Source organism: Nonomuraea sp. NPDC048826, from assembly GCF_043198225.1.
GTDB lineage: Bacteria > Actinomycetota > Actinomycetes > Streptosporangiales > Streptosporangiaceae > Nonomuraea.
The window spans coordinates 393,700-622,586 of sequence record NZ_JBICUQ010000005.1 but is presented as its reverse complement, the minus strand read 5'-3'; the positions used below and the strand labels follow the sequence as shown (position 1 = coordinate 622,586).

General features: G+C 71.9%; 204 protein-coding genes, 1 tRNA gene and 2 pseudogenes (2 of these 207 only partly in view). 108 read left to right on the top strand and 99 right to left on the bottom strand.

The features are described from left to right. Positions 1-2: a 2-nt sliver of an SDR family NAD(P)-dependent oxidoreductase gene (locus ACGFI7_RS21195; RefSeq protein ID WP_393406861.1), read on the bottom strand. It extends 793 nt beyond the left edge of the window; only 2 of the gene's 795 nt are visible here; only part of the start codon is in view: it crosses the left edge, with 2 bases visible at positions 1-2; its stop codon lies beyond the left edge, outside the window. Further along, positions 1-391 carry the 5' portion of a nuclear transport factor 2 family protein gene (locus ACGFI7_RS21190; RefSeq protein WP_393406859.1) on the bottom strand. Its footprint begins 2 nt before the window's first position, so 391 of the gene's 393 nt are visible here — the first part of the coding sequence; it begins with the start codon at positions 389-391; only part of the stop codon is in view: it crosses the left edge, with 1 base visible at position 1. The genes ACGFI7_RS21195 and ACGFI7_RS21190 overlap by 4 nt, the downstream gene beginning before the upstream one ends. Before the next feature lie 94 nt (positions 392-485). On the opposite strand from ACGFI7_RS21190, the gene ACGFI7_RS21185 reads away from it, so the two are divergent. The 4 genes from ACGFI7_RS21185 (at position 486) to ACGFI7_RS21170 (ending at position 5,831) form a co-directional block, all read left to right on the top strand. Continuing rightward, complete coding sequence (locus tag ACGFI7_RS21185) at positions 486-3,269, top strand: AAA family ATPase (RefSeq protein ID WP_393406857.1); 2,784 nt, start codon at positions 486-488, stop codon at positions 3,267-3,269. 75 nt (positions 3,270-3,344) lie between these two features. Further along, complete coding sequence (locus ACGFI7_RS21180) at positions 3,345-4,193, top strand: virginiamycin B lyase (RefSeq protein WP_393406854.1); 849 nt, start codon at positions 3,345-3,347, stop codon at positions 4,191-4,193. A gap of 54 nt (positions 4,194-4,247) precedes the next feature. Beyond that, on the top strand, positions 4,248-5,195 hold the full coding sequence (locus ACGFI7_RS21175) for a quinone oxidoreductase family protein (protein ID WP_393406852.1): 948 nt from the start codon (positions 4,248-4,250) through the stop codon (positions 5,193-5,195). A gap of 15 nt (positions 5,196-5,210) precedes the next feature. Further along, the gene (locus ACGFI7_RS21170) at positions 5,211-5,831 is read left to right on the top strand and encodes a LysE family translocator (protein WP_393406849.1); all 621 of its coding nucleotides are present in this window, start codon (positions 5,211-5,213) and stop codon (positions 5,829-5,831) included. Here the strand turns inward: ACGFI7_RS21170 and ACGFI7_RS21165 are convergent. From ACGFI7_RS21165 to ACGFI7_RS21155, 3 genes are read right to left on the bottom strand one after another with little or no spacing between them, the layout of a single operon-like run. Then, positions 5,828-6,841 carry a PucR family transcriptional regulator gene (locus ACGFI7_RS21165; protein WP_393406847.1) on the bottom strand — a complete coding sequence of 338 codons (1,014 nt, stop codon included), beginning with the start codon at positions 6,839-6,841 and terminating at the stop codon, positions 5,828-5,830. The two genes, ACGFI7_RS21170 and ACGFI7_RS21165, sit on opposite strands and share 4 nt — an antisense overlap. Then, complete coding sequence (locus ACGFI7_RS21160; protein ID WP_393406845.1) at positions 6,841-7,632, bottom strand: ABC transporter permease subunit; 792 nt, start codon at positions 7,630-7,632, stop codon at positions 6,841-6,843. The genes ACGFI7_RS21165 and ACGFI7_RS21160 overlap by 1 nt, the downstream gene beginning before the upstream one ends. Then, the gene (locus tag ACGFI7_RS21155; protein ID WP_393406843.1) at positions 7,610-8,521 is read right to left on the bottom strand and encodes an ABC transporter ATP-binding protein; all 912 of its coding nucleotides are present in this window, start codon (positions 8,519-8,521) and stop codon (positions 7,610-7,612) included. Before ACGFI7_RS21155 ends, ACGFI7_RS21160 begins: the two co-directional genes overlap by 23 nt. 122 nt (positions 8,522-8,643) lie before the next feature. On the opposite strand from ACGFI7_RS21155, the gene ACGFI7_RS21150 reads away from it, so the two are divergent. Continuing rightward, positions 8,644-9,105, top strand: coding sequence for an ArsR/SmtB family transcription factor (locus ACGFI7_RS21150; protein WP_393406840.1), 462 nt, complete (start codon positions 8,644-8,646; stop codon positions 9,103-9,105). 7 nt (positions 9,106-9,112) lie between these two features. Here the strand turns inward: ACGFI7_RS21150 and ACGFI7_RS21145 are convergent, their stop codons facing one another. Then, positions 9,113-10,591, bottom strand: a complete 1,479-nt coding sequence (locus ACGFI7_RS21145) for a cobyric acid synthase (RefSeq protein ID WP_393406837.1) — start codon at positions 10,589-10,591, stop codon at positions 9,113-9,115. 81 nt (positions 10,592-10,672) lie between these two features. Between ACGFI7_RS21145 and ACGFI7_RS21140 the strand changes: the two genes are divergently transcribed. From ACGFI7_RS21140 to ACGFI7_RS21130, 3 genes are all read left to right on the top strand, one after another. Beyond that, on the top strand, positions 10,673-11,254 hold the full coding sequence (locus ACGFI7_RS21140; RefSeq protein WP_393406835.1) for a helix-turn-helix domain-containing protein: 582 nt from the start codon (positions 10,673-10,675) through the stop codon (positions 11,252-11,254). Between the two features lie 19 nt (positions 11,255-11,273). Then, complete coding sequence (locus tag ACGFI7_RS21135) at positions 11,274-11,456, top strand: hypothetical protein (protein WP_393406833.1); 183 nt, start codon at positions 11,274-11,276, stop codon at positions 11,454-11,456. Between the two features lie 64 nt (positions 11,457-11,520). Beyond that, a complete protein-coding gene (locus tag ACGFI7_RS21130) occupies positions 11,521-11,754 on the top strand; it encodes a hypothetical protein (protein WP_393406831.1) in 234 nt (77 codons plus the stop codon). Here the strand turns inward: ACGFI7_RS21130 and ACGFI7_RS21125 are convergent. Together ACGFI7_RS21125 and ACGFI7_RS21120 are read right to left on the bottom strand one after the other, a co-directional pair. Then, positions 11,738-12,679 carry a cobalamin biosynthesis protein gene (locus ACGFI7_RS21125; RefSeq protein WP_393406829.1) on the bottom strand — a complete coding sequence of 314 codons (942 nt, stop codon included), beginning with the start codon at positions 12,677-12,679 and terminating at the stop codon, positions 11,738-11,740. The genes ACGFI7_RS21130 and ACGFI7_RS21125 overlap by 17 nt on opposite strands. A 21-nt stretch (positions 12,680-12,700) precedes the next feature. Then, positions 12,701-13,483 (bottom strand): phosphotransferase, encoded by a 783-nt coding sequence (locus ACGFI7_RS21120; RefSeq protein ID WP_393406827.1) that lies wholly within the window; start codon positions 13,481-13,483, stop codon positions 12,701-12,703. 298 nt (positions 13,484-13,781) lie between these two features. On the opposite strand from ACGFI7_RS21120, the gene ACGFI7_RS21115 reads away from it, so the two are divergent. From ACGFI7_RS21115 to ACGFI7_RS21080, 8 genes are read left to right on the top strand one after another with little or no spacing between them, the layout of a single operon-like run. Next, a complete protein-coding gene (locus ACGFI7_RS21115; RefSeq protein ID WP_393406825.1) occupies positions 13,782-14,957 on the top strand; it encodes a Gfo/Idh/MocA family protein in 1,176 nt (391 codons plus the stop codon). A gap of 14 nt (positions 14,958-14,971) precedes the next feature. Further along, a complete protein-coding gene (locus ACGFI7_RS21110; protein WP_393406822.1) occupies positions 14,972-16,663 on the top strand; it encodes an ABC transporter substrate-binding protein in 1,692 nt (563 codons plus the stop codon). Then, positions 16,664-17,668: an ABC transporter permease gene (locus tag ACGFI7_RS21105; RefSeq protein WP_393406819.1), complete on the top strand. Its 1,005-nt coding sequence runs from the start codon at positions 16,664-16,666 to the stop codon at positions 17,666-17,668. After that, the gene (locus ACGFI7_RS21100; protein ID WP_393406817.1) at positions 17,665-18,510 is read left to right on the top strand and encodes an ABC transporter permease; all 846 of its coding nucleotides are present in this window, start codon (positions 17,665-17,667) and stop codon (positions 18,508-18,510) included. The genes ACGFI7_RS21105 and ACGFI7_RS21100 overlap by 4 nt, the downstream gene beginning before the upstream one ends. Further along, positions 18,507-19,478: an ABC transporter ATP-binding protein gene (locus ACGFI7_RS21095; RefSeq protein WP_393406815.1), complete on the top strand. Its 972-nt coding sequence runs from the start codon at positions 18,507-18,509 to the stop codon at positions 19,476-19,478. The genes ACGFI7_RS21100 and ACGFI7_RS21095 overlap by 4 nt, the downstream gene beginning before the upstream one ends. After that, a complete protein-coding gene (locus ACGFI7_RS21090) occupies positions 19,471-20,457 on the top strand; it encodes an ABC transporter ATP-binding protein (RefSeq protein WP_393406813.1) in 987 nt (328 codons plus the stop codon). The genes ACGFI7_RS21095 and ACGFI7_RS21090 overlap by 8 nt, the downstream gene beginning before the upstream one ends. After that, complete coding sequence (locus ACGFI7_RS21085) at positions 20,454-22,331, top strand: hypothetical protein (RefSeq protein WP_393406811.1); 1,878 nt, start codon at positions 20,454-20,456, stop codon at positions 22,329-22,331. Before ACGFI7_RS21090 ends, ACGFI7_RS21085 begins: the two co-directional genes overlap by 4 nt. Then, the gene (locus ACGFI7_RS21080) at positions 22,328-23,683 is read left to right on the top strand and encodes a glycoside hydrolase family 20 protein (RefSeq protein WP_393406808.1); all 1,356 of its coding nucleotides are present in this window, start codon (positions 22,328-22,330) and stop codon (positions 23,681-23,683) included. Before ACGFI7_RS21085 ends, ACGFI7_RS21080 begins: the two co-directional genes overlap by 4 nt. Here the strand turns inward: ACGFI7_RS21080 and ACGFI7_RS21075 are convergent. The 7 genes from ACGFI7_RS21075 to ACGFI7_RS21045 all read right to left on the bottom strand — a co-directional run bounded on the left by ACGFI7_RS21075 (position 23,680) and on the right by ACGFI7_RS21045 (position 32,199). Then, the gene (locus ACGFI7_RS21075) at positions 23,680-25,407 is read right to left on the bottom strand and encodes a CocE/NonD family hydrolase (protein WP_393406805.1); all 1,728 of its coding nucleotides are present in this window, start codon (positions 25,405-25,407) and stop codon (positions 23,680-23,682) included. The genes ACGFI7_RS21080 and ACGFI7_RS21075 overlap by 4 nt on opposite strands. 23 nt (positions 25,408-25,430) lie before the next feature. Then, positions 25,431-26,369 carry an MBL fold metallo-hydrolase gene (locus ACGFI7_RS21070; protein WP_393406803.1) on the bottom strand — a complete coding sequence of 313 codons (939 nt, stop codon included), beginning with the start codon at positions 26,367-26,369 and terminating at the stop codon, positions 25,431-25,433. Further along, positions 26,366-27,280, bottom strand: a complete 915-nt coding sequence (locus ACGFI7_RS21065; RefSeq protein WP_393406800.1) for an alpha/beta hydrolase — start codon at positions 27,278-27,280, stop codon at positions 26,366-26,368. Before ACGFI7_RS21065 ends, ACGFI7_RS21070 begins: the two co-directional genes overlap by 4 nt. 4 nt (positions 27,281-27,284) lie before the next feature. Beyond that, positions 27,285-28,418, bottom strand: coding sequence for an FAD-dependent monooxygenase (locus tag ACGFI7_RS21060; RefSeq protein ID WP_393406797.1), 1,134 nt, complete (start codon positions 28,416-28,418; stop codon positions 27,285-27,287). A 15-nt stretch (positions 28,419-28,433) separates the two neighbouring features. Then, on the bottom strand, positions 28,434-29,387 hold the full coding sequence (locus ACGFI7_RS21055; RefSeq protein WP_393406795.1) for a phosphotriesterase: 954 nt from the start codon (positions 29,385-29,387) through the stop codon (positions 28,434-28,436). Between the two features lie 46 nt (positions 29,388-29,433). Continuing rightward, the gene (locus tag ACGFI7_RS21050; RefSeq protein ID WP_393406793.1) at positions 29,434-30,426 is read right to left on the bottom strand and encodes a phosphotriesterase; all 993 of its coding nucleotides are present in this window, start codon (positions 30,424-30,426) and stop codon (positions 29,434-29,436) included. A 165-nt stretch (positions 30,427-30,591) separates the two neighbouring features. Then, positions 30,592-32,199, bottom strand: coding sequence for an MFS transporter (locus ACGFI7_RS21045; protein WP_393406791.1), 1,608 nt, complete (start codon positions 32,197-32,199; stop codon positions 30,592-30,594). A gap of 207 nt (positions 32,200-32,406) precedes the next feature. Between ACGFI7_RS21045 and ACGFI7_RS21040 the strand changes: the two genes are divergently transcribed. Next, the gene (locus ACGFI7_RS21040) at positions 32,407-32,991 is read left to right on the top strand and encodes a TetR/AcrR family transcriptional regulator (RefSeq protein WP_393406788.1); all 585 of its coding nucleotides are present in this window, start codon (positions 32,407-32,409) and stop codon (positions 32,989-32,991) included. 45 nt (positions 32,992-33,036) lie between these two features. On the opposite strand, the gene ACGFI7_RS21035 is transcribed toward ACGFI7_RS21040, so the two are convergent. Next, positions 33,037-35,952, bottom strand: a complete 2,916-nt coding sequence (locus ACGFI7_RS21035) for a BTAD domain-containing putative transcriptional regulator (RefSeq protein WP_393406785.1) — start codon at positions 35,950-35,952, stop codon at positions 33,037-33,039. Positions 35,953-36,119: 167 nt separating this feature from the next. Here ACGFI7_RS21035 and ACGFI7_RS21030 point away from each other — a divergent pair, with 167 nt between their 5' ends. The 8 genes from ACGFI7_RS21030 to ACGFI7_RS20995 all read left to right on the top strand — a co-directional run bounded on the left by ACGFI7_RS21030 (position 36,120) and on the right by ACGFI7_RS20995 (position 46,879). Continuing rightward, entirely contained in the window at positions 36,120-36,245 is a 126-nt protein-coding gene (locus ACGFI7_RS21030) for a hypothetical protein (protein WP_393406783.1), read from the top strand. 18 nt (positions 36,246-36,263) lie between these two features. Next, the gene (locus ACGFI7_RS21025; protein WP_393406781.1) at positions 36,264-37,499 is read left to right on the top strand and encodes an FxsB family cyclophane-forming radical SAM/SPASM peptide maturase; all 1,236 of its coding nucleotides are present in this window, start codon (positions 36,264-36,266) and stop codon (positions 37,497-37,499) included. Then, positions 37,496-39,250: an HEXXH motif domain-containing protein gene (locus ACGFI7_RS21020; RefSeq protein ID WP_393406778.1), complete on the top strand. Its 1,755-nt coding sequence runs from the start codon at positions 37,496-37,498 to the stop codon at positions 39,248-39,250. Before ACGFI7_RS21025 ends, ACGFI7_RS21020 begins: the two co-directional genes overlap by 4 nt. A 30-nt stretch (positions 39,251-39,280) precedes the next feature. Next, positions 39,281-40,339 (top strand): UbiA family prenyltransferase, encoded by a 1,059-nt coding sequence (locus ACGFI7_RS21015; RefSeq protein ID WP_393406776.1) that lies wholly within the window; start codon positions 39,281-39,283, stop codon positions 40,337-40,339. Between the two features lie 11 nt (positions 40,340-40,350). Beyond that, positions 40,351-41,331 (top strand): ATP-binding cassette domain-containing protein, encoded by a 981-nt coding sequence (locus ACGFI7_RS21010; protein ID WP_393406773.1) that lies wholly within the window; start codon positions 40,351-40,353, stop codon positions 41,329-41,331. After that, positions 41,312-42,100 carry an ABC transporter permease gene (locus ACGFI7_RS21005; RefSeq protein ID WP_393406771.1) on the top strand — a complete coding sequence of 263 codons (789 nt, stop codon included), beginning with the start codon at positions 41,312-41,314 and terminating at the stop codon, positions 42,098-42,100. The genes ACGFI7_RS21010 and ACGFI7_RS21005 overlap by 20 nt, the downstream gene beginning before the upstream one ends. Before the next feature lie 378 nt (positions 42,101-42,478). Further along, positions 42,479-45,775 carry a BTAD domain-containing putative transcriptional regulator gene (locus ACGFI7_RS21000; protein WP_393407153.1) on the top strand — a complete coding sequence of 1,099 codons (3,297 nt, stop codon included), beginning with the start codon at positions 42,479-42,481 and terminating at the stop codon, positions 45,773-45,775. A gap of 159 nt (positions 45,776-45,934) precedes the next feature. After that, entirely contained in the window at positions 45,935-46,879 is a 945-nt protein-coding gene (locus ACGFI7_RS20995; RefSeq protein ID WP_393406769.1) for a DUF1838 family protein, read from the top strand. 15 nt (positions 46,880-46,894) lie between these two features. Here the strand turns inward: ACGFI7_RS20995 and ACGFI7_RS20990 are convergent, their stop codons facing one another. Genes ACGFI7_RS20990 through ACGFI7_RS20975 form a run of 4 tightly spaced genes read right to left on the bottom strand, consistent with a single transcriptional unit; the run spans position 46,895 to position 50,577 of the window. Beyond that, positions 46,895-47,494 (bottom strand): ATP/GTP-binding protein, encoded by a 600-nt coding sequence (locus tag ACGFI7_RS20990; protein ID WP_393406767.1) that lies wholly within the window; start codon positions 47,492-47,494, stop codon positions 46,895-46,897. Then, positions 47,475-47,873 (bottom strand): DUF742 domain-containing protein, encoded by a 399-nt coding sequence (locus ACGFI7_RS20985; protein WP_393406765.1) that lies wholly within the window; start codon positions 47,871-47,873, stop codon positions 47,475-47,477. Before ACGFI7_RS20985 ends, ACGFI7_RS20990 begins: the two co-directional genes overlap by 20 nt. Further along, on the bottom strand, positions 47,870-48,301 hold the full coding sequence (locus ACGFI7_RS20980) for a roadblock/LC7 domain-containing protein (protein WP_393407150.1): 432 nt from the start codon (positions 48,299-48,301) through the stop codon (positions 47,870-47,872). Before ACGFI7_RS20980 ends, ACGFI7_RS20985 begins: the two co-directional genes overlap by 4 nt. Then, positions 48,301-50,577 (bottom strand): nitrate- and nitrite sensing domain-containing protein, encoded by a 2,277-nt coding sequence (locus tag ACGFI7_RS20975; RefSeq protein ID WP_393406762.1) that lies wholly within the window; start codon positions 50,575-50,577, stop codon positions 48,301-48,303. Before ACGFI7_RS20975 ends, ACGFI7_RS20980 begins: the two co-directional genes overlap by 1 nt. Positions 50,578-51,033: 456 nt before the next feature. Between ACGFI7_RS20975 and ACGFI7_RS20970 the strand changes: the two genes are divergently transcribed. Further along, positions 51,034-51,225 (top strand): ferredoxin, encoded by a 192-nt coding sequence (locus tag ACGFI7_RS20970; protein ID WP_393406760.1) that lies wholly within the window; start codon positions 51,034-51,036, stop codon positions 51,223-51,225. Positions 51,226-51,247: 22 nt separating this feature from the next. Continuing rightward, positions 51,248-52,594: a cytochrome P450 gene (locus ACGFI7_RS20965; RefSeq protein ID WP_393406758.1), complete on the top strand. Its 1,347-nt coding sequence runs from the start codon at positions 51,248-51,250 to the stop codon at positions 52,592-52,594. A 36-nt stretch (positions 52,595-52,630) separates the two neighbouring features. On the opposite strand, the gene ACGFI7_RS20960 is transcribed toward ACGFI7_RS20965, so the two are convergent. After that, the gene (locus ACGFI7_RS20960; protein WP_393406756.1) at positions 52,631-54,004 is read right to left on the bottom strand and encodes a hypothetical protein; all 1,374 of its coding nucleotides are present in this window, start codon (positions 54,002-54,004) and stop codon (positions 52,631-52,633) included. Between the two features lie 72 nt (positions 54,005-54,076). Further along, positions 54,077-55,480: a CHAP domain-containing protein gene (locus ACGFI7_RS20955; RefSeq protein WP_393406754.1), complete on the bottom strand. Its 1,404-nt coding sequence runs from the start codon at positions 55,478-55,480 to the stop codon at positions 54,077-54,079. 154 nt (positions 55,481-55,634) lie between these two features. Here ACGFI7_RS20955 and ACGFI7_RS20950 point away from each other — a divergent pair, with 154 nt between their 5' ends. Both ACGFI7_RS20950 and ACGFI7_RS20945 read left to right on the top strand, forming a co-directional pair. Beyond that, positions 55,635-58,640, top strand: coding sequence for a BTAD domain-containing putative transcriptional regulator (locus tag ACGFI7_RS20950; RefSeq protein ID WP_393406751.1), 3,006 nt, complete (start codon positions 55,635-55,637; stop codon positions 58,638-58,640). Positions 58,641-58,712: 72 nt separating this feature from the next. Next, positions 58,713-59,372 (top strand): M15 family metallopeptidase, encoded by a 660-nt coding sequence (locus ACGFI7_RS20945; protein ID WP_393406749.1) that lies wholly within the window; start codon positions 58,713-58,715, stop codon positions 59,370-59,372. Between the two features lie 10 nt (positions 59,373-59,382). On the opposite strand, the gene ACGFI7_RS20940 is transcribed toward ACGFI7_RS20945, so the two are convergent. The 5 genes from ACGFI7_RS20940 to ACGFI7_RS20920 all read right to left on the bottom strand — a co-directional run bounded on the left by ACGFI7_RS20940 (position 59,383) and on the right by ACGFI7_RS20920 (position 65,260). After that, entirely contained in the window at positions 59,383-61,671 is a 2,289-nt protein-coding gene (locus ACGFI7_RS20940) for a polysaccharide lyase 8 family protein (RefSeq protein WP_393406747.1), read from the bottom strand. Between the two features lie 81 nt (positions 61,672-61,752). After that, on the bottom strand, positions 61,753-62,445 hold the full coding sequence (locus ACGFI7_RS20935) for an aspartate/glutamate racemase family protein (RefSeq protein ID WP_393406745.1): 693 nt from the start codon (positions 62,443-62,445) through the stop codon (positions 61,753-61,755). A gap of 13 nt (positions 62,446-62,458) precedes the next feature. Further along, a complete protein-coding gene (gene murF / locus ACGFI7_RS20930; protein WP_393406743.1) occupies positions 62,459-63,859 on the bottom strand; it encodes a UDP-N-acetylmuramoyl-tripeptide--D-alanyl-D-alanine ligase in 1,401 nt (466 codons plus the stop codon). Next, the gene (locus ACGFI7_RS20925) at positions 63,856-64,809 is read right to left on the bottom strand and encodes a D-alanine--D-alanine ligase family protein (RefSeq protein ID WP_393406740.1); all 954 of its coding nucleotides are present in this window, start codon (positions 64,807-64,809) and stop codon (positions 63,856-63,858) included. Before ACGFI7_RS20925 ends, murF begins: the two co-directional genes overlap by 4 nt. Before the next feature lie 268 nt (positions 64,810-65,077). Beyond that, a complete protein-coding gene (locus ACGFI7_RS20920) occupies positions 65,078-65,260 on the bottom strand; it encodes a hypothetical protein (protein WP_393406738.1) in 183 nt (60 codons plus the stop codon). 228 nt (positions 65,261-65,488) lie between these two features. On the opposite strand from ACGFI7_RS20920, the gene ACGFI7_RS20915 reads away from it, so the two are divergent. From ACGFI7_RS20915 to ACGFI7_RS20905, 3 genes are all read left to right on the top strand, one after another. Next, entirely contained in the window at positions 65,489-65,932 is a 444-nt protein-coding gene (locus ACGFI7_RS20915) for a hypothetical protein (RefSeq protein ID WP_393406735.1), read from the top strand. 170 nt (positions 65,933-66,102) lie between these two features. Continuing rightward, complete coding sequence (locus ACGFI7_RS20910; RefSeq protein ID WP_393406732.1) at positions 66,103-67,875, top strand: N-acetylmuramoyl-L-alanine amidase; 1,773 nt, start codon at positions 66,103-66,105, stop codon at positions 67,873-67,875. A gap of 42 nt (positions 67,876-67,917) precedes the next feature. Then, complete coding sequence (locus ACGFI7_RS20905; RefSeq protein ID WP_393406729.1) at positions 67,918-69,489, top strand: hypothetical protein; 1,572 nt, start codon at positions 67,918-67,920, stop codon at positions 69,487-69,489. 10 nt (positions 69,490-69,499) lie between these two features. Here the strand turns inward: ACGFI7_RS20905 and ACGFI7_RS20900 are convergent, their stop codons facing one another. Next, the gene (locus ACGFI7_RS20900; RefSeq protein WP_393406727.1) at positions 69,500-70,423 is read right to left on the bottom strand and encodes a ferritin-like protein; all 924 of its coding nucleotides are present in this window, start codon (positions 70,421-70,423) and stop codon (positions 69,500-69,502) included. 289 nt (positions 70,424-70,712) lie between these two features. On the opposite strand from ACGFI7_RS20900, the gene ACGFI7_RS20895 reads away from it, so the two are divergent. Further along, positions 70,713-71,582 carry an alpha/beta fold hydrolase gene (locus tag ACGFI7_RS20895; RefSeq protein ID WP_393406725.1) on the top strand — a complete coding sequence of 290 codons (870 nt, stop codon included), beginning with the start codon at positions 70,713-70,715 and terminating at the stop codon, positions 71,580-71,582. A 12-nt stretch (positions 71,583-71,594) separates the two neighbouring features. Here ACGFI7_RS20895 and ACGFI7_RS20890 read toward each other — a convergent pair whose 3' ends face one another. Genes ACGFI7_RS20890 through ACGFI7_RS20865 form a run of 6 tightly spaced genes read right to left on the bottom strand, consistent with a single transcriptional unit; the run spans position 71,595 to position 86,617 of the window. After that, entirely contained in the window at positions 71,595-72,998 is a 1,404-nt protein-coding gene (locus ACGFI7_RS20890) for a condensation domain-containing protein (RefSeq protein WP_393406723.1), read from the bottom strand. Beyond that, positions 72,995-73,249 (bottom strand): acyl carrier protein, encoded by a 255-nt coding sequence (locus tag ACGFI7_RS20885; RefSeq protein ID WP_393406721.1) that lies wholly within the window; start codon positions 73,247-73,249, stop codon positions 72,995-72,997. Before ACGFI7_RS20885 ends, ACGFI7_RS20890 begins: the two co-directional genes overlap by 4 nt. Beyond that, on the bottom strand, positions 73,246-73,449 hold the full coding sequence (locus ACGFI7_RS20880; RefSeq protein ID WP_393406719.1) for an MbtH family protein: 204 nt from the start codon (positions 73,447-73,449) through the stop codon (positions 73,246-73,248). Before ACGFI7_RS20880 ends, ACGFI7_RS20885 begins: the two co-directional genes overlap by 4 nt. Before the next feature lies 1 nt (position 73,450). Further along, the gene (locus ACGFI7_RS20875) at positions 73,451-78,901 is read right to left on the bottom strand and encodes an amino acid adenylation domain-containing protein (RefSeq protein ID WP_393406716.1); all 5,451 of its coding nucleotides are present in this window, start codon (positions 78,899-78,901) and stop codon (positions 73,451-73,453) included. Next, on the bottom strand, positions 78,898-85,113 hold the full coding sequence (locus ACGFI7_RS20870; RefSeq protein ID WP_393406713.1) for an amino acid adenylation domain-containing protein: 6,216 nt from the start codon (positions 85,111-85,113) through the stop codon (positions 78,898-78,900). Before ACGFI7_RS20870 ends, ACGFI7_RS20875 begins: the two co-directional genes overlap by 4 nt. A gap of 25 nt (positions 85,114-85,138) precedes the next feature. Continuing rightward, complete coding sequence (locus tag ACGFI7_RS20865) at positions 85,139-86,617, bottom strand: class I adenylate-forming enzyme family protein (RefSeq protein ID WP_393406710.1); 1,479 nt, start codon at positions 86,615-86,617, stop codon at positions 85,139-85,141. 281 nt (positions 86,618-86,898) lie between these two features. Between ACGFI7_RS20865 and msrA the strand changes: the two genes are divergently transcribed. The 3 genes from msrA to ACGFI7_RS20850 all read left to right on the top strand — a co-directional run bounded on the left by msrA (position 86,899) and on the right by ACGFI7_RS20850 (position 90,104). After that, entirely contained in the window at positions 86,899-87,405 is a 507-nt protein-coding gene (gene msrA / locus ACGFI7_RS20860; RefSeq protein WP_393406708.1) for a peptide-methionine (S)-S-oxide reductase MsrA, read from the top strand. Between the two features lie 345 nt (positions 87,406-87,750). Beyond that, positions 87,751-89,094 carry a hemolysin family protein gene (locus ACGFI7_RS20855; RefSeq protein ID WP_393406706.1) on the top strand — a complete coding sequence of 448 codons (1,344 nt, stop codon included), beginning with the start codon at positions 87,751-87,753 and terminating at the stop codon, positions 89,092-89,094. Further along, positions 89,091-90,104, top strand: coding sequence for a hemolysin family protein (locus tag ACGFI7_RS20850; RefSeq protein WP_393406704.1), 1,014 nt, complete (start codon positions 89,091-89,093; stop codon positions 90,102-90,104). The genes ACGFI7_RS20855 and ACGFI7_RS20850 overlap by 4 nt, the downstream gene beginning before the upstream one ends. A 19-nt stretch (positions 90,105-90,123) precedes the next feature. Here ACGFI7_RS20850 and ACGFI7_RS20845 read toward each other — a convergent pair whose 3' ends face one another. From ACGFI7_RS20845 to ACGFI7_RS20835, 3 genes are read right to left on the bottom strand one after another with little or no spacing between them, the layout of a single operon-like run. Beyond that, positions 90,124-92,544 (bottom strand): ABC transporter permease, encoded by a 2,421-nt coding sequence (locus ACGFI7_RS20845; protein ID WP_393406701.1) that lies wholly within the window; start codon positions 92,542-92,544, stop codon positions 90,124-90,126. Continuing rightward, positions 92,541-93,224: an ABC transporter ATP-binding protein gene (locus ACGFI7_RS20840; RefSeq protein ID WP_393406699.1), complete on the bottom strand. Its 684-nt coding sequence runs from the start codon at positions 93,222-93,224 to the stop codon at positions 92,541-92,543. The genes ACGFI7_RS20845 and ACGFI7_RS20840 overlap by 4 nt, the downstream gene beginning before the upstream one ends. Further along, positions 93,221-93,406 (bottom strand): hypothetical protein, encoded by a 186-nt coding sequence (locus ACGFI7_RS20835; RefSeq protein ID WP_393406697.1) that lies wholly within the window; start codon positions 93,404-93,406, stop codon positions 93,221-93,223. The genes ACGFI7_RS20840 and ACGFI7_RS20835 overlap by 4 nt, the downstream gene beginning before the upstream one ends. Before the next feature lie 168 nt (positions 93,407-93,574). Between ACGFI7_RS20835 and ACGFI7_RS20830 the strand changes: the two genes are divergently transcribed. Next, entirely contained in the window at positions 93,575-94,741 is a 1,167-nt protein-coding gene (locus ACGFI7_RS20830; RefSeq protein ID WP_393406695.1) for a sensor histidine kinase, read from the top strand. Beyond that, a complete protein-coding gene (locus ACGFI7_RS20825) occupies positions 94,738-95,394 on the top strand; it encodes a response regulator (protein ID WP_393406693.1) in 657 nt (218 codons plus the stop codon). Before ACGFI7_RS20830 ends, ACGFI7_RS20825 begins: the two co-directional genes overlap by 4 nt. Before the next feature lie 56 nt (positions 95,395-95,450). Here ACGFI7_RS20825 and ACGFI7_RS20820 read toward each other — a convergent pair whose 3' ends face one another. Both ACGFI7_RS20820 and ACGFI7_RS20815 read right to left on the bottom strand, forming a co-directional pair. Then, positions 95,451-95,795: a VOC family protein gene (locus ACGFI7_RS20820; RefSeq protein ID WP_393406690.1), complete on the bottom strand. Its 345-nt coding sequence runs from the start codon at positions 95,793-95,795 to the stop codon at positions 95,451-95,453. A gap of 57 nt (positions 95,796-95,852) precedes the next feature. Then, positions 95,853-96,431: a TetR/AcrR family transcriptional regulator gene (locus ACGFI7_RS20815; RefSeq protein ID WP_393406688.1), complete on the bottom strand. Its 579-nt coding sequence runs from the start codon at positions 96,429-96,431 to the stop codon at positions 95,853-95,855. 71 nt (positions 96,432-96,502) lie between these two features. On the opposite strand from ACGFI7_RS20815, the gene ACGFI7_RS20810 reads away from it, so the two are divergent. Both ACGFI7_RS20810 and ACGFI7_RS20805 read left to right on the top strand, forming a co-directional pair. Then, positions 96,503-97,327: an alpha/beta hydrolase family protein gene (locus ACGFI7_RS20810; RefSeq protein ID WP_393406686.1), complete on the top strand. Its 825-nt coding sequence runs from the start codon at positions 96,503-96,505 to the stop codon at positions 97,325-97,327. Next, positions 97,318-98,376 (top strand): annotated as a pseudogene (locus ACGFI7_RS20805) (YbfB/YjiJ family MFS transporter); the annotation flags it as partial. The gene ACGFI7_RS20810 and the pseudogene ACGFI7_RS20805, both read left to right, overlap by 10 nt. Here ACGFI7_RS20805 and ACGFI7_RS20800 read toward each other — a convergent pair. From ACGFI7_RS20800 to ACGFI7_RS20790, 3 genes are read right to left on the bottom strand one after another with little or no spacing between them, the layout of a single operon-like run. Beyond that, positions 98,361-98,948 (bottom strand): GNAT family N-acetyltransferase, encoded by a 588-nt coding sequence (locus ACGFI7_RS20800; protein ID WP_393406684.1) that lies wholly within the window; start codon positions 98,946-98,948, stop codon positions 98,361-98,363. The pseudogene ACGFI7_RS20805 and the gene ACGFI7_RS20800 overlap by 16 nt on opposite strands. Before the next feature lie 42 nt (positions 98,949-98,990). Next, entirely contained in the window at positions 98,991-99,965 is a 975-nt protein-coding gene (locus ACGFI7_RS20795; protein WP_393406681.1) for a hypothetical protein, read from the bottom strand. After that, the gene (locus ACGFI7_RS20790) at positions 99,965-100,510 is read right to left on the bottom strand and encodes an RNA polymerase sigma factor (RefSeq protein WP_393406679.1); all 546 of its coding nucleotides are present in this window, start codon (positions 100,508-100,510) and stop codon (positions 99,965-99,967) included. The genes ACGFI7_RS20795 and ACGFI7_RS20790 overlap by 1 nt, the downstream gene beginning before the upstream one ends. Positions 100,511-100,697: 187 nt before the next feature. On the opposite strand from ACGFI7_RS20790, the gene ACGFI7_RS20785 reads away from it, so the two are divergent. The 5 genes from ACGFI7_RS20785 (at position 100,698) to ACGFI7_RS20765 (ending at position 105,276) form a co-directional block, all read left to right on the top strand. Then, on the top strand, positions 100,698-101,252 hold the full coding sequence (locus ACGFI7_RS20785) for a GNAT family N-acetyltransferase (RefSeq protein WP_393406677.1): 555 nt from the start codon (positions 100,698-100,700) through the stop codon (positions 101,250-101,252). 85 nt (positions 101,253-101,337) lie between these two features. Further along, positions 101,338-102,117, top strand: a complete 780-nt coding sequence (locus ACGFI7_RS20780; RefSeq protein ID WP_393406675.1) for a methylenetetrahydrofolate reductase — start codon at positions 101,338-101,340, stop codon at positions 102,115-102,117. Between the two features lie 222 nt (positions 102,118-102,339). Beyond that, positions 102,340-102,933, top strand: a complete 594-nt coding sequence (locus tag ACGFI7_RS20775) for an RNA polymerase sigma factor (protein WP_393406673.1) — start codon at positions 102,340-102,342, stop codon at positions 102,931-102,933. After that, positions 102,926-103,723 carry a CU044_5270 family protein gene (locus ACGFI7_RS20770; RefSeq protein ID WP_393406670.1) on the top strand — a complete coding sequence of 266 codons (798 nt, stop codon included), beginning with the start codon at positions 102,926-102,928 and terminating at the stop codon, positions 103,721-103,723. Before ACGFI7_RS20775 ends, ACGFI7_RS20770 begins: the two co-directional genes overlap by 8 nt. Positions 103,724-103,761: 38 nt before the next feature. Then, the gene (locus tag ACGFI7_RS20765) at positions 103,762-105,276 is read left to right on the top strand and encodes a heparinase II/III family protein (RefSeq protein ID WP_393406668.1); all 1,515 of its coding nucleotides are present in this window, start codon (positions 103,762-103,764) and stop codon (positions 105,274-105,276) included. 172 nt (positions 105,277-105,448) lie between these two features. Here the strand turns inward: ACGFI7_RS20765 and ACGFI7_RS20760 are convergent, their stop codons facing one another. The 3 genes from ACGFI7_RS20760 to ACGFI7_RS20750 all read right to left on the bottom strand — a co-directional run bounded on the left by ACGFI7_RS20760 (position 105,449) and on the right by ACGFI7_RS20750 (position 107,945). Further along, entirely contained in the window at positions 105,449-105,913 is a 465-nt protein-coding gene (locus ACGFI7_RS20760) for an SRPBCC family protein (RefSeq protein WP_393406665.1), read from the bottom strand. Continuing rightward, positions 105,910-106,257 (bottom strand): ArsR/SmtB family transcription factor, encoded by a 348-nt coding sequence (locus tag ACGFI7_RS20755; protein WP_393406662.1) that lies wholly within the window; start codon positions 106,255-106,257, stop codon positions 105,910-105,912. The genes ACGFI7_RS20760 and ACGFI7_RS20755 overlap by 4 nt, the downstream gene beginning before the upstream one ends. Positions 106,258-106,517: 260 nt before the next feature. After that, complete coding sequence (locus tag ACGFI7_RS20750) at positions 106,518-107,945, bottom strand: serine hydrolase domain-containing protein (protein ID WP_393406660.1); 1,428 nt, start codon at positions 107,943-107,945, stop codon at positions 106,518-106,520. Between the two features lie 378 nt (positions 107,946-108,323). Between ACGFI7_RS20750 and ACGFI7_RS20745 the strand changes: the two genes are divergently transcribed. Next, on the top strand, positions 108,324-109,427 hold the full coding sequence (locus ACGFI7_RS20745; RefSeq protein ID WP_393406657.1) for a VLRF1 family aeRF1-type release factor: 1,104 nt from the start codon (positions 108,324-108,326) through the stop codon (positions 109,425-109,427). Positions 109,428-109,638: 211 nt separating this feature from the next. Here ACGFI7_RS20745 and ACGFI7_RS20740 read toward each other — a convergent pair whose 3' ends face one another. Both ACGFI7_RS20740 and ACGFI7_RS20735 read right to left on the bottom strand, forming a co-directional pair. Further along, a complete protein-coding gene (locus ACGFI7_RS20740; RefSeq protein ID WP_393406655.1) occupies positions 109,639-110,787 on the bottom strand; it encodes a trypsin-like serine peptidase in 1,149 nt (382 codons plus the stop codon). Then, on the bottom strand, positions 110,784-111,194 hold the full coding sequence (locus ACGFI7_RS20735; RefSeq protein WP_393406653.1) for a hypothetical protein: 411 nt from the start codon (positions 111,192-111,194) through the stop codon (positions 110,784-110,786). Before ACGFI7_RS20735 ends, ACGFI7_RS20740 begins: the two co-directional genes overlap by 4 nt. 73 nt (positions 111,195-111,267) lie before the next feature. Here ACGFI7_RS20735 and ACGFI7_RS20730 point away from each other — a divergent pair, with 73 nt between their 5' ends. Then, complete coding sequence (locus ACGFI7_RS20730; RefSeq protein WP_393407148.1) at positions 111,268-112,743, top strand: ABC-F family ATP-binding cassette domain-containing protein; 1,476 nt, start codon at positions 111,268-111,270, stop codon at positions 112,741-112,743. 356 nt (positions 112,744-113,099) lie between these two features. After that, a complete protein-coding gene (locus ACGFI7_RS20725) occupies positions 113,100-114,041 on the top strand; it encodes an acyltransferase domain-containing protein (protein ID WP_393406650.1) in 942 nt (313 codons plus the stop codon). Here the strand turns inward: ACGFI7_RS20725 and ACGFI7_RS20720 are convergent. After that, a complete protein-coding gene (locus ACGFI7_RS20720) occupies positions 114,026-114,286 on the bottom strand; it encodes a hypothetical protein (RefSeq protein ID WP_393406648.1) in 261 nt (86 codons plus the stop codon). The two genes, ACGFI7_RS20725 and ACGFI7_RS20720, sit on opposite strands and share 16 nt — an antisense overlap. Before the next feature lie 540 nt (positions 114,287-114,826). Then, on the bottom strand, positions 114,827-116,008 hold the full coding sequence (locus ACGFI7_RS20715; protein WP_393406646.1) for an SGNH/GDSL hydrolase family protein: 1,182 nt from the start codon (positions 116,006-116,008) through the stop codon (positions 114,827-114,829). 284 nt (positions 116,009-116,292) lie between these two features. Here ACGFI7_RS20715 and ACGFI7_RS20710 point away from each other — a divergent pair, with 284 nt between their 5' ends. The 10 genes and pseudogenes from ACGFI7_RS20710 (at position 116,293) to ACGFI7_RS20665 (ending at position 125,936) form a co-directional block, all read left to right on the top strand. After that, complete coding sequence (locus ACGFI7_RS20710) at positions 116,293-117,102, top strand: GntR family transcriptional regulator (protein ID WP_393406644.1); 810 nt, start codon at positions 116,293-116,295, stop codon at positions 117,100-117,102. 118 nt (positions 117,103-117,220) lie between these two features. After that, the gene (locus ACGFI7_RS20705; protein WP_393406641.1) at positions 117,221-118,252 is read left to right on the top strand and encodes an ABC transporter substrate-binding protein; all 1,032 of its coding nucleotides are present in this window, start codon (positions 117,221-117,223) and stop codon (positions 118,250-118,252) included. 5 nt (positions 118,253-118,257) lie between these two features. Next, a complete protein-coding gene (locus tag ACGFI7_RS20700) occupies positions 118,258-119,955 on the top strand; it encodes an ABC transporter permease (RefSeq protein ID WP_393406638.1) in 1,698 nt (565 codons plus the stop codon). A gap of 20 nt (positions 119,956-119,975) precedes the next feature. After that, on the top strand, positions 119,976-121,106 hold the full coding sequence (locus ACGFI7_RS20695; protein ID WP_393406636.1) for an ABC transporter ATP-binding protein: 1,131 nt from the start codon (positions 119,976-119,978) through the stop codon (positions 121,104-121,106). 4 nt (positions 121,107-121,110) lie between these two features. Further along, the gene (locus ACGFI7_RS20690; RefSeq protein WP_393406634.1) at positions 121,111-121,917 is read left to right on the top strand and encodes a phosphatase; all 807 of its coding nucleotides are present in this window, start codon (positions 121,111-121,113) and stop codon (positions 121,915-121,917) included. 29 nt (positions 121,918-121,946) lie between these two features. Continuing rightward, entirely contained in the window at positions 121,947-124,199 is a 2,253-nt protein-coding gene (locus ACGFI7_RS20685; RefSeq protein WP_393406633.1) for a phosphodiester glycosidase family protein, read from the top strand. Positions 124,200-124,401: 202 nt separating this feature from the next. Continuing rightward, a pseudogene (locus tag ACGFI7_RS20680) lies at positions 124,402-124,503 on the top strand (Tn3 family transposase); the annotation flags it as partial. A gap of 21 nt (positions 124,504-124,524) precedes the next feature. Then, complete coding sequence (locus ACGFI7_RS20675) at positions 124,525-124,674, top strand: hypothetical protein (protein WP_393406631.1); 150 nt, start codon at positions 124,525-124,527, stop codon at positions 124,672-124,674. 179 nt (positions 124,675-124,853) lie between these two features. Next, positions 124,854-125,288 (top strand): DUF6196 family protein, encoded by a 435-nt coding sequence (locus ACGFI7_RS20670; RefSeq protein WP_393406629.1) that lies wholly within the window; start codon positions 124,854-124,856, stop codon positions 125,286-125,288. A gap of 219 nt (positions 125,289-125,507) precedes the next feature. After that, on the top strand, positions 125,508-125,936 hold the full coding sequence (locus ACGFI7_RS20665) for a recombinase family protein (RefSeq protein WP_393407145.1): 429 nt from the start codon (positions 125,508-125,510) through the stop codon (positions 125,934-125,936). Between the two features lie 12 nt (positions 125,937-125,948). On the opposite strand, the gene ACGFI7_RS20660 is transcribed toward ACGFI7_RS20665, so the two are convergent. From ACGFI7_RS20660 to ACGFI7_RS20605, 12 genes are all read right to left on the bottom strand, one after another. Then, positions 125,949-126,022: transfer RNA gene (locus ACGFI7_RS20660), tRNA-Arg, on the bottom strand. Between the two features lie 184 nt (positions 126,023-126,206). Then, positions 126,207-126,917 carry a class I SAM-dependent methyltransferase gene (locus ACGFI7_RS20655; RefSeq protein ID WP_393406626.1) on the bottom strand — a complete coding sequence of 237 codons (711 nt, stop codon included), beginning with the start codon at positions 126,915-126,917 and terminating at the stop codon, positions 126,207-126,209. A 127-nt stretch (positions 126,918-127,044) separates the two neighbouring features. After that, entirely contained in the window at positions 127,045-128,157 is a 1,113-nt protein-coding gene (locus ACGFI7_RS20650; RefSeq protein ID WP_393406624.1) for a zinc-binding dehydrogenase, read from the bottom strand. Then, complete coding sequence (locus tag ACGFI7_RS20645; protein WP_393406621.1) at positions 128,157-129,005, bottom strand: fumarylacetoacetate hydrolase family protein; 849 nt, start codon at positions 129,003-129,005, stop codon at positions 128,157-128,159. The genes ACGFI7_RS20650 and ACGFI7_RS20645 overlap by 1 nt, the downstream gene beginning before the upstream one ends. 139 nt (positions 129,006-129,144) lie before the next feature. Continuing rightward, complete coding sequence (locus tag ACGFI7_RS20640; RefSeq protein WP_393406619.1) at positions 129,145-129,843, bottom strand: FadR/GntR family transcriptional regulator; 699 nt, start codon at positions 129,841-129,843, stop codon at positions 129,145-129,147. A gap of 174 nt (positions 129,844-130,017) precedes the next feature. Beyond that, the gene (locus ACGFI7_RS20635) at positions 130,018-130,701 is read right to left on the bottom strand and encodes an N-acetylmannosamine-6-phosphate 2-epimerase (protein WP_393406616.1); all 684 of its coding nucleotides are present in this window, start codon (positions 130,699-130,701) and stop codon (positions 130,018-130,020) included. Then, positions 130,698-131,630, bottom strand: coding sequence for an ROK family protein (locus tag ACGFI7_RS20630; RefSeq protein WP_393406614.1), 933 nt, complete (start codon positions 131,628-131,630; stop codon positions 130,698-130,700). The genes ACGFI7_RS20635 and ACGFI7_RS20630 overlap by 4 nt, the downstream gene beginning before the upstream one ends. Continuing rightward, the gene (locus ACGFI7_RS20625) at positions 131,627-132,556 is read right to left on the bottom strand and encodes a dihydrodipicolinate synthase family protein (RefSeq protein WP_393406611.1); all 930 of its coding nucleotides are present in this window, start codon (positions 132,554-132,556) and stop codon (positions 131,627-131,629) included. The genes ACGFI7_RS20630 and ACGFI7_RS20625 overlap by 4 nt, the downstream gene beginning before the upstream one ends. Continuing rightward, entirely contained in the window at positions 132,553-133,542 is a 990-nt protein-coding gene (locus ACGFI7_RS20620; protein ID WP_393406609.1) for an oligopeptide/dipeptide ABC transporter ATP-binding protein, read from the bottom strand. The genes ACGFI7_RS20625 and ACGFI7_RS20620 overlap by 4 nt, the downstream gene beginning before the upstream one ends. Then, positions 133,539-135,479: a dipeptide/oligopeptide/nickel ABC transporter permease/ATP-binding protein gene (locus tag ACGFI7_RS20615; protein ID WP_393406606.1), complete on the bottom strand. Its 1,941-nt coding sequence runs from the start codon at positions 135,477-135,479 to the stop codon at positions 133,539-133,541. The genes ACGFI7_RS20620 and ACGFI7_RS20615 overlap by 4 nt, the downstream gene beginning before the upstream one ends. Before the next feature lies 1 nt (position 135,480). Beyond that, a complete protein-coding gene (locus tag ACGFI7_RS20610; protein WP_393406604.1) occupies positions 135,481-136,431 on the bottom strand; it encodes an ABC transporter permease in 951 nt (316 codons plus the stop codon). Between the two features lie 22 nt (positions 136,432-136,453). Further along, a complete protein-coding gene (locus ACGFI7_RS20605) occupies positions 136,454-138,043 on the bottom strand; it encodes an ABC transporter substrate-binding protein (protein WP_393406601.1) in 1,590 nt (529 codons plus the stop codon). 188 nt (positions 138,044-138,231) lie between these two features. Between ACGFI7_RS20605 and ACGFI7_RS20600 the strand changes: the two genes are divergently transcribed. The 4 genes from ACGFI7_RS20600 to ACGFI7_RS20585 all read left to right on the top strand — a co-directional run bounded on the left by ACGFI7_RS20600 (position 138,232) and on the right by ACGFI7_RS20585 (position 142,554). Next, positions 138,232-138,900, top strand: a complete 669-nt coding sequence (locus tag ACGFI7_RS20600) for a FadR/GntR family transcriptional regulator (RefSeq protein ID WP_393406598.1) — start codon at positions 138,232-138,234, stop codon at positions 138,898-138,900. A gap of 96 nt (positions 138,901-138,996) precedes the next feature. Beyond that, on the top strand, positions 138,997-140,751 hold the full coding sequence (locus ACGFI7_RS20595) for an exo-alpha-sialidase (RefSeq protein ID WP_393406596.1): 1,755 nt from the start codon (positions 138,997-138,999) through the stop codon (positions 140,749-140,751). Between the two features lie 86 nt (positions 140,752-140,837). Further along, positions 140,838-141,779 (top strand): RNA polymerase sigma factor SigJ, encoded by a 942-nt coding sequence (gene sigJ, locus ACGFI7_RS20590; protein ID WP_393406594.1) that lies wholly within the window; start codon positions 140,838-140,840, stop codon positions 141,777-141,779. Then, on the top strand, positions 141,772-142,554 hold the full coding sequence (locus ACGFI7_RS20585) for an alpha/beta fold hydrolase (protein WP_393406592.1): 783 nt from the start codon (positions 141,772-141,774) through the stop codon (positions 142,552-142,554). Before sigJ ends, ACGFI7_RS20585 begins: the two co-directional genes overlap by 8 nt. A gap of 6 nt (positions 142,555-142,560) precedes the next feature. Here ACGFI7_RS20585 and ACGFI7_RS20580 read toward each other — a convergent pair whose 3' ends face one another. After that, positions 142,561-143,130, bottom strand: a complete 570-nt coding sequence (locus ACGFI7_RS20580) for a TetR/AcrR family transcriptional regulator (RefSeq protein ID WP_393406590.1) — start codon at positions 143,128-143,130, stop codon at positions 142,561-142,563. A gap of 54 nt (positions 143,131-143,184) precedes the next feature. On the opposite strand from ACGFI7_RS20580, the gene ACGFI7_RS20575 reads away from it, so the two are divergent. Together ACGFI7_RS20575 and ACGFI7_RS20570 are read left to right on the top strand one after the other, a co-directional pair. Next, complete coding sequence (locus tag ACGFI7_RS20575; protein WP_393406588.1) at positions 143,185-144,330, top strand: FAD-dependent oxidoreductase; 1,146 nt, start codon at positions 143,185-143,187, stop codon at positions 144,328-144,330. 92 nt (positions 144,331-144,422) lie between these two features. Beyond that, positions 144,423-145,322: a CHRD domain-containing protein gene (locus tag ACGFI7_RS20570; RefSeq protein ID WP_393406586.1), complete on the top strand. Its 900-nt coding sequence runs from the start codon at positions 144,423-144,425 to the stop codon at positions 145,320-145,322. A gap of 21 nt (positions 145,323-145,343) precedes the next feature. On the opposite strand, the gene ACGFI7_RS20565 is transcribed toward ACGFI7_RS20570, so the two are convergent. Then, a complete protein-coding gene (locus ACGFI7_RS20565) occupies positions 145,344-146,324 on the bottom strand; it encodes a GlxA family transcriptional regulator (protein ID WP_393406583.1) in 981 nt (326 codons plus the stop codon). Positions 146,325-146,394: 70 nt separating this feature from the next. Next, entirely contained in the window at positions 146,395-147,147 is a 753-nt protein-coding gene (locus ACGFI7_RS20560; protein ID WP_393406580.1) for a hypothetical protein, read from the bottom strand. A 396-nt stretch (positions 147,148-147,543) separates the two neighbouring features. On the opposite strand from ACGFI7_RS20560, the gene ACGFI7_RS20555 reads away from it, so the two are divergent. The 4 genes from ACGFI7_RS20555 to ACGFI7_RS20540 all read left to right on the top strand — a co-directional run bounded on the left by ACGFI7_RS20555 (position 147,544) and on the right by ACGFI7_RS20540 (position 150,423). Beyond that, on the top strand, positions 147,544-147,735 hold the full coding sequence (locus ACGFI7_RS20555) for a hypothetical protein (RefSeq protein ID WP_393406577.1): 192 nt from the start codon (positions 147,544-147,546) through the stop codon (positions 147,733-147,735). A gap of 12 nt (positions 147,736-147,747) precedes the next feature. Continuing rightward, positions 147,748-147,924: a hypothetical protein gene (locus tag ACGFI7_RS20550; RefSeq protein WP_393406575.1), complete on the top strand. Its 177-nt coding sequence runs from the start codon at positions 147,748-147,750 to the stop codon at positions 147,922-147,924. Positions 147,925-148,502: 578 nt separating this feature from the next. Then, a complete protein-coding gene (locus tag ACGFI7_RS20545) occupies positions 148,503-149,732 on the top strand; it encodes a DUF5685 family protein (protein WP_393406573.1) in 1,230 nt (409 codons plus the stop codon). A gap of 91 nt (positions 149,733-149,823) precedes the next feature. Further along, complete coding sequence (locus tag ACGFI7_RS20540) at positions 149,824-150,423, top strand: NAD(P)-dependent oxidoreductase (protein ID WP_393406571.1); 600 nt, start codon at positions 149,824-149,826, stop codon at positions 150,421-150,423. Positions 150,424-150,441: 18 nt separating this feature from the next. Here ACGFI7_RS20540 and ACGFI7_RS20535 read toward each other — a convergent pair whose 3' ends face one another. Next, positions 150,442-152,184 (bottom strand): beta-galactosidase family protein, encoded by a 1,743-nt coding sequence (locus tag ACGFI7_RS20535; RefSeq protein ID WP_393406569.1) that lies wholly within the window; start codon positions 152,182-152,184, stop codon positions 150,442-150,444. Between the two features lie 102 nt (positions 152,185-152,286). On the opposite strand from ACGFI7_RS20535, the gene ACGFI7_RS20530 reads away from it, so the two are divergent. After that, the gene (locus ACGFI7_RS20530; RefSeq protein ID WP_393406566.1) at positions 152,287-153,144 is read left to right on the top strand and encodes a helix-turn-helix domain-containing protein; all 858 of its coding nucleotides are present in this window, start codon (positions 152,287-152,289) and stop codon (positions 153,142-153,144) included. Between the two features lie 113 nt (positions 153,145-153,257). After that, positions 153,258-153,656 (top strand): peptidase inhibitor family I36 protein, encoded by a 399-nt coding sequence (locus ACGFI7_RS20525; RefSeq protein ID WP_393406563.1) that lies wholly within the window; start codon positions 153,258-153,260, stop codon positions 153,654-153,656. A gap of 55 nt (positions 153,657-153,711) precedes the next feature. On the opposite strand, the gene ACGFI7_RS20520 is transcribed toward ACGFI7_RS20525, so the two are convergent. From ACGFI7_RS20520 to ACGFI7_RS20500, 5 genes are all read right to left on the bottom strand, one after another. Further along, a complete protein-coding gene (locus ACGFI7_RS20520) occupies positions 153,712-154,257 on the bottom strand; it encodes a 2,4'-dihydroxyacetophenone dioxygenase family protein (RefSeq protein WP_393406561.1) in 546 nt (181 codons plus the stop codon). 82 nt (positions 154,258-154,339) lie between these two features. Then, positions 154,340-155,170, bottom strand: coding sequence for an IclR family transcriptional regulator (locus ACGFI7_RS20515; protein ID WP_393406558.1), 831 nt, complete (start codon positions 155,168-155,170; stop codon positions 154,340-154,342). Positions 155,171-155,210: 40 nt separating this feature from the next. Then, positions 155,211-155,999 (bottom strand): SDR family NAD(P)-dependent oxidoreductase, encoded by a 789-nt coding sequence (locus tag ACGFI7_RS20510; protein ID WP_393406556.1) that lies wholly within the window; start codon positions 155,997-155,999, stop codon positions 155,211-155,213. Further along, positions 155,989-157,035, bottom strand: a complete 1,047-nt coding sequence (locus ACGFI7_RS20505; RefSeq protein WP_393406553.1) for a transketolase family protein — start codon at positions 157,033-157,035, stop codon at positions 155,989-155,991. The genes ACGFI7_RS20510 and ACGFI7_RS20505 overlap by 11 nt, the downstream gene beginning before the upstream one ends. Beyond that, a complete protein-coding gene (locus tag ACGFI7_RS20500) occupies positions 157,032-157,892 on the bottom strand; it encodes a transketolase (protein ID WP_393406551.1) in 861 nt (286 codons plus the stop codon). The genes ACGFI7_RS20505 and ACGFI7_RS20500 overlap by 4 nt, the downstream gene beginning before the upstream one ends. 224 nt (positions 157,893-158,116) lie before the next feature. On the opposite strand from ACGFI7_RS20500, the gene ACGFI7_RS20495 reads away from it, so the two are divergent. From ACGFI7_RS20495 to ACGFI7_RS20420, 16 genes are all read left to right on the top strand, one after another. Then, on the top strand, positions 158,117-159,136 hold the full coding sequence (locus ACGFI7_RS20495) for a zinc-binding dehydrogenase (protein WP_393406549.1): 1,020 nt from the start codon (positions 158,117-158,119) through the stop codon (positions 159,134-159,136). After that, the gene (locus ACGFI7_RS20490) at positions 159,133-160,218 is read left to right on the top strand and encodes an SDR family oxidoreductase (RefSeq protein WP_393406547.1); all 1,086 of its coding nucleotides are present in this window, start codon (positions 159,133-159,135) and stop codon (positions 160,216-160,218) included. Before ACGFI7_RS20495 ends, ACGFI7_RS20490 begins: the two co-directional genes overlap by 4 nt. Before the next feature lie 149 nt (positions 160,219-160,367). Further along, complete coding sequence (locus ACGFI7_RS20485; RefSeq protein ID WP_393406544.1) at positions 160,368-161,375, top strand: sugar ABC transporter substrate-binding protein; 1,008 nt, start codon at positions 160,368-160,370, stop codon at positions 161,373-161,375. Between the two features lie 48 nt (positions 161,376-161,423). Then, entirely contained in the window at positions 161,424-163,016 is a 1,593-nt protein-coding gene (locus ACGFI7_RS20480) for a sugar ABC transporter ATP-binding protein (RefSeq protein ID WP_393406541.1), read from the top strand. A 20-nt stretch (positions 163,017-163,036) separates the two neighbouring features. Further along, positions 163,037-164,101, top strand: coding sequence for an ABC transporter permease (locus ACGFI7_RS20475; protein WP_393406538.1), 1,065 nt, complete (start codon positions 163,037-163,039; stop codon positions 164,099-164,101). Further along, positions 164,101-165,648, top strand: a complete 1,548-nt coding sequence (locus ACGFI7_RS20470; protein ID WP_393406535.1) for an FGGY-family carbohydrate kinase — start codon at positions 164,101-164,103, stop codon at positions 165,646-165,648. The genes ACGFI7_RS20475 and ACGFI7_RS20470 overlap by 1 nt, the downstream gene beginning before the upstream one ends. Positions 165,649-165,650: 2 nt before the next feature. After that, positions 165,651-166,586, top strand: a complete 936-nt coding sequence (locus ACGFI7_RS20465; protein ID WP_393406534.1) for a phosphotriesterase — start codon at positions 165,651-165,653, stop codon at positions 166,584-166,586. Next, a complete protein-coding gene (locus tag ACGFI7_RS20460; protein WP_393406532.1) occupies positions 166,583-167,242 on the top strand; it encodes an HAD family hydrolase in 660 nt (219 codons plus the stop codon). The genes ACGFI7_RS20465 and ACGFI7_RS20460 overlap by 4 nt, the downstream gene beginning before the upstream one ends. An 8-nt stretch (positions 167,243-167,250) precedes the next feature. Then, the gene (locus ACGFI7_RS20455; protein WP_393406530.1) at positions 167,251-168,807 is read left to right on the top strand and encodes an acyl--CoA ligase family protein; all 1,557 of its coding nucleotides are present in this window, start codon (positions 167,251-167,253) and stop codon (positions 168,805-168,807) included. 27 nt (positions 168,808-168,834) lie between these two features. Next, positions 168,835-170,025, top strand: coding sequence for an acyl-CoA dehydrogenase family protein (locus tag ACGFI7_RS20450; protein WP_393406528.1), 1,191 nt, complete (start codon positions 168,835-168,837; stop codon positions 170,023-170,025). Further along, positions 170,022-171,053 carry a phosphotransferase family protein gene (locus ACGFI7_RS20445; protein ID WP_393406526.1) on the top strand — a complete coding sequence of 344 codons (1,032 nt, stop codon included), beginning with the start codon at positions 170,022-170,024 and terminating at the stop codon, positions 171,051-171,053. Before ACGFI7_RS20450 ends, ACGFI7_RS20445 begins: the two co-directional genes overlap by 4 nt. Continuing rightward, on the top strand, positions 171,050-171,841 hold the full coding sequence (locus ACGFI7_RS20440; protein WP_393406524.1) for an SDR family NAD(P)-dependent oxidoreductase: 792 nt from the start codon (positions 171,050-171,052) through the stop codon (positions 171,839-171,841). Before ACGFI7_RS20445 ends, ACGFI7_RS20440 begins: the two co-directional genes overlap by 4 nt. 35 nt (positions 171,842-171,876) lie before the next feature. Next, on the top strand, positions 171,877-172,431 hold the full coding sequence (locus ACGFI7_RS20435) for a GNAT family N-acetyltransferase (RefSeq protein ID WP_393406521.1): 555 nt from the start codon (positions 171,877-171,879) through the stop codon (positions 172,429-172,431). Positions 172,432-172,568: 137 nt separating this feature from the next. Continuing rightward, on the top strand, positions 172,569-172,988 hold the full coding sequence (locus tag ACGFI7_RS20430) for a hypothetical protein (protein ID WP_393406519.1): 420 nt from the start codon (positions 172,569-172,571) through the stop codon (positions 172,986-172,988). A 90-nt stretch (positions 172,989-173,078) separates the two neighbouring features. Then, positions 173,079-175,223, top strand: coding sequence for a hypothetical protein (locus tag ACGFI7_RS20425; protein WP_393406517.1), 2,145 nt, complete (start codon positions 173,079-173,081; stop codon positions 175,221-175,223). 429 nt (positions 175,224-175,652) lie between these two features. Beyond that, positions 175,653-175,982 carry a DUF3040 domain-containing protein gene (locus ACGFI7_RS20420; protein WP_393406514.1) on the top strand — a complete coding sequence of 110 codons (330 nt, stop codon included), beginning with the start codon at positions 175,653-175,655 and terminating at the stop codon, positions 175,980-175,982. Between the two features lie 5 nt (positions 175,983-175,987). Here ACGFI7_RS20420 and ACGFI7_RS20415 read toward each other — a convergent pair whose 3' ends face one another. From ACGFI7_RS20415 to ACGFI7_RS20400, 4 genes are all read right to left on the bottom strand, one after another. Continuing rightward, positions 175,988-176,959, bottom strand: a complete 972-nt coding sequence (locus ACGFI7_RS20415; RefSeq protein WP_393406512.1) for an Lrp/AsnC family transcriptional regulator — start codon at positions 176,957-176,959, stop codon at positions 175,988-175,990. Between the two features lie 83 nt (positions 176,960-177,042). Further along, positions 177,043-178,623 carry an MFS transporter gene (locus ACGFI7_RS20410; protein WP_393406510.1) on the bottom strand — a complete coding sequence of 527 codons (1,581 nt, stop codon included), beginning with the start codon at positions 178,621-178,623 and terminating at the stop codon, positions 177,043-177,045. Between the two features lie 122 nt (positions 178,624-178,745). Then, positions 178,746-179,636, bottom strand: coding sequence for a DNA-3-methyladenine glycosylase family protein (locus tag ACGFI7_RS20405; RefSeq protein ID WP_393406508.1), 891 nt, complete (start codon positions 179,634-179,636; stop codon positions 178,746-178,748). A 68-nt stretch (positions 179,637-179,704) separates the two neighbouring features. Beyond that, the gene (locus ACGFI7_RS20400) at positions 179,705-181,213 is read right to left on the bottom strand and encodes an alpha/beta hydrolase (protein ID WP_393406506.1); all 1,509 of its coding nucleotides are present in this window, start codon (positions 181,211-181,213) and stop codon (positions 179,705-179,707) included. Positions 181,214-181,382: 169 nt separating this feature from the next. Between ACGFI7_RS20400 and ACGFI7_RS20395 the strand changes: the two genes are divergently transcribed. Next, entirely contained in the window at positions 181,383-182,732 is a 1,350-nt protein-coding gene (locus ACGFI7_RS20395) for an NAD(P)/FAD-dependent oxidoreductase (protein ID WP_393406504.1), read from the top strand. On the opposite strand, the gene ACGFI7_RS20390 is transcribed toward ACGFI7_RS20395, so the two are convergent. Next, positions 182,698-183,330, bottom strand: a complete 633-nt coding sequence (locus tag ACGFI7_RS20390; protein WP_393407142.1) for a hypothetical protein — start codon at positions 183,328-183,330, stop codon at positions 182,698-182,700. The genes ACGFI7_RS20395 and ACGFI7_RS20390 overlap by 35 nt on opposite strands. A gap of 20 nt (positions 183,331-183,350) precedes the next feature. Between ACGFI7_RS20390 and ACGFI7_RS20385 the strand changes: the two genes are divergently transcribed. Continuing rightward, positions 183,351-183,515: a hypothetical protein gene (locus tag ACGFI7_RS20385; RefSeq protein ID WP_393407173.1), complete on the top strand. Its 165-nt coding sequence runs from the start codon at positions 183,351-183,353 to the stop codon at positions 183,513-183,515. Here the strand turns inward: ACGFI7_RS20385 and ACGFI7_RS20380 are convergent. Then, positions 183,491-185,053: an ABC transporter substrate-binding protein gene (locus tag ACGFI7_RS20380; RefSeq protein ID WP_393406501.1), complete on the bottom strand. Its 1,563-nt coding sequence runs from the start codon at positions 185,051-185,053 to the stop codon at positions 183,491-183,493. The two genes, ACGFI7_RS20385 and ACGFI7_RS20380, sit on opposite strands and share 25 nt — an antisense overlap. Before the next feature lie 185 nt (positions 185,054-185,238). Here ACGFI7_RS20380 and ACGFI7_RS20375 point away from each other — a divergent pair, with 185 nt between their 5' ends. Both ACGFI7_RS20375 and ACGFI7_RS20370 read left to right on the top strand, forming a co-directional pair. Then, positions 185,239-187,113 (top strand): nitrate- and nitrite sensing domain-containing protein, encoded by a 1,875-nt coding sequence (locus ACGFI7_RS20375; protein ID WP_393406499.1) that lies wholly within the window; start codon positions 185,239-185,241, stop codon positions 187,111-187,113. Beyond that, on the top strand, positions 187,106-187,465 hold the full coding sequence (locus tag ACGFI7_RS20370) for a DUF742 domain-containing protein (RefSeq protein WP_148029695.1): 360 nt from the start codon (positions 187,106-187,108) through the stop codon (positions 187,463-187,465). The genes ACGFI7_RS20375 and ACGFI7_RS20370 overlap by 8 nt, the downstream gene beginning before the upstream one ends. On the opposite strand, the gene ACGFI7_RS20365 is transcribed toward ACGFI7_RS20370, so the two are convergent. Genes ACGFI7_RS20365 through ACGFI7_RS20335 form a run of 7 tightly spaced genes read right to left on the bottom strand, consistent with a single transcriptional unit; the run spans position 187,440 to position 195,209 of the window. Further along, positions 187,440-188,339: an ABC transporter ATP-binding protein gene (locus tag ACGFI7_RS20365; protein ID WP_393406497.1), complete on the bottom strand. Its 900-nt coding sequence runs from the start codon at positions 188,337-188,339 to the stop codon at positions 187,440-187,442. The two genes, ACGFI7_RS20370 and ACGFI7_RS20365, sit on opposite strands and share 26 nt — an antisense overlap. Beyond that, positions 188,336-189,073: an ATP-binding cassette domain-containing protein gene (locus tag ACGFI7_RS20360; RefSeq protein WP_393406495.1), complete on the bottom strand. Its 738-nt coding sequence runs from the start codon at positions 189,071-189,073 to the stop codon at positions 188,336-188,338. Before ACGFI7_RS20360 ends, ACGFI7_RS20365 begins: the two co-directional genes overlap by 4 nt. Next, positions 189,070-189,924 (bottom strand): ABC transporter permease, encoded by an 855-nt coding sequence (locus ACGFI7_RS20355; protein ID WP_393406493.1) that lies wholly within the window; start codon positions 189,922-189,924, stop codon positions 189,070-189,072. Before ACGFI7_RS20355 ends, ACGFI7_RS20360 begins: the two co-directional genes overlap by 4 nt. Further along, entirely contained in the window at positions 189,921-190,937 is a 1,017-nt protein-coding gene (locus tag ACGFI7_RS20350) for an ABC transporter permease (protein ID WP_393406491.1), read from the bottom strand. The genes ACGFI7_RS20355 and ACGFI7_RS20350 overlap by 4 nt, the downstream gene beginning before the upstream one ends. A gap of 3 nt (positions 190,938-190,940) precedes the next feature. Further along, positions 190,941-192,581, bottom strand: a complete 1,641-nt coding sequence (locus ACGFI7_RS20345) for an ABC transporter substrate-binding protein (protein WP_393406489.1) — start codon at positions 192,579-192,581, stop codon at positions 190,941-190,943. Between the two features lie 20 nt (positions 192,582-192,601). Then, complete coding sequence (locus tag ACGFI7_RS20340; protein WP_393406487.1) at positions 192,602-194,149, bottom strand: hydantoinase/oxoprolinase N-terminal domain-containing protein; 1,548 nt, start codon at positions 194,147-194,149, stop codon at positions 192,602-192,604. Further along, a complete protein-coding gene (locus ACGFI7_RS20335; protein WP_393406484.1) occupies positions 194,142-195,209 on the bottom strand; it encodes a DUF917 domain-containing protein in 1,068 nt (355 codons plus the stop codon). The genes ACGFI7_RS20340 and ACGFI7_RS20335 overlap by 8 nt, the downstream gene beginning before the upstream one ends. Positions 195,210-195,318: 109 nt before the next feature. Between ACGFI7_RS20335 and ACGFI7_RS20330 the strand changes: the two genes are divergently transcribed. The 6 genes from ACGFI7_RS20330 (at position 195,319) to ACGFI7_RS20305 (ending at position 202,351) form a co-directional block, all read left to right on the top strand. Next, entirely contained in the window at positions 195,319-195,753 is a 435-nt protein-coding gene (locus ACGFI7_RS20330; RefSeq protein WP_393406481.1) for an RpiB/LacA/LacB family sugar-phosphate isomerase, read from the top strand. A 148-nt stretch (positions 195,754-195,901) separates the two neighbouring features. Further along, on the top strand, positions 195,902-197,065 hold the full coding sequence (locus ACGFI7_RS20325) for an amidohydrolase (protein WP_393406479.1): 1,164 nt from the start codon (positions 195,902-195,904) through the stop codon (positions 197,063-197,065). A gap of 28 nt (positions 197,066-197,093) precedes the next feature. Continuing rightward, entirely contained in the window at positions 197,094-199,574 is a 2,481-nt protein-coding gene (locus tag ACGFI7_RS20320; RefSeq protein WP_393406476.1) for a Tex-like N-terminal domain-containing protein, read from the top strand. Positions 199,575-200,227: 653 nt separating this feature from the next. Continuing rightward, positions 200,228-201,451, top strand: coding sequence for a hypothetical protein (locus ACGFI7_RS20315; RefSeq protein WP_393406473.1), 1,224 nt, complete (start codon positions 200,228-200,230; stop codon positions 201,449-201,451). Between the two features lie 295 nt (positions 201,452-201,746). Beyond that, positions 201,747-202,136, top strand: a complete 390-nt coding sequence (locus tag ACGFI7_RS20310; RefSeq protein WP_393406470.1) for a VOC family protein — start codon at positions 201,747-201,749, stop codon at positions 202,134-202,136. Positions 202,137-202,195: 59 nt separating this feature from the next. Continuing rightward, on the top strand, positions 202,196-202,351 hold the full coding sequence (locus ACGFI7_RS20305; protein WP_393406468.1) for a hypothetical protein: 156 nt from the start codon (positions 202,196-202,198) through the stop codon (positions 202,349-202,351). 482 nt (positions 202,352-202,833) lie between these two features. Here ACGFI7_RS20305 and ACGFI7_RS20300 read toward each other — a convergent pair whose 3' ends face one another. The 8 genes from ACGFI7_RS20300 to ACGFI7_RS20265 form a co-directional block, all read right to left on the bottom strand. Then, on the bottom strand, positions 202,834-203,727 hold the full coding sequence (locus tag ACGFI7_RS20300; RefSeq protein WP_393406465.1) for an RNA polymerase sigma factor RpoD/SigA: 894 nt from the start codon (positions 203,725-203,727) through the stop codon (positions 202,834-202,836). A gap of 10 nt (positions 203,728-203,737) precedes the next feature. After that, positions 203,738-204,124 (bottom strand): STAS domain-containing protein, encoded by a 387-nt coding sequence (locus ACGFI7_RS20295; protein WP_393406463.1) that lies wholly within the window; start codon positions 204,122-204,124, stop codon positions 203,738-203,740. A 41-nt stretch (positions 204,125-204,165) separates the two neighbouring features. Next, complete coding sequence (locus ACGFI7_RS20290; RefSeq protein ID WP_393406460.1) at positions 204,166-205,140, bottom strand: phosphotriesterase; 975 nt, start codon at positions 205,138-205,140, stop codon at positions 204,166-204,168. Between the two features lie 58 nt (positions 205,141-205,198). Then, a complete protein-coding gene (gene metG / locus ACGFI7_RS20285) occupies positions 205,199-206,623 on the bottom strand; it encodes a methionine--tRNA ligase (RefSeq protein WP_393406458.1) in 1,425 nt (474 codons plus the stop codon). Positions 206,624-206,807: 184 nt separating this feature from the next. Next, positions 206,808-208,175, bottom strand: a complete 1,368-nt coding sequence (locus tag ACGFI7_RS20280) for an APC family permease (protein WP_393406455.1) — start codon at positions 208,173-208,175, stop codon at positions 206,808-206,810. Positions 208,176-208,244: 69 nt separating this feature from the next. After that, entirely contained in the window at positions 208,245-208,703 is a 459-nt protein-coding gene (locus ACGFI7_RS20275) for a universal stress protein (protein ID WP_393406453.1), read from the bottom strand. A gap of 28 nt (positions 208,704-208,731) precedes the next feature. Then, on the bottom strand, positions 208,732-209,352 hold the full coding sequence (locus tag ACGFI7_RS20270) for a DUF998 domain-containing protein (RefSeq protein ID WP_393406451.1): 621 nt from the start codon (positions 209,350-209,352) through the stop codon (positions 208,732-208,734). 167 nt (positions 209,353-209,519) lie between these two features. Beyond that, a complete protein-coding gene (locus ACGFI7_RS20265) occupies positions 209,520-210,452 on the bottom strand; it encodes an anti-sigma factor RsbA family regulatory protein (protein WP_393406449.1) in 933 nt (310 codons plus the stop codon). A 218-nt stretch (positions 210,453-210,670) separates the two neighbouring features. Between ACGFI7_RS20265 and ACGFI7_RS20260 the strand changes: the two genes are divergently transcribed. Beyond that, positions 210,671-211,228 carry a DUF1707 domain-containing protein gene (locus tag ACGFI7_RS20260; RefSeq protein WP_393406447.1) on the top strand — a complete coding sequence of 186 codons (558 nt, stop codon included), beginning with the start codon at positions 210,671-210,673 and terminating at the stop codon, positions 211,226-211,228. Here ACGFI7_RS20260 and ACGFI7_RS20255 read toward each other — a convergent pair. Next, positions 211,195-212,307: an SRPBCC family protein gene (locus tag ACGFI7_RS20255; RefSeq protein ID WP_393406444.1), complete on the bottom strand. Its 1,113-nt coding sequence runs from the start codon at positions 212,305-212,307 to the stop codon at positions 211,195-211,197. The two genes, ACGFI7_RS20260 and ACGFI7_RS20255, sit on opposite strands and share 34 nt — an antisense overlap. Positions 212,308-212,564: 257 nt before the next feature. On the opposite strand from ACGFI7_RS20255, the gene ACGFI7_RS20250 reads away from it, so the two are divergent. Beyond that, positions 212,565-212,948, top strand: coding sequence for a hypothetical protein (locus ACGFI7_RS20250; protein WP_393406441.1), 384 nt, complete (start codon positions 212,565-212,567; stop codon positions 212,946-212,948). 40 nt (positions 212,949-212,988) lie between these two features. Here ACGFI7_RS20250 and ACGFI7_RS20245 read toward each other — a convergent pair whose 3' ends face one another. Genes ACGFI7_RS20245 through ACGFI7_RS20235 form a run of 3 tightly spaced genes read right to left on the bottom strand, consistent with a single transcriptional unit; the run spans position 212,989 to position 214,815 of the window. Beyond that, complete coding sequence (locus ACGFI7_RS20245; protein ID WP_393406438.1) at positions 212,989-213,453, bottom strand: hypothetical protein; 465 nt, start codon at positions 213,451-213,453, stop codon at positions 212,989-212,991. After that, positions 213,450-213,692 (bottom strand): hypothetical protein, encoded by a 243-nt coding sequence (locus ACGFI7_RS20240; protein ID WP_393406436.1) that lies wholly within the window; start codon positions 213,690-213,692, stop codon positions 213,450-213,452. Before ACGFI7_RS20240 ends, ACGFI7_RS20245 begins: the two co-directional genes overlap by 4 nt. Before the next feature lie 16 nt (positions 213,693-213,708). After that, entirely contained in the window at positions 213,709-214,815 is a 1,107-nt protein-coding gene (locus ACGFI7_RS20235; RefSeq protein ID WP_393406434.1) for a glycosyltransferase family 4 protein, read from the bottom strand. Positions 214,816-214,839: 24 nt separating this feature from the next. On the opposite strand from ACGFI7_RS20235, the gene ACGFI7_RS20230 reads away from it, so the two are divergent. From ACGFI7_RS20230 to ACGFI7_RS20220, 3 genes are all read left to right on the top strand, one after another. After that, entirely contained in the window at positions 214,840-215,658 is an 819-nt protein-coding gene (locus ACGFI7_RS20230; protein ID WP_393406431.1) for a PIG-L deacetylase family protein, read from the top strand. A gap of 49 nt (positions 215,659-215,707) precedes the next feature. Next, entirely contained in the window at positions 215,708-216,769 is a 1,062-nt protein-coding gene (locus tag ACGFI7_RS20225; RefSeq protein ID WP_393406428.1) for a lysylphosphatidylglycerol synthase domain-containing protein, read from the top strand. 78 nt (positions 216,770-216,847) lie between these two features. Then, complete coding sequence (locus ACGFI7_RS20220) at positions 216,848-220,213, top strand: BTAD domain-containing putative transcriptional regulator (RefSeq protein WP_393406425.1); 3,366 nt, start codon at positions 216,848-216,850, stop codon at positions 220,211-220,213. Here the strand turns inward: ACGFI7_RS20220 and ACGFI7_RS20215 are convergent. Beyond that, the gene (locus ACGFI7_RS20215; RefSeq protein WP_393406422.1) at positions 220,182-220,697 is read right to left on the bottom strand and encodes a hypothetical protein; all 516 of its coding nucleotides are present in this window, start codon (positions 220,695-220,697) and stop codon (positions 220,182-220,184) included. The genes ACGFI7_RS20220 and ACGFI7_RS20215 overlap by 32 nt on opposite strands. A 133-nt stretch (positions 220,698-220,830) precedes the next feature. Between ACGFI7_RS20215 and ACGFI7_RS20210 the strand changes: the two genes are divergently transcribed. Together ACGFI7_RS20210 and ACGFI7_RS20205 are read left to right on the top strand one after the other, a co-directional pair. Then, the gene (locus tag ACGFI7_RS20210; protein ID WP_393406419.1) at positions 220,831-221,355 is read left to right on the top strand and encodes a DedA family protein; all 525 of its coding nucleotides are present in this window, start codon (positions 220,831-220,833) and stop codon (positions 221,353-221,355) included. A 59-nt stretch (positions 221,356-221,414) separates the two neighbouring features. Further along, entirely contained in the window at positions 221,415-222,257 is an 843-nt protein-coding gene (locus ACGFI7_RS20205; protein WP_393406416.1) for a D-alanyl-D-alanine carboxypeptidase family protein, read from the top strand. Positions 222,258-222,261: 4 nt separating this feature from the next. On the opposite strand, the gene ACGFI7_RS20200 is transcribed toward ACGFI7_RS20205, so the two are convergent. After that, on the bottom strand, positions 222,262-222,438 hold the full coding sequence (locus tag ACGFI7_RS20200) for a hypothetical protein (protein WP_393406413.1): 177 nt from the start codon (positions 222,436-222,438) through the stop codon (positions 222,262-222,264). 76 nt (positions 222,439-222,514) lie between these two features. Here ACGFI7_RS20200 and ACGFI7_RS20195 point away from each other — a divergent pair, with 76 nt between their 5' ends. The 4 genes from ACGFI7_RS20195 to ACGFI7_RS20180 all read left to right on the top strand — a co-directional run bounded on the left by ACGFI7_RS20195 (position 222,515) and on the right by ACGFI7_RS20180 (position 226,417). Beyond that, positions 222,515-223,561 (top strand): LacI family DNA-binding transcriptional regulator, encoded by a 1,047-nt coding sequence (locus ACGFI7_RS20195; protein ID WP_393406410.1) that lies wholly within the window; start codon positions 222,515-222,517, stop codon positions 223,559-223,561. Between the two features lie 152 nt (positions 223,562-223,713). Further along, the gene (locus tag ACGFI7_RS20190; protein ID WP_393406408.1) at positions 223,714-224,784 is read left to right on the top strand and encodes a Gfo/Idh/MocA family protein; all 1,071 of its coding nucleotides are present in this window, start codon (positions 223,714-223,716) and stop codon (positions 224,782-224,784) included. A gap of 40 nt (positions 224,785-224,824) precedes the next feature. After that, positions 224,825-225,550 (top strand): ThuA domain-containing protein, encoded by a 726-nt coding sequence (locus ACGFI7_RS20185; protein ID WP_393406406.1) that lies wholly within the window; start codon positions 224,825-224,827, stop codon positions 225,548-225,550. Positions 225,551-225,640: 90 nt separating this feature from the next. Continuing rightward, positions 225,641-226,417 (top strand): neutral zinc metallopeptidase, encoded by a 777-nt coding sequence (locus ACGFI7_RS20180; RefSeq protein WP_393406403.1) that lies wholly within the window; start codon positions 225,641-225,643, stop codon positions 226,415-226,417. 9 nt (positions 226,418-226,426) lie between these two features. Here the strand turns inward: ACGFI7_RS20180 and ACGFI7_RS20175 are convergent, their stop codons facing one another. Next, on the bottom strand, positions 226,427-227,242 hold the full coding sequence (locus ACGFI7_RS20175; RefSeq protein ID WP_393406400.1) for a TrmH family RNA methyltransferase: 816 nt from the start codon (positions 227,240-227,242) through the stop codon (positions 226,427-226,429). Then, a complete protein-coding gene (locus tag ACGFI7_RS20170; protein ID WP_393406398.1) occupies positions 227,235-228,017 on the bottom strand; it encodes a DUF4184 family protein in 783 nt (260 codons plus the stop codon). Before ACGFI7_RS20170 ends, ACGFI7_RS20175 begins: the two co-directional genes overlap by 8 nt. Positions 228,018-228,106: 89 nt before the next feature. On the opposite strand from ACGFI7_RS20170, the gene ACGFI7_RS20165 reads away from it, so the two are divergent. Beyond that, positions 228,107-228,799 (top strand): hypothetical protein, encoded by a 693-nt coding sequence (locus ACGFI7_RS20165; protein WP_393406396.1) that lies wholly within the window; start codon positions 228,107-228,109, stop codon positions 228,797-228,799. Positions 228,800-228,887 lie beyond the last annotated feature (88 nt).

Below are 228,887 nucleotides of genomic sequence, written 5' to 3'. Positions count from 1 at the left end.
ATGACGGACGCGGGGCGCCCGGGATCGGGGGCGCGCCGGGGGTGCCGGCGACGAAGCTCATGTGGAGGGCCTCGATCCGCCCGCCGACCAGGACGAGCGTGCTGCGCAGCGCCTCGGGGACGGGATTGCCCCGCCACGCGCCTGTCGCGTGCTGGCGGCCGGTCACGATCGCGCAGTCGCCGTGGACCCGCACGGTGGTCTCGTCCAGCCCGAACGTCTCGTACGTCAGCGACCCCGTGCGGTGCCGCTCCAGCCAGTCGTCCCTGCTGAGGGTGAAGCCGAGCGGCCCCACCGCGGTGAAGCCGCCGGCCAGCAGCCGCTCCAGCGCCGCCGTGTCCCCTTGCTCCTCCGCCGCCGTCCAGGCGGCGAGTACGTCGTCGATGCCGTTCACGGTTCCTCCTGTGTATTCGGTCACCGTTGACGCTAGGCATCCGGCAGGCCCGTGGAATCAGGGACATCCCCAGCCTCCGTACTAGCGTGGAGTGGTGGAGCTGCATGGGCGGGAGCGGGAACGAGCGGCGATCGAGGCTCTGCTGGCGCGGGCCGGAGACGGGCGCGGCGGCGGGATGGTGCTCCACGGCGAGCCGGGGATCGGCAAGACCGCGCTGCTCGGGCACGCGGCCGGGCGGGCGGCGGCGGCCGGGCTGCTGGTGCTGCGCACGGCGGGCGCCGAGCCGGAGTCCGCGCTGCCGTACGCGACGCTGCACCGGCTGCTGCAGCCCGTGCTCGACCGGGTGGCCGCGCTGCCGCCGCCGCAGGAGCGGAGCCTGCGGGCGGTGTTCGGGCAGGTCGACGGCCCGCCGGCCGACCCCTACCTGGTGGCGCTGGCCACCCTGTCGCTGCTGTCCGACCTGGGCGGGGTGGTGTGCCTGGCCGACGACGCGCACTGGGCCGACCGGCCCTCGCTCGACGTGCTGGCGTTCGTGGCCCGGCGGGTGGCGGCGGAGCCGGTGGCGCTGCTGCTGGCCGCCCGCGCCGACGAGGGGGCCGCGGTCGGCGGCGACGGGCTGGCCGGGCTGCCGCTGTCCGGGGTCGGCAAGGAGGCCGCGCGGGCGCTGCTCGGTGACGGGTTCCCCGAGGGCAGGCTGGACGAGTCGCTGCGGGCCACCGCCGGCAACCCGCTGGCGCTGCAGGCGCTGGCCCGCGGCGACCGGCTGGACCCGCGCGCGCCCGTCACCCTCGCCGACGGGCTGCGCTCGGCGTTCCTGCGCCGGGTGGAGCGCCGGGGCGAGGAGGCGCGGCGGCTGCTCCTGCTGATCGCGGCGGACGGGACGGGGCGGGTCGACGTGCTGCGGCGGGCCGCGGGCCGTTGGGATCCGGACGAGCTGGCCGACCTGGTCAGGGTGGACGGGGCGACGGTGGCGTTCGATCACCCGCTGATGCGCGCGGCGGTCTACCACGGCGCGGGCCCCGCCGGGCGGCGCGCCGCGCACCTCGCGCTGGCCGCCGCCCTGGACGGCGACCCCGCCGAGGCGGAGCGCCGGGCCTGGCACCTGGGACAGGCCGCCGAGGGGCCCGACGAGGAGGTCGCCGCCGAGCTGGAACGGTCGGCCCGGCGCACGGCCCGCCAGCTCGGCCCCGCCGCGGCCGCCGCGGCGCTGTCCCGGGCCGCCGAGCTGAGCCCGCCCGGCCCCGCCCGCGCCCGCCGCCTCGCCGCCGCCGCGTCCTCCTCCTGGCACGGCGGCGACGCCCCCCGCGCCCGCACCCTCCTGGACCGAGCTGAGGACGAAGCGTCCTACCTGACGACCCCGGACACCCGGGAACGCGCCCCCTCAGGCGTGGCGGACGGGCCCGAGCGCGGAGGTGCGGCGGACGCGGTCGAGCGCGATCCCGGAGGCTCGGTGGGCGATGTCGAGCGGGTGCGGGTCGATGTGGCGGTGTTAAGGGCGTTGATCGAGGCGCGGGCCGGGACTCCCGCGTACGCGTTGACGCTGTTGCGTCCCCTGATCGCCGGGGCGGCGGCCGACGAGGTGGGCCGGGCGCTGGAGCTGCTCGTCCTGTACGGCGAGGCGACGTACCGGACCGGCACCGCGGGGACCTGGGAGGAGATCGGCGCGGCCGCGGAGCGGTTGCCGCTGACGGGGAGCGGCGCCGACGAGGCGCTGGGCCGGCTCGTCCGGGGGGTCATGCGGGTGCGGTCCGGCGGCGCACCGGGGCTGCACCCGGAGGATCTCGACATCGTGCAGCGGATCGACGACCCTGAGCGCCTGTCCTGGGCCGGCGGCATGGTGTGGAGCATCGGCGAGCGGGAGCGTGGCGGCTGGATGCGGCGTGAGGCCGTGCGGCTGGCCAGGGCGGTCGGCGCGGCGGGCACGCTGGCCAGGGTGCTGGAGTTCGTGGTGGCCGACGAGATGGGCGCGGGCCGGTTCGCCGCCGCGGAGGCGTACGCGGAGGAGGGGCTCAGGTTCGCCGCCGAGACCGGGCAGCCGAACCTCGCCTGCGGTCACCGCGCCTGGCTGGCCATGGTCGCCGCCCTGCGCGGCAGGGAGGACGAGGCGCGGCGGCTGGCCGCGGACGTGCTCACGGACGCGGTGCCGCACCGGCTGGACGCCGCGGCCGCGATGGCGCACCGGACCCTGGGCGTCCTCGATCTGGCCGCGGGACGATGGGGTGACGCCCTGCGTCATCTGCGCACGCTGGCCCGCACCGCCCATCCGGGCTTCGCGCTGCAGGCCGTGCCCGACCATGTCGAGGCCGCCGTGCGCGGAGACCGGCCCGAGGAGGCGGCGGAGCGGTTCGCCGCGTTCGACCGCTGGGCGCGGGCCGCGAACGCGCCGGAGCCGCTGGCGCTGGCCGCCCGCTGCCGCGCCCTGCTCGGCAGCGCCGAGGAGCGCTACCGGGAGGCGCTCGACCTGCATGCCCGGGCCGGCTCCCCGATGGAGCTGGCCCGTACCGAACTGCTCCTGGGCGAGCACCTGCGGCGCGACCGGCGGCCCGCGGACGCGCGCGCCCATCTGCGCGCGGCGATGGAGACGTTCACCCGGATCGGAGCCGCGGCCTGGGCGGACCGGGCCCGCGAGGAGCTGCGCGCGAGCGGCGGGAGCACGGGCGGGGCCGCCCCCGACGCGCTGGCCGCGCTCACCCCGCAGGAGCTGCGGATCGCGCTCGCGGTCAGCGAGGGGGTGACGAACAGGGAGGTGGCCGCCCAGCTCTTCCTCAGCCCTCGCACGGTCGAGTACCACCTGCGGAAGATCTTCCAGAAGACCGGCACGGGCTCGCGGGCCGAGCTGATCCTCCTGGTGACCCGATCAGACATTAAAGCGACATGAGTTGCTTTTAAGATTCGTCCATGGCAAGCTAAAGCGACATAAGTTGTGATTAGCGACGCTCGACGGGGGACACTCATGTTGATCAAGATCGAGGACGGGGCGCCGTACGGCATCGCGACCGGCTCCGACGGCGCGCTCTGGTTCACGCTGGTGCACCAGGGCGCGATCGGCCGGCTGGTCCCCGGCGGGGAGCCGGTCGTGCGCCGGCTCGACCCGGCCGACGGCGGGCCGACCGTGATCGCGCCGGGACCCGACGGGACGATGTGGTTCACCGAGTTCCAGGGCGACCGGATCGGCCGGATCACGCCGGAGTTCGAGGTCACCTCGTACGAGGCCGAGGCCCCGTACGGGATCGTGGCCGGGCCCGACGGCGCGATGTGGTACACGTGCATGCGCGCCGACAAGGTCGGCCGGATCGCCCCCGGCGGGGAGCGGGCCGAGTTCGCGGTGCCGGTGGAGGGCGGGATGCCGTCGGGCATCGCGGCCGGGGCCGACGGCGCGCTCTGGTTCACGCTCAACCAGGCCGCGGCCGTCGGCAGGGTCACGCCCGGCGGGGAGGTGACCGTCCACCCGCTGCCCACCGAGGGGGCTGCGCCGGTGCACATCACGGCTGGGCCGGACGACGCGCTCTGGTTCGCGGAGATCGGCGCGGGTCAGATCGGCCGGATCGACGCGGCGGGCAAGGTCACCGAGTACCCGCTGCCCGACCGCGCCTGCCGGCCGCACGCGATCACCACCGGGCCTGACGGCGCGCTCTGGTACACCGCGTGGGCCACCAGCCGGCTCGGCCGCATCACCGCCGACGGCGCGGTCACCGAGGTCGAGCTCCCCGGGTCGGAGCCGCACGGCCTCACCACCGGCCCCGACGGCGCGCTCTGGGTGGCGATGGAGTCCGGTGGCCTGGCCCGGGTGCTGCCCGGCTGACGTTCACCCGGGGCCGATCACCGGGATCCGGCGGGTTCGTAGTTGACTAGGGGCATGCGTGCGATAGTGCTGGCCGCCCAGGGCGGCCCCGAAGTCCTCGAGTACGTCGAGCGGCCCGACCCGGAGCCCGGCGACGGCGAGGTGGTGGTCGACGTCGCAGCGAGCGGGGTCAACTTCATCGACATCTACCACCGCTCCGGCGCCTACCCGCTCCAGCTGCCCTGCACGATCGGGTCCGAGGGCGCGGGCGTGGTGTCCGCGGTCGGGCCCGGCGTCGAGGGCGTGGCGGTGGGCGACACGGTGGCGTGGGCGATGGCGCTCGGCAGCTACACGGAGAAGGCCGTCGTGCCCGCCCGGGTGCTGGTGCCGGTGCCCGAGGGGGTGGCGCCCGACCTGGCCGCCGCCGTGATGCTGCAGGGCATGACCGCCCACTACCTCACCCACTCGACCCACCGGGTGAAGGAAGGCGACGTGGTGCTGGTGCACGCCGCCGCCGGCGGGATGGGGCAGCTCCTGGTCCAGGTGTGCAAGATGCTGGGGGCGAAGGTCTACGGCACGGCCTCCTCCGCGGCGAAGGAGAAGCTGGCCCTGGAGGCGGGCGCCGACGAGGTGCTGGCCTACCAGGACGTCGCCGAGAGGCTGCGCGGCAAGGTCGACGTGGTCTACGACGGCGTGGGCGCGACCACGTTCGACAGCGGGCTGGAGGCGCTGCGCCGGCGCGGGCTCATGGCGCTGTACGGGGCAGCCAGCGGTCCGGTGCCGCCGGTGGACCCGCAGCGGCTCAACCGGGCCGGGTCGCTCTTCCTCACCAGGCCGACGCTGGCCGACTACGTGGCCGAACGCGACGAGCTGCTGTGGCGGGCGGCCGACCTGTTCGACTGGATCAGCACGGGCAGGCTGCGCGTCAACGTGTCGCACCGCTACCCGCTGGCCGACGCCGCCAAGGCGCAGGAGGACCTGGCCGCCCGGCGGACCACCGGCAAGCTGCTGCTGATCCCGTAACGCTACGCTCGGGGCATGGATCTTTCCACGTCCGTCGTCTCGTTCGCCGCCGTCGTCGCGTTGCTGACGATCACGCCGGGGCTGGACACCGCGCTCATCCTGCGCACGTCCCTGCTGTCCGGGAAGCGGGCCGCGTGGGGGGTGGCGCTGGGGATCCAGCTCGGCACCCTCCTGTGGGGCGTGCTGACCGCGGCCGGTCTGGCCACGCTGCTGGCCGCCTCGCAGCTCGCCTACGACATCCTGCGCTACGCCGGGGCCGCCTACCTGGTGGTGATGGGGCTGCGGATGCTGCTCGCGACGAGGAAGGCCGCGCCCGCCGACCTGCCGGACGCGCGGGAGGTCCGGTTCCGCACCGGGTTCCGGCGCGGGCTGGTGACCAACCTGCTCAATCCCAAGGTGGGCGCGTTCTACGTGGCGATGCTGCCGCAGTTCATCCCGGCGGACGCGCCGCACGCGGCGGTCGGGCTGCTGCTGGCGGGCGTGCACGTGGCCGAGGGGCTGGTGTGGAGCACGGGCCTGATCGCCTTCGCGGCGGCGATGAGCGGCGTGCTGCGCTCGCCGCGGGTGCGCCTTCTGCTCGACCGGGTGACGGGCACGGTGATCGTCGGCTTCGGCGTACGGCTGGCGGTCGACTAGTCCCAGGGCCAGTCGAGCAGGCGGGCGCCGAGCACGGCCGTCTCCAGGGTGAACCGCTGGGTCGGGTCGTCCGGCGAGAACCCGGTCAGGCGGTGCACGCGCTGCAGCCGGTAGGTGACGGCGCGGGTGCTGACGCCCAGCCGACGTGCGGCGGCGGTCTGGTTGCCGTGCGCGGCGAAGACCGCTTCCAGCGTCTCCAGCAGCGGCTCGTGCCCGCCGCGCGCGCCCAGCAGCGGGCTGAGCACGCTCGTCACCAGGTCCTCCATCGCGTTCCTGTCACGCAGCAGTACGGGGAAGACGAGCAGGTCGGCGGCCCTGACGACGTCGTGCCTGAGTCCGAGCCGGTCGGCCAGGTCGATGGCGCCGGCCGCCTCCCGGTAGGAGGTGACGATGCCGCCGGGCCCGCGCTGCGGCCGGCCGACGCCGACCCGCCAGCCGGCGGGGAAGCGGGAGCGCACGTGGTGGGTGAACTCGCCGACCGCCGCCGGCAGCGTGGCGGGCACCACGCAGACCAGCAGCCCGTCCCGGACCGCGACCAGGATGTTGTGCGAGCCGAAGCGGGCGGTCAGGTCGCGTTCGATGCGGTCGGGCCCGGTCTCGGCCGACCCGCGGGCGACCGCCACCAGGTACGACTCGGCCAGCCGCAGCCCGAAGTGCTCGGCCCGTTCCGCCAGCCGCTCGGCCCTGCCCTGCAGCAGGTCGTCGACGAACGTGCGGCGTTCCAGCCCGGCCTCGCGCAACGCGGCGTGCTGGGCGTCCTCGTACCCCGCCATGAGGGCGCCGACGGCCTTGCGCAGCGCGGGCAGCACCGACGGACCGGCCCGCCCGTCGGCGGCGGCCAGCGCCGCGTCGACCAGCCCACGAAGCGACACACCCTGCTCGGCGGCGCGGCGGCCGTCGGCGCGGCAGGCGTCCAGCTCGTCCCGGTCCGGCAGCCGGCCGGTGCCGGCGGCCGCGCGCAGCACCCGGAGGTGCCCGCCGAGCAGGTCGGCGGGCACCTGCTCCGGCATCACACCCCCACGTCGCGCCGGTCGAAGGCGAGCACCGCGCCGAGCGCCAGCACCGCGGCGGCCCCGGCCAGCACCAGGTAGTCGCCCACCGGCAGCCCGTGGACGACCGGCTGGCCGGCGGCGTAGTAGTGGAACGGCGACAGCCACTTCAGCCAGGCGATGGCGTCCACGCTGCGCCCGAGGGTGACGACCGCGTAGCCGAGCACCGCCCACACCCCGGTGACGGCCGTGGCGATCGCCCGGCGGCCGGTGGCGGCGCCGACGGCCAGGGCGACCGCGCCGAAGAACAGCCCGAGCAGCAGGACGCCGAGGTGCGCGGCGAGGATCCGGTCGAACGGCACCCCCATGCCCACCGCCTCGGCCATCCCCCAGGTCACCAGCAGCGTCACGGCCGCCACCGCGACCAGCGCGATCACCAGGGCGGCGAACCGCTCCAGGACGAGCCTGCGGCGGTCGACCGGCAGCGTGACGACGAGCTCCAGCGTGCCCGCCTCCTCGGGCTGGGCGATCGCCCGGTTGGCGATGATCGCGGCGCAGGCCAGGAAGAGGAACGGCACGAAGAGCTGGTAGACGACCGACTGCAGATAGCCGGCGCCGCTGGTGAAGTCCTCCAGGCCGCCCATGAGGTCCTTGAGCGCGCCGGGGAACTTGGCCATCGCCTGCGGGCCGTAGATGTCCGGGCTCTCCTTCACGTTGCCGTAGACCCCCAGGTAGAGGGCCATGAAGGCGCTGATCCCGATGGTCCAGCCGACGAGGACCCGCCGGTAGTCACGCAACGTCTTGGCGATCATCGTGTCTCCCCTCGTCGCCGTAGTAGGTGAGGAAGATCTCCTCCAGGTCCGGTTCGGCGCTGACCAGGTGCACGACGGTGAACGCGGCGGCGGCCTTGATCAGCGCGTCCGGCCTGCCGTCGATCGTGCAGCGCACGCTCGCGCCCTCCACCCGCAGGTCACGCACGCCCGGCAGGCCCGCGAACGCCTCAGGCGGCACGGGCGCGTCGAAGTGCAGCTCCACCCGCCGCACGGCCTTCTCGCGGAGCGCCGACACGTTCTCCACGGCGACGAGCCGCCCGGCCCGTACGATGCCGACCCGGTCGGAGACGTGTTCCACCTCGGCCAGCACGTGCGAGGACATGAGCACGGTCCGCCCGGAGACGCGCACCTCCCGCAGCATGGCGAGGAACTCCTGCTGGACCAGCGGGTCGAGGCCGCTGGTGGGCTCGTCCAGGATGAGGAACTCGGGCTCGTGCATGAACGCCTGGATGAGCCCGACCTTCTGTTTGTTGCCCTTGGAGAGCTTGCCCATGGGCACGCCCAGGTCGGCGCCGAGCCGCTCGGCCAGCGCCTCGATCCGGCCGGCGGGCACCCCGCCGCGCGCCTTGGCGAGGAACCGCAGGTGGTCGTGGGCCTTCTCGCGGCCTTCGAGAGCGAGTTCGCCCGGCAGGTAGCCGATCCTGGCCCGTACGGCGGCCTCCCGCGAGTCGGCGCCGAGGACGCTCACCCGGCCGCGGGTGGGCCGGATGACGTCGAGCAGGAGCCGGATCGTGGTGGTCTTCCCGGAGCCGTTCGGCCCCAGGTAACCGAAGATCTCGCCTGGCTGGATCTCCAGGTCGAGGTCCTCCAGTCCCCGGCGTCTGCCGTAGTACTTGGTCAGCCCTTCGGCCCGCACCACTGCTGTCATGCCCGCCATGGTGCCCGTCCGGGACCGCCGCCGTCACCGGCGGGCTCCGGCAAGATCGGCGCAGGTTGGCTTCCGGCATCCGGCAACTCTGGAATTCCGGTTTTCCGGGATATCTTTCGCTGGTGACGACGATCGAGGAGCGCGTGGCCGCGCTGGAAGCCCGGGTCGCCGCCCTCGAAGGCACCCCGGCCGAGCCCGGCGGCGACGGCGAGGAGACGGGCAAGCTGGTGTACGGCGGGCACGCGACGTTCGGCGACCGCCGGGTGACCTGGGAGATGGCGCGGCCACCCGGCTGGCTGGTGGAGCAGCCGCCCGGCCCGTTGGCGGCCGTGCTGGCCGCGGCCGGCCACCCGGCCCGGCTGCGCATCCTGCAACTGCTCGCGCAGGGCCCGCGGGCCGTCGCCGACCTGCAGAGCGAGCTGTCGTCGGCTTCGCAGGGGCAGCTCTACCACCATCTCAAGACCCTCGGCTCGGCCGGGCTGGTCGAGCAGCCGGAGCGCGGCGTCTACCGGGTCACGCCACCGGCGATCTTCCCGGTGCTGGCCATGCTGGCGGCTGCCACGGACGTGGTCCGCCCGCGGTGACGGGCGCTCACCGGCCTCCCGGCGGCAGCGCCGGCACGTCGGGCGGGCCGTTCGCGATCAGGTCGAGCAGCGCGTCCGTGTCCAGGTGCCGTTCGACCAGGTCCCCGAGCGCGTCCAGGCTCCGCTCGCGCAGCAGGGCGAAGTCGGTGGCCGGGTCGGGCACGAACGCGCGGCCCGCCCGCCGGGCCACGTCCGTCAGGAAGGCGCGCCGGAACGCGTCGTTCTCCAGCGCGCCGTGCCAGGTCGTGCCCCACACGTTCGCGACGCGGCAGCCGTCCAGGAACGGCTCGCCGCCCTCCACCGTCGCCCGTCCGTGGTGGATCTCGTACGCGCGCACCGGATGCCCGTACGCCTGCCCGGCCGGTCTGCCGAGCACCTTGTCCGGCCCGAACACCACCCGCGCGGGCAGCAGCCCGAGCCCGTCCACCCGGCCCGCGCCGGACTCGACCTCGTCCACGATCTCCCGCGCGAGCATCTGGAAACCGCCGCAGACGCCCAGCACCGGCCCGGTGCGGGCGGCGAGCGCGGCCGCGAGCCCGCGCTCGCGCAGCCAGGCCAGGTCGGCGACGGTGGCGCGGGAGCCGGGCAGCACCACCAGGTCGGCGTCGTCCAGTTCGGCCGGGCCGGTGACGAACCGCACCACCACGCCCGGCTCGGCGGCCAGCGCGTCGACGTCGGTGAAGTTGGACACCCGGGGCAGCCGCACCACCGCCACCCGCAGCGTCTGCCGCCCGTGGGGCCGCCCGGTCTCCACCCGGCGGCCGTCGAGGGCCAGCGAGTCCTCGGCGTCCATCCAGAGCCCGTCCAGCCAGGGCAGCACCCCGTACACGCGCCGCCCCGTCAGCTTCTCGATCATGTCGAGCCCCGGCCGGAGCAGCTCTTCGGCGCCTCTGAACTTGTTGACCACGAACCCGGAGATCAGCGCCTGGTCCTCGGCGTCCAGCAGCGCGACCGTGCCGTGGAAGGCGGCGAGCACGCCTCCCCTGTCGATGTCGCCGACCACGATCACCGGCAGGTTCGCCGCCCTGGCCAGGCCCATGTTGGCGAGGTCGCCCGCGCGGAGGTTGATCTCGGCGGGGCTGCCCGCGCCCTCGCACACCACCACGTCGTAGGCGTTCCTGAGCCGGTCCAGCGACTCCAGCGTCGCGGCCCGCAGCCGGTCGCGGAGCGTCCCGTACTCCATCGCGTCCACGTCGGTCAGCGGCCGGCCCATGAGCACCACCTGGCTGCGCCGGTCGCTGCCGGGCTTGAGCAGGATCGGGTTCATGTCGGCCACCGGCTCCAGGCCGGCGGCCCGGGCCTGGAACGCCTGCGCCCGGCCGATCTCGGCGCCGTCCGCGGTCACGTACGAGTTGAGCGACATGTTCTGGGCCTTGAACGGGGCGACGCGGACGCCCCGGCGGGCCAGCCAGCGGCAGATGCCTGCCGTGACGACGCTCTTGCCGGCGTCGGACGTGGTGCCCGCGACGAGCAGTGCCCCTCTCACGGGCTCCACCGTAACGGTGACGCCGCGCGAAGATAGGAAAGAAAAGTTGCGCAATATAATTTTCCTATCTACGGTGGAGTCATGGAGAGCAGGCGCATCACCGACGTCGACACCCTCAAGGCCCTGGCCCACCCGCTGCGCCTCAAGCTCTACCGCGCGCTCTACCAGGCCCGGGTCGCCACCGCCTCACACCTCTCCGACCAGGTCGACGAGGCCGTCTCCCTGGTCAGCTACCACCTGCGCAAGCTGGCCGCGCACGGCGTCATCGAGGAGGCCGAGCCGCAGAGCAGCGACGGCCGCGAGCGCTGGTGGCGGCTCACCATGCCCCGCTACAACGTCCGCGACCAGGACTTCAGCGACGCCCCCGAGCGGGCTGCCGCCTACACCGCGTTCGTCCGCACCGCCTTCCACGACCACGTCGAGCTGTACGAGCGCTATCTCGACGAGCAGGCGACCTGGTCGCCCGAGTGGCGGGAGGCCGCCTTCAGCTCCAAGACCCTGGCCGACCTGACCCCCGACGAGTTCCACCAGCTCAACCAGGAGCTCCTGCAGGTGGTCAGGAAGTGGCAGTCGCGCAGCGAGGCCGCCGTCGAGGCCGGCGACACCGAGGGCCGCGAGAACGTCAACGTCCACATCCACGGATTCCCCACCCGCCGTCCCTGACCCGAAGGGGGTCATGACCATGCATCCCGACATCCACCTGCGGCTCACGGAGATCCGCGGCGCCGAGTTAAGAGAGCATGCCGACCGGTGGCGCGCCACTCGCGACCGGCGGACCACAGTGAGCTGGCGCGTCGGCTGGACCCTCGTCGAGCTGGGCTTGCGTCTCGTTCACCGCACTCCTCCGCATATTCAGCAGATTTGATCAGGTTCGCGGGTGTATCAAGTGACGGGTCCCTCACTCCATGAGGTTGTCGAAGGAGGCTCTCGTGGAACCCGCAGACGGCCGCGTCATTCTCTTCCTCATCATCGCGATCGCGCTGTTCATCGCCGGGCGCCGCTATCAGACGCTGGTCGCCACCCGTCAGGCGTGGCGTGACGCGATGCGGCTGGTCACCACCCGCAAACAGGTGGCCGCCAGCGCCACCAAGTCGATGCTGTGGATCGCCGTGATCACCGGGTTCGTCCTCTGGCTGGTCACCAACCTCAACCGGATGATGTGACCCGCCGCCGCACCGCCCAGGCGGCGAGCACCGCCGCGCCGGCCGCCGCCAGGCTCACCGCCTTGGTCAGCCGGACCGCGCGCCGGATGTCGCCCACCTCCGGCCGGGGCCCGTCGCCCATGGTCGGCCGGTGCTCCACCCTGCCGCCGTACACGTTCGCGCCGCCGAGCGTGACGTCCAGCGCGCCCGCGAACGCCGCCTCGCACCGCCCGGCGTTCGGGCTCGGGTGCCGGTGTCCGTCCCGGCGCAGCACGGCCAGCGCCCGGCGCCGGTCCGGCGCGGCCAGCACGGTGATCAGCCCGGTGAGCCGGGCGGGCACGTAGTTGGCGGCATCGTCCAGCCGCGCCGCGGCCCACCCGAACCGCTCGTACCGGGGCGACCGGTGGCCCACCATGGCGTCCAGCGTGTTGATCACCCGATAGGTCAGCAGGCCGGGCACCCCGGCCACCACCCCCCAGAACAACGGCGCCACCACCGCGTCCGAGGTGTTCTCGGCCAGCGACTCCACCGTCGCCCTGGCCAGCTCCGGCGCCTTCAGCTCCGACGGGTCGCGCCCGCACAGGTGGGGCAGCCGCTCCCTGGCCGCCCGCAGATCCCCGGCCTCCAGGGCGGCGGCCATCCGGGCGCCCTCCCTGGCCAGCGTGGTGCCGCCGAGCACCGCCCAGGTGGCGGCCGCGGTCAGCGCGGTGCGCGCCAGCGGGCCGCGGGCCCGCTCCGCCAGCAGCCCGGCTCCGGCCGCCGCCCCGACGCACACCGCCACGTACCCGGCGCCGTTCGCCCGGGCGTCCGCGTACAGGGCCTTCTCCAGCCGGGACGCGGCGCGCCCGAACAGCGCGACCGGATGCCCTCTCCTGGGGTCGGCGAAGACGGCGTCGAGCAGCACTCCGAGCGCCAGCCCCGCGGCGCGGTCAGACCAGACAGACATGCGGGACATCCTCCCGCACGCTCACACGAGGGAGGGTCGCAGCCCGTCCTCGTGCGCGTCGAGCCAGGCCGAGGCCCGGCGGATCCGCTCGCCCGCGCCGCCGGCCCACATGCGCGCCCATGTCCCGCCGTCGGCCGCGCGCGTCTTCATGACCGCGTACGAGCGATGGAACCGCAGCCGCGCCAGCTCCAGCAGCCGCCGCCGCTCCCTCGACGGGATGCCGTACGCGTCGCAGAACAGCCGGAGCCGCTCCCCCACGTCCACCCGGCGCAGCAGCGGATGGCGGTCGACCGGATCGGCGATCGGCGCCCAGTGGCGCAGGGTCGTCACCACGTCGAACAGCCGCGTCGTCGGCCGGGCCTGGTCGAAGTCGATCAGCGCGTACGGCGATCCGTCGGCGAACACCACGTTGGCCGGTGTCAGGTCGCAGTGGCCGATCACCTCGGGCGGGGCGTCGTCGTTCGACCCGTCGCCCCAGCCGCCGCCGGTGAGCGGGAACCCCTCGGTCGCGTCGTGATACGCGCGCAGCAGCCGCGCGAGCTCCGCCAGCGCCTCGTCCGTGACCGAGGCCAGGCTCACCCCGGTCGTGCCCGGCAGATAGGTGAGCATCTCGCGGCCCAGCGCGTCGAACCCGAGTACGCGCGGCGCTCCGCCGAAGCCGGTCGCTTCGAGGTGGCGGAGCAGGGCATGCACGGCAGGCGTCGACGACCCCGTCGGCCTGCGCACCGTGTCACCGACGCGGACCACGCCGTCGGTCACGTCCCCGCCCTGCAGCGGAATCTCATGCAGGAGCGTCGCGAACATGCCACGACAGCTTAGACCCTTCCGCGACGCCTTCGCCTGGGGTTTTGATCCTGTTATACGGCAGAACGGCCTCTTATTACGCAACCTTCTTTCTCAATAGAGGCCGTCCCTGCTCCCCGGGACCACCCTCCAGCAGATCCACAAGCAGTTATTTGTTAACTGACTTGGAAAAATCTGTCACAGGATGGTCACAGAAGCATCGCGTGCGCGCATCTTCTGTCGTTTTCTGTCCAGTAATGGTTACTTCCGTGCATAAATCAACGCTAGCCTCCTCCCGCACCCGTCAGAAGGAGGCTCAGTGGAAGACCTGCGCGTAGGAGTCGTGGGCCTCGGTCTGCGGGCCACGCTGGCCGTCGCCGCCCACCGGCCGGGACGCGGATCGGTCGTCGCGGCCGTCTGCGACACCGACCCCGACGTGCTCCGGCGCCGGGCCGCCGAGTTCGGCGACCCGGTGGCCGTCACGGACTACCGGCGCCTGCTCGACCGCGACGACCTGGACGCGATCGTCGTCCTCGCCCCCGACGACACCCACGAGCGGATCGCGCTCGACTGCCTCGACGCCGGCAAGGCCGTCTACCTCGAGAAGCCGATGCACATCACGGTCGAGGGCTGCGACGCCATCCTGCGCGCGGCCCGCGCCACCGGCACCCGCCTCTACGTCGGCCACAACATGCGCCACATGGGCGTGGTCCGGACCATGCGCGACATCATCGGACGCGGCCTGATCGGCGAGCCGAAGACCGTGTGGGTGCGGCACTTCGTGTCCTACGGCGGCGACTACTACTTCAAGGACTGGCACGCCGAGCGCGAGCGCACCACCGGCCTGCTGCTGCAGAAGGCCGCGCACGACCTCGACGTCGTGCACTGGCTGGCGGGCGGGTTCACCGAGCGGGTCAACGCCTTCGGCGATCTCATGCTCTACGGCGAGCTGCCCCGGCGGGCCCCCGGGACGCCCCGGCCGGACGGCTGGCTGCGCGCGTTCGACTGGCCGCCCGCCCGGCGCCGCGACCTCAACCACCACATCGACGTCGAGGACGTCAGCGTGATGAACATGCGGCTGGACAACGGCGTCATCGCCGCCTACCAGCAGTGTCACTTCACGCCCGACTACCACCGCAACTACACCGTCATCGGGACGGAGGGCCGCCTGGAGAACTTCGGCGACCGCCCCGGTGACACGGTCAAGGTCTGGAATACCGGACCGACCGACTACCGGGACGACTGCGACATCGCCTACAAGGTGCCCGCAGCGGACGGTTCGCACGGCGGCGCGGACGCGCAGATCATCACCGAGTTCTGCCGGTTCGTGCGGGAGGGCGGTCACACCGACACCTCTCCCGTGGCCGCCCGGATGAGTGTCGCCGCCGGTTACGCGGCCACCCTCTCGCTGCGCGACGGCGGCATGCCGTACGACGTGCCGCCGCTGGATCCGGAACTGGTCGCCTACTTCGACAACGGTCAGGTCCACGTCTAAAAGGAGCATCTCCCATGTTCAACGTCAGATCCTCCATCACCGCGGGGGCACTCGGTCTGGCACTGCTGCTGACCGCGTGCTCGCCCGGCACGGCGGGCGGGACCCAGGAGACCGGCGCCGGCTCCACCGGCGGGGCGGCGGACTCGATCAGCCTGCGGGTCAACAACGCCACCACGTACTCCCGCAACTTCAACATCTACTCCCCCTCCACCGACATCGCGCCGCAGATCAGCCTCATCTACGAGCCGCTGGTGCGCCGCAACGTCTTCAAGGGCGGCCAGCTGGAGCCGTGGCTGGCCGAGTCGTGGGAGTGGAGCGACGGCGACAAGACCGTCACCCTGAAGCTCCGCACGGACGTGAAGTTCTCCGACGGCACCCCGATGACCAGCAAGGACGTCGCCTTCACGCTGAACATCCCGCTGAAGCACCCCGAGCTGAACACCGGCGGCCAGACCTACGTCTCGGCCGAGGCGACCGACGACCACACCGTGGTCGTCAAGTGGAAGAAGCCCGCCCAGCTCGACTTCTACCGCTTCGCCCTCGGCGTCACCGGCTTCGCGCCCCGGATCGTGCCCGAGCACATCTGGAAGGACCAGGACCTCAAGACCTGGACGAACCCCGACCCGGTCGGCACCGGCGTGGCCAAGCTCACCCAGTTCACCCCGCAGCAGTTCACCCTGGAGACGCGCGAGGACTACTGGGGCGGCCGGTTCCCGATGAAGACGATCAAGATCGTCGCCACCGGGTCCGACGACCAGACCAAGGCCCGCCTGCTCAAGGGCGACATCGACTTCGCCACCATCTCCTGGCCGAACGCCGAGCAGGAGTACATGGCCCGCAACCCGAAGACCAACGTCTACAAGACGTTCCACACGGGTGGCGAGGAGTCGCTGCTGTTCAACATGGACAAGGCGCCCTTCGACGACGTCAACGTGCGCCGCGCGCTGGCGATGAGCCTGGATCGTTCCAGCCTGCTCAAGCTCGCCCCCACCGGCCAGGAGCCGGCCAACGCCTGCGGCCTGGAGCCCGCGGTGTACGCCGACTTCATGGCGCCGGAGTGCAAGCAGCAGGCCCTCGACGCCGAGGGGGCCAAGAAGGCGCTGGCCGACGGCGGCTGGACCGTCCAGGACGGTCAGCTCGCCAAGGACGGCAAGACCTACCCGCTGAGCGTCAAGGTCGTGCAGGAGTACGCCAACTGGATGGCGTACGGCAAGGGCATGCAGGACCAGTGGAAGACCAACCTGGGCCTGGACGTGAAGGTCACCGCCGTGCCCGAGGAGAACTACGACCCGCAGCTCAACGACGGCGACTACGACATGGCCCTCTACTGGACCGGCGGCTCCAACGGCCTGTACTCCGTCTTCACCGACCAGCTCGACCCCGAGACGTACGTGCCGATCGGCAAGGACGCCCAGTACCAGAACCAGGGCCGCTGGAAGGACGAGTCCACCGGGCCGCTCCTCGACCGGCTCCGCACCACCGTCGGCGACCCTGAGGCGCAGAAGGAGATCGGCTACCAGCTGCAGAAGGTCGTGCTGGACCAGGTGCCGTACTCCCCGATGTTCACCGCCGACTGGTTCATCGAGATGAACCAGGCCCGCTGGGTCGGCTGGCCCGAGGCGGGCAGCACCCAGCACGTCCCGCACAGCGGGATCGGCCCGGACATCGTGCTGACCCTCAAGGGCCTCAAGCCCGCGGGCGCTTAGATGAAGCAGGGCAGGTGGCGTTTCCTGACCAGGCGGGTGGGCTTCTACCTGGCCACCGCCTGGTCGGCGATCACGCTGAACTTCCTCATCCCCCGGCTCATGCCGGGGGACCCCGCGTCCGTGATCGTCAGGCAGTTGCAGAGGCAGTCGGGCGAGTCCGTCTCGCCCGAGACCGTGGCGGCGATCCAGAAGCTGTTCGGCGACCCTCGGGCCGGTCTTCTCCAGCAGTACGGGGACTATCTCGTCAGCATCGCCCGGCTCGACTTCGGCCTGTCCGTCAGCCGCTTCCCCACCCCGGTGGGCGAGCTGCTCGGCGCGGGCCTGCCGTGGACGCTGCTGCTGGTGGGCACCACCACGGTGATCGCCTTCCTGCTCGGGACCGGTCTGGGGATCGCCGCCGGCTGGAAGCCCGGCGGGCGGCTCGACGGGTTCCTGTCGCCCATGTCGACGTTCCTGAGCGCGCTCCCGTACTTCTGGGTGGCGCTCATCGCCCTGTACGTGTTCGGCCTGGTGCTCGCCTGGTTCCCGCTGGGCGGCGGTTTCGACCCCGACCTGTACGGCAGGCCGGGCTTCCTGGGCAGCGTCCTGGAGTATCTGGTGATGCCCGCCACCACGATCGTCTTCTCCGCCTTCGGCGGGTGGCTGCTCGGCATGCGCAACATGATGGTCACCGCGGTCAGCGAGGACTACGTCCTGCTCGGCAAGGCCAAGGGGCTGTCCACCGGGCGGGTCATGTTCCGGTACGCCGCGCGCAACGCCCTGCTGCCCAGCGTCACCGGCTTCGCCATGGCGATCGGCGGGGTGCTCGGCGGGGCGCTGCTGACCGAGATCGTCTTCTCCTATCCGGGGATCGGCTACCTGCTCTACGACGCGGTCAGCAAGCGTGACTACCCGCTGATGCAGGGCGTCTTCCTGCTGACGACGCTCACCGTGCTGCTGGCCAACTTCGTGGCCGACTCCGTCTACGTGATGATCGACCCGCGCACGAGGGAGGCAGGCCGATGAAGGTCCGCGTCGGCATCGGCATCATCGTCTTCTTCGCGGTGATCGCGGTCATCGGCCCGTGGCTCAACGACCTGATGGGCATCGGGCCCTGGAAGATCGACTACGACGCGATCAGCCAGCCGCCCGGCGGCGGCCACCTGCTCGGCACCACCAGCCAGGGCACCGACGTGCTCGCCCAGGTGATCGCCGGGACGCGCAACTCGATGGTGGTCGGCGCGGTGGCCGGCGTCATCGGCATCGTCCTGGCGGTCGTGGTGGGCGTCACGGCCGGTTTCTTCGGCGGCAAGATCGACGCGGTGCTGTCGTTCCTGACCAACATGTTCCTGGTCCTGCCCGTGCTCCCGCTCACCCTCATCGTCGCGGGCTACGTGCAGGACACCGGCCCGATCACGATCGCGCTGATCATCGGGCTGTTCGGGTGGGCGCCCGGCGCCCGGACCCTGCGGGCGCAGACGCTCTCCCTGCGGGGCCGCGACTTCGTCATGGCGATGCGGATGCTCGGCGAGACCAAGGCCCGGCTGATCTTCGTCGAGGTGCTGCCGCACCTGGCCGGCTGGATCTCCGCGATGTTCCTGCACCTGGTGCTGGGCGCGGTGCTGGCCGAGGCCGGGCTGGCCTTCCTCGGCATCTCCTCGGCCGACACCGTCAGCTGGGGCACCATCATCGACCAGGCCAGGCAGGTGGCCCTGCTCAACGGCATGTGGTGGTGGTTCGTGCCGCCCGGCCTGTGCATCGCGCTGCTCGGCACCGCGACCGGGCTGGTCAACTTCGGCATCGACGAGGTCATGAACCCTCGCCTGCGCACGGCCGACATCAAGGCGATGAGAAAGGCGCTCGCATGATCTTGGATGTCAAAGGGCTCGACGTCGACTACATCTCGGCCAAGGGGACCGTACGGGCCGTCAACGACGTGAGCTTCCAGCTCCGGCGCGGCGAGATCCTGGGCGTCGCGGGCGAGTCGGGCTGCGGCAAGTCGACCCTCATCATGGCGCTCCTGCGGCTGCTGCGCCCGCCCGCGGCGCTGACCGGCGGCGAGGTGTGGCTGCACCCGCGCGACGGCGAGCCCGTCGACCTCGCCGCAAGGACCGACCGGGAGCTGCGCAAGCTCCGCTGGAACAAGATCGCCGTGGTGCTGCAGAGCGCCATGGACGCGCTCAACCCCGTGGCCCGGCTGAGCGCCCAGTTCGCCGACGTGCTGCGCGCCCACGGCTACCGCGACGTCGGCACGCGCACCGCCGAGCTGCTGGAGATGGTCGGGATCTCACCCGACCGGGCCAGATCGTACCCGCACGAGATGTCCGGCGGCATGCGCCAGCGCGCGATGATCGCCCTGGCCCTCGCCTGCGAGCCGGAGCTGGTCGTCATGGACGAGCCCACCACCGCCGTGGACGTCGTCATGCAGCGCCAGATCCTCGCCCAGATCCTCCAGCTCCGCGAGCGGCTGGGCTTCTCCGTCGTGTTCGTGACGCACGACCTGTCGCTGCTGGTCGAGCTGGCCGACCGGATCGCCATCATGTACGCCGGGCGGATCGTGGAGATCGGCGATGCGGCCGGCATCTACTCCGACCCGAAGCACCCGTACACCAAGGGCCTGCGCGACTCGTTCCCGCCCCTGCGCGCGCCCGTCACCAAGCTGAGCGGCATCCCCGGCAGCCCGCCGGCGCTGCGCGACCTGCCGGTGGGGTGCGCGTTCGAGCCGCGGTGCGCGAGCCGGTTCGGCGCCTGCGCCGACGTGCGGCCGGAGCTGCTGCCGGTGGGCGGCGGCCTGGCGGCCTGCCACCTGCACGACCGAGAGAGGGCGCATGTCTGAGACCCCGATCCTCGCCGCGGAGGACGTGACCAAGCACTTCGAGGCGCGCGACGGCGTCGGCAAGCATGTGACGGTCCGCGCGGTGGAGAACGTCACGCTGCGCCTGTACAGGGGCCGGATCGCCGCGCTGGTCGGCGAGAGCGGCAGCGGCAAGACCACGCTGGCCCGGCTGCTGGCCCAGTTCTACCCGGTGACCTCCGGGGAGATCCGGCTGCACGGCGAGCCGGTGACCGGGCCGGACAAGCGGTTCGCCGGGGAGGTGCAGCTCGTCTTCCAGGACCCGTTCGCCTCGCTCAACTCGCTGCGCCGGGTGGAGCACAACCTGCGCAGGGCGTTGAAGCTGCACGCGCACCCGGCCGCCGACGAGCACGTGCACGAGCTGCTCGGCAAGGTCAACCTGACCCCGGAGGCGGAGTTCGCGCGCAAGCTGCCGCACGAGCTGTCGGGCGGCCAGCGGCAGCGGGTGGCCATCGCGCGGGCGCTCGCCGTGCGGCCGTCGGTGCTGCTGGGCGACGAGCCGATCTCGATGCTGGACGTGTCGATCCGGCTCGACGTGCTCAACCTGCTGGCCCGGCTCAGGGACGAGGAGGGGCTGGCGCTGCTCTACATCACGCACGACATCGCCAGCGCCCGCTACCTGTCGGACGACATCTTCGTCATGTACGCGGGCCAGATGGTCGAGGGCGGCCCGGCCGAATCGGTCATCCAGCAGCCGAAGCACCCGTACACGCAGCTGCTGATCGACTCCTCGCCCGACCCCGAGCGCGCCGCGGGCAGCGCGGCCTTCACCGCCACCGCCAAGCTCGGCGAGCCGCCCAGCCTGGTCGACCCGCCGCCCGGCTGCCGGTTCCACCCGAGATGCCCGTTCGCCAAGGCCCAGTGCAAGACGGAGTTCCCGCCGCGCGTCGAGTTCCCCGACGGCGGCTGGACGAACTGCTGGCTGCACGCCGAACGATCGGAGACCGAGCCGACCGCATGACCTATCACCTGCGCTACCAGCTGCTGCCCGGACAGGATCCCGTGGAGCTGGCCCGCTACTGCCTCGACCACGACGTCGCCGAGGTGGTGCTGATCTACGGCTCCGAGGAGCTGCACGCGGGCCACCCGGCGGGCGCCGCCGAGGACGCCTGGTTCGAGCACGTCGCCGAGGCCAAGCGGGTGCTCGACCGGCACGGCGTCGGGGCGAGCCTCAACCCGTGGGTGACGGTGGGGCACGCCGACCGGGGACGCGTTCAGGACCTCGGCTTCGCGCCCATGGTCTCGCCCTCCGGTGAGGTGTCCACCGCGACGGCGTCCTTCGCCTGCCCGGCCTGGCGCGACTGGCTGGCCGGTCACTACGGGCGCTTCGCGGGGCTCGGCTTCCGGGTCCTGTGGCTGGAGGACGACTTCCGCTTCCACAACCACGCGCCGCTGACCTGGGGCGGCGGGTTCGAGCCGGAGATGCTGGCGCGCTTCGCCGCGCTGGCGGGCGCGGAGGTCGGCCGCGAGGAGCTGGTCGCGGCGATCACCGCCGCCGGCCCGCCGCACCCGTGGCGTGCGCTGCTCCAGCGGACCTGGCGCGAGGCCCAGCTGGAGGCGCTCGACGCGGTCCGGCGGGCGGTGGCCGGGCGGGCGAAGCTCGGGCTGATGAGCTCCGGGCTGGGCGTGGCCTCGGTCGAGGGGCGCGACTGGGCCGCGCTGTTCGAGCGCGTCGAGGCGCACCGGCCGCACTTCGCGCCCTACGGCGACGTCGCGGCGAGCGCGCTGTCGTCCTCCATCGCGATGCTCGAACTCCAGCGGGCGACCCGCCCGGCGGACGTCGAGGTGGCGCCGGAGATCGAGAACTGGACGCACACCGAGTGGAGCAAGTCCGACACCCAGACGTGGTCGGAGATGCTGGCGGCGCGGCTGTCGGGGGCCGACGGGCTGCTGCTCGACCTGCATCCGTTCGTGACCGGCGACCCGCGCCGCTACCCGCGGATCGGCGAGCTGCTCGACCGGTCGCGCCCCGCCGTCGCGTTCGCCGGGGGCCGCGACCTGGAGACGCACGGGGTGGGCGTTCCCTGGTGGCCGGAGACGGCCGCGCGGGTGCCGGGCGACGGCACCCTCGACGGGCTGGCCGCCGACCCGCTGCGGGCGGCCGGTTACCTGCTCTCGTACGGCGTCCCGATCCGGGCCGGGATCGCGCCGGTCACCGCCCTGTTCGGCGAGGTCGCCTGGGGAGTGCCGGACGACCGGATGGAGGAACTGCTCTCCGGCGGGGTGCTGCTCGACGGGCTCGCGGCGCGCATCCTCACCGAGCGCGGCCACGGCTCGCTGCTCGGCGTCCGGGTCGAGGAGGTGGTGGCCAGGTCCACCCCGTCGCCGCGGCCGTACAGCATGGAGCGGATCGGCGACGGCGGCGGGCTGCTGAGCGTGAACGTGCAGCCCGCGATGGCCCGGCTGACCGCCGCACCCGGCGCGGAGGTGTGGACGCGGATCCTCACCCCGCGCGGCGAGCCGTGGGGTGACGGGCGGGTCGCGTACGTCAACGCGCTCGGCGGCCGGGTGTTCACCCTGGCGGCCGGCGCCCCCGAGCGGCTGGGGCGCTGCGACGACGGCCAGGCGCTGGCGCAGCGCGCCGTCCGGTTCCTCGGCGGGACGTTCCCCCTGGTGACCGGCGGGCCGCACCTGATGCCGCAGCTGGCCAGGATCGGCGGCCGGTGGCGGCTGGCGGTCGTCAACGGCTCGGCGGACCCGGCCAGGCCGGTGCTGTCCGGGGTGCCGGAGGAGGCGGCGGCGACCCTGCTCGCGCCGCTGGCCGAGCCCCGGCGGGTCAACGCGGCGGACGTGGAGCTGCCGCATCGCGGATATCTCATCCTGGAGTGGTCATGAACGAACAGCCCGTGGTGGTTCCCGCGCTTCAGGAGTGGACCGGCGGGACCGGCGAGTTCCGGCTCGGCGGCGGCACGCGGGTGGCCTCGGAGGCCGCCCCCGGGCTGGCCCGGCGGCTCGCCGGAGAGCTCGGGGCAGCGTACGGGGGCGCCGGCGGCGACATCGTGCTCGCTCTCGCCCCGTCGGAGCACGGCCCGGAGAGCTACCGCCTGGAGATCTCCGCTGACCGGATCCTGGTCACCGCGCCGCGCGTGGCCGGGCTCTTCTACGGCACCCGCAGCCTGCTGCAGATCCTGGGCCCGCGCGGCACGGCCCCCGCCGGGGTCGCGGCCGACTGGCCCGACTATCCGGTCCGCGGCTACATGCTGGACGTCGGGCGGCGCTGGGTCACGCCGGAGACGATCCACCGGCTCATCCGGCTGATGGGCGCGTTCAAGCTCAACGAGCTCCAGCTGCACCTCAACGACAACGAGATCAAGCCGCCCGACGGCGACTGGAGCCGCGCGGTCTCCGCGTTCCGGCTGCGCTCGGACGCCTTCCCCGGCCTGGCCGGCCCCGAGTCCTACACGCGGGCCGACTGGGACGGCTTCGAGGAGGTCGCCGCCGCGCACGCGGTCACGATCGTGCCGGAGATCGACGCGCCGGCCCACGCGCGGGCGTTCATCGCCTACGACCCGTCCATCGGGCACGACGGCGGGAACTCCGACCACCTGGACCTGGCCAACCCGGCGGCGACCGAGCTGGTCAAGGCGGTGTTCGACGAGTTCGTGCCGTGGTTCCGCGGGCCCGCTGCGCACTTCGGGGCCGACGAGTACTACCAGAGCAAGGAGCTGTGGAAGCGGTTCTTCAACGACATGGCCGCGCACCTCCGGTCGCTGGGCAAGCAGCCTCGCGCCTGGGGCGGCTTCACCCGGCTCTCCCCCACCGGCGACGCCACCGGCTTCGACCCGGACGTGGTGGTCAACAGCTGGAACAACGGCTTCTACGGGCCCGAAGGGGCCGAGGGTGACCCGTACCCGCTGATCAACAGCAACGACGACCTGCTCTACATCGTCCCCGAGGCCGACTACTACCGGGGCCAGGGGCTGGACGGCGAGTGGCTCTACGCGCACTGGGAGCCGCACGTGTTCGCGGACGGGCAGCGCCTCGACCCCGGCGACCCGCGGCTCCTCGGCGCGATGCCCGCCCTGTGGAACGACCTCGTGCACGCCCCGTACACCGAGGAGCGGATGTACGAGCTGATCGAGGACACCGTGGGGGTGCTCGCCCAGAAGATGTGGAGCGCCGGCCGGTCGGCCCTGCCCTACCCGGACTTCCGGGCGGAGGCCGCCCGGATCGCGCGCGGGGTCTAGGCCCCTTCCGCGCGCCTGGTGAACGGCAGCACCAGCCGGGACGGGTGGGCGGCGTCACGGTAGATCTTGTGGGTGACGGGGCGGCCCACCGGCAGGTGGAAGGCGTCCGGCGGCAGCAGCGCGTTGTGCGCGTCGGCCGGCGGCTCGCCGTTCGACAGCTCCGCCAGCAGCCGGTGGCCCGGCCGGAAGGTGGCCGCGAACGGGTAGAGCCGCAGGACGTACTCCTCGATCGTGCCGGGCTCCACCGGCACGGCCCGGGTGTGCGGGTGGTACGGATCGCCCTCGGTGGTCCGCTCCTCGTCCAGCTCCCGGTGCGACGCCTTGAGCATGCCGGTGGTGACGAGCCGGCGGCCGCCGTCCGGCGCGACGTCCCACAGGCGCATGATGAAGTTCGTGTCGGGCTGGTCGATCTCGGCGAACAGGTGCGCCGCGCCGGAGCCGATCAGCTCGGTGGGCTCCTCGAACGGGTCGGTGCTCCAGCCGATGATCTGCACCTTGTCCGTCACCGTCAGCGGCGGCTGGTAGAAGCCGTCGGGGGCGGCGTGCTCGGCGCCCATCAGCTCGGGCTCGCGGGAGAGCTTGTGCCGCGTGCGCAGGTAGAGCGGCTGATAGTCGATCTCCTTCGGCGGCCACTGCTCGGCGGTGACCACCTGGCGCGAGCCCTCCACGAAGACGCTCACGGCCGGCTCGTCCATGATCCCGTTGTCGACGCCCTTGAGCCAGTACTCGTACCAGCGGAACATCTTGTCGTGCTCCTCGATCCAGGGGCGCGACTGCATCGGCGGGTAGGAGCCGATGTCGAGCTTCTTCGGCCCCTTCAGCACCTCGAACAGCTCGACGTGGCCGTCCACGGTCCAGCCGCGGCCCTGGTCGATCTGCAGGTAGACCGGGACCTCGATGTTCCTGGCGAGGTTGATCGGGTTGCGCTCCTCGTACCAGTCGCCGTCGAGCGGGTTCATCACGATGTCGAACCAGAACTCGCGGTTCCTCGGGTACTTCAGCACGTGCACCAGGTTCGGCCACGCGGCCACGTCGGGGTCTCTGAGCCGCTCCTCGACGAGCTCGCTCAGCTCGTCCGGCGCGTACACCTCCCGCATGCGGGACTTGACGTTCGTGTGCGCGATGCCGGAGTCGCCGCCGCGGCCCTCGCGGGCCGCCCGCGGCATGAACCACATGATGCCGCCGTGGTACGTGGTCTCGTAGAAGTCGAAGTGGCCGCCGCTGACGAAGATCGCCTTCAGGTGCGGCGGCCGCTCGGCCGCGGCGAGCACCTGCATCGACCCGAAGTACGAGATGCCGATCATGCCGACGTTCCCGTCGCACCAGGGCTGGGCGGCGACCCATTCGACGACGTCGTACAGGTCCTGACTCTGCGGGACGCCGCCGGCGTTGTAGTTGCCGATCATCTCGCCGCCGGAGTCGCCGGTGCCCCGCATGTCGCCGATGACGTGGACGTACTCCTCCTTGACCACGCGCGCGATGTCGCCGGCCTCGATGCAGCCGTCCCACATCGGGCTGGGGCGGCGCTGGGGCGGCGTGGTGAGGGCCAGGGCCTGCAGTTCCTTGCCGTAGGCGCTCATCGCGATCAGGGCCGGCCGCGGCTTGTCCTCCGTGCCGTGGTAGGCGTCCGCGGCGAGGGTGACCCCATCGCGCATCGGCACCCGCAGGTCCTTGCGCACGGCGATCTGCTGCCCGCCCGCCTGGATCGTCTGGAAGTCAGCCATGGTGGGTAGTTCCTTGTCCTCTTTCAGGATTTCTGATCGAAGTACGTGCGATATCCGTGCATGGAGGTGAAGAACGGCGACGGCTCCAGCGTGGGGTCACCGGTGTAGCCGAGGCTCTCGGCGACCGGGGCGAACGGGGAGTACGGCGAGTCCGTCTCACGCAGGCCGTCCTGCAGGCAGCGGCAGGCCGCCTCGCCGACCCCCGCCTCGATGTCCAGGCTCTCCTGGATCGCCTCCCGCGCCTGGCCGGCGTCGAGTTCGACGCCGTACGCGACCCCGTCCGCCCGACGGTACGGATGCCCGAGATACAGGTGCCGCGGCCGGACCTCGTCGCGCAGGTGCCGCAGGCCGGCCCGGTACGCGATCGGGTCCGCGTAGCCGGGGAAGCCGTTGGCCGCCCCGTGGACCTGGACCGCGTCGCCGACGAACACGTCGTCCTGGCCGTCGATCACATAGGCCACCGAGCCCGGCGTGTGCCCCGGGATCGCGTGCACCGACACCGTGACGCCGCCGCCGAGCGAGAGGGTCTCGCCGCCCCGGACCAGCACGGCCGGCTCCATCTCGCCCGAGATGACCGCCTCGGTGGCGGCCGCCACCTTGGCCGCGCCTTCGGGATCGTTCAGGTACCGGCCGCGGCCGCCGAGGTACTCCGCCACGTGCGCCCGGCGCGAGCGCAGCATCGGCGCGTCGGCCTCGTGGATGACCACCCGCGCGCGCCGGCCGGTCAGCTCCCACAGCGCGTGCGCGCCTCCGACGTGGTCGATGTGGCCGTGGGTCAGCAGGATCCAGCGCACGTCCTCGATCCGCCGGCCGATCGCCTCCAGCGCGGGGGCCATGCCCTCGGCGGGCGAGGACGCGATCCCCGTGTCGACGACGGCCGGCTCGGGCGCGTCGAGATAGAAGCTGTACAGCCCGAACCGGCCCCACGGCGAGACCAGGGGGTGCACGGCCACGGACGTCATGACGCGCCCTCGATGAAGGCGGCCGTCTCCGCGAAGACCCGGTGATACTCCGGGATCCAGGAGAAGTGCTGCACGAACCCGTGGTTGGCGCCCGCGTACCGGCTCACCTCGGCGTCGACCCCGGCCTCCTGGAGACGCCGGCCGTACAGCTCGCCCTCGTCGCGCATCGGGTCGAACTCGGCGGTCACGATCAGCGCGGGCGGCAGCCCGGCGAGGTCGGCCCGCTTGATCGGCGAGACCCGCGGGTCGGCGGGGTCGGCGCCGCTGTCGAGGTAGAAGGCGTTGAACGGCTTCAGCCCCGCCGTCTCCAGCCCGTAGCCGACGGCGTTCTCACGCAGCGAGGCGTAGCGGTCGATGTCGAAGTCGAGGTCGAGCGACGGGTAGTACAGCACCTGGTGGGTGATCCGGTCGAAGCCGTCGTCGCGCGCCAGGCCGGCGACGGCGGCGGCGAACGTGCCGCCGGAGCTGTCACCGGCGACGGCCAGCGTCGTGCCGTCCCAGCCCAGGTCCTCGCCATGTTCGGCGGCCCAGCGGACCACGGCGTAGCAGTCGTCGAGACCGGCGGGGAAGGCGTGCTCCGGCGCCCGCCGGTAGCCGACGGACACGACCTTGAGCCCGGTCTCCGCGGCCAGCGACCGCGCGACGTGGTCGTGGGTCTCCAGGCTGCCGAGGAAGAACGCGCCGCCGTGGAAGTAGACCAGCAGGCCGTACGTCGCGGACTCGACCGGCGTGTAGATCCGCACGGGGACCTCGCCCGCCGTGGTGTCCTCGACGGCGTGCAGGGGCAGGCGCTCCGCCACCGGCGGGACCTGCGCCTCCTCGGCCGCGCGCATGGCGACCGGGTCGAGCGGGCCGGGCGGCGGGGCCGGCAGGGTGGCGAGCACCCGGGCGATGTCGGGGTGCGGCGGCACGGCGTCAGCCCTCCGGGTGCTGGGGCGCGGGCTGCTGGGAGGCGGGCTTCTGGCCCGGGAAGACGTCGTCGATCTCGTCCTCGGTCCAGCCCTGGCGGGAGATCCGCTGCAGCTCGTCGGTGACCGGCTTGCGGGCGGCCTGGTAGCTCGCCAGCGCCTCCTTGACGGAACCGGCCTCCTTGAGCGCGTCGGCGAGCGCGCCCGCGTCCAGGATCGCCGAGTTCGCACCCTGGCCCTGGTGGTGCAGCATCGAGTGGGCCGCGTCGCCGACGAGGACGACGGAGTCGGAGTGCCACCTGTCGACCGGGTCGATGTCGTAGACCGCGCGGCAGTTGACGGCGTCCATGTCGAGGTCGCGGGTGATGTTCACGATCCGCTCGTCGAAGCCCTCGACGGTCCTCAGCAGGTCGTCCTTGGTGATCTTCGGCGCCCAGGTGGGGTCGGGACACAGGGCGGTGACGTCGAACGAAACCTGGTCGCGGTGGCGCAGCGGCAGGAAGTAGACCTTCGTGCCCCGGCCGATGTACATCCGGAAGTTGTCGTCGACGGCCATCCCGTGCGCGTCGTCGACGGAGATCACCACCCGGTAGGCGTGCTCGCCGGAGAACACCGGCTGGTTGTCGCCGAACAGCTGGGCGCGCACGACCGACTTGATGCCGTCGGCGCCCACCACCAGGTCGGCGGTGGCCGACGTGCCGTTGGCGAAGGTGAGCCGGGCCCGGTCGCCCTCGTCCTGGACGCTCTCCAGCTTGTGGCCGACGTGCACCATGCCCTCGGGGAGCACGCTCACGAGCGCCTCGATGAAGTCCCCGCGGTGGATCAGGTGGGTCTTCTGGCCGAACACGTCGATCTCCGGCCAGGCCTCCTTCATGATCGGGTCGCCGGTGGCGCTGAGGATCTCGAAGTAGTCGCTCGGCGAGCTCACCCTGGCGATCGCGTCGAAGATCCCCCACTGGCGGAACCGGTCCATGGTGGACGGCCGCAGGCCGATGCCGGCGCCGACCTCACGGATGCCGCTCGCCTGCTCGTAGACGTTGACGGTGGCGCCGAGCAGGCTCAGCGCCTTGGCCGCGGCGGCTCCGGCGTATCCCGCGCCGACCACGGCGATGTTCAGGTTCCTCAGGTCCGAGGGCTGCATGTTTCTGGTCCCTTGTCAGTTCTGGATGGTCAGGAAGTCCGCGGGGTTGTCGACGAAGACGGTGGTGATGGCCGCTTCGTCGAGACCGGCGGCGCGCAGGTCGGGGATGAGGTCCTCGAAGATGTAGTTGACCGTGTGGCCCTTGACGCCGGGCCAGCCCAGCGGGCTGCAGTTCGCGTCGGCCGAGGCCAGCACCTTGCCCAGGTGTCCCTGCCTGATGAAGCGGAGGAAGTGGCCGAGCCGCTCCTTGCGCGGGCGGGCCCAGAAGGGCGGGTCCTCCAGCTCGGTCTCGTAGCCGAAGGTGTCGAACCCGATCCGGCCGCCTTGCTCGGCGATCCAGGTGTCGCGGGTCTTGTCGGCGTTCACCCCGTCGTCGACGTGCCCGAACAGGACGCGGTCGAGCGGGAGGCCCTCCTCGTGGAAGATGGCGATCGCGTTCTCGGCGTCGATCGCCAGATGGGTCATGACGGGCACGCCGGTGGCCAGGGCGGCACGGGCGGCGGCACGGTAGATGCGCTTGTCGAGGTCCGTCATGCGGCCGCCGCGGCTCACCCCGACCTTGATGATCCCGGCGCGGCCGCCGCTGCCGCCGATGCCGACGGTGATCTCGTGCACGAAGTGCGCGGTCAGGTACTCGACGCTCGCCCGGGCGAAGAACGGCAGCGCGGTGTCGCCGCCGACGAAGCCGGTGCTCGCCACGATGTGCACGCCGGTCTTGGCCGACAGCGACCGGTAGTAGTCGACGTCCCGGCCGTTGCAGATGCCGGTCGCGTCGACGAACGTGCCGCCGCCGTACTCGTGGAACCGGCGCAGCTTCGGGACGGTCTCCTCGTACCGCTGCTCGGGGCTCTTCCACCATTTGGTGTCCAGTTCGGAGCCCGGCATGCCGTAGCCGATGTGCTCGTGGACGGCCACGACACCCAGCTCTTCGGCCGGGACGGTTCCCAGAACGGTGTTCACTCTCGACACAACGCTCACCTTTGACGGACTTGACGGTCTTGGGGCTGCCACGCGCTCAGCGCACCGGCAGCAGGTCGCGCGGGTTGTCCACGAGGATCCGCCGGACGTCCTCGTCGCCGACGCCCGCCTCCTTGAGGAGAGGGACGAACGTGGTCAGGACGTGGCTGTAGCGCACGTCGTTGGCCGGATGGCCCTTGGCGACGCCGGTGGCGCTGCTGGACAGCAGGACCCGGGCCCCGTGGCCGGCCTCGATCAGCTCGGCGACCAGGGCGGCGCGCGCGGCGTCGGTGACGTGGGCGTCGTCCTCGGTGCCCACGTGGTCGAGTGCGGCGTAGGCGCCGCGGGCCGCGACCGCCGCGGGCGCGCCGGCGGCGACGGCGTCCTGGCGGTCGAGGCCGCCCACGACAACCCGGTCGGCGGGCAGCCCCTCGTCCAGGACGACGTCGAGCTCGCGGACGGCGTCGCCGCCGTGGCGGAGTGAGACCGGGACGCCGGTGGCCAGGGCGGCGCGGGCGGCGCCGCGGAACAGGCTCTCGTCGGTCGCGGTCATGCCCGAGGCGGTCGCGGCGGTGGCCACGAGCCCCGCGGCGCCGCGCCGTTCGACCCGGGGCACCACCATGCCCTCGGTGATCTCCTTGGCGAACAGGTCGGCGAACTTCTCGGCCGGCCAGGGCGTCGGCGGGTTGGTCTGCGGCGTCAGGAAGTAGCCGCCGAGCAGCTCCTCGGGGCCCTGGCCGGTGGACGCGACGATGTGCACGCCCGTGGTGCGCGAGAGCGTCTCGTACAGCCGCACGTCGCGGCCGTGGAACATGCCGGTGCTGTCGACGATCGTGCCGCCGCCGTGCTCGCGGAAGTCGGCGAGCTTCCCGGCGAGGATCTCGAAGATCTCGGCGCGGTCGAAGGTGATGTCGAACGCGTGCTCCGCTCCCGGAAGCACCGACAGCAGAGCCTCGTGCACCGCGACGACCCCCAGCTCCTCCGCGGGAACGGGGCCGAGCACGGTGTTGACGGTGCCGCCGGCGGTGTTCTCGGCGGTCTGGGCACCCATCACGGTCCCTCCTTAGCTCTCGGCGAGTGACCGTGGTCACGCCACGCCGTGAATGGTGTCATCTCAATTTACGACACGTCAAGCAAATATCCTGCAAGTAAACTCAATTTTCTTGTCGTACGGAGAAGGCCGGGACCTCTGGCGGCCCCGGCCGATCTCCGCAGGTCACTCGGCGGCGGCGACCTTCTCGTCGGGCACGAACTCCGCCACCTCGGCGCGCTCCGCCCCGAAGAGCCCGAACAGCGTCAGAGCCGCGGCCGCGGCGGCACAGAGACCCGCGACCAGGAACGCGTGACCGAACGCGCCGCCCAGCGACTCGAACGCGAGCATCCGGAGGCTCTCCGGCATCGGCACCGGCGGCAGGTCGCCGGCGCCGGGCACGACCGGCATCGAGTTGATCGCCATGGCGCCACCCTGCTGAGCCATACCCCCCGCGACCTCGGTGTACGGCGGCTCCAGCCCGGATCGGCCGATCGCCGCGCCGACACCGGCGTGCAGGTCGCCGTTCGCCCGGCTGACCGCGAACGCCGCGATGAGCACCGGGCCGAGTGCGAAGCCGAAGTCGCGCAGCAGGTTGGTGGTGGCGCTGGCCATGCCGGCGAGCCGGAGCGGGACGGTGTTGATCGCGACGGCCGTGATCGAGCCGACGGTCAGCGCGAAGCCGATGCCGAGGGCCAGCATGGGGCCGATGAACCGCGTCCAGTCCAGGTCGTGCACGTCGAACGTGGAGCACCAGGCGCCGCTGACGGCGATGAGCGCGAAGCCGACGGTGAGCACCCAGCGCGGCGAGACGTTCCTGATCAGGTGCGAGACGAGCTTCACCAGCACGAAGGCCGGCCCCTGGATGAACAGGAACAGCACCCCGATCTTCAACGCGCTCTGGTGCTGGATCGCGCCGAGCCAGATGCTCATCGAGTAGCAGATCGCCAGGAACGCGAACATGCCGATCACCGTGGCGATCGCGACGACCGAGTAGGCCCGGTTGGCGAAGATGTCGAGCCGCAGCAGCGGGACCTCGGTCCGCAGCTCGATGACCACGAACGCGCCGAGGAGCACGACGCCCGCGGCGAACGCGCCGATGATCTCCGGGCGGGCGAACCCGGCCTCGGAGCCCTGGGTGGCGGCGAACAGGATGGCGATCAGGCCGAGGGCCAGCGTGACCTGGCCCGGGACGTCCAGCTTGCGGCCTTCCGGCGCCGAGGAGTCGACGGCGAAGTGGGTGATGCCCATCGAGACGACCGCCGCCGCGACGACCACGAGGTACGAGGTGCGCCAGATCCCCTGCGCGGCCAGCCACCCGCCCATCAGCGGGGAGATCGCCGCGCCGATCGAGAGACAGCCCGCCCAGACGGCGATCGCCCTGGCCCTGGCCTCCGGCGACGGGCTGACCGCGGCCAGCATGGCGAGCGAGATCGGGTAGAGGATCGCGGCCCCGAGACCGGCGACGACCTGCCCGGCCCACAGGATCTGGATCGTTCCCGCGAAGCTGCAGGCGATCGAGCCGGCGATGGTGAGCAGGGCGCCTGCCTGCAGCAGCCTCTTGCGTCCGAACAGGTCGCCGATCACGCCGGTGGTCAGCTCGAAGACGACCATGGGGATGGCGAAGGCGGCCGTGATCCAGGCCAGTTCGGCCCCGGTGGCCTGGAACTCCTGCTGGAACGTGCCGTTGAGTGCGCCGGGCAGCGAGTACGCCACCTGCGCGAGGAGGACGGCGAAGCAGCCGGCGGCCACCGTGGCGGTGTAGCCCTGCTTGCGCACAGCGGTCTGCGTCATCTCGGATGTCTTTCTTGTCAGAGGGCCGGGCGATCGACCGCCCGGGACCGGCCACCAGGTGTGAGCGCCATCACCTGTTGGCTGAGCAAGGTGTCACATGATTTAACACAGCGTCAATACTTTGGCCTCTACGTATTGAGCGCGAGCAGCACGGTCGTGGTGCTCTAAACTGGCCGGATGGCGACCCTTCGCGCGGCACAGAAGGAGATGACGCGGAAGCTCCTGCTCGACGCCGGGCTGGACCTGTTCGTGTCCAAGGGCTACGCGCCGACGACGGTCGACGACATCGCGTCGGCGGCGGGCACGACGCGGGTCACCTTCTACGCGTACTTCCCCTCCAAAGTCGACCTGATGAAGGCGCTGATCTCCGAGCGGCTCAACGCCGCGCTCGACCGGCTCCCCTCCGGCGAGCACGGCTCGACCGCGTGGGAGCTGGTCGCCGTCGTCGAGGACGGTTCCCGCGAGCGGATCCGCGCCTGGCTCGCGGCGATCTCCGAACGATGGGACGTGATCCGCCCCTACACCACGACCGCCTTCGAGGCCGCCGCCGTCGACCCCGACATCCGCGCGCTCCTCGACGAGTGGCTCAACGAGGCCATCAGCGACGTCAAGGAGGGGCTCGACCGCGCCGGCCGCTTCCCGGCCGCCACCCGCCACTTCCGCAGCGTCATCGCCATCACCGAGCTCGACCACGTCGCCCGCAACTGGAAACCCGGCACCTGGGGCGTCGAGCGCGACCAGATGCTGGACGTCCTCACCGAGAGCTGGCTCGGCTCCATCGGCCGGCACTGAGCGCCTTGCGCCCGCCTTCCTCCCGGCACGCCACGCGGAACCGGATCAGGCGTCAGTGGACGACAGCTCGCGCAATGCATCCACCGCACGGTCCTCCCAAGGCCGGGAGCGCAACCTGCGTGAGATGGCAACGGCTTCCCGTAGATGAGCGCCGGCCTCCTCCAGGGCGCCCAGCCTGCGCTGGTTCTCGGCGAAGGCCAGCAGGAACCGGAGATGATGATGGTGCTCGCGGACGAGCCGCGCGTAGGGCACGGCCGCCTTGAAGTGTTCGGCCGCGCGAAGATATTCCCGCTGCCCCAGGTGCACCGATCCGAGCCCGTACAGTGCCCAGAACTGCAGGTGCGGCGAGTCCAGCTCCTTGGCCGCCTGTAATACGAGCGAGAAGAGCGGCCTCGCTGGCGCCGCCTCGCCCTTGGCCACTTGCACCTCCGCGAAGGTGACCAGCGCCCTGAGCCATGAGACGTGACCATGGGCGTCGGCCAGCGCGATCGCCCGGTTGACGAAGGTCTCAGCCGCCTCGATCTTGCCTAGGTCAAGGCACACCGAACCGGCCAGCCGGAGCGCGAGAGCGAGAGCGCCCTGGCTCCCTATGCCCTGCAGGACGTCGATGGCACGCCGGTAATCGGCGTGAGCGGCGGCGAAGCGGCCGCGAGTGTGGTTGACCCATCCCGACAAGGTCAGAACACGTCCGAGGAGCTGTTCGTCGCCCGCTCTTTCGGCCACGGGCATGACGGAGCGCAGATAGTGCTCGGCCTCGTCACAGAGGTATCGGTTCGCGCACAGGAAGGCGAGGCCGGCATTGACCAACGCCGCCCCCAGGAGGTCATCTGCCGCTCGAGCTGCCACCAGGGCCACCTGATGCGTCTCCCACCACTCGTCGTAGGCCTGGAGCGCCTCGAAGAGGAACATTCCGGTCACAGCGAGCTGCCAGCAGACCCGGTGCATGCCGAGGCGGCTCGCCTGCTGGGTCGCCTCGACGATGAAGGAAAGCTCGGACTCCAGCCATCGGGAGTCGGAGATCGCCGGCCCCCAGTCGGATCGGGCGGCGGGCGGTACGGCCCGGTTGGCCGTCACGACGGCCTCTTGGTCCCAGAGTGTGCAGTGCGCCTGCCCGAGAAGGTCAAGCAGGCTCACGAAGAACCGGTCGAGAGCGAGGCGGCGCGCCTCGTCCGGCTCCTCCGCTTGCAGCCGTTCCCGGGCGAACGCGCGGACCAGGTCATGGAAGCGGTAGCGGACGTCCGCGGCGCCCTTGGCCCGTGTGGTGCTCAGCAAAGAGTGTTCGACCAGTCGTTCGAGCGCCTGTTCAACCTCGGGGAGGGAAGTTCCGAGCAGCGCGGCCGCCGCCCAGACCCCGAAGTCGGCCGTATCCAGCAGGCCCAGCAGCCGGAACAGACGTGCGGCACCCGAAGGCAGGCCAGCGTAGCTGAGCATCAGGCTGGCCCGGACGTCGAGCGTGCCCACCATGAACTCGTCCAGCGTGTTCTCGCGGTTCTCTAGCGCCCCGACGAGTTGGGCGACCCGCTGGTGAGGTCGCAGGACCATGCGCTCTCCGGCCACGCGTAATGCCAAGGGCAAGTAGCCGCACACCTCGGCGAGCTTGCCCACCGCCGCGTGGTCTGCCACGACAGCGGATTCCCCCATGATGACCGTCAACAAGTCGACGGCTTCTTGCCGGTCCATGACGTCGAGAACGAGATGATGCATGCCGTACGGCTTCGCCAGCCGGGAACGGCTGGTGACGATCACCCCGGAGTCCAGGTGGCCGGGCAGCAGCGGGCGGATCTGTTCGACGTCCCGCGCGTTGTCCAGTATGAGCAGTATCCGCTTCCCCGACAGCAGGGCGCGGAAGACGGCGGTCCGCTCGTCGAGGGACTCGGGCAGCGACTCCGGATGCACGCCCAGCACACGCAGCAGCCGCGCCAGCACGTCTTCCGGCTGCGCTGGATGGGCCCCGGCGCCATGCAGGTCGACGTAGAGCTGGCCATCCGGAAACCGCTCTGCCAGCAGATGGGCGGCGTGGGCGGCCAGGGACGTCTTCCCGACGCCGGGCATCCCGGAGATCATCACCATCGGCAAGGAAGTCGGAGACGTCCTGCCGGTGAGCCGGTCGCCGATCTGGTCGAGTTGCCGGTCGCGTCCGGTGAAGTCGGCAAGGTCGGGCGGAAGAAGACAGAGGCGCGAGCCGTTTTGCGCGCTGAACATTGGACGGGTCACGCGAAGCACGTCCATGCGCGCGGCGAGCAGCGGAGGCGAAGGCTCGACGCCCAGTTCCTCCGACAGCCGGACTCGCAATCGCTCGAAGCGCCGGAGCCCTTCAGCCCTGCGCCCGCTGCGCCCGAGGAGAGTGATCAGGTGTGCGTTGACGACCTCGTCGAAGGGCCGTGACGAGGCCAGCGAGCTGAGGGGCTCGATCGCGTCGACCGGGTTCCCGTAGTGCAGGGCGTCCTCGGCCAGCCGGCATGCGCAGTCGACGCGGAGCTTGTCCAACTCGCCGACGGCAGGACAGGCATGCGGCTCCAGAAGGTCGGCGAGCACGGGTCCGCGCCACAGCTTCAGAGCGGAAACGAACAGGTCGATGCGGCGGCGAGGATCGGTCTCGCGCTGGGCGGTTTTGTACAGCCGGCGGAACTGGCCGGCATCCACGCTCTCGGCGGGAACGTCGATGCGGTAGCCGGAACCCATGCGCGCGACCGCGTCCGTGATGCCTATATGCCGGTGCAGCCAGGTTCTGAGCCTGGACACCGTGCTGTACAGGGTTTGCTGATCACATCCGGTCTCTCCCCACACCAGGTCGATCAAGGCTTCTCTGCCCACCAGACGGCCTGGGGTCAGGAGCAGGACGCCGAGCAGGCGGCCGACGTTCTGACGGGTGGGCGTGTGCTCCTGGTCATCGACCCAGATGCGCAACGGTCCCAGGACTCCGAACTTCCGGATGGATATCTGGTTCGTTCCGTCGCTCATCCGCAACCCCTCCTTGTGGAAGATGACCTTCTCTCATGATGCGACAAACCTCATGGGCAGAAAACGGTCAGATCTTGGCGAGGAATCGGTTAGCACACTTTGTCATGATCGCACGGATATCCAGGGATACATCCGCACCTGGAAGCATCGCCCGAAGGGAGACATTCATGGGTCTGGAGAGTTACACCGGCATGACGCTGGACCAGCTGGCCGAATCACCGATCGCAGACGCGCTGGTGACCGCGCTCGGCGCCGACGACGCAAACATCTGCGCGTTCGTCTCCTCGATCTGAGTTCATAGGGGACGCGGGGTGTCGACGCCGATGGAAATCCACCCGGAGAGGCCGCCCGAATGGCCCTATGAAGGCCTTGACCTCGAAGAGCTCCGCCGAGAGGGATGGGAGCCGGTTCCGTTCCAGATGTTCGTCGTGAAGCTGCACGAACGATGCAATCTCGCGTGCGACTACTGCTACATGTACGAACTCGCTGATCAGAGCTGGCGCTCGCGTTCCCTCACGATGAGCCGGGAGATTCTCTCGCGTACGGCACACCGCATCTCCGATCACGTACGCGATCACGGGCTCTCCTCTGTCAGCGTGGTGTTGCATGGAGGAGAGCCGCTGCTGGTCGGTGCGGACATGCTGGACTTCGCGGCCACCACGCTGCGGACGTGCCTTCCGGCTTCCACCCACCTCGGGCTCACGGTGCAAACCAACGGGACGCTGCTCACGGAGGAGATCCTCCAGGTGCTGTTGCGTCATGAGGTGCGCGTCGGCGTGAGCCTGGACGGCGGTGAGCAGGACAACGATCGCCACCGCCGGTATCGCGACGGCAGAGGGAGCCACTCCGGCGTGGCCGCGGGGCTGCGACTGCTCAACCGGCCGGAGTACCGATCCCTATTCTCCGGGCTGCTGTGCACGATCGATGTCGAGAACGATCCCCTCGAGGTCTACGAAGGGTTGCTCGCCTTCTCTCCTCCGCGCGTGGACTTCCTGTTGCCGCATGGCAACTGGTCCGCTCGTCCTCCGGGTCGTCCGGCCGACAAGAGCACGCCGTACGCCGACTGGCTGATCGAAATCTTCGAGCACTGGTACCACACGCCCGCACCCCGCGTGGGCGTGCGGACCTTCCAGAGCATCATCGCTCAGCTCTTCGGCCGCCCGTCGATGAGCGAACAGTTCGGCCTCGCTCCGGCCCGGCTCCTGGTGATCGACACGGACGGCAGTGTGCAGCAGGTGGACACGCTTAAGTCGGCTTTCGAGGGAGCTGCGGAGACCACGTTGAATGTCATCAGCCATTCCTTCGACACCGCCTTGTCGCTGGCCCCCATCGCAGCACGTCAGATCGGTGTGCGTGCCCTGTGCGAGAGCTGCGGGAACTGCCCAGTGAGGGACGTCTGCGGCGGCGGTTTCTACGTACACCGGTACAGGGAGGGCTCCGGCTTCCGCAATCCCTCTGTCTACTGCCCGGACCTCATGAAGCTCATCACCCACATTCGGGACCGGGTGCACGCGGAGCTGGCTCCGATCATCGGGAGGCGACCGTGAGCCGGACAACACTGCACGAGGAAGAGTTACGTGAGCTGGGCCGGGGCCCCGGTACGCCGCGGCTCGTCGAAAGGCTGGGCGCCGCGCGAATGGGCAAGACCCTGGTGGGCCTGCGAGCCTTGCTGTCGCGGGCTCCGGATGAGCTGGACGGCGAGGCCGTGGCCGGCCTCCGAGCCGCTTACGACCTGCTGGCCCGGGTCCAGCGGGCAGATCCCGATCTGGTGCGCTCTCTCTTGGACCGTCCGCAGACCGACGCCTGGGCCGCGCGATGGCTGGGGCCGGCTTCCGGACGCGCCAGGGCGGCGTCCCAAGCCGCCTATCTGAGCAATCTGTCAGCGTCGGCCGCCATCCGCTCCGGGATGACAGCGGCGATCGACGTCGAGGCCCGATCAGGCGTGATACTCCTGCCCGAACTCGGCCGACTCGTCGTGGGACCGTCCTCCTTCACCGGTAGGGCCACTGTGGAGGTCGGGGAGGAGGAGACCCGTGTCAGCGCGGGCGAGTGTGTCCTGCGCATGTCCACTCGTGCCTTTTCCAGCCACTCCGCCTTCCATCCGGTCCGTAGAGTCCGCGTCGGCACCGCGTATGTCCTGGACGTGGAGTTCGACGAGGAGTTCGGCGGTTGGATAGACTCCCCCTACGGGGACGCGCGGTTGCTCGGCAGGCTCGGCGAGGTGGAGTGGGAGCAGTGGCGACGGCGGCTCGCCGCCTCCTGGGAACTGCTCGAAGGGCACCACCCCGAGTACGCCGCCACCCTCGCGGCGGGCCTGCGCTGCCTCGTACCTCTGACATCCCCGGCTCAGGGAACCGTGAGCGCCACCTCGTCCACCGCATTCGGCGCAGTGGCGATATCCCTGCCCGCGGAACCCAGCGTGCTGGCTGTCACGCTGGTCCACGAGTTCCAGCACGGGAAACTCTCCGTCGTGCTGGATAGCACACGGCTCCATGAGCCGGCCGGCGACCCGCGATTCTACGCTCCCTGGCGTGACGACCCCCGTCCGCTCGTCCCATTCCTCCAGGGCGTTTACGCCCATCTCGGTGTCGCGCAGTTCTGGGACGTGCACCGACACGTGGCCGAGCCGCCGTGGGACGTCCTGGCGCACGTGGAGTTCACCCGCTGGCGTGACCAGACGTGGCAGGCGGTCGAGCAGCTGGACGATCGCGCATCGCTGACCGAGGAGGGATCCGCCTTCGTGGCGGAAATCCGGGGTCGGCTCCGTGACATGCTCCAGGCTACGATTCCCGGGCGTGAGCGGGAACTGGCCGAGTGGGCGGCGGCCGACCATCGGATCGTGTGGCGCCTGCGAAACCTGCAGTGCGACCCGGAGGCGATCGAGACGCTAGTGAGAGAGTGGACCGCCGGCCTTCCGGAGCCGACGCGAACCACCGTGGCCACCAGCAGGCGCATTCCCAGCTCTCCCAAGCCGCAGCCAAGGCGGCTCCTGCTCTTCTACGAACGGCTGAGCACCGTTGACAGCAGGCCTGACTCCGCCGATCCCGACGAACTTTACGTGATGGGCGACTATGTCGCCGCCGCGGCGGGCTATCGAGACATCGTCGCCGGCGATCCCTCCCACACCGACGCCTGGGCCGGGCTTCTGCTCATTACGGCCAGGACGGGCCCACGTCCGATCTGCGAGGTGATCCTCTCCGCGCCCGAACTCATCATGGCGCTCTGCCGCCGCGTGGGCGAAGCCGACCCGGCCGATCTCGCACGCTGGCTGGGCACTCCTCCGTTTCGAGCACTCTGACGTGATCCTCTTCCTCCGGTGGTGGCGGCCATGACCGACTTCGACGCTCCGACCTCCCTGTGGACCAAAGTCCTCACCGTTGAAGCCTCTCTGTGGATGGGACGGGTCCACCTGCTGGGCCAGCAGACTTTCATCCTCATCGGCTGGTATGCCGCGGTGGCGCCTGACGGTACGCCTGATCCGTTACCCCTCATCGGACTGTGCACGTTCCTGTTTTTCGGATTCGTGGCCCTGCAGATCCTCAACGATGTGAAGGATGTAGAAGGCGACCGGATCACGGCGCCTTACTTGCCTCTCCCGTCCGGCCTGCTCTCCGTCCGCACGGCCGCCCGCCTCGCCGTCGCGTACATGGGCGTGGGTCTCCTGGCTCTCCTCTTGACCCTGCCGCATCTCTTCTGGGTTGTGGTGATCCTGGCAACGACAGGCGCGGCGGCGGGCATCCTGGTGGCGTACTCCAAGCTCAAGGGACAGGGAGTCCTGGCATCGGCGATCATCACCGTCGCCTTCGCCCTCCCCCTCCTCTGGGCCTGGTTCGTCGCTGGAGGCGGAGATCCGATCGTCCTGGTGACGCTGGTGTTCTACACCCAGGTCACCTACTTCAGCGGGAACATCATCGCTGCCCTTCACGACGTCGACCTGGACGAGCGGGCCGGCAACACGACCTTCCCGGTGCGGGTCGGCGCCCCTCGGGCTTTCCGCTTCATGGTCGGGGTCGCGGGGGTGGGCTGGCTCCTCGTTCCCGTCATCGCGCTTCTCGGGCCGTACGGAATGTGGGCGCTGCCCTTCATCGTGCCGGGTCTCGCCCTGCTGGCTGTCTCCTATCGCCGGATGCTGCGCACTTTGCAAGTGCCGGACCGGGGGAGACTGCGCCGGATCGATGATCTCGGCCCCATGAAGGTCAGCGACCAGTTCAGGAACGCCGCGGTCCTGGCGGTCTTCGCTCCCTGGGTTGCCTTGGTGGCCTTCGCGGTCATCCAGGCGATCGCCTGGTCAGGGCACTACCTCTACATGTGGCGCATCGTCCGCGGCGGACTGGTTCGCTCCCTCGCCCAGGAGACCGGCGCCGGACTTCCTGGTCCGGACCGCTGAGGCGGGCGAACATGTGCCGAAATGGCGGAATGGCGATTCGCGCCCACGGAGTACGGAGAACCTACGGCTCGACGGCCGCGGTGACAGGCGTGGATCTTCACCTCGCCGAAGGAACTTTGCTCAGCCTGCTGGGTCCCAATGGGGCGGGCAAGACGACGCTGGTACGGATATTGGCCACCTTGCTGCGGATGGACGCCGGCCGGGCCTTGGTCGCGGGCTTCGACGTGGAACGCCGGCCGCGGGAAGTGCGGCGCAGAATCGCGGTGTCAGGGCAGTACACGGCCATCGACGGCTTGTTGACCGGAAGGGAGAACGTCGAACTGTTCGGCCGCTTGCTGGGGCTGAGCAGGCGGGACGCGACTGCTCGTGCGGCGGAACTGCTGGATCTCTTCGAACTCGCCGCAGCTGAGGGCAGGCCTGCGCGAACCTACTCCGGCGGCATGCGCAGGCGGTTAGATCTCGCGATGTGCCTGGTCGCCCGCCCTGCCGTGCTGTTCCTGGACGAACCGACCACAGGTCTTGATCCAATCGGACGCGGCCTGCTGTGGTCGATCGTCCGCGACGCCGTGGCCGAGGGAACGGCGGTCCTGCTGACGACTCAGTATCTGGAGGAGGCGGACCGACTCGCCGACCGGTTGATGCTGCTGGAATCCGGCGCGGTCGTCGCCGACGGAACGCCGGACGAGTTGAAACGCGAGATCGGCCAGGAACGGCTGGAGGTCGCTGTGACCCACCCTCGGGACCTACCGGCGACCCGCAGAGTGCTGGAGCTCCACGTGGGCGAACCACCGACGATCGACGTCGGCCGACTGCGCGCCACGGTGAGAATCGACGGACGGCTGACCGCCGTGGCGGGAATCGCGGCGGCTCTCGCGGCCGAGCGAATCAATCTGGCGGAGTTCGCTCTGCGGCGTCCGTCCCTGGACGAGGTATTCGCGACGCTGCTCGGACAGGAGGGCGGAGATGCGGGCCATGGCGAACCTGGCGCGTGATGCGTATCTGCTCGCCGGCCGACGGAGTCGACACCTGCTGCGTGCCCCGGGCAAGCTCATCAGTGTCACGCTGAATCCGCTGATTATGCTCTTCACCATCGGTTATCTGTTCGCCGGTTCGATCCTCGTCCCGAGCAGCGGTGACTACCTGGAGTTCATCATGGCCGGCATCGCGGCCCAGGTGGCTCTCACCAGCGTCGCGCCGTCTTCGCTGGGCATGGCCATGGAGTTGCGCGACGGTCTGATCGAAAGGCTGCGGTCGTTGCCCACCTCGCCCTTCGCGGTTCTTCTCGGCTACACGCTCTCGGAGCTGCTGCTGGCCGTCACAGGGCTCTTTCTAGTCTCCGGGGTAGGTTCTCTCATGGGCTGGCGCACCCGCGGCGGCTTCGCCGACACCCTGACCGCCTTCGCGCTGATCGTGGTCTTCATCTACGCGATGATTTGGGTTGGAGTTCTGCTCGGACTCGCCGTACGAGCTCCGGAGGTCATCGGGCCGATCGCGGCGCTGGTTCTGATCGTGCCCTCATTCCTGTCCAACGCATTCCTGTCGGTGACAGGCCTGCCCGGCTGGGCACGAGTCCTCGCCGAGTGGAACCCGGTGAGCGCCCTCGTCACCCTCTGCCGACGCCTCTGGGGCACCCCCACCATCTCCGGAAGCAGTCTTCCCGAGCTCTACCCCGGCGCGCTGTTGTGCGTGTCCCTCGTTGCCTTGTTCGCCACCACCATCACCCTGAGTCTGAGGGCATACAGCCGGATTGTCACTCCCTGAGCTCACGCCGCCCGGTGAGGCCACGATGCCCGGCATGCTGGACGCCTACGGCATGACCTGGCGCCTCGGACATTGACCGGACACGCGCGTCCGGAGGTACCCCGTATCACCCGGTCCCCGCCGTGCCGCGATGAAGCAGCGATGAAGCCGCGGTGAAGACGGCCCGTGCGAGAGTGGCTGAGCAGAGGTATGCGAACACCTAGAGAAAGCCGAAGGACATCAGAAGGTGATCGCGAACGCGGCGGGTTCCGTCAGGCGGCTTCACCGTCGACGCGCCCTTCGACCAGCACGTTCCCTTCGACGCCGACCCGGAGCAGGTCCCGCGCCACCCCCAAATCGATGGCGTTCGCGTAGAAGAGGGTGGAAGGTGGGGGTGTGATGGTCGCTGTACAGTTCTCGGTCCTCGGCCCGTTGACCATGACGCGTGACGGGGTGCGGAGACCCGTCTCCGGCGGCAAGATCGGGATTCTGCTCGCCTCACTCCTGCTCTGCCCCAACCAGGTCGTCTCCTTCCCCCAGCTCGCCGAACGGCTGTGGGACCGGCATCCGCCGCGCAACGCGCGCCGCGTGCTGCAGACCACCATGGTGCGCCTGCGGCAGTCACTGGACCTGGGCGAGGTGATCGTGACCGAGCCGGGCGGCTACCGCGCCAGTCTGGAGCCCGGACAGCTCGACCTGCTGGAGTTCCGGCGGCTGATGCGGCTGGCGGCAGACGCGCCCTCGGCGGCGCGGGAGAGCCGGCTCCTGCACGAGGCGCTCGCCCTGTGGCGCGGGCCGGCCTGCGCCGACGTCGAGTCGGAGGCGCTGCACCAGATCGACGTCCCGCCGCTCACAGAGCAACGCCTGCACGGTCTCGAACGCCGCATCGACCTCGACATCCACCTGGGCGAGGACGCCGCCCTGGTCGCCGAGCTGCGGGCGCTGGTGGCCGAGCATCCGCTCAGGGAACGCCTGTGGGGCCAGTTCATGACCGTGCTGTACCGGGCCGGACGGCAGGCCGACGCCCTGGACGCCTACCGCACGGTCACCCAGTTGCTGAAGGAGGAACTCGGCATCGACCCCAGCGCCGAACTGCACCGGTTGCACCAGGCGATCCTCGCCCAGGAGCCGCTTCCCGCGAGCCGCCCTCCCGCGCGCCCGCGTGGAGACGTCGCCCCCGCCCGTGAGGTCCCGAGCGAGGGCGAACAGCCGCTGGGCACGCTGCTGCGCATCTGGCGGGAGCGGGCCCTGCTGACGCAGGAGCAGCTCGCGGCCAAGGCGGCTCTCAACGTGCGCACCGTCCGCCGGCTGGAGTCCGGCGTGCTGCGCCGGCCGCGCAGCACGTCGGTCCGGCAGCTGGCCGAGGCGCTGGGCCTGGACGACGCCGAGCTGGCGCTTCTCACCGGGACCGCGCACGGCGGCCAGAGCGTCTCCCGCCCGGCGGGCACGATGCCGCGGCAGCTGCCCACCGACGTGAGCGCGTTCGTCGGCAGGGAGGCGGAGCTGGCCGTCCTGGACCACGTCGGCGACGCTGACACGGTGCTGATCACCGCCATCGACGGCATGGCGGGGGTCGGCAAGACCACGCTGGCCGTGCACGCCGCCCACGAGCTGGCGCCGCACTTCCCCGACGGGAACCTCTTCGTCGACCTGCACGGCTTCACCAGCGGCGTGGCCCCGGCCGATCCGTCCGACACGCTCGCCCGCGTCCTGGCCGTGCTCGGCATCCCCGGCGAGTCGATCCCGGGGCACCTCGACGACCGGGCGGCGCTGTACCGCAGCGTGCTGGCCGGGAAGAAGCTGCTGATCGTGCTGGACAACGCCGCCGACGAGGCGCAGATCCAGCCGCTGCTGCCCGGCGCGGGCGGCTGCCTCGTCCTGATCACCAGCCGGCGGCGGCTGGTCGGCCTGGACGGCGCCCGCACGGTGACGGTCGACGTGCTGCCGATCGGGGACGCGGTCGCGTTGTTCACCGCCACGGCCGGACGGGAACGGCTCGCGGGCGCGCCTGAGGAGGAGCTCGCCGAGGTGGTGCGGCGGTGCGGGCTGCTGCCGCTGGCGATCCGCCTGGCGGCCGCCCGGCTGAAGGCCCATCCCGCCTGGGATGTACGCGATCTTCTGGAGCGGCTGCGCGAGGGCCAGCGGCGGCTGAGCGAGCTGCAGGCGGGGCAGCGCAGCGTGACCGCCGCGCTCGACCTCTCCTACCGCACGCTCACCGACGCCGAGCGGCGCGCCTACCGGCTGCTGGGGCTGCACGCCGGCCCGGACATCACCCCCGACGCGGCCGCCGCCCTGCTCGACGTCCCGGTCACCCGCGCCTCGGCGCTGCTGGACCGGCTGCTGGAGCGCCACCTGCTGCAGGAGCGGGTGCCCGCGCGCTACCGCTTCCACGACCTGATCAAGGCCCACGCCTGCGAGGAGGCCGCCGCCGAGGAGCCCGCGGCCGAGCGGCGGGCCGCGCTGGGCCGCCTGCTGGATCACTACATCGGGGCCGCCTCGGCGGCGATGGACCGGCTCTATCCGTACGAGGCCGACACGCGCCCGCGGCTGTCGGCGAGCACGGTCCCCGCGCCCGCGATGCCCGACGCCGCGGTCTGGCTGGAGGCGGAGCTGCCCAACCTGCTCGCGCTGCCCCCGCACGCCGCCGAGCACGGCTTCGCCGACCACGTCCGCCACCTGTCGGCCACCCTGCACCGATGCCTGCGCACCCGGGGCAGCTACAGCGAGGCCATGACCCTCCTGGAATGCGCGCTGTCCGCCGCGCGCGCCGCCGCCGACCACCCCGGCGAGATGGAGGCGCTGCTCGGCCTGGGCGAACTCCACCATGCCAAGAGCCGGCACGACCTGGCCGTCGAGGACGCCACCCGGGCGCTGGCCATCGCCCGCGCCGTCGGCCACCGCTCCGGCGAGCTGCGGGCGCTGAACGTCCTGGGCACCATCCACCTGAGCCTGGACCGCTTCGGACCGGCCCTCGACCACTTCGGCCAGGCCCTGGAGCTGGCCCGGACGAACAGGCACAGGACCGGTGAGCTGGAGGCGCTGATCGGTTCGAGCAACGTGTGCCGGCTGATGGGCCAGTACGAGCGAGGCCTGGAGAACCTGACGCAGGCCCTCGGCATCGCCCGGATGATCGGCCACCACACCAGCGAGCTCCGCGCGCTCCTCGGCCTCGGCTACATCCATCTCAGGAAGGGCGAGCTCGGGTCGGCCGCCGGCTATCTCGACCAGGTCCTGAGCCTGTCCCGCAGCACCGGGCACCGCTCCGGCGAGCTCAGCAGCCTCAACGCCCTGGCCCACCTGCACCACCTCCAGGGACGGCGGGAGCAGGCCCGCGAGCACTTCCGCCGGGTCCTCGCCCTCGCCCGCGCGATCGGCAACCGCAACTTCCAGTTCGAGGCCGTCTACGGCATCGGCCGGCTGCACCTCGACTCTGGCGATCATCATCAGGCCCGCGACAACCTGCGCCAGGCGCTCGACCTCGCGTCGGATCTCGACCATCCCAGCGACCAGGTACGCGCGCACGACGGGCTCGCGCACGCCTACGCCGCGCTCGGCCGGTCCGACCGGGCGGGCCATCACTGGGACCAGGCCCTGGACATCCTGACCTCGCTCGGCATCGAGCGGACGGACGAGGGCGGGATCGACGTCGAGAGCATCCGGGCCCACCGCCGCCGGCTCGCGCACCCCGTTCCATGACCGCGCGGGTCAGATCCGGCCGGGGAGGAGAGAAAGATCTGGATCCTCCCGGCTGGACAAGCCTTCGCTTGGCATGATCACATATGGCGCTGTTCGCTTGCTTATTTGCGTGAAAGGCGTTTCGTGATCAGAAAACGTATAACGGGGCTGTTAGGCCTCGTGGTCCTCGTACTCGGCACCGGCGTGTCGGGGGCGGCGGCGGACGACGCGTCCGCCGACCCCACCCTTCCCGGTCCCGTCTACAAGACGGTCACCGACAAGAGCGCGAAGCTCTCCTTGCAGACGTACGGGCGTCCGGACGGCAAGGACATGGTGTTCCGCATCTCCGGATCGGTGTACGCGAACATCGAGGGCAACAGCCTGGACCCGGAGCTGCGGCACGGGCAGAAGCTCTTCAACATCGAGGGCTACAACATCCGGCGGCTGTACCGGGTCCCCGGGACCAACCAGCTCTACCAGCTCTCCCGGGAGATCGTCTTCTACACCGACCCGGCGAATCCGCAGCGCATCGTGCGCGAGTGGCAGAACCCGGTCGACGGCAAGACGTACCCGGTCGTCCCGATCAACAACGACGCGGTCAACTTCGGCCCGTTCCCCATCACCTCGTCCTTCGCCGGCCCGCCGCTGCAGCGCCTGCACGACGAGACCGTGTGGACCAGCGACATCCCCGTGCGCACGAACTTCGGCAGCACGATCGGCGAGCGGTTCGGCCTGGTCGGCGGCGTGTACGCGGCGCAGGAGATGTTCGACTTCTCCGTCGACGACCGTGAGGTGGCGGCCCGTACCAGGTCCGGCGTCCCGACCGGCGCGATGCAGACGAAGATCAGCTGGGCCCGGACCAGCCCGTGGGCGCCGTTCATGTGCCTGCCCGAGACCGAGGTGCGCGGCCAGCTCACCTACCACGCCCGCAGCTGGTCGCTGAACTCCTACGCCGAGGTCGAGCCGTGGCTGCGGGCCGAGGTCGAGAAGAACCACCCGCTGTACAAGGCCGCCCCCACGGCGCCGGGGGCGAGCGAGAACTCCTGGACCTCGTTCCACAACAAGCAGCTCAAGAAGGGGGCCACCACCTGGGCGGGCTGGTGCGCCGCCAACGGCCGCGCCTGACCACCGGAGTCCCGCTCAGCGCGCGGGGTGCGGTGTGGTGCCGGACCGGGCGGCCATCAGGTGGTCGATGAGCGCCAGCAGCACATCGCGCCCCGCCGTCCGGTCGCGGGCGTCGCACAGCACCAGCGGGACCTGCGGGTCCAGGTCGAGGGCCTTGCGGATCTCCTCCTGCGTACGGTCCCGCACCCCGTGGAAGCAGTTGACGCCGACGACGAAGGGGATGCCGCGGCTCTCGAAGAAGTCGATCGACGCGAAGCTCACGTCCAGCCGGCGGGTGTCGACCAGGACGACCGCGCCCATCGCGCCGTTGACGAGGTCGTTCCACATGAACCAGAAGCGCTCCTGGCCGGGGGTGCCGAACAGGTAGAGCACGAGCTGCCTGTTGATCGTGATGCGGCCGAAGTCCAGCGCGACCGTGGTGGTGGACTTGCCGCCGACGCCTTCCAGGTCGTCGACGCCGACGCTGGCATGGGTCAGGTACTCCTCCGTGCGCAGCGGGGCGACCTCGCTCACCGAGCCCACCAGCGTCGTCTTCCCGACGCCGAACCCTCCGGCCACCAGGATCTTCACTGCCATGGGAGCGGCGTCTCCGTGGTCAGAGTTCGCGTAACCCATCCCTCACCGCCTCGAGGATCGCCATGTCGGGAAGACCTCCTGTCCGTGCGAAAGCCAGCGGCGGCCGGGCTCGCACGTGGCCCGACTCGACCAGATCGCCGATGAGGATCTTGGTCACCGACACCGGCAGGTTCACCGCGGCGGCCACCTCGGCCACCGCCAGCGGCCGCCTGCACAGCTCGAAGATGGCGCGGTGCTCCGGCTGCAGCTTCAGCCGGCCGCGCCCCGTCTCCGGGCACGCGTCGGAGACCGTGGTCACCAGGGTGATCAGCGCCAGGTCGTCGAGCTCGGGAGCGGTCCGCCCGCCGGTGATCGTGTAGGGGCGGACGAGGGACTCCTCGGCGTCATCGTCCTCGAAGCCCTCCGTCCAGTGCTTCATCCGCGTCTCTCCCCGCCGTCGGCGTGCGGGCTGCGGGCGTCGGCGCCCAGCGCCTGGCCGACCTGCTGAATCAGCGTGTGCATGGCGACGCTCATCAGCTCGGCGTCGACCTCCTGGGACGCCACCACCGCCAGGTGGGTCCCCCGGCCGGCGGCGGTGATGAACAGCCACAGCTCGGCCATCTCGATGATCACCTGGTGGACCGGCCCGCCGCTGAAGAGCTGGCCGACGCCGCGGGCCAGGCTCTGCTGACCGGTGGCGATCGCGGCCAGGCGCTCGGCGTCCGCGCGTTCGATGCCCCTGGACCGGCTGATCACCAGGCCGTCGTCGGAGAGCACGATGGCGTGCCGGGTGCCCGCGACCCGATCGACCAGGCCGTCCAGCAGCCAGTCCAGGTCAATGTTCGTGGCGGTGGTGCGCTGCGTCATCATCGTTCTTCCGTCGTAGGTGGGCTGGGGTCGGCGGATCCGCTCGGCCGGGGCGCGGGGTCGTCGTCGCCGGTCCGGCGCCTCCGCGACTGCCGCTGGAACGCGCCGATGGTGGCACTGGACCGGCCGGATTGGTCGCGTACGGCCCAGATGTCCTGGTCGGCCCGGTTATCCCTCCCTGCCGGGGCCTTGAGCTCATCGGCCAGGCTGGCCTGGCGCACCCGCTGCGGCAGCGGCCGGAGACCGGCCGGCGCGTCGCCGTCCCGGTCCGGCGATCCCGCGGGCGCCGTGACGGACGCCATCGCGCGACCTCGGGAGCGCGCCGGCAACTCGCCCTCCTGCTGGGGCGGGCGGGTGTCCTGCGGGCGTTCCTCGGGGCGCCGGACGGGCTCGGGCGCCAGACTGGGCCGCTCCACCAGCAGCGAGTCGGGGAGCAGCACGATGACCCGGGTGCCGCCGAAGGCCGACGAGCGCAGCTCCACCTTGAGCCCCAGGCTCGCGGAGAGCCGCGCGACCACGTACAGGCCGAGACGCACGTCGTCGGCGTGCGTCATCACGTCCAGCCGCGGCGGTGAGCGCAGCAGCTCGTTGGCGGCGGCGTACTGCTCGGGCTCCATGCCCAGGCCGCGGTCCTCGATCTCGACGGCGACGCCCCGGCTGACCGGCGCGGCCCGCACCTCCACGGGGGTCTGCGGCCGGGAGAAGGCGGTGGCGTTCTCCATGAGCTCCGCCAGGACGTGCACCAGCGGCCCGACGGCGCGCTCGGCGATCCAGGCCTCGCCTTCGACGTCGACCGTGATCCGGCGGTAGTCCTGGACCTCGCCCTGCGCGGCGCGCAGGACGTCGAGCAGGTGCACCGGCTTGCGCCAGCGCCGCTGCGGCTGGCCGCCGCCGAGGATCACCAGGTTCTCCTCGTACCTGCGCAGCCGGGCGGTGAGGTGGTCCAGGTCGAACAGGCCCTCCAGCACCTCCGGGTCCTCGTGCTTGCGCTCCAGCTCGTCCAGCTTCTTCAGCTGCAGGCCGATGAGGATCTGCGTGCGGCGGGCGATGCGCTGGAGCATGCGCTGGAAGCCGCGGTGCTGTTCGGCCTGGCGGACGGCGGTGAGCACGGCGCTGCGGCTGGCCAGGTTGAGCGTCTGCCCGAGCTCGCCCAGTTCGTCGGGGGTGGGTTCGAGCATCCGCACCTCCGCGTCCACGTCGACGTCCTCGCCGCGTTCCAGCCGGGCGACCACGTCGGGCAGCCGCTGCTGGAGCTCCTGGGCGTCGTGGCGCAGGTGCTGGATGCGCCGGCGGAGGATGGCGGTGAGCCGCCAGCTCGTGAAGAACACCAGCGCCAGGGCCAGCAGGCCCACGGAGGAGATGCTGATGAAGACGGTGAAGACCATGGTGGCGTGGTCGTAGCCGATCTTGCTGACGTTCGCGGACCGGAGGGCGAGCAGATCGCGCAGCTCCTCGGTGACCGCCTTCACCGTGGCCCGCCACTGGCTGCTGTCACCGCGGAGCGCCACCTGGCCGGCGGTGCCGCCGGAGGTGCTCAACCGCTGTTCCACGGTGGTCATGGTCGTCCAGGCCGCGCCGTCCGTGATCTTCGCGTACGGGGTCTCGTCGCCCGTGAGCGCGGGCAGCACCCTGGACCGCATGAGGTGGTTCCTGGCCCCGACGGCGTCGGTGACCAGGCCGTACTCGCCTCTGGTCAGCCGTCCCCTGACCCAGCCACGGGTCAGGATCGCGTCCTCGCGGCCGAGCATGTACAGGACCCAGTAGAGGTCGACCATGGCCTGCGCCTGCCGGTTCACCTGGCCCTCGTCGGTCTTGCCTAGTGCGGCCAGCACGCCGAGGTCCGACTCCAGGACGCCGCTGTAGTAGTCGAAGGCGCGCTGCGGGCTGGACCAGCCGGCGTCCACCGACCGGCGCTCCTCCTCCAGGGCCCCGAGCTCGCGATCGGTCCGCGCGATGGCGTCGAAGAGCCCCTCCTGCGCGTCCTCGTCGTTCAGCGCGGCCAGCGGGCGGAAGGCCGCCACAGCCTGGTCGGTCACCGTGCGCTGCATGGTGAGCTCGTCGCGGGCGGCGCCCGCGGGATCGGCCAGCACCTCCGCGGTGAGCCGTCGCTCCTGGTCGAGACTGAAGAACAGGTCGGCCGCGGGCTTGCCCGCGGTGGTCGTGGCCAGGTCCATCTGGACCTTCTCCGCCTGCCACTGCGTGGCCAGCTGGGACATGCCCGAAGCCAGCAGCGGGGCGAACGTGAGGCTCGGCACGAACACGACGATGAGCAGCACGGTGCGCAACTTCAGCCGCCGGGCACCCTTCGGTCGTCGCGACCTGTCGGTGGTTGACTCCGTTAACCCGTTCCCGTCGCCCATCGTCCCCATCCGTTGTCGCCCGACCCTGCCATCTCGGCCACGTGCGGGACACCCTCCTCGCCGATCGGCGAGGTCATGACGAAAGATCGCTCGTGAAGCGATCGATGCTCGATCGTAGCCATGAGGCAGTTGAGTCGAAAGCCCCCGATTTGCCGGTGTGGTCGGGCCTGGCGGAGTTTTTCGACCGGGTGACGCGCTGACGTGTGGGATCGCGGGTCAGGAGATCACAGGCACGCCGTGGCGGGTTCTCGCGGCACAGGCGGCGGGTTACGATACGACCCCGCACGGCACGGTGGTCCCCCGTCCGGTCTGCTCCGCCATGGGCGTTCCGGACTTCTCCTCGCGTGATCTCGATCCGAAGGAGGCGGCCGTATGAAAGTCCGGGTCGACCCGGGCGTCTGCCAGGGGCACACGCTCTGCAACATGATCGCTCCCCAGGTGTTCGACCTGGACGAGATCGACGGCCACTCCTCGGTCGTGGACGAGAACGTACCCGCCGGCGAGGAGGCCCGGGTGGCGGAGGCCGTCAGGTCCTGCCCGGAGCAGGCGATCTCCACTTTCTGACCAGGTCCAGGAGGGCGGCTCCGTGAACGAGGACGGGCGCGAACGCAACCGCTACCACTTCGACCGGCACACCCCCGAGTACCGCCACCGGTTCGAGTCCATCACCCAGGAGATGCACGCCCGGTGCCCCATCGCGTGGAGCGACGCCTACGGCGGCCACTGGGTGGCGGCGGGCAACCGGGAGCTGTTCGAACTGGCCCGCCGCGCCGACGTGCTGTCCAACGACCACGACGTCAAGGGCGAGCGGCGCGGCTACCGGGGCATCACCATCCCCACGCCCGAGACGCTCGGCAGGGCCGGCTTCCTGGAGATGGACCCGCCCGAGCAGCGTTACTACCGCCAGGCGCTCAACCCGTACCTGTCGCCCGCCGCGGTCGGCCGCTGGCTGCCGTTCGTCGACGAGGTGATCCGCGCCTGCCTCGACGAGAGGATCGAGTCGGGCCGCATCGACTTCGTCGACGACCTGGCCAACGTCGTGCCCGCCGTGCTCACCCTGGCCATGATGGGCGTCCCGGTCCGCAAGTGGGCCTTCTACAACGAGCCCGTGCACGCCGCCGTCTACACCCCGCCGGACTCACCCGACGTGCCGCGGATCCACCAGATGCACATGGACATGGTGATGGACCTCATCGCCGAGATGGAGCGGATCCGCGCGGAGCCGCGTCCCGGCCTCATCGACGCGCTGGTCCGGGCCGACATCGGCGGCCGGCCCCCGGTCTTCGAGGACCTCGTCGGATCGCTGATCCTGATCATCGGCGGCGGTTTCGACACCACCACGGCGCTGACCGCGCACGCGCTCGAATGGCTCTCCGAGCATCCCGGCGAGCGCACGCGCCTCAGCCGCGAGCGCGACACCCTGCTCAACTCCGCGACGGAGGAGTTCCTCCGCTTCTTCACCCCGGCGCCGGGCGACGGGCGCACGTTCTCCGCCGACTGCGAGATCGCCGGGACCCGTTTCGCGGAGGGCGAGCGCCTCTGGCTGTCGTGGGCGATGGCCAACCGGGACGCCTCGGTCTTCCCGGAGCCGGACACCCTCGACCTGGCCCGGTCCGGGAACCGGCACACCAGCTTCGGGCTGGGCGTCCACCGCTGCATCGGCTCCAACGTGGCCCGCGCCGTGTTCAAGCGCATGCTGCTGCAGGTGCTCGACCGGATGCCCGACTACCGGTGCGAGCCCGAGGGCACTGTCCACTACGACACCATCGGCGTCATCAACGGCATGCGGCAGCTGCCCGCCGTCTTCACCCCCGGCCCGAGGCTCGGCCCCGGGCTCGACGAGACCCTGGTCGCGCTGCAGCGCGTCTGCGACGAGCAGCGCCTCGCCGAACCGGTCACGGTCCGCAGGTCGGAGGCGAGGATCGAGCCATGAGAAAGCCCCGCCCGGGGTCCGGGCGGGGCGTCGGCGTCAGGCGCCGTTCCAGTCCCCGATGAGGATGACCGCCCCGGGGAGGGTCTCCAGCCCGGTGCCCCAGGCGTGGTCGGAGGGACCGTCGTCGTGGCTGTCGCGCAGGTGGAAGGTGCCGTCAGCGGGGTTGAAGTAACCCGTCGAGTCCTTGCCGTCGCCGTCCCAGTCACCGGTCACGATCTTCGCGTTCGGGATCGTCTCGATGCCGGTGTCCCAGGCCTTGCTGGAGGTGGTGTGGCCCAGGCCGTCCTGCAGGTGGAAGGTGCCGTCGGCGGGGTCGTAGTAGCCGGTGGTGTCCTTGCCGTCGCCGTTCCAGTCACCGATCAGCACCACCGCGTCCGGGATCGTCTCCAGCCCGGTGTCCCAGGCGTAGTCCGAGCTGCCGTCGCTGTGCGCGTTGCGCAGATGGAACGTCCCGTCGGCCGGGTTGAAGTAACCCGTGGAGTCCTTGCCGTCACCGTTCCAGTCACCGGTCACGATCTTCGCGTCCGGGATCGTCTCGATGCCGGTGTCCCAGGCCGCGTTCGACGCGCCGTCATCCAGCGTGTTCCGCAGATGGAAGGTGCCGTCCGCCGGGTTGTAGAAGCCGGTCGAGTCCTTGCCGTCACCGTTCCAGTCACCCGTCACCACCACCGCGTCCGGGATCGTCTCCAGCGCCGTGTCCCACGCCCGGTTCGACGCACCCTCACCCAACGCGTCCCGCAGGTGATACGTACCGTCAGCCGGGTTGTAGTAGCCCGTCGAGTCCTTGCCGGCCGCCGGGGCCTGCGTCCGCCACAGGTGGTCGACGATGATCTGCGCGTCACCGGCCTCCACCTGGTAGCGGTCGGGATAGGCCGACACCTGGACCTTCTGGCACACCTGCCCGATCGGCGCGGTCATCCAGCCGTTGTTCGGGTACTCCCGCTTCATCTTGTTGATGAACGCGTTGGTGGCCCAGGCGGGGTTGAGCCGCTGCGTCCTGCTCCCCCAGGACGCGCGTTGCTGGAACAGGCCGAGGCTGTCGTGGTCGACCTCTTCGCTGATGTTCTGGAGGCTCGTCTCGACGATCACCGTGGCGATGGCGATGACCGCCGCCCGCGAGTGCAGGCCCAGGTCGCGGACGGTGTTGACGACCATGCGGGCGCACGAGACGCGATAGCCCGTCATGTACCCGTCCATCTTCTGGCTCAGCTTCCCGTTGAGCGTGGTGGCCAGGGCGTTGTCCGAGGCGGTGACGCCCCGGGAGTCGCACGCGACGGTGGCGTAGGCCGCAGCCGCCAGCATCTCGCTGGGCGGTAACGGGTCGGCGTGCGCGGGCGTGACGGACAGTCCGGCCACCGTGGTGAGCGTCACGGCGGCGAGGGCGGCACGAAGGAGGGATCGGTGCTTCATGGGGATGCTCCAAAGAGAAAAGGTGGGTGAAGAGGGGAGGCCGGCCGGGCCGGCCTCCCGGGTCGTCGGGGATCAGGCGCCGTTCCAGTCACCGGTCAGGATCACGGCGTTGGGGAGGGTCTCCAGCTCGGTGCCCCAGGCGTAGTCGGAGCTGCCGTCGCTGTGCGCGTTGCGCAGGTGGAAGGTGCCGTCGCGGGGGTCGTAGAAGCCGACGCTGTCCTTGCCGTCGCCGTCCCAGTCGCCGGTCACGATCACCGCGCCGGGGACGGTCTCGATGCCGGTGTCCCAGGCCTTGCTGGAGGTGGTGTGGCCCAGGCCGTCCTGCAGGTGGAAGGTGCCGTCGGCGGGGTCGTAGTAGCCGGTGGTGTCCTTGCCGTCGCCGTTCCAGTCACCGATCAGCACCACCGCGTCCGGGATCGTCTCCAGCCCGGTGTCCCAGGCGTAGTCCGAGCTGCCGTCGCTGTGCGCGTTGCGCAGATGGAACGTCCCGTCGGCCGGGTTGAAGTAACCCGTGGAGTCCTTGCCGTCACCGTTCCAGTCACCGGTCACGATCTTCGCGTCCGGGATCGTCTCGATGCCGGTGTCCCAGGCCGCGTTCGACGCGCCGTCATCCAGCGTGTTCCGCAGATGGAAGGTGCCGTCGGCCGGGTTGTAGAAGCCGGTCGAGTCCTTGCCGTCACCGTTCCAGTCACCCGTCACCACCACCGCGTCCGGGATCGTCTCCAGCCCCGTGTCCCACGCCCGGTTCGACGCACCCTCACCCAACGCGTCCCGCAGGTGATACGTACCGTCAGCCGGGTTGTAGTAGCCCGTCGAATCCCGGCCCTCTGGCGGCGTCACGGGCCCGGACGTGCCTTCGAGCGGGGCGGTGTAGCCGACGATGTCGACGTTCGAGCGCGAGTACGAGTTGGCCTTGATCCTGTCGCCGCTGTTGCCCTCGATCGTGTAGACCGTGGAGCCGTCGGCGCTCTTGACGATCCCGACGTGGTCGATGTCGCCGTTCTGGTCCCAGTCGAAGACGACGGCGTCACCGGGCTGCGGGGTGTAGCCGCTCGCCCGGGTGTGCCAGGTGCCGTACTTGGTGCCGTAGTTCTTGAAGGAGGCGGCCCAGCCGTTGAGCGTGCCGCCGTTCCCCTCGGGGACGTCCGCGTGCTTCACGCCCGCCTTGCGCCAGACGTACTTGGCGAAGTCGGCGCACCAGGCGCTGTTGCGCCACTGCACACCGCCGGAGCTGGGGCAGCCGGATCCCGATTTCCACGGGCGGAAGAAGCCTGTGTAGTAGTTGCAGCCGCTGCCCGCCGGGCTCTCGTGGTTGCGCGTGCCGTTGGTCAACTCGGCCTGGGCGGCGGAGACGATCGCGGACCTGTTCACCGCGAACGCCGGGGTCGTCATCACGGTCGCGAAGCACGTGGCCGTGACGGCGGTGGTGGCCACCGCTGCGGCGAGCTGCCGGCCGGCGCGTCGAATGTCACTCATGGTGATCCCTCATCTCGGGTTCGTTCCTGATCGGACACCGAGAGCGTGGGAGTGACCGGTCCAACTTCTCTGTAGGGAAATCTTGAGTCTGGTGCGCCCTGGTTGACGCCCTTTACGCTCGGGGCAACGAAACCCTCGTCCTTGGGGAGGACGCATGGAGTTCCGTCTTCTCGGCCAGGTCGAGGTCTGGAACGGGGGCAAGCAGGCGAAGCTGGGCGGGGCCAAGCCCCGTGCGCTGCTCGCCGCGCTGCTGCTCGACCACGGCAAGATCGTCCCGGTCGAACGGCTCATGGAGGCCGTCTGGGGTGAGGAGGATCCGCCCTCCACCGCCCGGGGGGTGCTGCAGACCTACGTGGCGTCGTTACGCCGGTCGTTGAGCGGGGTCGGGGTGACGGACGTGATCGTCTCCCATCGCGTCGGGTATCTCGCCCAGGTGCCTCCGAACGCGCTCGACCTGTGGGTGTTCGAACGGCTCACCACCGAAGGACGCCAGGCCGCACGCGCGGGACGGCACGAAGAGGCACGCCAGAGCTTCCGCGACGCGCTGGCGCTCTGGCGCGGGCCGGCGCTCGGCGGGATCTCCGACTCCTTCCTGCGGGCCGAGGCCATGCGGCTGGACGAGCTCAAGGTCACCGTCATCGAGGAGCGGGTCGCCGCCGAGCTGGCGCTGGACCAGGGCGCCCGGCTCCTCGACGAGCTGACCGAGCTGGTGGCGGTGCACCCCGCCCGCGAGCGGCTGCGCCGCGACCTGATGGTGGCGCTCTACCGGGCCGACCGCCAGGCGGACGCGCTCGCCGTGTACCGCGAGGGCAGGCGGGTCCTCGTCGAGGAGCTCGGCATCGAACCGGGCCCCGAGCTGCGGCAGGCCCACGAGGCGATCCTGCGGTCCGATCCCTCCCTGCTGGCCCCGGCGCGGGCGGCCAAGCCGCGCCAGCTCCCTCCGCCGCCCGCCGACTTCGTCGGCCGGGAGGAGGAGATCGCGACCCTGCGGGCGACGCTGACGCTGCCGGAGGCGATGCCGATCTGCGTGATCTCCGGCGCCGGCGGCACGGGCAAGTCGGCGCTCGCGCTCCGCGTGGCCCACGAGGTCGCCGAGCACTTCCCCGACGGCCAGCTGCACGTCGAGCTGCGCGGGACGAGCGACGCCCCGGCCGGACCCGAGGAGGTCCTCGGCCGGCTGCTGCGGGAGCTCGATCCCGGCACCACGCGGCTGCCCGCCACGCTGGAGGAACGCGTCGGCCGCTACCGCACGCTGCTCGCCGGCCGGCGCAAGCTGGTCTTCCTCGACGACGCCGGCACCGAGGCACAGGTGCGGCCGCTGCTGCCGGGCGCGCCCGGCTGCGCGGTGCTCGTCGCCTCGCGCAACCGGCTGGTGGGCCTGGCCGGGGCCACGTACGTGGAGCTCGGGGTGCTGCCGCCCGACGCGGCGATCGACCTGTTCGCGCGGGTCGCGGGCGAGAGCCGGGTGGCGGCCGAGCACGACGCCGCGGCGGACCTCGTCAAGCTGTGCGGCCGCCTCCCGCTGGCCATCCGCATCGCCGGCGCCCGGCTGGCCTCGCGCCGCCAGTGGCCGCTGGCGCGGCTGCTCGACCGGCTCGCCGACCAGCAGCGCAGGCTGGACGAGCTGACCGCCGGGGATCAGCAGGTACGGGCGAGCATCAGCCTGAGTTACGCGCTGCTGCCCCAGCCGGCCAGGACCACGCTGCGCCGCCTCGGCCTGCTGAACCTGCCGTCCTTCCCCGCCTGGGTGGCCGCGGCTGCCATGGACACCGGCCTGGACGAGGCCGAACAGATCCTGGAGCACCTCGTCGACGTCTCGCTCGTCGACGTCGAAGGCGTCGACCTCGTCGGGCAGCTGCGTTACCGGCTGCACGACCTCATCCGCCTGTTCGCCAGGGAGCGCGCCCTGGCCGAGGACGACGCGCCGGCCCGCGACGCCGTCGTCGCCCGGGTGCTGGGCGGCTGGATCTGGCTGGTCGAGCGGATCAACGAGTCGGCTCCGCCGTACCTGATCTCGGTGTCGGCCTCGTACCGGCTGGCCCGCGCGGTGGGCGACCAGGTGGCGCGGCCGGTGGTGGCCGACCCGCACGCCTGGTTCCGCTGCGAGCAGGAGGCGCTGATCGCGGGCGTCGAGCTCGCCGCCGCCCTGGACCTCGACGACCTCGCCGTCGAGCTCACCGCCGCGCTGTCGTGCACGGCCTTCGGCGGGCACCAGTACGTCTTCGACGACCCGTTCGCGAGCTGGCACCGCACCCACGAGGCGGCTCTGGCGGCCGCCCGCCGCACCGGCAACGCGCTGGGCGAGGCGACGCTGCTGGCCGGGCTCGGCCAGCTGCACTACGAGCGGGACGCGTTCGCCGAGTCCCGCGCCTGCCTGAGCCAGGCGCTGTCGATGTTCCGCGAGGCCAAGGACAGCCGCGGCGAGGGCGCCGCGCTGGCCACGCTCGGCGCCGCCTGCCGGGAGCAGGGCTACCTGCCCGAGGCGCTGCACTTCCTCGACCGGGCGCGGGAGCTGCTGGACGGGCTGGGCGACGCCTCGGCGCTCGGCCACGTCAGGCGGCTGGCCGGCACGGTACGCCTGGAGATCGGCGATTACCCCGGCGCGTGGGCCGATCTGGACGACGCGCTGTCACTGTTCACGGCCGTGGGTTCGCGGCGCGGGCAGGGCCTGACCCTGCGCAGCATGTCGCTCTACCACCGCGCCAGGGGCGAGTTCGGCCGGGCCGAGGACCTGGCCAGGCAGGCGCTGGCCATCTTCCGCGCGGCCGACGACCGGATGATGGAGGCGTACTGCCTGCGCGCGCTGGCCAAGGCGCTGCTCCGCCAGGGCAGGTTCGACGAGGCCAGGGGGCCGCTGGAGGAGACGCTGACGGTGCTGCGCATCCTGCACGACTCGTTCGGGGAGGCCTGCACGCTGCGGACGCAGGGCGAGCTGCACCTGGCCGAGGGCCGCCTGTACCAGGCCAAGGAGTGCCTGGAGGAGTCGTTGCGGATCTGGGAGCGGCTGCGCAGCGTGGTGTTCCGCGCCCGCACGCTGCGCGACCTGGCGCGGACGCACGAGGCGCTCGGCGACGTCGCCACCGCCGAGCGGACCCGCGCCGAGGCCATGGAGATCTTCCGGCTGCACGGCTCCCGGGAGTACGGCGAGCTGTCGCTGTAGCCGGGATTACAGCGGAATTGGAGCGCGAGGGTCCATCCTGCGGCAAACCGCTCTGGAGCTATGGAGACCCTCATGGCGCAGCATGTGCTTCTCTTCGACCCGCGGATCGCCGCCGTGCCGGTGAAGGAGTGCGACGAGCCCCTCGTCGACCTCCGCGCGCAGAAGATCATCGAGGTGGATCCGCGGCTGGCCGATCCCGAGGGGGCGTACGCGCACGTCCGGCTCGGCGTCGCGGACCGGCTGACGGCCGCGCAGACCCAGCTGCCCCGCGGGCTGCGGCTGCTCCTGGTGGAGGGGTACCGCCCGCACGTGCTGCAGCAACGCTATTTCGCCGGGTCCGTGGCCAGGATGCGGGACCGGTATCCCGGATGGACGGCGGACGAGCTGCGGGCCGAGGCGGGCAAGTACGTCTCGCCTCCCGAGGTGGCGCCGCACGTGGCGGGCGGCGCGGTGGACGTCACGCTGTGCGCCGCCGACGGGGCCGAGCTGCCGATGGGCACGCGGGTCAACGCCACGCCGCCGGAGTTCGGGGAGGAGTGCCACACGGACGCGGCGAACATCTCGGCGGAGGCCCGGAGCAACCGGCGGGTCCTGATCGACGCCATGACGGCCACGGGGTTCGTGAACTATCCCACCGAGTGGTGGCACTGGTCGTACGGTGACCGTTACTGGGCCTTCGTCGTGGGGGCGGCTCACGCCCGGTACGGCCCGGTGACGGCGCTCGGCGGCTGAGCCGGGCAGTTCAGACGCGGACCACGGCGGTGCGAGTGTGCCCGCGGGTGCCCTGGAGCTCCACCTTGACCGCCTTCTTGGCCCGGCGCACGCCGCGGTCGCTCTCCTTGACCGACTTCACCGCCCAGGGCAGCGTGATCCTCACCTCGTCGGCGGTCCTGGACGGGTCGGACACCGCGAGCCGTACCTGGTCGCCGTCGCGGCGGGCCAGCAGCGCGCACGGGCCGTCGGCGGCGAGGGTCCCGTGCGCGGTCTTGACCGTCCCCGCGCGCCAGAAGACCGCGGCGAGCAGGTCGCCGCGGGCGATGGCCTGCACCGTTCCCGAGTTGGCGAGGATCTCGACCTGCCCGCCGTAGTCAGCGGTCCGCGCGAGCGAGGCGCCGGGCAGCACGGCGTAGGCGTAGCGCGCCCCGCGCGGGTCGACGCCGTGGTCGATGACCAGGGTGGTGTAGTGCCGGGAGACGGGGGTGCCGTCGCCTCCCGTGGTCGCGCCCCTGTCGATGTCGCGCCAGCGGCCGGTGCGCTCCTCGCGGATCACCTTCGCCCGCCCGCCGTCGAGCAGCACGTAGCCGCCCACGCCCGACAGGTGGAACCAGTGGTCGCTGCGCGTCAGCGGCAGGTGGCGGTCGTGCGTGTTGCGGTTCTCGACCACGGTCTCGACGCGGCGGCCGTCGGAGGCGGTGATGCCGCTGCCGAGCGCGATCACCTCGTCGTCGAGCAGGAACCACGCCTTCTTGGCCCGCAGCGAGGAACCCCCGGCGACGAGCTTCATGGCCGCCGCGCCGTACTCGCCGTCGAGCGCCACGCCCCCGGCCCAGGGGGTGGGCGGCAGGCGGCGGTGGTCGTGCGTGAGGTCCGCGCGCCTGCGGGTGTCGACCGTCGTGCCCGGCAGCCGGTACGGGTCGATCGTGGGCCACAGGTCGTCGTTCCAGTGGGTGAGGTCGTCGGTGTAGAGGTAGGTCATGCCGTCGCCGGTGTACCAGCCGTGCAGGTTCTCCCGGTTCATGGCCTCGGCCGCGCCGATCCGCTTCGAGCTCATCGCGATCGCGAACGCCCAGTCGGGACGGCGGTGCACGACCCGGTCCATGTCGGCGAAGACGTACGTGCCCGTCGTGCGCGGGCCGACCGGCACCGACGGGTCCTCCAGCAGGGCCCTGGCCTTCGCGACGCCGGCCAGCGGCGCGAGCGTGTCGTACGGGACGGCCTGGTTGCGGGTGAGCCAGCCCTTCACCACCGGCCGCCAGCGCCGGGCGTGGCGCTCGGGCGCGGAGTCCAGCAGGGTGAGGACGGCCTCGACGGTCTTCTGACCGGCGTGGTGGTCGCGATGGCCCTGACGCGAGACGGCCCGGCCGCGCACGCAGTCCATCATCAGCCCGTCGAAGACGAACGGCATGAAGGAGCGGTCCACGATGTCGTAGACGTTGCCGATGTCGGGGATCTCCCAGGGGGAGTCCGCGAGCATGGCGATCAGCTTGGCCACGCTCTCCAGGTAGTCCACGCCGTAGCTGCCGGTGTAGGGGTACACGTCGTGCTGGATGAACGACCCGTCACGGTAGAAGCCGTCGCCCGGCCCCCTGGTCGTCCGCAGCAGGTCGGAGACCGCGTCCTTGGCGCGTTTGACGAGCTGGGCGTCGTGGGTGAGCAGCCCGCGCATCGCCACCGCCATGGCCTTGCCGGCCCGGTTGGCGCCGGTCTCGACGACGCCCGGGTGGCTGACGCGGCGCTCCGGATCGGGGCACCAGCGGCGCAGCGGGCGCAGCCAGCGCCTGACGCGGCTCCTGGGCAGGCCGTCGTAGAGCAGCGCGCAGGTGTCGGTCAGCGAGCGGGGCACGCCGATCTCCCACCAGAACCAGTTGCTGCCCCGCGGGTCGAGCCTCTCGTGGTACGCGTGCTCGTACAGGAAGTCCAGCGCCCTGACCGCCGTCTCGGCGACCCGCGCGTCCCGGTGCATGGCGGTGCCCGGGGTGGCCCAGCCCAGCGCGAGAGTGCGCATGCGGTTGTAGGAACGGTTGAAGTTGCCCGTCCGGGGGTCGTCCAGCGGCAGGTCGGGCCAGAGGCTCGGGCGGCCGCCTGACGGCCGCATCTTGCGCAGCACCGCGTGCGCGGACCCCTCGATCGCCCGGGTCTTGCCGGCGTAGGCGGCGTCGTACGACCCGCCCGCCAGCAGGCTCACCCACCGCTCCCGCGCGGCGTCGAACGCGGCCCCGCCGACCGCCTCGGCGGGTCGCTCCCAGAGGGCGAGCCCGGTCACGGCCGCGGAACCCAGCAGGGCGGAGCGCCGGCTGAGGGGGTGGGTCATGGCGGCCTTTCGAAAATCTGGAACCTTTCAACGAAAAGATCCTATGTCGACCGTCGCGTCACGCCCCTCCGCGCGGGGGTGTCAGTCGGCCAGCGCGAAGGCGGCGGCCGCCTCCGCGTGCAACCGCGCGCTCGGCAGCAGCGGGACGGCGGTGTCCTTCTCGCCGATCAGCAGCTCGATCTCGGTGCAGCCGAGGACGACGGCTTCGGCGCCGTCGTCGGCGAGTTCGGCGACGATCCGGGCGTACGCGTCCCTGGACGACTCGCGGAGCACGCCGCGCACCAGCTCCTCGAAGATCACGCGATGGACCAGCTCCCTCCGGTCACGGCGCGGGACGATCACCTCGAAGCCGTGCGCGGCCAGCCGGTCACGGTAGAAGGGCTGCTCCATGGTGAAGCGGGTGCCCAGCAGGCCCACCTTGCGCATCCCCCGGGAGCGGACCTCCGCGCCCACGGCGTCGGCGATGTGCAGCACGGGCACGCTCGCGGCCCGCGCCACGTCGTCGCTCACGCGGCTGAAGGTGTTGCTGCAGATGAGCAGGACCTCCGCGCCGAGCGCCTCCAGTCGCCCGCCCGCGCTGGTCAGCAGCGCGCTCACCGCGTCCCAGCGGCCGGCGAAGATGAGGTCCTCGACGGTCGTGTAGTCGACCGACCAGATGAGGCTGTTCGCCGAGTGGCTGCCGCCGAGCCGCTCGCGGACCCGCTGGTTGACGATCTGGTAGTAGATCACCGTCGACTCCCAGCTCAGCCCGCCGATGAGACCGATCGTGCGCATGGAACTCCGTTCGTCAACTCGTGGGGGCGGGCCGGCCGGCCTCGGCCAGCGCGCGGGCGCAGGCGCCGAGCCCGATCTCGCTGGAGGCCTTGACGAACACCACGTCTCCAGGTTCGAGGAGCGCGGCGGACAGCGTGATCGCCCCGGCGACGTCCTCGGCGGTGTGGACCGCCACGCCCCGGTCCGCGGACTCCGCCGCCTCCGCCAGCGCCCGCGGGTCCCCGGCGCCGACCGCGATCAGCACGTCGAAGCCGAGGTCGGCGACGAGCCTGCCCACCTCCGCGTGCCGATCGCGTGAGGCGTCCGCCTGCTGCCCCATCGCGCCGAGCACGGCGACGGTACGGCGGTCGCCGGCCAGCGCCTTCGCCGCCCGCAGCCCGGCCCGCATCGATGCGGGGTTGGCGTTGTAGGCGTCGTCGACGACGGTGACGCCGTCAGGTCGTTCGACGATCTCCAGCCGGCCCGCGGCACGGCGGCGGGCGGCGGTCAGCCCTGCGGCGATCTCGGCGGCGTCGAACCCGGCCACGGTGGCGACGGCGGCCGCGGCCAGGGCGTTGCCCACCTGGTGCGCGCCGATGAGACCCAGCTCGACCGGGGCCCGGCCCAGGGGCGTCACCAGCTCGAACACGGCTCGCGCCCGGCCGTCCAGCCGCACGTTCTCGGCCCGTACCGGCGCGTCCGGCGCTCTCCCGTACCAGAGGATCTCGGCCCGGGTGCGGCCCGCCATGCCCGCGACGTACGGGTCGTCGGCGTTGAGCACGGCGAACCCGTCCGGTGCAAGCGCCTCGACCAGCTCGCCCTTGACCTGCGCCACATCGGCGGGCCCGGTCCCCATCCGCTCCACGTGCGCGGTGCCGACGTTGAGCACCAGCCCGATCCTGGGCGGCGCCAGCCCGGTCAGGTACGTCAGGTCGCCCTTCCTGCCGGCGCCCATCTCCAGCACCAGATAGCGGGTGGCGGCGTCGGCGCGCAGCACGGTGAGCGGCAGGCCGAGCTCGTTGTTGAACGACCTGTCGGTGGCGACCGTCACGTCGTGCCGTTCGAGCGTCTGGGCCAGCAGGTCCTTGGTCGTGGTCTTGCCCACGGAGCCGGTCAGGCCGATCACGGTCGGGCTGATACGTCCGAGCACGTGGCGGGCCAACTGGCCGAGCGCGGCCTGGACGTCCTCGACCACGAGCGCGGGCACGCCGACGGGCCGCGCGGCCAGCACGGCGACGGCGCCGCCCGCGACCGCGCTCGCCGCGTAGTCGTGGCCGTCGACGTTGGCGCCGGCCGTCGCGGCGAACAGGCCGCCGGGCACGACCTCGCGGGAGTCGACCGCCGAGGGCGCCGTCACCGCCGTCTCGGGCTCGGGCGCGTCGTGCAGACGGGCGCCGACGAGGCGGGCGATCTCCCGCAGCGTCATGGGGATCACGAGCCGCTCCTGGCGAGCGCCAGGTCGATGAGGCGGCACAGCAGCTCCGGGTAGGGGACGCCGCTCGCCTCCCAGGCCCGCGCGTAGACCGAACGTGCGGTGAAGCCCGGCATGGTGTTGATCTCCCCGACGTACAGGCGTCCGGTGCGCTCCTCGTAGAAGAAGTCGACCCGGGCCAGGCCGTAGCCGCCGATCGCCCGGAAGGCGCGCAGGGACAGTTCCCGCACGTCCGCGGCGACCCGCTCCGGCAGCACGGCGGGGATGGTGGCGATCTCGGCCTGGCTGAGGTACTTGGCCTCGTAGTCGAGCCACTCCCCGGGCACGATGAGCTCGCCGGGCACCGAGGCTCCCGGGAAGTCGTGGCCGCCGAGCACGCCGCAGATGAGCTCGCGCGCGGACACGCCCTGCTCGACGACCACCACCCTGTCGTGCACCAGCGCCAGCTCCACCCCCGCGCGCAGCTCCCCCATCGAGGTGACCCGGGAGACGCCGATGGAGGAGCCCATGTTGGCCGGTTTGACGTACATCGGCCAGTCGAGCGACTTCACCAGGGACTCGTGGTCGCCGCAGGTGCGCCATTCGTGCGCGGTGAACCAGACGTGCCGGGTGACCGGGATGTCCTCCGCCATGAAGGCGCGCCGCATGGCGACCTTGTCCATCGCCACGGCCGACGCGAGCACGCCGCACCCTACGTACGGCAGACCCAGCGCCTCCAGATGCCCCTGGACGACGCCGTCCTCGCCGAACGGCCCGTGCAGCACGGGGAAGACCACGTCCGCCTGGCCTCGCACCTCCGTCGGCCATCTGCCCTGACGGTCGATGATGACGGGGACGGGGTCGTACAGATCTCTCGGCAGGGCGTCGAGCACCGCCCGCGCCGACTGCAGCGACACCTCGTGCTCGGCGGACGGCCCGCCCGCCAGCACGGCCACCCGCAAGCGGTCAGTCACAGTCGATCAGCCTTCCTCGGTGGCATGGGGACAACCCGGACCCGTCGCCCGGAACGGGCGGACCTCCACCACTGTCGGGCGGCCGTGACCTCGGCTCGTCAGCGCCATGTCATGAACGCGTCACGACCTCGAATGCGACTTTTCCTACCTAATACGCATGTTATTCTCACGCATGCGCACCATCTCTCCCGCTGTCGTCCTGTCCGCCGCCCTCCTCGCGCCCCCGTCCGGGGCAGTGAAAAGCTGGGCGTGTGGCACGGAGAAGAATCTATTTAAGCTTGCTCAATTCCAGGTACAGATAGAAATTGACCCCCGCCACATGCTCTTCGAGCGCTTTCGCGGCCTCGGGATTCTCTGCGAAATGGTACGTTTCCAGGCGGCTCAGCGGCGCCACCGAAAGGCACATTAGGAGATTCCTCCCGGCAGCTGCCGCCGCCTTCACCACAGCCACCTCCGTGCCTCAGGGTCGCGCCATATTACGCCCGCCCAACGGCCGGGCTCGACACCGTGCCTGGCGCCCTGTCCGGCGAATGGCCGGAGCGCGTCCTGGCTGTGGTCTCCGCCGCTGAAGATGCTGACGATATCCATCACGTCACATCAAAAGGACGGAAGAGGATTGACCAGATCATCGAAATCCACGGCCAGGCGGCGCATCTTCAGCGCCCTCGTACTTCCCCTGATGGTCCTGCTGGGCGTGTCGATCGCGCCCGCGGCCGCGCACAGCTCGCCCGGGCCTCCGGAGCATACCTACGAATCCCCGCAGGGCGAGATCTCGGCCAACGCGACCTGCACCGGCTGGATGAATCTGCGAAACTCCGACAACCGGGTGACCGGAAAAGTCACGTGGTGCAACGAAGGGCCGAACCGGAATCATTTCATCATCTGCGATCTGTGGGGTGACCCCTACAGCCCGGCCATCGTCGTCGACCCGGAAGGCGCGGGCCCGCCGGACGTGATCGCCTACTACGACGAGAACGGCGCGAACAATCCTGCCTGCTTCGAGCACCGCATCGGCTACCAGGTCCGTAAATGGGGCCGGGGGTGGACGCGACACGACAACCCGCAGGGCAGCTGGGTGATCGAACTGCCGTGGCAGAAGCCCGCGGGACCGTTCGGCTGGTGATCGTCGGCGTCGAACAGGGCGGCCCGGTCGACGGACCGGGCCGTTCCCTGCGCCTGGCCAGGCACCCGTGAAGAACCTCTTCGTGTTCCCACACGAAACCGGAAAATCCTGCCATCTCACTTCCGGCCGTCGCGGGCGTCCGTGCGACAGTGCAGGTGGAGGTGGTTGTGATGACCACGATGCCGCAAGCGTTCGCGCGGGCCGCGAGGAGACACGGCGTACCGGAGAGCGTGCTGCTCGCCGTCTCCTACCTGGAGTCGCGCTGGGACTGCAACGGCGGCAGGCCCAGCACCGCGGCCGGTTTCGGCCCCATGCACCTCACCGACGGAGCCGTGCCGGGCGAGTCGCGGCACGATCACCCCGACGGCTCGCCCGCATCCCGGCACACCCTGGAGCGGGCCGCGGAGCTGACCGGGGAGAGCCTCCAGCGCCTGCGCGAGGACCCGGCCACCAACATCGACGGCGGCGCGGCGCTGCTGGCCGACTACCAGCGCGCCCTGGGCGCCCCGGCGAGCGCGGACCCCGCCGACTGGTACGGCGCGGTGGCGCGGTACGCAGGCGCCGCGGCCGAGGAGATCGCCGCGAACTTCGCCGACGAGGTGTACGAGGTCATCCGCGAGGGCGTCACCCGCACGACCGACACCGGTGCGGAGATCACATTGCCGCCCGCTCCCGGGGTACGGCCGTCCCGCTCCTGGCTGACCGGCCTGGATCTGCCCCACCTGCCCGGCACCGGCCTCGTGGAATGCCCCGCCGGGATGGCCGGCGAGTGGGTCCCGGCGCTCTACAGGAGACTGCCGGAGGACACGTACGGCAACTTCGACATCGCCGACCGCCCCACCAGCCAGACCCTGCACTACATCGTCATCCACAACACCGAGGAGCTGTACGACAAGACGGTCGGCCTCATCCAGGACCCGGCGTACGCGGCGAGCTGGCACTACACGCTGCGCTCGCACGACGGCCACCTCGCCCAGCACATCCGCGTCAAGGACATGGCCTGGCACGCCCGCAACACGTACGTCAACAGCAAGGGCATCGGCCTGGAGCACGAGGGCTTCCTCGCCGCCGGCGGCACCTGGTACACCGAGGCGATGTACCGCACGTCCGCCAAGCTGGTGCGTTTCCTCGCCGACAGGTTCGGCATCCCGCTGGACCGCGCCCACATCCTCGGCCATGACAACGTGCCCGCGCTCGTGCCGGAGAAGCTGCGGACGATGCACGAGGACCCCGGCCCGTACTGGGACTGGGCGCACTTCTTCGACCTGATGGGCGCTCCCCTGCGCGCCGACGGCGACAGCGGCACGGCCTCGGTCATGATCCTGCCCGACTACGACCGCAACCGGCCGCACTACACCGGCTGCGACAAGGATCACCCCGACGCCACCTGCCCGTCGCACGGGTCGGCCTCGATCTGGCTGCACACCGAGCCGCGCGGGGAGTCGCCCCTGGTCAAGGACGTCGGCAAGCACCCGACGGACGCGTCCACCTACAGCGTGTACGATCACGCCGCCCGCGTGAGCACCGGCCAGCGCTACGTCGTCGCGGAGCGGCGGGGCGACTGGACGGCCATCTGGTATCTCGGCCAGCTCGCGTGGTTCCACAACCCGGTGTCCGACCCCGTGGCCGTGCCCAGCCGCACCCGGATCGCCACCCCCCGGGCCGGCCTGGAGTCGGTGCCCGTCTACGGCCGCCCGTGCCCGGAGCCCGCGGCCTACCCGTCGGACGTGGAGGTGCAGCCGCTGGTCCCGCTGCAGTACACCCTCCCCGCCGGTCAGTCGTACACGGTCGGCCTGACCACGACCGGCGAGTACTACAAGGCGACGACCTTCGACACCACGCTGCATCGCGTGGTCCGCGGCACCGAGAAATACCACCAGATCCAGTTCGGCCACCGCGTCATGTTCGTCAGGAGCAAGGACGTCGTGGTGACCGAGACGTGACGCTCCCCCAGCGGCGAGACGTTCATCGACGAAGGGGCTGTCATGCAAGCTGAGAACCTCACCGGCTATTACGTCTACAGAAGTCTCCTGAACCACCCGGGGCCGGTCGCCGACTTCAACGAGCTGCGGTTCGGGGAGGCCGAGCTCTACCTGTCGGTACGGCAGGACAGGACGATCACCGGAACGCTGTCCTTCCCGTCCGCGCCCGGCGTGGACCGCAAGGACTTCATGGACATCGCGGGAGAGATCCTGGACTGGTCGACGCTGCGGTTCAGGCTGTCCGGCAAGGGACGCCCGCAGACCGGCATCGCGGACTTCCACTACGAGTACGAGGGAGCGGTCGGGCACGCCTGGGAGGCGGGGGTCAATCAGCGCCTCTCGCTCACCGGCACCGTTCTGCGCGCCAAGGACCACGGCAGCGGCACGCAGGTGGCCAGGGCGGGCGTCACGGCCAGCTTCGTCGCGGTCAAACGCGATTTCCCCGCCCCCCGCGAACTGCCGGGGGTGGCGATGCTGCCGGAGGCGCTCGCGATGCTGTCCACCCGGGTCCACCGGCTGCGGCACACCACGTGGCATCTTCTCCGGTCGGTCTGGCGGAATCCGCTCAGCGACACCGACCGCAAGGAGATCACCGAACTCGGCTGGGGGATCGAACGCCCGCCGTTCAACGACAAGGGACTCAACCTGACCAACGGCGCCGGCGAGGACTTCCTGTTCATGCACCGGCGGATGATCCAGATGGTGAACGAGGTCTACCAGAGCTCCGGCGCCCCCGCCATCCGCGGATGGGGGCAGATTCCCGGGGCCGACCTGCCGCAGTACGTGTACGTACCGAAAGACGATCCCGGCCACCCCGGTCAGCAGGTCATGCGGTACGACGCCGCCCGTTCCGGATCCATGGTCCCGCCCGCCGACGCGGCACTGCTGGCCACCTTCCCCGAAGCGAGCCGGCCGACGATGAAGCTGCTGAAGTCTCCGGACTATCTCCACTTCACGATGCGGGCGCTGGAACGCACCTTCACCTCACCGATCGAGCTGTCCCGCCTGTCTCTGGGGGCCTTGGGCAACCTCCTGGAATTCACCATCCACAACCAGATGCACATGCGCTGGGCGGCCATTCCGCGGGACGCGCAGGGCAAGGTCGCGCTGCGGGGCGACTTCGACTTCGACGAGAAATGGGACGACCCGGCCTACGACTATCTCGGGGACTTCTACTCGTCCCACGTCAACCCGTTGTTCTGGCGTCTGCACGGATGGGTGGACGACCGGATCGAGGACTGGTTCGAGGCCCACGAAGCCGTGGCGCCCGGCGAGATCGAGCGCACCGACCACAAGGGCGTGCCCTGGTTCGAAGCCGGCAAGTGGGTCGCCGTGACCGAGCCCTTCGACTGGCCGGAGGGCGGGCATCACCACCACGGTGAGCACGAACACGGGGACGAGCAGGCCGTCGCCGTCATGCTGAAGGTCCTCAAGATCGTGCAAGGGGCCCAGGAGCCGAGGACGGCGGAGGGGCCGGCAGCGGACGCGCTTGAGCGCCGCCTGCGGCAGCCGCCGCTCAACGCCATGAGCTTCCTGCGGTGGATCGACGCGTCCGCCGGCCAGAAGGCCCTCTGAACCGCTGTCGCTACGCGTCCGCCCAGGTGAAGTCCGGGCGGACGCCGCGTCTGATCAGGTCCTGGCCCGTGGCCTTCAGCCCGAACATCGCCGACACGTCCGGCGCGGCGCCCGGCGTCGTCCAGCAGGACTCCAGATTGACCATCAGCTCGGTGAGCGTGCGCCGGAACTCCAGCGACAGGTCCGGCTCCGCCGTCGAAGGCTCGAAGGGGTGCACCTCGGGCAGCCTGATGGGCGCGCCGCTGTACTCCCACGCGTCACCGACCTTGATCAGCCGCTTCTGCACGTACAGCTCCTTGAACAGGTAGTAGTGCGCGTGGCTCGTCGCTCCGCCGGTGGGTGACGCAGGTGAACCGGGCACGCCCTCCCCTTCGCTCTTGATCCGCTCGATCGTCTCGATCGCGTCGGCGACCGTCCGGATCGGCGACGCGTGCGGCACGTCCACCGCGAGCGCGTCCGGATCGATCTCCGGATCGCTCGTCCGGAACGTCTCGATGATGGCGTCGTAGAAGGCGCCGATGGTCGCCGGCGGCGCCTCCATCCGGGCGACCGGAGGAAAGTCCGGGTACTCGATCTGCATGAACACCGCGATCTGGTCCTTGACCAGCGGCCTGAGGTCGACGGGCAGCTGTTGCGGGATGCCGCCGGGCAGCTCGTCCGCCGGGTAGACGGGCAGGAAATCCGCGTGGGCCACCGACGGCGTGCCCCCCACCGCCGTCAGCAGGTTCCCCGCCAGCGCGAAGTGGTACATCTCCTGGACCACGATCCGCCGCAGGACAGCCGCGGTACGGTCCGGGTCGCTCCTGACCGACCACTCCGCGCACAGGTACGGCGGGATCGTCGCGAACTCGAGCCGCATCGCGAGCTGCAACGCGCCCTTGAGATCGTCCGGCGAGAGAATGCGCGCCTCGACATACTCCCTGATGGTTTTCATGGGAGGAATCCCCGTGGCCACCCGCTTCATCTCACCACACCGCTTTCAGCTCTCCGCCCCCGTTTCGGAGGAATTTCCCCAGGTCATCGACCTTCATACGTCAGCATTGTTTTGCCGGAACCTGAATGGCGAGCACCCGTTCATTGACGGACCGCTGGGAAACCGGCGAAGTAACGGCAGCCGGATAGCGACCATGGCCGCCGTCGACCCCGGCGCAACGCGGGGGGATTCCGGGATCGGTGGGCGTAGGCTCCGATGAGTTCTCACCGCGGAAGGGGTCCACACCGACATGGCTACGCAGACTCTCGAGACTCCGGACGTCGATCTCGTCTACGACGTCCACGGTCCGCTTCCGTCCGCCGACGGGCGCCCGCCGCTGCTCATGATCGGCCAGCCCATGGACGCCGCCGGCTTCACCACGCTGGCCGGGCATTTCGCCGACCGCACCGTGGTCACCTACGACCCGCGCGGCCTCGGTCGCAGCACTCGCAAGGACGGACGGGTCGACCACACGCCCGGCACCCAGGCCGACGACCTGCACGCCCTCATCGAGGCGCTCGGCGCGGGCCCGGTCGAGATGTTCGCGAGCAGCGGCGGTGCGGTGACGGCGCTCGCCCTCGTGGCGGCGTACCCCGATGACGTGACCACCCTGGTGGCGCACGAGCCGCCGCTCATGCCGCTGCTCCCCGACGCCCAGGCCGCCGAGCGTGCCCGGGCCGGTGTCCGGGACGCGTACGAGAGCAAGGGCTGGGGCGCCGGCATGGCGGCCTTCATGATGATGACCTCGTGGCAGGGCGAGTACACCGACGACTACTTCGCCCAGCCGGCGCCGGATCCCGCCGCGTTCGGGATGCCCGCCGATGATGACGGCTCCCGGGACGACCCCCTGCTCTCCGACCGGTCCTGGGCGGTGAGCGGCTACCGGCCCGACGTCGACGCGCTGGCCAAGGCGCCGACGCGGATCGTGATCGCCGTGGGCGAGGAGACCGGCGACACCTTCACCGGCCGCACCTCGCTGGCGACGGCCGCGCTGCTCGGCCAGGAGGCGACGGTCTTCCCGAGCCACCACGGCGGCTTCCTCGGCGGCGAGCACGGGTACGCCGGCCAGCCCGAGGCCTTCGCCCGCAAGCTGCGTGAGGTCCTCGACGCCACCGGCTGACTTCCCGCTCGCTCATCGGCCGGTCGCCCCCAGCGGGTGAGGCCGGGACGCCCCCGGCACGTCCTCCGTCAGGCCGCGGACCAGCAGGGCCTCGACGGAGAGCAGCATGGCTCTCGCCTTCTCCCTGGGCAGGTACGCGGTGTCGACGATGAGGCTGAGCCGGCCAGTGTCGGGGGCGGTTCCCAGGGTGAAGAACACCTTGAAGCGGACCCCGGGCCAGGCGTTCGTCACGTAGGTGCGGGTCTGTGCCATGAGGGGGGTCAGGTCCTGGTCAGGGGTTGCACGGGGCAGATTGGGCCAGGTTCCGTCGCCTCGTCTGTCGTTGAAGAAGGCGTCCAGGTCCGGTTCCCTGCCCCGGACGCGGCCGATCTCCTCGCGCATGGCCTGCATCGCGAAGGGGTCGTAGTGGGCGTTGCGGTAGGCCATGAGGGCGCTGCGGTGCGCGGCCAGGCAGGTGTCGGTGAAGCCGGTCCCGGGCAGGTCGAGCACGAGCAGGCCGTCCTGGCCCACGGTGGCGACCAGCGGCCGGGTCCGGGGGTCGCGCCGGTTGCTGTGGACGAGCTGCATGACCGCCTGCCGCCGTCCGCTCGCGGCGGCCAGGACGGTGGCGCAGGCGGCGATGACCACGCTCGTGGTGCTGATCGTGAGCCGTTCGGCCAGTCGCACGGCCGCCGCCGCGAGCGCCACCGACTCCATGCCGACCTCGATGAACCGCGGCTCCTCCGGCTCCCCCGGCGGATGGTCGAACACGTCGAGGGGGATCGTTTCGAGCACGGAGCGCCAGTAGCGGATGGACCGCCGCGAGCGCGCCGGAAACGGCTCCTCGCGTTCCAGCGCCGCCTGCTCCATCGGCTGCCATTCCGGCGGCGGCAGGTCGTCGCCTCTCAAGAGCGCCCGCCATTCGGCGGACAGCAGGCTGAGCGCCTGGAAGTCCACCGCCAGGTGCGAGAAGGCGAACGCCAGGGCCCGCGGCCTGCCGTCGGCGAGCACGATGACGCAGCGCAGCGGCAGGTCCTCGCCGTGGGCGAAGATGGTGGTGCCCAGTTCGGCGGCGACGCGCTCGGCGGTGCCCAGCGGCCCTTCCGGGCCTGCCGGCACCAGCTCCACGGTCAGCTCGCCGCCGCGCGCCACCCGCTGCACCGGGCCGTGCGGGGTGTCGGCGAAGGTGGTGCGCAGGCTCTCGTGGCGTTCGAGCATCCGGCGCAGCGCGTCCAGTACGGTCGCGAGATCGCGTTTTCCGTGGACCGGCAGCACCCACGGGCAGTTGAGGAAGGACTGGCTGGGACCCATCAGGTGGACGGCCCGCCACATCAGCCGCTGCCCCCAGGTCAACGGCGCCTCGCCGTCCCGCGTCCCGCTGAACGACACCGAGGCGGTCGGCGGGGTGGTCGCCGAGACGGTCGCCGGGGTGGTCATCGGGCGTCCAGCAGATCCGACACGTGGGCGGCGAGGGCGTCCACACGCTCGAAGGCGGACAGGTCGCCGCCGAGATCGACGTCCACCCCGAAGGCGTCCTCGATCGCGTCGACGAGCCGGATCCACGCCAGCGAGGTCAGGCCCAGCGCCGACAGCGAGTGGTCGCCCGCGAGCGCCTCCTCGGCGCTGATCTCGCCGCCGGACACGGCGGCCACCAGGTCCGCGAGCTTGCGTTCCAGGTCGGCGCTCACCGCGCGCTCCCCTCGGCGTCCTGGCGCAGCCGTACGCTGCGGGGCCGCATGTCCGTCCAGATCTCGTCGATGTGGTCCAGGCATTCCTGCCGCTCGCCCGTGAAGCCCGTGGCCCGCCAGCCGTCGGGGGGCCGCCGGTCGAGGGGCAGCAGCGAGTACTGGTCCTCGTCGTTGACGACCACCTGGTGTCGTCCCGTCATGTCATTCCTCCTCTGATCGCCGAGGCGTGGATCGCCGGGGCGTGGACTGCCGAGGCCGGGGCCGCAGGGCTCGTACGCCGACCAGGTCGTCGGCGACGGCGTCGGGAACCTCGCGGTCGAACCGGGCCAGCGCGGGGATCCGCATGGAGACCAGCGCGATCGTCACGATGACGAGGCCGAAGAGCACGTACATGAATCCGATGCCGCGGCCGGGTCCGATGCCGATGACCGCGCCGACCGTGGAGGCCAGCGCACCGCCGTCCACCAGCAGCGGGTCGAGCACCGAGGCGGCGTAGGGGGCGACCAGCCCGAACCCGATCGGCAGCGTGGACCAGGCGATGAGCGTGTTCATCGCGAACACCCGGCCGTGGAACCGCTGCGGCACCTTGACCTGCACGATCGTGGTGTAGATGCCGTTCATCAGCGTGATCCAGAGCGTGATGCCGCACACGCCGACGGCGATCACGGCCAGGTCGGCACGCAGGCCGGTGAGCAGGCAGAAGCAGCCCAGCACGAGGCTGCACAGCAGCACCCCGCGCAGGCGCAGGCGGCGCGGGCCGCCCCAGATGATCATGATGAGCGCGCCCGCGAACGTCCCGGCCCCGGCCAGGAAGGAGATCCTGCCGACGTCGGCGAGCCCGGCGAAGGCGAGCACCAGCGGCGAGAACATCAGCAGCAGCGGCGCGAGGAACACGTTCAGCACGACGAAGAACAGCAGCATGGCGACGAACCCGCGATGGCCGAGCGAGTACCGCAGCCCGCCCAGGATCTCGTCCTTGATCGACTCGCGGCGCCGCCAGGGCATGGTGGCCGGGAACCGCACCAGCAGCAGGACGACGATGGCGACCGCGTAACCGGCGATGTCGAGGAGGAGGATGCCGCCGAGCCCGATGGTCGACAGCAGGCCGACGGCGAAGATGGGCACGAGGAGCTGGGCGGTGCCGGTGCCGAGCTGGGTGATGCCGGCGGCGTGCCCGAGATAGTGCTTGGGCACGAGCTGCGGCACGGCCGAGAAGTACGCGAGCCGCTGGAACGTGAGCGCGACGGACAGGCAGCCCAGCAGCGGATAGATCATCTCCACGGCCATGTCGCCGGTCCACAGCAGCAGGCCGAACGCGAGCTGGATCGCGAACGCGGCGACGTCCCCCGCCAGCATCACCCGCCGCCGGCTCGTCCTGTCGATGATCGCCCCGGCGATCGGCGCGGCCAGCATCCCCGGCACCAGGCCCACGACCGCCATCAGGGCGAACTGCGCCACCGACCCGGTCGTGGTGTAGATCCACAGGGGTACGGCGAACTCCGTCAGCGCCGACCCCGTGACGGACACGAGCTGGCTCACCGCGACGGCGAGGAAGCGCGGGATGCCGGGCTGCGGGCCGGTGGGGGCGGGCATCGTGCCGGAGTGGGACACGTCGTGCAGCCACCAGGTGCGGTCGCCGCTTGGTTCGTGTTCCTCCGGATGGGCCGGTTCCGCCAGGTTCCCGTGGAGGGTGGTGACGATCTCGGCCAGCTCTTGCGCCCGATATTTCAGGAAAAAGTGCCCTGCCTCCGCGAGCACCACCACCGCCGACACCGACGTCAGGAAGTGCCACTCGCGGAAGCGTTCCTGGTAGTAGTCCGTCGCCGGGTCCTCGGTCCCCACGATGCTGATCACGGGGGCGCTCAGCCGTCGCGTGCCCGACGCGAACAGGCGGGTGTAGTACTCCTCGGCCTCCCGCGAGTCGCGGCGCATGTTCCGCACGATGCGTCGGGCCTGCGCGGGGTCGAGGTCGCTCATGTCCACGCCCTGCGAGATCAGCCAGTTGACGTAGCGCTGGTCGCTGCGGAGCCGCTCGGCCTCGGCGATCCTGGCGATCCGCGCCGTCACGCGGCCGCGCGGGCGGGCGAACGGGAAGATGCCGCCGATGTAGACGCCTTCGAGGTCCCGTCCCGCGGCCTCCAGCCGGCGGGCGATCTCCACGGTCAGGGCCGAGCCGACGCCGCAGTGGCCGTACAGCGCGATCGGGCCGTCGACCTTCTCCAGGATCTCGCGTACGCATCCCTCCGCGAGCTCGTCGAACGGCAGCCTGTCCTCGTCGACGCCCACGTCGTGACCGGGGATCGCCACCGACCACAGCGCGTGCCCGTCCGGCAGGGCGTCCGCGAGCGGCTGGTAGACGACCGCGCTGCCGCCGCCGTACGGGACGCACACGTAGCTCAGGACCGGGCTCATGCTGCGGACGGCGGTCAGCCGGTGCAGCAGCGAGCGGGGGCCGCGCCGGTCCGCCGGGGTGTCGGCGAGCGCGGCCAGCTCGCGGATGGTGCGGTGCTTGAACACGTCCATGACGCTGACCTCGGCGCCCGCCTGCTGGCGCAGCCGGGCCACCACCTGGGTCGCGAGCAGGGAGTGGCCGCCGAGGTCGAAGAAGTCGTCGTCGACGCCGACCGCCTCGACCTCCAGCAGGTCGCTCCAGATCGCGGCCAGCGCCCGTTCCGTCGGGGTGTCGGGGGCGATGAACTCGACCGCGGCGTCCCTGGTGGCGACGGGAGCGGGGAGCCGGCGGCGGTCCAGCTTGCCGTTGGGGCTCAGGGGCAGGGCGGCGAGGGTGACGTAGGCCGCGGGGACCATGTAGTCGGGGAGCGTCTTCTTCAGCTCGGCCCGGAGCGCGCCGTGGTCCAGTGCCTCGTCCAGGGCCTCGCCGGTGTCCGGGGTGACGTAGGCGACCAGGCGGTCGTCGCGGACGATCACGGCGGCGTCGCCGACGGCGGGCAGCGCGCGCAGGGCCGCCTCGATCTCGCCGGGCTCGATGCGCAGGCCGCGCAGCTTGACCTGGGCGTCCAGCCGGCCGAGGAACTCCAGGACTCCGTCGGGGCGGCGTCTGACCAGGTCGCCCGTGCGGTAGAGCCGCGATCCCGGCGGGCCGTAGGGGTCCGGCACGAACCGCTCGGCCGTGAGCGCGGGACGGTTCAGGTAGCCCCTGGCCAGGCCGGCGCCGCCGATGAACAGCTCGCCCGGCACCCCGATCGGCACCGGCGACATGGCGGCGTCCAGGACGTACAGGGTGGTGTTGGCGATCGGGGTGCCGATCGGGACGCGGGCCGCCGAGGCGAGGGTGTCAGGCAGGCAGTGCCAGGCGGACACGTCCACGGCCGCCTCGGTCGGGCCGTACAGGTTGTGGAGTTCGGCGGCGGGGAGCGTCGCGACGCAGCGGCGGGCCAGGTCGGCGGGCAGCTCCTCGCCCGAGCAGATCACCCGCCGCAGCGAACCGCAGCTCTCCGGGCCGTGTTCGGCGAGGAAGACGGCCAGCATCGACGGGACGAAATGGGCGGTGGTCACGCCTTCGGTGGTGATCAGCTTGCGCAGGTACGCGGCGTCCTTGTGGCCGCCCGGCGTCGCGAGCACCAGCCTCGCCCCGCGGCGTAGCGGCCAGAACAGCTCCCACACCGACACGTCGAAGCTCAGCGGCGTCTTCTGCGCCACGACGTCCGCGTCCCCCAGCCCGAACCGTTCCTGCATCCAGTCGAGCCGGTTGGCGATGCCGCCGTGCGTGTTCGGCACGCCCTTGGGCCGGCCGGTGGAGCCGGAGGTGTAGATGACGTAGGCGACGTCGTCGGGCCGCACGTCGGGAAGCGGGCCGGAGGCGCCGGTCCAGACGTCCGGATCGTCCAGGTCGAGGACGGTCGCGCTGGTCTGCGGCAGCTCGGGGCGGATCCCGCTCTGGGTGAGCACGACGGCCGGGGCGGCGTCCGCCAGCATGAACGCCACCCGGTCCGGCGGGTAGTCGGGGTCGATCGGCAGGTACGCCGCGCCCGACTTGAGCACGCCGAGCAGGCCGGGCAGCAGCTCCAGCGACCGCTCGGCGCACACCGCGACCACAGAGCCGGGGCCCGCCCCGAGGCCGCGCAGCGTGCGGGCGATCCGGTCCGCCGCCGCGTCCAGCTCGCCGTACGTCAGTGCGCGCCCCTCGAAGCGCACCGCGACCGCGTCGGGCGTGCGCGCCGCCTGGGCCTCGATGGGCCCGTGCAGCGTGGCCTCGCCCGGATAGTCGGCGGCGGTGTCGTTCCACCCGTCCAGGACCAGGCGGCGTTCGTCCTCGCCGAGCAGGTCGATCCGCGAGAGCCGGGTGCCCGGCCCGGCCGCGACCTGTTCCAGCAGCGCGCACAGGTGACCGGCGAGGCGTTCGACGGTGTCCGGCTCGAACAGGTCCGTGTTGTAGACGAACATCCCGCCGGAGTCGTCGCCGACGTACAGCTCCAGGTCGTACCGGGTCGCCCAGGCGTCCACGGGGAAGTCGGCCACGGTCAGCCCGGCGGGCGGGTCGATGGCCTCGTGGCGGTAGTTCTGCATCGCGAACATGACGCCGAACAGCGGCGACCTGGACACGTCGCGCGGCAGGTCCAGCTCCGAGACGAGCTGCTCGAACGGCAGGTCCTGGTGGGCGAAGGCGTCCAGGACGACGTTCCGCACCCGGTCGAGCAGCTCGGCGAAGGTCGGGTCGCCCGTCAGGTCCACCCGCATGGTCAGCATGTTGACGAAGCAGCCGATCACGCCGTCCAGCTCGGGAACCTGGCGGCCGGCCACCGGCGATCCCACGGCGACGTCCTCGACGCCCGCGTACCGGCCGAGCAGCGCGGCGAGCCCGGCCAGCATGATCATGTACGGGGTGGCCCGGTGCTCGCGCCCGAGCCGGGCCAGCCCGGCGGCCGCCTCGGGGCTGAGGGGGAACGGGTGGGCGGCGCCGGTGTAGGTGCGTTCCGGCGGGCGGGGCCGGTCGGTCGGCAGGTCCAGCGGTTCCAGGCCGGCCAGCATGTCCCGCCAGTAGTCCAGGTCGCGCCGGGAAGGGGCCAGGCCGCGCTGCCAGGCCGCGTAGTCGCCGTACCCCACCTGCGGGGCGGGCGGCGTGCGGCCGTCGTAGCGGGTGAAGACCTCGCGCATCAGCACGTCGGCCGACCAGCCGTCGGCGGCGATGTGGTGCACGGCGACCACCAGGACGTGATCGTCGTCGGCCAGCCGCACCAGCAGCGCCCGCGCCACCGGGCCCGCCGCCAGGTCGAACGGCACCGCCAGGAACCGCTCGACCAGCGCCTTCGCGGCGGCCTCGTCAGGCGCGTCGCGCACGGTCAGCGGGAGCGTGGCGTCGTCGGCGAGTACCACGCGCGGCCGGCCGTCCCCGGTGTCGGGGAAGCGCATGCGCAGCGCGTCGTGCCCGGCCACGACGGCGTCGAGCGCGTCGGCCAGGGCGCCGGCGTCCAGCGGCCCGCGCAGCCGCAACCTGATCGGGATGGTGAGCTGGGTGGTGCCCGGCGTGAACTGCTCCAGGAACCAGAGCCGCTCCTGCGCGTGCGACAGCGGCGGGGCCTCACCGGCGGCGCGCGCGGGGATGGTCCGGCGTTGCACCGCCGCCGCCCCGCGCCGCAGCCGTTGCGCCAGCAACGCCTGCTTGGCCGCCGACAACTCGTCCGGGCCGGTCACTCCCCCACCTCCAGCAGATCGTTCACCTCGGCGTCGGTGAGCGCGGAGAGCTGCTCGATCACCAACCGCTCGACCGCGGTCGCGAGCCCGGCGACGGTCGGCCGGTCGAACACCGTGCGAATCGGCACCTCCGTGTCGAGCGCGTTACGCAGCAGGGCCGCGACCCGGGTCGCCAGCAGGGAATGCCCGCCCAGGGCGAAGAAGTCGTCGTGTGCGCCGACCGCCTCGACGCCCAGCAGCTCACCCCAGATCCCGGCCACGAGCACCTCGGCGTCCGTGCGCGGCGGCACGAACTCCGCGACGGGTCCCGGCCCCGGCGCGGGCAGGGCCGCCACGTCCACCTTGCCGGTGATCGTGAGCGGCAGCGCCGCCAGACTCACCCAGGCCGTGGGCACCAGATGGGCCGGCAGGGTCGCGGCCAGGTGCGTACGCAGCTCGTTCGGCCCGGCGGGCCCGACCACGTACGCGGCCAGCCGTTCGGCGTCCGCCGTCACCACCGCCTGGCGGACACCCGGATGGGTCAGCAGGGCGGTCTCCACCTCACCCGGCTCCACCCGGAAGCCGCGGACCTTCACCTGGGCGTCGAACCGGCCGAGGAACTCCAGGGTCCCGTCCGGCCGCCGTCTCACGCGGTCGCCCGTACGGTAGAGCCTCGATCCCGGTGGGCCGGAAGGATCGGGGACGAACCGGTCGGCCGTCAGCGCCGGGCGTCCCAGGTAGCCCCGCGCCAGCCCCGCACCGCCCAGGCACAGCTCGCCGGGGAAGCCCGGCGGCACGGGCTCGCCGTACGGGCCGAGGACGTGCGCCGTGGTGCCGCCGATCGGCCGGCCGATGGGCGGGCGGCCGACGGTGTCCGCCTCGCCGAGGTCGGCGGCCGTGGCGATGACGGTGGCCTCCGTCGGCCCGTACGTGTTGACCAGCCGCACCCGGTCACCGAACCTGTCGCGCCAGCCGGCCACCGCCGCCGCGTGCACCTGTTCGCCGCCGAGGATCACCAGGCGCAGCGGCTCCGGCCAGGTCACGTCGTCGAGCGCCTCGGTGAGCCGGTGCCAGTAGGCGGTCGGCAGGTCCAGCACGGTGACCTGGCCGCCCGCCGGGGTACGCAGCGCGTCCGGCAGCGACGCGGCGCCGTCGGGCAGGAGCAGCACGCCCGCGCCCGATGTCAGCGCCGGGTACAGCTCCTCGGCGTGGGCGTCGAAGCTGAGCGACGCGAACTGCGCGACCCGGTCGTCCGGTCCGATGCCGTACGCCTCCCGCATCCAGCGCACCCGCCGTGCCAGGCTGCCGTGCTCGACCAGCACCCCCTTCGGCCGGCCCGTCGATCCGGACGTGTAGATCACGTACGCCGGGTCGTCCGGGTTCCGGCCGCCGGTCCATCCGTGCTCGCCGTGCCCGGGCTCGTCGGCGGACACGAGCACGACCGTCTCCGACGGCAACCTCGGCGCGAGCCCGGCGTCGGTCACCACCAGGCGGGCGCCGCTGTCACTGATCAGGAAGGCGAGCCGTTCGTCGGGATAGTCGGGATCGAGCGGCAGGTACGCGCCGCCGGCCCGCCACACGGCCAGCAACGCGACGACGGCCTCGGCCGACCGCGGCAGGCAGACGCCGACCACGCTCCCGGCCGCGACGCCGCGCCGCCGCAGGGCCGCCGCGAGCCGCGCCACCCTGGCGTCGAGCCGCGCGTAGCTCATCGCCTCGCCGCCCCACATCAGCGCCGTGGCCTCGGGGGTCGCGGCGACGGCCCGCTCGATGAGCGCGGGCACCGTCTCCGCGTCGTCCGGGACGACCGCCCCGGAGGTTGTCAGCATGGCCGCGTCGGCGTCCGTCAGCATCGGCAACCGCGAGATCGGGGTGCCGGGGGCGTCCGCGATGCCCCGGAGAAGCACCTCGAACCGCGCGGCCAGCCCCTCCACGGTGGCCGCGTGGTACCGGGTGGCGTCGTAGCCGAGCACCGCCAGCAGCCCCTGCTCGTTGCGCCAGGTCTCCAGGGACAGATCGAACTTCGTCTGGCGGTACCCGCCGTCGAACAGCCGCACCCCGAGGTCGCCGACCCGTTCCGGCGGGGTGCCCTCTCCCGCCTGGCTGTGCAGAATGATCATGGTTGCCAGCAGCGGGTTGCGATGGAGGTCGCGTGGCACGCCCAGCTCGCCGATGAGCCGTTCGAACGGCACGGTCCGGTGGGCGTGCGCGTCGAGCACGGTACGGCGGGTCGCGTCGAGCAGGTCGGAGAAGAGCGGGTCCCCCGTGAGGTCGCCGCGCAGGACCAGCGTGTCGGTGAGGTATCCGATGACCGGCTCCAGCTCCATCCGGTCCCGGGTCGCCCACGGCGTGCCGACCAGGATGTCGTCCTGTCCCGTGTGCCGGGCCAGCAGCACCTGGTAGGCGGCGACCAGCACCATGAACAGCGACGCGTTGTGCTCCTGCGCCAGCCGCTCCAGCCGGGACACCAGCTCCGCGGGCACCGGGAAGGTGTGGAACGCGCCCTCGGGCCGCTCCCCGCCGGGCAGGTCGGCGGGCAGGTCGAGCAGGGGCGGGTCGGCGAGCTGCGCGCGCCAGTAGGCCAGCGACTCCTCGGCGGCCTCGCCCGCGTCCCGTTCCCGCTGCCACAGCGCGATGTCGCCGTACTGGACCCGGAGCGGCGCGAGCTCCGCCGCCTCGTCCCGCGTCCTGGCCAGGTAGAGGGCGAACAGGTCGTCGAACAGGATCCCGAGCGACGTCCCGTCCGCGATGATGTGGTGCAGCACGAAGCACAGCACGTGGTCCCCCGGCCCGAGCCTGAGCAGGCTGACCCGCAGCGGCGGCGCCTCGGCCAGGTCGAACGGCGCGTTCGTCCGGTCGGCGACCAGCCGCTTGGCCCGCTCCTCCGCGTCGGGCGATCCTTCCAGGTCGAGGCGTTCGCAGGACACGCGACCGGGCGGATGGACGACCGCGACGGGCTCGCCGTCCACGTCGGCGAACGACGTGCGCAGGCTCTCGTGCCTGGCCACCACCGCGTCCAGCGCCTCCCCCAGCGCGCCGGTGTCCAGCTCGCCGCGCAGCCGCAGCACCAGGTACATGTTGTACGAGGCGTCGCCGAGGTCGAACTTCTGCAGGAACCAGAGCCGTTCCTGGACGAACGACAACGGCGGGTCGACCCCGTCAGGACGGGCCCGTACCTCCGCCGGCTCCGCGGGACCGGTCCGTTCCCCCCGCAGCCGGACGATCTCCTCGACGACCCCGTTGACGGTCGGGTCGTCGAAGAAGGCGTCCAGCGACACGTCCACGCCGAGGCTCTCCCTGATCCGGGCCGAGATCTGGGTGATGGTCAGCGAGTGCCCGCCGAGGTCGAACAGGTCGTCGTCGGCGCCGACCTCCTCCAGCTCCAGTACCTCGCACCAGATCCGCCGCACCTCCTCGGCCACCGTCACGTCGCCGTCCGTCCGCGGGCCCGCGGACGGGGCGGGGGTGGGGGCGGGGGCGGGGAGTGCGGCGCGGTCCAGCTTGCCGATCGGGTTCAGCGGGAGGGCGTCCAGCAGGACGTAGGCGCTCGGCACCGTGGCGGCGGGCAGGGTCCTGGCCAGGTGGGCGGCCAGGGTTCCGGCCTCGGGGGCGGCCGCGCCCGGCGCGGGCACGACGTAAGCGATCAGGCGGTGATCGTCCGTCTCCCCGTCACGGACGATCACTGCCGTCTCGCCGACCTGGGGGTGCTCCAGCAGCCGGGTCTCGATCTCGCCGAGCTCGACCCGATGGCCGAGCAGCTTCACCTGGCCGTCCTGGCGGCCGAGGAACTCGATCTCGCCGTCGGCCCGGTAACGGGCCAGATCGCCGGTACGGTACAGCCGCCCCCCGGGAGGACCGAAGGGATCAGGGACGAAACGCTCGGCCGTGCGCGCCGGTCTGCCCCGGTAGCCCCGCGCCACCCCGGCCCCGCCGATGCACAGCTCCCCCACGACGCCCGGCGGAACCGGGCGCAGCGCCGCGTCGAGCAGGTAGATCCGGGTGTTGGCGAGGGGACGGCCGATCGTGATCGGTTCGCCGGGTTCGCCCGGCTCGCCGTACGTGCTCCAGATGGTGGTCTCGGTCGGGCCGTACACGTTGACGACGCGGTCGCAGCGGGCGCGCAGCTCGTGCGCGAGCCCGGGCGGCAGCACCTCTCCCCCGGCCAGCGCGGTCACCCCGGCCAGGCCGCCGGGCAGCAGCAGCCGCCACACCGACGGCGTGGCCTGGACGTGCGTGACGCCCTGCTCGGCGACCAGCCGGGCCAGCGCCTCAGGCTGCCGCACCGCGCCGTGCGGCGCGACGACGACCCGGCCGCCGACGACCAGCGGCAGGTACAGCTCCAGTGCGCTGATGTCGAACGCGGGCGAGGTGAGCGCGAGCCAGGTGTCACCCGGTCCGGATCCGAGCTTGTCGCGCATGGCGAGCAGCAGGTTGGCCAGGTTGCCGTGATCGACCTCGACCCCCTTGGGCCGCCCCGTCGACCCCGAGGTGTAGATCACGTAGGCCGTCTCGCCGGGTCGTACCGGCTCGGCGTCCGCGACCGGTTCCCCGTCCGCCAGGAGCCCGTGATCCACCAGGAGCACGGGCCCGGCCAGCCCGTCCGGCACGGCGGACTCGGACAGCAGCAGTTCGGGACGGGCGTCCGCCACGATCATGGCGAGCCGTTCCGCGGGGTGGTCGGGATCCAGCGGCAGGTACGCGGCCCCTGCCCGGTGCACGGCGAGCAGGCAGACCAGGAGCAGGTCGGACCGCCGCAGGTGGACGGCGACGAGTTCCCCGCGCCCGACCCCGGCCTGCCGGATCCTGGCGGCCAGCCGCCCGGCCGCCGCGTCCAGCTCCGCGTAGGTGAGCGAGCGCTCCCCGGACGTGACGGCGCACGCGTCCGGACGGGCCCGCACCCGCTCGGCGAGCAGCCCCGGCAGCGTCGCCCCGGCGGGATAGGCGACCTCGGTGTCGTTCCACTCGACTAGCGTCCGCCGCGACTCCGCCTCGGGCATGACGTCCAGGTCGGCCAGGCGGGTGCCGGGATCGTCGGCGGCGTGCCGCAGCAGGGCGCGCAGACCGTCGGCGAACCCGGCCGCGACGTCCCGGTCCACGGCCGCCGGGTCGTACCGCACGCACAGGGCCGTCCCGTCAGGACCGTCCAGGATCTGCAGGTGCAGCGGGTTCCGCGCGCCTCCGCCGAACATCATGCGGTCCACGGCGACGCTCAGGCCGGGGAAGCCGGGCTCGGCCTCCTGCCTGCGGTAACTGATCGACACGGGCACGGCCGCGCCACGGGACGCCAGCACCCGTCCGGGCGGCACGTCACGGAACCTGTACACCGCGCGCAGCTCGTCGCGCAGCTCCCGGACGAACGCGCGGAACGCCTGGCCGGCCTCCGGCCGCGACAGCACGGGCAGCTCGCTGACGAACGGGCCGATGTGGTCGCGGGTCTCAGGGCCGCGCGTGGTCACGTCGATCGCCACCGCCACGTTCTCCGTGCCGTACCTGAACAGCAGCGCGTGCACCCCGGCGAGCAGCACCTCGAAGGTCGACGCGCCGGTCGCCCCGGCGACCTTCTCTGCGGCGCGGCCCAGCTCGTGGTCGAGCCCGGCGTCGATCTGCTCGCCCGGCCCGTACCGTCTGCCGGTACGCCGCTGCCTCGGCAGCACGATCTCGGCCGGCTCCGTCCAGCGCCCCGCCCAGAACTCCCGCGCCGCGGCCAGTGCGCCCGGCTCCGGCTCCTGCCAGGCGAACGGCAGCGGCTCCGCCGTACCGCCCGAGCCTGACGCGTAGAACCGGGCGAGGTCACGTACCAGGATGTCCTTGGACATGCCGTCGAAGACCAGATGATGGGCGACGAACAGCAGCAGGTGCCGATCAGGCCCCGCCGGCGCCAGCGTGAACCGCGCCAGAGGCCCCTTCTCCAGGTCGAACTCCCGCGCGCTCTCCTGCCTGATCAGCCGGTTGAGGGCGGCGGGCGAAGGATCGGGCAGGTCCGCGAGCGTCACGACCGGCTCGGCGGCGGGGACCAGCCGGAGCCCGTCGCCGCTCTCCGCGACGGCGGTGGCGAGCACCGGATGCCGGGCGACCACCCCGGCGCACGCGCCGAGCAGCGCGGACACGTCGAGATCGCCGTCGAACCACAGGGCGAGCGGCATGTGGTATGTCAGCCCCGCCCCCATGCGTGCGCCGACCCACATGTCCTGCTGGACGAACGAGGCCGGAATGCTCCACTGGCAGTGCGTCATGTGCGTTCTTCCTGTGTTCGGTGGGTCACGTGGAGCCGTCCGCCGGTGGTCCGAGCAGGTCACGCAGCCGCGACTTCACCACCTTGCCGAGGTGGTTCTTCGGCAGTTCGGACACGAACAGCAAGCGGCTCGGCAGCTCGTGCCTGGCGAGCCGGTCCATCAGGAACGTCCGGAGGTCGGCAGGGGTGACCGGGGACCGGGTCACGACGGCGGCCGCGGTGACCCGGCCGAGCACCGGATGGGGCACCCCGACCACGGCGGCCTCGGCGACCGACGGATGCTCGTACAGCGCGGCCTCCACCTGCAGCGTGGACACCTTGTGCGCGCCGGACTTGATGACGTCGCTCTCACGGTCGACGAGGTAGAGGTAGCCGTCCTCGTCGAGGTAGCCGACGTCGCCCATGCGCACCCAGCCGTCGCGGAAGACGTCGTCGCTCAGCCGCCGGTCGCGGTAGTACGAGCGAGTGCCGGCGGGCGAGCGCAGCCAGACCTCGCCCCGCTCCCCGGCCTTCGCGGGCCGCCCGTCCTCTCTGACGATCTTGAGGTCGCCGCCCGAGTGCGGCCGTCCCACCGACGCGGGCCGCCCGGGGTCCACGATCATCACGGTCTGCGCCGGAGCCGCCTCGGTCGAGGTGTAGTAGTTGACGATCGTCGCCTTCGGGAACGCCTTCGCCATCCCGGCCGCCACGGCGGGCGGCAGGCTGGCCGCGGTGGAGCCGAGCAGCCGCACGCTCGACAGGTCATGGCGTTCCTGGACGCGGGCGTTGAGCAGCTCGATGGCCATCGCGGGCACCACGAAGACCGTCCCCACCCCGTACGACTCGATCAGCCGGGCGAAGCGGGCGGGCGTGAAGCGCGGCAGGGTCAGCGCGGCCGGGCGCGCGCCCAGGGCGTTGACCAGCATGGTCTGTCCCGCGTTGCTGCCGATGGGGAACGCGTGCAGGAAATGCCGGGAGTGCAGGAGTGTGCGGCGCCGGGGGTCGGCGGAGACGCCGTGGGCGAGGTTGGCATGGGTGGCGCCGACCCCCTTGGCCCGGCCCGTGGTGCCGGACGTATAGATGATCTGCGCCAGCCCGCGGGGGGCGACGTCCCGCCGCACCGGGCCGTTCCCCGCCTGACCCGTCTCCTCAATCTCGGCGGGCGTCGCCCGCCAGGCGTCCACGTCCGGCGGGTCGACGCCGGGCCCGTGCAGGACGGCGCTCACGGAGCAGTCGGTCAGCGCGTGGCGCACCTCGGCCGGGGCCAGCCGGCCGGACAGCGGCACGGCGACGCAGCCGGCCCGCATGACCGCGCACCAGGCGACGGCGAGGTCGATCCAGTCCCGCTCGTCGAACACGAGTCCGACCCGTTCACCGGACGGCAGGCCGCGGTCGATCAGCGCCCGGGCGACCGCGTCGGACCGGTGGTCCCACGCGCCGAACGAGAGCGTCCCGACCTCGGCCACCACGAGGGCCGGGCCCTCCGGCTGCTCCTGGCCGCGCCGGGCGAGCAGGTCCGGAATCATGAGCCGAGTGTCACCGTTCACCACGACAAGTGACCGAAATATTTCGGGAACATGACCTACCCCCTGATTCGCATCCCCATGAGATCAGGCCCCATATGACCGCTTGGTCGGAAGAATAGGCAATCAGAGCCGGGCGCGACAGGGAAATGTTTAAGTATTTTTCCGAAACTTTCGGCCTCGGGGACGGGTCAAGGAATAGATCCGGCGCTCTGAGCGCTTCACGTGCACGCTGAGGTGCGTTCACCAGCGACACCAGCGACACCGACACGTAAGGAGACGACGTGACCACCGAGAAGGCCATCCTCGCCGGCGGCTGCTTCTGGGGCATGGAGGAGCTGTTCCGCCACCAGCCCGGCGTCGTGTCGACGCGCGTCGGCTACAGCGGCGGTGACGTCCCGAACGCCACCTACCGCAACCACGGCACCCACGCGGAGTCCATCGAGGTCGTCTACGACCCCGACAAGACCGACTTCCGCGCCCTGCTCGAGTTCTTCTTCCAGGTGCACGACCCCTCGACGAAGAACCGCCAGGGCAACGACATCGGCGCCAGCTACCGCTCCGCGATCTTCTACACCGACGAGGAGCAGAAGCGGATCGCCGAGGACACGATCGCCGACGTCGACGCCTCCGGCCTGTGGCCCGGCAAGGTCGTCACCGAGGTCACCCCGGCGGGCGACTTCTGGGAGGCCGAGCCCGAGCACCAGGACTACCTGCAGAAGTACCCCAACGGATACACCTGCCATTTCCCCCGGCCCAACTGGAAGCTCCCGAAGCGGGCGACGGCCTGACCCTCTCGTCCCGCCTCCCCGATCAGCCTTCGGGGTAGAACTTCGGGGTAGAAGAGGAAGAGCGCGCAGCCCGTGGTCGTCTGCGGGACGTGACGCGTGGTGTGCGCCGTTCCGGGCCTGCGGCCAGGTGAGGCTGAGACGCCGATCACATCCTTCCTGCTTGTTGCCTGGGAAGACGCGTCCCTTTGACGGCTGATGTCCGGCAATCGGCTAGCGTCCATTGCGGCATATGCGGGCAGAACCTGCCTGTATGCGCCAGACCCGCGGCAGCGGCTGCTCTGGCGGGACCGTACAGGAAGGAAGCGATGTGACCTCGGCAGAGTCGAAGACGCTGGGTGCCACACGATGAGCGTCGCGCTGGGCCTGCTGGCCATCTTCGTGCTCACCCTGGCCACCGGGTACTTCGTCGCCCAGGAGTTCGCCTACGTCAGCGCCGACCGGCTCGCGTTGTCGCAGCAGGCGGCCGCGGGCGACAAGAAGGCGGCCAAGGCCGTCAGGGTGATGGAACGGCTGTCGTTCATGCTGTCCGGCGCGCAGCTCGGCATCACCGTCACCGCGCTCGTGGTGGGGTTCATCGCCCGGCCGGCCCTGGCCGAGCTGATCTCGCCCGCGCTGACCGCTTTGGGCCTGCCCTCGGGCATGGTCGGCGCGGTGGCGCTGATCATCGGGTTCGCGCTGGCCACCATCATCCAGATGGTCCTCGGCGAGCTCGCCCCCAAGAACCTGGCGCTGGCCAGGCCGGAACCGCTGGCCCGCGCGCTGGCCGGCTCCACCCTGGTCTACCTGATGATCGCCGGGCCGATCATCAAACTGTTCGACGGCGCCGCCAACCGACTGCTGCGCGCCGTCGGCATCGAGCCCGTCGAGGAACTGCACCACGGCGCCACCCTGGAGGAGCTCGGCCACATCATCGGCGAGTCCGAGGCGCACGGTCACCTGCCCGGCAGCCAGGCCGACGTGCTGGAGCGGGCGCTCGCCTTCTCCGAGCACACCGCGGAAGAGGCGATGGTGCCCCGCGCCGACCTGGTCGCCGTCGCCGCCTCGGCCACCGTCGCCGAGCTGGACCAGCTCATCGCCGAACACGGCCACACCCACTACCCGGTGCTCTCCGACACCCTCGACGACGTGACCGGGCTGGTCAGCCTGCGCGACGTCGCCGCCGTGCCGGCCGGGCAGGTCGCCGTCACCCGCATCGGCGACCTGGCTCGCGACGTGCTGATCGTGCCCTTCTCCCAGCCGCTGCCCACCCTCGCCGCCCAGCTGCACGCCCGGGGCGAGGAGGTGGCGTGCGTGGTGGACGAGCACGGCGGCCTGGCCGGGCTGATCACCTGGGAGGACGTGGCCGAGGAACTCGTCGGCGAGATCGCCGACGAGAACGACGCCGACACCCGGTCCGCGGTACGACGCGGCGACGGCTGGGAGCTGGACGCGGGCCTGCGCATCGACGAGATCGCCCTGGCCACCGATCTGAACCTGCCGGACGAGGACGACTACGACACCCTGGCCGGGCTCATCCTGCAGCGGCTGGGCCGCTTCGCCGCCCCCGGCGACGTGATCACCGCCGACCTGCCCGCCACCCTCGACCCGGCCGCGCCCACCCACGCCCGCGTCGAGGTGCTGACCCTGAACCGGCACGTTCCCGAACGCGTCCGCCTCACCCCGTACCGGCACGAAGGCGAGCAGCCGTGAACCTGACCCTGGGCCTGGCCCTCACCCTGTTCCTGCTCATCGGCAACGGCTTCTTCGTCGCCGCCGAGTTCGCCCTGGTCGCCGCCAAGCGCCACCGCCTGGAGAAGGCCGCCGCCCAAGGCAGCCGCGCCGCCTCGGCGGCCCTGGCCGGGATCAAGGAACTGTCGCTCATGCTGGCCGGGGCGCAGCTCGGCATCACGCTCTGCTCGCTCGGTCTGGGCGTGGTCTCCGAGCCGCTCATCGCCGGCACCCTCACCCCGCTGTTCCACGCCGCCGGGCTGCCCGAGGCCGCCGCGCACGCGGTCGCCTTCGTCATCGCGCTGGCCATCGTCACCTTCCTGCACATGGTCCTGGGCGAGATGGCGCCCAAGTCCTGGGCGATCGCCCACCCGGAGCGCTCGGCCACCGCCCTGGCGCTGCCGTTCCGCGGCTTCACCCTGCTCGTCCGGCCGGTGATCGCCGTGCTGAACGCCGTCAGCGACGGCCTGCTGCGCCTGTTCAAGGTCCGCCCCCGGCAGGGCGACGCCAACCCGCGCACCCCCGAGCAGCTCCGGCACCTGGTCGAGGAGTCACGCCGGCTCGGCCTCATCGACGCCGACGACCACGCCGTGCTCAGCCAGGCCCTGCACGCCCCGAAGACCGGCATCGCCCCGCTGGTCACCCCGGCCGACCGGGTCGTCGGCGTGCCCCCCGACGCCTCCGCCCAGCAGATCATCGACGCCTGCCTGGACGCCGGCCGTTCCCGCCTGATCGTCGGCACCCTCGCCGACCCGGTCGGCGTGGTCCACCTGCGCGACGCCTACCTGGCCCGCCGCCGCGACCGTCCGGCCACCGCCGGGCGGCTCGCCTACCGCGCGCCCACCCTGTCCGCCGACGCCTCCGTCGCCGACGCGGTGGCGGCGCTGCGGGCCGGCCGGAGCCAGCTCGCGCTCGTCCGCGACGACGACGGGCGGACGACCGGCATCGTCAGCCTCGACGACCTGCTCGCCACCCTGCTGGTGCCGGCCTGACCTCTGGAGCGGGCGCTTCTCACAGGTAGGCGAGGGCCTCCCGGACGGTGACGCGCGAGGCGCGGGTGGCGGCGGCGTCCGTGGCCAGCGCCGCGCCGAGGAGGGCGAGCACGACCCAGATCCCCGCGCCGAGAGCCGAGATCCGGAACGGCAGGGGGACGTTCATGAACAGGTTGCCCAGGCCGGCGCCCAGGAGCCAGGTGAGCGCGATCGCCGGCACGACAGCGGCCAGGCATCCGGCGAGCGCCAGCAGGAGTCCCTCGGCGGCGACGATCCGGCGGACGGTCCGTGGCCGGGCCCCGATGGCGTGCATGATGCCGAACTCGCGGGTGCGGTCGAGCACGTTGGCGCTCATCGTCGAGGCCAGGCCGATGATGCCGATCACTCCCAAGGGGACGGCGATGCCCAGCAGGACCAGCAGCAACGGCCCCATGTGTCCCTCGCCGACCGCTTCGACACGGCTGACCGAGGCCGCCGACCGCACCGTGATCCCGGCGTCGGTCAGCTCGGCACGGACCGCCGCCGCGACCGCGTCGCGCGTGCGCTCGTCGTGCCCGGCGGTGTGAACCCGGAGCCGGTCGACCTGCTGGGGCCGTCCCTGGGCCGCTGCGAGCCCTTCGGCGGTCGCGTACACGTTGTCGCCGCCCCGCTCCTCGACGATCCCGGCCACCCGCCACGACGTGACCCGACCGTCGAGGAACAGCCGCACGCTGTCCCCCGGCGCCAGGCCCGGGATGGTCTTCTTCCTGACCGTCTGGCTGAGCACGACCGCGCCGGTCTCCCCCGGCCTCAGCCCGCGGCCTTCGAGGAGCCCCGGGAGCGTGGTGACGCCGGGGGGCAGCGCGGTCAGCGTGATGCGGCCGTGCCCCTGGTCGGGGTAGGTCCAGGTGACCGGGAACCCGCGCGGTCCCGCCACCCCCACCGGCGTGACGCCGAACCCTTCGGCCCGGGTGACGCCGGGCACCCGCCGGGCCGCCTCGACAGCGGCTTCCCTCGCGGCCGGGGCGCCCAACTGCACGTCCACGTCCCACCTACGCTGCGCCGCCTGTTCCCTGGTGATGGCGTCCACGCCGGTCTCGAGCGACATGCCGGCCACGAACACCGCGCCGGCCGCCGCCAGCAGCCCGGTCGAGAGCCAGAACCGGGCCGGTCGCCGCACCGTGTTGCGCAGCGCCATGAGCAGCCCGCGGTCGAGCCGGGGCGCCCGGCCGAAGCGCACCAGGAGGCGGCCCGGTCCCGACGCGGCCCCGTGATGGTCGATCGCCGCGCGTACGGTCGTCCGGCCGGCTTTGACCAGCGGCGGCAGCGCCATCAAGGGCGGCAGCCCGAGTCCGGCGGCCAGGATCACCGTGTACGCCCACCACGGCGCGGCCAGGCTGACCGGCTGGACGCCGAGGGCGGCCAGCAACGTGCCGAGGAACGTCCGGCCGATCCAGACGGCCGGGCCCAGCGCGACCAGCGTCGCCGCCGCCGCGACCAGCAAGGTCATGACGAGGTAGTAGCGTCCGATGGCGCCGGACCGGGCGCCGATCGCCTTCATGATGCCGATCTGCGGGATCTGCCGGGTGAACAGGGTGTTGAGCATGGTCGCCACCAGGATCGTGCTGAGCAGCAGCGCCGCGGCCCCGCCGGCCATCAGCGACAGCAGCAGCACGTCGGCCTGCCACTGGTGCGGGTGCGCGTACGGCTCGGGCGCCTGGATCTCGGCGACCGTCAGGCCCTGCTCGCTACGCAGCCAGTCGCCGACCTCGGTGGCGACGGCCACCACGCGGTCGCGGTCGCGGCTCGGCTCCCTCCCGCCCGGATCGGCGATCTGCAGTTTGACCTGGTCCAGGGGGATCGGGAGGGCCGTCGTGGCGGCGTAACCGCGCCCCCGCTGCTCCTGGGGCGACGGGGCGAGGCTGGGGTCGTACACGGTGCCGCCCACCCGCAGCCGCACCGGGCCGTCCGGTCCGTGGAGGGTGATCGGGTCGCCGACGGCCACGCCGAGCAGCGCGAGAGAGTCGGCCTCGAGCCGGATCTCCCCGTCAGGCGGCGGCCAGTGCCCCTGCCGCCCGAGGTCGAACCTCACCATCCGCATCGGATCGTCCGCCGCCGCCACGAACACCTGCAGCGGAATGTCCAGCACGTTCCCGCCGACCTCGACCGCGCCCTCGACCTGCGCCCGCCCGGCCGCCTCCAGCACACCCGGCCTGGTGCGCGCCGCGGCGAGGACCGACGCCATCCGCTCGGGGGTGACGCCCCGGTCGAGCACGAGGGTCGCCGAGGCCGGTCCGGTGCTCAGGTACGCTCCGCCGGTCTCCCTGCCGATGGCGGCCCAGGCGCTCAGCATGCCCCCGAACACCGTCAGGCTGACCGCGATCGCCACCACCATCAGCGCGAACCTGGACCAGCTCGCCCGCAGGTCGCGCCGGAGCTTCACCCTCAGCAGCGGGCTCATGCCGTCACCCCCTCGTCGGCGACGACCCGCCCGTCCCTCAGGACGATCTCCCGGCCCACGATGGACCTGATGTCGCGTTCGTGCGAGATCACCACGATCGTGCGCCCTTCGGCGTTCAGATCGGCGAACACCTCCAGGACGGCCTCGGCCGTCTGCGAGTCGAGGTTGCCCGTCGGCTCGTCGGCCAGCAGCAGCGGCGGATCGTTGGCCAGCGCGCGGGCGATCGCCGCCCGCTGCTGCTGCCCCCCGGACAGGGTGGCCGGCAGCTTGCCGGCCTGGTTGCTGATGCCGACCCGCTCCAGCAGCTCCATCGCCCGGTCGCGGCGTCGTACGGCGGGGATCGCGGACGCGAAGTCCATCGGCAGCATCACGTTCTCGGCCACCGTCAGCGTCGGCAGGAGCTGGAAGAACTGGAACACCAGCCCGACGGTGCGCCCCCGCCACTCCGCGAGCGCCGACTCCGACAGCCCGCCGAGATCGGTCCCCGACACCCGTACCGTGCCCGCCGAGGGCCGGTCGATCCCGGCGAGCAGATTGAGCAGCGTCGTCTTGCCGCTGCCGGACCGCCCCACGACCGCGACGAACTCCCCCGCCGCGATCGACAGGCTGAGCCGATCGACGGCGACCACCTCGCCCTCGCCGAGCGGATAAGCCTTCACCACATCAGTGATCTCGATCATTCGGGAGCCCCGTTCCGCGGAGTGTGACCGGCGGGGGACGCGCTCCCGCCATGGTCGGGAATCACATGACCCAGGCCGCCACCGCCGATGAGCATCCCGGCGATGACCAGCAGGACCACGATGGCCGCCGTGATCCCCGCCGCCTTCGCCCAGCGGGCCGGGCCTTCGCCTTCTCCAGCCATGCGCGCTCCTTCCGTACGCCGGTGTCATGACGGGCGATGACGCTACGAGCGCCGCGTACCGCGGCGAATCACCCCGCGAGCGGGTCTTCCGCCTCCCTGTCGCGTGGAGACCGATCCCCCCGCGGGGGGACGTCCGCCGTGAGGGTGCGGCGTTACCCTGGCCATGTCATGTCCTCGCCGGCCACCATCCGCTCGCGGGCGCTCCTCGACGCCGCTCTCGCGGCCGCCGTGTTCGCCGTGTCGCTGCTGCTGCTCGCCCACGACGGCCCCATGGCGATCCGGCCGACCAGCCGCGGGCTCGACCCGTTCAGCATCGGGCTCGTGGCCTGCGCGGCCGTGCCGTTCCTGCTCCGGCGGCGGTTCCCGCTGGTCGTCTACGCGGTGGCGGCGACGGTCAGCCTGGTCCTGGCCTGGTTCGGCTATCCGACCGGCCTGCTGCCCGGGCCCATCGCCGCCCTCTACCTGCTCGCCGCGAACGCGGGGTGGACGCTGCGCAGTGCCGCCGTGACCGCGGGATTGCTGCTCGCCTACCTCGCCGCCTCCGCCGAGGGCACCTTCCCGGTGATCGGGCTCGTGCACACCGCCCTGCCCTGGGCGGCGGCGTGGTTCGCCGGCGAGCGGACCAGGCTGCGCCGCCAGCAGATGGCCGAGCTGCGGCGACGCGCCGTGAATGCCGAGCGCGAGGCGGAGGGCGAACGCCGGCGCGCGGCGCGGGAGGCCGAGCGGGAGCGGCGGCTCGCCGTCGCCGAGGAACGCGCCCGGATCGCCCGCGACCTGCACGACTCGGCCGGCCACGCGATCAGCCTGATCGCCGTGCGGGCGGGCGCGGCCCGGCTGCGCCAGGACGGGGACACGCGGGCTCTGGAGGCGATCGAGGAGCTGGCCAGGCAGACGGTCTCGGACATCGACCGGCTCGTCGGCTCCTTACGCGACGACGACTCCGAACCCGCCACGCCGCCGGGGCTCGCCTCGCTCGACACGCTGCTCGCCCACCACCGCACCGCCGGACTCCGGGTGGAGCTCGACGTCATCGGCACGGCCAGGCCCCTGGGCGGGGCCGCCGACCAGGCCGCCTACCGCATCCTCCAGCAGGCCCTGGCCAACACCGCCCGCCACGGCACCGGTGACGCCCGCGTCGAACTCGACTACACCGGCCCCGACCTCGCGCTCACCGTCACCAACCCCGTTCAGGGCGCGCCCCTGCGAGCCCACGGTCACGGCGTCATCGGCATGCGCGAGCGAGCCGCCCTGGCCGGCGGAACCCTCGACGTCACCAGGCAGGAGGGCGCCTACCGCCTGCACGCCCGGCTCCCCTACGGAGGCTCCCCGCCATGACCCGCGTCCTGATCGCCGACGACGACCACCTCATGCGGGCCGGGCTGATCGAGCTGCTCACCGCCGACCCCGGCATCGAGATCGCCGGCCAGGCGGCCACGGGCCGTGAAGCCGTCGAACGGACCGGCCGGCTCACCCCCGACGTCGTGCTCATGGACGTACGGATGCCCGACCTGGACGGCATCGCCGCCACCCGGCAGCTCTCGCGTACGGCGCCTGAAGTGAAGATCCTCATCCTCACGACGTTCGAGCAGGACGACTACATCTTCGGCGCGCTGCGAGCCGGGGCGTCGGGCTTCCTGCTCAAGCGGGCCCGCCCGGAAGAGCTGATCGCCGCCGTGCACACCGTCGCCGCGGGAGACTCCCTCCTGTCCCCCTCCGTCACCCGGCGGGTGATCGACCGCCTGGCTCAGCAGCCCGTCCCCGACCTCGCCGACCAGTCCCGGCTCGGCACGCTGACCGCGCGGGAACGCGAGACACTCGAACTGATCGCCAAGGGGCTGTCCAACCGCGAGATCGCGGCCACCCTGGTCGTCGAGGAGTCGACCATCAGGACCCACGTGAAGCGCATCCTGATGAAACTCGGCCTCCGCGACCGCGTCCAGGCCGTGATCTTCGCCTACGAGAGCGGCATCAACCGCCCACGGCCTTAGCGGCTTGACCGCCGGCTCGCCCTCGATCCAGCGCGCGTAGCCGGCGGCCATGGCGTCTACTGGTGGGGCGCCTGCGCGAGCGACAGGCTGTTGCCGTCCGGGTCGAGGACCTCCACGTGCCGCACGCCGTTGCCGTAGGTGTCGACGGGCCCGTGCTCGATGCCGTGCGCGACCAGCCGGGCCAGGATGTCGTCGAGGTCGGTCACGCCGAGCGTGATCATGGTGCCGCCGACCCGGTCGGCCCGTACCTGCCGATCGTCGATCACGACCCACGCGTTCTCACCGACCTGCCACAGGTGCTCCTCGCCGATGAGCTCGTCCGCCGGCCGCCCGAAGAACACCTCGAACCACTTCTGCGAGGTCACCCGGTCACTCACGCACACGACGCTGTACAAGTCCACCGCAATCGCTCCTTCCAGTCGTTTCAAGAGTGAGACTTCTCCGGGGACCGAAACTCATCAACGGCCGGGCAGCAACGCGATCGCGGCCTGGCGGGCGTGCTCGGCCGCGGCGGTGCGGTCGTGATAGGCGGCGACGGCGGTCGCGCCTTCGACCAGCATCAGCAGCTGGCGTCCCAGCACGGGGGGATCGGCGGCCCCGGCGCGCTCGGCGATGCGGGTGAAGAGCTCGAGGTAGCGGTCGAGATGGCGTGCGGTGATGGCGCGGACGGGCTCGGCGTGGTGCTGGGCGGCCGCGTTCAGCATCGCGCAGCCGCGGAAGACCGGGTCGTCGTACCACTGCTGGAGGGTGTCGAACACGGCGGTGAGCTGGTCGCGGGGGTCGTCACCGGCGGCTTCCGCGGCGTCGGCCAGCCACCGCGTGACCCGCTCGCTGCGCTCCTGGAGCATGGCTTCGATCAGGCGCTCCTTGGTGCCGAAATGGCGGTAGAGCGTCTCCTTGGAGATGCCGACGCGGGCGCACAGCTCGGCGACGCCGACGCCGTCGAGCCCGCGTGCGTACAGCACCGCCGTGGCCGCTCGGAGGATGGTGGCGCGGGTGCGGGCGGGGTCGATGGTGGAGCCCTTGGGTACCGGCATGACAGTAGATGGTACCGTTCGGTTCGATCGACTGCTCATCGTACCGGACGGTTCTCTTGAGGGGATCTTGCATGTTCGACCCGCTGGCCGCCGACCCTCCGGGCGACCCTGACTTCCCGGCCACCACGCCCGCGCTCACCTTGGACAGCCACGGCACGCCCCTGCTCGGCGTGCTGCACGTGCCGGCCGGCCGAGGGCCGCATCCCGTCGCCGTGCTGCTGCACGGGTTCCCCGGCAACGAACGCAACTTCGACCTCGCGCAGGTGCTGCGCCGCGCCGGCTACGCGTCCCTGGTGTTCCACTACCGGGGTTCGTGGGGCGTCGGCGGCTCATGGTCGTGGGCGCACGTGCTGGAGGACGCCGCGGCCGTGGTGTCCGGGCTGTACGAGGTCGCCGCCGACCACCGGCTCGACATGCGGCGGCTGGTCGCGATCGGCCACAGCCTGGGCGGCTTCGCGGCGCTGATGACCGCGGCGGCCGAGCCGGCCATCAGCGCGGTCGTGTCGGTGGCCGGGTTCGACGTCGGCGCGGCGGCGGCACTCTGCCGTGCCGACCCGAAGGTCCGGGCCGGTTATGCCGAGGCGTTCGACGGCGAGCTGGGGCCCCTCCGCGGGACCAGCGGGGAGGCGCTCGTCGGCGAGATGGAAGCAGCCGGTGACGCGTGGCGGCTGACCAGCCTCGCGCCGCTGCTGGCGGACCGGCGGGTGCTCCTGATCGGCACCGGCCGCGACTCCGTCACCCCGTACGAGCTGCATCACGAACCCGTCGTCACCGCCTACCGGGCGCAACCGGTCGACCACCTCGAACACCACGTCTTCCCGACCGACCACTCCCTGTCGGACCACCGCGTGACCCTGAGCCGCACGATCCTGGACTTCCTGGCCCGGTGCCCCTGAGCCGGGACCTGGGCCAGGCCCTGCGGCTGGCCCTCGGCACCGCCTCGGCGCTCGGGCTGGCGCGCTTCGCCTACGGGCTGCTCCTGCCCGCCATGCGCGACGACCTGCGCTGGAGCATGACCGAGGCCGGGGTCATGAGTGCCGCCAACGGGCTCGGCTACCTGCTGGGCGCGCTGCTGGCCGCCGTCGCCATCCGCCGGCTGGGTGCGGCAGCGACCTTCCGCTGGGGCATGGTCCTCACCGCGGTGTCACTGGCCGCCACCGCCGCCGACGACGGCTTTCCCGCGCTGCTGACCACGCGGGCCGTGTCCGGGGTGGCGGGAGCCGCCGTGTTCGTCGCCGGTGGCGTGCTCGCGGCGCGCCTGGCCGCCCGCGCGGGGTCCGGCTCGCCCGTCACCGTCTACTTCGCCGGGACCGGGCTGGGCATCGTCGTCAGCGGCGCCGCCATCCCGCCGCTGGCCGGCCACTGGCGCCTGGCCTGGCTCGGGCTGGGCGTCGCCGCCGCCGTGGCCACGCTGATCAGCTGGGGCGCCGCCCGTACGAGTGGGAAAGAGGCGGCCACCCGCGCCGGGCGGGCACAGATGCGCCCGTTGTGGGGCATCGCACTGGCCTATCTGCTGTTCGCCACCGGCTACATCACCTACATCACCTTCCTGTCCGCCTACCTCGCCGACCAGCGCGCTCCCCTCGGGCAGGTGGTGCTGACCTGGACGGCGCTGGGTCTGGCCGTCGTGGCGGCGCCCGCGTTGTGGAGCCGCCCGGCCGCCCGCTGGCCGGTCACCCGAGTGCTGACCGTCCTGCTCGGCCTGCTGGCCGCCGGCTCGGCGCTGGCCCTGCTCTCCGCCGCGCCACCGGTCGTCCTCGCCTCCGCGATCGTCTACGGGGCGACGTTCATGGGCGTGCCCGCCGCCGTCACCACGCTCATCAGGGCGCACACCCCGCCCGCCGGCTGGGCGGCCACCTTGGCGGTCTTCACCACGCTGTTCGCGGCCGGCCAGACCGCCGGCCCCTGGCTGGCCGGACTTCTCGCCGATCACACCTCGACCGACGCGACCCTGGCATGGACCGCGGCCCTGTGCGCCGCCGCGGCGCTGATCGCCGCGGCGGCGGGCGCTCGCTCCTGTCCGACGGGCTCAGGCGCGAGGTCACCTCGGCGGAAGCGCGAGTCCACCGGCTGACCGCCTGGCGGAGAGGGATGGCGCACCATGAAGACGTCCACCTCGTCCTCGGTCTCGACCGTGAACCCGTGTCGCTCGTACAGCCGCCGGGCAGAGCTGCCCCGCAGCACGTTCAGCCGGACCACGAGCTCGTCGCACCCTTGCAGCAACCGGCTCAGAACGGCGCTGCCGATGCCCCTGCCCTGCACCCCCGGGTCCAGGTAGAAGTGCTCCAGCCAGTGGGCGTCCTCGGCCGGCCGCAGTGCCACACAGCCGGCCACGGCACCCTCCACCTCGATCATCCAGGTGTGCGCCGGCGCGAACCCGTCCCGCAGCCGCTGCCGCACCCGCTGTTCGTCGTACCGCCCCAGCCGCTCCAGATCCGGCCTCAGCACCACGGCCCGCAACTCGGCCACCGCCTCCACGTCGGTCGCCAACGCCGGCCGAAGCACCCAATCCACCATGATGCGGATGTTATCGATGTGTCGTGGCTGCCCGGGCAGGACCTACTCCTCGATGACGTCGTCGCGTGGACCGCCGTAGACCGGGTTCCGGTCGAAGCGCTTGCCGGTGACGAGCAGGCGGATCAGTCCCGAGTCGCGGACGGACTCCTCCGCCTCCCAGACGATCCAGTCGTCGCCGACAGGCTTGGTCTGCGTGCGCAGCTCGCCGAAGCCGCCCGGGTTGTCCGGCGCCACCGCCATGATCAGATATTCGACCTTGAACCCGCGTCTCTTGATCTCGGGCAGGACCTCGCCGACGGTCTTCTCATCCACCCGGAAGCCGGCCAGCGAGCGGCCCTTCAAGGTCGCCAGCCGGTAGTCGGACGTGTCCACCTTCGGCTCGCGTGACGTATCGGGCACGAGCACGCAGGGGGCGACCGGGCCGCTCATCAGGATCGTGCTGGTGCGGTGGTCGCTGATGGTCCAGACGAACGTCTGGCCGGGCTTGAAGAGCTTGGTGTCGATCCGCATCTGCCAGCCCCGGCCGTGTTCCTCACCGGGGATGTTCTCCGGCACGGAGTACAGGCCGCGGGGGATGTCCCGCACCGGGGTTCCGCGCGGTTCCCGGCACCACTGACCTGGGGGCGCGTAGTCGACGGTGGCCGGGACGTCGAGTTCCTTCAACCGCTTCGCCAGCCCCGCCTTGTCGCGGAAATCCCGGATCTGCACGTACACGACACCGTCCGGTTCCTTGGTGACCGCGTAGGAGGGAGTGCCGCCCTCCTTCAGCAGGCTGGGCCCCACCACGATGCCCACGGCGAGCAGTCCCGCCCCCGCCAGCCCCAGGACCAGCCGCCGGACAGGTCTCGGGCGGGGACGGGGCCGGGCGCCGGACGGGCCGGGCGGCTCGGCGACGATCGCGGCCAGCAGCTTCCGCGCACCCGCGTCGGAGGCGCGCCCACCCGGCTTGCCCGGTTCCACCCGGGCCAGCGCACGCGTGATCTCGTCGATGTCGTCGATGTCGTCGATGTTCCTCATCACAGATGTCCCTCCGCGGGGGCCAACCGGCCTTGCGATGTGACGTGCACGCCCGCCTCGGCGAGCGCGCGGGCGAAGCGCCTGCGGGCGCGGTGGAGTCTGATGCGCACGGCGTTGCGCGACATGCCGAGCACGGAGGCGATCTGCTGCCGGTCCAGCCCCTCCCATGCGACCAGGGACAACAACTCCCGATCGGTGTCCGGCAAGGCCCGGAAGATCTGCGCGATCGCCGTCAGCTCGACCCCGCTGTCGGGCGCGGCCTGGTACAGGTCGGCCATCTCGGCGTCGAGCTCCACGCTGAGGGCCTGGCGGCGCCCCTCGACCCGATAGTGGTTGGCCAGCACCCTGCGCGCCACGCCGTACAGCCACAGGATGGCCCGCTCCCCCTCGGGCACCTCGCCCATCCGCCGCCAGGCGATGGCGAAGGTCTCCGCGACGACGTCCGCCGCGTCCTGCGGCGAGTGACAGCGGCGGGCCGCGTACGCCGTGATCCGGCCGTACGTCTCCCGGTACATGGCCTCGAACCTGACCGGCTCACCACCCACGGGCCGGCCCCGTGTCCGGTCTCCTCGGCGTCCCCATGGCCGTCTCCTTCACTCACGTTGATGTGCGGACATCTGTGCGTATGTAGGGAGTCGGGCCATCATTTCGTTCCGGGACGGAGAACCGTCGAAATACTTCGCCGGAGTCCGGCGCAGGCTGCGCTTGCCGCGTGGCCAGTAGAGTCACCGCATGTACCCGGTCACGATCACGTCCCCGCGGATCGGCCTGCGGGAGTTCACCCCGGATGACGTCGATCCACTCCTGGCCATCTACGGGGATCCGGTCGTCACCGAGTACATGAGCTTCGAGCCGCGCACCCACGACCAGGTGCAGAGGACGATCGAGAGCGTGATCGCCGCGGCGCACGCCGGCGAACGGCTCGATTACTCTCTCGCCGGACTCCTCCCGGACGGACCATTGGTGGCGTTCGCCCGGCTGGCGATCGACCTCGGCCATCCGTTGCAGAGCAGCGGGCAAATCGGCTTCGCGCTCCGGGCGGACCAATGGGGACGCGGACTTGGCGGTGAGGTCGTGCGGCTGCTGCTGCGGCTCGGGTTCGACGAGCTCGGCCTGTACCGCGTCTGGGGAGCCCGCGACCCGCAGAACCAAGCGTCGGCGCGGGTCATGACCAAGGCCGGCATGGTGGAGGAAGGCCGCATCCGCGGGCACCTGCATCTCAAGGACGGGTGGAGGGACTCGGTGGTGCACTCCATCCTCGCCCCGGAATGGGCGAACAAGTCCTGACGAACGTCCATGCAGACCCAGCCGAGTCGTTCTCATCCAGTGGAACGCCTCGCCTGGAAATCACGCCTTCCGTACATTCGATCTTATGACTGATCACCCCTTCGAGGTCATCTGCGAGATCGAGCCGCCGACCCGTCCGGACCTCAAGCACGTCCGTCACCAGATCGGCACCCTCAGCAGGGTCGCCGGGTCCTTCCTGATCCCGGACAACCACATCGGCCGGGCCACGGTCTCCAGCGTCGCCGTCGCCCACGAGGTCCAGGCGATGGGCGGGCGGAGCATCGCCTGCCTCAACTCCCGCGACCGCAACCTGCTGGGCTTCCGGCGGGACCTGCTCACCGCCGCGGCGTACGGGGTGGAACAGTTCTTGTTCGTGTACGGCGACAAACCCACCACGGGTAATCGAACCAGCGACCTGACCGTGCGTTCGATGATCGAGGAGGTCCGCGGACTCGGCGAGGACCCCGCCTTCGCGGACGGTCCCGCGTTCCGGGTCGGCACCGCCGCCGGACTGCGCCCCCTGCCCACCTGGAAACGCGCGGCCGACTTCGTGTTCGTTCAGGTCAGCTTCTCCCTGGAGGCGCTGCTGCGATGGCGGGAGGCCAATCCGGTGGACGTGCCCGTCTATGCCGGCGTGATGGTCATCGCCAGCGAGAACCACGCCCGCCGCCTGGCCGCCGCCATCCCGGACATCGACATCCCCGCCGAACTGGTGGACAGAGTGGCGACCGACCGCCTCGCCGGGGTCGAGGCGGCCTGTGAGCAGGTCCTGGCCATCCGCGACTCGGGTGCTTTCGACGGTGTGCACCTGATTCCCGTGGCTCGCTACCGCGAGGTCGAGTCCCGGCTGGCCGGAACCCTCTGAAGGGTCGCCGGCCACAACGATCAAGAGTCGGGCAGCTCAGCGGGCCCGGTTGCCGCCGACACGCACCTCGCTCGCGCTGCTGCTGGGCGAGACGCCTCCCACCCGCCGCCTGCGCACCCTGAGACAGGCCGCCCCCACCGGAGACGCCGGCCCGCGCCGTGAAAGCGAATCCGGGGATCGGGTGATCAGAGATGACCGTTCGATCCGGGTGAAGGGTTGCGCATGACGGGGGAGAGCATCGCGGCGGCGTTGACGTGGGGTGCTCGCGCGCCGGGGGAAGCCCTCGACGCCGAGCGGTTCGCGGCCGTGTTCGACGCCCACTTCGGGGAGATCCACTCCTATGTCGCCCAGCGCCTCGGCGCGGACGCGGCGGAGGACATCGTCGCCGAGACGTTCCTCACCGCGTTCCGCAAGCGCCGGCAGTACGACCCGGCCAGGGCGGGCGTACGGGCGTGGTTGTACGGCATCGCCACGAACCTCATCGGCAAGCACCGCCGCCTGGAGGCCCGCACCCTGCGCGCGCTCGGCCGCTACGGCCCGGACGCCGACGCGCCGGGGCACGAGGAGACGGTGGCCGTCCGGGTCAGCGCCCAGAGCCTGCGCGCCGACCTGGCCGCCGCGCTGGCGTCGCTGGATCGGCGCGACCGCGACGTCCTGCTGCTGGTGGCCCTGGCCGGGCTGAGTCACGACGAGATCGCCACGGTGCTCGGCATCCCGTACGGAACCGTCGGCTCGCGGCTGAGCCGGGCGCGCAGGAAGCTCCGCGGCCTGCTCGGCGACTCCAACCCGATGCTGGCGGAGGCCGACCATGGATGATCTTCGGCAGCTCCGCGACCTGTACGGCGAGCCGCGGCCGGGCCCGGGTGCGCAGGCGCGGGTGTGGCGGCGGGTGCGGGCCGGGCGGCGCCGCCGGCTGGCGTGGCCGGTGGCGCTCGCCGTCGCCGCGACGGCGTTGCTCCTGTTCGGCATGGTCCTGACGCGGGGCACCCCGCACGACGTCCCTGCGCCTGACGGCCGATCCGTACTGCTCGCGGCGGCCACCACCGCGTCCGTCACCGGCCAGGACGGCGCCTACTGGCACATCAGGAAGCTCCACGACGACACCCGGACGACCGAACTCTGGGCGACCAGAGACGGCCGGGCGTGGAAGAGCGAACGGGCGCGGCAGGGCGTGGACGCGCCGGTCCGTGCCGTCACGGGCGGGTCGCCGTTCAGCATCGCGGGCCGGGACGTGACGTTCGAGCAGATCCAGAACCTGCCCGCCGACCCGGCGGCGTTGACGACCCGGATGGCGTCGATGGCGCCCGCCGACCTGCTCGCCGACGCCCTGGCCGGCCTGCTGTGGAGCAAGCCGTCACCGCCGGCCGTGCGTGCCGCCGCCTACCGGGCGCTCGCCGACCTGCCCGAGGTGCGCTACCTGGGCGGCAGGACGGACCCGGAGGGCCGTGCCGGTGAGGCGTTCTCCTTCGCCCTGGCTGACGGGGGACGGCGGACGCTGATCATCGACCCGGGGACGTCGCAGGTGCTGGCCGCCGTGGACGACCACGGCCGGTCGGAGGTCGTCCTGGACGTCGGCTGGACCGATCGGGCCCCCGGCCGCACCTGACCCGCCTGATCCCTTAGAGCACCCACCATCACCAGTCGGTGCGCGGGTTTCGCGCGCCCGGAAACAGGAGCGACGACGACGTGTTCTGGCGTGCCCGCACCACGTCTGGCAGGGCGATCTGCCTGAGCGACCAGTTCCCGAAGATCGACGTGACCGAGGTGATGGACGGCCGGGTGCGGTTCGTCGGGCTCGCGCCGGTCGAGCTGGGTCCCGACGTCGACTGGGCCGCGAACCCGCACGGCAACCGTTCGTGGGCGCTGAACCTGCACGCCCTGCGCTGGGCAGGCGGGCTCGTGGCCGCGTACGAACACACCGGGGGACGCGCCCACCTGGACCGCGCCGCCGACCTCGTCAGCCATTGGATCTCCGCCAACCCGCGCGGCGGCGAGGTGAGCCCGTGGGCGTGGGCCGAGCACGCGGTCGCGCTGCGCGCCCCGGTGCTGGTCTGCCTCAGCGAGCACGTACGCGAACGTCACCTCTGGGACAGCCTGGCCGAGCACGGCGAGCTCCTCGCCGACCCCGCGCTCTACCGCCCAGGCCACAACCACGGGCTCGACCAGGACATCGCGCTGCTCGTGGTGGGCTGCCGCCTGGGCCGGGCGTCCTGGCGGAACCTGGCCGTGCGCCGGATGGTGAGCTCGGCCGAGCTGGCCATCGACGACCAGGGCGTCCTGCACGAACAGGCCCCTCGCTACGGCCTGTACGTGCACCGCCGCCTCGGCGTCGCCCTGCGCGCCATCGCCGCCACCGGCGCCGAGGCCCCGGAACGCCTCGTCGCCCGGCGGGCCGCCCTGGAAACGTACATCGCGCACGCCACGCAGCCCGACGGCCGCCTCGTCCCGATCGGCGACGGCCCCGCCGACACCCGCGCGGACGGGTTCCCACAGGTGGGGCCGGTGGTGCGGGTGTTCGACGGCGGGTACGTCTTCGGCAGGACCGCCTGGGGTGACCCGGACTCCGCCTACTACTCGATCAGGTTCGGCCCGGGCAGGAGGCTGCACGGTCACGAGGACCACATGGGCGTCACGTACACGGCGCAGGGGCGCAGAATCCTGGTCGAGGCCGGTTTCCACTCGTACGAGCGAACCGACTACGCGGCGTGGACCCGCACCCCGCAGGCGCACAACGTCCCGGTCGTGACCGGCGGGCGCTTCCGCGAGGGCACGGCCACCCGCCTGGTCGGCGCGGACCCGGACCGCCAGGTCTTCGAGCTGGCCGACGACGCCTACGGGGTGACCAGGACCCGCCAGGTCCGGGTCGAGCACGGCCCCGACCGCATGGTCGTGCGCGACCGCGCCGCCGAGGGCACGCTGCGCAGCCTGTGGCACTTCGACCCCGCGCTGCGCCTGGTCTCGCAGCGGGACGGGGTGGTGGTGCTGGAGGACGGCGACGGCTGGCGCGTGACGCTGACACAGCACCCGTACGCCGGGCAGAGCGTCGGCACGGTCAAGGTCTCCCCCGGCTACCTGCGTACCGCCGAGTCCGTGACCGTGACGTCGGGCGAGGCCCCCGAGGTGCTGACCGTGATCGTGCCAGGCACAGGCCGTTCGTAGGGGACATGAACGCGTGGTGGAGAGCACCTCTCGGATTCGGGAAGATCATTTATGACGGAATCATCTGCTATCGCACCTTCCGAGCTCGCGAACATGACGGCTCGAAGGAGGGCCGACTCGGCGGCGATGGTGCGGCCTCCGCCAGGTGGCCGGCCACCTGGCGGAGGTGCGCTCAGTCGAAGAGCGCGGCGTACCGGTTCAGGTAGAGCGGCCAGCCCTGGTCGTCGCCCACGCTGTCGGCGATGGACTGCCAGCCGGGCCCGTGCCGGTCGATGTGCCGGTGCTCCAGCTCCACCCGGGTCCGGCCGGGCGACTCTTGGATGAAGCGGACCTCGACCTCGCTGGCGTTCGCGGTGTCGGCCTCGATCTGCCACTGGACGCCGATGTCCCAGGAGAACACCACGCGAGACGGCGGCTCGTAGGCCAGGACCCGCGCCCACCGGCACTCACTGCCGTCCTCGGCGCGGTCGTAGATGTGCCCGCCGACCCTCGCCTCGAAGACGGTCTCGACGATGGGCGCACCGAGCAGGTTGTGCTCGGCCGGCTTGAAGTCGCCGAACCGCTCGGTGAAGACCTTGAAGGCGTGCTCGATCGGGGCGTCGATCACGACGCTCCGGTTCACGGCCGTCTGTGTCATTGTTGCTCCTCCTGCTGGCCTGGAGCGGCCGGGCCGTCCCGCTGGGCCGCGTCCTGGAAACCGGTCAGCGCCCGGTCCCAGAACCGGTCGAGCTGATCGCGCAGCGCCGCCACGCCCGCCGGGTTCAGCCGGTAGATCCGGCGCGTCCCCGCGGCGGTCTCGTCCACGAGCCCGGCGTCCTTCAGCACCTTCAGATGCTGCGACACCGCGGGCCGACTGACCGGCAGCTCGTCGGCGAGTTCCCTGACCGAGCGCGGACGCTCGGCCAGGGTCGTGACGATCGTCCGCCGCGTCGGATCACCCAGCGCGCTCCATGCGTCGTCGTCGGATCGGTAAGTGGCCACGAACCGTAAGCCTAGACTTACCATAGCCGAGAGGCAAGGCCGTCAGTGGCCGGGCGTGAACCCGTCCGGCCTTCGACGGTCCCGCTATGCCGGTTAGCACTGCCCGTGACGATGATCAGCAGTGTCTGGCCGGGATGACAACGCTCGGCGGCGATCTCCGCGGGCGGCGCCTGGGTTCGTGCCGCTCCGGGCTGATCTTCCTGCTGCCGCGTCCGTGCGTCATGCTCGTAGCCGACACCTGCGAGCCTGGTCGACATCACCTACGCGACGTCGGGCCGTGTCATCAGCGGCGACCGCACATGCAACGCCAGACTGGGGCCGGTCAGGGGCACGGTGCTCCACGTCGCCACCGCTGTCCCCGCGTCGGCGTCGACCACCAGCCGAACCCGGTGCGGGGTGGTGATGACGTAAAGCTCGGCGACGAACGTGTTGCCCTGCCAGGCGCCGGCCGCGACGACAGGGCGGCCGAGCGGCGAACATTCCCGCCAGTCGCCGTGGCCGACCTCGACGTTGAGGAGCGACCCGAGTCGCAGGAGCCATCCGCCGTCCACGGGATCGATGATCACCGTGGTTCCGTCGGGCAGAGCCGAGTCCTCGGCGGAGGCGTCGAGTCTCGCCTTGGCGGAACGCTCCGGGGCGGCCGAACCCGGCACCGGCGCGAGTGACAGCCGCCGCAGCCGATCGGCGAGGATCTCGTCGTCCCGGGTGTTTCCGGCGTGGTCCACGCTGGGCAGCAGGCACTCCCACATGGCGTCGAGCACGTCCTGGGCCTGCCCTTGGGCGGTGACGGCGACCACGAGATCGTGCGACGGGACCACCACGCATTGCTGGCCGAAGGCACCGTGACCGTGGTAACCGTGACGCGACATCCAGAACTGGTAACCGTAACCGCAGCTGAAGTCGACGTCGTCCGACCCGTCCTCGAACGGCAGGCTGTCGATGTGCCGTCTGGTCGCGAGCTCCACCCATGCGCGCGGGACGAGCCGCCGGTCGCCCCAGAGGCCTCCGCGCAGCAGCAGTTCACCGAAGGCGGCGACGGCCTCGGTCGTGAGGTGCAGTCCGTGGAATCCGAAGGCGGCACCGCTCGCCACCCGGTCCCATTCGGCGTGGTCGATGCCCATCGGCTTGAAGAGGCGCTCGTCGAGGAGCTCCGGGAGGCCGCGGCCCGTGACCCGTTCCACCATCCGGGCCAGGATGAAGGTGGTCGGATTGTCGTAGGCGTGCCGTGTTCCCTCGGCCTCGGGAAACGGTACGCGCAGGAAGCCCTTCACCAGGTCGCCCGGTTCCAGTTGCCAGGCCTCGGCGAGGCTGTCCGTACGGTGCCCGCTCGTCATGGACAGCAGGTGGTGAACGGTGAGACGGCGTCCCTGCTCCGAGATGCCGGCCGGAACGTGGTCGGGCAACACGTCCACCACCCGATCGTCCAGCGAGAGCAGCCCGTCGGCGATCGCGAGCCCCACGGCGACCGAGGTGAACGACTTGGTCAGCGAGTAAAGCAGATGCGGGCGCTCGGCCGAATACGGCGCCCACCAGCCTTCGGCGACGACGTGACCGTGGCGTACGACCATGATCGAATGACACTCGACGGATTGCGCTTCGAGCCGGTCCAGCAGCGCGGCGATCGAACGGGACGACACCCCTGACGCGGCCGGTGTCGAGCGCGGCAGCAGGGTGCGCTGAGCAGGCATCCGGACACCCTAACAAGATCGCCACATCCGCTCCATCGAGTTTCGGACAGTGCTGAGGTTCTGCGATGGGGTCGATCGGGGAGTTGAGCCGCGTAGCGGGCCCCGTTGCCACCGGCCTGGGTCCAGGCGGTGGCGGTCTCGGGACTGATTGCCGGCAGTCGGTGGGGATGACGGTCGGGCAGTTGGGTGGAGAGGTTCATGAGGGCGGAGGTCCGCCCGGGGCGGGAGTAGATGCCCAGGCGCGAGCTCGGGTCACGTCCGCGGACGTCACCCTCTGGCAGGCCGCTGACCAGCGAGAACGAGCGACGGGATAAAATCGAGCCACCCCCTCACCGCCGGGGTCCGCGCCAGGGCCCCGCCTACGGAGGTGAGTGCGTCATGGTGATGTTCGACCAGGCAGATCTACGCGAGCTGGCGGCCTTCGGCGACGAAGTCGGTGTGCTGTCGTTCTACACCACGATGGAGCCGGGCACGCAGGCCGGGCGCACCCGGCTGCGCAACGAGATCGCCGCGCTGCGCCAGGAGCTGTCCGCGGACCCCGACCACGAGCGAGCCAGGCTCGTGGGCCTCCGCCTCGACCTGCTGGAGCCGCGGATCGACGAACTGCTCGACCCGGCCGGTCCCGGTCTGGGGCGCGCCCTGTTCGCGCAGGTGGCCGGTGAGGAGGTCCGTACCAAGTGGGTCCAGCTCCCGGTGGGCGACCTCGCCATGCTGCGGGAGCATGCCTATCTGCTGCCGCTCATCACCGCCGTTCAGGCCGACAGGCCTGCCGGGGTGGCCAGGGTGGGGCGTGACGGCGTGCGGCTGTTCGATTGCCGGTACGGCCTGGCCGACGAGCTGGAACCGATCAACTTCAGGCTGGCGACCGCGGGCGGGTCCGCCGAGGGGTCGAAGACGCTGCCCGGCCTCTCCCGGGGTGGTATCCACCCCGACCGCTTCGACCAGCGCGTCGAGGAACACCTGACCAAGTTCCTGCGCGAGTCGGCCCCGCACGTAGCCGGGCAGGCTCGGCAACTGGGCTGGGAGACTCTGTTGTTGGTGGGCGACCCCCGCGACACCTCGGTGCTGAGCGAGGCGCTGCCGGCCGGCACGGAGATCATCCAGGTGGATGCCGTGCTCGATCCCGCCCTGTCGCCGCCGGAGGTGCTGGAGTTCGTGCGTCCCGCTCTCGACGAGGCGCGGGCCCGGCATGACGCCGCGCTGGCCGTACACGCCCGAGACCTGGCCCTGTCGGGCGGCAACGGCGCGGTCGGCCTCGACGACATCCTCTCCCTGCTGCGGCAGGGCCGGGTCGAGCACCTGCTGCTCGATGACGCCGGCGGGTGGAAGGCCGCGCCGCCCAAGCCCGTCGCTCCCGAGGATCTGGAGGAGGAGATGATCGAGCTCGCCCTCGAGCACGGGGGCGAGGTCACCGTGCTGGAGAGCGGGGCGGCGGGCGAGCTGGCCGAGGCGGGCGGAGTGGCGGCGATGCTGCGCTGGTGAGCGGTCGTCGCGATCGTGAGGCACTGCCGGGCGGCGGGCCGCTGTACGCCGCGCTCCGAGGCATCGGCGCACCCTGCGGAAGCGGCGGGCCGGACAGTGTCGGAAATACCGCTCTGAAACAGGAGTGTCCGAGACTGCCGGTCCCCCTACGGTCCCCCAAGGTAGGCGCCATAGGCCGTGGCGCCGCCGATGGGGTGGGGCCGCCCGGCTGTCACGGCGTGGCCGCGGCCGCCGCCTGGTAGGCCTCCTGCTGCTGCGCCTCGAAGTAGGTCCCGACGAGGTGTGGTCCCTCGTACCAGCTTGCGATGATGTCCGGCGCGATGGGGTCGCCGTCGAACCGGCTGGAGACCGCCGTCTGGATCCCCTCGCCCGTGAGCGGGTCGTACTCCTCGAACCAGGGGCCGCCGCTGGAGCCCGCGCTCAGGGCGCTGGCCAGTTGCGGGTCGAGGTACGGCCAGCCGCCCTGCCAGGCCGTCCCAGTGGTCTGGATCATCACCTTGCCGTCGTTCTCCCGCTGGTCCGATGCGGGCACCCCGTGGTTGATCGGGGCCGGCGGTGTCGAGTTGACCGGTACGCCGGGAGTGTTCCTGCTGGGGTGGTACCAGGCCCGGGTGTTGTCCTGGGGATATCCGATGACCGTGCGCTGCCCGGTGCGGGGCCGGTTGAAGGCCACCTGCTGCCCGCCGGTGACGTCCTCGATCCGCTGCGAGCTGCCGGGCTTCCTGACCGTGAGCGCCGCCATGTCCTGCCCGGCGGCGAAGAACGGTGCGGCGTTCCACGCGCCGGTGAGGAACACGTTGGTAACCGCCCAGACCCCGTGGGGCGCGATCTGCGCGTCCGGGTAGCCGTCCGGGTCGGCCGTCGCCTTGGCGTCCAGTGTCGTGCCGTCGAATCCCGGGATGAAGACGCCGTTGAGCATGATCTCCTCGGTGGAGAAGGGGATCTTGACGATGGCGCAGTGGCCCGCGGTCAGCACGACGCTCTTGTTGGCGCTGACCACGACGTTGCCCGAGCAGGTGGTCTTGATCTCCCCTTCGGGGGCCTCGGCGGTGTTGGTGGTCGACTTCAGGATGAACAGCTTGCCGACCGTCTTGGCTGACAGGCCGGTCTTCGGGGTGGGGCTGCTGAGCGCGTCGTCGTGGCCCGACGACACGGCGGACGGGGCATGGCCCTGGTCGTTGGCGAACTTGAGCGCGCCCAGGCCCCAGTAGTCGACGACCTGCTGCGCGGTCGCGGGCTGGCCGCCGACCTTCCAGTCGAGGGGTAACTGCGCGGCCGCCGCCGATGCCGGGGCGGTCATTCCGGCGACGGTCATGGACATGGCTGCGGCCACGACGGCCACCCTGCGTAGTGCTCTCACCCGTGCCTCCCGGAGGCAGAGACGGTGATGTCCGCCTCAGGGTAGGAATCGACGTCGGACGCCCGCTTCGTCGAACCTGACGAGGCGGTCCCTGGGGCTTTGGGCCACCTGCCCAACACGGAGGCGGCCGGCGACGGCCAGGAGCCCGCCAGCGAGCTCGCCCGCGCGACCGCCCGCCGCACCACTTCGGCTGCCTGTTCGTGGCGGGCGGCGAAGAAGGGGTGCAGCGTCTGCGCGGGCCCGGTGCTCTGTACGGCGGCCAACACGAATGCGGCGGAGATCGGCCCGGCGACCGGATCGGCGAACCCCCTTCGCACCAGCCCGACGCTGTAGCCGTGCTCGGCGAGGGTCGCCTGTCGTACGGCGTCGCGCACCCGGGCGCTGCGACCGCCGGGATGTCCGTCCAATGTCTACCTCAGTTGCGTTAGGGGAGATTCTTGTGCTAGCTTAAAGCTACAGCAGTTGCGATTGGAGTTTCCTCTGACCACACAGCTTTCCCTCCGGGCAGTCTCGAAGTCCTACGGCGAGCACCGCGTCCTTGACCAGCTCACCTTCAGCATCCGGCCCGGCGAGCGCGCCGGGATCGTCGGCGAGAACGGTTCCGGCAAGTCAACGCTGCTCAGGCTCATCGCCGGGGTGGACCAGCCAGACGACGGCGAGGTGACGGTGGTGGCCGCCGGCGGCGTCGGCTACCTGGGCCAGACCCTCAACCTGCCCGGCGACCACACCGTCCAGCAGGCCGTCGACGCCGCGCTGGCCGAGTTGCGCGCACTCGAGCGCGACATGCAGCGCGCCGCCGAGGAGCAGGACCTGACCCTGTACGGCGAGCTGCTCACCGCCTTCGAGGCCCGTGACGGATACGAGGCCGACGCCCGCGTCGACAAGGCCATGCACGGGCTCGGCCTGGCCCAGGTCGAGCGCTCGCGCGCGCTGTCGACCCTGTCAGGCGGCGAGCAGGCCCGGCTCGGACTGGCCTGCGTGCTGGCCGCCTCACCAGAGATCCTGCTGCTCGACGAGCCCACCAACCACCTGGACGAGGCGGCGCTCACCTGGCTGGAGGACCGGCTGCGCGCCCACAAGGGCACGGTGCTGGCGATCTCACACGACCGGACCTTCCTGGACCGGGTGGCCACGACGATCCTCGAGGTCGAAGGCGGCACGATCACCAGGTTCGGCGGCGGCTACACCGGATTCCTGACCGACAAGGCGGCCGCCCGGCAGCGCTGGGAGCAGACCTACGCCGCCTGGCGGGAGGAGGTTGAGCAGGTCAAGGAGTTCGCCGCGACCACGGCGCGCCGCGTCGCGCGGGGCCGCGAGATGAAGGACAACAACAAGATGGCCTACGACCGCAACGCCGGCCGCGTGCAGAGCTCGGTCGCCTCGCGGGTACGGCAAGCCACAGAACGCCTGCGCCGCCTGGAAGCCGACCCGGTACCGCGACCGCCCAAGCCTTTGTGTTTCCGCGGCAGGTTCGCGGGCGCCGGCACGCACGTCGACCACGGCAGGCTGCGGATCGAACCGGGCGACCGGTTGCTGATCACCGGGCCGAACGGCGCGGGCAAGTCGACGCTGCTGGCGGCCATCGCGGCCCAGGCCGGTCGGCGGGCAGGGTACCTCGCGCAGGAAGTCACCTTCGACCCCGAAAGAACGGTTATGGAGACCTACGGCAGAGACCCGGAAGCCCTGCTCGCGACGGGCCTGTTCCACCGCGAGGCGCTGCACCTCAAAGTCGGCGCACTGTCCGAGGGCCAGCGGCGGCGACTGGCGCTGGCCGAAGTGCTGGCGGGCGAACACGACCTGCTGCTGCTGGACGAACCCACCAACCACCTCTCGCTCACCCTGGTCGAGGAGCTCGAGCAGGCGCTCGGCGACTACCGGGGCACGCTCGTGGTGGTCACGCACGACCGGGCGCTACGGCGTCGCTTCACCGGTAAGGAGATCGCTCTTTCTTGTTGATCGACGGTCCCATGCGGCATCACCTGCGGCCCCGACGGCGCGCTCTGGTTCACCCTCGTCCATCAGGGCCGCATCCGCCGGGTGGGGAATCCACGCTGTTCCCTCTCGATCCGGCCGACGGTCAGCCCACGGTCATCGCCCCGGGACCGGACGGCGCAGCCTCTTAGGGTGCTGCGGCATGAGTCACCGGCACTCCTGTCCTGATGCCCCGGGCGAGTGTCGCGGCGTGATGCGTCCTGTGTGTCTGTGGAGCAGGGTGACTGCTTGTGTGACCGCGAGATCATGTGCCGTCCGGCCGCTCCGGACGGCCGTGATCGGGCCCGGGGAGACCACCCCCGCGAAGTAGGATCTTGTTCGTGAATCTGGACGACGTCGCCGCGCGGCTCGGCGTCCCCGTTGGGGAGGTCGAGCGCGTGCACCGGCTCGCCGACGACCCACCACCCGCGCCGCTGCCTGCCAAGACCGACGCCCCCGAACTGCTGGAACGGCTCGCCGTCCCGGCCGACGACGCCGCCGAGATCCTGGCCGGCTGGCCCGATCCCGGCTCGGAGCTGTGGACGCCGGAGCTGCGCTGGCTGCTCGACCGGGTCACCGCGCTGATCCGCGCCGACCTCGGCGGCCACGAGTGGCTGCCCCCGGGGCCGGAGCTGCCGCGCGAGCGCGGCCCGGCCTGGCGGCACCTGTACGTGTACGCGTTCCTGGCACTGGTCGACGTCGTCCGCGGCTACCACCGCGACCACGGCATCCCCGACGAGGTGTCGTGGGCGACGCTGGCCGACCTGGGCCGCAACCTGGCCGTCGACCGGCGCATGCGCGGCGAGGGCTGGCCGGTGATGCAGGCGTGGCTGACGCTGCACTGGCGTGGCGGGGTGTACGAGCTCGGCCGTCTGCAGTACCAGCGCGGCGACACGCTCGGCATCCACATCCCCGAGACCGGGCCGCTGGCGCCGGAGGCGGTCGACGCGTCGCTGGAGCAGGCGCGCGCGTTCTTCCCCCGGCACTTCCCCGCCGAGAAGCACACGAGGTTTTCGTGCGGGTCGTGGCTGCTGGACCTGCAGCTGGCGGAGTATCTGCCCGCCGACTCCAACATCGTCCGGTTCCAGCGGCGTTTCGAGCTGGAGCCGTACGAGCCGCCGGAAGGGATCGACCCCGACCTGGAGGCGCTGCGGTTCGTGTTCCGCACGCTGAGCACGCCGGTGGAGGAGCTGCCGCGCCGCACCGTGCTGCAGCGGGCGATCCTCGATCATTGGATGGCGGGCGGGCACTGGCGTTGGCGGCGGGGTTACTTCCCGGTCTGACGGGGTTGCCGTGGCCCGCGCGGCCGCGCCAGGGCGGCCGCGTCTTCACCCGGGAGGACGGCGCAGAACTCAAGCCGGACTGGGTCTCCGAACAATGCGAGCGGTTGGCCTTCGCGGCTGGGGTGCCGCCGATCCGTCTGCATGACCTCCGCCATGGCGCGGCCACCCTGTCTGGCAGCGGGCAACGACTTGAAGACGACGTCTTCGATGCTGCGCCACTCCAGCTTGTCGATCACGCCGGACATCTACACGTCCGTGCTGCCGGAGATGGCCCGGGTGACGGCCGAAGCGAGCGCGGCGCTGGTGCCGCGAAAAGCGTCGCGGAGGGAGTGTCCGCGACTGGCGTTCTCCCCGGCACCGTCTGGCCTCCCGGACCGTACGGCCCATTTTGCTGGCCTTGTCTAGCTTCCGCGGCAGTGATGCCGCGCATATGGTCAGGCATGAGCCATCGAGATCAACCTTCAAAATGAGGAATAAGCGTAACGAATCGATACATGACACCGGCTACCAAACCACACTGGCCAGCACAATAAGAGATCCAGCTGTATTTCTTGCCTTCCTGTCGAGATGCCCTTCCGGGCGCGAAGGAAGATGCTCACGATTCATTGTCCCCACCGTCAACGTTATCCGCCACTTCGCTTCGATCTCTTGATATTACAAAAGATGACGGAGCTTCAAGGCGCGCAATCAGAGCCGGTCGGCCCGCCGCCTGGCATGATCACGTCCATCACGTGCGACCGTGCCCCGGGACGTGTCGCCAGCCCCGGGGCGTTGCAGAGCGGCGGTCAGTGGCCTCGTCTCTTCAGGATCGGGCGCAGGACCTTCTCGTACGCGTCGGCGTACGTCGCCATGCCGAGGTCGCTCGGGTGCGAGCCGTCCACCAGTTCCTCAGGCCCGGGGAGCTTGTCGGCCGAGAGGTAGGAAAGACCTCTGACGCCGGAGCCGCGCAGGTTCGTGTAGGCCGTGTGCAGGGCGGCCGCGTTCTGTGCGTTGCGGGTGCGGCGGAACTCGACGAATTGGCCGTCCCCGTACCGGCGGTCCTCGACGAGCACGATGGGCGTGTCGGGGCGGGCCGCGCGCAGGATGCGGACGAAGGGCTCGGCGCGTTCCGCGATCTGCTGCGGATTCATGTTGGGGGAACTGTCGACCACGTAGACGGACGCGTCGAGTTCGGTGAGCAGTTCGGCGAGCTCGGGTTCCATGCGCGCGTTGCCGGAGAAGCCGAGGTTGATGGTGGGGACGTCGAAGCGGCGGCCCAGGAGCGCGGTGATGGACATGCCGGGTCTGGACGCCACGCCGCCCTGCATGATGGAGCTGCCGTAGAAGATGGCGGGTGGAGTGGTGCGCGGTGCGACTCCGAGGAACTTGGCGCCGGCCTGGACGCCGATCTCCAGCCGCTGCGGGCTGTTGTACAGCGGCAGGTAGGCGGTATAGAGGCGCTCTCCCGGGTCGACCGCGATGCCCATCTGCTGGTCGACGTTCTGCGCGTCCGGGTGCGTGTTGGCGAGCCAGGCGTCGCGTCCTTCCGGGGTGCGCGCGTACAGGTCCACGCCGCTGTGGCCGATGGCGGGCATGTGGTACATCGAGATGGTGGCGAGGCTGAGCTGGTAGCGGGCCCGGAAGATGGTCGAGTCGGTGACGAACCGGGTCAGGAGCCCCGAGGAGTTGCGGCTGCGCACCCAGACCGCGGGGGGTACGACGCCTTCGGCCTTGGCGGGGAGCCGGTCGTAGTAGGCCGCCGTGTCGGACCAACCTTTGCCTTCGACGCCCCAGTGCGAGACGTCGTACCAGGCGATGTCGCCCTCGATGCTGGGCGTCACCTCGACGAACTCGGTGGGCCACGCGGCGGGCGGGGGCGGGGGCGCGGCGTGCGCCGGCGTCGCTAACAGGCCGGGGACCGCGAGGGCGGCGCCGCCGGCGCCCGCGAGCCCGAAGAGATGACGTCGATTGACCGTGTAGTTGCCCATCGGTGCTCCTTTGTCGGAACGGTGCTGTTCAGGGCTGAGGCCGGTCGGGGGAAGGCGCGGGTCGGGCAGGGTGGTCATGCGTCGGCCCTGATGCGACGATGATCGGACCCGGCCTGACGATCGCGGCCAGCCGTGGGACGGAGGAGTGGCGGGGGCGTCGTCGCGCCCCGCCCTGGTTCACCGGGAAGGTCATGATTCTTCGGTGACTGTAAGAGTTGGTATACAAGTCGTCAATACCAATCCGTGGCCGTGACGTAAAATGCGGGAGAAGTGCGGGTGTCGCCGTGAAGGGGTTGGAGGGGGTGGACGTGAGCGACGCGGACGCTCGTCGCGGGCGCAAGCACAACATGGTCCGTGAGCGGATCATGAGCCTGCTCGAAGACCTCAACGTGGGAGATCCGATCCCGCCGGAACGCGTGCTCGAAGAGGACTGCGGCGTCTCCCGGCTCACAGTGCGGCGCGCCGTCGACGACCTGGTCAGGGACGGTCATCTCATCCGCAAGCAGGGCAGCGGCACCTACGTCGCGCGGCCCACGATCACCCAGTCGCCGACGGCGTCGTCGTTCTCGATGGGGCTGCGCCGGCGCGGCATCACGCCCTCGACCCGCGTCGTCGGCGTGGAGCGCTCCGACGCGGGCGTCCGCATGAGCTGGCGGCTGCAGATCGCGCCGTCCGACACGATCGTGACGATCCGCAGGCTGCGGCTGGCCGACGGCGACCCGATCGCGCTCGCCACCACGACGCTCCCCGACGCGCTGGTGCCCGGCCTGCCCGCCGAGGAGCTGGAGGAGAAGTCCCTCTACCAGCTGCTCTCCGACCGCTACGGCCTGAAGGTGGCGGCGGGCACGCAGACCATCGAGCCGACGGTGCTCAGCCAGGAGGAGTCGGTCGTGCTTGAGGCGCCGCCGTACTCTCCCGCGTTCCTCTTCAGGACCGCGACCCGCATGTCGGACGGCGTTCCGATCGAGTTCACCCAGACGTTGTTCCGCGGCGACCGCTACATGATCACATCGGAGCTGGACCTCACGTCGACCTCGGAGGAGGACCTCGGGCACCCCCGCGGAGTGACCCACAAGGCGACGTCTCTGGGATGACCATCGACCAATTGGTCTACAAGAGATATTGACAACTTGCGTCAACACATATCACCATTTCGTGCATCGTGACCTTGCGTCCCTTCCCGTGGGCGCATCGATCCGAAGGCGGTCACTCATGCACAAGTCCCTGTTACGAGTCGCCGCAGGCGCGCTCTCTCTCGCACTCCTCATGTTCGGGTCGGCCTGCGGATCAGGTGGCGACGACTCCGCATCGGGGTCCGGCGGCACGGTGACCTGGTACACGCCGATGCCCGAGGAACCCGCCCGGCGGCTGGCCGAGGCGTTCAAGGCCGAGTCGGGCATCGAGGTCGAGGTGCTGCGACAGAGCGCCGGCGAGCTCCTGGCACGGTTGAAGGCCGAGGCCGGCCGTCCCGCGGCCGACGTGATCGGCCTGGCCAGCGGGGACGCCGGACCGCTCGCCAAGGAGAAACTGATCCGGTCGTTCAAGCCCACGGTCGAGGGCATCGACCAGCGGTTCGTCGACCCCGAGGGCTACTGGCACGCCAACGAGCTCATCCTGATGACCGTCGGCGTCAACGCCGACCGGTGGAAGGAGGAGACCGGCGGCGCCCCGCTCCCGACGACGTGGGACGAGTTGCTGCGCCCCGACCTGAAGGGCCAGCTCGTCATGCCGAACCCCACGCTGTCCGGCACCGGGTACACGTTCGTGGCAACGCAGATCTTCCGCCACGGCGACGAGGCGGGCGCGTGGAAGTTCCTCGACGAGTTCCACAAGCTGATCGGCCAGTACACCGACAGCGGAGGAGCGCCGTCGCAGCTGGTCGCCACCGGCGAGTACGCCGCCGGTGTCTCCTTCGCCCACGACCTGCTCAACGTGCGCGGGGCCGGGTTCCCCATCGAGCTCGTCTACCCCAAGCCCACCGGCGTCGTCATCTCCGGCAACGCGCTCGTCCAGGGGTCGCCGAACCCCCAGGGCGGCGAGAAGTTCATCCAGTGGCTCCAGGGCAGGAAGGCGTCCCAGATGATCGTCGACCTCGTCCACTCCTACCCCGTGCGGAGCGACGTGGACCTGCCCGACGGCGCGCAGGGTCTCGCCGAGCTCGACCTGGTGGACTACGACCCGGTGCGCGCGGGCGAGATGCGCGACGCGGTGTCCAAGGAGTTCGCCAAGCGGTACGGGGTCTGATGCCCGTGCCCTCGACGACCCGGCAGACCGTCGTACCGGAAGTGCGGACGGAGCGGGCCCCCGGGACCGGGCCGGACTGGCAGCGGCGCAGCCGCAGGCGCCTGCTGGCAGACCGGATCACCGTGGGCACGCTCGTCGCCTACGTCGCCGGCCTGCTCCTCCTCCTCGTCCTCGTGCCGACGGTCGCCATGCTGTTCGAGCCCGACGGCGAGGCATGGAGCAGGCTCGCCGAGCCGCGCGTGGCGACGGCCGCGAAGAACACCGCCGTCATCGGCGTGGCCTCGACGCTGAGCGCCACCGTGGTCGGCTTCCTGTTCGCCTACGCCCTCAGCCGGCCCGACATGAAGGGCCGGGCCGTGCTGCGGGTGATGGCCCTGCTCCCGCTGATCTCGCCGCCGTTCGTCGTCGGCCTGGCGGTGCTGTTGCTGTTCGGGCGGCGGGGTCTGATCACGCACGAGCTGCTCGGGCTGGACATCAGCCTCCTCGGCCTCGGCGGGCTCTGGCTCGTCCAGACGCTCGCCTTCTTCCCCATGGCCACGCTGACCCTGCTGCCGACGCTGAAGAACATCGGCTCCACCCTGGAGTGGGCCAGCCGGGACCTCGGCTGGACGTGGTTTCAGACCTTCCGCCGGGTCACGCTGCCGCTGGCGTTCCCCACGATCCTGAACGCGCTGCTGCTCGTCGGCATGTTCGTCATCACCGACTTCGGCAACCCCGTCCTCATCGGCGCCGGGTACCAGGTGCTCTCGGTCGAGGCGTATGTGCAGGCGGTGGGCCGGCAGGACTTCGGGATGGCGGCCGTGCTGTGCGTGCTCTTGTTCGTACCGACGCTGATCCTCTTCCTGATCCAGCGCCGCGTCCTGGCGCGGCGTTCCGCCGTCACCGTGTCGGGGAAGACGGGGAGCCTGCCGCCCGCTCCGCTGCCCGCGGCGGTGCGGCGCGGGCTCCTCACCGTCCTCGGCCTGGTCAGCGTCCTGATGATCCTCATCTACGGGAGCATCATGGCCGGCTCGTTCACCCGGGCGTGGGGCGCGGACTGGAGCCTCACGCTGGACCACTGGCGAACGGCACTCCTGCGCGGTGACGACATCCGCAACTCCGCGCTGTTCTCCGCCACGGCAGCGATCATCACGACGATCAGCACGCTGGTCGCCGCATATGTCGTGCACCGCACGCGGGTCTTCGGCCGAGGCGTGCTGGACGGGCTCGCGGTGCTGCCGTCGGCGATCCCCGGGACGATGATCGGCATCTCGTGGCTGCTCACGTTCAACGAGCCGCCGATCGCCCTGACCGGCACCGCGCTGATCCTGGTGCTGGTCATGGTCGTGCGGGCCATCCCGGTCGGCTACCGCACCGCGGTGACCACCATCAACCAGATCAGCCCGTCGATCGACGAGGCCGCCACCGACCTCGGCGCCTCGCGCGCCCGGGTCATCGTCCAGATCATGTTCCCCCTGCTGGGCGGCGCGTTCACCACGTCGCTCGTGTTCGGGTTCCTCCACGCGATCAACACGCTGAGTGCCGTGATCTTCCTGACCTCGCCGGGCATCGGCCTGGGCGCGCCCACCATCGTCAACCTCGCCGAGTTCGGCCAGTGGGGCGCCGCGACCGGCGTCGCGGCCGGCCTGATGGTGGTCAGCTTCGCCGGGCTGGCCGTCGCGAAGCTCGCCCTCGGCTCCCGGCTGCGGCTCTACGACCTGTGACACCTGCTGACGGAGATTCCATGATCGAACTGAAGTCGTTGTGCAAGTCGTTCGACGGGGTGCCGGCCGTTCGCGACCTCGACCTCGTCGTCGGCCGCGGCGAATTCCTCTGCCTCCTCGGCTCCAGCGGGTGCGGCAAGAGCACCACGTTGCGGATGATCGCCGGGTTCATCCAGCCGGACAGCGGGAGCGTGCTCATCGACGGCGTGGACGTGTCCGGCTACGGGCCCGACGCGCGGCCGACGTCCATGGTGTTCCAGGACTACGCGATCTTCCCGCACCTCACCGTCGCGGAGAACATCGAGTTCGGGCTGAAGGCGCAGAAACTGGCCAAGGACGAGCGGGCCCGCCGTACCGGGGAGGCGCTCGACCTGGTCGGCCTCGCGGGACTCGGCGGCCGGCGACCGAACGAGCTCTCGGGCGGGCAGCAGCAGCGCGTCGCCGTCGCCCGGTCGCTGGCGATCCGGCCGTCGGTGCTGCTCATGGACGAGCCGCTGTCCAACCTCGACGCGAAGACCCGCATCCAGCTGCGCACCCAGCTGCGCGAGATCCAGCGCGACACCGGGACGACGATCGTCTACGTCACCCACGACCAGGAGGAGGCGCTGGCCCTGGGCGACCGGATCGCCGTCATGAAGGACGGCTCGCTCGAACAGCTCGGCAGCGGGCACGAGATCTACCTGGCCCCGTCCAACGGGTACGTCGCCGACTTCGTCGGCATCACGAACTGGCTGGCAGGGGAGTACGCCGGCGGGTCGGACGAGTCGTGGGAGGTGAACGTCGCCGGAGCGGTGCTCCCCACGACGCCCGCGAGCACGTCGTCTCCCGTCTCTCCCGGCGCGCCCGTCGACGTGTCCGTACGTCCCGAGGACGTGTCGCTCAGCTCGCTCGGCGAGGAGGACGCACCCGGTGCGGAGGCGCTGCGCGGGGTCGTCCGCGACGTGCAGTTCCTCGGCCCGGTCGTCCGCACCTACGTCGAGGCCGGAGGCTCCGTGGTGATCGTGCACTCGGCCCAGAGCGGCTGGTCGCCAGGAGCGAACGTCCGGCTGAGCATCGGCAAGGGCGCGGCGCGGGCGTTCCCCAGGGTCGAGGGCGGGTGGCGCCCACCGGAGGCCGCCGCCCGGCCCGTCGCCGCGGCCGCGGCGAGCTGACGGCATGGGCATCGCACACGAAGAGGCGGACCTGCGCGACCTGCTCGTCGAGCGGAGCCTGTCCGGCGGCATCAGGACCGTCCGCCGGCAGTCATTGGCGTACGCGCACAAGATGCTCGAAGGAGACGCCGACAACACCTTCGGCCTGGAGGACTGGCGTACCGCGTCCATCGACGAGGTCGTCACCGCCGTCGAGGCCGGCATCGGCGACCGCATCACGGACGGCGACCCCGAGCTTGGGTACATCGCGCCCGACCACACGCTGGCCGGCATCAGGGCGCACGCCGACGCCCTCGCCCCCTTCCTGCGGGACGGCGGCGGCACGGTGCTGCTGGCCACCGGGCACCCGACCGGGCTGCTCGACCACTACGCCGACCTGGCGCGCGCGTTGCGGAACGCGGGCAACAGGATCGTCCGCGTCCTCGACGACCACCGGCTCGACCGCGCCGTCGGGGCTCACGCCGCCGGCGAGACGGGGATCCGGTTCTTCGGCGGGGTCGCGTGCGCCTTCCACGACGAGGCGATCCTGCACACCCACCGGCCTGACCACATGGAGGCCATGATCGCCGCGGTGATCGCCGGCGGCGTGCGGATCGATCTCGTCATCGCCGACCACGGCATGGCGGGCGCGGCGATCGCGGCCGGCCTGCACACGCTGTCGATCGCCGACGCCAACGACGTCGCTCTGTTCCTGGCGCGCGCCAGGGGACGGCACGAGCACGTCCTGCCGATCGAGGACAACTTCACGCCCGCCGAGTTCGCGCCGGTGACCGCGTACATGCTCCGGCGCGCGACCGGTATCGCTGTTTGAGGAGGATGGTCATGTCCCGTCACGGTTTGATGCGATGGAAAGTCCCCTCTGCCCTGTTATCAGCGGCTCTCGCCCTGGTCCTGACCGGGCCGGCATACGCGGGGACGCCGACGCCCGCCGCCGCGGTGGTCCTCGACGGCCGCACCGAGACCTACCGCGAGACCCAGCCGGTCGCTCCCGGCGTCGAGCTGAGCACGGTCGAGCTGTACGGGCCCGACGGCGCCACCGGGGAGCCCGGCTGGCTGCAGACGTACCAGATGTCCGTCGACCTCAAGGCCGGCGTGCGGATCGGGCGGCTGTTCCCCGGCCAGGTCGCCGCGCGGCGGCCGCTGCTCGACATGGCGCGAGAAGCGGGCGCCATCGCGGCGACGAACGCCGACTACTTCGACATCGCCGCCTCCGGCGCGCCTTGGGGCGTGGCCATCCAGGAGGGAGAGCTGCTGCAGTCGCCGCTGCCCAACACCAAGGCGACCCAGACGGACCAGACCGCGGTGATGTTCTCCGAGGACCAGGTCGGCGCCATCGGCGAGATCGTCTTCGAGGGCACCGTCAAGCTGCCCGGCAGGACCGTCCCGCTGGACGCGCTCAACAAGGCCGAGCTGCTCAAGGACCAGATCGGGATGTTCACCCCGGTCTGGGGCACGTACTGCCGCTGCCATCCGGTCAGGGGCGTCGCGCGGACCATCGAGGTGGTCGTGCGCGACGGCGTCGTGGCCGAGGTGGTGGACGTTCCCCGCGAGGGCGCGATCGCCGACGGCGCGTTCGTGCTGGTGGGACGCGAGGCCGGTGCCGACGCGCTGTCCTCGCTGCGGGTCGGCGACCCGGTCTCCGTGGACTATGCCGTACGGGCTCCCGGCGACATGAAGGTCAAGGCGGCCGTGAGCGGACGTCAGCTCATCGTCGCGGACGGCAAGCCGCTCGAACTGCCGCCGGAGAACAACACGCCGGAGCCCAGGACCGCCGTCGGATTCTCGGCCGACGGGACCAAGATGTGGCTGGTCGCAGTGGATGGCCGGCAACCCGAGTTCTCCCGCGGTATCGGGCTGAACGAGCTGGCCAAGATGATGGCCGACCTGGGCGCCCACAGCGCGCTCAACCTCGACGGCGGCGGCTCGACGACACTCGTCGTGCGCGAACCCGGCCAGAAGCAGGCCGACCTCGTCAACCGGCCGTCCGACGCGGCGGGCACCCGTCCCGTACCGACCGGGCTGGCCATGTTCCTGCCCAAGGGCAGCGGCAAGGCCAAGGGCTTCTGGGTCAGCACGGCGACGGAACGCGACCGATTCCCCGGGCCCGAGGCCGCCGCGTCGTGGCGTACCGAGCGGGTCTTCCCCGGACTGACCCGCCGGCTGACGGCGGCCGCGTACGACGAGACGTACGGTCCCGCCGGCGTGCCGCGCAAGATCAAGCCGCAGTGGCGGGTCAAGAACAGCCGGATCGGCCGGGTAGACCGCGACGGCGTCTTCCGCGCGCTGTCGTCCGGTGAGACGACCGTGACGGCCCGGCACGGCAAGGCCGCCGGAGACATCGACCTCACCGTGCTGGGCCGGCTGGCCCGCCTGGAGACCGACACCCGCCGCATCAACTTGCTGAACCAGGGCGCCCAGGGAACCTTCGAGGTCGACGGCTCGGACTCCGCCGGGTACGCGGCCCCCATCGACCCCGCCGACGTCCACCTCACCTACGACAAGGCGGCGCTGGACTTGACCGCGACCGGCACCGGCGCGTTCACCGTCACCGCGCGGGCCGCCGAGGGCGAGCACGTCGTCACGGTGTCCGCCGGCGGCGTGCGGACCGAGCTGGTCGTCGGCATCGGGACGTCCCAGGACGTCGTGGACACCTTCGACGACACCTCGAACTGGAACTTCTGGAGCCTGCGCGCCGCCGGCACCGCCTCCTCCACCCCTGACGGACACGTCGGGAACGGGCTGAAGCTGGACTACGACTTCACCCAGAGCACCGAGACGCGCGGCGTCGGCATCTGGCCGTCCGCCAACCTCCTCCCGGTGGCCGGCCAGCCGACGGCGTTCAAGCTGTGGGTGAAGTCCGAAGGCCACGACCAGCGGACCCGCCTGGAGGTCGTCGACCGCAACGGCACCCTGCACACGATCGAACCCGCCTTCATCACCGAACCCGGATGGCAGCAGATCACGTACGACCTGCCGGACACCATGGCGTACCCCGTGAGCCTGCGCCGCATATTCTTCAACGAGATCAACCCTGACGCCCGCTACACCGGCACCCTGGTCCTGGACGAACTGACCGCCGTAGCCGCCGGCTGACGTCCGGGCGCGGCACCTCTGGTGCCGCGCCCGGTGACGGCCCGCCATCGGTGCGATAGTCCGAATCAGTGTGCAGGGTAGTGTCAGGGCTTCGCGCGTTCTGACATTCCTGCAGGTAGGTGAGTCGTAGGCAGGCCGGACCGTGTCGAAACTACCGTGCTGAAGCGGTAGTGTCCGGGACTGCCGGTCCCCCACGTGGAGCCTGACGACCAGGCGCCGGACGATCCACGCCGCGAAATACCTGTCTGATCCCTCCTACCGCCGGCGGATCGGACGGCAGCTGAACAAGGGCGAGAGAGCCTGCAAACTGGCTCCGGACCTGTCCTTGTCCGAGGAAGCGCTGCTGCCCGGCCCGGGCGGCTATGCGTTGCTTTACCGGCGGGAGAACGGCAACCGCGTGCTGGACGTCGTCGAGCTCAAGCAGCACGGTCAGGCTGCCCGCGTCCGCGCCTTCTACGAACACCAACAGCGGTAGCGTCAGATAAAACGATCTTTCAGCGCTCTGCGCCGTAGGCACCGACGGCGCACTTCCAGGAATCAGCGATTGAGCGACGGTGTTGTCAGGGCCAGCGCCGTGCCGGGATTGTGCTGCGCGCATGCCATGCGGTGATCAACTGTAGGGCCTTTGAGCAGACCACAGAGGAGATATCACCGATGGTCAGTGTCAGTATGGAGACGCCCGAACAGACCGAAGAGCGTCTGCGCCGTGTGATCGCCCAGGCCGACGTCCTCGTGCACGACGGCGTCTGGTGCTTCGAAGAGTTCCCGGTCGACCAGCCGCCGGCGCTCACCAGCGACACACTGGCCGTGGTCCGCGACGACCAGAGCTGGAGCCGTCTGGTCCCGCTGACCCAAGACCATGAACATGTTGAACACTTCGGGATCTTCTCCTTTCACTTCCCAGCCGAGCTCGACAACAGCGGGTTCGTCGGATGGCTGGCCGGCCGACTCAAGGTGAGGCTGGGGACCGGGGTATTCGTCATCTGCGGGAGCAACCGCGCCCGCGGCGGCATCTATGACTATTGGGGTTGCCCGATCGACCTGCTCGACGAAGCCATCGCCGTCGTCAAGGCACTACGCGCCGGCTGACCCATGGCCCCGGCCGACATCGGTCCATCAACGATGTGGAATCACATGTGCAGGTTCTCTCGCGCTCTCGCGATCGGCTGTCCGTAAGAGGTTCGCTCAACGAGACACGCCGCACTGCCGGTCCGCGAAGACGCGACCTGCGGAAACGCTGTCTCAGATAGGTGGTCCGCGAAACTGTCCGGTGATGGGGGCTGAACGGTCCCTTTCGGGGCGGGAGAACTGATCGGCTACGCCAGATGCTCCACCGTCCTGCAAGATCCCACCGCCCGACGCGAGATCCTCACCGGTCTCGGCGTCGCGGGCGACCGGATCTGTCTCGACGAGGGACTCACCGGAACCAACCGCGCCCGCCCCGGCCTCGACCAAGCCCTCGCGGCCGTACGCGCCGGCGACACCCTGGTGGTCCCGAAACTCGACCGGCTCGCACGCTCGGCCCCCGACGCCCGCGACATCGGCGACACCCTGGTCGCCCAGCGGGTCCGCCTGTCTCTGGGCGGAAGCATGGGCGGCGGCCGAAGCGAGCGCGGCGCTGGTGCCGCGAAAAGCGTCGCGGAGGGAGTGTCCCCGACTGGGGGTCTCCCCTCGGTCCCCCCAGCACCATCCCCAAGGGTGCCGCTGTCGAGCCCGTCGAATACCCGCAGGTCATAGCCTCGGGATAAGCGCGCCCTGCAGGATTCGAACCTGCGACCGTCGGATTAGAAGTCCGGTGCTCTATCCAGCTGAGCTAAGGGCGCTCTCGCCTTATTGTGCATGATCCGGCGACGTGCCATGTACACGATTTCCCCCGTGTCCGCCCGGACCCGTCACGTCCTGGAGCAACGGTGCCCTCGTCGGAGCGGGCCGGCCGGGCGCCGGGGAAGCCGAGATCGTCGGGCGGAGCGCGTATCGGCTGGGTCGGCCGGGAACGGTGCTGGGTGGTCAGGGTTTGCGGGCGAGGACGAGGTGGCATCGGGGGGTGCCGTCGTCGCGGGTGCCCAGTGCCGTCAGGGGGACGGTCGTGACGCTGAAGCCGGTGGTCGTCAGTTCGTCGTGGATCGTGGGAAGGGGGCAGGTGCGGTAGTACATGACGAAGGGCGGGCGCCAGACGGCGTTGCGGACGCGCATGGCGAGGTCGAAGCCGAGCATTCCCCAGTACAGGCCGGAGGTGACGGGCGGCGGGGCGGGGATCGGGAAGGCGAAGAGGCCCTCGGGGCGGAGTGCGCGGTGGACTCCGGCGAAGAGGGCTGGACGCTCGGCGGGCAGGAAGTGGCCGAGCGCGCCGAAGGTGACCGCCAGGTCGAAGGAGGCCGTGAACGGCAGGGCTCGGGCGTCTGCCTGGACCCATGTGGCGTCGGGGTGCGCGTGGCGGGCCTGGGCGAGCATGCCGGTGCTGAAGTCGACGCCGGTGAGCTTTTCCCGGCACAGGGGCCGCAGGACTCGCATGGCGGCGCCGGTGCCGCAGCACACGTCGAGCCCGTGCTCGAAGGGGCCGAGTGGGCGCAGGGCGTCGGCGGTGGCGTCGAGGATGCCGTCGCGGGTGCGGAAGGGCGTGTGGTCGAATTTGGGGGCGAGCAGGTCGTAGCCGCGCTCGACCGAGGACAGCGCCTGCACCATCAGTTCGGGCAGCGACGGGCCATGGGGCGAGAACACCGGTCAAGGCTACGCTCCGATGCCCTTCGCGAACGAGAGTTCTGTTGGGGTCGCGCGTTCCAGGAACCATACGAAGCTCAAGGGGCCGTACGACGCTCAAGGGGCCGTACGAAGAGGTGACGCTGGTTCAGCGGCGCGGGTCGATGTGGATCTTCGGTCCGACACCTGCGGGGCGAGGGTCCACGCCGGTGGGGCGAGGGTCGACACCTGTGGGGCGAGGGTCGATGCCGGTGGGGCGGTCTCCGGTAGCCGTCGTGCCCTCCCCCGCGCCGGTCGGCCGGTCCCCCGCCAGCACCCCCGCCGTGTCCCCCAGCCCGACCGTAGCCGCCACCAGCGGCCCAGGATCCACGGAGCCGTCGGCGTAGGCGGTGATCGCCCCGGCCAGCCCGGCCGAGCCGCCCAGGATCCCCACGGCGGTGACGTCCTTGAGTACGAGGTCGCGGGTGTCGAGGGTGGACGGGGTGCCGGCCAGGCCGATGTAGACGACGCGGCGGCCGGGTTCGACGAGCCGGACCGCGAGGGCGGGGAGGTCGGGTGCGTTGGCGGCGTCGACGACGGCGTCCCAGGGAAGGGACGGCAGGGACGGCAGGGTCCAGGCGCCGGTGACGCCGAGGGTCTCGGCGAGGCGCAGGCCGGGTTCTTCGCGGCCGAGGACGTGGACGTCAATGCCGTACGCCCGCGCGAAGAGCGCCACCAGCAGGCCGATGGTGCCCGTCCCGAGCACCAGGAGGCGTTCGCCGGGCGAGAGGGCGGCGGCGCGGACGGCCCGGAGGGCGTTGCCGCCGGGTTCGACGAGGGCGCCGAGGGTGGGGTCCACGGTGTCGGGCAGCGGGTGCAGGGCGGTGGCGGGCACGGCGAGGCGTTCGGCCAGCGCGCCGGGGCGGCCCCGGCTGATGCCGATCTCGGCCAGGTCGGCGCAGACGTGGTGGCGGCCGGCCCGGCAGCGGTCGCAGTGGCCGCAGCCGAGCATGGTGTCGCCGGTGACGCGGCGGCCGAGCCAGTCGCGGGACACGCCGTCGCCGACGGCGGTGACGCGGCCGCACCATTCGTGGCCGGGGCGTAACGGGTACCAGGACCGGCCGGTGCGCAGGTAGCTCATGTGGCCGGTGAACAGTTCGGCGTCGGTGCCGCACACGCCGGCCCGTTCGACGTCGACGATCACCTCGCCGGGTGCGGCGGTGGGCGGCTCGACCTCCTGGACCTCGGCCGTGCCTGGGCCGGTGAGCACCAGGGCGCGCACTACCGGGGCCCCGCGACCCGCTGGCGCTGGCTGCCGAGGCGGTCGATGCCGAGCTCCATGACGTCGCCCGGCTGGAGCCAGATCTGCGGGTCGTGGCCCATGCCGACGCCGGGCGGGGTGCCGGTGTTGATCAGGTCGCCGGGCTCCAGGACCATGAACTGGCTCAGGTGGTGCACGATGACGTACGGGTCGAAGATCATGGTCCTGGTGGTGCCGGTCTGGCGGCGGACGCCGTTGACGTCCAGCCACATGCCGAGGTCGCGCACGTCGGGGATCTCGTCGGGGGTGACGAGCCACGGTCCGGCCGGGTTGAACGTCTCGGCCGACTTGCCCTTGCTCCACTGGCCGCCGCGTTCCATCTGGAAGGCGCGTTCGCTGACGTCGTTGACGACGCAGTAGCCGGCGATGGCGTCGCGGGCCTCCTCGACCGAGCCGAGGTAGGAGGTGCGGCGGCCGATGACGACGCCGAGCTCGACCTCCCAGTCGGTCTTGGTGGCGCCTCGCGGGATGCGGACGTCGTCGTACGGTCCGACGAGGGTGTTGGGCGACTTGGTGAACAGGATGGGCTCGTCGGGCACGGCCTGGCCGGTCTCGGCAGCGTGGTCGCTGTAGTTGAGCCCGATGCAGAGGATCTGGTGCGGGCGGGCGATCGGGGCGCCGATCCGTTCCCCCGCGAAAGCGCGCGGGCTGCCTTCGGCGACGCGGTCGGCGAGCAGGGCGGCGCCGCCGCGGGCGAAGAACCGTTCGTCGAAGTCGGGGGTGACGTCGGAGACGTCGATGTAGTGGGTCTCGTCCACGCGGACGACGGGCTTCTCGGCGCCTGGCGCGCCGATGCGCATGAGCTGCACGTGTCGTTCTCCGTTGCTGGAGGCGCTCACTGGGGGGCGGGCGCCGGTCGGCCTCTCAGGTATAGCGGATCCCGCCGCCGAACCGGTCAGGGGTCAACGGCAACCCGCGGCCGACATCTCACTGCTCGGGTGAGCCCGATCAGGAACCGTCGTCGGCCGTCGCGCGGCCGTGCTCGCTCAGCCGGGTGGCGAGCTGCTTGCGCACGGGACCGTAGTGGGCCTCGATCGCCGCCTGGAAGGCCGGCACGTCGCGCCGGCGCGCGGCCGTCACGATGGCCGCGTGCGCCTCGACGGTCTCCCTGCCCTCCTCGGTGGACGGCGCGAGCAGCGGCGCGACCATGCTGTGGACGTCCCAGAACGCCCCGGTGAGCTGCTGCACGAGGTCGAGGTTGAGCGGCTCCATGAGCAGCAGGTGGAAGGCCCGGTCCTGCTCGACGAAGCTCTCTCCCCGGTCGGCCAGCTCGCGCATCTCGGTGACCAGCGTGGTCAGGGCCTCGAAGTGGGAGTCGCGCAGGGCCGCCAGGAGGGAGGCGGCCAGGCCTTGCTCGAGGAGCTGGCGGATGCCGATCACCTCGCCGAGCACCGCGAAGTCGTCGTGGCTGCTCAGCTGGGCGCGGAAGGCCAGGCTCTCCACGAGCGCCACCAGCGACAGGTGGCCGACGTACATGCCGTGGCCGTGCCGCACCTCGACGATGTCGAGGGCGCTCAGCGTCTTGATCGCCTCGCGCACGCTGGAGCGGCTCGCGCCCAGCCGTTCGCAGAGCACGGTCTCGGTGGGCAGCGGGTCGCCGGGCTTCAGGTGGTTCTGCAGGATGAACGCCTTGATCTGCTCCGTCACCGCCTGCCGCCGCAACGCATACCGGCCCGGACCGGGGCCAGGGAAATCCAGCGCCATCTCTTGCCTTTCCCGCGATGCCGTCTTAGGCGTTCACCCAAGCATAAGACGTCAGACGTCCTATGCTTTGCGCTCCCTTGGGGTGCGCATGGAACGATTCTGCCCGAACCATGGAGGTCACGCCCCAGCCCTCGTCACCTCGGCCGCGAACCACCGGGTGATCGTGGTCGGGTGGGTGATGGCCGTGCCGACCACCACGGCGTGCGCGCCCGCCTCGACCGCCGCGGCGGCCTGTCCGGCGGTGTGGACGCGCCCCTCGGCGATCACCGGGACGGGCAGCTCGGCGGCCAGCGCGGCGACCAGCTCCAGGTCCGGCTCGGGTCCCGGGCGCGAGTACGGCGTGTATCCCGACAGCGTCGTCCCGACGACGTCCGCACCCGCCTCGGCCGCCACGAGTCCTTCCTCGTACGTGGAGACGTCCGCCATGACCAGCTTGCCGGTGCGGTCGCGCACGGCGCTGACCGTCTCGGCGAGCGTCCGGCCGTCGGGCCGGGGCCTGCCGGTGGCGTCGATGGCCACGACGTCGGCGCCGGTGGCGGCCACGGCCAGCGCGTGCTCCAGGGTCGGCGTGATGAAGACGTCTCCGTCGCCGTCCTTCCACAGGCCGATGAGCGGCAGGTCCAGCGCCGCCCGGATGCGCCGCAGGTCCTCCAGGCCCTGGGCCCGGATGCCGGCGGCGCCGCCCGCCGCGACTGCCTGGGCCATCCGGCACATCGTGTCGGGGTCGCGCATCGGCTCGCCCGGGTAGGCCTGGCACGAGACGATGAGCCGGCCGCGTACGGCGTCCAGCACGGGGTTCACAGGTCCTCCTCGACGGGGTCCGGGGCGGCGGCGCGGGCCAGTCTGGCCGCGCCGAGCAGGGCGGCGGTCCCGCCGAGCGCGGCAGGCTCGACCGGGACGCCGCGCAGGGCCGGCAGCGCGTCGGCGGCGACGGCGGCGCGCAGCGGCCGCCACCACGCCTCACCGCATCCGGCGACACCGCCCCCGATCACCACGATCTCCGGGTCGATGACGTTCATCAGCCCGCCGATGAGCGAGCCGAGCGCGGCCCCGCCCTCGGCCAGCACGCCCGCGGCCACCGGATCCCCGGCCTCGGCCAGCCGGGCCACCTCGGCCAGGTCCGCGGCCGCCGCTCCGCTCCTGCTGCGGTACTCCCGCAGCAGCGCGGGGCCCGAGGCGACCGCCTCCACGTGTCCCTGGCCGCCGCACGGGCAGGGCACGCCGGCCGCCGCGGCCACGGACACGTGACCGGCGTGCCCGGCCACCGCGTGCGCGCCGTGCCGGACCCGGCCGCCGAGCACGACCGAGGCGCCGACGCCGGTGCCGACCGCGACCAGGAGGACGTCCGACCGGCCGGCCGCGGCGCCGCGCCACTGCTCGCCGAGCGCGTGCGCGTGCACGTCGTTGTCGACCGCCACCGGCAGCCCGAGCCTGCGGGATAGCTCGCCGCGCAGGTCCGTCCCGGCCCATCCGGCGAGCGCGTCGGTGGCGGAGACCACCACGCCGCGCCGCGGGTCGATGACCCCGGCGCTGCCCACGCCGACCGCGGTGACGATCCCCCGGCGGCCGTCGAGCGAGCGGACGAGCTCGGCGGCGGTGCCGAGGATCGCCTCAGGGCCGCCGCCGGCGGGAGTGGGCCGGGTCGCGGTGGCCAGCACGGCGCCGGTCCTGTCGACCACGCCGGCCGCGGTCTTCGTACCGCCGATGTCCAGGCCGACGACGAGGCTCACAGCAGCCCGGCCTCCTCCAGGTGGACGGCGACGGCGCGGCTCTCCTCGGCGGTCAGCTCGCGCATGGGCGCGGCGACGGCGGCGTGGCCGATGACGCCGCGCAGCGCGAGCGCGGTCTTGAACGCGCCGACGCCGCGCGTGCTGCCGCCCGCGGTCGCCGGGGACGCGGCGTCCACGATGCGGAAGAGCCGGGTCAGCCGGTCCTGCTCCGCCTTCGCGTCGGCCCAGCGCCCCTCGGCGCAGGCCCGCAGCAGCCGTACGTACCCGTGCGGGTCGACGTTGCCCAGCCCCGGCACGGCGCCGTCGGCCCCGGCGAGCATCATCGCGTCGACCACGACCTCGTGCCCGGTCAGCGCCGAGAACCCGGCGATGCCCTCGGCGCCCAGCACCACCTGGCGGAAGCCGACGTCGTCGCCGCTGGAGTCCTTCAGCCCGTCGACGACCCCGTCGGCGGCCAGCGACAGCACGAGGTCGGTGGTGAGCTTGGTGTGCACCGACACCGGCACGTCGTAGGCCAGGAGCGGCAGGTCCACGGCCGACCTGACGGCGCGGAAGTGCCGGTCCACCTCGACCGGGTGGATGCGGGCGTAGAAGGGGGCGGTCACCACGACGGCGTCCGCGCCGAGCTTCGCGGCGATCTCGGCCCGCTCGATCACCCGGCCGGTGGTCGTCTCGATGCAGCCGGCGAGCACGGGCACCCGGCCCGCGGCCGTCCGGGCCACGACCTCCAGCGCCTTGTCGCGCCGGGCGTCGGTGAGGAAGACCGCCTCGCCGGAGCTGCCGAGGGCGAACAGGCCGCTGACCCCCGCCTCGATCAGGAACTCGACCAGGCGCTCCAGGGACGCGGCGTCGACCTCGCCGTCCGGCGTCAAAGGGGTGACGACCGGAGGGATGACGCCGCCGAAGCGGGGCTCGCGGGGACTCAAAGGAGACTCCTTACGGGTGATTCGGGGTGGATGCAGTGCCAGGAGTGCTCGTCCTCACCCTCCGCACGGGTGGCGGGCGGGAACTCCCGCGCGCACTCGTCGGTGGCCTTCCAGCAGCGGGTGCGGAACGGGCAGCCGGACGGCGGATGGGTGGCCGACGGGACCGGGCCGGTGAGCACGATCCGCTCGGTGTCGTCGAGCAGGCTGGGCGTGGCCGAGAACAGCGCCCGCGTGTACGGGTGACGGGCCTCGCCCGCCACGGCGGCGACGGGGCCTTCCTCCACGACGCGGCCGAGGTACATCACCGCGATCCGGTCGGCGAGGTAGCGGACCGTCTGGATGTCGTGGGAGATGAACACCAGGCCGAGCCCCAGGCTCGTGCGCAGGTCGAGGAGGAGGTTGAGCACCTGGGCGCGGACGGAGACGTCCAGCGCGCTGGTGGGCTCGTCGGCGACGATCACGTCGGGTTCCAGGGTCAGCGCCCGGGCCACGGCGACCCGCTGGCGCTGACCGCCGGACAGCTGGCCCGGCAGCGCCTCGGCCACGTGGCCCGGCAGCCCGACCAGGTCGAGCAGGTCGCGCACGCGTTCCTCGCGCTGCTTGACCGTGCCGCGCCGGTGCACGTCGAGGGGGTCGCGCAGGATGCGGCGCACCGGCAGGCGGGGGTTCAGCGCGGTGGAGGCGTCCTGGAAGACCATGGCCACCCCGGCGCCGAACTCCCGGCGGCGGCGCGCGGCAGGCAGGGACCACAGGTCCTCGCCGCGGAAGCGCACCGTGCCCGAGGTGGGCGCCTGGAGGCCGACCACGACCTTGGCCAGGGTGGACTTGCCGCATCCCGACTCGCCGACCACGCCGAGGATCTCGCCCCGGCCGACGGAGACGGTGGCGTCGGTGAGGGCGTGCACCTTGTCCCGGCGCACCAGCCCGCCGCTGCGGGCGGTGTGCACCACGTGCACGTTCTCGAGGCTGACGACTGGCTCGTTCACAGGTGTCCCCCTCCGGGATGGAAGCAGGCCCGCGCGTGCTTGTGCGAGTCGCCGGTCAGCTGCGGCGGGGCGGTGCGGCAGGTCGCGTCGGCCGCCACGCACCGGCCGGCGAAACGGCAGCCGGGACCGAAGTCCTGCGGCGCCGGGACCACGCCGGGCACCTGGTGGAGCCGCTTGGCCCCGCTCTCCAGGGAGAGCACCGAGCCGAGCAGGCCCCGGGCGTAGCGGTGCTCCGCGCCGGAGAACAGGGAGCCCGTGGTGCCGATCTCGGCGAGCTGTCCCGCGTACATCACGGCGATGCGGTGCACGAGCTGGCCGACGAGGCCGAGGTCGTGGGAGACCAGCAGCATCGCGAAGCCGAGCTCGTCGCGCAGCTTGACCAGCAGCTCCACCACCTGGGCCTGCACGGTCACGTCGAGCGCCGTGGTGGGCTCGTCGGCGACCAGCAGCCGGGGGCCGCGCGAGAGCGCCATGGCGATCAGCACCCGCTGGCGCTGCCCGCCGGACAGCTCGTGCGGGTAGCTGCGCTGGGTGCGGTGGGGGTCCAGGCCCACCAGGTCCAGGAGCTCCTCGGGGGTGCGGGTGCCGCCTCTGCGGGTGAGCTGGCGCAGCTGGGTGCCGACGAGGATCGACGGGTTCAGCGACGACATGGCGTCCTGGTAGACCATGGCGATCTCCGGGCCGGAGATCGCCCGCCGCTCGCGTGGCGGCAGGCGCAGGATGTCGCGGCCGTCGTAGACGATCCGGCCGCTGACCTCGGCGGCCCTGGGCAGCAGGCCCATGATCGCGAGACTGGTCAGGCTCTTGCCGCAGCCGGACTCGCCGACCAGGCCGAGCGTCTCGCCCACCCGTACGTCGAAGGACAGCGACTGGACGACCGGGACGTCACCGTACCGCTGGGGGAAGCGGATGGTCAGGTCCTCGACCGACAGCAGCGGCGCGGCCTCGGGCGGCAGCGGCGGGACGCGGGGCGGGCGCTCGGCCGCCACGGCGGCGAGCCGGGCGAGCGCGTCGCCGGTCTCGGCGCTCTCCTCCGCGAGCACGGCCGCGGCCTGCTCCGCCTCGGCCGGCGCGGCGGTCCGCCGGGCAGAGCGGGGCGCGGCCCAGGCGTCGGTGAGCCCTTCGGCGAGCAGGTTGAGCGCGAGGACGGTGAGCAGGATGGCCAGGCCAGGGAAGAACGTGGCCCACCAGCCGCCCGCCAGGACGATCTGACGTCCGTACGCCAGGACGTTGCCCCAGCTCGGCGCCGGGTCCTGGATGCCGGCCCCGATGAAGGAGAGGCTGGCCTCGAAGATGATCGCGTCGGCGACCAGCACGGTGGCGAACACCATGATGGGCGCGGCGCAGTTGACGGCGACGTGTTTGACGAGGATGTGCCGCTGGGACGCGCCGATGACCTTCTCGGCGGCGACGTAGTCCTCGCCGTACTGCGCCAGGACGTTGGCCCGTACCACCCGGGTGAGCTGCGGCACGTACAGGAAGGCGATGGTGCCGATCAGGACCGGGAGATGGCGGCCGAACACGGCCACCAGCACCGCCGCGAGCGCGATCCCCGGGAACGCCATGATGACGTCGAGGACCCGCATGATGCCCTCGCTGACGGTCTTGCGCGAGGTGGCGGCGAGGCTGCCGAGCACCGCGCCGACCGCGACGGCGAGCGCGGTGGCGCCCAGGCCGATGAGGAGGGAGGATCGCGCGCCGTGCGCGACCCGGGCGAAGACGTCGCGCCCGGCCCGGTCGGTGCCGAGCCAGTGGTCGGCGCCGGGCGGGGTGGCGGGCGTGCCGGTCGCCAGCGGGTCGCCGGTGAACAACGGCGCCAGCACGGCGAAGAGCCCGATCGCCACCAGCACGGCGAGGGAGACGGCGGTGACCGGCGAGAGGCTGCGGAAGCGGATGCCGGGGCGGGACAACCGTGCGGTCAGACCTGATCTGAACATCTCACACCGCCCTGATCCGCGGGTTGACGACGAGGTAGAGCAGGTCGACCACGAGGTTCACGACGAGGAACGCCACCGCGATCGTCAGCACCGCGCCCTGGACCAGGGCGACGTCGCCGTTGGTGACGCCTTCGAGGATGAGCTTGCCCATACCGGGCAGGTCGAAGATCGTCTCGATGACCACGGCGCCGCTGAGCAGGTAGCCGACCCGCAGGCCGAGCACGGTGAGCGGGGTGATGAGCGCGTTGCGCAGCGCGCCGCGGACGACGATCGCGCGGGGCAGGCCGTTGCCGGTGGCGGTGCGGACGTAGTCCTTGTCCAGCTCCTCCACCATCGACGTGCGCACCAGGCGCGACAGCGAGGCGGCCGCCGGGATGGCGATCGCCACCGCCGGCAGCGCCAGCGACAGCAGCCAGCCGGAGACGGAGTCGGCGGGGTTCACGTATCCGCCGGTCGGGAAGATCTTCATGCCCAGCGCGAACTCCTGGATGAGCAGGATGCCCAGCCAGAAGGAGGGCATCGCCACACCCGCGATGGAGAGCACGCGGGCCACCTGGTCGGGCCACCGGTCGCGGTAGAGCGCGCCGGTGACGCCGAAGGCCAGGGCGCCGGCGACGGCGAGCACCAGGCCCAGCACGGTCAGCTGGATCGTGAGGGGGAAGGCCATGACGACCCGGTCGATCACGGGCGCGGCCGGCGGGGCGGTGTAGCCCAGGTCGCCCTGGACCAGTTGCCCCAGGAACCGGACGTACCGGACTGGAAGGGGGTCATCCAGTCCGTGTTCCGCCATGTATGCGGCCCGCGCCTCCGGGCTCGCGCCTTCGCCCAGGGCGTTGTACGCGGGATCGTTGGGCGAGAACTGGAGGACCACGAAGACCAGCAACGTGACCCCCAGCAGCATGAGCGGCAGGGTCACCAGCCGTCTCACGGTCAGCCGTAGGAGTGCGAACATGGTGCTTTCTCGTCGGGGCCGGTCAGACGCGTGAAACGTCGAGGAAGGACAGGCCCGTGGTGGGGATGGGCTTGAAGCCCGACAGGGCCTTCTCGTCCCAGGCGGTGGGCAGCTTGCGGTGCAGGATCGGGTAGAGCGGCACCTCCTCGGAGATGAGGTCGACCGTCTGGCCCCACAGCTTCTTCTGCTCGGCGGGGTCGTCGGTGCGCACCGCGGCGTCGAGCAGCTCCAGCACCTTCTTCGCCTCGGCGCTCTCGCTCCAGCGGAACCGGTTCTCCGGCCAGGTGCCGTCGTAGAACCAGCGCAGCAGCAGGTCCATGTCGTTGCCGAAGACCGAGGGGTCGCCGGGCGCCACGAGGACCTGGAACTTGCCGGGGTCGATCTTGTTGGTGTACTGGCCGCCGGACTGGCCGATGTCGAGCGTGGTGCTCACGCCGACGGCGTCCCAGGACTCCTTGATGATCGGGACGATGTCCTTCACCCAGCCGGTGTCGGTGGTGACCATGGTGACCTGGAGGTTCTCCACCCCGGCCGCCTTCAGCAGTTCCTTGGCCTTGTCCGGGTCGTAGCCGTAGACCTGGGCCGCCTTGGCGTAGGCCGGGTGGGACTCCTGGACGTAGCCGGTCGCCGCGGCGGCGTTGCCCAGCATGCCGGTCTGGATGACCTTGTCCTTGTCGATCGCGTAGTGCAGCGCCTGGCGCACCCGCTTGTCGTCGAAGGGCTTCTCGGCGCAGTTGAACATGAGGAAGAGCAGGCCGAAGGACTGCACCGCCTCCAGCTTGTGCTTCTCGGCGACCTTGGCGGCGTCGAGGTACGGCACGTCCTCGATCGCCGCGACCCGGCCCGACTCCAGCGCGGTGACGCGGGCGGACGGGTCGGACAGCAGCCGCCAGGTCATGTTCTTGACCTTGGCGGGGCGGGGGCCGTTGTACTTGTCCCACTGCTCGAAGACGATCTTGTCTTCCTTGGTGGCCTCGAGCAGGCGGTACGGTCCGGACCCGACGGGCTTGGCGTCGAAGGCGGCCTTGTCCTTCTCCACGATCGCCTTCGGCACAATCTTGACGACCGCGAGCCGCTCCTTGAGCAGCGGGAAGGCGTGCTTGAGCTTGATCTCCACAGTCGCGTCGTCCGGCGCGGTGACGCCCGACACGAACGGGATGAACTGCACCATGAGCGAGGCGTTCGCGGGGTCCATGACGCGCTCGAAGCTGAAGACCACGTCGGCGGCCGTGACCGGGGAGCCGTCGTGGAAGGTGGCGCCCTGGCGCAGGGCGACCTTGTAGGTCGTCTCGTCGACCTGCTCGAGCTCTCCGGCGGCGAGCGCGGCGTACGACTCGCGGGTCACCGGGTCGAGGTCGAACAGCGCCTCGAAGACGTGCATGTTGGCGGCGACGGGGGTGGCGCCGGAGGAGGTCATCGGGTCGAAGCCGGTGGACAGCGCGTACGAGATGCCGGCCTCGATGGTGTCGGCGGCGGCGGCGGGGGCGGCGCTGCCGGTGGAGGCGGGGCCGGAGCACGCGGCGAGCGAGCCGGTGAAAGCGGTGGCGGCGCTGATGGCCCCTACGAGCCGCAGGAAGCCGCGGCGATTGACGGACGGGGCGATATCGGGCATGGCTTACCCCTCTCCTTTGATGGTGACCGTTTGGGGGGTATCGTCACTGACAAGCGTGGACACATGACGTCTGATGTCTGATGCCGATGCGGGGAATGTAGACGACCTCCGGACGAAAGAGCAAGATGCCGACAGCTATCGAGCCCATCTCGCGACATTCGGGCGGGCCCCGACCGCGCCGGGGGGAGGTGGTCGAGCGCCTCAAGCAGTACATCCTGCACAACCGCCTGCGACCCGGTGACGCCCTGCCCACCGAGGCGGAGCTCTGCGCCGCCGTCGGCGCGAGCCGCTCCAGCGTGCGCGAGGCGATCAAGACGCTCACCGCCCTCGACATCGTCGAGGTGCGCCACGGGCACGGCACCTACGTCGGCGGCATGTCGCTCGCCGCGCTGGTCGAGAGCCTGAGCTTCCGCGGGCTGCTCAGCCGGGCCGACGACTTCCGGGTGCTCTCCGAGCTGGTGGAGGTGCGCCAGACGCTGGAGCAGGGGCTGGCCGAGGCGGTCATCGCCGCTCTCGACGAGGGCGTCCTGGACGAGCTGGACAGGCTCGCCGACGAGATGGACGCGCGGGCGCGGGCGGGCGAGGCGTTCATCGAGCAGGACCGCGCGTTCCACCTGACGCTCATGAAGCCCCTCGGCAACGACCTGATCATCCAGCTCACGGCCGCGTTCTGGGACGTGCACGCGATCGTCGCGCCGGCGGTGCCCACCACGCCGGAGTCGGTGCGCGAGACGGTGGCGGCGCACCGGGCGATAGCCCGCGCCGCCCGCGCCCAGGACCCGCCGGCGTTCGCGGCGGCGGTCGCCGCCCACTACGCCCCGGTGCGCGGGCATCTCCGGGAGGACACCGGGCATTGACGGCCCGCTGGGCGGACCTTACAGTACGGGACGTCTGATGTCTGATGCTCCTCGGCTCCACCCCCCGAACCGAAGGAGCGGTTGATCGTGACTCCCATGCCCGGAAGGCTTCCGCGCGCGGCCTTATCCCTCCTCCTGACCCTCGCCGCCTGGGTGATCCTCGCCCCGGCGCCCGCCTCCGCCTCCTCGTCGGCCGCCGTCGCCGGGGTCTCCGCGACCGTCGGCGCCGACTGCCCGCTCAGCCGGCTCCAGCTCACCCTGGACAACAAGTCGGCGCAGACCCAGACGTACACGGTGAACTGGCCCGGCCGCAGCGGCTCGCCGTGGACGCGCACGGTGCCCTCAGGCGGCAGCGTGCTGCTCCACTGGACGATCTCCGCCGGCACCCCGTACACCCTGCGCACCACCACGCCGACCGGCCTCGACACCACCCAGAGCGGCCTGTTCCACTGCGGCAGCGGCATGTCCGCGCTGGTCGCCTTCGACTGCGGTGACAGCCGTCTGCAGCTCATCCTGGAGAACCGCACCACCGTCGCGAAGACGTTCACCGTCACCTGGCCCGGCCGCAGCGGCTCGCCCTGGACGCGCACGGTCCCGGCGGGCGGCAACACCCTGCACTACTGGACGGTCCCGGCCGGCACCCCGTACACCCTGCGGACCACGGCCGAAGGCTTCGACGACACCCGGTCCGGCGTCGCGGGCTGCGGCCTGGCCGCCGGCACGCCCCAACTGAACTCGGCCACCCTGCTCCGCACCAGCACCACGATCCGCGGGCTCAACGGCCCGGGCGGCCGGTACGACGGCACCGTGCGGTCGGTGCGGATCCCCGGCATGGCCGTCACCGGCAACGGCACCGTGATCGCCGTGGCCGACGCCCGCGTCGACGGCTCCTACGACCTGGGCGGCGGCAGCAACAACATCCAGATCGTGCTGATGCGCAGCACCGACCACGGCCTCACCTGGGAGCAGCCGCGCGTCATCCACCACGCGGCCACGACGTCGGAAGGCGTCGGCGACCCGAGCGTGCTCGTCGACCGCTCGACCGGCGCGGTCTACGTCTTCTACACCTATTCACCGCGGCCCGGCATCAGCTTCTGGGCGGGCGCGTCCGGGTCCAACGCCGCCGCCGACCCGAACAGCCTGCACATCCAGTACATCAAGAGCACCGACCACGGCGTCACCTGGAGCGCCCCGGTCGAGCTCAACCCGTCGGTGAAGGACCCGAGCTGGCGGCAGCTCTTCGCGTCGTCCGGGCACGGCATCCAGACCAGCTCCGGCCGGCTGGTGCAGCCCATCGTCTACCGTGACTCCGCCGGCACCAGCCACACGGCCAACATCTACAGCGACGACCACGGGCAGACCTGGCAGCGCGGCTCCTCGGCGGCCGGGAACGTCAACGAGAGCAAGGCGATCGAGCGCAGCGGCGGAGCCGTGGCGCAGAACATGCGGCACAACAGCGTCCGCTCCCGACACCTGGCCACGTCCACCGACGGCGGCCGGACCTTCGGCGCCGCCACGGCCAGCCCGGTGCTGACCGACCCCCTGTGCAACGCCGACGAACTGTCCTATCTCACCCCCGGCCAGCGCGGCGCGAACGGCGCCCCGATCCGCACCGCGACGGCCCTGTACAGCGGCAACGCCCACCCGACCGCCCGCAACGACCTGACCGTCCGGCTCTCCACGAACGACGGGGCGTCCTGGCCGGCCAGGGCGCTGATCAAGCCGGGCGCGGCGGGCTACTCGACCATGGCGGTGCTCGCCAACGGCCAGGTCGGCGTGCTCTACGAGATCGGTGACACCGGCGGGATCGTCTTCGCCCGGTTCACCCTCGACTGGCTCAAGGCCGCCTGACCGCACCTCCCGTCCCCCCCGCCGGATGTCACGCCGGCGGGGGGCACGTCGTCTTTCCCTGCGTGGGCCGTGGAGAGGGGTACGACGTGAGCGTGACCGGAACGGGACGGGACCCCGCCGTGGCGTGGCGGCGGTTCGAGGAGCACCGGGCGCACCTGATGGGCGTCGCCTACCACCTGCTGGGCAGCGTGGGCGAGGCCGAGGACGCCGTGCAGGAGACGTACCTGCGCCTGGCCAGGACCGACCTGGCCGCCATCGGCGACCTGCGGTCGTGGCTGACCACCGTCGTCACCCGGATCTGCCTGGACCAGCTCACCTCGGCCCGCGCCCGCAGGGAGCGGTACGCCGGCCCGTGGCTGCCCGAGCCGGTCGTGGAGCCGGTGGCGGCGCTCGGCCCCGAGGAGCGGATCGCCCTCGTCGACTCGGTCGGCTACGCCATGCTCGTGGTGCTGGAATCGCTCAGCCCGGCCGAGCGGATCGTCTTCGTGCTGCACGAGGCGTTCGGCTTCACCCACGCCGAGATCGCGCGGATCACGGGCCGGCACGAGACCGCCTGCCGGCAACTGCTGGCCCGGGCACGGCGGCACGTGACCGAGCGCGCGCCGCGTTTCACCCCGGACCGCGAGGAGCACCGCACCGCCGTCACCGCCTTTCTCAGGGCGGCGGCACACGGCGATCTCGACGAACTGGCCGGCGTGCTGGACCCGCGCGTGGTCCTGCGCTCCGACGGCGGCGGGCACGCCCCGGCGGCGCGCCGCCCGGTGACCGGGGCCCACAACGTCGCCCGGCTGCTGCTGGGCGCGGCCGCCCGCGACCGCACGGTCTGGTGCCTCACGGCGGTCAACGGCTCGACCGGGGCGATCTTCACCCATGATGGCCGGGTCGTCGGGGTGATGGCGTTCACCGTCCTCGACGGCCGGGTCAGCGCGATCGATTTCGTGATCAACCCGGAGAAGCTGCGTCACCTGGGCCGCGACCGGCGGCCCAGGATCTCACCTCTGAGAAACGGAGTCATCGATCATGACTGACCTGACGTTCACCCGTGGCGGCCGTGGCGAGCCGCTGGTCCTGCTCCACGGCATCGGCGCGTCGAAGAGCGCGTGGCGGCCGGTCCTCGACGGTCTCGCGGAGCGGTTCGACGTCATCGCCGTCGACCTGCCGGGCTTCGGGGACTCCCCCGAGCTGCCCGCCGGCGTCGAGCCCGTGCCGGCCGCGCTCGCCGCGGCCGTGGCGGCGTTCCTCGACCGGCTCGGCATTGGAACGTTCCACATCGCCGGTCACTCGCTCGGCGCCTGGGTGGCGCTGGAGACGGCCAAGTTACGCGAGGCGCGCTCGGTCACCCTGCTCTGCCCGGCCGGGCTGTGGGGCCGCCGATCCCCGTGGTACGCCCAGGCCGGCATCTGGGCGAGCCGATGGCTGACGCGGAAGGCCACCGGCCCGATGCTGCGGGCGGTCTCGACCGCGGCCGGGCGGACGGCCGTGCTCGGCCAGACGCACGGCAGGCCGTGGGCGCTGGACGCCGGGCACGCGCGCGACACGATCCTGGCGATGGCGCGGTGCCCCGGATTCGAGGCCACGATGCGCGCCGCCAGCGGCCGCCGGTTCCTCGACGGCGCCGGCATCACCGCCCCCGTGACCGTCGCGTTCGGCGCCCGCGACCTCATCCTGCCGACACGCGGGTCGCGGCGCCTGGACCAGCTTCCCCCCACGGTCAGGACCGTCACGCTGCGGCGCTGCGGGCACGTGCCGATGAACGACGACCCCGCGGCCGTGATCGACGCGATCGCGTCCAAGGGCTCCTGAACGCCGTCACGCCCCGCCGCCGGCGCATCCGCGCACCATGACCTCCACCAGGTCGCGCACCGCGCCGGCGGTGACGGCCCCGGGCGGCGCGGTGACGAGGGTGAACAGCGCGCCGCCGTAGAGCGCGATCAGCGCGGGGACCTTCTCGGGCGGTACGGCGAGACCGAGCCGGTCGTGGTGACCCGCGGTGATGCGGGCCGCGGTGTCGCCCAGGCCCGCGAGCACCGCGGCCAGCGCCGGTCGGCGCGCGGACTCCAGCTGAAGCTCGAAGATCGCCAGGTAGCGGGCGCGGTGCGTGGTCGCCGCGGTGAGCAGCCCGTCCGTCAGCATCTCGGCCAGGCTCGCGGGCGGATCGACGGCCTGGGCGGTGTCGGCGTGGTGCAGCTCGGCGATCCGCTCGGCGGCGGCCACCAGCAGCGCCTCACGGCTGCGGAAGTAGTTGGACGCCGTGCCCTGCGGCAGGCCCGCCGCCTTCTCCACCGCCCGGTGGGTCAGCCCGTGCACGCCCGACGAGGCCAGCAGCTCGATGGCGGCGTCGGTCAGGGCCCGGCGACGGGCCGGATTGGTGGGCGGCATGCGGCCATGTTACCAATATCCGTACTAGGACGATCGTAGTGAACGGGAGTGCCGATGCGGATCGTGGTGGCCGGGGCCGGGCTCGGCGGGGTGGCGGCGGCGGTGGGGCTGCACCGCGCGGGCCATGAGGTGACACTCTTCGAACGGGCCCCGGAGCTCCGGGAGGCGGGCACCGGGATCGCGATCATGCCCAACGGGCTCCGCGCGCTCGCCGCGCTGGGTCTGGGCGAGGAGCTTCGCGCGTACGAGGTGGCGGCTCTGAGCGGCGGGCTGCGCGACCGGCGCGGACGGCCGCTGCTGGTCACCGACGCGCGGCAGGCCCAGCAGGAGGTCGGCGCGGTGGCCGTCGTCGAACGGGCGGAGCTGCACCGGGCGTTGCGCGCCCCGCTCCCCGCCCGGTGCGTGCGCACCGCGACCCCGGTCGAACGCCTCGACCCCGGCCCCGCCGGGGTGACCGTGATCAGCGGAGGCGCCCCCGTCGCGGAGGCGGACGCGGTGATCGCGGCCGACGGTCTCGGCAGCGGACTGCGCGCCCAGCTCTTCCCCGGACATCCCGGGCTCCGGCGCACCGGCCGGATGGACCTGCGCGGCATGCTGCCCCGCCCGCCCGGCCTCTCCCCCGAGCTGCTCGCCTGCCAGCTGGTCGACCGTCGCAGCGGGGCGATGTTCGGGCTGTTCCCCGTCGGCGCGGACCGCCTCTACTGGTTCACCGACAGCCCGCTGCCCGGCGTGCCGCCCGGCCCCGCCGAGGCGCGCCGGCAGCTGCTCACCCTGACGGCCGACTGGCACCCGCTGGTCACGGCGCTGATCGAGGCCACCCCGCCCGCCGACGTGCACGTCGACGCGATCACCCGGCTGGCGGCGCCCCTGCCCTCGTTCGCCGCCGGCCGGGTCGCGCTCCTCGGCGACGCCGCGCACGCCATGCCGCCCGATCTCGGCCAGGGCGCCAGCCAGGCGTTCGAGGACGCGGCCGCGCTGACCCGCTGCCTGACCGGCGCCGAACCGGCGGACGCCGCCCGGCGGCTGGCGCGCTACGACGCCGAACGCCGGCCCGGTGCCAACCGCGTCATGCGCGCGGCGGCCCGGCAGTCGCGGCTGACCTCGCTGACCGGCCCGCCCGCCTGGCTCCGCGACATGCTGCTGCGCGCCGTACCGACCCGGTTCGCCACCCGGCGGCTCGCCGCACTCTGGAAGGTCTAGTGGCGCGAGTGCGTACTTTTCCACATCCCGACGGTTGAACTCCACGGCGCGGCGGGCCGTACCAGGCCACAGAGACCAGCGAAAGGGTCAAGATGGACAAGCGCACCCTCGTGGTTCCCGGCCTGGCCGCCGCCACTGCTCTGATCGCCACCTCGCTCAGCCCGGTCACCGCCCAGGCGACGACCCCCGTCTACCTGGCCGCGGCGCTCAAGGGCGCCAACGAAGTGCCGGTCAAGGGAGGGAAGGCGGGCGACCGCGACGGCAGCGCCCTCGCGGTGTTCCGCATCCACGGCAACCGGGTCGACTACGCCGTCCGGTGGCACAAGCTGACCGCGCCCAGCGGGTTCCACATCCACCGGGGTCAGGCAGGGCAGAACGGCGAGGTCAAGGTGCCGTTCTTCGGCCAGGCGCTGCCGGGCACGCTGCACGCCGTCAAGGGCACGGTGCAGGTCAAGGACCTCCGGCTGCTGCACCGGATCATCAGCAACCCCGGCAACTGGTACGCCAACCTGCACAACGGGCAGCACGCCGCCGGGGCGGTGCGGGCGCAGCTGTACCGGATCCACCCGGTGGAGCTGGAGTCGGTGCTGGCGCACGGCTTCGGCAAGACGCTCACCACCCGGGCCGACGGCCGCCAGGAGGTGCCGGCGGCCGGCACGAAGGTGGGCGACCGCGACGGGCGGGCCGGCTGGCTGGTGCAGCCGGAGGGCAAGCGCGTGTGGTTCGCCGCCGCGTGGCGGCGGATCGGCTCGCCGGTCGCCGCGCACATCCACCGCGCGCCGAGAGGCGCGAACGGCCCCGTGGTCGTGCCGTTCTTCGAGGCCAAGAAGGGCCTGCCGCCCGGCGTCAACGGCGTCGCCGGCAGCACCCCCACCGCCCCCGCCACGGGCCGCCGCATCTGGAACAACCCCAAGAACTGGTACGTCAACCTGCACACCAAGGCGTTCCCCGGCGGCGCGATCCGCGGCCAGCTCTACCGGGGCGACTGGTAACCCCGCGGGCTGCCCGGGCTCTCAGGCCGGGACGTGTGCCGTGGCGGAGGACTGGGTCATCCGGTAGTGCGACGGCGGGACGCCGTACCGGTCGACGAAGGCCTGGCGCAGCGTCTCGGCGGTGCCGAATCCGCACCGCGCCGCCACCACGGCCACCGGCAGCGACGTGGAGGCCAGCAGGTGGGCGGCGGCTTCCGTACGGGCGTGACGGATGAACCTGCCGGGCGTCAGACCCGCGTGCTTGAGGAACAGCCGGGTCAGGTGACGATCGCTCACGCCCGCCCCGGCGGCGAGCGTGGCCGTGGTCAGATCGCCGTCGAGGTTGGCGACGATGTGCCGCATGACCCGCTCGACCAGGCTGTTGTCGGGCGGCGGCGCCGCCGTGAACATGCTCATCTGGGCCTGGTTGCCGGGCCGTTGCAGGTAGGTGACGAGGTTGCGGGCGACCGTGCGGGCGATGTCGGGCCCGTGGTCCTCCTCGATGAAGGCGAGGGTGAGGTCGATCGCGCTGGTGACCCCGGCCGAGGTGGCGACCTCGCCGTCGCGGATGAAGATGGGGTCGGGATCCACCGAGACCTTCGGATACTTGGTGGCCAGGTGCCGGGCCCACTCCCAGTGCGTGGTGGCGCGCCGCCCGTCGAGCAGCCCGGCCGCGGCCAGCACCTCCGCCCCCGTGCAGACGGACGCCACACGGCGGCTCTCCCTGGCCAGACGGCGGACGTGGGCGAGGATCCGCGGGTTCTCGGCCGCCGCCATGCATCCGATGCCGCCGGTGACGACGATCGTGTCGAGCGGCCCCTTGACCTGTTCGAGCGCCTCGTGGGCCTGCAAGGTCAGGCCGCTGGCACAGGTGATGGGGTGGCCGCCGGGCGTGGCCAGCGAGATCCGGTAGGCGGGGTCGGCCCCGCTGAAGTTGGCGCTCTGCAGGGCGGAGGTCACGCAGGCGATGTCGAGCAACTGCGCGTCCGGGTAGCCGACGACGACGACACGAAACTCGGGCATGGATCGACTGTACGACGTGCCGGGAAGCCGTGCCGGACCGCGGACGCTCCGGGGCGGCCGTGACGGAGGTTCAGGTTCCGGGGTGGACGGGCGCCGGCAGCAGTTTGCCGAACGGGACGGCGCGCAGCACCCGGAGCCGCTCGGCCGCGCCCGGGTGGCCGTGGTCGGCGGCGAGCTTGTAGTAGAACCTGGCGATGTGCTGCTTGGCCTCCCCTTCCCGCTCGTACGCCTGGCCGTAGCCGTGGGAGAGGCGCGCCGCCAGCTCGACCGGGGGCCGGTCACCGGTGAAGGGCTCGGCGCCCGGATGGCGTCGCTGGACCGCGACGTGCGCCCAGTGGCGCGACTGGGCCGGCTCGCCCGTCAGCGCGTGGATGATCGCCAGGCGGAAGGCGGGCTCGGCGTCGCCTTCGGCCGCCCGGCGGACCAGGTAGGCGACGGTCCTGGAGGTGCGCCGCTCGGCCTCGTCGGCGGGTGTCCGGTAGAGGTCGAACGAGCCGGTCACGTACGGCCCCGGCCGCGCGTCCCAGGCGGCACGCCAGCGGCTCTGCCACTCCTCCAGAGTGCCGAGGTTGTCCACCGGCAGACCCGTCTGCGCGGCGTACCGGTGACAGACCATCACGAAGGAGGCGACCAGCTTCCAGTCGGGCAGGCGTTCCCGCTTGCAGTTGAGGATGTCGCTGAGCGTGCTGGCGGGCAGCTCCTTGGGCGTGCCCCGCGACAGCAGGTTCATCTCGGCGTAGCTCGGCTGGCCGGCCGATATCCGCAGCTCCTTGAGCTGGGCTATGAAGGCGGCGTGGGGCTTGCCCGCGTGAGGTTCCGTCATCGTCCTTGGGGGTGTCGAGGATGGGATGTGGAGAAGTTGTCGCCATATTTACAGAAAAAATCTCGCAGTTTGGACAGTTCTCCGATTTTGCTCTCGTTCGGTATCACGGGCCACTCTCATGGGTCTGCGGCCCTGATGTCCCAGAAGCGGCGTCCGCGTCGATCGCGGCTGATCACAGCACCTCTAGTGGGGCGCTTGATCACCTTTATGGCGGCGTTTTCTGACAAATCCGGAAAAGTCCGTACGACGTCGTAAGATCGCGAACGCTTACCCGCGCCACTCCCGCATTTCCGAGCTCCTCCGGTGCCGTCCGAACACGTTTGCGCCGCTGGCCGGGCTCCTTCCCGGGCCCCCAAGGTTGAGGCGTTCACCCGCCGTCCCTGGAGGCCGTCGTCCATGCCGCTGCTCACGGCTCGCCCGCCGAGCTTCGCGTACCGCGCCGACGCCCCCTGCCCGGCCGACGAGCACCTGCTGATCACCCTCCTGACCACCTGGGTGCTCGCGACCGGACGCACCCCGCCCGCCGCGCGCCCGGAAGACCTGACCCCGGACGAGCTCATCGACTTCTGGGCCGACGACCGCGCCTGAGAAAGAGGACCGATGTTCACCACCTGCCAACTGCTCACCCTCACCCTGGCGATCGTGATCGCCGCCATCACCTGCGCCCTCGTCCTCGCCACCGGCACCGCCTGGCCCGGCGCCCTCCTCAGCGGCGGCGCCGCAGGCGGGGCAACCCTCTCCGCCCTCCCCAAACTCCTCAACAGACGCGACCCCTGACCCCAGACCGCGCGGATGACCACCGGCCCCTCACGGGAGCGGGAGCCGACGAGCCCGAAGGCGGAGGAATGGCCGGCCACGCCGACAGCGCAGACGGGCCCGACGTCGCCAACGACCTCGCCCTTCGCGGCGGTGAAGGCCGTGGGTCCGATGACGCAGGAGCGGCCGGCCACGCCGACAGCTCCGAGGGGCCAGGCGTCACCAACGGCCCGCCCCTTGTAGGAGCGGGGCTGCTGGTCCCGATGGCGCAGGAGTGGTCCGCCGCGACGACAACCCCACCTGGGCTGGCGTCACACACGGCCTGCCCCTCGCAGGGGTGAAGGCCGATGGCGCAGGAGCGGGCGGCCCCGGCCGACGCGTGGGTTGATCGGGTATCGCGGTGCAGGGACCGGGTCCGATCGTGCGCGGGAGTGGGGCCGAGCGACTTGATGGCGGAGGGGCGGCGGCAGTGCAGACGGCGCGGGCCGCGAGGGGTTCGGCCTCACTCGGGGGAGGGATGGCGGATAGTCCTGGTGGTGGAGGGGCGGGCAGGGCCGTGGGTGCTAGCGTTGCCCCGCCATATACGTAAAAGGGGACACATGTTCGGCATTGTCCGCCCATGTCAGCACGTCATGTGCAAGGGGCTCTTCGCGGACTGGATGGGGCATCTGTGTGGGCTCTGCCTGGCCCTTCGTGACGAGCACGGCCATCTGTCCCGTGTGGTGACGAACTACGACGGCCTGCTCGTGTCCGTGCTCACCGAGGCGCAGGCCCCCGCCACCGCGCCACGCAGACGCGCGGGCGCGTGCGCGCTGCGCGGGTTCAGGCGCGCCGACGTGGTGGAGGCCGAAGGGGTGCGGCTGGCGGCATCGGTGTCGCTGCTCCTGGCCGCGGGCAAGGTACGCGACCACGTGGCGGACGGGGACGGCCTGTACGCGCGGCGTCCGGTGGCGGCCGGTGCCGCCCGGCTGGCGGAGCGCTGGTCCTCGGCGGGCGCGGCCACGGCCGGGGCGCTGGGGTTCGACCCTGCCCCGCTGAGGGAGGCGGCCCGCCGGCAGGCGGTCCTGGAACGCGCCCCCGCCCGGACCACCGGGCTGCGGGAGCTGACGGAGCCCACCGAGGACGCCGTGGCCGCCGCGTTCGCGCACACCGCCGTGCTCACGGGCAAGCCGCACAACCGGGAGGCGCTGGAGGCCGCCGGGCGCGGGTTCGGCAGGCTGGCCCATCTGATCGACGCGGTGGAGGACCTGGACGCCGACCGGGCGTCCGGGGCGTACAACCCGCTGGCCGCCACCGGCACGACCCTGGTCGAGGCGCGCCGGCACTGCGACGACGCGCTGGCCGGGCTCCGCGCGGCCATGGACGAGCTGGAGATGGAGCGTCCCCGGCTGGCCCGTTCCCTGCTGGTCCGTGAGACGGGCCGGGCCGTCTCACGCGCCTTCGCCGCCGCCGAGGGCCACCCGGCCGAGCCGCACGCCGCCGCGACCCGCACCGCCGGGCGGCACACCGTCGACCTTCGCACCGGCGGGCGTCTGTCCGGGCGGGTGCCCGACGCCCCGCCCGGCGATCCCGACGCCCCGTCCGACGACCCCGGGAAGCCGGGCGGGCGGCCGACGAGGCGGGACCCGGGGGGCATCCTGTCCTTCGCCTGCACCATGCTGACCTGCTGCTCGTGCGGCCTGTACCGGCCGCCGTGGGACGAGGAGCACCAGAGCTCCTGCTGCCAGCGTTTCGACTGCTCGGGCTGGGACCCCTGCGGCAGCTGCTGCGAGTGCGGCAACTGCTGCGGGGACGGCTGCTGCTGCGACGGGTGTTCCTGCGACTGCTGACCGACTGCTGACCGACTGCTGATCTGATCCCGATCACCACCTTGACACTGCATACTGCTCTAATGCATCTTGCAATATAGAAGGAGGCAGTATGAAACTGTTAGTGATCGGCGCGACCGGCCGCACCGGCCTGCACGTCCTGGCCCAGGGCGTCGCCCGCGGCCACGAGATGACGGCGTTCACCCGCAAGCCGGAGCTCCTGCGCGCACGCGACGACCTGCGCGCCGTCGTCCAGGGCGACGCCACCGACCTGCCCACCGTGCGCGAGGCCGTGGCGGGCCAGAACGCCGTCATCGCGGCCGTCGGCGGGAGCGGCATCGCGCGTACGCTGATCGCCGCCATGCGCGAGACGGGCGTGCGCAGGCTGGTGATGACCAGCAGCCGTTCCGTCCCCGCCACCCGGCCGCGGCTCGCGGTCGGCCTGGCGTGGCTGTTCTTCAGATCGGCCTACGCCGACCTGGCGCGGGCCGAGGGCATGCTGGAGATGTCCGGGCTCGACTGGACGGTCGTCCGGGCCACCATGCTGACCGACAAGCCGGGCAAGGGCCGGTCGCACGTCGACTTCGAGGCCAACGCCACCGGCGGCGAGTCGACGCTGCCCCGCGCCGACTACGCCCGCGCGCTGCTGGACGCCGCCGAGGACGACGCCATGATCGGCAGGATGCCGGGCGTGTGCGGCGCCCGGGCCTGACCGCCGCCGGTCGCGGGATCAGCCCAGGTCGGGCTCGGTGCGCAGGTCGAGTTCGGGCGACCCGGCCCGGTCCAGCTCCAGGATCACCACCTCGTTCGCGCCCGCCCGCAGCAGCGGCCCCGGCACGTACAGCGTGCGCTGCGGCCCCCGGTCCCAGTAGCGGCCGAGCAGGAACCCGTTCACCCACACGTACCCCTTGCCCCATCCGGGCAGGGCCAGGAACCCGTCGCCGGGCTCGGCCGCCTGGAGCTCGCCCCGGAAGAAGGCGGGCACCGGCGTGTCCGTCCCGGCCCCGTACGGCAGGTCGGGCAGTTCGTCCAGCGGGATGGGCGTGGCCGTCACGCCGTGCAGGTACTGCCGGTCGTGCATGAGCGGCGCCATCAGGCCCTTGCGCTCGCCGAGCAGGGGCCCGTAGTTCGCCCGGCCCATCGACTCCACCAGCAGCTCCACCGTGGCGGGGCCGGGCACCTCCAGCTCCGGCTCCCCGCCGTCGCGCTCCAGCACCGCCGTCAGCTCGCCGTCCACGTACAGGTGGGCTCGGTCGCGCACGTCACCGACCCGCAGCCGGTACGGTCGGCGCGGCCCGGGGATCTCCGTCCGGTAGAGCGCCAGGCCATGGACGAGGCCGAGTTCCTCGAACGAGGGTGGCAGGGCTGAGGTGACGGGAGATCCCGCCACCTTGCCGAGGACGTCGCGCAGCCGTACGGACTCGGTCAGCGGCACCGTCGCCGGCGGGAGCGCGGGCGGCAGGGCGGGCACCTCCGGCGGCGCGGGGTTGTAGCGGGACAGCACTTCGCGGAAGCGCCAGAACTTCTCCGTGGGCGCGCCGCGCTCGTCGATCGGGGCGTCGTAGTCGTAGGACGTGACCGTCGGCCGGTATTCACCGCTGGCCAGCTCGCCGACCCGGTTGGCGCCGGCGCCGGTGCCGAAGTTGGTGCCGCCGTGCGCCATGTAGAGGTTCACCGACGCGCCGGCGGCCAGGATCCGCTCCAGGACGTCGGCCGCGTCCGCGGGGTCGCGCGTGACGTGCTCCTGGCCCCAGTGGTCGAACCAGCCGCACCAGAACTCCATGCACATCAGCGGGTCGCCGGGCCGGTGCTCGCGCAGCTTGGCGAAGGCCTGCTCGGGGCCGGAGCCGAAGTTCACGGTCGCCAGCACGCCGGGGATGGTGCCGCCGGTCAGGAAGAAGTCGTCGGCGCCGTCGGAGGTGAACAGCGGCACCTCGATCCCGTGCCCGATCAGGTCGTCGGCCAGGTGGCGCAGGTAGACGGCGTCGCTGCCGTACGAGCCGTACTCGTTCTCGACCTGCACCATGATCACATTGCCGCCCTTGGTGACCTGGCGTTCGGCGATCAGCGGGATGACCTCGTCGAAGAAGCGCTCGACGCGGGCCAGGTATTCGGCGTCCCGGGTGCGCACCCGGGGGCCGAGCTCGGCGGTCAGCCACGAGGGGAGGCCGCCGTTGTCCCACTCGGCGCAGATGTACGGTCCCGGCCTGACGATGGCCAGCAGGTCGGCGGCGGCCGCGGCGTCGAGGAAGGCGGCCAGCTCGTCCAGCCGCCGGAACTCGCCCTCGCGGGGCTCGTGCAGGTCCCACGGCACGTAGGTCTCCACCGTGTTGAGTCCCATGGCCCGCAGCATCCTCAGCCGGTGGTCCCACTGCTCGGGCAGGACGCGGAAGTAGTGCAGGGCGCCCGACAGCACCCGGAACTCCTCGCCGTCGAGCCGGAACGCGCCCCCGCTTACCGTGAAATGTCGCATATTGCCCCTTGGGATAGTATTCCGCGCGGAGCAGTCTGCTGATTCCCCAGCTCAGCGGCCATGGACAAACCCGGTTGACGTGTTGGACGGAAGGGCGAGCGGTTGGCCGAGGAGTTCCGGAGCTGGATGCGCTACCTCACCCCGGCCCCCGCGCACCGCAGGCTCGGCCTGGTCTGCCTGGGTGCCGGCCACCTGGAGGGCAGGCTGCCCACGGTCGGCCCGCGCGCCCTCGACCACCACGTCGCCGTCGTCGTCACCCGCGGCACGGGCTGGTTCTCCTCCGGCGAGAGCGAGCCGGTCGAGGTCGTGGCACCGTCCGTGCTGTGGCTGCTGCCCGGCGTCCGGCATCACTACGCGCCCCATGAGACCGGCTGGGCGGAGTGGTTCGTGGACTTCGCCGGGCCCGCCGCCACCGCCTACCAGGACCTCGGCTTCATCGACGCCGCCGCGCCCGTCACCCCGCTGACCACCGCCGAGCCCGCCGTGCACGTCATCGGCCGGATCGCGCACGCCATCCGCAGGGGCAGCCCCTACCTGGAGGTGGAGACGTCCGCGCTGGTGCACGAGGTCCTGGTCGCGCTCCGGCAGTCCAGGGCCGACGAGGACGCCTCGGGCAACCCGGTGCTGGCGCGGCTGGCCAGGGACGCCTGCCTGCCCGTGCCCGTCGCCGAGCACGCCAGGCGTCTCGGCATGCCGGTGAGCGACCTGCGCGCGGTGGTGCGCCGCCTCGCCGGCTGCAGCCCCAAGGAGTATCTGCTGTCGGTCAGGCTCAACCGGGCCAAGGAGTTCCTCGCCGGCTCGGAGCTGCCGATCGCCGCCATCGCCCGGCGGGTCGGGTACGACGATCCCGCCTACTTCACGAGGATCTTCACCCGCAGGACGGGCCTGCCGCCGAGCGAGTTCCGCGCCCAGCAGCACACCCTCCCGCCCACCGTGAACACGGACTCGACCTCCACCTGACAGGTTCTGTACGACGGCTCAAGGGCTTCACCGGACTTCACCCCTTCCCTAACAAGATCGCGCGATGTAGGGTCAGGCCGTTGCCGAAAGAAAGTTTCACCCACGGAGGGTCGATGGGCAAGAAGCTTCACCTGCTGGCAGTTCCGATCGCGGCCGTCGCCATGGCCGCCCTCACCACCCTTCCCGCGCAGGCCGCCACCGGCTATGACCGGTGCCTGCCGGGCAACTACTGCATGTTCTCCGGCCTCGACGGCACGGGAGACATCATCCAGATCACCGCCAACACCGCCGACCTGGCCGCGCTGGGCATGGCGAACCGCGCCAACTCCGACTGGAACCGGACGAGCTCCCGCGTCCACCTGTACTCCGACGCGAACTACGGCGGCTGCACGGCCGTCACCAGCGCCGGCTCCAAGGGCAACTTCTTCGTCACCTACCGCGAGTTCTTCGAGTCGGTCCGCATCGGCGGCCCCAACGGCCCGTCCTGCGGCACCCCGCCCGGCGAGGGCTGAGGAATCCCCCCGGCGGCCTGACACCGGGGTCAGGCCGTCCGGCCGGGGCCGCCGATCAGCGGATGAAGCGGTCGACGTAGTCGGCGCCGAGCCCCACCTCGGCGTAGTGGCGGCGGGCGTTTTCGATCTTGGAGAAGACGTCCTCCACCCCTGTGGGATTGCCGTCGGGGTCGACGTAGATGTACGCGCCCGTGACGTGGAACAGCGTCCGCATCTCCGCCACGCCGTCGGGGACCTCCAGGGTGTGGATGTCGCCCGGCGGCTCGAAGGCGTAGCTGCCCTGCTCGGCCCACCAGTCGTGCTCCAGATAGTGCCAGCGGCCGCGGAGCGTGATGGCGTGGACCGGACCGGCGTGGCGGTGCCGCGAGAGGATGCCTGACTTCCTGACCCGGAGGATGTTGACGAAGTAGCCCTGGCTCGGGCTGAACAGCAGCGGCCTGAAGGTCACGTCGGGCGCCTGCGGCACCCAGAGCCGCTCGTCGCACTCGACGTCCAGCGCGCCCAGCTCGACGAGGTCGTCCAGGGTGTTCGGCAGGAGCGGGCCCCGGTAGGGGATCGCGGCCTCGTCGCGGATCCTGTCGGCGGTCGGAGTCTCCGTCATGACGGTCGGTCCTTTCTCGATCGGCGCAGGCGGGAACGCCGCCGGTGCCCCGTGGACGGAGCCGGCGCCGGAGGGGTCGTGCTTATCGGTGTGTGTCGGACGGCAGCGGCTTGCCCCACCAGGCGGCGGGACGGGCCCAGCCCAGGTCGCGCGAGGCGCGCTCGGCGGCCTCGACGGTGAGCTCGGCCAGCCGGTTGGCGGGATCGAGGATCACGTCGCGCAGGCCGCTCACGGACAGGGCGCCTTCAAGCTCGTTGCGGAAGTTGAACACCGGGGCGCCGACGGCGGCGATGCCCGGCGTCACGTTCTGGTCGGAGATGGCGTAGCCGCGCTGGCGCGTGGCCTTGACCTCTTCGTTGATCTCGGCCGCGGTGGACCCGTCCTTCGAGCCGTTCTCCGCGAAGTCGAGCAGCCACTCGCGGTAGACGTCCTCGGGCGAGAACGCCAGGATCGCCATCGGCCCCGCGCCGAGGTGGAGCGGCATGGCCCCGCCCAGTTGCAGGGCCAGGCTCTGCACCCGGCGGCCGTCGAGGCGCTCCACGCAGACGGCGTCGAGGCCGCGCCGGATGCACAGGAAGACCGTCTCACCGATCTCGTCGTGGAGGTGCTGCATGTGCGGCAGGGCGGCCCTGCGCACGTCCATCCGGCGGACCGCGCCGGAGCCGAGACGGAACAGGTGCAAGCCGATCCCCCACTGACCGCGGGTGCCGGACTCGACCCAGCCGAGGGCGGCGAGGTTGCGCAGCAGCCGGTGGATGGTGCTGCGCGGCTCCCCCAGGGTCTCGGCGAGCTCCGCCGCGCTGACCCACTCGCGCTGGGCGAGGATCTCCAGGATGGCGGACGCCTTGTCGAGCAGACCGACCGGCTCCCCGTCGCTGGTGGAGGGAGTGCTTGGCGAAGCCTGTCCTCTCATGGAACAACCCTATCTTGGCAGTCGCGTGACGATAGTCGGATCAATGATCGGGAAACGTGCCCTCTCGATGGAAGGTCCCGTCGACCGTGATGCCGCCGTCGACGGGCAGCACCACTCCGGTCACGAACGCCGCCTGGGGGGAGACCAGGAAGGCCACGGCGTCGGCCACCTCCTCCGGCCTGCCGAACCTGCCCAGAGGCGTGCGCCGCAGCAGGATCTCCTCGTCGAGGACGCCCGTGACCAGCCCGGAGCGGAACATGTCGGTGTCCATGTAACCCGGCGCCACCGCGTTGACCCGGATGCCGCGCCCGCCCCACTCCACCGCCAGCACCCGGGTGAGCCCCGAGACGCCGGTCTTGGCCGTGGTGTACGCGAGCCGCAGCGGCAGGCCGAAGGTCGACCCCACGGAGGCCAGGTTGACGATCGCGGCCCGGGGGCTGCGCTCCAGCAGCGGGAAAGCGGCGCGGGAGCAGCGCATCGCGCCGCCGAGGTGGACGTCGAGCTCCCTCATGAAGCTCTCGGTCGGGAAGCCCTCGGCCGCCGCCCGCGTGATCACGCCGGCGTTGTTGATCAGCGCGTCCAGCCGCCCGAAGCGGGAGCGCACCTCCTCCAGCAACCGCTCGACGCTGTCGTCGTCGGTGACGTCGGCGCGCAGCCCGACGGCCACGCCTCCCGCCCCGGCCACCGCGTCGGCCGCGGCCGCGGCGCCTTCGCCGTTCAGGTCGGCGATCACCAGGTCGAAGCCGTCGGCGGCGAGCTTGGCCGCGATGGCGGCGCCCAGCCCCCGGGCGGCGCCCGTGACGAGCGCGACGGGTCGGTCAGCGGACATCGGCGGCGATCCTTCCCGACTTCAGGAACAGGCGGGCCTCTTCGGCGATGCCGGGCCCGTCCAGGCGGTAGTGGCGGTAGAGATGGGTCGGCGGGCCGATGAGGGCGTACTCGTCGCGGATGCCGTGGCGCAGCAGGGGCACGCCGATCCCGTGGTCGGTGAGCGTCTCGGCGACCGCGCCGCCGAGCCCGCCGTGGACGTTGTGCTCCTCGACCGTCATCAGCGCGCGTGACTGCCCGGCGGCGGCCCGGATGGCGGCCACGTCCAGCGGTTTGATCGTGTGCAGGTCGATCACGCCCACGCTGTGGCCCTCGGCGCGCAGCTCCTGCGCCGCCACCAGCGACGGATGCACGGTCGTGCCGGTGGCGATGATGGTGAGGTCGTCGCCGGTGCCGTGCACGATCGCCCGCCCCGGCCGGATCCGCTCGTCGCCCGGCTCGTACACGAGCGGCTCGCGACCGCGGCCCATCCGGAAGTAGACGGGCAGCGGGTGGTCGGCGTACGCCTTCAGCAGGGCGCCCATCGCCACGTGGTCGGCCGGCGCGACGACCGTCATGTTCGCGATCGAACGCATGATCGCGATGTCCTCGGTCGCGTGGTGCGAGGTGCCGTAGAAGCCGAAGGTGATGCCCGAGTGGTGGCCGATGAGCCGGACCGGCTGCTGGGTGTAGGCGATGTCGGTGCGGATCTGCTCGCAGCACAGCAGCGCCAGGAAGGAGGCGAAGCCGGTGACGTACGGCCGCAGGCCGGTGGTGGCCAGGCCGGCGGCGACGGACACCGAGTTCTGCTCGCTCACGCCCAGCTGCAGGTAGCGGTCGGGATGGCGCTCGCGGAAGGCCCACAGTCCGTTGGAGTACGACAGGTCGGGGGTGAGCACGACGACCGGCTCGCCGTCGTCGACCAGGGCGCCCAGCTGCTCTCCGAGCGCGAGCAGCCCCGGCGACTTGAGCAGCATGCTGGGGATGTGCCAGGAGCCCTCCGCGAGCGGCTGCCCGTCGGCCCCGCGGGGGACGAGGCTGTCGGTGTTCAGGTTCACTTCTCGTCCTTCAGTTCCCGGATGACCGCGGCCTCGTCCTGCTCGGCGAGCCAGCCCAGATGCCAGCCGAAGTCACGTTCCATGAAGCCCACGCCCTTGCCCTTGACGGTGTGCGCGATGACGGCCGTGGGCTTGGCGGGCGCGCCGTCGCGGATGCGCAGCAGGGTGTCGAGCAGCGCCGGCACGTCGTGGCCGTCGACCTCCACGACGTCCCAGCCGAAGGCCCGCCAGCGGTCGGCAAGCGGCTCGATCGTGATGATGTCGTCGACCTTGCCGTCGAGGCAGTAGCCGTTGCGGTCGACGATCGCGACCAGGTTGCCGACGCCGTAGTGGCCGGCCGCCGCGGCGGCCTCCCAGATCTGGCCCTCGTGCAGCTCGCCGTCGCCGAGCAGGGCGTAGACGTTGAAGTCACGCCCGGTCATGCGGGCGCCGAGCGCCATGCCGAGGCCGACGGAGAGGTTGTGGCCCAGCGAGCCGGAGCTGAAGTCGCAGCCGGGCACCTTGGTCATGTCGGGGTGGTCGCCGAGCGGGTTGCCGAGGCGCGTGTAACCGTCGAGCAGCTCGGGGTCGAAGAACCCGTGGTCGGCCAGGATCGGGTAGAGCCCGACGGCGGCGTGGCCCTTGCCCATGACGAAGCGGTCGCGGTCCATCCAGTCAGGATCTCCGCGCCGCAGGCGCAGCACCCCGTAGTAGAGGGTCGCGAGGATCTCCGCGCACGAGAACGTCGACGAATAGTGACCCGTCTTCGCGATCGAGATCAGGCGGACGGTCTCAAGCCGGACGAACTGGGCGCGCTCGCGGATCCGCTCGACCACCTCCGATGAGGTCGTGAGGGAGGCGCCTTCACTTGCGGGCATGCAGTCGATTCCTTTTCCATGAGGTCAGACCATCGGCGTAGCCATCCAGAGCTGCCTGGTCCCACTATGAACGATGACCAAGACTCAGTCAATGACACATACTCTCAAGAAGTGAGAGAAGACAACGAGTACGTCTCATTCAGCGAATGTGTGTCCTACTCATTGACATAACACGTTCTGGTTGCAACGCTCTCGTCATCGCCCCGACTCACGGAGGGAACACCATGGAGGCGCTGGTCTACGCCGGTCCCGGCGCGGTCGAGATCCGCGACGTGCCCGAGCCCGAGCCTGGCCCGGGCGAGGTCGTCGTGGAGACCGGCCACGTCGGCGTCTGCGGCACCGACCACCTCCTGGTCCGCGGCGGCCTGGCCCGTGTCCGGCCGGGGGTGGTGATCGGCCACGAGATGGCCGGCCGCGCCGTCGGCGGGGATCTGGCCCTGGCCGGGCTCCGTCAGGGCGACCCGGTCGCGGTCGAGCCGCTCATCAGCTGCGGCGCCTGCCGCACCTGCCGCCGGGGACACCGGCACATCTGCGAGACGCTCGGGCTGTACGGCATCGACCGCGACGGCGGAGCGGCGAGCCGCGTCGTGGTCGCGGCCGACCGTCTGCACCGGCTGCCGGACGGCGTCCCGCCCCGCGTCGCCGCGCTCGCCGAGCCGCTCTCGGTGGCGGTCCACATGGTCTCCCGCGCCGGCGTGACGGTCGGCGACGTCGTCATGATCTTCGGCGGCGGCCCCATCGGCGCGCTCCTGGGCCTGGTGGCCCGGCTGTCCGGCGCCGCCGCGGTGCTGGTCGCCGAGCCGCGCGCGGACCGGCGCGCTCTGCTGGCGGAGCTCGGCATGACCGTCACCGACCCGCTCGCGGCCGACGTGGCCTCCTGGTGCGCGCGCCGCGCGCCCGGCGGGGTGGACGTGAGCTTCGAGGTGTCGGGCGCCGACTCCTCGTACGCGGCAGCGGTCGAGGTCACCAGGCCCCGGGGCACCGTCCTCGTGGGCGCGCTCACCGACAGGCCGGCCCGGGTGCCCATGTCCCAGGTGATGTTCAAGGAGCAGCGGCTGGTGGGCTCCCGCGTCTACACCGGCGACCACATGGCCCGCGCCGTCAGCTTCATGGGGACCGCGGGGCTGCCCTTGGAAGCGCTGGTCAGCGACGTGGTGCCGCTCCGCGAGGCGCCCGCGCGCGTCTTCGGCGACGGGCCCGCGGGCCTGATGAAGACCCTGATCACGGCGGGGGACCCGGCATGACCACGCTCGTGGCGGGCGCCTCGGGCGTCATCGGGCAGGCCGCCGTCGAACGCCTCCTGGCCGACGGGACCGACGTGGTCGCCCTGTCGCGGCGGCCCCCCGACGTCGACCCCCACCCCCGGCTCCGGCACGTCGCCGTCGACCTGACGGACGCCGCCGCGTGCCGGGACGTCCTCGGGCGGCTGCCGGACGTGACGCACGTCGTCTACGCGGCGCTGTTCGAGAAGCCGGGGCTCATGGCCGGTTGGCTGCAAGAGGATCAGATGCGGACCAACCTGGCCATGCTCACGAACCTCGTCGAAGCGCTCGTCCAGGCGCCCCGGCCGGCCCTGCGCCACGTGAGCCTCATGCAGGGCGCCAAGGCGTACGGCGGCCACGTCCACCCGCCCCGCAGGATCCCGTCCCGCGAGCGGGAGCCGCGCGACCCGCACCCGAACTTCTACTGGCTGCAGGAGGACCACCTCCGGCAGGCCGCCGCCCTGCACGGCTTCGAGATCACGATCTTCCGCCCGCAGATGCTGGTCGGCGGCGCCACCGGTTCGGCGATGAACGTGGTCCCCGTGATCGGCGTCTACGCGGCGCTGTGCGCGCGGCTGGGCCTCCCCTTCGGCTTCCCCGGCGGGCGGTCGTACGTGTGGGAGGCGGTCGACGCGCGCATCGTGGCCTCGGCCCTGTCATGGGCCCGCTCGTCGCCCGCCGCCTGGGGAGAGACCTTCAACATCACGAACGGCGACGTCTTCGAGTGGCGCGACCTGTGGCCCGCCCTCGCGGACGAGCTCGGCGTGGAGCCGGCGGACGACCTGCCCCGGTCGCTCGCGGACTTCCTGCCCCGGCACGAACAGGTCTGGGCGGAGATCGTCCGTGAACACAGGCTGCGCCCGACTCCTTTGCCGGCCTTACTCGGCGAGTCCCATCACTACGCGGACAAGTGCTTCGCGTACGGGTCGTCAGAGCCGATGCCGCCGAAGTTCCTGAGCACGGTCAAGCTGCGTCAGGCGGGGTTCCACGACTGCGTGGACACCGAGGACTCCTTCCGCCATTGGCTCGCTCACCTGCGCAAACGCCATATCTTGCCGATGTAACACCCTTGAAATCCGATTCTCACTCTGATGTCATGTGTCCACTGAGTTGGACAAACACCTCTAGCAAACGGTCCACGTCCCGCCCAGCGCTACGTCGGGATCGGATGCGACGCCATCTCTTCGTACGACTCCATGAGACAGGAGAAGACGTGATCGCTCAGTCGACCCGTCGGTTCAGCAGGATCCGCTCGATCGCCGCCGTGGGCGCCCTGGCGGCCGTGGTGGCCGCGTGCGGCTCCACCCCCGCCGCCGACCAGTCGGGCGCGCCCGCCGAGGGCGAGCCTTTCAAGGTGGGCATCGTCGCCCTGGACGCGACGCAGATCACGGCGCTCAACGAGCGCACCGCCGCCCAGAAGAAGATGAAGGAGATCGGCTGGGAGGCCACGGAGATCAACTCCGACGGCGACCCCGCCAAGGCCATCTCCGCGATGCAGAACCTCGTGCAGAGCGGCGTCAACGCCATCATCGTGCAGACCTACACCCCCGACCAGCTGTCCGCCGGCCTCGCCGCCGCGAAGGCCGCCGACATCCCGGTCTTCTCGACCGCGGGCGGGCTGGCCGGCGGCGGGGAGGCGGGCGCGGTCGAGCTCGTGGCCGCGGCCAACGTCAACGACAAGGTCGTCGAGGCGGTCAAGGACAAGCCGAAGGTGGAGCTCCTCCAGCTGCGCTACACCCCCGGCGCCCCGTGCCGGTCCAGGGCCGAGGACCTCGACGCCAAGCTCGAAGGGCTGTCCAACGTCAACGTCACCCGCCAGGAAGTGAAGATCCCCGGCGGCGAGCAGTCGGCGCAGGAGGCCACCTCCGCCTGGCTGCAGGCGCACCCTGACGACGGGCAGACGGAGTTCGTGATCTGGCCGTGCTTCTCCGAGGCCGCCATCGGCGCCGTGTCCGCCGAGAAGCAGGCCGGCCGCGGCCCCTACACGCTCTACACCTGGGACATCTCGAAGCCCGCGATCCAGGCCATCCAGGACGGCTACGCGACCGGCGTGCTGTGGATCCAGGTCGACAAGGCCGGCGAGCAGATCGTGGAGATGATCCAGGACTGGCGTGACTCCGCCGGATCGTGGCAGGTCAAGGACGTGACCGCGCCGAGCGTCCTGCTGACCAAGGACAACATCGAGCAGACGCTCCAGGAGAACCCGGGTCTCCTCGACTGACGGACAGGAACCACCACACCAAGGCCTGACGAGGGAGGCGAGTCACACGTGAAGGCGACAGAGCACGCGGCCGCGCGGGCGGCAGGAAACGATCCGGCGCCCCTGCTGTCGGTGCGGGGCGCGGTGAAGAACTACGGCCTCGTCCAGGCCCTGCGTGGGGCCGACCTCACCGTCCAGCGCGGCGAGGTGCACGGGCTGCTCGGCGCCAACGGCGCCGGGAAGTCCACCCTGGTCAAGATCCTCGCCGGCCTCGCCAGGCCGGACGAGGGCGCCTTCGAGCTGGGCGGCACTCCGTTCCGCCCGGCGAACATCCGCGAGGCGGCGGCGGCCGGCGTGCGCCTGGCCCACCAGGAGCTCGCCATCGTCCCGGCGCTCTCCGTGCGGCAGAACCTCCACCTCGGCCGCTACCTCCACCCCGAGCTGGCCGGCGCCAAGGACCGCGAGCGCGCGTACGAGGAACTGTTCGCCGAATGGGGGCTGGACCTCTCGCTGGACGCCGTCATGCGGGACCTGTCCCCCGCCCATCAGGCGACCGTGGCGCTGGCCAAGACGCTGGTCGGCGACGGGCGCCTGCTCATCCTCGACGAGCCGACCGCCTCGCTCGGCCCGAAGGAGGTGAGCGGGCTGTTCTCCATCATCCGCCGCCGCGTCGAGGCCGGCGCGGGCGTCATCTTCGTGAGCCACCGGCTGGGCGAGGTCAGCCGGCTCTGCGACGCCATCACCGTGCTGCGCAACGGCCAGCGGGTGCACGACGGCCCGATCGAGGGCGTCGACGAGCACGCGCTCGCCGACCTCATCGCCCACGACGCGGGCGGTGACCGGCGCCGCGCCGAACGCACCACGACGGCCCCGGCCGCCCAGGTCAGGAAGAGCGCGAGCCCCGACGGGCCGCTGCTCTCGGTCCGCGGCCTGCAGTTGCAGAGCCGGGTGGCGGACGTCTCGTTCGAGGTGAACCCCGGCGAGATCGTCGGCATCGCGGGCCTCGTCGGCGCCGGCCGGACCGAGGTGCTGGAGTCGCTGGTCGGGCTCCGCCGGATCGTCTCCGGCGAGCTCCGCCTCGACGGCCAGGCCTACCAGCCCCGCGACCCGGCCAGAGCGCTGAAGCAGGGCGTCGTCCTGGTGCCGGAGGAACGCCTGGCCCAGGCGATCTTCACCCAGCGGGACATCGTCTTCAACTTCTCCAGCTCCCGGCTGCGCACGCTGGGCGCCGGGCCGGGAGGCATGGTGAGCAGGCGGTCCCGCTACCGGGAGTCCGCTCAGCGGCTCGCCGAGTCGCTGCGGCTCAAAGCGGGCTCGCTGAACGACTCGATCATGTCGCTCAGCGGCGGCAACCAGCAGAAGGTGGTGCTCGGCCGGGCGACCGTCGACGGCCTGCGCCTGCTCCTGCTGGACGAGCCCACCCGCGGCGTGGACGTCGGGGCGCGCTACGACTTCCAGCAGATGGTGCGCGGCCTCGCCGACCAGGGCGTCGGCGTCGTCTACGTCTCCTCCGAGCTGGCCGAGCTGGAGTACTGCGACCGCATCGTGGTCATGGTCGAGGGCCGCGCCACGGTGCAGTTCGACAACCACGACGGGTTCGACGAGGACGAGCTGACCCGCCTCTGCTTCCTGCGCGCCGACGCCGCCGGCGAGCAGGCATAGAAGACCAACCAGGAGAGTCCATGAACACCGTGCGTCACACAGCGGCCGGAGGGCAGGCAGCCGTCCCGCCACCCGGCCCGCATCAGGCTGAGCAGGCGGCGGGCGCGAGCTCGTTGACGCTGAAGGCCGTCAAGTTCCTCGGCCGTTACGGCACGCTGCTCGTCCTCGTCCTGCTCGTGCTCGTCTTCTCCTTCCTGGACGGCAGCCGCTTCCTGTCGTTCACCAACTTCCAGAACATCCTCCTGCAGTCGACGATCTCGGTCGTGATCGCGCTCGGGCTCACGGTGGTGCTGGTCGTGGGCGAGTTCGACCTGAGCATCGGCTACACGGCCAGCCTCGCCGGGGTGCTCACCGCGGGCCTGTACGCGGGCTCGGCCGGGGGCAAGCTCGGCGCCATCGGGCTGGTGCTCGCCGTGGGGGCGCTGATCGGCCTGGTCAACGGCCTGATCGTGACCAAGCTCGGGGTCAACGCGCTGGTCGGGACACTGGGCATAGGCAGCGTCGTCATGGGCGCCACCTACATCGTCACCGCCGGCGTGCCGCAGAGCCTGGACGCATCCGGCATGGACCTGATCCAGGTCTACCTGGGCAAGCTCGGCCCGATCCCGTGGCCGATCGTCATCCTCTTCGTGATCGCCGGGGTGCTCTGGCTGGTGCTCAACCGCACCTCGCTCGGCCTGGAGTGGCAGGCCGTCGGCGGCAACAGGACCGCCGCCGAGCTGAGCGGCATCCGGGTGCACCGGGTGGTCATCTTCGCGTTCGTGATGTGCGGCGTGCTGGCCGCCGCCGGCGGCGTGCTGATCACGGCGAACGTCGGCAGCGGGCAGATCGCGGGCGGCCAGGGCTACCTGCTGTCGTCGTTCGCGGCGGCCTTCCTCGGCTCCGCCTGCCTGCGCGACGGCGAGTTCCACGTCGTCGGCACCGTCATCGGCGTGGTCACCGTGGCCGTCGGCTTCAACGGCATGGCCATCCACGGCGTGTCGACGTCCGCGCAGTTCATCTTCCAGGGTCTGCTGCTCATCGCGGCCGTCGGCATGAGCACCAGCGCCCGGCGGATGGTGTCCGGAAGGAGAGTGGGCCACTGATGAGCGTTCCCGCAGGACGCAGGCTGATCGTCGGCATCGACAAGGGGACGACCGTCACCAAGGCGGCCGTCTTCGACGAGACCGGCAACGAGCTGGCCCGCGCGGCCCGCTTCATCCAGGCGCTCAGCCCTCGCCGGGGCTGGCACGAGGAAGATCCGCAGGTCAGTCTGCGCAGCACGATGGACGCGGTGGCCGAGGCCGTCGCCGCGCTGCCCGGCCGCGCCGCCGACATCGCCGCGGTGAGCGTGTCCGGCCACATGACCGGCGCCTGGCTGCTCGACGAGGCGGGCCGGCCGGTGCGCAACGCGATCGCCTGGCCGGACGCGCGCACGCTGGACATGCTGACGGCTTTCGAGGCGAGCCCGCCGTACGAGGAGTACCTCGACATCTCGGCCACCAGCGCGCTGCCCGGCATGACGATGCTCCTCCTCGGGCACCTGGCCAGGCACGAGCCGGAGGTGATCGCCAGGACCCGTTACTTCGCCTGCGCCAAGGACTACGTCCAGTCGTTCCTGACCGGGCGGATCGTCACCGACCCGACCGACGTGTCCCTGATGCCCGGCGACATCGCCACCGGCCGCATCTCGCCGCGGCTCATGGAGCTGGTCGGGGCGGAGGCGTTCCTCTCCCGGGCGCCCGAGGTGCGCCCGTCCGGGGAGATCATCGGCACGGTCACCCGGGAGGCGTCCCTTGCCACCGGCATCCCCGAGGGCACGCCGGTCGCCAACGGGCTGGGCGACGCCATCTCCGCCATGCTCGGCACCGGTGTCGTCATGCCCGGCCAGGCCGTCTCGGTCCTGGGCACGAGCTGGCTGAACCAGCTGGTCACCAGATACCTGGACGACGACCTGCGCGGGGTCGGCTGGGTGTACCCGTCGCCCGACGGCGAGCACTGGATCCGCTGCCTGGCCCACACCGCGGGGGCGGGCACGTTCGACTGGGCCGTGCGCACGTTCTGCCGCGACCTCACGACCGGCGGCGACTCCGACTTCGCCGCCGTCGAGGCCGAGGCGCTGGCGTCGGAGGAGGCCGGCCACGGGCTCACGTTCCTGCCGTACCTCTCCCCCGCCGGGGTGCAGGCGCCCTTCAAGGACGGCAACGTACGCGGGGTGATGCTCGGCCTGGAGCACAGCTCGACCCGGGGCGACATCCTGCGCGCCGTCTACGAGGGCCAGGTGTACGCCGCGATGGACTGCTACCGGCGGCAGAGCGACGACCTGAGCCTGCTCAGGCTGACCGGCGGCGGCGCGCGCAGCCGGGTGTGGCGGCAGACCTTCAGCAACGCACTCCAGGTGCCGGTGGAACTGGTGACGACCAGCGAGTCGGCCGCGCTCGGCGTCGCCATCCTCGCGTCGGTGAACGTCGGCATCTGGAAGGACCTGGAGACCGCGGTGTCGGAGATGGTCCGCACCGTGGGCCGGGTCGAGCCCGACCCCGCCCTGGCGGAGCCGCACCGGGAGGCGTTCGACCGCTTCCTCCGCGCCCAGGCGGCCGCCCGCGAGCTGTTCGCCGGCTTCGGCCGCGCAGGCACCCAAGGAGAGGACTGATCGTGTACACCGCAGAACCGGCCGGGCTGGTCCGCACGGTGCTCGGCGACGTGTCGCCGGACACCCTGGGAGCGATGCTCATCCACGAGCACCTGCTCACGGCGCCGCCGGCCTACGCCGTCCACCAGGACCCCGACCTGGAGTTCGGCACGCCGGCGGGCGCCGAGGCCGAGGTCGCCGACCTCGTCGCGGCCGGCGGCGGCGGACTGGTCGAGCTCACCACGGCCGACTACGGCCGCGACGTCACCGCCGCACTGGCCGCCGCCAGGGCCACCGGTGCCCGCATCGTCCAGAGCACCGGTCTGCAGAAGGGCATCTACTACCCGGCCGGCACGTCCAGGCGGACGAGCGAGGAGCTGGCCGCGGGCTTCGTCGGCGACATCGTGACCGGGTTCGGCCCGGAGAACACCCGGGCCGGCGCCATCAAGGCCGGCACCTGCTCCACCGAGGAGCTGTGGGACGTGGAGCGCAAGGTCCTCACAGCGGCGGCACTCGCCGCCAAGGAGACCGGGGCGCCGATCCTGACCCACACCCAGGCGGGCCGGCTCGGCCACCAGCAGCTCGACGTCTTCGAGGCCGCCGGGCTCGACCTGGGGCAGGTGTGCGTCGGCCACCTCGACCGCAACCTCGAAGCCGACTACCTCGTCTCACTGGCCCGCCGCGGCGCCTGGCTCGGCCTCGACCAGTGGACCAAGGACAAGTACGGCCACGACGCCGACCGGGCCGCGATGGTCCGGCGGCTCGTGGACGCCGGCCACACCCGGGTGATGGTCTCCGGCGATCTCGGCCGCGGCTCCTACCAGCGGGCCTACGGCGGCTCGCCCGGACTCGGCGCCTGCCTCGACGCCATCAGGAAGGCCCTGGGCGACGAGCTGGCCGAGCTGACCCTCGTGGCCAACCCCGCCAGGTTCCTCGCCTTCAGGGAGGTCGCCCGATGACCCGGGCCGTGCTCTTCGACCTCGACGGCACGCTCGTCGACTCCCGTCCCGCGATCCTGGACTGCTACCGGGCGGCGCTCGCGCCCCTGCCCGGCGGCTGGGAGTCCCTGCTGGCGCTCGGTCTCGGCCGGATGATGCGCTGGCGGATGCGCGAGGTGATGGCGGAGGTCGCGGGCGAGCGCGCCGCCGAGTGCGAGTCCCGGTACGAGCGCCACTACCTGGAGGAGGGGCACCGGAAGGTCACCCTCTACCCGGGCGCGGCCGACATGCTCGACGCGCTGCGCGGGCAGGGGCTGCGGCTCGGCATCGTGACGAACAAGGGCCGGGTGCGGACCGAGCACGACCTGCGCACCGTGCACGGCGCCCGTGACCTGCTGCCGCTGTTCGACGTGGTGGTCACCACCGAGGACACCGTCGAGCGCAAGCCGTCGCCCGAGCCGATCCTGCACGGCCTGCGCCGCGCGGGATGGGCGGCCGGCGACTGCGCCTACGTGGGCGACGGCCCGCACGACGCCGAGGCGGCCGTCGCGGCCGGCACCGGGTTCGTCGGCGCGGGCTGGGGCTACTACCCGGAGGAGCTCTCGGCGGCCCGGCCCGCGCTGGCGGTCGCCGCCGCCCCGGGTGATCTGGCCGGGCTCCTGCCCGGCCGCCGGTGAGGAGAGCCATGGCACCGTTCACGTTCACCCCCCTCACGCCGTCCGCCTTCCTGGAACGGTCCGGGACCGTCTTCCGCGACCGGATCGCGGTGATCGACGGGACCAGGCGGTTCACGTACGGGGAGTTCCTCGATCGGGCGCGGCGGCTCACCGGGGCGCTGGCGGACCTCGGCGTCGGGCCCGGCGACCGGGTGGCGGCGCTCTGCGTCAACAGCCACGTGATGCTGGAGCTGCACAACGGGGTGCCGATGCGCGGCGCGGTGCTGGTGCCGCTCAACATCCGGCTGTCCGCCGGGGAGCTGGCCCACATCGTCGAGCACTCCGGCGCGCGCGTCCTGGTCGCGACGGCCGAGCTGGCCGTACGGGCCCGCGAGGTCGCCGCGGCGACCGGGGTCCGGCTCGTGGTGGCGGACGGCCCGGAGGACGCGTACGAACGGCTGCTCGCCGCCGCCGAGCCCAGGCCCGTGGCCTGCGAGGACGAGCGCGGGCTGCTGGCGATCAACTACACCAGCGGCACGACCGGCCTGCCCAAGGGGGTCATGTACCACCACCGGGGCGCCTACCTGCAGACGCTGGCCATGGCGTTCCACGCCGGGCTCGGCCCCGCCAGCGCCTACCTGTGGACGCTGCCGATGTTCCACTGCGACGGCTGGTGCTTCACCTGGGCCGTCACGGCGGCCGGCGGCACCCACGTCTGCCTGCGGGCCGTCGACCCGGCCGAGATCTGGCGGCTGCTGCGCGAGGAGGACGTCTCCCACTTCAGCGCCGCGCCGACTGTACTGACCATGATCGCCAACGCGCCCGAGGCGCGGGCCGGAGAGCCGCTCGCGCACACCGTGCGGGTGCAGACGGGCGGCGCGCCGCCGACCCCCACCCTGCTCGCCCGCATGGCCGGACTGCGCATGGAGGTCACCCACCTGTACGGGCTCACCGAGACGTTCGGGCCGGTGGCCGTCAACCAGTGGCAGCCGCAGTGGGACGCGCTGCCCGCCCGCGAGCAGGCCGAGCTGAAGGCCCGCCAGGGCGTCGGCAACGTGATCGCGGAGCGGGTCCGCGTCCTGGACGGGTCCGGCGCGGACGTGCCGGCCGACGGCGAGACCGTGGGCGAGATCGTGGTCCGGGGCAACGACGCGATGCTCGGCTACTACCGCGACGAGCGAGCCACCGCCGAGGTGGACGCCGGCGGCTGGCTGCGCACCGGCGACCTGGCCGTCCGGCACCCCGACGGCTATCTGGAGATCCGCGACCGGTCGAAGGACATCATCATCTCCGGCGGCGAGAACATCGCCTCCGTCGAGGTGGAGCGGGTCCTCGACGGTCACCCGGACGTGCTGGAGTCGGCCGTCGTCGGCGTGCCCGACGAGAAGTGGGGGCAGGTGCCGGTCGCCTTCGTCGCGCTCAGGCCGGAGGCGGGCCCGGTGAGCGAGGACGACATCGTGGCGTACGTGCGCGAGCGGATCGCCCGCTTCAAGGCGCCCCGGAAAGTGATCTTCGGGGAGCTGCCCAAGACGTCGACGGGAAAGATCCAGAAGAACGTCCTCCGCGCGAGCGGGGAGCGTCTGTGAGTTCAGTCATGCCGAAAGGTGGATCACGTGTCCATTGAGCTGTCGCACGACCCCCGGGTCGTGGATCTCGCGGAGCGGACGGCGCGGTTCGTCCGCGAGGTGGTCGTGCCCGAGGAGGAGCGGCACGGCGGGGTCGCCGCCGCGGGCGGGGAGGAGCTGCGGCTGCGGTTGCAGGCCGCGGCCAGGCAGGCCGGGCTGTTCGCGCCGCACGTCTCACCCGAGTACGGCGGGCACGGCCTGGACATGCGCGGCCGGGCGGCGGTCTTCGAGGAGGCGGGCTGGTCGCTGTTCGGGCCGCTCGCACTCAACGTCGCGGCGCCGGACGAGGGCAACATGCACTTGCTGGAAGCCGTGGCGAGCGACGCCCAGAAGGAGCGCTACCTGCGGCCGCTGGCCACGGGCGAGGTGCGTTCGTGCTTCGCGATGACCGAGCCGGCGCCCGGCGCGGGCTCCGACCCGGCCGCGCTGACCACCCGCGCCACCAAGGTCTCCGGCGGCTGGCGGATCGACGGCCGCAAGTGGTTCATCACCGGCGCCGACGGGGCCGCGTTCGCCATCTGCATGGCCCGCACCAGCGGCGAGCCGGGTGACCGGGGCGGGGCGACGATGTTCCTGGTCGAGGCGGACAACCCGGGCATGAAGGTGGTCCGGCACATCGACACGCTGGACGAGAGCCTGTACGGCGGACACTGCGAGATGGTGTTCGACGACTGCGTGGTGCCGGACGAGGCGGTGCTCGGCGAGGTGGACGAGGGGTACGCCTACGCGCAGGTGCGTCTCGGCCCGGCGCGGATGACCCACTGCATGCGCTGGCTGGGCATCGCCAGGCGGGCGCAGCACATCGCGCTGTCGCGGGCCGACGAGCGGCGGCTCTTCGGGTCCCGGCTGGGCGACCTGGGCATGGTGCAGGGGATGATCGCCGACTCGGAGATCGACATCGCGGCGGCGCGGGCGCTGACGCTGCAGGCGTGCTGGGAGCTGGACCAGGGCCGCTCGGGCGCGCAGTCCACCTCGATCGCCAAGACGTTCACGGCCGAGGCGGTGTGGCGGGTGGTGGACCGGGCGGTGCAGATCTGCGGGTCCCTCGGCATCTCCGGTGACATCCTGCTGGGCCGGTTCCTGCGTGAGGTGCGGCCGTTCCGCATCTACGACGGCCCGTCGGAGACCCACCGGTGGGCCATCGCCCGCCGCGCGCTGCGCCGGAACGCCCAGGCATGACCACCGCCGTGGAAGGTCTCGACCTGGCCCGCCTGGAGCGGTACGTGCACGGGCACGTGCCGGGAGCGGCCGGCCCGCTCACCGCCGAACTCGTGCACGGCGGCCGGTCCAACCTCACCTACCTGATCACCGACGGCAGGCACGCCTGGGTGCTGCGCCGGCCGCCGCTCGGCGGCCTCACCCCGTCGGCCCACGACATGGCCCGCGAGTACCGCGTGGTCGAGGCCCTGCACGGCACCGGGGTGCCGGTCGCCGCGCCGGTGGCGCTGTGCACCGACGAGTCGGTGCTGGGCTGCTCCTTCTCCCTGGTCGAGTACGTGCCGGGGGAAGTGGTCAGGACCCGCGAGGACCTCGACGACCATGACGCGGCCGAGCTGGCCACCTGCGCCTACCGGCTGGTCGACGTGCTCGCCGACCTGCACGCCGTCCCGTACGCGGAGGTGGGTCTGGGGGACTTCGGCCGGCCCGAGGGGTTCCTGGCCCGGCAGGTCCGGCGCTGGCACGACCAGTGGCGGCGGGTGATGACGCGGGACCTCGACGACATCGAGACCCTGCACGCCCGGCTGGCCGCGTCCGTCCCCGCCGAGAGCGGCGCCGCGATCGTGCACGGTGACTTCCGGCTGGACAACGCCATCCTCGACCCCAGAAACCTGGGCACCGTGCGGGCGCTGGTCGACTGGGAGATGGCCACGATCGGCGACCCGCTCGCCGACCTCGGCCTGCACCTGGTCTACCGTGACCCGGCGTTCGAGCCGGTGCTGGGCGGCTCGGCGGCCTCGGTCAGCGACCGGCTGCCCGGCGCCGGTGACCTCGCGGAGCGGTACGCGGCGGCGTCCGGGCGCGATCTGGGGCGGCTCCCGTTCTATCTGGGGCTGGGCTACTTCAAGATCGCGGTGATCGCCGAGGGCATCCATGCCCGGCATCGGAACGGGCTCACGGTCGGACGCGGGTTCGACACGGTGGGCGAGGCGGTCCCGCTCCTGGCCGCGGCCGGGCTGCGCGCGCTGAAGGAGAGCGTTCTCCCATGACCCCGACGACCCCGACGACCCCGACCACCCCGGCGACTCCGGCGGTTCCGGCTGCCAGGCCCGCGGCGCTGGTGACCGGCGCCTCCCGGGGCATCGGCCTCGCCATCGCCGAGCGCCTCGCCGCCGCCGGGCACGACCTGACCATCTGCGCCCGCGGCGGCGACGCGCTCGCCGCCGCGGGTGAACGGCTCGCCGCGCTCGGGGCCGCCGTACGCGCCGAGCCCGCCGACATGGCGGCCGAGGACGACGTGCGGCGGCTCGCCGGGGCGCACGCCGACGCCTACGGGCGGCTGGACGTGCTGGTGGTCGCGGCCGGGGTCGGCACGGCCGGGCCGGTGGACACCGCACCCCTGCACCGGTTCGACAAGCAGTTCGCGGTCAACGTGCGGGCCCCGTACACGCTGGTGCAGGCGCTGCTGCCGACGCTCAGGGCGACCGCGGCGACGCGGCCGGACCAGGGCGTGAAGATCATCATGTTGTCGTCGCTCACCGGGGTCTTCCCCGAGCCCGGCCTGGCCGCGTACGGGGCGTCGAAGGCGGCCCTCATCTCGCTGTGCCGGTCGCTGAACGCCGAACTGTCCGCCGACGGCATCACGGCCACCGCGATCTGCCCCGGTTACGTCGACACCGACATGTCCGCGTGGGTGCACGACCGGATCGGCCCCGATGACATGATCCGCACGGCGGACGTGGCCGAGCTGGCGATGAGTCTGACACGGCTCTCCCCCAGGGCCGTCGTGTCCGAACTGGTGATCACCAGGCCAGGGGGACAGCTTCACCGGGCATGAGAAGATTCGTCCGTTATCCAGCTATGGAGGGCGGAATGTTCGCAGTTTCCCTTGGTGACGGCGCGGAACTACGGCCGCTGGAGCCGTGGCACGCCGAGGAGTTCCTCAGCCACATGGAGCGGGGGCGGGAGTTCATCGGGCAGTACGTCGGCCTCCCCGACCGGGTCACCGACCTGGAGTCCAGCCGCTCGTTCCTGCGGACGTACGCGGACAAGGCCACGGCGGACACCGGGCGGATCTACGGCATCTGGACCGGCGGCAAGCTGGTCGGCGGCGTCATGTTCAGGACGATGGACATCCCCAACGCCAGCGCCGAGGCCGGCTGCTGGCTGGAGCCCTCGGCGGCCGGCCGGGGCCTGGTGACCAGGGCGGTGCGGACGATCATCGACTGGGCCGTCGAGGAGCGCGGCATCCACCGGGTGGAGTGGGTGGTCGCGTCGGAGAACGAGCCCAGCATCGCCGTCGCGCGGCGGCTCGGGATGACCAGGGACGGCGTGCTGCGCGAGAGCTTCCTCTATCGCGGCCGGCGGTACGACATGGAGATCTGGTCGGTGCTCGCCCCCGAGTGGCGGGCGGCCCGGTCCGCCTGAGCCGCGCGCCGTCCGGGAGTGGATCCTTTCCGTTCGAGCCTGTCCGCAGCCCTGTTGGACACCTCGGCCGACGGGCTTCGCTGATTCCTGCCACGCCGGCGGAACGACCGCCGGATCGCCGAGGGAGGAATCCAGAGATGAACATCCGCACACGCACCGCACAGCGCATGGGCGGCTCCGCGGCCAAGGGGCTTCTCGCGGGAGCGGCGCTCCTGTCGGGGCTGCTCGGCGGCGCCCAGGCCGCGCACGCCGACCACCAGTCGTGCAGCAACCGGACCGACATTCCGGGCGTATGCCTGAAAGTGGTGAACGAGGGGCTGCGCGTCACCTACGCCGAGGCGTACCACGACGGCCGCACCGGCGCCTGGACCGGGCACATCGACCTGCACCGTGAGGGCCGGGCGACGATCCAGCGGCCGGACCACTCGCCGCCCCAGGCGGCGATCTGGAGCGGGGTGGACGACTACGTGGCCGGGGCGCGGATCTGCGCCCAGGGGTGGGAGAAGGCCGGATCCGGCTGGCGTCCCAAGGGCCGCACCTGTGTCGTCCTGCGCTAGGCACGCGACACCCGCCGGCGGCCGCAGGGCCGTCGGCGGGTGACACGAAAACCCCACGAAAGTGGATCACTCCGCCGATAAAGTGCAGGCGTGAGCGACTTAGAGGCCCTCGTCATCGCCCGTCGGCTGCGCGTCCCCATCGGCGACCCCGCGGCCACCGCCCCCGGCTGGGGGGAGGCGGCCGCGCGTCAGCTCGACGCGGCGCTGCTGACCGTCGGCTTCACCTGCTCTCCCGCGCTGCTCGGACGGCTGTCCGCGCTGCCCGGCGAGACCGTGCTCGACCTCGGGGTGCGGGTCCTCGCCGCGGTCAGAACCCTGGTCGGCGACCACGTCCAGCACAACGCCTACTTCATCGACTTCCCCAGGAACGTGCCCGACACCCTGGAGTTCTGGGCCGGGCTGCTCCGCCAGGCGCTGCTCGACCCGGTGGCCGTCGAGCGCACCCGGCCGGAGACGCTCAACCTGCTCACCCTGCCCGGCTACGGCCGCTACCAGCACGCCTACACCGACCTGCTGGCCGCGCACGCCGAGCTGATCCCGCTGGCCGGCGACCGGGTCACCGTGCTGGAACTCGGCGAGGACCTGGAGTCGGAGGCCGGGGCGCTGTTCCGGTCGCTGGCCGGCTCGGAGATCCCGCTGGCCGAGGAGGACCTGGCGGCGCTGCGCCTGCTGGCCGCGCACTGCGCCGACGAGCCGGAGCGCATCCCGGTGCGGGAGAACCGCGCCGTGCTCAACGAGGCCCGGCTGGCCGCCGGCCGGCCGCTGCTCGTGGACACGGTGACCGACGTGCTCCGGCTCGCCTGCGGCCTCTCCGGCGGCGACGTCACGCTGGCCACCCCGACCCGGTTCCGGTCCCTCCGCCGCGCCGAGCGCCGCGCGCTCCTGCGGGCGCTGGACGCGGTGGCCACCCCCGCCAAGCTCGGCGACGTGCCGCGCCACCGCGAGCAGTGGAAGCGCCTCGGCGAGCGGCTGCACCCGCACGAGTATCCAGGGCTCCCGCGCGCCGCCCAGGTCTTCGAGGTGGCCAGGGGTACGCGCGAGGCCCGGAGCCTCGACAGCCGGGTGGAGGCCGCGCTGTCGGATGGCCGCGCCGGCGACGCCGTCACCCTCCTCGCCCACGCCCCCGGCGCCCTCCTCCGCCGCCTGGACCACCTCCTCCGCCTCGCCCCGCCGGACCCGCTGGACACCCCGTCGGATCCGGCGGATGCGGCCGGGGTGCTGGGGGCGGCGGGGCAGGCTGTGGCCGGGGCGTCCGGCCGGGTGTTGCTGTCGCTGCGCGAGCATCTGCAGAACCGCCTGTCCCCCGGCCCCGGCCGGGTCTTCGTCAACCGGCACGGCCGGGCCTGGACGACGCCCGACGCGCGCCCGCCGCTCGAGCGCGAGGTGCTGTCCAGCGCGCTGGCGCTCCTGGACGAGGAGATCACCCGCCGCCTCCCCGACCTCGGGGAGCTGATCGTCGATCCCGACGTGCTGGACGTCGCCCTGCCGCTGTCGGGCAAGGCCGCCGCGCCCGGCCTCGGCATGCTGCCCCGCGGCTCACTCTCCTCGGTGGACGGCGAGGTGCTGCGGTTCTTCGTCCACTGGCGCCAGGCCGAGCGGCGCACCGACTACGACCTGTCCGCCCTCATGCTGGACGACGCGTACGGCAGTCCGGAGCAGGTGTCGTGGACCAACTACACCAACAGCTTCGCCACGTACTCCGGCGACCTCACGGAGGCGCCGCAGGGCGCGTCGGAGTTCATCGACCTCCGGCTCGCCGCCGCCACCCGGTCGATCATCATCCCGCAGGTCAACGTGTACTCCGGGGAGCCGTTCGACGAGGCCGCCGAGGCGTTCTTCGGCTACATGACCAGGACGGCCAAGCAGAAGGGCCGCCCGTTCGAGCCGCGCACCGTACGGATGAAGTCGGATCTGCGCGGCTCCGGGCGGGTCGCGCTGCCGCTGGCCTTCCTGCGTGACCGCGACGGCGGGTGGCGGGTGAAGTGGCTTCACCTCTACCTGAAGGGACGACCGAACTTCAACCAGGTGGAGGGCAACCGGGTGAGCACCTCGCTGCTGGTGCGCTCGATCGTCGAACGCGAGTATCTGACGGTCGCCTACCTGGCCGACCGGCTGCGCGCCAGGAGCACCCCGGCCGGGGGCACCACCTATCTCGGGCTCGCGGCGCCGGACGGCCTGCCCACGGGGAGCCGGGTGATCACTCCCGCGACCCTGCACGAGCTGATCCCCGCCTGATACGGTGGGGATCGCGAGGCCATGGGAGGGCTTCCTTCTCAATCTTCCATTGAAAACCAGCTTTCCCGCTTTCCTCGCACCCCGGCCGTGAGGCCATCCGAGGGCTTCCTCCTAACTATTGGACCAGGCCCGCCCGTAAGGGCACCTGGCAGCCAGCTCCCGGGCCCTCCTCACGGCCGCCTCCGGGCTCCCCGGTGAGCGCCCGGGCCGCCCCGCCCTTTCCCCTGGTCGGGAGCGCGTTGCATACTGCAAGAGAGACGTGCAGGGCGGCACTGGAGGCGCCATGCCGAAGACGATGCCTCGCGCACGATCCGGCGGCCGGCTCGCGACGCCGCGGCCGGAGATCGCCGCGACGCCCGAGTGCTCGCGGGCCACGCGCCCGTGGGCCCGTTGCGACCTGAGGGGGCGGCTGCGGGCCGCGTGACCGCCATGAGTCTTTCCCGTGAGGAACGTCAGGCACTCGACGAGATCGAGGAGCGGCTCGCCTTCGACGACCCCGACCTCGACGCCCTGTTGTCCGGCTCGCTGCCCGAGCGCCGGCGCGAGATGCCGGCGGTCGTCTGGTGGACGGTGGCCATCGTGGCCTACGTGGTGTTCCTGATCGGCGTCGTCATGACCGTGGCCACGCCGGAGGACGCCTGCCGCGGCACCGGCGACGGGCGCTGCGAGCCCCCGATCCGCACGTCCCAGAACGAACACGGCCAGAACCGGCAGCAGCCCGGCCAGGAGCGCGCCCCGGAGCCGACCTCGACGAGGTGAGCGCGTCAGCCGGGGTCGTAGGTGAGGACCTTGACCCGGCGCAGGACGAGCGTGGTCTCCATCGACTGCACGCCGGAGAGCGCCCCGATCCGCTCGCTCAGGTAGGCGTAGAGGTCGGCGGTGGTGCGGCAGAGCAGCGAGACGGCGAGGTTGGCCCGGCCGGTGATGGCCGCCGCGAACCGCACCTCGGGGTGGCCCGCCACCGCCTCCCCCACCGCGGCCAGCGCGTGCGGGGCGACGGCCAGCCAGCACATCGCCTCGACCCCGTGGCCCAGCGGCTCGTGGTCGTACTCGACGGCGAGATACAGCACTCCCGTGGTACGCAGCCGCTCCAGCCGCCGCCTGACCACCGTCTCGGACTGGCCGGTGGCCGCCTGCAGCTCGGCGAGCGTGGCGCGGCCGTCGCGGCGCAGCGTGGCCAGCATCGCCTCGTCGACGTCGTCCAGCACGACCGGCTCCGCGGCGGGGACGGCGACCGGCGGGCGCAGCGCGGCTTCCTGGTCCGGGTCCAGCCCGCTGGACTTGCGCAGCCACCCGACCGGGCCGCCGTAGAAGGAGTGCAGGATGCAGTGGGCGCTGACCCCGATGATGCGCGGGGTGCGCTGGAGTCGTTCCAGCAGCAGTTCGTCGCGTTCCCTGCGGCTGCGCGGGCGCATCGCGCAGAGCACCTCGGTGCCGCCGGAGATCAGGTCGACGTACTGGGTGTCGGGACGCCTGGCCAGCGCCGAGGCGAGCCGGACCGCCACGTCGGGGGTGCAGCGGAGCCGGGCGATCCAGCTGTCACGGCCCAGCCGGCTGTCGTCGGTCACGCCGGTGATCCGCAGCCGCACGGTGGTGCGCAGCCGCCTGAACCGGCGCGCGACGGTCTGGTCGGAGACGCCCAGCACCTGCGCGATCCGGCTGAACGACGCCCGCCCGTCGAGCTCCAGCGCCTGCAGCAGCTTCAGGTCCAGCGGGTCGAGCGTCCGGGGCGGCACCGCGTCTCTCCTGTAGGTGAACACCGGCAGGCCGGTCGCTTGTCATCGTAGGCGTCCGCGACCGCCCCGCCGGGTAACCGGCCTCAAGGACGCGCCGCCACACCAGGCGTCGGACGGGCGGTCTCCCGTACGGCGGGCGCCGGGCGGCGGCGCAGCAGGACGACGGTGGCCAGCGCGGCCAGCGCCAGCAGGGCCGCCGAGACGACCAGGCCCAGCCGCATGCCGCCGAGGAACGCCTCCGAGACGGCGGCCAGCACCCGCCCGGCGTCACCGCCGAGGTCGAGCCGCGCCACCGCGCCGAGACCGCTCGCCTCGGCCGCGCCGACGACCTGCCGCGCCCGCTCGTCCGCCACGCCCGCCGCGGCGAGCCGGCCGGGCAGGTCGCCCAGCGCCTTGATCGACAGCAGCGTGCCCAGGACGGCCGGTCCCAGCGCGCTGCCGACCTGCCGGAAGGCGTTGTTGCCCGCGGCGGCCATGCCGGCCTGGTGCGGCGGCACGCTGGCGACGGCGGTGCCGGTGATGCACGGGAAGGCGACGCCGAGGCCCAGTCCCAGCAGGGCCAGGCGCCAGGCCAGCGACCAGAACGACGTGCCGCCGTCGACCGTGGTCATGGCCAGCAGCGCGACAGCCGCCACGACCAGGCCGGCCGTGATGAGCACGCGGGGCGGCACCCTCCGCATCACATGACCCATCACCAGGCCGAGCAGCATGGACACGACGTTGACGATCACCATGCGCACCCCGGCCGCCAGCGTGTCGAGCTGCTGGACCAGGCCGAGGTAGAGGCTCAGGACGAAGAAGAAGCCGATCAGCCCCAGGAAGCTGATCATGGCGACCAGCGTCGAGGCGGTGAAGCCCGGGCTGCGGAAGAGCGACAGGTCCAGCATCGGCGACGCGCTGCGCCTCTCCACGACGACGAAGGCGACGCCGCTCACCGCGGCCAGGGCGAAGGCCACGAGCGCGGTGGGGTGGGTGAACGACTCCGCGCCTCCCTCGATCACGCCGTAGACCAGCGCCGTGATCGCCACGGCGGCGGTGACCTGGCCGGGCCGGTCGAGCTTGCGCGCGCCGGGCGCCCGGGACTCGCCGAGCCACCGGCCGGCCACCGCCATCGTGACCAGCGCCACGGGCAGCGGCAGCAGGAAGATCCACCGCCAGCCGACGTGGCCGACGAGCGCGCCGGCGATCAGCGGCCCCAGCGCCATGGCGCCCATCATGCAGGTGGTCCACATGCCGATGTACGTGCCGCGCTCGCGATGGTCGGGCACCGCGTGGCTGATCAGCGCCAGCGTCACCGGCAGCAGCGCGGCGGCGCCCGCACCGGCCAGCGCCTGCCCCAGCCAGATGAGCTGGACCGAGGTCGCGCACAGCGACACCAGAGCGCCCAGCGCGCACAGGGCCAGGCCCACCTGGTAGACCTTCTTGCGTCCGATCACGTCACCGAAGACGCCCGCGGTCAGGATCAGCGCGGCCACCGGCAGGACGAACGCGTCGGAGACCCACGACAGCTGCGCGGTGGTCGCGCCCAGCGCCTGCTGGATGGCGGGCAGGCTGGTCAGGACGGAGGTCACGGGCAGATAGGCGACGAAGACGCCCGCGCAGGCCAGCGCGACGGTGGCGCGCCGGGTGCGGGCGGTGTCCGTCGCCTCGGTCGGAACGTTCAACGACTCTCTCCTTGCGGCGCGGACGCACCGCGATCGACGGCGACCGCGTCAGTCTGCTGCGCGCCCGCCGCCCTCGCCAGCCGGCGGCCCCGGATCGCGGAAATCCGACATCCAGGCCGGGGCTATCGCGGATTTCCGTGATCGGGCCGGTACGTGGAGGCGCGGAACAGGAACGAGGCCCAGGAGCGGTAGGGCCGCCAGTGGTCGGCGAGCTTGCGGTACGCGGCGGCGGGCGCGTCCTCCGGCAGCCCGTACACCTCGCGCAGGATCGCGAACAGGCGGGGCTCGTCGCCGGGGAAGGCGTCGGGGGCGCCCGCGCCGCGGATCAGGATCAACCCGGCGGAGAACGGTCCCACGCCGGGCAGGGCGCGCAGCTCGGCCAGGGCCTCCTCAGGGGAGAGCGAGCGCAGGTGCTCGGTGGTCAGCACGCCGTCGAGCGCGGCCCTGGCCAGGGCGTGGATCCACTCCTCCTTCTGCGCGGGCACGCCGAGGCCGCCGGCCTCCAGGAGGGTCACGGGCGGCGGGAAGACCGGGAACGCCCGGCCGTCGATCTCGACCCTGGCGCCGTGCCGTTCGGCGATGCGCTGCTTGATGCGCGAGGCGATGAGCATCGACGAGCGCTGCACGATCACCGCCCAGCACGCCGACTCCCACGGGCTCCAGAAGCAGACGGGCCGCAGGCCGGGGGTGGCGCGCTGCAGGTCGCCGAGCACCGGGTCGGCCTCCCCCAGCGCGGCGAAGCCGGAGCCGTCGACGTCGAGGGAGAGGATGCGCGCCACCTCGCCCCGGATGCCGGGGCTCGCGGGTCTGGTCGTGGTCACGGCGACCCCGCCGGGCGCGGCGGTCACGGACACGCCGATCGGCAGCCAGTCGGTCTCCGGGCAGAACCCGAACCGCAGCGTCCGCCCGTCGGAGGGCAGCGCGCTGGTGGCCGGCCAGTCCTCGACGAAGCGCAGCGAGGCGCCGAAGTCGAACGGACCGGCGGCGTTGATCGTGAATCCGAACGTGGCCATGCGCCGTATCGTAGGAGCCCGCCGCCGATGCGGAGGACGGGCGGGCCCGCCCCCCGCGTCCGGGGAGGTCAGCGGCAGAGCGTGCCGTTCTTCGGCGGCACCCGGGTGATCAGGTAGCGGTCGACCGCGCTGTTCACGCAGGCCGACGACTTGCCGTAGGCGGTGTGGCCGTCGCCGTCGTAGCCGAGCAGCACGCCCGACGACAGCTGCGCGGCCAGTCTGCGCGCCGACCGGTACGGGGTGGCCGGGTCGCGGGTGGTGCCCACGACCAGGATCGGCGGGGCCCCCTCGGCACGCAGCGCGCGCCCGTACGCGGGACCCGCCTTGCCCTTGACCGGCCAGAAGGCGCACGGCGAGAGCAGCCCGTCGGAGAAGTAGGCGCCGAAGTACCGGGCGCCGGGCGCCTCGGTCACCACCGAGGCGTCAGCCGTGGTGACCTGGGGCTGGTCGGCGCAGGAGATGGCGGTGAACGCCTCGCCGGAGTTGTCGTACGTCCCGTCGAAGCGGCGGCCCGTGTAGTTGTCGGACAGCGCCAGCAGGGCGGTGCCGTCTCCGCGGAACCCGGCGGCGAGCGCCGCGCGCAGCCGCGGCCACAGCTCCTTGGCGTAGAGCGCCTGGACCACGCCGCGGAACACGATGGCCTCGTTGACCTGCCGCCCGTCGGCGGTGTTGCGCAGGGGGCTCCGGTCGGCCCGCTTGAGCAGGCCGGTCAGCTTCTTGAACGAGGCGCTCGTCGCGCCGGTCCTGAACGGGCAGCCCCGGGTCTTGGCGCAGTCGCGCAGGAACGCCGTGAACGCCTTCTCGAACCCGCGGGCCTGGCCGGCGGCCTCGGTCCCCCAGGTCACCGGGTCCACCGCGCCGTCGAGCACCAGCGCCCGCACCCGCTCGGGGTACATCTCGGCGTAGTGGGCGCCGATCACCGTCCCGTACGAGAAGCCCAGGTACGTCAGCCGCCGGTCGCCCAGCGCGGCCCTGAGCACGTCCAGGTCGCGGACCACGTTGCGGGTGCCGAGGTGGGCCAGCAGCCCGCGGGCGTTCTGGTGGCAGGCCTGGGCGTAGATCTTCTGGTACGCGTCGCCGACGCGGACCTCGGTCGGCGTGTCGGGGGTGGGGTCGAGCGCGTGGTAGGTGTCCATCAGGCCGGGCGGCAGGCAGCGCACGGGCGCGGAGAGCCCGACGCCGCGCGGGTCGAACCCGACGATGTCGAAGCGTGAGCGGATGGCGGCGGGGAAGATCGCCTTGGCCGCCCTGGCCAGATCGACGCCGGAGCCACCGGGGCCACCGGGGTTCAGCACGAGCGAGCCGATCTTCTTGCCGCCGGTGGCGGGCAGCCGGATGACGGCGATCTCGATCCGCTTGCCCCTGGGCTTGCGGTAGTCGACCGGCACCTTCAGCTTGGCGCACTCGAAGCCGCCGCCGCAGCCGGTCCAGTCCAGCCGCTGGCGGTGGTGGTCGGTCTCGGCCGCGGCCGAGGTCGAGACCGAGGTCGCGGTGGCGCCGGCCGGCGCGGTGATGCCGAGGCCCGCCAGCAGCAGGCCCGTGATCAGGGGTGCGATGACCCCACGTAGGCGTCGCATGTTCCCGTCCTCATCTGGCGGCCTCGGTCGTGTCGGTGTCCCGATGGTGCGGGCGCGCGGTTGCGGCCCCCTTTACACCGGCTGGCGAGCCGCATGACGGGCCGGTCAGGCGGGGGATTTCTTTCCGGGTGACGTGTTTGACCGGTCCGCTCCTCGGAAGGGGCTCAAGGTGAGACGCATAGCGATCGTGGGCACCGGCTTCGGCGGTTACGCCTGCGCGAGACATCTGGAGCGTTGGCTCAGGCCCGGCGAGGCGGAGATCGTGCTGATCACGCCCAAGGACTACACGTTGTATCTCCCGCTGCTGCCGCAGGTGGCGGCGGGGGTGCTGCAACCCCGTTCCATCGTCACGCCGCTGCACACCCGGCTGCGGCGCAGCAAGCTGCTGCCCGGGGTGGCGCTCGACGTCGACCTGGACGGGCGGGCGGTGAACGTGCTCAAGATCGACGGTGAGCCGGTGCGGGTGCCGTACGACGTGCTGGTGCTCGCCCCGGGCAGCATGACCAGGACGTTCGACATCCCGGGGCTGCGGGAGCACGCCCGCGGCATGAAGACGCTGGCCGAGGCCGTCTACCTGCGCGACCGGTCGATCGCCCAGCTGGAGCTGGCGGCGGCCACCCATGATCCGGACGAGCAGGCCGCGCGGTGCGGGTTCGTGGTGGTGGGCGCCGGATACTCGGGCGTGGAGACGGCCGCGACGCTGCAGCTCGTCACCCGCCGGGCGATGGCCCGCTTCCCGCACCTGGACCCCGGCCTGCTGCGCTGGACCCTGATCGACATCGCCCACGCGGTGATGCCGGAGCTCGGCCCCGAGCTGGGCGAGAGCGCGCGGCGGCTGCTGGAGCGGCGCGGCATCGACGTGCGCCTGGGCACCACGCTGGAGCGAGTCACCGAGGACACCGCGACGCTGACCGACGGCACCCGGCTGCCCGCGCGCACGGTCATCTGGACGGCCGGGGTGACGCCGCGGCCGGTGGTGGCCAGCCTCGGCACCGAGACGGTCAAGGGCCGCCTGGTGGTGGGCGCGGACCTGCGGGTGCCCGGCTGCGAGGGCGTGTTCGGGCTGGGCGACGCGGCGGCGGTGCCCGACCTGACGGCCGCGCCCGGCACGCCGTGCGCGCCGACCGCCCAGCACGCGCACCGGCAGGCGAAGACAGCGGCGCGGAACGTGCTGGCGGCGCTGCGCGGCGGCGAGATGCGCGAGTACCGTCACCGCGACCTCGGCCTGGTGGTGGACCTGGGCGGCTCGGACGCGGTGGCCAGGCCGCTCGGGATCGACCTGAGCGGGCCGCCGGCGCAGCTCGTCACCCGCGGCTATCACCTGCTGACGACGCCGTCGGGCCGCTCCCGGCTGCGGGTGAGCGGCGACTGGCTGCTCAACATGATCGCCCCGGACGACCTGATCAGGCTCGACTTCCTCAAGGACAGCCTCGGCACGCTGGAGGAGCTGGAGCACATGCCGATCAGGCCGCGCGCGCGGCGGATCAGCGTGACCGAGCCAGCGGGATCCCGACCGTGATCTCCCTGCCGAGCTTGTGGTCGCCGAGCAGGTCGAGGTCGTCGCCGCTCCAGAACCTGCCCGGGTCGTACCAGTTGGGCCGGCGGCCGGCGGGCAGCAGCCCCATCTCCTGGTAGGTGACGGCCACCACCTCGGCGCAGTAGGCGTTCTCCAGCGCCCGCTCCCCCGCGGCCCGGCGCAGGCGGGCCAGCCGCCCGGTCAGCCAGCGGCCGGCCAGCCGCGCGGTGGACGGGAACGGGGTGCCGTCGAGCCTGGCCACCGCGCGCAGCGCGGCGTCCTCCATCTCGGGGGTGGCCTGCGGCTCCAGCTGGCGCAGCCAGGCGCGCTGGCCGTAGCGGTCGGCCCAGACGGTCACCGCGTCGCGCAGGTCGTGCAGCTGCACGCCTCGCTGGTGGCTGCCGGACCACAGGTCGGGCAGCGACCGGCCCAGCTCGGCGTGCCACATCATGGGCGGCAGGTCCTCGATGACGATCGCCATGCCGACGTGGTTGACCGGACTGTTGGTCATGGTCTGGATGGCCCGGTCGGGGACGGTGCGGCCCCGGAAGATCCACACGTCGCCGGTCCTGGTGAGCTCAACCGCCTCGTCGAGAGTCAGCACAGGGCTAGCCTAGGCACATGCGCTGGTGGAAGATACTCGGCCTGGCAGGGGTCGCGGGCGTCGCGGCCACGGGTGTGGCGATCGCGCGCGCGGAGCGCCGCCGACGGGCCTACACGCCCGAGGAGATCCGCGCCCGGCTGCGCGAGCGGGTCGAGGGTCAGCCCGAGGGCCGCAGCTCGTAGACGAAGACCACGTCAGGATAGGCCGGGTTGTCCACGTAGCCCTGCACGCTGCCCAGGTAGGCCCGCCGGTAGTTGACCACCCACGGCATGGCCGCCGCGGCCTGCTGGTCCAGCACCCTGCGGGTGGCCCGGACGAACGCCTGCTGCGCCGTGGCGCTGTCCGTCACGGTCAGCTCGGGCAGCGAGTCGAGCAGCGTGTCGGTGGTCGGGTCGTCCAGATAGGCGAGGTTGAACACCGGCGGGTCGGCGCTGTGGAAGACGTTGCCGAACCACGAGTAGCCGTCGGCGTAGTCGGGCCACCAGTACATGACGAAGATGTCCTGGCCGCGCTTCTTGCCCAGCTCCCACTGGTCCGGCCAGGGCATGGCCCGGGCCCGGAGCGTGACGTTGAGCGACTTGAGGTCCCGGCGCAGCCGGTCGACCAGGACCTGCTGGTCGCTGTCGCCCTCGGTGAAGGTGAGGGTCAGCTGGAGCGGTTCGCCCTGCGGCCCGTACCCGGCCTTGGCGAGCAGTTCGGCCGCGCCCGCCAGGTCCTGCCGGGGCACCCGGCCGGGCACGTGGCCGAGCAGCCCTTCCGGCACCACCCCGCTGTGCGACATGACGCCGCCGCGCAGCGCCCGGATCACGCCCCGGTAGTCGACGGCCTTCTGCACCGCGCGCCGCACCCGCTGGTCGGTCATCGGGCCGGTGGCGGTGTTGAACAGGAGCATGGCCGTCTGGAACGAGGACCGCTCGGAGGTGCGCAGGCCCGGCCGGGTCTCCGCCCTGGCGAACAGCTTCGGGTCCAGCCGGTAGAGGAAGCTGACCTCGCCGCGCAGCAGCTGCCGCCAGGCCTGCCGCTGGTCGGGCAGCACCCGGAACTTGACCGTGCGGTAGTGCGGCCGGTCCCAGCCTCCCCAGTACCCGTCGTACGCCTTGAGCGTCAGCTCGTCCTGGGCCCCCTTCTTCCAGGTGCCCACCGTGTACGGCCCGGTCCCGGCGTCCCGGCCGGCCGAGAACCACTGCGCCAGGTCGGGGGCCGCCCGGGTGTCGTAGATGTAGGCCGCGTAGGCGGACGAGGCCACCACGTCGAGCGGCACCGGGTACCGCAGCGCGAACGTGATCGTGTACGGGTCCTCGACCCTGATCGACGAGACGGAGTCCCAGATGTAGTAGGCGCCGGCCTTGGTGGCCATGGTCCGCTCGATCGCCTGTTTGACCGCGGTGGCGTCCATGGGCCGGCCGGTGTGGAAGGTGACGTCCCGGCGGAGCGTGAAGGTCCAGGAGCGGCCGTCTGCGGTGCTGCGCCAGGCGGTGGCCAGGCGCGGGGCGCTCTTCTTGGTGACCGGGTTCCACAGGGTGAGCGTCTCGTAGACGTTCTGCAGGGCGACGATCTCGTTGGAGTAGGACGTGCCGGGGTCCCAGTCGGTGACCACGTCCGTGCTCTCGACGTAGACGAACGCCGACTCCCCCAGCCGCGGCTGCCGCACCGCCGCCGGCGCCGAGCACGCCGTGGCGAGCAGCACCAGCGCGGCGACCGCTGCGAGACAACGGCGCAACGCATCTCCCTCTACGACCGGTCTACCGGGAAAACGTACTAGACGATCATGGCCGATGTCCGAAACCGCCGAAAAATTGGGCAATCCGGAGATCGTATTGCTATCCTCATGGCTTGTCCCGTCCGGGGTTGCCAGCAGGGGACCGACCGGAGTGAGGTGCCATGGGTCGTAGCCGAACGATCCGCATGAAGATCATCGGCCTACTGCTGGTTCCGATCGCCTCGATGGTGGTGTTGTGGGGAGTCATCACCGCCGTGACGGCGAGCGAGAGTCTGGAGCTGAGGCAGTATCAGACGCTCTGGACGAACTTGCGACACCCGGCGTACAAGCTCGGCAACGAGCTGCAACGCGAGCGCCTCGCCTCCGTCCAGTTCCTGCGCGCGGGCCCGTCGGCCGACCGGCCGGCGCTCGCCAAGCAGCGATCCCGCAGCGACAGGGCGAAAGAGGAGTTCCAGCGGCTCTCGGGTGCGTCCCGGGATACATCGGAGGCGATCCGCACACAGGTGGACGCGGTGTACACACAGCTCGACAGGCTCGACGCGGTCAGGGGAGAGATCGACACGGGCCTGTCCGACCGTCTGCGCACGGTGGAGTCGTACAGCGCGATCCTCGACAGCCTCTTCGACCTGCACCGGCGGGTCGGCTTCATCGGCGACCTGCCGATCTACGAGCAGTCCAGGGTCGTGATCGACCTCGGCTACGCCAAGGAACTCCTCACCCGCGAGCAGGCGCTCGGCCTGGGCCCCACCACGACGGCCGAGCGCAGGCTGTTCACCCGGCTGGCCGGAAACCGGCGCTTCCTCATCGACCACGCGCTCGGCCAGCTCGACTCCAGCCTGCGCGAGACCCAGGTGTCGATCATCACCTCGCCCGCCTACCAGCGGATGCGGCTGATGGAGGACCAGATCATCGCGGGCGGCTCGCCCAGCGCGTGGCTCAGCACCACCGAGTCGCTGGCGAAGTCTTTTCAAGAGGCCCAGATGCGCGCGAGCATGATCCTGCAGGATCGCTCGAAGCCCGTGGCCGACGCCGTGCTGATGCGGGCGTTCCTGCTGGCCGGGACCTGCCTCGTGCTGATCCTGGTCTCGATCGCGTTCTCGCTGCGGATGGGCAACCGCCTGTCCAGGGAGCTGGGCAATCTGCGCGAGGCGGCGCTCGAGGTGGCCCAGGAGCGGCTGCCCGAGGTCGTCGCCAAGCTCAGGAAAGGGGAGGAGGTCGCCGTGCCGGAGCTCATGGTCACGAGCACGACCGTCGAGATCGACGACGTCGGCCAGGCCTTCTCCACGGTCCAGCAGACGGCGGTCGAGGCGGCCGTCGGCCAGGCGCAGCTGCGTGACGGCGTGGGGCACGTGTTCCGCAACCTCGCCCGGCGCAGCCAGGCGCTGCTGCACCGCCAGCGCATCCAGCTGGAGGGCATGCAGCACCGCGCCACCGACCCGGACGACCTGGACGACCTGTTCCGGCTGGACCACCTGGCCACCCGGATGCGCCGGCACGCCGAGGGCCTGATCATCCTGTCGGGCGCGACCCCCGGCCGCGGCTGGAGCAAGCCGGTGCCGATGCTCGACGTGGCCCGGGGCGCCGCCGCCGAGGTGGAGGACTACCAGCGGGTCGTGGTCGAGCCGATGCCGGCCCAGCGCCTGGCCGGCCCGGTGGTCGGCGACGTGATCCACCTGGTGGCCGAGCTCATCGAGAACGCCACCGTCTACTCTCCCCCGCACACCACGGTGATCGTGCGCGGCGAGGTGGCGGCCCGCGGCTTCGCCTTCCACGTGGAGGACCGCGGGCTGGGGATGAGCGAGGAGCAGCTGGCCGAGTACAACGAGCGGCTGGCCAGCCCGCCCGAGTTCGACCTGGCCGACAGCGAGCGCCTCGGTCTCTTCGTCGTTTCCCGCCTGGCCGCCAGGCATGACATTCGCGTGATGTTACGCGATTCACCATATGGAGGGACCACCGCCATCGTGCTGATCCCGGCAGAACAAGTAACAGACCCTCCGGACGAGCCGGAGGAACCCACCAGGGCCCCGGCCCGCCCGATCCGGGTGGTGCAAGGTGAGTAGAGACGAGCGCTGGCTGGACGAGGACGCGGGTCCGATCGTCCCTGCCTACCTGCTGACCCGGGGCCGCACGGTGCCCGCGAGCGAGGCCATCGACCTCATCGCGGTCATCATCACCTCCGGTGGCCTGACGCCGCCGGTCGGGCTCGGCCCCGAACACTTGATCATCCTGCAGAAGTGCACCAAACCGACGCGGCTGGTGGACGTCGCGGCGGAGCTGAACCTGCCCATCGGCGTGGTCCGGGTCCTCGTGGGCGACCTGCACCAGCAGAAGCTCGTCCAGGTGGAGTCGCCGCCGCCGGCGCCCGACGCCACGGTGCTCCTGGAGGTCATCGACGGGCTGAAGGCTCTCTGAGCACGTCCTCGGCCCGGTGGCAGGCGACCTGCCGCCCTTCGGGCTGACCGCCGATGTCACGGAGCGCGGGTTCCCGTTCGCACTCCGTCACCGCCATCGGGCAGCGCAGCCGGAACGGGCAGCCCGTCCCCGCCGGCCGCGCCTCCGCCCGCCCCCGGGCCGCGGGCGGCTCTCCCCCGAGCCTCGGCACGGCGTCGCGCAGCGCCAGCGTGTACGGGTGAGCGGGCCGGCTCAGCAGGTCGGCCGTGGGGCCCGACTCGACCACGCGGCCCGCGAACAGCACGTGCGAGGTGCGGCAGAGCTTCCCGACCACGGCCAGGTTGTGCGTGATGAGCAGCCGCTCGGCCGGCAGCCCGGCGAGCAGGTCGAGGATCCTGGCCTGGACCGTCACGTCCAGGGCGCTGGTGGGCTCGTCGAGGATGAGCAGCCGGGGGCCGACCGCGAGTGCGCGGGCGATCACCACGCGCTGGCGCTGGCCGCCGGAGAGCTCGTGCGGGCGGCGGGCGGCCAGCGCGGGGTCGAGTCCGACCTGTTCGAGGAGCTCGGGGACGCGGTGGCGGGCGTGGCGGGGCAGCGCCTCGGCGATCGAGCTGCCGGCGCGCATCCGGGGGTCGAGGGCCTCGGCCTGGAAGACGGGCTGGACGTCGCCGCGGAAGCGCCTCATGTCCACTTTTTTCAGGTCTTGATCCCCGTACCAGATATTTCCGGACATGGGGGTGAGGAGACCGAGGAAGGCCCGCGCCAGCGTCGTCTTGCCCGACCCGCTCTCGCCGATCAGGCCCACGCCGCCCTCGGTGATGTCCAGGGTGACCTCGTGGACCACGGGCGTGCGCCCGTACCCGAGCGTCACGCGCTCCGCCCTCAGCAGGCTCACGGCAGCGCCTCCAGCAGCTCGCGGGTGTAGGGGTGGGACGGTTCGGCCAGCACGCGGGCGGCCGGGCCGCTCTCCACGACCTCGCCCTCCCGCATGACCAGCACCCGGTCGGCGACGGTGGACACCAGGGCCAGGTCGTGCGAGACCAGCAGCAGCGCCAGCCCGCGCTCCGCGCACAGCCCGCGCAGCACGGCCACCACCTCGGCCTGCACGGTCACGTCCAGGGCGCTGGTCGGCTCGTCGGCCAGGATCGCCTCCGCGCCCAGCGCGATGGCCAGCGCGATGGCGAACCGCTGCGCCTGCCCGCCGGAGACCTCGTGCGGGTAGCGGCGCAGGATGGCCGGGTCGAGCAGCACCGCCTCGGCAGCCTCGGTCATCACCCGCTCCGCGTCGCCGACGCCGTGCAGCTTGAGCGCCCGGCGCATCAGCGTGCCGAGCCGGGTGGTGGGGCTGAGCGCGGCCTGCGGCGACTGCATGACGAGCGCCACCCGCGCTCCCCTGATAGCGCGGAGCTGGGCCGGCGAGGCGTTCGGCACGTCCACCCCGGCCACCCGGATCCGCCCGCTGACCTCGGCGCCCTCGGTGAGCCCGAGCAGCGACATGAGCGTGGTCGACTTGCCCGACCCGCTCTCCCCCACGATCGCCACGCACTCGCCGGGCGCCACGTCCAGCTCCGGCACCCTGGCCACGACCCGATCGCCGTACCTCACCTGGAGGTCGCGTACCTCGATCACTTCACGATCCTCCGCGGGTCCAGCGCGTTGCGCAGCCCTTCGCCCAGCACGTTGAACGCGAACGCCGTCAGCAGGATCGCCAGTCCGGGGAAGGTGACGACCCACCAGTTCGTGGTGAACAGCGTCTGCCCCTGCTCCACCATCAGCCCCCACTCCGCCGTCGGCTCCTGCGCGCCCAGCCCCAGGTACGAGAGCGCGGCCGCGGTGAGGATGACCCCGCCCGCGTCGAGCGAGACCTGGACCAGGACGGGCGTCAGCGAGTTCGGCAGCACGTGCCGCACGATGATCATGATGGCCGGCACGCCCAGGCAGCGCGCGGCGTCCACGTACGGCCGGGTGGCGATCGAGGCGGCCGTCGCCGCCGACAGCCGCGCGTACCAGGGCCACCAGGTCACCGCGATGGCCACGATCACGGTGGTGACGCTCGGCTCCAGCACGATCGCCAGGGCCACCGACAGGAGCAGCGCGGGGAAGGCCAGGAAGATGTCCGTGATCCGCATGATCACGTCTCTGACCCAGCCGCCCGCGTACCCCGCCACCACCCCGAGCAGGACGCCTGCGGTGGCCGAGACGGCCAGCACGGCCACGGCGATGAACAGCGAGGTCCGCCCGCCGTGCAGCACCCGGGAGAACACGTCGCGACCGGCCGCGTCGGTGCCGAACCAGTGCCCGTCGCCCGGCGGCCGAAGCGCGTTGACCGGGTCGACCGCGTCCGGTGGGTACGGGGCGAGCCACGGCGCCAGCACGGCGGCCAGCGCGATGAGGACGATCAGCACGGCCCCGGCGAAGGCGAACCGGTCGGTGATCCTGGGCAGGGTGCGGCGCAGCGGCGCCTCGGGCGGCGCGCTCACCGGGCCCTCGCCCTCGGGTCGATGACGCCCTGCAGCAGGTCGACGACCAGGTTGGCGAGCACGTACATGAGCGCGACCAGCAGGGTGACGCCCGCGACGGCGGGCGTGTCGGAGCTGGAGATGGCGTTGACCGCGTAGCGGCCCAGGCCGGGCCAGTTGAAGACGGCCTCGACCAGGAACCCGTTCACGATCGCGTACGCGAACACCAGCGCGATCAGCGACAGCACCGGGTTGAGCGCGGGCCGCAGCGCGAACCGGGTCAGGATCGTCGTCTCGCGGAAGCCGAGCGCCCGCTCCAGCCTGGCGTGGTCCTGCGAGGCCTCCTCGATGAGCGTGGCGCGCACCATCTGCGCGATCACCCCCGCCGGGTAGGCGGCCACGACCAGGGCCGGGAGCACCAGGTGCGCCGCCGTGCTGGTGAAGATCGGCCAGTTGCCGGTGATGAGCGCGTCCACGATGGTGATGTTCGTCCAGAGTGTCAGCGGGCTGGTGGTGTCGAGGGCGCTGTCGTACTCCCCGGCGACCGGGAACCAGCCCAGGTTGCTGCCGAAGACCGTCTGCAGGGCCAGCGCCAGCCAGAACACCGGCAGCGACACCGCGAGCATGCTGGTCAGCCGGACCGAGAAGTCCGGGAAGCGGCCCTTGAACCGGGCGGCCAGCACGCCGACAGGGATGCCCGTGACGACGGCGATCAGCAGACCCGCCCCGACCAGCTCCAGGCTGGCCGGGAACGCGTTGTAGAGGTCCTGCAGCACCGGTTGCCGGGTGTGCAGGCTGGTCTGCCAGTCGCCGGTGGCCAGGTCCCTGAGGTAGTTGCCGAGCTGCGCCCAGAGCGGGTCGTCCAGCCCGAACCGCTCGCGCACCTGCGCGAGCTGCTCGGGCGTGGCCTTGGGCCCGGCGTAGGCGACCGCCGGATCGCCGGGCACCATCCTCGTGATCACGAACGTGAGGACGACCACGCCGGCCATGACCAGGAGCGCCTGGCCCAGCCGGCGGATCAGGTAACGCGGCATCGCTCAGCCGGTGGGCTTGAGGTCGTAGAAGAAGACCACGTTCGGGTAGGCCGGGTTGTCGACGTACCCGAGCACGTCCGCGGTGAGCGCGCGCTGGTAGGTCTGCACGTACGGCACGGCGACCGCCGCCTTCTCCTGGATGATCTGCTTCTGCAGGTCGGCGTAGGCCTGGTCGGCCGCCAGCGGGTCGGTGGCCGTCAGCTCGGGCAGCTTGTCGATCGCGGCGTCGACCCCGGCGTCCTTCAGGTACGACAGGTTGAAGGAGACCTCGTCGGCGCTGCGGAAGACATTGAAGAACCACGAGTACGGGTCGGCGTAGTCGGGGTACCAGTACATGACGAAGATGTCCTGGTCGCCCTTCTTGCCGCGGTCCCACTGCGCGTTCCAGGCCATCGCCCGCGCCCGCAGGGTGACGTTGACCTCCTTCAGCGCGGCGGTGAGCAGCGTGACCAGCAGCTTCTGGTCCTCGTCGCCCTGCGCGTAGGTGAGCGTGAGCTCCAGCTCGGGGTTGTCCGGGCCGTACCCGGCCTCCTGCAGCAGCGCCCTGGCCTTGTCCAGGTCCTGCTTGGGCTCCAGGCCGGTGGTGTGACCGAGCAGGCCGGGCGGCACCAGCCCGCCGGCCTTCTGCCCGGCGCCCTTGAGCGCCGCCACCAGGCCGTCGTAGTCGATCGCGTGCTGCAGCGCCTGCCGGACGCGGACGTCCTTCGTCGGCCCCTCGGCCGTGTTGAACAGCACCAGCAGGTTCTGGAACGACGGCGCCTGCTTGGCCTGCACGCCCTCGGTCATGCCCGCCTGCTGGAACAGCTGCGGGTTGAGCCGCTGCACGAAGTTGACCTCGCCGCGCTGGACGAGCTGCCAGGCCGTGGTGATCTCCGGGGTGACCCGGAAGGCGACCTTCTTGTACTGCTCGGGCTGCCAGCCGCCCCAGTAGTCCTCGAACGCCTTCAGCGTCAGCTCGGTCTCCTGGCCCTTGCGCCACGTGTCGATCGTGTACGGGCCGGTGCCGACGTCCAGTTTGCCGTTCTTGAGGTCGTCCTCGTTCTTCTCCAGCGCCTCGGTGTCGTAGATGTAGGCGGCGTAGCCGGAGGAGGCGATGAGGTCCATCGGGGACGCGTACTTGAGCGTGAACTTCAGCGTCGCGGCGTCCGGGGTCTCGATCTTGTCGACCGCGCCCCAGATGTAGGCGGCGCCGCCGTCGGACTTCATCGTGCGCTCGATGGCCTTCTTGGCGGCCTCGGCGTCGAGCGTCGCACCGGTGTGGAACTTGACGCCTTCACGCAGCTTGAACGTCCACTCCTTGCCGTCCTTGGCCGACGACCACTCGGTGGCCAGGCGCGGCTCGGCCTCCTTGGTCTTGGCGTTGTAGCGGGTCAGGCCCTCGTAGATGTTAGACATGGCGATGATCTCGTTGGAGTACGAGGTCGCCGGGTCCCAGTCGGTCACCACGTCCAGGTTGGGGGCGTAGACGAAGGTGGCGTCGTTCTCCGTGGTCTGGGCGGTCGACGGCTGGTCGGCGGGGGTTCCGCCGGTGCTCGGCTGCGGGCTGCCGCCCGCGCCGCGCACCTGGCCGCCCGCGCACGCGGATGCGGCCATGACCACGACACCGGCGACCCCGGCGACGAGCAGACGCTTGTGCCAGCGCATGGGGGGATCCTTTCGAGTTGTCACCGGGTGAGAGGACCGGCGGCTTTGGCGTGGATCCGCACGGCCGGCTCAGCGAAATAGCTGAGCGGCACCTCGAGCAGGTCGACGATCTGGACCCGGGCCGGATCCGCGCCCGCGGCCACGGCACGGGCCATGGCCTCCTGCCTTACCCTTTCGATCGCCTCTGTCCGGCTTTCACCCGCAGGCATGATCGTATCGACTCTGCCGCTCGCCAGCGCGATCGCGGCGCCGACGGCGTTGGCCACCTCGGCGTGCTCGGGGCGGATGACGCGGCTCACGCCGGGGATGCGCTCCGGCAGCAGGAAGGCCCCGCCACCCACCGCCACCAGCGGACGGCCGGTCCGGCCCAGGGTCATGCGGTCCACCGCGTCGGCGGCCAGCTCGTCCGTGGCGGCGATCACCCTTTGCAATGTGTCGCGGAAATCTTCCGATATGTCGCCCAAGTCCCAAGTGACTCCCGGCGGGCGCCGCCCGGCCGCGACCGCCGCGTCCGTGAGCGTCACCGTGCCGCCCCCGAACACCAGCGCCTCCTCCGCGATCCGGTAGCCGACCGAGTCCGGCCCGGCCTCGGTCCCGCGCACGACGGTGCCGCCCCCGAGCGCGATGGCCAGGATGTCCGGCATGCGGAAGTTGGTGAGCACGCCGCCGATCTCCACGGCCGCCGCCGACTCGCGCGGGAACCCGCCGGTCAGCACGCCGAGGTCGGTGGAGGTGCCGCCGACGTCCGCGACGATCGCGTCCGGCACGCCCGACAGGAACGCGGCGCCGCGCAGCGAGTTGGCCGGACCCGAGCCGATGGTCGACACCGGCAGCCGCGCCGCGTGCTCCAGCGTCATCAGCGTGCCGTCGTTCTGCGCCAGATACGGGGTCGCCGCCAGCCCGCGCTCGGCCAGCGCGGCGGTCAGCGCCCTCGTGACGTGCCCGGCGACCCCGTACAGCGCGGCGTTGAGCACGGTCGCGTTCTCCCGCTCCAGCAGCCCGAGCGAGCCGAGCTCGTGGCTGACCGAGACCGGCAGCCCGTACTCGCTCCTGATCAGCTCCTCGACCGCCCGCTCGTGGTCGGCCGTGGCCGGGCTGAAGACGGCGGTGACCGCGACCGCGTCGGCCTCCACCCCGTCCAGGAAGCGGCGGATCGCGCCGGGGTCGATCCGGCCGATCTCCCGGCCGTCCACGTAGTGGCCGCCGGGCACCACGGCCTCCCCTGCCGAGACGACCTTGCGCAGGTCGGCGGGCCAGTCGGAGAGCGGCGGCACGGCCGTGGTGGCGGGCGCGCCCAGCCGCAGCACCGCCACCCGGCCCAGGTTCCTGCGCTCCAGGATGGCGTTCGTGGCGTGCGTGGTGCCCAGCATCACCCGGCCGACCCGGCCGTGGGCCTGGGGCCCCAGCTCGTCCAGCACCGCGTCCAGCGCGGCGCGCAGGCCGCCGGTCACGTCCAGGCTGGTCGGCCGCTTGGCCTTGGCGATCACCCGGTCGCCCGGGTCGAGCACCACCGCGTCGGTGTTGGTGCCGCCGACGTCCACGCCGATCCGCAGGTCCGGCTCAGCCATGCGTCAGCTCCTCCACGGACACGTAGTCCAGGTCGTAGCCGAACGCCCGCGGCCCGGCCGTGTCCAGCCCCTTCCCGGTCCGCCAGAGCGGGTCGCACGGCCAGGCGAGCACGGTGACGCGCTGGCCGTAGCGCAGGCCCTCGGTCTGCACGGCGGCCGCGGTCTCGGTGTCGACCACCGTGATCAGATCCGGCACCATGGCCCTGACCTGGTTGTCCTCGACGGCGACCAGGTTCTCGTTCTGCAGCTCCAGGACGAGCCTGCGGCCCCGGTCGTCGCCGGTGCCCTCGATCGTGGCCGTGCCCCTGACGAACCCGCCGGCGGTGCGCCGCTCCACGTCGGTCAGCTTGCCGGTGATCAGCCTGGCCGCGCCCAGCTCCGTCGTGAGGGCGGCCAGCGGGTCGGCCGCGTTCTCGGTGGCCCGGCCGATCTCCAGCGCGCGGGTGACCGTGCCCTCGATCACCGCGCCCGCGGCCCGCTCCGCCGTGAGCACGTAGTCGGCCATCAGCGCCGAGGAGCCCGCGGCCACGCAGACCGCCCGCGCCAGCCGTTCCGACCACAGGCCGTCGACCGGCCGGATCGTCACCACGTTGCCCGCCACGTCCGACATGATCACCAGGTCGGCGGGGAGCCCCGCGACATACATGGAGACCATCTGGACCTCGGGGAACGCCCGGCCCATGCCGTCGGCGTCGAGCAGCGGCAGCCCGAGCTGCGCGGCCCAGGCCACCGGCGCGACCCCGTTCGAGCCGCCGATCTCGGACGACATGACGGCCGCGGGCGGCCGGCCGAAGAGGCGCTCGACCTCCTCGGCGACGCGTTTCGGCTCGTCCTCGCTGTGGATCATCTCGTGGCTCACGGTCGGCGCCCCGATCCCGGAGAGCGGGACGACCAGCGCGTCGGGGGGAAGATCGGCCAGCCGCACGAGCGGGACCGGCCCGTACTCCCTGATGGCCCGCACGGCGGCCAGCGACCCCGTCCGCACGTCGCCGCCGCCACCCGTGCCGAGCACGGCACAGCCCCGGGCCAGAGCCGGTATGTCAGTTTCGCGGATGCTCATAGGGAGCCCCAACCAAGCACATACCGCGCCATAACGCCAGTCACGCGTTCCCTCCGCCCGGCTTCGACTGGTAGACCTGAGGCAGCGCCGACAGCCGGAGGAGGGCACGATGCGGATCTCGGTGGCGGCCGACAGCCTCGACGGGGTGGCGGAGCGGGTGGTGACCGCCCTGCGCCAGCGCGGCCACGAGGTGATCAGACACGGCGCGCTCGGCCACGACGAGCGCGACGACTGGGCGTGGGCGTCCGAGTCGGCGGCCCGCGACGTCGCCGAAGGCCGCGCCGACCAGGCGGTGGTGTGCTGCTGGACCGGCACCGGCGCGTCCATCGCGGCCAACAAGGTGCCCGGCGTCCGGGCGGCGCTCTGCGTCGACGCCTACACGGCCGACGGCGCCCGCAAGTGGAACGACGCCAACGTCCTCGCCCTCAGCCTCCGCCTCACCTCGGACGTCGTCCTCGACGAGATCCTGGACGCCTGGCTGGAAGGCGCCCCGAGCACCGACGAGTCCGACCGGGCCAACGTCTCCCACCTCGACGAGATCTGACCCACCCCGACCGTCGCCGCCGCACCCCGAACCGCACACGCCCAAGACCGACCCGACACCCCCCGCCCTCCCAAAACCCCCCATATGACCTGATCCGGACTTGACGAAGGTCCGCGAATCGTCGGTGCCGCGCTTTAGGGTGCTGGGCATGAACGACGTCATCCTCCGCGGCGGACGCCCCTGGGGTGTCGACGGTCCCGCCGACATCCTCGTCCGCGGCGGCCTGATCGAGCTGGTCGCCCCCACCATCGAGACGCCCGGCGCGCAGGTCGTCGACGTCGCCGACCGGTTGGTGCTGCCCGGCCTGGTCGACGCCCATTGCCACCTCGACAAGACCCTCTTCGGCGGCCCGTGGGTGCCTCACTCCGCCGACGACACGCTCGCCGGCCGCATCGGCAACGACCTGTCCCGCCGCGGCGAGCTGGGCGTGCCCAGCGTGTCGCGCATCGTGTCCCTCTTACGGGCCATGAGCTCGTACGGGACCACCAGCGTGCGCAGCCACACCGACATCGACCCCGAGGTGGGGCTGCGCGGCGTGGAGGCGGTCCGGGAGGCGGCCGCGCAGGTGCCGGTCGACGTGACGCAGGTGGCGTTCCCGCAACACGGCATGCTGACCAACCCCGGCACCGCCGAGCTGCTGGAGGAGGCGCTCAAGAGCGGTGTGGAGGCGGTCGGCGGCCTCGACCCGGCGGGCATCGACCGCGACCCCGTACGCCACCTCGACCTGATCTTCGGGCTGGCCGACCGCTACGGCGTCCACATCGACATCCACCTGCACGACGGCGGCTCCCTGGGCGCGTGGGAGGTGGAGCTGATCACCGAGCGCACACGCGTGCTGGGCCTGTCGGGCCGGGTCACGATCAGCCACGCCTACGCGCTCGGCCAGATCGACGCCGCCCAGGTGGGCAAGCTGGCCGAGGGGATGGCCGGGGCGGGCGTGGCGGTCTGCACCGCCGCCGTCTACAGCTTCCCGGTGCCGCCGGTCAAGATCCTCCGGGCGGCCGGGGTGACGGTGGCGTGCGGCCACGACGGCATCCGCGACCTGTGGGGCCCGTTCGGCAGCGGCGACATGCTGGAGCGGGCCATGCACCTGGCCTACCGGAGCACGTTCCGCCGCGACGAGGACATCGAGCTGGCTCTGGAGGCCGCCACCTACGGCGGCGCCCGCGCCCTCGGGCTGCGCGGCTACGGCCTCGCGCCCGGCGATCGGGCCGATCTCGTGGTGGTCGAGGCGAGCGGCCCGGCGGAGGCCGTGGTCGTTCGCCCGGCGCGGACCCTGGTCATGAAAGACGGCGTCGTCCTGCACAATTGACCGGCGGGACCATCGAAAGGCAGGGCAAGTGCTCTCTATTCACCAGCGGATCGCCGAAGAGCTCGGAGTGCGCGAGGGGCAGGTGCGGGCCGCGGTCGAGCTGCTCGACGGCGGCGCGACCGTGCCGTTCATCGCGCGCTACCGCAAGGAGGTCACCGGCGCCCTCGACGACGCCCAGCTGCGCACCCTTGAGGAGCGGCTGCGCTACCTGCGCGAGCTCGACGAGCGCCGGGCCGCGATCCTGGAGTCGATCGAGTCTCAGGGCAAGCTCGACGACGAGCTGCGCGCCCAGATCATGGCGGCCGAGACCAAGGCCCGCCTCGAAGACATCTACCTGCCCTACAAGCCGAAGCGGCGCACGAAAGCGCAGATCGCCCGCGAGCTGGGGCTGGAGCCGCTGGCCGACAAGCTGCTCGGCGACCCGTCGCTCGACCCGGCCGAGACGGCGGCGGCCTTCGTCACCGAGGGCGTGGCCGACGCCGGGGCGGCGCTCGAAGGCGCCAGGGCGATCCTCATCGAGCGGTTCGCCGAGGACGCCGACCTGATCGGCTCGCTCCGCGAGCGGCTGTGGGAGCGCGGCACGCTGGCCTCCAAGGTGCGCGAGGGCAAGGAGGAGGCGGGGGCGAAGTTCTCCGACTACTTCGACTTCTCCGAGCCCTTCACCAAGCTGCCCTCCCACCGCATCCTCGCCATCTTCCGCGGCGAGAAGGAGGAGATCCTCACCGTCGCGCTCGAGCCCGACGAGAGCGCCGACTACGAGCAGCGGGTCGCCGCCCGGTTCGGCGTCTCCGACCAGGGCCGGCCGGCCGACGCGTGGCTGGCCGAGACGGTCCGCTGGGCGTGGCGCACCCGCATCCTCGTCCACCTGGGCATCGACCTGCGGATGCGGCTGTGGCAGGCGGCCGAGGACGAGGCGGTGCGGGTGTTCGCGGCCAACCTGCGCGACCTGCTGCTGGCCGCGCCCGCCGGCAGCCGCGCCACGATGGGCCTCGACCCGGGCCTGCGCACCGGCGTCAAGGTCGCCGTGGTCGACGCCACCGGCAAGGTGGTCGAGACCGCGACGATCTACCCCCACGAGCCCAAGCGGCAATGGGACCAGTCGCTGGCCGTGCTGGGGGCGCTGGCCCAGCGCCACGGCGTCGAGCTGATCGCCATCGGCAACGGCACCGCCTCCCGTGAGACCGACAAGCTGGCGGGCGAGCTCGTCAAGCACATGCCGTCGATCACCAAGGTGGTCGTGTCGGAGGCGGGCGCGTCCGTCTACTCCGCCTCCGCGTACGCCTCGCAGGAGCTGCCCGAGCTCGACGTGTCGCTGCGCGGCGCGGTGTCGATCGCCCGCCGCCTGCAGGACCCGCTGGCCGAGCTGGTCAAGATCGACCCGAAGTCGATCGGGGTCGGCCAGTACCAGCACGACATCGCCGAGTCCAAGCTGTCCCGCTCGCTCGACGCGGTGGTCGAAGACTGTGTGAACGGCGTGGGCGTCGACGTCAACACCGCCTCCGCGCCGCTGCTGACCCGGGTCTCCGGCATCGGCTCCACGCTGGCCGAGAGCATCGTCCGCCACCGCGACGCCAACGGCCCGTTCCGCGCCCGCACCGCGCTCAAGGACGTGCCGCGGCTGGGCCCGAAGGCGTTCGAGCAGTGCGCGGGCTTCCTGCGCATCCAGGGCGGCGACGACCCGCTCGACGCCTCCAGCGTGCACCCCGAGTCCTACCCCGTGGTCCGCCGCATCCTCGACTCGGTCGGCACCGACCTCAAGTCGCTGATCGGCAACACGGCCACGCTGCGGTCCCTCGACCCGCCCAAGTTCACCGACGACACGTTCGGCCTGCCGACGGTCACCGACATCCTGCGCGAGCTGGAGAAGCCGGGCCGCGACCCGCGCCCCGCCTTCCGCACGGCCACCTTCAAGGAGGGCGTCGAGAAGCTGTCCGACCTGCAGCAGGGCATGATCCTGGAGGGCGTGGTCACCAACGTGGCGGCGTTCGGCGCCTTCGTCGACGTCGGCGTCCACCAAGACGGGCTGGTCCACGTGTCGGCCATGTCCCGCACGTTCGTCAAGGACCCGCGCGACGTCGTCAAGCCCGGCGACATCGTGCGCGTCAAGGTGCTCGACGTCGACATCCCGCGCAAGCGCATCTCCCTCACGCTCCGCCTCGACGACGACGCCGCCCAGCCCGCGGCGCCCGGTTCCCGCGGCGACGGCAGACGCGGCGACGGCCCCCGCCGCGGCAACGCCGGCAAGGGCGGCGCCCCCCGCGGAGACGGCCGAGGGGCCGGCTCTCGCGGAGACGGCCCTCGCGGCGACGGCCCTCGCGGAGACGGCTCTCGCGGCGACAACCCGCGCGGCAACGGTGGCGACGCCTCCAAGAACGACCGCCGCGGCCGGACCGAAGGCAACCAGCGCACCAACAACCAGCGCGACCGCCGCGGCCAACCCCAGCGCCGGGCCGAGCCCACAGGCGCCATGGCCGAGGCCCTCCGCAAGGCAGGCCTCACCGACAAGTAACCCCCGCCTCCCGGGCCACCCAGCCCGGGAGGCGAACACCCCGCCCCCCGGGCACCACGGCCTCAGGTGTCACGAGGGTCCAGAAGCAGGTACGAGCAGCCAGAGCCAGCCCACAGCGAGGCAGCCGGGAAGTCCCGACGCCCAGAAGCAGGAACGAAGGTCCGCGGCAGTCGCAGGCACGCCCGGTGCGCGACAACGAAGTGAGCGCAGCCAGCCCACAGGCGTAGGCCACCCGCAGCATGACGGTCGGAACGCCCTGGCGACCCCAGAAGCAGGGACGCCCGCCCGCGCAGCTGCAGGTGGGCAAAGGCGGAACGGACGGGGAGGCTCCGGGGCGCGCGACAACGCAGAAGTGGGGGAAGCCAGCCCACACAGGCCCAGGTAACCCGCAGCGTGGCAGCCCGGGAGCCCTGGGAGCCACGACGTCGAAGAACGCTTTCCTCGGCGGGCGCCCGGGAGTCGTGACGACCCCGGAGGTAGAGACGACCAGCCCGTGCCGACCCGTCGGCGTAACGGCCGGTAAGGAACCCAGGGAGCCGTAGGTGATTCCTGGCCATAGCCAGTGGGTGACCGAGAGTCACGATGACCTGATCTCGTGTGCCGCTCGGTAAGTGGAGACGGCCGGTTTCCGTACCGGGCGATACGGTCGGAGGGTGACCACGTACGACCGCGCGATCGAGCAGGCCCGCGACCTCCTCCGGTGGCGTTCACCGCTGCGCACCGAGCTCTGGGCGGCCCGCCTGGCAGCCGAGGAAGATCATGATCTGCTGGACAGGCTCACCGGTTCCGAGCGTCCCGAGGCGAAGCTCGCGATCGCGGCCCTGGCGGCGCTCGGAGCCGAGGCCATCCTCCCAGCACCCGGCCCCGAGACTGACGACCTCACCACGACGCCCCACGAACCACCCGCCTCCCGCCGCCCAGGCGAGGCCACGACACCGTCCTACGCCCCACCCTCGGACACCTCGGACACCTCGGACGAGCTGACCCCGCCCACCCCGCCCACCTCGGACCACTCTCCCAGCACCGACGACGAAGCCCGCCGGGGGCCGGGAGACCTCACGGCACCCACACCGAACGGGCCGGACCACCCCACCCCTACCCACCACGAAGCCCCCAGCAGGTCGGACGCGCTTGCCGCTGTCGGCCGGGAGGCGTTGGAGTGGTTGCCGGCGTGGGCTGCTCGCATGGGGCAGGTCGTGTGCGAGGGGGCCTGGTACGGCAGGGGTGACCGGCACGGCGAGCAGGTGCTGGCGGCGCTCGCGTTCCGGTATGCCAACGGCAAGGAGCCGCACCTGCTGGTGGTGGGCATCGACCAGGCGCACGGCGGGCTGGCGGTGGACGCGGTGGTGGAGGAGCCGAAGTTCCTCGATGATCTCGATCTGGCGGCGGCGCCGGAAGGCGTGGTGGCGGGGCGGGTGCTGGACGCGTTCGAGGTGACCGACATGCTCATGGGCGCGGAGGTCGCCGACGGCCTGCCCGCCGTCCGTACGCTCGCGCTGTCACGCGCCCGGTCCGTTCCCGACCCGGTACGGCACGCGCCCGATGAGCTGTTCACCGCCTTCGACGCCCTGCCCGAGCTGCCCGGGGCGGAGGAGGCGTTCGGCGCGCTGGTGGACTTCCTGGGCGAGCGGCCGTTGTGGTGGAGCCCGGCGAGGGTGTCGGCGTTCCTCACGTCGTGGTTGCCCCGCGAGGCGATCCTGAGCGACGCGGCGATCACCGCGATGCCCGAGGTCCTCCGGGCCTGGACCCGCCACCTGGGCGACTACCAGGAGGTCCACGACCGGATCGCGGCGGAGGCGCCCCGCCTGCCCGCCCTCATGGCCGACCCGTCCCTGGCCGGCCTCGCCAAGCGCATGGCGAACCACCGACCGGAGTGACCAGCGGCAACCGCCATGCCGAAGCCCCTGCCGGTCCAGGGCACTGCCCGTAGCCGACGCGAGCCCCGCCCGAACCTCGGACGCCGCCCCCGACTTCGGGCATCGCTCCCCGGCAGCCGGCCAACCTGGGCGAGAAAGGTGGTGCGCAACGGCGGTCGGCCGTCGATAGCAAGATCTACCGCTCCGGAGGTCCGGATCGAGTCACTCGGCTGCGCATGCCCCGCCGGCGAGGACGTGATGACTCGGTCCCGGTGATGACACCCCGGGCAAGATCCGGCCACGGGAGGATGGGAACATGACGCACTACAGCAGGCTCCACAAGATCGTGATTGATGTGCCGGAGGGCGATCACGACAAGGAACTGACGTTCTGGCAGGAAGCAACCGGTCAGACGTTGACCCCGTTCCAGCGGTACCCGGAATATCACGGCGCCTTCTTATCCGGCGACGTCTTCGCCCTGCTCATCCAGCGACTCGGGACAGGCCCCGCGCGTGTCCATCTCGACATCCACACCGACGACCTGGAGGCGGAGACCGCGCGCCTGGAGGCCCTCGGCGCCCGACGTCTGCGGCTGGTGAACGACCATTGGTGGGTCATGGAGGACCCTGCCGGGCTGCCCTTCTGCGTCATCCCCCAGGCCCCGGGTTCCCTGAACGAGCACAATGCCCAACGCTGGGACGACTGACGGCGTTCTGTGAGGCTCGGAGATCGTCGGCGTGATCCATCTGCTGGTCGGCGGTTGCGGTGAAGAGCCTGCGCCCGCATCTGTCGACCAGTGATCTGGCCCAGTTGTTCGCCGACGGCGGCCGGTCGACGGGGCCGTCGCCGCTGCCGCGGGCGGAGAACGACGCGACGGCCATCGACTTCACGATCGACATGCTCGCGAGACCCGCGACCTGACCGGCCGCCGGATCCCGGCGGCCCGCTCCTCACGCCCCGCAGCGGAAAGTGACCACTGCGGGCCGGCGGGGCTGAGTCATCGGGGAGGGGCGGCTATGCTGCGCTTTGACGTTCACGCTGCCCTGCCCCGGGCGTTGAGAGGGAGATCTACGCGATGTACAAGGAGTTCGCTGCCGAGGCGGTCGTCTGGCTCGTGCCGGTCGTGGTCCTCATCGGTCTCGCCGTGCTGATTACCGCCTGACAGCCAGGGGCGCTTCGCCCCTGGCCTTCACTCTCAAGGCGCGCAGGTCGAAGGCGATCTCGCCGTCGAGCCAGCGTCGCCACAGCCTCGCAAGCGTCCCGGTGCGATTTCCGGCACGGTGTCTGCGCAATGGTGCCCCCATGACTGCCCGGACCGCCGCCTCCCCCTGTTGAGTGCGGCACTCCGATTAACCATCGGAACGGGAGTGACGTCAACGTTCAGATTTGCCGAAAAATCCGGGTCAGGACGCCCAGGCGAGCAGCGGCCCACCCTCCCGCAGGCGTTTGAGCGCCTGCTTCTCCAACTGCCTGATGCGTTCCCTGGTCAGCCCCAGATGGGTGGCGATCTCGGTATAAGTCCGGATCTCTTGGCCGGCCAGCCCGAACCGCAGCCTGATGATGTACGCCTCCCGCGGCGGCAGCGACGTGACCAACTCGTTCAGCTCGGCGCTGAGCGCCCGGCGCTCGGTGAGCTCCTGCACCTCCAGCCCGTCCTCGTCGGCGATCAGGTCGCCGATGTTGCCCTCGCCGTTCTCCCCGACGGGCATGTCGAGGCTGACCGTCTCCTGGGCGAACACCCGTAACTTGGCGACCTGCCGGATCGTGCGCCCGCTGGCCTCGGCCAGCTCGTCGAGGTCGGGGTCGCGGCCGAGCGTGGCGGCGAGCTGCCGCTCCACCCGGAGCAGCCGGGAGAGCTCCTCGGCGACGTGGATCGGCAGCCGGACCGTGCGGCTCTTGTCGTGGATGCCGCGTTCGATGGCCTGCCTGATCCACCACATGCCGTAGGTGGAGAACTTGTAGCCGCGCCGGTAGTCGAACTTCTCCACGGCCCTGATCAGCCCGAGGTTGCCCTCCTGGATGACGTCGGTCATGGGCAGCCCGCGGTGGGCGTACTTGCGCGCGGCGGCCACGACCAGCCGCAGGTTGGATCTGATGAGCAGCTCTTTGGCGCGCTCGCCGTCGCTGCGGACCTCTTCCAGCTCCGCGGAGTCAGCTCCCCGGCCGATCAGGTGGTCGGCGTACAGGCCCGCCTCGATCCTCCTGGCCAGGTCGACTTCGTCCGCGGCGGAGAGCAAGGGGGTCTTGCCGATCTGCTGGAGGTAAACCCCGAGCAGATCGGGCTCTTCGGCCGACATGCCGGGGCAACTACCCGGTAAACGGCGGCAAATGCCCCTCGTCGTTCAGCTCGGCGATGGCCAGTTCGGCGGTGGGCCTGATGTCGAAGAACTTGTCGAGCGCGGTGATCGCGAACAGGTGCTTGCACCGGCCGTTGAGCCCGGACAGCAGCAGTTTGCCGCCGGACGCGGTCACGGCCTTGTGGAGGTAGACCAGCACGGACAGGCCGGAGGAGTCGCAGACGCTGACGGCCTGCATGTCGATGACGAGCATCGGCGGCTGGGTGAGGTCGAGAGCTTTGGTGACGCGGTCGCGAACCTCGGCGGCGGAGCCGAAGTCGAAGTCGCCCGTCAGCCTCGCGATGACGCACGGCCCCTGGAGACCGAGGCTGATCGACAAGGCTTGGTCCGAAGTCACCCAGCTCCACCTACCCGCGTTGCGTCTGACTTCCCCTTACCTTACGAGAAGTATCGGCGCGGGTTGAACAACAGCATCTGCTGAATCTGAGCATCTGTCACACCTGCCTCAAGAAGGGCAGGAAGAACATCATCGTGAATATGGTCATAACGCCAGTTGGGAGCGATGACGCCGACCATGTCCCATTCGTTGGGGAAGTAGTCCATGAAGCAGGCGGCGTCGTGGCTGAGCACCATCCGGTCGGCGTACCCGCCCTCGCACAGTGCCGCGATCGTGGCCACCCGCTCCGGCGTCGGGTTGTAGAGGTCGAGCCCGAACCGGTCCATGCCGAGCGTCGCCCCGGTGTCGGCGAGCTGCCGCAAGTAGTCCAGATCGTTACTGTCGCCGGCGTGGCCGACCACGACCTTCGTCAGGTCGACGCCCTCCTTGGCGAACAGGTCGAGCGCGATGATGCCGGTCCGGGCGGGCGAGTTCGTGTGCACGGTGATCGGCGCCCCGGTGCGTACGTGCGCCTGGGCGACGGCCCGGCAGATGCGCTCCACGCCGGGCGTCAGCCCCTGCCGGTCGACCACGCACTTGAGGAAGGCCGCCTTGACGCCGGTGTCGGCGATGCCCTCGGTGAGGTCGCGGACGAAGTCGTCGATCATCGGGTCGGGCATGTCGAGGAGCAGCCCGGGACCGCGGTGCTCGTACTGGTGAGGCAGCTCCTCGAAGCTGTAGATGCCGGTGGCGACGATGATGTTGAGGTCCGGCACCTCGGCGGCGATGCGCTGGATGCGCGGGATGTACCGGCCGAGCCCCCACACGGTCGGGTCGGCGATGGTCCGCACCCCCTTGGCCGCCAGCGCGTTCAGCTTGGTGATCGCGTCGGCGACCCGGGCCTCCTCGTCCCACCAGGCGCCCTTGCCGTAGTTGTCGAGGTGCTCGGTCGAGGTGACGAAGACGTGCTCGTGCATGAGGGTCTGGCCGAGCTCCGCGGCGTCGACCGGGCCGCGGACGGTGCTGACGACGGGCATGGCCACCTCCGTACCGGCTGGTCTGTCGGCGCAACCGTAAGCGGCTGCTGACAAGCCGTCAACACCTTCCCAGCCGGGGGAAGAGGGGTGCGGGGGCGGGCAGCCGCCCGCCGTCCTCGCGCACGGCCGCGCCCACCCGGCCCGCCGCCGTGGGCAGGAAGGGCTCCAGGTGTACGGCGAGCGCCCGGCAGGCGTGCAGCAGCGTCGCCAGCGAGGAGTCCCGCCCGTCGGCGTCCTGCTTCCAGGGCCGCGTCCGCTCGACGTACCGGTTGGCCTCCTCGACGATCGCCCACACCGCCCCCGCCGCGCGGCGGAAGTCGAACGCCTCCAGCGCCTCGTGCACCCGCTCCCCCACCCGCTCGACCGCCTCCAGCGGCTCCGGCGGGGCCTGCGGCACCCGCCCGTCCCGGAACCGGTGCACCATCGTGACCACCCGGTTGACCAGGTTGCCGACGCCGTGGGCGAGGTCCTCGTCGGCGCGGGCGATCAGCCGTTCCTCGGTGAAGTCGGCGTCCCCCACGCGCGGCACCTCGCGCAGCAGCCACCACCGCACCGCGTCCACCCCGTACGCGGCCGAGAGCGCCACCGGGTCGGCCGTCGCGCCGCCCGACTTGCTGATCTTGCGCCCGCCCGCGGTCACGTAGTCGTGCACGAACAGCCGCGTGGGCAGCGGCAGCCCGGCGGAGAGCAGCATGGCCGGCCAGTACACGGCGTGGAAGCGGATCACGCCCTTGCCCATGAGGTGGACCTTGCGGGGCTCGCGCTCCCACCAGCGCGCGTAGTCGTCGCCCTCCAGGGCGGTGATGTAGTTGGCCAGCGCGTCCCACCACACGTAGACGACCTGGCCGGGGTCGCCGGGCACCGGGATGCCCCAGCCGCGCGAGCGCGCCGCCGACCGCGAGATGCTGATGTCCTCCAGCCCGGACGCGAGGAACGCCAGCACCTCGTTCCTGCGGCTGACCGGCTCGATCGCGAGCCCGCCGCTCCTGATCAGCTCCAGCAGCGGCGTCCGGTAACGGGACAACCGGAAGAACCAGTTGTTCTCCGACACCCGCTGCAGCGGCGCCTCGTGCCCCTCGGGACAGGGGCCCGCCTGGTAGAACTGCTCGCAGCCGACGCAGTAGAGCCCCTCGTAGTGCTTGCGGTAGAGGTCGTGCGCGGTCGCCCGCCACAGCCGCTCCACCCCGGCCCGGTGGCCCGGGTCCGCGCTGGTCCGGATGAACGCGTCGAACGACAGGTCCAGCGGCCCGCGCAGGCCCTCGAACGCGGCGGCGTTGCGGTCGACCAGCTCGCGCACCGGCACACCCACCGCCTCGGCGGCCAGCACGTTCTTCAGCGAGTTGTCGTCGGTGCCGGTCTGGAACCGCACCGGCTCGCCGCGCCGCCGATGGTGGCGGGCCAGCACGTCGCCCTGCACGATCTCCAGCGCGAACCCGAGATGGGGGCGGGCGTTCACATAGGGGATGGTCGTCGTGATGTACATCGGGTGCCTCCCAGGGGCCCCGGACACGACGAGAGGCCCCGCTCGCAGGGCCTCATCGACAAGGACGTCGTCCGGTGAACCCCGCTAGGGGGCCATCATCACCGAGAACGCCGTCATGCCCCTCACTGTACCGACCGGCCTCGCCCGTCTCCTGCGGTTTTCTCCCGTACGAGGAAGCGACGCGTCAGGCGAGCCGGCGGCGCACGGCCCACAGCGCCGCGCCGACCGCGAACACGACCAGCCCCGCGACCACCGACGGCAGCGGCAGGGTGGCGGCGAGCAGCAGGCAGAGCGCCAGCCCGAGCACCGGCACCGCCTTCGGCGGGGCGCCCTCGTCGCGGCCCAGCCTGAGGGCGGCGGCGTTCGCGATCGCGTAGTAGACCAGCACCCCGAACGACGAGAACCCGATCGCCTCCCGCAGGTCGGCGACGAGCACCAGCACCACCACCGCCGCCCCCACCGCGAGCTCGGCCCGGCGCGGCACCTGGTGGACGGGGTCGACGGCGGCGAACGCGCCGGGCAGGTCGCGCTCGCGGGCCATGGCGAGCACCGTGCGCGAGACGCCGAGCAGCAGCGCGAGCAGCGCGCCGAGCGCGGCCACCGCGGCGCCGGCCCGCACCACGGGCCCCAGCCCCGTCGCGCCGACGGTCTCCACGACGTCCACCAGCGGCTCGGCCGACATGGCGAGCCAGCCCGGCCCGAGCGTCTCCAGCGCGGCGGCGGCGACCAGCGCGTACACCACCAGCGCGAGGCCGAGCGCGATGCCGATGGCGCGCGGGATGGTCCGGCCCGGGTCGCGGACCTCCTCGCCCATCGTGGCGATGCGGGCATACCCGGCGAACGCGAAGAACAGCAGCCCGGCCCCCTGGAGCACCCCCCACCCGGTCACCTCGGGATCGAGGACGTAGTGGAGCCCGGGCGGCAGGTCGTCCAGGGACCCGAGCTCGATCACCTGCTCCTTGTCGACGATGGAGGCGCCGGCCGGGCGCTCCGCGCGCTCGTCCACGATCAGGGCCGGGTCGTCGGCTGGCATGCCGGTCACCGGGCCGACGTCCGGACGCTGCAGGAACGCCACTGTCACCACGGCGGCGAGGACCAGGAGCACGAAGCCCACCATGATCATCGCGGCCCGCGCCGACCGCCGCACCCCGAACAGGTTGAGCACCGTCAGCACGACCACCGCGCCGACGGCCAGCGGCCTGGCCAGCTCGGGGATCACGTACGCGCCGAACGTCAGCGCCATGGCCGCGCAGGAGGCCGTCTTGCCGACGGTGAACCCCCACCCCGCGAGGTAGCCCCAGAAGGGCCCCAGCCGGCGGCGCCCGTACACGTAGGTACCGCCCGACTCCGGGTGGCGGGCCGCCAGCCGGGCGGAGGAGGTGGCGTTGCAGTAGGCGACGACGGCGGCCAGCGCGAGCGCGGCGAGCAGCCACGACCCGGCCGCCCCGGCCGCGGGCGCGAACACGGCGAACACCCCGGCGCCGATCATCGCGCTCAGCCCCACGACGACGGCGTCGCGGGTCCCCAGCCGCCGCTCCAGTTCCTCGGTCACCCGCGTTCTCCCCTCGCCGCCGGGAGCACTCTCCCGTACCGGCCGGGCGCGGGCAACCCGGCGGGACGGCTATTCCTCGGCCCGCGGCCCCGGCACGACCAGCACCGGCCGGCCCGCGTGGTGCAGCACCCGGTCGGAGGTGCTGCCGAGCAGCAGCGACTTCACCCCGCCGAGCCCCCGGGTGCCCGTCACGATGAGCTCGGCGTCCAGGTCGTCGGCCACGTCCACGATCGTCGCCCACACGGCCAGGGCGTCCGGCTCGGGTCGCGCCCGGGCCTCCAGACCCGCCGAGCGTGCCAGCTCCGCTCCCTGGTCGGCCAGCTCGTTCATGGCCCGGTCGATCGCCTCTTCCTCCACGGGCGAGGGGTCGACCGTCATCACCAGCCCCGCCGAGGCTCTCGCGGTGGCCATCGCCAGCCGTTCCCACACGGTCAGCACCACGGCGTCATGCCCGGGGAACATCCGCCCGGTGAACGCGATGGCCGCCTTGGCGTCGTCGGATCCGTCGTACGCGATCAGAATCGTCATGCCGGTCCCCTACCGAGAACCGGGGCGATTACGCCAGGGCCGGCGCGCCGGCCCGGCGCACGGGCGGGCGCAGCATCGACAGCCCGACCAGCGCGAGCACGCCCAGCTCGGTGACCACCACGGTGCGCTGGACCAATCCGGCGGGGAAGTCGTCGTTGGACAGCGGGATGCCGAACATCCGCACCACGTACGGGATCACGACCATCACCAGCGCGACCACGGCGACCGCGCTGAGCGCCCGCATCCACCCGGCGTACCGGATCCGCGCCCTGGCCAGCAGCAATCCCGCCAGCGGCATCACCAGGAACGCGACGAAGGCGGCGTAGCGGTGGATGCCCCCCGACACCGACAGCGGCAGCCCGGGCGGGTCGGTCGGGAAGGCGCCGACCAGGAACATGCTCATCCCCCACACGACCAGCAGTCCCACCACCCAGCGGTGCGCGCCGGACCGGCGCAGCGCCTCGGCGATCAGGGCCGCGCCGGCCGCGAAGAGCGTCAGCGACATCGGGAGCAACCAGCCGGCCGCCTGGAAGGCGTACTCGCTGATGACGGTGTGCATCGGGTCGAGCCCCGCCTCGGCGTGCAGGGTCACCATGGCTCCGGTGCCGGTGCCGATGGCCGCGAATCCAGTGACAAGCAATCCCTTCATGCTTCAAAAGTCGTGGAACGCGGCCTCGCGGAGTATCGGAGAAGAGCCCCAGCGGCCCCTGGTCCGTCCCTTAGTACCTAAGTCGCACGCCCCTGAGGACCCGCCTGTGACCTGCGCGGACCCGACCCGGGGTGGGGTTCGCCCGATCAGGGAGGGTGGGGCCCGCGTCAGCCCGCGGCGGGGGGTGCGTCGAAGTAGGCGCGCACCACGGTGGCCCCGGCGCGGGTGTGGACCCGGACCAGGTCGCTGAGCAGGTTGACGATGAGCAGCCCGCGCGAGCCGGGGACGTGCGCGGGGACCGGCTTGCGGCCGGCGAGCGGGTCGGTGATGTGGCCGGCGTCGCTGACCTCGCACACCAGGCGGCCGGCCTCGCGCCACACCCGGATGAGACCGGCGCCGCCGCCGTGGTCGAGGCTGTTGGCGCCCAGTTCGGCGATCACCAGGCGGATGTCGTCGAGCCGGTCGCCGCGGAAGCCCATCGCGGCGGCCTCGGCGGCCGCGAGCGCGCGGGCGGCGGCGAGGTTGTCGGCGTCGAAGCGGAGCGCGGCGTGCTCGGCGGGGTCGCCGAGCGGCCGGTTGTGGCCGTCGACGACGACCTGCGGGGCGTAGCGGGCGCTCGGGCGCTCACCTGCGGCGTCGCGCAGCACCGGGTGGGTGAGCTCCGCCTCCAGGAGCACCTCCGGGTCGAGCCCCTCGGCGTCGTACGGGCACAGGATGGTGAGGCGGCGGCCCGAGAACGCGAAGTTGATCAGGGCCTCGTGCTGGGCGCACGCGGGGTATTCGGTGGCGCTGCGGCCCGGCCAGATCGGCTCGCCGACGACGCGGACGTGGTCGTCGCGGTGGCGGTCGGCGAAGTCGAGCAGCACGCCGGGGATGATGCGGCCGGGGTTGCGGCCCGCGCGGGTCATGTCGAGCATGAGGACGCGCGCGGCGTCGGCGCCCAGCTCGCGCTCCAGCAGCTCCAGCTTGGGGCCGGGCACGGCGACGGCGACGGGCTCACCCGCGGCCAGACCCTCGCGGACGAAGCCCGTGACGGCATCCGCGTAATCCCGGTCGCCTCGGTAGAAGAGGGCCGGATGTATGAACGGCTCTGCGAACATCGTCTTTCAAGTTACCCGGCATCGACGCCTTTAAGGCCCGTCGTTGACTACCTCTTCGAGTGAGGAGATATTGGCACGCGGCTGGGTATCCCTTCCTCGTGAAGAGATATCAGATCGTACGACCCCCCCGGCGGCCCCGCCCCGCGTACTCCCTCGATCTGCGTACCCCGGCCGGACGTCACCTCCCGTTCTAGTCCTCCTATCCCTATGCTCGGTATATGTCGGAATTGCAGATGCGCGCCTCGGACGAGGACCGGGAGCGCATCGCCCAGCAGCTTCAGCAGGCGTTCACCGAGGGCAGGCTCGACCAGTTCGAGCTGGAGGAGCGCCTCGAACGGGCGCTGAGCGCCAAGGTCCACGGTGACCTGGCCGGGCTGGTGGCGGACCTGCCCGCGGCGGCGCCCGCGGTGCAGGACGTGGTCAACCTGGAGAGCGTCCACGACCACATCCGGCGCACCGGCGACTGGGCGGTCCCCCGCCGCATGCGGATCGCCACCAAGCACGGCAGCGTCCATCTCGACTTCTCCGAGGCGGTCGTCCCGCACCGGGTGGTCGAGATCGAGCTCGATCTCAAGTACGGGGCAGCAAAGATCATCCTGCCTCCCGGGGCGTCCGCCGACATCGACCGCTACCGGAGCGACTGGGGCAACACCAGCGTGACCGACGTGCCGGGCCGCCGGCAGCCCGGCGCCCTGCACGTGGTGATCACCGGGCACAACAAGTACGGCGGTCTGACCGTCCGCTATCCCCGCAAGCGCTGGTTCACCCAGTCGTGAAAGGCGGAGATGTGGTGCTCGCTGGGCACCAGCACGCCGCCTGACCGGTAGGCCCGCGAGTACATGCCGGGCTGGGTCCGCTCACAGGCGTCGAAGTCCTGCTCGTTGACCCGGTGGAAGAGCTCGACCGACCGCGACAGGTCGGCCCCCGAGGCCACCACGTCCGGGTGGTAGAGCCAGTCGCACTCCACCACCGTGCGGTCCACGGCCAGCGGGAACATCCGGTGCAGGATGACGTGATCGGGCACCAGGTTGACGAACACCTGCGGCTTGACGGTGATCGCGTAGTAGCGCCGGTCCTGCTCCGCGGAGACCTCGGGCAGCTTGCCGAAGCCGGGGCCGCCGTCGACGGTGAAGCCCTGCACCCGGTCGGCGAACTCGGCGCCGTGGCCGACGTAGTACTGCGCGGCGTAACCCCCGGCGAACTCCGGCAGCACGGCCGTGAGCTCGGGGTGGATGGTCGCGCAGTGGTAGCACTCCATGAAGTTCTCGACGATCAGCTTCCAGTTGGCCCGCACGTCGTAGCGGATGCGCCGGCCCAGGGCGAGCTTGTCGGTCTGGTAGTGGTCGATGGCGGCCTGGTCGCCGAGCCGTTCGGTGGCCGCGTGCATGACCGTGTCCTCGAACGAGGGCGGCTCGTCGGCCAGGCAGACCCAGGCGTAGCCGAGCCATTCGCGCAGCGCGACCGGGATCAGGCCGTGCTCGACGCGGTCCACGTCGGGCATCTTGACCAGGTTGGGCGCGGCGGCCAGGCGGCCGTCGAGGTCGTACGCCCAGGCGTGGTACGGGCACTTGAGCGTCCGCTTGACCTCGCCCGTCTCCTCCACGCAGAGGCGGGCGCCGCGGTGCCTGCAGACGTTCAGGAACGCGCGCAGCGCCCCGTCGCGGCCGCGTACGACGATCACGTTCTCCCGGCCGACCTGGACCGTGCGGAACGCGCCCGGCTTGGCGAGCTCGTCGGATCGGAGCGCGCAGAACCACAGCGCCTCGAAGATCCTGGCCTGCTCCTCCTCGAACAGCGCCGGATCGGTGTAGGAGCGTCCGGGCAGCGTGGAGATCAGACTCGATGTGCTGGTCAACCGACACTCCTTGTTGCGTAATACGCACCGAGTTGCTCTATATGCGACATAGTCCGGTCGGCCCATGAGCGTGTCAAGAGGGTGCGGGCGGCGCGCCACGGCGCCGAGCGTCCGCGCTGGTCAGGCCCCCGTGACCCGGCGATACGCAGCGCCGGCTTTACATCGACTTGATATCGATGGTGTTAGTGCGGTGCAAGCGACGGTCAAGAAAGGCCCCATACTGTGCCTTCGTCTCTGAACCTACGAAAGGCACAACCATGACACCCCCTCGCCGTCGCCTCGCCATCGCGATCGCGACGTTCGCGTTCGCCGGTATGACGATCACCGGTTGCGGTGCCCTGGGCCAGGCTGTCGACTGCCAGACCGCGGCCAAGGAAGTCACCACGATCATGACCGAGTTCAACACCGCGATGGCGTCGGCCGCCACCGACCCGAAGGCCGTCGAGACGGCGGGCCAGGATGCCGCCGCCAAGGTGAAGTCGCTCGCCGGCAACTATGATGGAGAGGTCGGCGCCGCGCTCAACGACCTCGCGTCCGGCCTCGAAGGCATCAAGATCGACGGCTCCGACCCGCAGGGCTCGATGGAGTCGGTCAACAAGCTGCAGGGCTTCATCACCAAGATCCAGGCGGCCTGCAGCTAGTCGCGCACGTGTCGGGGGCAGCGCTCGACTGCCCCCGATGTCAGGTGGGAGTGGCCGCGTTCGGCGGGCGGGAGGCGATCCGCGCGGCGATGGACTCCTGCCACGACCTGAGAAAGTCCCCGTAGCCCTCGGCGAACCCGCGCAGCTCCCGCGCGCCCTGCGGGGACAGCGCCGTCAGCACGTAGGTGACCTCGACCGTCGTGCCGCCGTGGCCGTCGTCCACGGCGGTGACCGTCACCGTGCCGGCCCGCGAGCCGGGGATCACCCGGGCGTAACTGATGCGGTGGCCCTCCTGCCGGTCGACCACCACCCAGATCGTGCGCTCGCCGTGGGAGTCGGTCTCGAAGACCGTGCCGGGCCGCGCGTCGTCGGCGGCCGGGACGGGGAAGCGGGGGCGCCAGCCCTTGACCCACTCCTCCTCCCCGCGCGGGGTGAACAAGCGCAGCGCCTCTATCGGCGGCAGCGGGACCGGCACGTGGCCGGTCAGCGCGTAGTGCGCGCTCACCGGTCGACCAGCTTGTGCGCGTCGTCGGCGGTGAGGGTCAGGCCGTAGACGGACTTCAGTTGGGCGATCTTGCCGAGGGTCTCGTCCGAGAACGGCGTCCGCCCTTCGAAGGCGTGCAGCGTGATGCCCTCGACGAGGTCGCCGAGCGACATGTCGAGATATTCGGCCAGCCCCTTGAGGACCTTGAGCAGGTTCTTCTCGACCCGGAGGCCGGTCTGGGTGCGCTCGGTTGGTACCACGGTAACAAGATACCACTCAGACGTTCCTGGCCGCCTCCGCATAGGCCCGTTCGAACCCGGCGAGCACGGCGGGCCACGAGCCCGCCACGGGCGGGTTGTCGCGGTTGTGGCGGGTGATCCGCTCCCGCAGCTCCCGGTCCGCGCACAGCCGCGCGACCGCGTCGGCGAGGGCGTCGGGGTCGCGGCCGAGCAGCCCCTCCGTGCCGTGCTCGACGAAGTCGGCCACCCCGCTCTGCGTCCGCGCCACCACCGGCAGCCCGGCGGTCCTGGCCTCCAGCGCGGCGATGCCGAACGACTCGCGCGGCGCCGGCGCCACGAACAGGTCGGCCGACTCCAGCACCTTCGCGATCCGCTCCCTGCTGTAGCGGCCGGGCAGCGACACCCATCCGCCCATGCCGCGCCTGGCCAGATAGCGCTCCATGGCGGACCTGGCCGGGCCGTCGCCGACCACCGTGACCCGCAGCGGGATCGAGGCGGGCACCCGCGCCCGCGCCTTCTCCAGGATCCGCAGCAGGCCCACCGGCTGCTTGCGCGGCGCCAACCGGCCGACCGCCACCACGTGCACCTCGTCCCTGGCCTCCGGGCTGCCCCCGGCGGGGAAGAGCCGCCAGCCCGACAGGTCGAGGCCGTTGGACACCACCCGCACCGGCACCCCCGGCCCGGCGACCCCGCGGATCGGCGCCGCCGCCGCGCTGCTCACCGTGGTGGCCACCAACCCCCAGCGCTGCCACCCGTACAGGACCTTGAGCAGCCGGTAGAGAGCCCGGGTGACCGGGTCCCACATGCTGTGCACGGTCACCACGCACGGCAGCCCGCAGCGTCTCGCGGCGCGCACCCCCATCCAGGCGAACGGCGAGACCGCGCCCATGTGCACGTGCACCACGTCGGGCCGCGACCGTGCCAGCCGCCTGGTCAGCCCGCGCACGCCGCGCGGGTGGACCGGCAGGTCGAAGGGCATCCTGGCGACGATGCGATGCACCCCCTCCAGCGGCTCCCCCCGGGTGGCGGTGGCCACCTCGACGGCGTGGCCGGACTCGCGCTGCATCCGCACGAGATCGGCGACCTGCACCTCGATCCCCCCGAGCCGAGGCAGATAACAGTCGCTCACGTGAAAGATCCGCACCTCCCCCAGACTAATCTGGGGCCTGTGCCTCCACGTACCGCAGTCTTCTTCCACGCGCATCCCGACGACGAGGCCCTGCTGACGGCGGGCACGATGGCGATGCTGGCGGCCGAGGGGCACCGCGTGGTGCTCGTGGTGGCCACCGCCGGCGAGCGCGGCCTGGCCGACGTGCGGCCGGGCGAGGCGCTCGGCGAGACCCGGATGAAAGAGCTCTACCAGTCGGCCGCCGTGCTCGGCTGCGCCCGCGTCGAGTGCCTGGGCTACGGCGACTCGGGGCTGAGCCCGCAGGGCGGCGTCGCCGACGAGCGCCCCGACGACGCGTTCATCGACGCCGACACCGAGAAGGCCGCCACCGCGCTCGCCGAGATCCTCCGCGAGGAGCAGGCCGAGCTGCTCACCATCTACGACCCGGCCGGCGGCTACGGCCATCCCGACCACGTGCAGGTCCACCGGGTGGGCAAGCGGGCGGCGGAGATCGCCGGCACGCCGATCGTGCTGGAGGCGACGGTCAACCGCGACCCGCTGCTGCGGCTGCTGCGCCTGGCGGGCAAGGTCTACCGGTTCCCGCCGGAGTTCGACGTGCGCACCTTCGAGAGCGCCTACTCGGCCGGCGAGACCATCACCCACCGGGTCAACGTGCGCCGCTACGCCCGCCAGAAACGCGCCGCGATGGCGGCGCACGCCTCCCAGGCGACCGGCGGCGACAGCGACCGCACGCTCGCCGTGATGCTCAAGGTGCCCGGCCCGCTCTACCGCCTGGTCTTCGGCACCGAGTGGTACGTCCGGCGCGACCTGCCGCCCGGCACCCGTGTGCGTCACCCTTTCGATCCGGGGCCGAAATAGTACGTCCGGGGGATCCGGCCGCGCCCCGCACCCGACAGACTGGCATCCGATGAAGAACAAGTGGCTCCAGATCGCGCTGTCCGCCCTGTCGCTGGGCCTGGCGGTGGCCCTCGTCGTCTACCTGCCCCAGATCGTCCGGGCGCTGACCGGCAAGGACGTCTCCTGGCGGGAGATCTGGGCCGTGTTCGGCTCGCTCGGGGCCGGCACGATCGCGCTGATGACCGCGCTGTGGCTGCTCAGCCTGCTGGCGTACACGTTCGTGCTGACCGGCTCCCTGCCGGGGCTGGGGCGCCTGCAGGCGCTCACGCTGAACGCGGCCGGCAGCGCGGTCAGCAACCTGCTGCCGTTCGGCGGCGCGGCCGGGGTGGCGCTGACCTTCGCGATGGCCAGGGGCTGGGGCTTCGGCAACCGCGCGATCGTGGTCATGACGCTGGTCAGCGGCGTGTGGAACACCTTGTTCAGGTTCATCCTGCCCGCCGTGGGCATCATCGCGCTGCTGATCGCGGGCCGGGCGCCCAACGCGACGGTGGCCAACGCGGGCTGGGTGGGCGCGGTGTCGATCCTGGTCCTGGTCACGGTGGTCGCGGTGGCGCTCTACTGGGACCGCGCCGCGGTGGCGCTGGGCCGGGGGCTCGACGCCGTGGTACGGGTGATCCGGCTGCGGGTGCGGCCCTCGGAGGCGTTCCACCGGCTGCGGGCCGACACCGCCGGGATCGTCAGGACCCGGTGGCTGCCGCTGTCGGGCGGCATGATCGCGTTTCTCGGCATGCAGTGGGCGATCATGGCGGCCTGCCTGGTCGCCACGGGCGCCTACCCCGGCCCGGCCGAGTCGATCGCGGTGTTCGCGCTGTCGCGGGTGCTGACGACCGCCCTGGTCACGCCCAGCGGGGCGGGCATCATGGAGGCGGGCGTGGTGGTGCTTCTCACCAGCGCGTTCGGGGTGCCGCTCGCTCCCGCGACGGCCGCCGCACTGCTTTTCGGCTTCTGGACTTACACTATCGAGATCCCGTTCGGTGGCCTCGCGCTCGGCGCGTGGGCGCTTCTGCGCCGGCGCGACAGCCGTGACGCCGCCGCGGAGCCCCCGTCCACGATCTCGAAGGCCCCCAGGTGACGATCAGAAACATAACGCTCGATTATCAACCACGGGCCTTGTGCGTGATTCGGAAGCCCGCATAGCGTGGCGGCTGAAATGGTGGCGTTCCGAGTTCTGGGGCCAGTCGAGGCGTACGAACACGACGACGAACTCGACCTCGGCGGGTTGCGGCAGCGGGCCGTCCTCGCCCGGCTCCTCGTGGCCAGGGGTCAGGTCGTGCCCGTTGACACCCTGCTCTACGACCTGTGGGCCGATGACACGGCCAAGGGCGCCCAGTCGGGGCTGCAGGTCTACATCTCGCGGCTGCGCCGCGTGCTCGAGCCCGGCCGCCCGCGCGGCGGGCCCAACCGGCTGCTGGTGACGGTCGCCTCCGGCTACGCCCTGCGGGTGGCGCCCGACCAGGTCGACGCGCTCCGCTTCGAGCAGCTCGTCCGCGCGGCGGGCGAGCACCTGGAGGAGGGTGACCCGCAGTCGGCGCGCGGGCGTCTGGAGAAGGCGCTCGGCCTGTGGCGCGGCACCCCCTACTCCGACTTCGCCGACCAGCAGTGGGCCGAGGCCGAGGTCAACCGGCTGACCGAGCTGCGGCTGGTGGCCCGCGAGCGGCACGCCGACACCGGCCTGCGCCTGGGCCTGCCCGCCGAGACCGTGCCCGACCTGGAGGCGCTCACCACCGAGCACCCGCTGCGCGAGGAGGGCTGGCGGCTGCTGGCGCTCGGCCTCTACCGCTGCGGCCGGCAGGGCGACTCGCTGGCCGCGCTGCGCCGGGCCCGCGGCATTCTCGCCGACGAGCTGGGCATCGACCCCGGCCCGGCGCTGCGCAAGCTGGAGTCCGACATCCTGGCCCAGTCGCCCGAGCTCGACCTGGCCCCGCCGCCGCGGCCGTCCAGGGCGGTCCCGGTGGCCGACACGTGGCCGCCCCGCCCGGCCACGCCGGTGGAGCCGCCGCCGCTGGAGCCGGAGCCGTTCGTCGGCCGCGACGCCGAGCTGTCCAGGCTGACCACGGCCGCCGCCCGCACCGGCCGCTTCCAGGTGGCGATCGTCACCGGCGTCGCCGGGGCCGGCAAGACCACGCTGCTGCGCCAGCTCCAGAGCAGGCTCACCGCCGACGGCTGGATGACCGCCTCCGGCGCCTGCCCCGACTCCAGCGCCACCCCGCCGGGCTGGGCGTGGGTGGAGATCCTGCGCACGCTGGTCGGCGTGACCGGCGCCGGCGAGTACGCCCAGCTGCTCGCCCCGCTGCTCGACGACGCGGCCCCCGATCCCGAGGACGACGAGGTGACGGGCGGCTTCCGGCTGCACCGAGCCGTCGGCGGCTATCTCGCGGGCGTGGCCGGCCGCTCCCCCGTCCTGCTCACCCTCGAGGACCTGCACTGGGCCGACGACCAGACGCTGGCGCTGCTGCGCGCGCTGCCCAGCCTGCTGGCCACCAGCCGGGTGCTGCTCGTGGTCACCTGCCGCGAGAGCGAGCTCGACGACAGCCAGGCCGACGTGCTCGCCGCCCTGGCCCGGCTCGGGCCGGTGCGGGTGAGCCTGTCCGGGCTCGACCCGAAGGCCGTCGCGCAGCTCGTCCGAGCCACCTGCGTGCGCGACATCGAGGACGACGCGGTCGAGTCGATCGTGGAGCGCACCGCGGGCAACCCGTTCTTCGTGCGCGAGACCGTACGCCTCCTCGACGCCGAGGGCGCGGCCGACCGGGCCAGCGCGGCCGAGGTGCTGTCGCAGGTGCCGTCAGGGGTGCGCGACGTGCTGCGGCGGCGCATCTCCCGGCTGCCCGCCGGGGCGCAGCAGATCCTGCTGCAGGCCGCCGTGATCGGCCGCGACGTGGACGTGGACGTGCTGGTCGACGTGGCCGGCGACGAGGACGCGGTGGTGGAGGCCGTGGAGGCGGCGCTGCTGGCCGGGCTGGTGACCGAGCCGGGGCCCGGCATGCTGCGGTTCGACCACGACCTGGTGCGCGACACGATCTACTCCGACGCCTCGCGGCTGCGCCGCACCCGGCTGCACGCGGCGGTGGCGGCCGTGATCGAGCGGCGCACCCCGTCCGACGTGGCGGCGCTGGCCCACCACTACTACCTGGCCGACGCCGCCGAGAAGGCGGTCCACTACTCCGGGCTGGCGGCCGAGCAGGCCGAGCGGCGCTTCGCCCACCGCGAGGCGGCCACGCTGTGGGAGCAGGCCATCGCCGCGTTCGACCGCACCGGCGGCGACACCAAGCAGCGCCTGCAGCTCATGCTGCGCCGCATCAAGGCGCTGGCGCTGTGCGGCGACATGACGGCGGCCCGGCTGCTGCGGCGCGAGGCGATGGACGCCGCGCTGCCGCTCGGCGACCTGGAGCTGACGGCCCGGGTGGCCGCCTCGCTGGCGGTGCCGCACAAGGGCATGGCCCGCGACTTCACCCGTACCGCGTGGGAGATCGTCGACATCACCGAGCGGGCACTGTCGGAGCTGCCGGAGGGCGAGCAGTCGCTGCGCGCCAGCCTGCTCACCACGCTGGCGCTGGAGCTGGAGGGCTCCTCCTCGCCGGAGCGGGGCCGCCAGGCGTCGCTGGAGGCGCTGGAGGTGGCCAGGGAGAGCGGCGACCCGGCGCTGATCGCGGTGGCGCTGAGCGCGCGGCTGCGGCAGTCCTACGACATCCCCGCCGTCGACACCCGCGAGAGCATCGGGCGCGAGCTGCTGGACGTGGCGCAGCGTTCCGGGCAGATCGCCACCCAGGCGCTGGCCCATCTGGTGCTGCTGGAGTGCGCGGCCGCGCGCGGCGAGTTCACGGTGGCCGACGAGCACGCCGCCGCCGCCGACCAGCTGGCCCGCCAGTACGACCTGCCGGCCCCGGCCGCGGTGCACGCGTGGTACGTCGGGCAGCGGCGCATGATCGCCGGCGACTACGCGGCGGCCGAGCGGGCCTACCGCGAGGCCGCCCGGCTGACCGGCCGGGCGGGCATGCTGGAGGGCCGCCAGGACCTGCCGCTGATCACCGCGTTCTGCCTCCACCTGGTCGACGGCCGGGCGGCGGAGATGGTCGACATGCTGGCCGACGCCCACCAGCGCGGCGCCAAGTGGACCCTCGACGCCTACGCGCTGGCGCTGGCCTCGGCGGGTCACCTGGCCGACGCCAAGGCCGTGGCGGCGGTGCGCCCGCCGGTCCGGCCCGACTTCCTGTACGAGCTCGCGATGACGTGGCGGGCGCTGGCCGGGATGCTCCTCGACGACCGGGAGCGGATGGTCGACTGCTACGACAAGCTCAAGCCGTTCGCCGACCGGGTCGCGGGCGCCGGCACCGGCGTGGTGGCGCTGTGGCCGGTGGCGCTGACGCTCGGCGACCTGGCGATCCGGGTCGGCCAGCCGGAGGCCGCCCGCGCCCACTACCTGAAGGCGCTGGAGGTGGCCCGCCGGGTCGGTGTGCCGCGCTGGGTGGAGGCGGCGGAGCGCTCGGTCAGCAACTCACCTGGAAACGGTCGCTCTTGATGGTCTCGGCGCCCTCGGCGGCCAGCTCGACGCGATACCAGCCGGGGTTGCCGGAGACCGTGGCCTCCCACTCGGCGGTGTCGCGCGCCCCGGCGAAGCCGGAGTAGTCGACGAGATAGGTGCGCCAGGTCTTGGCCGACGGGCTCCAGCGGGCCAGCTTCCAGCTGTAGGAGAGGGTCTTGCCCGCCTCCGGGTTGACCAGGACGGTACGGGCGACGTACGTCTTCAGGCAGCCGGGCTCGGTGGGCAGCGCGTCGACCGTGACCGTGCCGGCGGCCAGCGCCCGCGCGGTCGCCTCGGTGGTGACCGGCATCTCCTGCGCCGACAGGCTCACGTTGGTGGCCGGCGCGGGGGCGGGGGCGGAGCTGGCGGTGCCGTAGGCCGACAGTCCGGCGTAGGCGGCGGTGAAGGCCAGGGCCGCCACCACGAACTTGGCCGCGCTCGCCGTGCCGCCGGCCAGAACCGCTCCGCTTCTCGTCGCCATGGTCACACACCTCTTTCGCTCAGTTCAGGTGTACTGGGAGGTGGTTGACCGCGGCTTGCAGCCCGATATGGCAGCCACTTGCAAGGTGAATTAAGGTAAGGCTGACCTAACGATTGGGGGTGTGGAGTCCGCCATGAGGCACCTCCCGCTCGTCCTGGACTCCGTGGCTGATCCCTTCTGGCTGGGTCTGCCGTACTGGCTCGTGGGCGTCATCCTCATGTTCGCCCTCTTCGTGGTGTTCCAGGTCTACTACTGGGCGGGCCGCCGGCTGGGCGAGAAGCTGTACGAGTCCCGCGTCGGCGAGCGGATGGGCCGCGAGCGGATCGCCAAGGTCGAGCGCGTCGTGGAGAAGTGGGGTGCGCTGGCCGTCTACGGCTGCTTCTGGGTGCCGATGCTGCGCCACACGCTGCCGTGGGTGGCGGGGGCGCTGCGGGTGTCCTATCCCTGGTACGTGGTGGCGAGCGCGCTCGGGTGCCTGACCTGGGCCCCGCTGTGGTGGTTCGGCGGCATGGTCGCGCTCGGGGCGTGGTTGCGGCTCGCCGCCCAGTCGCCGCTCGCGGCCGGGCTCGTGGCGGTGGCCGTGGTGGCCGGAGTGGTGTACTACATCACCTGGCGGCGCAGGAAGCGGGCGAGGGCGGAAGAGCAGCTCGCCGCCTGACACTCCCCATTCGGCATGTTTCGCCGGATCGGCGGCCCGGAAATGTCACCATGGTGCTCATGCGTATCGCCGTTCTCGCAGGTTCCGCCATGCTCGCCCTCACGGTGGGGGTCTCCGCCGCGCCGCCGGCCGTGGCCGCCGAGGCGCCGCCGGTGGCCGCCAAACAGGCTTACGTGGTCGACTCCTTCGGAACGATCCACTTCGGCAAGCGCGAGACCGCCCGGGTGCCGGTGGCCAGCCTGGTCAAGGTGATGACCGCGTACGTCGTGCTGCGCGAGGCGAAGCTGTCCGAGATCGTCACCGTCACCGCGGAGGACGTCCGCTACGCCGCCAAGGGCGGCGCGGCGACGGCGGGCCTGCGCGCGGGCGAGCGGCTCACGGTCAGGGACATGCTGTACGCGCTCATGCTGCCCTCCGGCGCCGACGCGGCGAACGCGCTGGCCCGCACCTACGGGCCGGGCAAGCCGGCCTTCATCGCCAAGATGAACGCCACCGCCCGCCGGCTCGGCCTCGACGGCACCCTCTACACCAACGCCGACGGCATGCCGACCCCGCGCAACGGCGGCTACTCCACCGCCGCCGACCAGGTGGAGCTGGCGCGGCAGGCGCTGGCCAACCCGGTCTTCAAGACTGTCGTGAGCCGGGCGACCCACAAGGTGACCAAGACGTCCCTGCACCGGGCCCACACCTGGCGCAACACCAACAAGCTGCTCGGCCGGGCCCCCGGCGTCATCGGGGTCAAGACCGGCTACACCCAGAAGGCCGGGTTCTGCCTGCTGTTCGCGGCCCGGGTCAACGGGCGCGACGTGGTCGGGGTGCTGCTCGGCGACCGCGACGAGCGGCGCTTCACGACGGCGGAGCGGCTGCTGGAGCACGTCGCCGGGGAGATCGCCCTCCGCTGAGGGCTCAGCACTCCATGATCGGGTCGAGCCGGTCGGCGGTCCAGCGCAGCGTGTGCGCCAGGCGGACCCTGGCCCGGGCCCGGTCGCGATGCGGCAGCACCGGCGCGTCCGGCAGCGCCGCGTGCGGCGACTCCCGGTGCGCCATCGCGATCTGGTACGCGAGAACCTGCATGGCGTCCATCACACCCTCCTTCTTAATCCATTAAGATCTTAATCGATTAAGATTCGTCAGGCAAGAGATCCGCTACGGTGGGAAGATGGCCAAGGTCACACTGCAGACGATCGCCGATCGGCTGGGCGTGTCCAGGGCGACGGTGTCCTACGCCTTCTCCCGGCCCGACCAGCTCAGCGACGACCTGCGGCGGCGCGTCCTCCAGGTCGCCGACGAGCTGGGCTACGCCGGCCCCAACGCGGCCGCGCGCTCGCTGCGCCTGGGCCGGGCCGGTGCGGTGGGGCTGCTGTTCAGCGAGACCCTCGCCTACGCCTTCGCCGACCCGTACGCGCTCGGCTTCTTCCAGGGGCTGGCCACCGCCGCCGAGGAGGCCGGGGTGGGGTTGCTGATCCTGCCGCTCCCGCGCGGCGAGCAGCACACGCCGCCGGTGCGCGACGCCGTGGTCGACGCCTTCTGCGTGATGTCCCTGCCCGACGGCCACCCGGCGCTGGCCGAGGTGCTGTCCCGCCGGCTGCCCGTGGTGGTGGTCGACGAGCCGTACGTGCCGGGTCACCCGTTCCTGGGCATCGACGAGCCGGCCGCCGGGGCGCGGGCCGCGCGCCACCTCATCGAGCTGGGCCACCGGCGCATCGGGGTGGCCATGGTGGGCCTGCACGCCGACGGCCGCACGGGCTGGGCCGATCCCGACCGTCAGCGCGGCGCGGTGTTCGAGGCGATGCGGGAGCGGCGCTCCGGCTACGAGTCCGCCTGTGTCTCGGCGGGCGTCGACTGGGCGTCCGTGCCGTTCTACGAGCTGGGCAGGAACTCGCGAGCGGCCGGTAGGGAGGCCGGTCACGCGTTGCTGCAGCGCACGCCGCGTCCGACGGCCATCCTGGCCAACACCGACGTGCTGGCGCTCGGCATCCTCGACGCCGCCGCCGACCTGGGGCTGGACGTCCCCGGTGAGCTGTCGGTGGTGGGGTTCTCCGACAGCGCCGCCGAGGAGGCGGGGCTGACCACGATCCGTCAGGCGAAGCAGGAGATCGGGGCGGCGGCGGGACGTTTGCTGCTGGAGCCGCCGGACGAGCCCGAACGGTTGCTGTTCCCGCACGAGCTGATCGTCCGCGCCTCGACCGCGCCGCCGCCTCCGTAGCCGGCCGTCTCCCTGGCCAGGGTGAATCGACACCAGTCAAGTCGCGTAAAGGGTAGCTTTTCAGCTCATTGCCCGTGATTGACCCTCCTTGTGCGGTACGCGTAGTTTCGGTGATCGAAGTGCCGAACCGCGAAGCTCTAGGGAGACGTGCGATGGGGACGACGGGGGTGGCGATCGTCGGTTGCGGCAACATCGCCAAGAGATACGCCGAACACCTGGCCGACTACCCGGAGCTGGACTTCCTCGGCGTGCAGGACGTCGACCCGGCGCGGGCCGAAGCGCTCGCCGCCGCGCACGGCGTCCGCGCGTACGAGACGCTGGACGAGCTGCTGGCCGACCCCGGCGTCGAGATCGTGGTCAACCTGACCGCGCACAAGGCCCACTACGAGGTCATCCGCCGCTGCCTGGAGTCGGGCCGCCACGTGCACAGCGAGAAGCCGCTCGCGCTGCGGTACGAGGAGGCCGCCGAGCTGGTGGCGCTGGCCGGCGAGCGCGGGCTGCGGCTCGGCGGCGCGCCCGCCACCTTCCTCGGCGAGTCCCAGCAGACGGCGCTCAAGCTGCTGCGCGAGGAGGCGATCGGCCGCGTCCGGCTGGTGTACGCCGAGGTCAACTGGGGCCGGATCGAGGTGTGGCACCCGGAGCCGGTCGGCTTCTACGAGGTCGGCGCGCTGTTCGACGTGGGGGTCTACCCGCTGACGATCGCCACGGCCGCGCTCGGCCCGGCCCGGCGGGTGACGGCCTTCGCCTCGACCCTGCACCCGCAGCGGACGCGCCTCGACGGGCTGCCGTTCACGCTCAGCACGCCGGACTACGTGGTGGCCAACATCGAGTTCGAGGGCGGCGTGCTGCTCCGGCTGACCTGCGACTTCTACGTGGAGCAGGGCAACACCCACCAGAAGGGCATGGAGTTCCACGGCGACGACGGATCGTTGCTGCTGCGCGGCTGGCACGACTTCGACGCGCCGCTGGAGATCGCCGCCTTCCGCGAGAAGCCCCGGCCGGTGACGCCGGTGCGGGAACCGTACCGGGGCGTCGAATGGGGCCGGGCCGTGCGTGACCTCGCCGCCGCGATCCGCGAGCGGCGGCCGCACCGCGCCACCGGGCAGCAGGCGGCGCACGTGGTGGAGATCCTCTGCGCCGCGCGCACCTCGTACGAGAAGGGCGGGCCGGTCGAGCTGACCAGTTCCTTCGAGCCGCCCGCGCCGATGAGCTGGGCCGAATGACGGGTAGGCCCTCCGGGTAGGCGGCGACGAGGGGGACACGATGCCGATCAAGGTCACGGTCTGGGGCGAGAACCGTCACGAGCGGCAGGAGGAGGACGTGCGCCGGCGCTACCCCGAGGGGATGCACGGCGCGATCGCGGCGGCGCTGACCGAGCACCTGGGCGCGCGGGCCCGCGTCCGTACCGCCGTGCTGGACGACCCCGAGCACGGGCTGTCGGACAAGGAGCTCGCCGAGACCGACGTGCTCACCTGGTGGGGCCACATGTCCCACGACGAGGTCGCCGACGAGGTGGTGGAGAGGGTGCGGCGGCGGGTGCTCGGCGGCATGGGGCTGCTGGTGCTGCACTCCGGCCACTACTCGAAGCTCTTCCGCGCCCTGATGGGCACCACGTGCAGCCTGAACTGGCGCGACGCCGGCGAACGCGAGCTGGTGTGGACCGTGGCGCCCGGCCATCCGATCGCCGAGGGGGTGCCGCGCCCGATCGTCATCGACGCGCACGAGACCTACGGCGAGCCGTTCGGCGTCCCGGAACCGGACGAGCTGGTGTTCATCAGCTCGTTCGGCGGCGGCGAGGCGTTCCGCAGCGGCTGCTGCTACCGGCGGGGGCTGGGCCGGATCTTCTATTTCAGCCCCGGCGACCAGAAATATCCCGTCTACCACCACCCCGACGTGCGCCGCGTGCTGGCCAACGCCGTGCTGTGGGCGGCCCCGCCGGGCGGCGTCGGCGAGCCGCTCGACAACGCGCACACGCCCGTCCGGTGGTAGTCACAGGGGTGATTTACAGGGAAATTTCGGAAATATCGCTTTCCTTGTATTCCGGTTGCCGCCCGCACAGCGCGACCCTAGGGTCCGCATGTGAAGATCCACATGATCGCCGCGCTGGCGGCCGTCACCCTCCCGCTGTCGGGCACCGCGGCGAACGCCGCGGTGGATCCGATCGACAGCCCCGAGCTGACCAAGAACGAGCTCTACGCCGCGGGGCCGCTCCCCCGTACGAAGTGCGCGGAGAAGCGCCTCAGGCCGGGCGACAAGAAGCAGGCCCGCGCCTACGTCAGCGCCGTCGTCGCCTGCCTCGACAAGACCTGGGGCCGGCACCTGGCCAAGGCCGGCGTCGACTTCGCCAAGCTGCGCGTCAAGCACTACAGCCGGATCCCGAAGAAGTACTGCGGGATGGACGTGGGCAAGGAGGACGCGCAGATCTGGTACTGCGACAGGACCAAGACGCTCGCCGTCCAGGTCGGCAAGTCCTGGCTGGAGGAGACCGACGACCTCTGGCTGTTCCAGCTGACCTCCGCCATGTACGGCATGCACGTCCAGCAGCTCACCGGCATCACCGACGCCCACAACGATGAGCCCTACGACGGCGAGGCCGAGCTGCGTGAGCAGTCGCGCCGGGCCAACCTGCAGACCGAGTGCCTCGCCGGAGCCTTCCTCAAGAGCGTGTGGCCGCTCAAGGGCAGGAACTCGCGTGACTTCCGCGAGCTGCTGAGCCTGATGCGGGGCGACGGCCGCAAGGACGAGCGCTGGCTGGGGAAGACGGCCAACGTGCGCGCCTGGATCAAGCGCGGCTTCGCCACCGGCGACCCCAAGTCGTGCAACACGTGGAGCGCGTCGTCCTCCAGGGTCGCCTGACGGCGTCGCTCAGGAGGGCCCACCGGCGCGCATCAGGCCGTGGCAGGCGATGGCGGCGGCGGCCACGACGTTCAGGGAGTCGACGCCCGCGGCCATCGCCGCCGGGCTCATCGGGATGCAGACCGGCTCGTCGGCCTCCTGCAGCCACCTGGACGACAGGCCGTCGCCCTCGGCGCCGAGCAGCAGCGCCACCCGCTCGGCGAGCTTGACCTCGTCGAGCGGGGTGACCGACTGGTCGGGGGTCAGCGCCAGGGTCCGGAAGCCGGCGGCGCGCAGCTCGTCCAGGCCGGTGTACCAGTTGTCCATCCGGGCGTACGGGATCGAGAAGACCGCCCCCATGGACACCTTCACCGCGCGCCGGTAGAGAGGGTCGGCGCAGCGCGGCGACAGGACGACCCCGCCCACGCCCAGCGCCGCCGCGCAGCGGAAGATGGCGCCGACGTTGGCGTGGTCGACGATGTCTTCGAGGACCACGAGGCGGGTGGCCGACTCCATGACCGAGGCGGTGGAGGGCAGTGCGCGGCGGGCCATGGAGGCGAGGGCGCCGCGGTGGACCTGGAAACCGGCGACGGCCGACATGATCTCGTCGCTGACCACGTACACGGTGGCGTCGCCGAGGACGTCGGCGAGCGGCTGGAGCCAGCGGCGGGTGGTGAGGACGGAGCGGATCGGGTGGCCCGCGCCGATGGCGCGCCTGATCACCTTCTCGCCCTCGGCCAGGAACAGGCCTCGCTCGGCCTCCAGGCTCTTGCGCAGCTCGACGTCGCGCAGCCGGGTGTAGTCGGTCAGGCGGGGGTCGGCGGCGTCGGTGACGTACTCAAGCACCTTCCGATACTGCCACGACTCGCCTGACCTGCCAGACCAGCGCGTAGCACGCGAGGACGAGGCAGAGCCCGACGACGGTGCCGGCGCCGACCTTGGTGATGACGCCGGGGAGGCCGAAGGCCGGGTTGGGCTCGTCCAGCCGGGGCCAGGCGAACGCGCCGGCGAGGATGCCCGCCGCGCCCCAGGCCAGGACCGTCCAGCGGACCCGGGCGGAGGTACGCAGGCCGGCGGGCACCGGCACGGGCGCCATCCGGGACAGGCCGCGCCAGGCCCACCACACGACGACGGCCAGGCCGACCGCGGACGAGCAGTACTGCAGCACCCGGAACAGCGGCAGCACGCCGAGCACGGGGGCCGCCAGCCAGGCTCCCCACTCCCCCGGGCCGGTGGAGTGGGTGAAGGAGTCCCACGCGACGTGGGTGGCGGCGCCGATCAGGCCGCCGGCCACGATGGCGGGGACGCCCCGGACGAGCTGCGGCCAGGCGGGCCGCAGGGTGGCGGCGCGGCCGGCCAGCGCGGGCGGCAGCAGGGCCAGGAGCGGGTCGCGGAGCAGGCCGTGGAAGAGCACGAGCAGGATCAGCACCGCCGCCAGGTCCACGGTCACCACGCCCTGCCAGGAGTGCCAGTCGCTGTAGTCGGGCAAGAAGGGCAGGAAGATCGGCAGGTCGGGCACCATCGCCCCCAGCGCCAGCGCCCACGGGTCGGCCAGGCGGCGCACCCTGGGCGACGAGATGAGCGGCAGCACCGCCGCCATGTGACTGGGTGTGAACGGCACCGGCTCCCCCTCCGAGTCGCTCCTTGATCATGACATTACCCGCGCGTGTGGCCATTCCCCGCCCCGAACCTCTAGGGTCACGCTCAGCAATGGAGAAGGTACGCAACGTCGTCGGCGGCCGGGGGCCGGGAATACGGGGGTTCAAGATGCCTGACCAGCGGGTTCATGAGCATCCTGCGGCGTCGCCCGAGTGGCTGCGGGCGGCGCGGCAGGCGCGGTCGCTCTCGGTGGTCACCCTGGTCTGGCTCGGCGTGGAGAGCACTCTGGGGCTGGCGGCCGGGTTCGGGGCGCACTCGGTCGCGCTGATCGGCTGGGGGCTGTCGGCCCTGGTGGAGGCCCTGGCGAGCCTGATCGTGGTGTGGCGGTTCACCGGCGCGCGCACGCTGTCGGCGACGGCCGAGCACCGGGCGCGGCGGGCCGTGGCGGTGAGCTTCTGGCTGCTCGCGCCGTACCTGATCGTGCACGTGGGCCATGACCTGGACGCCGGGCACCGCGCGGAGGTGAGCGTGCTCGGCATCGCGGTGACGGCGGTGAGCCTGATCAGCATGCCGGTGCTGGGCGTGGTCAAGCGGCGGCTCGGGGTGCGGCTGGCGTCCGGGGCCACCGCGGGCGAGGGCACCCAGAACATCATCTGCGGCGCGACGGCCGCGGGCGTGCTCGTGGGCCTGTGGCTCAACACCGAGGGCGTGTGGTGGGTCGATCCGATCGTGGCGCTGGCCCTGGCCGTGGTCGCCGTGCGGGAAGGGATCCGGGCCTGGCGCGGTCACATTTGCTGCCACTGACATGACGCCGGGTGATTACTGCACCAAAAGAGGTGTTTTGCCCCGGCAAGCGTACCGAGTATCGTTCCCCGGGTACCGCGGAGTACCA

Bases quoted from the DNA above. Each gene is read 5' to 3' on its own strand.
- ACGFI7_RS21180 (WP_393406854.1), top strand. From the start codon at position 3,345: ATGTTGATCAAGATCGAGGACGGGGCGCCGTACGGCATCGCGACCGGC.
- ACGFI7_RS21175 (WP_393406852.1), top strand. From the start codon at position 4,248: ATGCGTGCGATAGTGCTGGCCGCCCAGGGCGGCCCCGAAGTCCTCGAG.
- ACGFI7_RS21170 (WP_393406849.1), top strand. From the start codon at position 5,211: ATGGATCTTTCCACGTCCGTCGTCTCGTTCGCCGCCGTCGTCGCGTTG.
- ACGFI7_RS21165 (WP_393406847.1), bottom strand. From the start codon at position 6,841: ATGCCGGAGCAGGTGCCCGCCGACCTGCTCGGCGGGCACCTCCGGGTG.
- ACGFI7_RS21160 (WP_393406845.1), bottom strand. From the start codon at position 7,632: ATGATCGCCAAGACGTTGCGTGACTACCGGCGGGTCCTCGTCGGCTGG.
- ACGFI7_RS21155 (WP_393406843.1), bottom strand. From the start codon at position 8,521: ATGACAGCAGTGGTGCGGGCCGAAGGGCTGACCAAGTACTACGGCAGA.
- ACGFI7_RS21140 (WP_393406835.1), top strand. From the start codon at position 10,673: ATGGAGAGCAGGCGCATCACCGACGTCGACACCCTCAAGGCCCTGGCC.
- ACGFI7_RS21135 (WP_393406833.1), top strand. From the start codon at position 11,274: ATGCATCCCGACATCCACCTGCGGCTCACGGAGATCCGCGGCGCCGAG.
- ACGFI7_RS21125 (WP_393406829.1), bottom strand. From the start codon at position 12,679: ATGTCTGTCTGGTCTGACCGCGCCGCGGGGCTGGCGCTCGGAGTGCTG.
- ACGFI7_RS21120 (WP_393406827.1), bottom strand. From the start codon at position 13,483: ATGTTCGCGACGCTCCTGCATGAGATTCCGCTGCAGGGCGGGGACGTG.
- ACGFI7_RS21110 (WP_393406822.1), top strand. From the start codon at position 14,972: ATGTTCAACGTCAGATCCTCCATCACCGCGGGGGCACTCGGTCTGGCA.
- ACGFI7_RS21105 (WP_393406819.1), top strand. From the start codon at position 16,664: ATGAAGCAGGGCAGGTGGCGTTTCCTGACCAGGCGGGTGGGCTTCTAC.
- ACGFI7_RS21100 (WP_393406817.1), top strand. From the start codon at position 17,665: ATGAAGGTCCGCGTCGGCATCGGCATCATCGTCTTCTTCGCGGTGATC.
- ACGFI7_RS21095 (WP_393406815.1), top strand. From the start codon at position 18,507: ATGATCTTGGATGTCAAAGGGCTCGACGTCGACTACATCTCGGCCAAG.
- ACGFI7_RS21090 (WP_393406813.1), top strand. From the start codon at position 19,471: ATGTCTGAGACCCCGATCCTCGCCGCGGAGGACGTGACCAAGCACTTC.
- ACGFI7_RS21085 (WP_393406811.1), top strand. From the start codon at position 20,454: ATGACCTATCACCTGCGCTACCAGCTGCTGCCCGGACAGGATCCCGTG.
- ACGFI7_RS21080 (WP_393406808.1), top strand. From the start codon at position 22,328: ATGAACGAACAGCCCGTGGTGGTTCCCGCGCTTCAGGAGTGGACCGGC.
- ACGFI7_RS21075 (WP_393406805.1), bottom strand. From the start codon at position 25,407: ATGGCTGACTTCCAGACGATCCAGGCGGGCGGGCAGCAGATCGCCGTG.
- ACGFI7_RS21070 (WP_393406803.1), bottom strand. From the start codon at position 26,369: ATGACGTCCGTGGCCGTGCACCCCCTGGTCTCGCCGTGGGGCCGGTTC.
- ACGFI7_RS21060 (WP_393406797.1), bottom strand. From the start codon at position 28,418: ATGCAGCCCTCGGACCTGAGGAACCTGAACATCGCCGTGGTCGGCGCG.
- ACGFI7_RS21050 (WP_393406793.1), bottom strand. From the start codon at position 30,426: ATGGGTGCCCAGACCGCCGAGAACACCGCCGGCGGCACCGTCAACACC.
- ACGFI7_RS21045 (WP_393406791.1), bottom strand. From the start codon at position 32,199: ATGACGCAGACCGCTGTGCGCAAGCAGGGCTACACCGCCACGGTGGCC.
- ACGFI7_RS21040 (WP_393406788.1), top strand. From the start codon at position 32,407: ATGACGCGGAAGCTCCTGCTCGACGCCGGGCTGGACCTGTTCGTGTCC.
- ACGFI7_RS21035 (WP_393406785.1), bottom strand. From the start codon at position 35,952: ATGAGCGACGGAACGAACCAGATATCCATCCGGAAGTTCGGAGTCCTG.
- ACGFI7_RS21030 (WP_393406783.1), top strand. From the start codon at position 36,120: ATGGGTCTGGAGAGTTACACCGGCATGACGCTGGACCAGCTGGCCGAA.
- ACGFI7_RS21015 (WP_393406776.1), top strand. From the start codon at position 39,281: ATGACCGACTTCGACGCTCCGACCTCCCTGTGGACCAAAGTCCTCACC.
- ACGFI7_RS21010 (WP_393406773.1), top strand. From the start codon at position 40,351: ATGTGCCGAAATGGCGGAATGGCGATTCGCGCCCACGGAGTACGGAGA.
- ACGFI7_RS21005 (WP_393406771.1), top strand. From the start codon at position 41,312: ATGGCGAACCTGGCGCGTGATGCGTATCTGCTCGCCGGCCGACGGAGT.
- ACGFI7_RS21000 (WP_393407153.1), top strand. From the start codon at position 42,479: ATGGTCGCTGTACAGTTCTCGGTCCTCGGCCCGTTGACCATGACGCGT.
- ACGFI7_RS20990 (WP_393406767.1), bottom strand. From the start codon at position 47,494: ATGGGTTACGCGAACTCTGACCACGGAGACGCCGCTCCCATGGCAGTG.
- ACGFI7_RS20985 (WP_393406765.1), bottom strand. From the start codon at position 47,873: ATGAAGCACTGGACGGAGGGCTTCGAGGACGATGACGCCGAGGAGTCC.
- ACGFI7_RS20980 (WP_393407150.1), bottom strand. From the start codon at position 48,301: ATGACGCAGCGCACCACCGCCACGAACATTGACCTGGACTGGCTGCTG.
- ACGFI7_RS20970 (WP_393406760.1), top strand. From the start codon at position 51,034: ATGAAAGTCCGGGTCGACCCGGGCGTCTGCCAGGGGCACACGCTCTGC.
- ACGFI7_RS20960 (WP_393406756.1), bottom strand. From the start codon at position 54,004: ATGAAGCACCGATCCCTCCTTCGTGCCGCCCTCGCCGCCGTGACGCTC.
- ACGFI7_RS20955 (WP_393406754.1), bottom strand. From the start codon at position 55,480: ATGAGTGACATTCGACGCGCCGGCCGGCAGCTCGCCGCAGCGGTGGCC.
- ACGFI7_RS20950 (WP_393406751.1), top strand. From the start codon at position 55,635: ATGGAGTTCCGTCTTCTCGGCCAGGTCGAGGTCTGGAACGGGGGCAAG.
- ACGFI7_RS20945 (WP_393406749.1), top strand. From the start codon at position 58,713: ATGGCGCAGCATGTGCTTCTCTTCGACCCGCGGATCGCCGCCGTGCCG.
- ACGFI7_RS20940 (WP_393406747.1), bottom strand. From the start codon at position 61,671: ATGACCCACCCCCTCAGCCGGCGCTCCGCCCTGCTGGGTTCCGCGGCC.
- ACGFI7_RS20935 (WP_393406745.1), bottom strand. From the start codon at position 62,445: ATGCGCACGATCGGTCTCATCGGCGGGCTGAGCTGGGAGTCGACGGTG.
- ACGFI7_RS20915 (WP_393406735.1), top strand. From the start codon at position 65,489: ATGGTCCTGCTGGGCGTGTCGATCGCGCCCGCGGCCGCGCACAGCTCG.
- ACGFI7_RS20910 (WP_393406732.1), top strand. From the start codon at position 66,103: ATGACCACGATGCCGCAAGCGTTCGCGCGGGCCGCGAGGAGACACGGC.
- ACGFI7_RS20905 (WP_393406729.1), top strand. From the start codon at position 67,918: ATGCAAGCTGAGAACCTCACCGGCTATTACGTCTACAGAAGTCTCCTG.
- ACGFI7_RS20900 (WP_393406727.1), bottom strand. From the start codon at position 70,423: ATGAAAACCATCAGGGAGTATGTCGAGGCGCGCATTCTCTCGCCGGAC.
- ACGFI7_RS20895 (WP_393406725.1), top strand. From the start codon at position 70,713: ATGGCTACGCAGACTCTCGAGACTCCGGACGTCGATCTCGTCTACGAC.
- ACGFI7_RS20890 (WP_393406723.1), bottom strand. From the start codon at position 72,998: ATGACCACCCCGGCGACCGTCTCGGCGACCACCCCGCCGACCGCCTCG.
- ACGFI7_RS20880 (WP_393406719.1), bottom strand. From the start codon at position 73,449: ATGACGGGACGACACCAGGTGGTCGTCAACGACGAGGACCAGTACTCG.
- ACGFI7_RS20870 (WP_393406713.1), bottom strand. From the start codon at position 85,113: ATGACGCACTGCCAGTGGAGCATTCCGGCCTCGTTCGTCCAGCAGGAC.
- ACGFI7_RS20865 (WP_393406710.1), bottom strand. From the start codon at position 86,617: ATGATTCCGGACCTGCTCGCCCGGCGCGGCCAGGAGCAGCCGGAGGGC.
- ACGFI7_RS20855 (WP_393406706.1), top strand. From the start codon at position 87,751: ATGAGCGTCGCGCTGGGCCTGCTGGCCATCTTCGTGCTCACCCTGGCC.
- ACGFI7_RS20845 (WP_393406701.1), bottom strand. From the start codon at position 92,544: ATGAGCCCGCTGCTGAGGGTGAAGCTCCGGCGCGACCTGCGGGCGAGC.
- ACGFI7_RS20840 (WP_393406699.1), bottom strand. From the start codon at position 93,224: ATGATCGAGATCACTGATGTGGTGAAGGCTTATCCGCTCGGCGAGGGC.
- ACGFI7_RS20835 (WP_393406697.1), bottom strand. From the start codon at position 93,406: ATGGCTGGAGAAGGCGAAGGCCCGGCCCGCTGGGCGAAGGCGGCGGGG.
- ACGFI7_RS20830 (WP_393406695.1), top strand. From the start codon at position 93,575: ATGTCCTCGCCGGCCACCATCCGCTCGCGGGCGCTCCTCGACGCCGCT.
- ACGFI7_RS20825 (WP_393406693.1), top strand. From the start codon at position 94,738: ATGACCCGCGTCCTGATCGCCGACGACGACCACCTCATGCGGGCCGGG.
- ACGFI7_RS20815 (WP_393406688.1), bottom strand. From the start codon at position 96,431: ATGCCGGTACCCAAGGGCTCCACCATCGACCCCGCCCGCACCCGCGCC.
- ACGFI7_RS20810 (WP_393406686.1), top strand. From the start codon at position 96,503: ATGTTCGACCCGCTGGCCGCCGACCCTCCGGGCGACCCTGACTTCCCG.
- ACGFI7_RS20800 (WP_393406684.1), bottom strand. From the start codon at position 98,948: ATGGTGGATTGGGTGCTTCGGCCGGCGTTGGCGACCGACGTGGAGGCG.
- ACGFI7_RS20795 (WP_393406681.1), bottom strand. From the start codon at position 99,965: ATGAGGAACATCGACGACATCGACGACATCGACGAGATCACGCGTGCG.
- ACGFI7_RS20785 (WP_393406677.1), top strand. From the start codon at position 100,698: ATGTACCCGGTCACGATCACGTCCCCGCGGATCGGCCTGCGGGAGTTC.
- ACGFI7_RS20780 (WP_393406675.1), top strand. From the start codon at position 101,338: ATGACTGATCACCCCTTCGAGGTCATCTGCGAGATCGAGCCGCCGACC.
- ACGFI7_RS20775 (WP_393406673.1), top strand. From the start codon at position 102,340: ATGACGGGGGAGAGCATCGCGGCGGCGTTGACGTGGGGTGCTCGCGCG.
- ACGFI7_RS20770 (WP_393406670.1), top strand. From the start codon at position 102,926: ATGGATGATCTTCGGCAGCTCCGCGACCTGTACGGCGAGCCGCGGCCG.
- ACGFI7_RS20760 (WP_393406665.1), bottom strand. From the start codon at position 105,913: ATGACACAGACGGCCGTGAACCGGAGCGTCGTGATCGACGCCCCGATC.
- ACGFI7_RS20750 (WP_393406660.1), bottom strand. From the start codon at position 107,945: ATGCCTGCTCAGCGCACCCTGCTGCCGCGCTCGACACCGGCCGCGTCA.
- ACGFI7_RS20745 (WP_393406657.1), top strand. From the start codon at position 108,324: ATGGTGATGTTCGACCAGGCAGATCTACGCGAGCTGGCGGCCTTCGGC.
- ACGFI7_RS20720 (WP_393406648.1), bottom strand. From the start codon at position 114,286: ATGTCCGGCGTGATCGACAAGCTGGAGTGGCGCAGCATCGAAGACGTC.
- ACGFI7_RS20715 (WP_393406646.1), bottom strand. From the start codon at position 116,008: ATGGGCAACTACACGGTCAATCGACGTCATCTCTTCGGGCTCGCGGGC.
- ACGFI7_RS20705 (WP_393406641.1), top strand. From the start codon at position 117,221: ATGCACAAGTCCCTGTTACGAGTCGCCGCAGGCGCGCTCTCTCTCGCA.
- ACGFI7_RS20695 (WP_393406636.1), top strand. From the start codon at position 119,976: ATGATCGAACTGAAGTCGTTGTGCAAGTCGTTCGACGGGGTGCCGGCC.
- ACGFI7_RS20690 (WP_393406634.1), top strand. From the start codon at position 121,111: ATGGGCATCGCACACGAAGAGGCGGACCTGCGCGACCTGCTCGTCGAG.
- ACGFI7_RS20685 (WP_393406633.1), top strand. From the start codon at position 121,947: ATGCGATGGAAAGTCCCCTCTGCCCTGTTATCAGCGGCTCTCGCCCTG.
- ACGFI7_RS20670 (WP_393406629.1), top strand. From the start codon at position 124,854: ATGGTCAGTGTCAGTATGGAGACGCCCGAACAGACCGAAGAGCGTCTG.
- ACGFI7_RS20615 (WP_393406606.1), bottom strand. From the start codon at position 135,479: ATGTTCAGATCAGGTCTGACCGCACGGTTGTCCCGCCCCGGCATCCGC.
- ACGFI7_RS20610 (WP_393406604.1), bottom strand. From the start codon at position 136,431: ATGTTCGCACTCCTACGGCTGACCGTGAGACGGCTGGTGACCCTGCCG.
- ACGFI7_RS20605 (WP_393406601.1), bottom strand. From the start codon at position 138,043: ATGCCCGATATCGCCCCGTCCGTCAATCGCCGCGGCTTCCTGCGGCTC.
- ACGFI7_RS20595 (WP_393406596.1), top strand. From the start codon at position 138,997: ATGCCCGGAAGGCTTCCGCGCGCGGCCTTATCCCTCCTCCTGACCCTC.
- ACGFI7_RS20585 (WP_393406592.1), top strand. From the start codon at position 141,772: ATGACTGACCTGACGTTCACCCGTGGCGGCCGTGGCGAGCCGCTGGTC.
- ACGFI7_RS20580 (WP_393406590.1), bottom strand. From the start codon at position 143,130: ATGCCGCCCACCAATCCGGCCCGTCGCCGGGCCCTGACCGACGCCGCC.
- ACGFI7_RS20575 (WP_393406588.1), top strand. From the start codon at position 143,185: ATGCGGATCGTGGTGGCCGGGGCCGGGCTCGGCGGGGTGGCGGCGGCG.
- ACGFI7_RS20570 (WP_393406586.1), top strand. From the start codon at position 144,423: ATGGACAAGCGCACCCTCGTGGTTCCCGGCCTGGCCGCCGCCACTGCT.
- ACGFI7_RS20565 (WP_393406583.1), bottom strand. From the start codon at position 146,324: ATGCCCGAGTTTCGTGTCGTCGTCGTCGGCTACCCGGACGCGCAGTTG.
- ACGFI7_RS20560 (WP_393406580.1), bottom strand. From the start codon at position 147,147: ATGACGGAACCTCACGCGGGCAAGCCCCACGCCGCCTTCATAGCCCAG.
- ACGFI7_RS20555 (WP_393406577.1), top strand. From the start codon at position 147,544: ATGCCGCTGCTCACGGCTCGCCCGCCGAGCTTCGCGTACCGCGCCGAC.
- ACGFI7_RS20550 (WP_393406575.1), top strand. From the start codon at position 147,748: ATGTTCACCACCTGCCAACTGCTCACCCTCACCCTGGCGATCGTGATC.
- ACGFI7_RS20545 (WP_393406573.1), top strand. From the start codon at position 148,503: ATGTTCGGCATTGTCCGCCCATGTCAGCACGTCATGTGCAAGGGGCTC.
- ACGFI7_RS20540 (WP_393406571.1), top strand. From the start codon at position 149,824: ATGAAACTGTTAGTGATCGGCGCGACCGGCCGCACCGGCCTGCACGTC.
- ACGFI7_RS20535 (WP_393406569.1), bottom strand. From the start codon at position 152,184: ATGCGACATTTCACGGTAAGCGGGGGCGCGTTCCGGCTCGACGGCGAG.
- ACGFI7_RS20525 (WP_393406563.1), top strand. From the start codon at position 153,258: ATGGGCAAGAAGCTTCACCTGCTGGCAGTTCCGATCGCGGCCGTCGCC.
- ACGFI7_RS20520 (WP_393406561.1), bottom strand. From the start codon at position 154,257: ATGACGGAGACTCCGACCGCCGACAGGATCCGCGACGAGGCCGCGATC.
- ACGFI7_RS20515 (WP_393406558.1), bottom strand. From the start codon at position 155,170: ATGAGAGGACAGGCTTCGCCAAGCACTCCCTCCACCAGCGACGGGGAG.
- ACGFI7_RS20510 (WP_393406556.1), bottom strand. From the start codon at position 155,999: ATGTCCGCTGACCGACCCGTCGCGCTCGTCACGGGCGCCGCCCGGGGG.
- ACGFI7_RS20500 (WP_393406551.1), bottom strand. From the start codon at position 157,892: ATGCCCGCAAGTGAAGGCGCCTCCCTCACGACCTCATCGGAGGTGGTC.
- ACGFI7_RS20495 (WP_393406549.1), top strand. From the start codon at position 158,117: ATGGAGGCGCTGGTCTACGCCGGTCCCGGCGCGGTCGAGATCCGCGAC.
- ACGFI7_RS20490 (WP_393406547.1), top strand. From the start codon at position 159,133: ATGACCACGCTCGTGGCGGGCGCCTCGGGCGTCATCGGGCAGGCCGCC.
- ACGFI7_RS20475 (WP_393406538.1), top strand. From the start codon at position 163,037: ATGAACACCGTGCGTCACACAGCGGCCGGAGGGCAGGCAGCCGTCCCG.
- ACGFI7_RS20470 (WP_393406535.1), top strand. From the start codon at position 164,101: ATGAGCGTTCCCGCAGGACGCAGGCTGATCGTCGGCATCGACAAGGGG.
- ACGFI7_RS20460 (WP_393406532.1), top strand. From the start codon at position 166,583: ATGACCCGGGCCGTGCTCTTCGACCTCGACGGCACGCTCGTCGACTCC.
- ACGFI7_RS20455 (WP_393406530.1), top strand. From the start codon at position 167,251: ATGGCACCGTTCACGTTCACCCCCCTCACGCCGTCCGCCTTCCTGGAA.
- ACGFI7_RS20445 (WP_393406526.1), top strand. From the start codon at position 170,022: ATGACCACCGCCGTGGAAGGTCTCGACCTGGCCCGCCTGGAGCGGTAC.
- ACGFI7_RS20440 (WP_393406524.1), top strand. From the start codon at position 171,050: ATGACCCCGACGACCCCGACGACCCCGACCACCCCGGCGACTCCGGCG.
- ACGFI7_RS20435 (WP_393406521.1), top strand. From the start codon at position 171,877: ATGTTCGCAGTTTCCCTTGGTGACGGCGCGGAACTACGGCCGCTGGAG.
- ACGFI7_RS20430 (WP_393406519.1), top strand. From the start codon at position 172,569: ATGAACATCCGCACACGCACCGCACAGCGCATGGGCGGCTCCGCGGCC.
- ACGFI7_RS20420 (WP_393406514.1), top strand. From the start codon at position 175,653: ATGAGTCTTTCCCGTGAGGAACGTCAGGCACTCGACGAGATCGAGGAG.
- ACGFI7_RS20405 (WP_393406508.1), bottom strand. From the start codon at position 179,636: ATGGCCACGTTCGGATTCACGATCAACGCCGCCGGTCCGTTCGACTTC.
- ACGFI7_RS20400 (WP_393406506.1), bottom strand. From the start codon at position 181,213: ATGCGACGCCTACGTGGGGTCATCGCACCCCTGATCACGGGCCTGCTG.
- ACGFI7_RS20385 (WP_393407173.1), top strand. From the start codon at position 183,351: ATGCGCTGGTGGAAGATACTCGGCCTGGCAGGGGTCGCGGGCGTCGCG.
- ACGFI7_RS20375 (WP_393406499.1), top strand. From the start codon at position 185,239: ATGAAGATCATCGGCCTACTGCTGGTTCCGATCGCCTCGATGGTGGTG.
- ACGFI7_RS20350 (WP_393406491.1), bottom strand. From the start codon at position 190,937: ATGCCGCGTTACCTGATCCGCCGGCTGGGCCAGGCGCTCCTGGTCATG.
- ACGFI7_RS20345 (WP_393406489.1), bottom strand. From the start codon at position 192,581: ATGCGCTGGCACAAGCGTCTGCTCGTCGCCGGGGTCGCCGGTGTCGTG.
- ACGFI7_RS20340 (WP_393406487.1), bottom strand. From the start codon at position 194,149: ATGGCTGAGCCGGACCTGCGGATCGGCGTGGACGTCGGCGGCACCAAC.
- ACGFI7_RS20335 (WP_393406484.1), bottom strand. From the start codon at position 195,209: ATGAGCATCCGCGAAACTGACATACCGGCTCTGGCCCGGGGCTGTGCC.
- ACGFI7_RS20330 (WP_393406481.1), top strand. From the start codon at position 195,319: ATGCGGATCTCGGTGGCGGCCGACAGCCTCGACGGGGTGGCGGAGCGG.
- ACGFI7_RS20325 (WP_393406479.1), top strand. From the start codon at position 195,902: ATGAACGACGTCATCCTCCGCGGCGGACGCCCCTGGGGTGTCGACGGT.
- ACGFI7_RS20310 (WP_393406470.1), top strand. From the start codon at position 201,747: ATGACGCACTACAGCAGGCTCCACAAGATCGTGATTGATGTGCCGGAG.
- ACGFI7_RS20300 (WP_393406465.1), bottom strand. From the start codon at position 203,727: ATGTCGGCCGAAGAGCCCGATCTGCTCGGGGTTTACCTCCAGCAGATC.
- ACGFI7_RS20290 (WP_393406460.1), bottom strand. From the start codon at position 205,140: ATGCCCGTCGTCAGCACCGTCCGCGGCCCGGTCGACGCCGCGGAGCTC.
- metG (WP_393406458.1), bottom strand. From the start codon at position 206,623: ATGTACATCACGACGACCATCCCCTATGTGAACGCCCGCCCCCATCTC.
- ACGFI7_RS20275 (WP_393406453.1), bottom strand. From the start codon at position 208,703: ATGACGATTCTGATCGCGTACGACGGATCCGACGACGCCAAGGCGGCC.
- ACGFI7_RS20270 (WP_393406451.1), bottom strand. From the start codon at position 209,352: ATGAAGGGATTGCTTGTCACTGGATTCGCGGCCATCGGCACCGGCACC.
- ACGFI7_RS20265 (WP_393406449.1), bottom strand. From the start codon at position 210,452: ATGTTCGCAGAGCCGTTCATACATCCGGCCCTCTTCTACCGAGGCGAC.
- ACGFI7_RS20260 (WP_393406447.1), top strand. From the start codon at position 210,671: ATGTCGGAATTGCAGATGCGCGCCTCGGACGAGGACCGGGAGCGCATC.
- ACGFI7_RS20250 (WP_393406441.1), top strand. From the start codon at position 212,565: ATGACACCCCCTCGCCGTCGCCTCGCCATCGCGATCGCGACGTTCGCG.
- ACGFI7_RS20225 (WP_393406428.1), top strand. From the start codon at position 215,708: ATGAAGAACAAGTGGCTCCAGATCGCGCTGTCCGCCCTGTCGCTGGGC.
- ACGFI7_RS20220 (WP_393406425.1), top strand. From the start codon at position 216,848: ATGGTGGCGTTCCGAGTTCTGGGGCCAGTCGAGGCGTACGAACACGAC.
- ACGFI7_RS20215 (WP_393406422.1), bottom strand. From the start codon at position 220,697: ATGGCGACGAGAAGCGGAGCGGTTCTGGCCGGCGGCACGGCGAGCGCG.
- ACGFI7_RS20210 (WP_393406419.1), top strand. From the start codon at position 220,831: ATGAGGCACCTCCCGCTCGTCCTGGACTCCGTGGCTGATCCCTTCTGG.
- ACGFI7_RS20205 (WP_393406416.1), top strand. From the start codon at position 221,415: ATGCGTATCGCCGTTCTCGCAGGTTCCGCCATGCTCGCCCTCACGGTG.
- ACGFI7_RS20200 (WP_393406413.1), bottom strand. From the start codon at position 222,438: ATGGACGCCATGCAGGTTCTCGCGTACCAGATCGCGATGGCGCACCGG.
- ACGFI7_RS20195 (WP_393406410.1), top strand. From the start codon at position 222,515: ATGGCCAAGGTCACACTGCAGACGATCGCCGATCGGCTGGGCGTGTCC.
- ACGFI7_RS20190 (WP_393406408.1), top strand. From the start codon at position 223,714: ATGGGGACGACGGGGGTGGCGATCGTCGGTTGCGGCAACATCGCCAAG.
- ACGFI7_RS20185 (WP_393406406.1), top strand. From the start codon at position 224,825: ATGCCGATCAAGGTCACGGTCTGGGGCGAGAACCGTCACGAGCGGCAG.
- ACGFI7_RS20165 (WP_393406396.1), top strand. From the start codon at position 228,107: ATGGAGAAGGTACGCAACGTCGTCGGCGGCCGGGGGCCGGGAATACGG.